Raw genomic sequence first — 230686 nt, 5'->3', positions numbered from 1 at the left:
GAATGAGAAGTAAAAAGGCCGGACGTCCGTCCGGCCTTTCGTTCGATCGCGCTTAAGCGGCAGCGACCGGGATCTTGCCGATCTTCGCCTGCCATTCCTTCGGACCCGTCTGGTGCACCGACGTGCCCGACGAATCGACGGCGACCGTCACCGGCATGTCCTGCACGTCGAACTCGTAGATCGCTTCCATGCCGAGGTCTTCGAACGCGAGCACCTTCGCGCCGCGGATCGCCTTCGACACGAGGTAGGCCGCGCCGCCGACCGCCATCAGGTAGGCCGCCTTGTGCTTCTTGATCGCATCGATCGCGACCGGCCCGCGCTCGGCCTTGCCGACCATCGAGATCAGACCCGTCTGAGCGAGCATCGTCTCGGTGAACTTGTCCATGCGCGTGGCCGTCGTGGGGCCGGCCGGGCCGACCACTTCGTCGCGCACCGGATCGACCGGGCCGACGTAGTAGATCACGCGGTTCGTGAAGTCGACCGGCAGCTTCTCGCCCTTCGCGAGCATGTCGGCGATGCGCTTGTGCGCGGCGTCGCGGCCGGTGAGCATCTTGCCCGACAGCAGCAGCGTCTGGCCCGGCGTCCAGCTCGCGACTTCTTCCGGCGTCAGCGTGTTCAGGTCGACGCGCTTGCTGGTTTCGGTGTTCGGTTCCCACTGCACCTTCGGCCAAGCGTCGAGCGACGGCGCTTCGAGCTTGGCCGGGCCCGACCCGTCGAGCACGAAGTGCGCATGGCGCGTGGCCGCGCAGTTCGGAATCAGCGCGACCGGCTTCGAGGCCGCGTGCGTCGGCGCCGCCATGATCTTCACGTCGAGCACGGTCGCGAGGCCGCCGAGGCCCTGCGCGCCGATGCCGAGCGCGTTGACCTTCTCGTGCAGCTCGACGCGCAGTTCCTCCACCCAGTCCTTCGGGCCGCGCGCGATGATTTCCTGGATGTCGATCGGCTCCATCAGCGATTCCTTCGCCATCAGCATCGCCTTCTCGGCGGTGCCGCCGATGCCGATCCCGAGCATGCCGGGCGGGCACCAGCCGGCGCCCATCGTCGGGACCGTCTTCAGCACCCAGTCGACGATCGAGTCGGACGGGTTCAGCATCACGAACTTCGACTTGTTCTCCGAGCCGCCGCCCTTCGCCGCGACCTGCACGTCGACCTTGTCGCCCGGCACGATCTCGTAGTGGATCACGGCCGGCGTGTTGTCCTTCGTGTTCTTGCGGGCGCCTTCCGGCGGATTGACGATCGACGCGCGCAGCACGTTGTCCGGGTGCGTGTAACCGCGGCGCACGCCTTCGTTGATCATGTCGGTGAGGCCCATCGTCGCGCCGTCCCAGCGCACGTCCATGCCGACCTTCACGAAGATCGTCACGATGCCGGTGTCCTGGCAGATCGGACGCTTGCCTTCCGCGCACATGCGGCTGTTCGTGAGGATCTGCGCGATCGCGTCCTTCGCGGCCGGGCTCTCTTCCAGCTCGTACGCGCGGCCGAGGGCCTGGATGTAGTCGAGTGGGTGGTAGTAGCTGATGTACTGCAGCGAATCCGCGATGCTCTGGATCAGGTCTTCCTGTTTGATGACGGTCATGGCTGAGACTCTGTGGGGACAGTGGGGAAGGGTTGGCCGACGGTTCAGGCCGCCGGTCGGGACGCCGCTGGCGCATGCGTCTCGTGGAAATGGGCCGGATGCGTGTGCGTCGTCAGGCGATCGACCCACGCCATCACGAGCGCCGACACGAGGAACGACACGTGGATGATCACCTGCCACATGATCGCGTGCGTCGTGTGCTGGTCGGGGTTGATGAAGGTCTTCAGCAGGTGGATCGACGAAATGCTGATCAGCGCCATCGACAGCTTGACCTTCAGCACGCCCGCGTTCACGTGGTCGAGCCATTCGGGCTCGTCGGGATGGCCCTCGATGCCGAGCCGCGACACGAACGTTTCATACCCGCCGACGATCACCATGATCAGCAGGTTCGAGATCATCACGACGTCGATCAGGCCGAGCACCGCGAGCATCACGCTGATTTCGTCGAGGCCCGTCGCATGCGACAGCAGGTGCCAGACTTCTTTCAGGAACAGGAACACGTAGACGGCCTGCGCGACGATCAGGCCGAGGTAAAGCGGGACCTGGAGCCAGCGGCTCATGAAAATCAGCGCGGGAAGCGGACGAAGCGGGCGACGGCCAGGGCGGCCGGGCGAATGCGGGGCGGACATGTCGGAGTACGGGCGCGGGGCGCAGGTATCGGGGGTAATCTTGAAAAGGCGCGCTATTGTAACGCGTCGGCCGGCGCGGCTGCAGCGACGCGCCGGTACTGCGAGGGACGGATCACGAGGCGGCGGCCGGCACGTTTTTCACACGCAGGCTGGCGAGCACGATGCCGGTGACGACGCACGCGAGCGCGATGCCGTGCGCGAGCGTCGGGCGCTCGCCGAGGAACGCGATGCCGTACGCGGCCGCGGCGATCGGCAGCACCGCGCTGAACACGCCGGCGAGGCTGCCCGGCACGTGCCGGATCCCCTTCATCCACAGCCAGAACGAGAAGATGCTGGCCGATAGGCCGTACCAGACGACGAGCGCCCAGGTGCCGGCCGGCACGCTCGCGTAATCGAAGCGCCACAGCGCCGTCGCGCCGAGCGGCAGCATCAGGAACAGGCCGAACAGGTGCGTATAGGCGCAGATGTCGATCGGTGCGAGCGTTTGCGTGAGCCGGCGCGACAGGATCACGTAGATCGATTCGCAGCACACCGCGCCGAGGATCAGCAGGTTGCCGGTCAGCGAACCGGACGCGTCGCCGTGCGCACCGTGCCCGGCCGCGCCGCCGTTGGCGAGGTTGATCGTCACGACGCCTGCGATCGCGAGCGCGATCGACACGAGCGCCCGGCCGTTCGGCTTTTCACGCAGGATCAGCCACGCGAACAGCGCGACGATCGCCGGGATCGTGCTCGTGATGACGCCCGCGGCCACCGCGCTCGTGCGCTGCACGCCGTTGAGCATCAGCAGCGTGAACATGAAGGTGCCGAAGAAGGCCTGCAGGAACAGGTTCAGCCATTCGCCGCGCTTGACCGCGCGCATCTTCACGGGCCTGAACAGCGGCCACAGCACGGCGATCGCGATCACGAAGCGCAGCGTGGCGAGGATGGCGACGGGGACGAATGCAACGATGGATTTACCGATACCGACGTTGCTGCCGACGAACAGCATCGACAGGATGAGAAAGAGGGCGTAGCGATTCAAGCTGGAATCCGAAAGGCGAGTTCAGTTAGGATTGTAGGGTCGCGGTTGTAACAGCGTAAAGCTGACCTCGATGCGGCGCCGCCCGGCGCATGAAGCGGCCATGCCGCGTAAGTGACGGGTAAGTTGGAGCGCTTATCGTGGACACTGCCGGGCCGCAGGTCGCGTTCGCGTGATGTGATGTGGTGCGGTGCAGCATCGTGCGCAGGCCGTCGCGGCCGCGTGCGGGTGGGGTGGGAGACAGCGGCGCGCGAGCGCCGGCCAAGACGCGCGGCGTGCACGATCGCGCCGCCATGCAGAGGATTCATGTTCACCAAGGGGTAGTCGATGTCTGCGATTGAATCGGTTCTTCACGAAACCCGTCAGTTCGCGCCGCCCGCGGCGCTCGAGAAGACGGCGACCATTTCCGGCATGCCGGCCTATCGCGCGCTCGTCGCCGAGGCCGAGCAGGATTACGAAGGCTTCTGGGCGCGCCTCGCGCGCGAGGGCCTCGCGTGGCACAAGCCGTTCACCCAGGTGCTCGACGAGCGCAACGCGCCGTTCTACACGTGGTTCGAGGACGGCGAGCTGAACGCGTCGTACAACTGTCTCGACCGCCACGTCGAAGCCGGCAACGGCGAGCGCGTCGCCGTGATCTTCGAGGCCGACGACGGCACCGTCACCCGCGTCACCTATGCCGACCTGCTCGCACGCGTGTCGCGCTTCGCGAATGCGCTGAAGAAACGCGGCATTGCGAAGGGCGATCGCGTCGTCATCTACATGCCGATGTCGATCGAAGGCATCGTCGCGATGCAGGCCTGCGCGCGCATCGGCGCGACGCACTCGGTCGTGTTCGGCGGCTTCTCCGCGAAATCGCTCAACGAGCGGCTCGTCGACGTCGGCGCGGTCGCGCTCGTCACCGCCGACGAGCAGGCCCGCGGCGGCAAGACGCTGCCGCTCAAGAGCATCGCCGACGAGGCGATCGCGATGGGCGGCTGCGAGGCGGTCAAGAGCGTGATCGTCTATCGCCGCACCGGCGGCAAGATCGACTGGCATGCCGAGCGCGACCTGTGGATGCACGAGCTCGTCGACGGCGAATCCGAGCGCTGCGAGCCGACCTGGGTCGGCGCCGAGCATCCGCTGTTCATCCTGTATACGTCGGGCTCGACCGGCAAGCCGAAGGGCGTGCAGCACAGCACGGGCGGCTACCTGCTGTGGGCCGCGCAGACGATGAAGTGGACCTTCGACTGGAAGCCCACGGACGTGTTCTGGTGCACGGCCGACATCGGCTGGGTCACGGGCCATACGTACATCACCTACGGCCCGCTCGCGTGCGGCGGCACGCAGGTCGTGTTCGAAGGCGTGCCGACTTATCCGGACGCCGGCCGGTTCTGGAAGATGATCGACGATCACAAGGTCACCGTGTTCTACACCGCGCCGACCGCGATCCGCTCGCTGATCAAGGCGGCCGAAGCCGACGACAAGGTTCACCCGAAGAGCTACGACCTGTCGAGCCTGCGCATCATCGGCACGGTGGGCGAGCCGATCAATCCGGAAGCGTGGATGTGGTACCACAAGCACGTCGGCCACGAGCGCTGCCCGATCGTCGACACGTGGTGGCAGACCGAGACCGGCGGCCACATGATCACGCCGCTGCCGGGCGCGACGCCGACCGTGCCGGGCTCGTGCACGCTGCCGCTGCCGGGCATCACGGCCGCGGTGGTCGACGAGACGGGCCAGGACGTGCCGAACGGGCAAGGCGGGATTCTCGTGGTCAAGCGCCCGTGGCCGGCGATGATCCGCACGATCTGGGGCGACCCGGAGCGCTTCAAGAAGAGCTATTACCCCGAGGAGCTCGGTGGTCGGCTGTATCTCGCTGGCGACGGCACCGTGCGCGACAAGGAGACCGGCTACTTCACGATCATGGGCCGGATCGACGACGTGCTGAACGTGTCGGGCCACCGGCTCGGCACGATGGAGATCGAATCGGCGCTGGTGTCGCACGAGCTGGTGGCCGAGGCGGCGGTGGTCGGCCGTCCGGACGACACGACCGGCGAAGCGGTCGTGGCGTTCGTCGTGCTGAAGCGTTCGCGCCCGGAGGGCGACGAAGCCGCGGCGCTCGCGAAGGCGCTGCGCGACTGGGTCGGCAAGCAGATCGGGCCGATCGCGAAGCCGAAGGACATCCGCTTCGGCGACAACCTGCCGAAGACGCGCTCGGGCAAGATCATGCGGCGCCTGTTGCGCTCGCTCGCGAAGGGCGAGGCGATCACGCAGGACACGTCCACGCTCGAGAATCCGGCCATCCTCGAGCAGCTCACCGAAGTGCGTTGAGCACACGGTTGCGCGTCATGCGCGCGAGCCCCTGCGCGGCAATCCGGATTGCCCGCGCAGGGGCTTTTTGCTACATAACGGCATGACCGTTCCGACCCGCTCGGCGCCTGCCGCGCCACCTCCCGTTCCCGCGCCGCTCGCACGTGCGCACGCACGCTACTGGCGTTTCAACGTCGCGCTGATCGCGGTGCTGATGGTGATCGGCTTCGCGGTGTCGTTCATCGTGCCGTTCTTCGGACCCGCGCTCGCAGGCGTTCGCTTCGCCGGTTTCAGCCTGCCGTTCTATGTCGGCGCACAGGGCGCGATTCTCGTCTACCTCGTGCTGATCGTCGTCTACATCGGGCTGATGCAACGCGCGGACCGTACGCTGCGCCGCGCGTACGACGAGCATGCGGCACGCGCCGGCCCTGCGAGCGGCGGGCGCTGATTCATGCTGACGCATCGACTGATACGCGCGTACGCGCTCTACACGCTCGGGTTTCTCGGGTTCGTGCTGCTGATGTGGCGGATCGAGCGCGCGACGGGCTCGGGCGTCTGGATCGGCTACGTGTTCCTGTTCGTGCCGATCGCCGTGTATGCGGTGATCGGGTTGTTGTCGCGCACGTCCGACCTCGTCGAGTACTACGTGGCCGGGCGGCGCGTGCCGTCCGCGTTCAACGGGATGGCGACGGCGGCCGACTGGCTGTCGGCCGCGTCGTTCATCGGCCTGGCCGGCTCGCTCTACGCGACCGGTTACGACGCGCTCGCGTACGTGATGGGCTGGACGGGCGGGTTCTGCCTCGTCGCGTTCCTGCTCGCGCCGTATGTGCGCAAGCTCGCGCGCTACACGATTCCCGATTTTCTCGGCACGCGCTTTTCGAGCACGGCCGTGCGCGCGCTCGCCGCCGGTGCGGCGATCCTGTGTTCGTTCGTGTATCTGGTCGCGCAGATCCAGGGGATCGGCCTGATCGCGACGCGCTTCATCGGCGTCGATTTCGCGATCGGCATCTTCTGCGGCCTCGCGGGCATTCTCGTGTGCTCGTTTCTCGGCGGGATGCGGGCGGTCACGTGGACGCAGGTCGCGCAGTACATCATCTTGATCAGCGCGATCCTGATTCCGGTGTCGCTGATCGCGATGAAGAATGGCCTCGGGCCCGTGCCGCAGTTCAATTACGGCAAGCTGATGGAGCGCGTCGCGGCGCGCGAGGCGCAGGTGCGCGACGCGCGCGACGAGCAGCAGGTGCGCGATGCGTACCGCCGGCAAGCCGCGGAGATCCAGACGCGGCTCGACCGGTTGCCGGCGTCCCATGCGGACGCGCGCCGGCATCTCGTCGACCGGCTTGCCGACCTGCGGCGCCACAACGGGCCGCTGCGCGAGATCAGCCAGCTCGAGCGCGAGCTGGCCGATTTCCCGCGCGATCCGGCGGCGGCGCGCGTGGCGTGGACACAGGCGCGTGACGACCTCCTCGCGCGTGCCGAGCCGCCCGTGCCGATGCACGAGCCGTTTCCGGCTGCGAGCGAAGACGAACGCAAGCCGCGCGAGCGGAATTTCCTCGCGCTGCTGCTGTGCCTGTCGCTCGGCACCGCGAGCCTGCCGCACATCCTGACGCGCTACAACACGACCACGTCGGTCGCGTCCGCACGGCGCTCCGTCGGCTGGACGCTGTTCTTCATCGCGCTGTTCTACCTGAGCGTGCCGGTGCTCGCGGTGCTGATCAAGTACGAGATCCTCGCGAATCTGGTCGGGCGGCCGTTCGCCGAATTGCCGGCGTGGGTCACGCAATGGCATCACTTCGAACCCGACCTGATCAGCGTCGTCGAGGTGATTCGCGACGGCATCGTGCACTGGTCGGAAATCCAGATGCAGCCGGACATGGTCGTCCTGGCCGCGCCGGAGATCGCGGGGCTGCCGTACGTGGTGTCGGGTTTGATCGCGGCCGGTGCGCTGGCCGCGGCGCTGTCGACCGCGGACGGGCTGCTGCTGACGATCGCGAACGCGCTGTCGCACGACGTCTATTACTGCATGGTCGCGCCCGATGCGACGAGTCAGCGGCGCGTGACGATCTCGAAGGTGCTGCTGCTGGGGGTGGCGCTGTTCGCGTCGTATGTCGCGTCGCTCAATACCGGAAAGATCCTGTTTCTCGTCGGCGCCGCGTTTTCGCTGGCGGCGTCGAGCTTCTTTCCGGTGCTGGTGCTGGGCGTGTTCTGGAAGCGCACGACGACGCGCGGCGCGATCGCCGGGATGGTGACGGGCTTGGCGGTGTGCGTGTACTACATCGTGTCGACTTATCCGTTCTTCACGCAACTGACCGGGTTCGCCGGGCGCGCGTGGTTCGGGATCGAGCCGATCAGCTCAGGCGTCTTCGGCGTGCCGGCGGGGTTCGCGGTGGCGATCGCGGTGAGTTTGTGCGACAAGCGGCCGGATGAATATACGCGGGCGCTGGTGGATTACATTCGGCATCCGTGAGCGCAGGCGGGAGCAGGGTGTCGACGTGCCGAATGGAAAGCCCCCTGACTTCTCAGGAAATCGGCTGGCTTCATGCTTTTGGCGAGGAGAGGGTGATTCGCCCGCACAAGCGCTGGCCGCGGATTCCGCGGATTCGATTGCAAGCGAATCCGTTCGAATCCCGCCGCCGAACCATCGGCCTGCTTTTCTCCGGAAACGAAAATGCCCGCTGGCGCGGGCATTGAATACTGGCGGAGAGAGGGGGATTCGAACCCCCGATAGGCGATTAACCTATACACGCTTTCCAGGCGTGCGACTTAAACCACTCATCCATCTCTCCGGAAGACCGAGAGTATAGCAAACTCTGGGGGCTGCCCGCCAGTCCCTTCGGCGCCCGTCAGAAATCCGTCGTCACCGACAGCCACACCGAGCGCGGGTCGCCCTGCGTCAGATATCCGCCGATCGTCGACGACCAGTACGACTTGTTCGCGACGTTGCGCACGGTTGCACGGAACGTCGTCTTCTTGCCGAACAAGTCCGTCGCGTAACGCGCGCCGAGATCGAAGCGGTCCCATGCCTGAATCGACATCGTGTTCGCGACGTCCAGGTACTGCGGCCCCGTGTGGATCCAGCGCGCGGTCAGCGTGAGCCCGTTCAGCATCGGCACGTCGTATTCGACGCCTGCGTTGAGCAGGAACGACGGCACGCCGATCGGCCGGTGGCCGTCGTTCGCGCCGCCCGCCGTGTTCCGCAGCGTCGCGTCGAGATACGTCGCGCCCGCGATCAGCCGCACGCCTTTCCACGGCTCGCCGTACACGGCCGTCTCGATGCCGCGGTGCCGCTGCGTGCCGTCGGCGCCGAACAGGTTCGTCGCCGGATCGGTGTACGCCATCGGCTTCTCGATCTGGAACAGCGCAAGCGACGCGCCGTACTTGTCGGTGTCGTAGCGGACGCCGGCTTCATATTGCTTCGATCGGTACGGCGACAGCGCCTGGCCCGCGTTGCGTGCGGTGTTCGGCGCGATCTCGCCCTGTGCGAGCGCTTCGCTGCGGTTCGCGAAGATCGACACGTTGCGCCACGGCTTCACGACGAGACCGAACACCGGCGTCGTGATCGCGTCGCTGTAGGTGGTGGCGACCGCGCCCGTGTAGTCGAAGTTGTCGACCGAGATCGACTGGCGCCGCGCGCCGATCGTGAACAGCACGCGGTCGTCGAGGAAGCCGAGCGTATCGGATACCGCGAGGCTGCGCAGCCAGGTCTTCGTGACGGTGCCCGGATCGTTCATGTCGCCGCCTGCATAGGCGGTTGGCGGGGACGCGAGCGGCGCCGGATCGTAGAGCGTCGTCGGGAACGCGTTCGACATCGTGTACGCGGACTGGCTGTCGATGCGGATGAACGACGCGCCGGCCGTCACGAAGTGCGACACGGGGCCGGTCGTGAAGCGGCCGCGCACGCCGGCTTCGGCAGACTGCGCATCTTCCTTGTGCGGCACGCTCAGGCGCGAGCCGGTCGTGCCGGACGACGAGTAAGTCGGCGTGTAATAGTCGCCGTGCTCGTTCGTATGGCGTGCGCCGGCCGATACGTAGGCCGTCCACGCGGGCAGGAAGTCGTACTCGGCGCGCACGATGCCGACCGTGTCCTCGAGTTCGCTGAAGCTCCACGGCTGCGCATAGTTGTGCGTCGCGGACGGCACGGCGGGCAACTGATTGCCGCTGACGAGCACGACCGGGCGGCCGTTGTCGATCCGCTGCCGCTGATACAGGAAGTCGCCGGACAGGCGCAGCTTGTCGCCGCGCCAGTCGAGCGACACCGCCGTCACGTTGCTGCGGCGGCGCTCGTCGTCGACAGCGGTGTCGCCGCCGCTGACCGACTGGTTCACGCGCACGCCGAACTGGCCGTCGCTGCCGAAGCGGCGGCCGATGTCGACATGCGTGCCGAGCGAGCCGGACGTGGCGCCGTCGACGGTGACGCGCGTGAGCGGCTTGTCGTCCGCGCGTTTCAGTTGCAGGTTCACGCCGCCGCCGACCGCCGAGCCGTTCGGCGATGCACCGTTCAGGAATGCATTCGCGCCCTTGAACACGTCGACACGCTCGACCGCATCGGTCTGGACGAGTTGCCGCGGCGTGACGCCGTACAGGCCGTTCAGCGACACGTCGTCGCCGGCGAGCTCGAAACCGCGGATGACGAAGACCTGCGAGAAGTTGCCGTAGCCGGAGGCGCTGCGCACGGCCGGATCGTTGTCGAGCACGTCGGCGAGCGTGCGCGCCTGCTGGTCCTCGATCAGTTTCGACGTGTAGGTGGTCATGCTGAACGGCACGTCGCTCGCCTTTTGCCGGCCGAGCACGCCGAAATCCGCGCCGCGCGCGACCTGGCCGCCGGCGTAGGTCGGCGCGAGGTCGCCGGGCAGCGGCTCGGCCGCGCCGGTCACGTCGATCGACGGCAGCATGGTGGTGTCGGGTGCGGCGTTGGTGGCGGAAGTGGCCTGTTGGGCCCGGGCGGCGGCCGGGAAGGTGCAGGCGAGCGCAATGCCGAAGGCAATCGGCGTGAGACGCCGGACGGGTAACGAAAGTGTCGACATGGGACGCAAATCGGGTGTGGTCGGTGATCCATCCCAGGGCGGTAAGTCGGAATCCAGGCGGCGTGACGCGTCCGTACTGTCGCGGACGTGTTTTATCGAGCGGCGGAGTCTAGCGTAAACGAGAATCATTGTCGTTTACGGAAAGATCTGTCCACTATTTGAGATAACCGGTGCCGTCCGGCGACGGCGCACAACCGCCGAGCGGGCGTCGGGGCGGACATGCGATCATGCGAAGTCCGCATTCGTCGTAACAAACCGTCCGCATCGGTTGCGGTGCCGGGCGCGATCGCGTCGATGCCGTCCGTACCGCTCTCGTCAAAAGGAACGCCACGCCATGTCGCTCTCCGCCTTGCTCGCCTTTGCGCTGATCCTGTCCGTCGGTGTCGCGACGCCCGGCCCGACGGTGTTGCTCGCGATGAGCAACGGTTCGCGCTACGGATTGCGTCACGCGATGGTCGGCATGCTCGGCGCCGTCACCGCCGACGTCGTGCTCGTCGCGCTGGTCGGGTTCGGCCTCGGCGTGCTGCTCGACGCGTCGGAAACGGCGTTCGTGACGCTGAAGCTGCTCGGTGCGGCGTGGCTCGCGTATGTCGGCATCCGGATGCTGGCGTCGAGCGGCGGGGCCGCGGCTGCGCAGCCCCGCGTGCCGGCGACGCCCGATCGGCGGAGCGCTTTTCTGAAGAGCTTCTTCGTCGCGATGAGCAATCCGAAGTACTACCTGTTCATGTCCGCGCTGCTGCCGCAATTCGTCGACCGGTCGCATGCGATCGCGCCGCAGTACGCGATTCTCGCGGCGACGATCGTCGCCATCGATGTAATCGGGATGACGGGTTACGCGCTGTTGGGCGTGCATTCGGTTCGCGTATGGAAGGCGGCCGGGGAGAAGTGGCTGAACCGGATCAGCGGATCGCTGCTGCTGATGCTCGCGGGGTACGTTGCGCTGTATCGCAAGGCCGTGCATTGACGCGGTGACGGAGCGGGGAAGCGGCTTGGCGCCGTGCCATCAGGACGCATGACGTGGCCGACGGTCGGTGTTTCGGCGCGACGTTCGTCGGCATCGACAGGCGAGGGGATGTCACGATTCGTGACGTAGTGGTGCCGTTCGTTCGGCCCGTATTGGAGAGGCGGGGCACATACGGGAACGACACCGGAGCGACGATCGAGGGGCACGGGACGGGACCGGCCCGTTTCGAAAGAATGTGAAGGGTTGAGCCCGTTTGGCGCTTTGCAAAAAAGATTCTAAATCCTGTCAAAAAGCCGTCACCAACCTGACAAATTTGCTATGCTCGCCGAAAATCAGACGGGCGGCACTCCCAGGGCGGACCAGCGGGCGTGATTGCTCGCCGAACAACGAAGTCAAACAAAATCCTGAGAGTCACGCTGTGAATACAGCCGAATTGCTGCGCACGTTTGCGTCGGGGGTGGTCGATCAGAACAATCGGCCGGTTCGCATGAACTGGGGGCCCGCCCAGAAAACGCTCGAGCAAGTGCTTGCGCTCCAGTATGCCGATATCCGCGAAGGGTTGATGACCGGTATCGACGGGCATTTGACCTGCGTGTCGGCACGGGCCGATCTGCCGATCCGCAGCTTCATCGGGCTGCCAGTCTCCGTCGAGATGACGACCGATCGCGGGCGTCTCCATACCATCAACGGCATTGTCACCGACGTTCGCACCGGACAATCGGACGGTTCGCTGACCTGCTACCAGCTGACGATTCGCGACGTGCTGTCCGTGATGGAGCGGCGGACCAATTCACGGTTGTTCCGGTCCAAGAGCCTGCCCGACATCCTGGGGGTGCTGCTTCAGGAATGGCGCCAGCGCAGCTCGGCGCTCGCGGGCGCATTCGAGTTCGACCTGTCCGGTCTGCAGGCCGAGCGTTACCCCGCGCGCGAACTCACGAGGCAGGTCAACGAGTCGGATGCGCATTTCATCCGGCGGCTGTTGCGACGGGAGGGGGCGACCGTCTTCGTCAAGGCGGGCAAGGCCGGCGAGCGGGCGAGCGGTAATGCGCACGACACGCCGGTCCACACGCTCGTCTTTGCCGACGACTCGATGAAGTTGCCGCAGACGGCCGCCGGCACCGTCCGCTACCACCGCGACGCCGCCGCCGAAGAGCGCGACTCGATCACGCTGTGGGCGACGAGCCGCCGATTGATCCCGGGCAAGATCGTTCGGCCGACGTGGGACTACAAGAGCGGCCGGATGTCGCAAACCGAGCAGGCGACGATCGTCGATCAGGGCGACGGCGGCAACGACCTCGGGCATTTGCTGGCCGACGTCGTCATCGATATCCCGCATGCCGGGGATTCGTCGTCCGATCTCGACCGGATCGGCAAGGACCGGATGCTGGCGCATGAACTGCGCGCCGAATCCGTCGACGGCGTGAGCAATGTGCGCGATCTGGCCGTCGGTCACTGGTTTGCGCTCGCGGAGCATCCGCAACTCGACATGTTGCCGGCCGAACAGCGGCAGTTCGTCGTCACGTCGCTTCATCATTGCGTGCGGAACAACCTGCCGAAGGAACTGAACGAGCGCGCGCAATCGCTGTTCGCGGTAAGCCGCGTGCTGTTCGACGCGGTGCCGGCCGACGTGAGCGGCAAACCGGGCGACGAAAACGACAGGCGCTACGAGAACACGTTCTCGTGCGTGCGGCGCGGCGTGCCGCTGACGCCGGCCTACGATCCCCACGTCGATCTGCCGCCCGTGCATCCGATGACGGCGGTCGTCGTCGGGCCGCAGGGCGAGGAGGTGTTCTGCGATGAAATGGGCCGCATCCGCGTGCGGATCCAGGGGTTGAGCGCCGACGATCATGCGCACGCCCAGGGCGCCGGCACGAGCGGTACGCCGTCCGACAGTGCGCCGGTACGCGTCGCCTGCGCGCTCGCCGGGCCGAGTTTCGGCGCGAATACGTTGCCGCGCGTCGGCATGGAAGTACTGATCGGCCATATCGGCGGCGATCCGGACCGGCTCGTCGTGATGGGCGTACTGGCCAACGGGCCGAACATGCCGGCGACCTTCAGCCATACCGGTGCGCTGCCGGGCAACCGCTATCTTTCCGGCACGAAGACGAAGGAAATCAAGGGGCAGCGGTACAACCAGATCCGCTTCGACGATACGCCCGGGCAGATCAGCAGCCAGCTGGCGAGCGAGCATGCGTACAGTCAGCTGAACCTCGGCTATCTGACGCAGCCGCGCGACAACGGGCAGGGGGCGGCGCGCGGCGAGGGCGCCGAATTGCGCAGCGATGCGCACGTGGCGATTCGCAGCGGCAAGGCGATGCTGATTTCGGCCTGGGAGCGGCTTCGCGCGAGCGACGGCCACCTCGCTCGGGACGAGTATCTGCAACTGATGCAGGAATGCGTCGAACTGTTCAAGAGTCTCGGCGACTACGCGGGCCAGCATCAGGGCGTGGCGCCTGATACGCAACCGCACGATGCGCTCATGACCACGGTGAAAGGCTGGCCGAATGGCGAGGCGTCCGGCGGCGGTGAGTCGTCAGGCGCGTCGATGGCGGCCATCGGCATCACCGCGCCGGCCGGCATCAGCATGGCGACGCCGAAGACCGTGACGACCCACGCGGGCGGCAACATCGACGTCGTCGCGCAGAACCATCTTCAGTACACGAGCGGGCAGCGGATCAACCTGCAGGCCGGGCATGGCGTCGCGATGTTCGCGCACAGCGACGGCGTGTCGGCGATCGCCAACCACGGGAAGGTGGCGCTGCAGAGCCAGAACGACGACACGCAGATCGATTCGGCGAAGAACATCCAGATGACGGCGGGCGGCGGCAAGCTCGCGGGAATGGCCAGTGAGCAGGTCGTGTTCGTGACGTCGGGCGGCGCGTATCTGAAGCTGCAGGGCGGCGATATCGAGCTCGGGTGTCCGGGGAGTTTTACCGTCAAGTCGGCGTCCCATACCTGGGCCGGGCCGGCGAGCATGAGCGCCGACTTTCCGAAGTTCGACCAGGGCTCGCTGGGGCGGGTGCCGAAGCTGGTCCGGGCCACCGACGGGCAGCCGGTCGAGGGCATGGAAGCCGAGGTGCGAAAGGCGTCGGGCGAATTGATCAAGGGGAAGACCGACGCGCAGGGCAAGCTGGCGCCGGTCAGCAGCGACCAGTTCGAACAATTGGCGGTTCGCTTTTTCAAGTCGAGAACCTGAGCTGAGTCTTCAAGAAAAACAACATGTCGAACTACAACTTTGCGCAGAACCCGGGCGGGCAACCGTCGACGGACGACCCGTCGCAGACTTCGGTGGGCGGTGGATCAGGGACGATGCTGTTCAACCGCAACGACCTCGAGTGCGTGATGCAGATGCCACTGCCGGGCGTCGTCATTTTCGTGCACGGGGTGAATTCGGAAGGGGAATGGTTCAAGGAGGCCGAGAAGGGGCTGTGTGCCGGATTGAACCGGCGCATGGGGCGTTATGACGATCAGCTGTTCCATTGGGGGCCGGTGGCCGGGCAGATGACGCCGGTCAGCTATATCGAAAGCCTGACGCCAGACGGTTTCCTGAATCCGGACATGTCGTCGAAGACGTACATCAAGCCCGATCCGTCCTTTTCGCCCGTCATCCACTTTCGGTGGGGCTATGCCGCGAATGCGGAGGAACTGCAGGAGTATGGCGACAAGATCATGCTCAACGAGAAGAATTACTGGGGCGGTGGTCCGTTCGCGGGCGGGTGTACGAGTTTGCCGGACCTGTGGAACGACGGGTTGAACGATCGGCTTTTTCTGTGGCTGACCGTCCAGCACATGAATGGCGTCGGCAATCGAAAAATCTACTCCACGCCACCGCGCACTTACGGTGTGCTTGGCGCACTGCGGCTGGCACGCCTGGTCGAATCGATCCGCAAGCGACAGGCCGACGTGCCGATCACGATCGTATGCCACAGCCAGGGAAACATGATCGGTCTCGCCGCGGCGTTTCTCGGTGACCGGTTGCCCGAGGTGACGGATCAGTGGGGCAAGAAAGGGCGTTGCGTCGCCGACACCTATGTGCTCGCCAATCCCCCGTACAGTCTCGTCGAGGCCAACATGACCGACTCATGGGCCCAGCGCGGGGTGCGCGACAAGAACGGGCACGTGGGGCGCGAGACCTATGTCGCGCGCAAGGAAACGCTGAGGGCGTACTTCGATATCCTGCGTGCGCGGGCCGAGCTCGAGATGCCCGCGGAGGATCTTGATCGCGCGATGGAAAACGCAAGACCGTCGAAGAACGGCGGCAAACCGTATAGCGCAGCCAAGGACCGGGAGGCGCATGGGTTGTACCAGAAAAACACCTACGGGAGAGTGACGCTGTACTGCTGCCCGCACGATCAGGTCATTTCCGCCTTGACCGTTCAGGGAATCGGCTGGCGCGGGATGAGTATCGATGAAATCAGTGCGACGAACGGGTGGGGCGTTTTCTCCCAACGCGTATTCGCGTCGAATTTCGAGGTGGGCGGAGAGAACAAGCTCTATCGGTATTGGCAGGACGACTGGCGCAAGGACAAGAACCAGAAGGAAGGTTTCTGGTATCCGCCATCACCGCCCGCGCGGTATGGTCTTGGACGAGGTATGCATTCCAATGAAGGGTTGTTCCCGAAGTTCATGACGCTGATAACGAGTCCCGCCCTCTATCTGTTCAATTTGACCGACATGAAGGTCAACGCCGATCCGCCAAAAGACTGGGAAATCCCGATCACGGCACCGATGCTCGACAAGGAAACGCGCTTTCTCCCGAAGGCGTTTCGCTACGACAAACCGTCGGGCGCTTGCGATGCGCAAGGGAAACCGATCGAGGAAGGGAGCTTCAACGAGAGCTACGATCCGCCGTCGGCTGCGCGTGACGCCAACAAGGAGAACAAGCGCGATGATGATCCGTACGACAACTTCGATGCGAAATCGGAAAAATTCAAGACTGAGGGTGATGCGCTGAAGGCGCAGGGGGATGCTGCATCCGAAGCTGCGCAGCGATATGAGGATCATTCCATTCTCCGGATGGAAGCGCGCAGATCCGGAAACCGTCGATGGGTGGACAAGTTCGGAAATGTGGTTGGGGAGGACAATCCGGGGGCAGCGAGCGCTGACTATACCGAATGGCGGAACAACGAGATATTTCAGATTCTGAACGGCGGGGATAAGAATAATCCCACCAATCATTCGACCATCATGACGAATGGTGAACATGCGGAAAAGGCTTTGGCTTACGATATTGCTATTGGGCTTTGCTATCTGACGGAAGACGACTTTGCGGATCTCAGGAAGCAGGCGGATTGGCGATTTTTGAGTGGATTGGTGAAGGATGGTCAAAATGAATTATTTGCGGAATATATAAGGAAGGGAAAGTATAAGGACATGTTTTTGCATAAATGGGTTAAAAGTGATCCGGTTGCAAGCATGCCCGAAAAAATCTACGACGAACGTGATGGCGGATTTTTCCTGCGGCTGGGGAGTGTGCTATGAAGGTGATTGTTGCCACTTGGCAGCGGCGATTTGGATTGGCGATTTTCGTCATGCTGTTGGCTGCGATCGCGTTATATGCAACGATGACGTTGCCGAGTAGTGCATCTGCCGAAAACTCAAGTGCAGGAGATCTGATGAAGAGAATGGTGCTGGTTCCTGGATTGTTGGCTGTGTTGGTATTTGTGTTTTCGACCATGTTGGCGACGTCGAGTGCCGTGGCTGCGACACCACGCACCGTGGGCGACGCTGAATCTAAAAGTGATTCGGTGAAGCCTTTTGTGGCGCAAGTCGTTGGCCTTGAATGGCTCAATCCTCTGCAACGCCGGGATTATCCGGCGGAATGGCAGTTATTATGGACGTTGGGTCTGGCTTCTGCGAACAAGAATGACGATATGGTGCGCACCAATCCTAAAAAGTACTCTGCCGTTCAAGCGATCTCAATCATCGCGGATGGCAGCTCGGGACGTGAATCATTTGGCGGATTTTACGAGAAATATATCGACGAGTTGCTCGTATTGTTTCGTACTAGATATTTTACCAATTCCAACTATTTCTATACCGTAAAACCTGGGGATAGAAGTAGATGGCGTGAGCTGGCTGGCGTGCATGTTGAACTGGCAATTCCTGATCGTCTCGATCCCATCAAGGCAAAGGCATATTTGCGTGATCAAATAATCAGCACGTTCGAGATCGGAAATTCGTCGGCAAAAGACCTGTGGAGCCACGACACACCGCCGGATGTGCATGTGACATCGGGGCAGGGGAATGCCGGCTTCACGTCGCTGAACGCGGCACTGGACTATCTGGCCGCCCACCCGGACAAAAGCGCGTGGGTGATGAACTGGGACGCACCGAGTTTCCCGCCGAAGGACGAACAGATCAACGAGAACATGGTGGTGCTGTTCCTCGCCGGCCCCGACCTGAAGACCGAGCGTGAGCCGCTGGCCTGGATCGGCAAGGCTGCTCGAAGCAACGTCAAGGATTTCGAGGCCAAGCAAGGCGCGAGCCGCGCGGTGCAGGCATGGAAGTCGGCGATCGATGCGGCCGCGAGTAATGCAGGCGTGCCGGTGTCGTCGGTGAATTACATCGTGCACGACGCGGGCAAGGGCAGCGATGCTGCATCGACACGCATTGCGTCACTGTCGCAGACGCTGACGGAAGTACTGCCCGAATACGATTTCCGTACGCAGACCTTCAATACATCGGCGCTACTGGGTGACATGGGCGCCGGTGCGGCGCTGACCGATGTGGCACTGGCAATCGGCCGCGCGAATCACCTCGGTGGCAATGTGCTCGTGGCCGGAACGACCGACACGGAGCATCCGACGGCAGTGGTCGTCGTCGCGCCTTCGAAGCTGACGCCGATCGACGCCGGCAAGGACTGGTTCCGCGCGCGCGGCGAGAACAACGCGTACTTGCCGTGGTGGGGGCGCCGTCACGACGCACGTCCGGCATCGCAAGGCTATTCGGAATAAGGAACGCGCATGCGCGGCATCATTCGAGTCGGCGACGCAACGAGCCACGGCGGTCAGGTCGTGACCGGCAGTGCTGTCAGCGAAGTGATGGGGCGGCCGGTCGCCCGGCTCGGTGACACGTGCGTCTGCCCGATCGCGGGCCATCAGGCCTGCTTTATCGCCGAAGGCGATCCGAAGGTCATCGTCGACGGGAAACCGGCTGCATTCGATGGTCACAAGACATCGTGCGGTGCGACGCTGATTTCGAGTCTAGCGTCGTCCGGACGGGAATGAATTTGCGGACCGGCGCGCGGGTTGGCCGGTTCGATCGGGGTATTCATGCACTGTTTCACTCTTGCCAGACGTATCGGGTGCGTCTCGATCGTGATGGCGACGCTCTTGTCGTGCTCGCCATTGCGGGTCGAGACGCGCGCTGCATCGACGCGATCCGTCGAAGGTGCGTCTGCCGCGCCGTTTGTTGCTCAAGTTGTCGGGCTTGCATGGCTCAATCCGCTGCAGCGTCGTGACTATCCGACCGAGTGGCAATTGCTGTGGACGCTCGGGTTGGTGAAGCCGAATGCCAACGACGATATGGTGCGCACAAACCCCAAAAAATACTCGACCTTGCAGGCGGTTTCCATCGTCGCGGACGGTAACTGGGGAAGTGAGACGTTTTCTGGGTTCTATGAAAAGTACGTCGACAAACTTCTGCTTCTCTTTCGTTTGCGATATTTTACGAACGAGGATTACTTCTATACCGTCAGCGCGAGTTCACGGCGGAAATGGAGGGAACTGGCTGGCATGCGAGTCGAGTTGGCTATTCCAGGTGATAGGCTGGCCTCTGAACCGGCAGCAGCATATCTGCGGGATCGTGCCGTCAACATTTTCGAAATCGGCAACCCCTCCGCAAAAAATCTATGGACCCGCGATACGCCGCCCGACGTGCACGTGACGCCGGGCCACGGCAATGCTGGCTTCACGTCGCTGAACGCGGCGCTGGACTATCTTGCATCGCATCCCGACAAAAGCGTGTGGGTGATGAACTGGGACGCACCCAGTTTTCCCCCGCACGACGAACAGATCAACGAGAACATGGTGGTGCTGTTCCTCGCCGGCCCGGATCTGAAGACCGAGCGCGAACCGCTGGCATGGATCGGCAAGGCGGCGCAAGGCGGCGTCAAGGATCTCGACGCGAAGCAGGGCGGCAGCCGCGCGGTGCCGGCATGGAAGTCGACGATCGACGCAGCCGCAGCCAATGCGGGCGTTACAGTCTCGTCGCTGAACTACGTTATCCACGACGCAGGCAAGGGCAGCGCCGCCGCGTCGGCAAGGGCCGCGTCCCTTTTGCAAGGGTTCGCGGAAGCCGTGCCGGAAAGCGACCTCCGCGGCGCGACCTTCAACACGTCGGCACTGCTCGGCGACATGGGGGCCGGCGCGGCGTTGACCGATGTGGCGCTCGCGATCGGCCGCGCAAATCATCTCGGCGGAAACGTGCTCGTGGCGGGCACGACCGACGCTGAGCATCCGACGGCCGTGGTCGTCGTCGCGCCATCGAAGCTGACGCCGATCGATCCCGACAAGGACTGGTTCCGCGCACGCGGAGAGAACAACGCGTACTTGCCGTGGTGGGGCCGCCGTCACGACGCGCGCCCGACGTCGCAAGGCTACTCGTACTAGGACGCGACACCCGCGTTAAGCAATCTGTAACAATCAGCGGAATGGCGAGAAGCCTATTCTTTCAAAATACTTTCCACTTCTCTTTGCCAATATGCACGAGGAAATCCTGATTCGCGCTCCGTCAAGGCACGGGCCCTGACGTGCCGGAGGCCGTGTCGGAATTCCTATCGTATGTCTTACATATCGCATGGAAATTGAAAGAATTTCCCGGCTTGACGCGCCACCCCGTCGCCCCTTATTGTCCGTCTGCCGCCCGTGAGAGAGCACGACGGCAATCGCGCAAGCGCGCCTCGCGCGCACGACAACACGTAGCAAAAAGCAGAAAAGGAAACGTGGTAGCCACATGAAGCCGCTATTCGACGACAACAAATCCGATGCGGTCAGCGATCGTCCGTCCACCTCGTCTTCGTCACCCGTCGCCGTGCCGGCAGCCGTCGCCCACGTCGTTGTGCCGGCAGCGTCGCCGACGGAACATGCGCGCCTGATCACCGTCGACGAGATCGATCAGCTCGGCGCGACGCAGGGCACGCGCATCGCCGCCTTCTCCCAGCAGATTCTCGCGAGCGTCCGGGCATCGGACGCCGACCAGTTCGGCGACAAGCTCAACGAGCTGATCGCGACCGCGAAGGGGCTCGACCCGCGCGGCGCCGACAAGGGCGGGCTGCTCACGCAGGTCACGCGGCTGTTTCGCTCGACCAAGGAGAAGCTGCTGTCGCAATACGAATCGGTGAGCAAGCGGATGGACACGCTCGTCGTCGAGCTCGAAAACCATGCGCAGCGCCAGAAGGCCGGCATCGACGAGCTCGAGCGGATGTACAACGACAATTACGCGCTGCATCAGGAGCTCGCGCAGTCGAAGGCGCACGGCGAAACGGCGCTCGCGACGCTGCGCGCGCATCTCGCGGCCGGCCAGCAGCCGGCCGACGATGCATTCGCCGCGCAGCGCCTGCTCGACGTGAAGCGCAAGGTCGATGCACTCGAAAGCAAGCTCGACGACCTCGATCGCGCGATGCTGATGTCGAAGCAGCTCGCGCCGCAGATCCGGATGGAGCAGGACCAGAAACGCACGCTGACGTCGAAGTTCATGACGATCAAGACCGTGCTGATCCCCGCGTGGACCAACGCGTTCGCGCTCTATCTCGAGCAACTCAGCACGAAGCGCGCTGCGGCGCTCGCGAACGCGACGTACGACGCGGCCGACGAGGCGATCCGCGCGCAGGCCGACCTGAATCGCCGGAACGCGCAGGAAGTCGCGAAGCTCGGCCAGCGTCCGGTGATCTCGACCGACACGTTCGAATACGCGCAGCAGCAGCTGTTCGGCGCGTTCGACGACATCACGCAGATCATCGCCGACGGCAAACGCCAGCGCGAGCAGGACGCGCCGCGCCTGCGCCAGCTCGAACAGGATCTGATCACCCGATTCGCTCCGAAGCACAACTAAGAGAACTGAGAGAACATCGCATGATTACGCTTGAGAAACGCGCGGCGAAGGTCGCGATCGTCCTCGAAAAACGTCAGATCCTGAAGCCGCCCGTCGTGCGCGTCGGCGCGGCGCTCGACATTTCGGGCTCCGCGAAGCCGCTGTACCAGTCGGGCGTGATCCAGGAGACGCACGACCGGATTCTCGGCATCGCACTGAAATTCGACGACAACGGCGAAGTCGACACGTGGACCTTCACCGAAGGCTACGATCGCCTGCCGACCGCGACGCCGGACAACTACGGCTCGTACATTTCCGATCATGTGCTCAACGCACGGATCGACAAGTGGGGCGGCACGCAGTACGCGCCGGTGATGAACGACATCGTCGACTTCTTCTTCCGCGCGCCGGAGCCGAAGCGCGAGGAAAAGCGCGGCTTCCTGAGCCGGCTGTTCGGTGGGGCGGACGACACGTCCGCGCCGGCCGCTTCGGCGCCCGTGAACGGCCATCTGCCCGCATGGGTGCTGTTCGTCACCGACGGGCAGAACCCGAAGAACGACCGCAAGCGCGTGCGCCAGTTGCTGGCCGAATCGCAGCATTTTCCGCTGTACTGGTCGCTCGTCGGCGTCGGCGATCCGAGCGAATTCGACTTCCTCGCGGAAGTCGCGGAGGAAATGCCGAACGTCGGCTTCCTGCATCTCGAATCGCTCGACCTCAGCGACGAACAGATCTACGAACAACTGATCACGCAGGAATTCTGCGACTGGGTGCGCGCGAAGTAAGCGCGCCCCGCCAGCCCATCTTTCCGAACTCGATTACCCCATCATGTTGAAAGACTTCAAGATCCCGTTGTCGCTCACGGCGCTCGCGCTGATCGCGGCCTATCTCCTCGGCGGCGTGAAGGACATGCTGATCGTCGCGGTCCTGTGCGTGCTCGAAATTTCGCTGTCGCTCGACAACGCGGTCGTCAACGCATCGGTGCTGAAGAACTGGTCGGAGAAGTGGCGCAACCGCTTCATGGTGTTCGGCCTGCCGGTCGCGGTGTTCGGCATGCGGCTCGTATTCCCGCTGCTGATCGTCGCGGTGATCGGCCACATCGGCCTGTGGGATGCGCTGACGCTCGCGATCGAATCGCCGGACAAGTACGCGGCGGTGCTGACGTCCGCGCATCACGAGGTGTCGGCGTTCGGCGGCGCGTTCCTGCTGATGGTGTTCTTCAAGTTCATGCTCGACACCGAGAAGGACGAGCACTGGATCGGCTTCCTCGAAGGCCCGATGCGCCATCTCGGGCGCATCACCGCGCTGGAGGTGGCGCTGACGCTCGCGATCGTGATCGTCGCGTCGTTCTACGTGCCGGCGGCCGAGCAGGTGAGCTTCCTGCTCGCGGGCGCGTTCGGCGTGATTGGCTTCGTGATCGCGCACGGCGTGGGCGACCTGGTCGGCGGCGAGGACACGGGCACGCGCGTGGTGCGCGAAGGCGTCGCGGGTTTCATGTATCTGGAAGTGCTCGATTCGTCGTTCAGCTTCGACGGCGTGATCGGCGCGTTCGCGTTGTCGAACAACATCTTCCTGATCGCGCTCGGCCTCGGCGTCGGCGCGGCCTACATCCGGGAGATGACGCTCGTGCTGCTGAAGAAGGGCACGCTCGCGCAGTACCGCTTTCTCGAGCACGGCGCGTTCTGGGCGATCGGCGCGCTCGCGACGATCATGTTCCTGGGCGTGAAATTCGAGGTGCCCGAGGTCGTCACGGGCCTGATCGGCGCGGCGATGATCGCCGCGGCCGTATGGTCGTCGATCGTCGTGCAGCGCAAGGAAGACCGCGCCGCGGTGGCGGGCAAGTGAGCACGCATCACGCGGCGCGATAACCATCAACGAGGGGCCGCCGCGGGCGGCCCGGCATCGCCGCCGGCGCAACGGCGGTTCCAGCAGAAGAGGTTCAGATGATCAATTTGTCGAAGGGCGGTCGGGTCAACCTGTCGAAGGAAGCGCCCGGCACGCAGAAATTCCGCATCGGTCTCGGTTGGGACGCGAACGCGACGGACACGGGCACGGATTTCGATCTCGACGTGTCGGTGTTCCTGTGCAAGTACGACGCGCAGAGCAATCCGAAACTGATCTCGGATCAGCATTTCGTGTTCTACAACAGCGAAGTGCGCACGATGGAGCGCAAGGAAACCTTCATCCAGCCGGGCGACGATTTCCCGAAGCGCGGAATGCCGTCGTCGAAGTGCCTGGGCGTCGTGCATAGCGGCGACAACCGCACGGGCAGCGGCGACGGCGACGACGAAGTGATCTTCATCGACATGACGAAGCTCGCGGCCGACGTCGAGGAAATCTCGGTGGTCGTGACGATCGACCAGGCCGAAGCGCGCCGCCAGAATTTCGGGCAGGTTCGCAACAGCTACATCCAGATCGCCGACGAGGTGTCGGGCGCGGTGATCGCGAAGTACGCGCTCGAGGAAGACTTCTCGATGGAGACGTCGGTGCAGGTCGGCAGCTTCTATCGTCGCGACGGCCACTTCATGTTCAAGGCGGTCGGCGCAGGCTACAACCGCGGCCTCGGCGATTTCGTCCGCGCGTACGGCGGCGCGGTCTGACTGGCGGGAGCCCGGCGCGCGGCACCCCGCCGCGCCGGGCAGGAAGCGGCGATGACGAATCCGTCCGACGAGCCGAAGCGGCTCGAGTTCGATACGACGCCCGAGCGCACGCCCGGGCGTCTCGCGTTCGACGCGCTGGCCGCGCCCGGTGTGTCGGTCGCGCGTGCGCCGGCGCGACCGGCACCTCGGGCGCTCGACTTCGGGCCGGCGCCCGCGTCCGATCAGGCCGTGCGCACGGCGCCCGCCGATGCGGTCGGCCGCGCGCTGTTTGGCGAATCGAATCACCCGCAGCTCGAAGCGTGCTTCCGCGCCGCGCAGGCCAGCTTTCCCCATCTCTATCCCGATTACGCGCCGCGCATCGAGCGGCATATCCGGCAACTGGTGCCGCTGAAGCTCGCGACGGTCGCGACGATCGGCGACGGCGCGCTGGAGACGGCCGGCAACCTCGTCGAGGCCGTCGCGGCGACGACGCGCGAATTCAACGAACTCGGCGCGGCCGACATGATGGCGGGGCTGCTCGCGCAGGCGACCCGCAAGGCCGGCATGTTCGAACGCTGGTTCGGTGGGGCGTCCGGCCATGTCGACTACCGCGCGGCGCTCGGCGCGCTCAAGCAGTCGCTCGGCTTTTTCCCGCGCCGTACCGAGGCGCTCGCCGCGGAGGTCCGCCATGCGGAGGAGAACCTCGTGGTCGTGCTCGCGGCGTTGAGCGCGGTGTCGGACGTCGTGCGGGCGCCGGACGATGCGGGCGTCGAGCGCGCGCTGTTCGACCGCCGCAACATCGTCGGGCAGGCCGTCCAGCAGATCCGGATGCAGCCGGCGCAACTGCGCGGGCTCGACGAGCGCGTGACCGACCTGCTGTCGCGCGCCGATCACCTGATGAACGTCGTGCTGCCGGCGGCGCTGGCCGCGCGGCCGTCGCGCTGAGCGCACGATACGGACGCATGCGCGTCGGCGCGTGCGGTCTCGTGTCGGGCGCGACGGTTTCGCGCGCGTGGCCGCGAGTCTGCTATCTTCCCGGGCATCTCATCGCTTTCCCGCCGATTTTCCATGACCGACCGCATCGTCGCCGCCTTCGATTTCGACGGCACCATCACGACTACCGACAGCTTTCGCCATTTCGTCCGCCATGCGGTCGGCACGCCGCGTTTCGCGTGGGCCGGGCTGCGGGCGTTGCCGTGGATCGTCGCGATGAAGGCCGGGCTGCTGTCACGCGGTGACGCGAAGGCGAAGTTCGCGTCGTTCGCGTTCGGGCCGATCCGCGAAGACGCGCTCGATGCGCAGGCGCGCAGGTTCGTCGACAGCTATCTGCCGAACCTCGTGCGTCCGGAGATGCTCGAGCGCATTCGCGAGCATCGCGCGCGCGGGCATGAAGTCGTGCTGGTCAGCGCGTCGCCGTCGCTGTATCTGGAGAAGTGGGCGAAGACGGCCGGCTTCGACGCCGTGCTGGCGACGCGGCTCGCGTTCGAGCGCGGCGTCTTCGCCGGGCGGCTCGACGGCGAGAACTGCTGGGGGCCGCAGAAGGTCGTGCGGCTGCGCGGCTGGTGGGGCGACCGGCCGCCGCAGCAGTTGTTCGCGTACGGCGACAGCCGCGGCGACAAGGAAATGGCCGAGCTCGCGAACTGGTCGTGGATCCGCGGGCAGGGACCGATGCCGCCGATCGGCGATCGATGAAGCGCCGATGCGTTGATGCGCGCCGTCGGCGTTACGCGTCGGCTTGCGCGCGGTGCGTGCCGCGAGACGGGCGATAGCCGCCCCAGCGATTCGCGCGCGCGAACGTGCCGACGTCGTTGAAGCGCACGCCGACTTCGCGCAGCGCCGCATGCGCGGTGCGCGCGGTCAGTTGCCGGATGTAGAACGGGTCGCGCACCACGAAGTGATGAATCGCGTGCGTGCTGCCGAAATTGAAGCAGAACAGCTGGAACGGCAGCATCCACCACGGGTTCAGCACCTGCGTCTGCTGGATCACGTTGCGCGAATCGATGTCGCCGAAATAGTGCATGTTCGAACTGACGAAGTTGATGCAGAAGCTGCGCACGAAGTTCGGCCCGAGCCACACCACCGCCAGGAAATCGACGACGCGCATCACGTGCTCGACGACGGCCGGCACCGTTACCGCGTAGCCGCATGCATGCAGCGCGAACAGGCCGACGTGATAGACGACGAACGCATGCCATAGCGTGTAGTACAGGTGACCGACCGGCATGTACGACGACACCTGCTCGACGCGCAACTGCAGGCGTTCGGACGGATCCTGCACCGGCTGTGCGGCCACGTACTGCTTCACCTTGCGGCGCATCGCGGCCGGTCGCAGCACGACGGCGAGCATGCCGTCCGCGATCATCAGCAGGCGCTTCACGCCCCAGCGCTCGCCGTTGGTGATGCCGAATTCCTCGAGATCCGATTCGCCGCCCGACACCTTGTGGTGATGCAGGTGCATGCGCCGGCGCGTCCACGGGTTGATCGTGCCGGGTCGCGTGAGCCAGCACAGCGCCATCATCAGGTGATACGCCCACGGCGTCTTCTTGAAGTACATCAGGTGGATCAGGTCGTGCTCGAGCTCGTGGATCAGCGACGTGACGAACGCGGCGAGCGGCAGCGCGACGTACCATGCGATCGCGCCGCGCGCATACAGCCATGCGATCGCGAGCATCGCGCTCACCGACGCGGCCATCACGGTCGCGCCGACGAGATTCTGGTTGTCGAGCAGCGGAAAGCGCGCGCGGATCGCGTCGCTCGCGGCGTTGACTTCGCGGCGGACGTACGCGACCTTGTCGGCGTCGTTTCGAAAGACGGTTCGTGCGGGTGGGCTCATCGACCGGAATCCGTGCGGAAAGAGTAGGGCGCAATGCCGATGCGACAAGCATAGGCGCGTGCCGGCGCGCATGCGAGGGCCGGCGGTGCCAATGGCGGTGTCATTTCGGGCCACGTTGGCCGGCAATCCGTGTTCGAGGCGCCGATACGCGGCTAGAGTGCCGCCGCGGTGTCATTGCGGGCCAGCGACGCTACAATCCGCCGAAACCGCCCGGAGTGAGCCGCATGGTCCCGTCCGTTCCGGATGCCGCGCGCCAGTTGAACAAGGCGACGGTGTCGTCCGCGTATGCGTTGTTCATGCTGATGCTGGCCGAGGAGCGCGGCATCGACGGCGGCCGCATTCTCGCCGGCTCGGGCGTCGAACGCGACCGGCTCGCGCAGCCCGATGCGCGCATCACGCCGCTGCAGCAGGCGACGATCGTGTTCAACCTGCTCGACGCGACCGACGATCCGTCGATCGCGATCGAGATCGGCTTGCGCAGCAGCCTGACGAAGGCGGGGCTGATCGGCTTCGGGCTGATGAGTTGCGCGACGCTCGGCGAGGCGATCGCGCTCGGCATCCGTTACCTGCCGACGCGCGTGCCGTTTTTCTCGGTGCGGCTCGCGCAGCTCGACGGCATCGTCGACATCGACGTGCTCGAAGCGTTTCCGCTCGGCCGGCTGCGCCAGTTCGCGATGGAAAACTTCCTGGTCGAGACCGCGATCCTGATCAATTCGCTGCTGTATCCGACGCCGGGGCGCACGCTGCAGTCGCGTGCCGAACTCCATTTCGAATGGCCCGAGCCGCCGTGGTTCGAGCGTTATCGCGCGCGGCTGCCGCGCTGCCATTTCGATGCGAGCGCGAACCGCATCCGCTGCGACGCCGCGCTGCTCGACGAGCCGATCGGCACCGCGAACGCGCAGACCGCGCAGATGATCGTCCAGCAGTGCGAGGCGGAGCTCGCGCGGCTCGGCTATGCGGAGAGCATCGTCGAGCGCGTGCGCAACCTGCTGATCTGCGACGAGGGCGGCTATCCGTCGGTCGACGACGTCGCGCGCGAGTTGCACGTGTCGGCGCGCACGCTCAAGCGCAAGCTCGCCGCATACGGCGCGACCTATTCGGCGCTGCTCGACGAGATCCGGCTGCGCGACGCGCTGCGGCTGCTCGAAGGCACACGGCTGCCGGTCGACGAGATCGCGGCGCGCGTCGGCTATACCGACCGCGCCAATTTCACGCGCGCGTTCAAGCGCTGGACGGGCGTTGCACCGAGCGAGCGGCGCTGAACGCCGAACCGGCATCGGCGTGCCGGCTCCCGCTCGCGCGCCGATGCTTCTTCAAACCTTCATGCCTTCAGACGATCGCGATCCAGTTCGCGCCGCGGCCGCCCGGCACGCGCGTGTGCAGCGACAGCGTGCCGTCGTCCGGCGCGATCGCATACACCGCCACGTGTTCCGACCGTTCGCCGCAGGCGACGAGCCAGCGTCCCGACGGATCGATCGCGAACCCGCGCGGCTGGGTTTCGGTGGCCGTCGCATGCGTGGGCTCGAACGACCCGTCTTCGTGGCGGCGATAGCCGAGCAACCGGCTCGACGTGCGCTCGCTGACGTATGCGAAACGCATGTCGGGCGTCAGGTGCAGATCGGCGGCCCACACGGACGGCTCGGCGGGGGCGGGCGGACGCGCATGGCCTTGCGCGAGGTCGGCGACGGCCGGGTGGCGCGCACTCACGCGTGCGTCGCCGAGCCGGCCGGTGTCGGTGTCGCGGGCGAAGGTCGCGAGCGTGCCCTGGAATTCGCTGACGACGACCAGCGTGCGGCCGTCATCCGCGAACCGCAGGTGACGCGGACCGAAGCCGGCCGGCACGCGCGTTTCGCCGTGTTCGACCGCGCGCAGGCCGGCAGCGTCCTCGACGAGCGCGAAGCCGAACACGCGGTCCGAGCCGAGCGAGCTGACGTACGCGAAACGGTCGTCCGGCGACACGATCACCGCGTGCGCGTTCGCGATGCCGCCCGCGACTTGCAGCGGCGCGCCGTCGCCGTCGCGCACGCGTGCCGCGTCGTAGACGCTCAGCGAATTTCCGCCGTACGATGCGCCGAGCAGCCAGCGGCCGCTGCGGTCGAGCGACAGGTACGCATGGCTCGCGTCGATCGCGGTCGTGCCGATGCGCGCGAGCGTGCCCGTGGCGGCGACGCGGAACGCGACGATCGTCGGCTGCTCGCCGCGCGTCGCGACGTAGAGCCGCGTGCGGTCGGCCTGCACGGCGATCGGCATCGCGACGTCGGCGGCCGGATAGCGGGCGAGCGGCGCGAGCGTGCCGTCGCCGGCGAGGGAGAACGTGGCGAGGTCGCCGTCGGCGGCATTCGAGACGACGACGATCAGGCGGTCAGTGTTCGGCATGGCGGAGCATCGGGGCGTGCGTGAGGGAATCGTCGGCCGGCCGGCCGCGCGGCGGATCGCCGCGCCGCTGCGTGCGCGCGAACAGCGCGGCGACCGCGGCGACGAGCGAAGCGATCGCGAGCGCATACAGCCCGCCCGTGATCGAACCCGTATGTTGCTTCAGATAGCCGAAGGCCGTCGGCGCGACGAAGCCGCCGAGGTTGCCGACCGAGTTGATCAGCGCGATCACGGCCGCGGCCACGCGCGTGTCGAGATAGCCCTGCGGGATCGGCCAGAACAGCGACGCCGCCGCCTTGAAGCCGAGCGCGGCGAAGCAGATCGACGCGAAAGACCACACCGGATCGGGCGACGTCGACGCGAACAGCCCGCACGCGGCGAGCGCGAGCGCGAACGCGAGCCAGCGCTGCGGATGCTTCCACTTCGACGACAGCACCGCGAAGCCGTACATCGCGCCGATCGCGATCATCCACGGAATCGTGTTGTACAGGCCGACCTGGAAATCGGTGAGGCCACCCATCTTGCGGATGATGGTCGGCAACCAGAACGTGGCCGCGTAGATCGTCAGCTGGATCGAGAAGTAAAGGAAGCAGAACAGCACGATCTGCGGATCGCGCAGCAGCGTGGTGGCGCGCACCGGCACGTTCGAGCGGACGTCGCGCGTGGCGCGCTCGTCGTCGAGTGCGTTCTGGAGCGCCGTGCGTTCCGCGGGCGTGAGCCACGTCGCGTCGCGGATATGCGATTTCAGCAACAGCCAGCTCGCGCCGCACAGTGCAACCGAGAACAGCCCCTCGATCAGGAACATCCATTGCCAGCCTTCGAGGCCGAAGCCGCGGATCGACAGCAGCGCGCCGGTGACGGGCCCCGACAGCACCGACGCGAACGCGGAGCCGCCGAGGAAGATCGCCATCGCCTTGCCGCGCTCCTGCGGCGGCAGCCATTGCGACAGGTACAGCACGACGCCGGGGAAGAAGCCGGCCTCGGCCGCGCCGAGCAAAAAGCGCAGCACGTAGAACGACGTGTCGTTCCACACGAACGCCATCGCGGCCGCGACGATGCCCCACGTCGCCATGATCCGCGCCAGCCATACGCGCGCGCCGTAGCGCTGCATCAGCAGGTTCGACGGCACTTCGAACAGCGCATAGCCGACGAAGAACAGCCCGGCGCCGAGCCCGTACGCGGCCGCGCCGATGCCGATCGATGCTTCGAGATGGCGATCGACGAAGCCGACGTTCACGCGGTCGATGTAGTTCGCGACGAACATGATCAGCACGAGCGGCAGCACGTGCCACTTCACTTTCGAGACGGCGGACGCGAGCGGATCGCGGCCGGGCAGGGCGGACGAGGGCGGGTTCAACGGTGTCTCCGGTCGGGCCGCGGACGGGGCGGCAGCCCCGTGTCGGCGTCTGGGTGGCGGTTTGTGTAGTACGTCGTCGTATGACATGGTACGCCGGAGTATCGGGGATGGCGTCGCGGGTTTACCCGGAAATTTTCCCAATAATGACGAAATTTCCGACTAGAGATGTTCCGCCGCTAACGTCTGATGACGTATGACATAGAGCCGGTTACCGGCGCGACGAGCGAAGCCTTCGCGGGAGGTCGTCCCCGCATATGAAGGGCAGAAGCACGGCGCGAGCGCGTTCAACGACGCGCAGGCGACTCGCGAGCCGTTTGCAGCGCAGGGCGGCTACGCTCCATCGACGGATGCGCTCGCGGTTGCGGCAAAATACGTCGCGTGCGAACCCGGCGACGGGCGCGACGCTCGCCGCGAACCGCGGCGATTTCATGCCTTGACGACGGAGCAACGGATCATGCAGGACAACCAGTACGCGCGGCATGTGTTCGCGTTCAACGGCGACGCGGACGGCCTGTGCGCGCTTCAGCAGTTGCGGCTCGCGCAACGCGTGCAGGGCACGCTCGTGACCGGCGTGAAGCGCGACATCAGGCTGCTCGAGCGTATCGACGCGGGCGCTGGCGACCTCGTCACCGTGCTCGACGTGTCGCACGACCAGAACCGCGACGCGTGCGCGCGGCTGCTGCGCGACGGCGCGACGGTCCGTTACTTCGATCATCACTTTGCAGGCGAACTGCCGGACCACCCGCGCTTCGACGCGCATATCGACACGGCCGCCGACGTCTGCACCAGCGCGATCGTGAACCGCCATCTTGGCGGCCGGTACGCGCGCTGGGCGATCGTCGCGGCATTCGGCGACGAACTGCCGGCGCTCGGCGATGCGCTGGCGCGCGAGCACGGCGTCGACGAAGCCGAGCGTTGCATGCTCGCGGAGCTCGGCTGCTATCTGAACTACAACGCATACGGCGAGTGCGTCGGCGATCTGCATTTCGATCCGGCGGCGCTCGCCGACGCGATGCTGCCGTGCATCGATCCGCTCGATTTCGTGTGCGAGACGGCCGTGTTCGCCGCGTTGCGCGACGGTTACCGCGACGACATGGCGCGTGCATGCGCGCTCGCGCCGGTGCGCGAGGTGCCGGGCGCGGCGCTCGTGCGGATGCCCGATCTCCCGTGGGCGCGGCGCGCGATCGGCATGCTCGCGAACGAGCGGATGCGCAATGCGCCGCATGCGGCGCTCGCGGTGCTGTCGCCGCGCGCGGACGGCGGCCTCGTCGTCAGCGTACGCGTGCCCGACGGCCGGCCGATCGGCGCGGACGAGTTCTGCCGCGGCTTCTCGACCGGCGGCGGGCGCAAGCGCGCGGGCGGCATCAACCATCTGCCGGAAGCCGAGTTCGATGCGTTTGCCGAGCGCTTCGAGGCCGCGTTCCGGCTCGATTGACGCGATCCATCGTGACGACCCGCTCGGTCGGTCGCACCGGCGGTACGGTCGGTCCGTCGGGCGGCCGCAGCGCGATGCGATGCGTTCGGCGTTGCACCAGCCGTGCGGATGCGCGGTGTGCGAGAAACCGCTCGACGCACCGCAGCCGCGGAAACATGCCGTGCGTGCCGCCTTCCGGCAGTGCGACTTCCATCGAATCGAAGCCGATCGTGCGGCCGCACGCGGTGTCGGCGTGACGCGCCGGCGGTGACGGCCGGCGTCGACACCGTGCGGCGCAGCCGCGACAATACGCGTCTCTTTTTGCTTTCGCCATCGAGGTGCCTGCCCGTGCTCGCCCAGTCGTCCGTTGCCCCCGCGATCGTCTGGTTCCGCGACGATCTGCGCATCACCGATCAGCCCGCGCTGACGCGCGCGGTCGCATCCGGCCGGCCGCTCGTCTGCGTTTTCGTCGACGACACGGGAGCCGGCGCCGGGCCTGCGCTCGGCGGTGCGGCGCGCTGGTGGCTGCACGGGTCGCTGGCAGGGCTGGACGCCGCGCTCGCGCGGCAGGGCGGGCGCGTGCTGCTGTTGCGCGGCGACGCGCCGCGCGAGATCGAGCGCGTCGTCGGCGACACGGGCGCGGCGGCCGTGTACTGGAACCGCCGCTATGCGCAGCCGCAGCGTGACGCCGACGCGGCGCTGAAGGCGTCGCTCAAGGCGCGCGGCGTGACGGTGGAGAGCAGCAACGGCAGCCTGCTGAACGAGCCGTGGGAGGTGCTGACGGGCAGCGGCGGCCCGTATCAGGTGTTCACCGCGTACTGGCGCGCGGCGCGGCGCGATCGCACGGTCGCCGCGCCGCTGCCGGCACCCGGGCGGATCGCGTTTCATCCGTGGCCGAAGGCCGTGTGCGATCGCGCGCTGGCGCTCGACGCACTCGCGTTGCGTCCGCATGCGCCGGACTGGGCCGGCGGCCTGCGCGATGCGTGGCCGGCGCCCGACGAGGCCGGCGCGCACGCGCAACTCGACACGTTCGTGACGACCGCGCTCGCCGGCTATGCGGACGCGCGCGACCGGCCCGATCGGCCGGCGACGAGCCGGCTGTCGCCGTTCCTGCGCTTCGGCAACGTGTCGCCGCGGCAGGTGTGGCATGCGGTGCAAGGCGCCGCGAGTGCGGGCGGCGCGGCGTATGCGGCGCACGCCGACAAATTTCTGAGCGAGCTCGGCTGGCGCGAATTCAGCTACATGCTGCTGTATCACTTCCCGGCGCTCGCGACCGACAACTTCCGCGCGCAATTCGATGCGATGCCGTGGCGCGCCGATCCTGCGGCGTTACGTGCATGGCAACGCGGGCGGACAGGCTACCCGCTCGTCGATGCGGGCCTGCGCGAGCTGTGGACGACCGGCTGGATGCACAACCGCGTGCGGATGGTCGTCGCGTCGTTCCTCGTCAAGCATCTGCTGATCGATTGGCGCGCGGGCGAAGCATGGTTCCGCGACACGCTGGTCGACGCCGATCCCGCGAACAATGCGGCGAGCTGGCAGTGGGTGGCCGGCTGCGGCGCCGACGCCGCGCCGTATTTCCGCATCTTCAATCCGGTCGCGCAGGGGCAAAAGTTCGACCCGGACGGTGCGTACGTGCGGCGCTGGGTGCCCGAGCTTGCCGGCCTCGACGATGCGTCGATCCATGCGCCCTGGGAAGCGTCGCCGCTGGCGCTCGAGGCGGCCGGTGTACGGCTCGGCGTCGACTACCCGGCACCGCTCGTCGAGCACGCGGCCGCGCGCGCCCGGGCACTCGATGCGCTGGCGGCGTTGCCGAAGCGCCGCTGATCGCTCGCCCCGGTTTGCCGCCTCAATTGCAGAACGCGACGTGCTCGAGCAGCGCGTACACGACGCCCGCATCGAAGTAGGCCGCGCCGCACCACGCGACGAACGCGAGCGTGCCGGCCGCCAGTGCCGCGCGGATCATGCCCACGCCGCGCGGCCCGATGCCGGGCGCGCGACGCGCGCGTCGTCGATCGGCAGGTGCAGCAACGCCGCGAGCACGCCGAGCGCGATCGAGCCGATCCACAGCGGCAGGTACGAATGCGTCGCGTCGTACACGATCGCACCGAGCCACACCCCGAAGAAGCTGCCGAGCTGGTGCCCGAAGAACACGAAGCCGAACAGCGTCGCGATGTAGCGCACGCCGAACACCTGCGAGATCACGCCGTTCGTCAGCGGCACCGTGCCGAGCCACGTGAACCCCATCACGGCTGCGAACCCGTAGACGCTCGCGGGCGACAACGGCGCGGCGACGAACGCGGCCATCGCGAATGCACGCACGAGGTACAGCACCGACAGCACGTACTTGCGCCGCAGCAGCCCGCCCAGCTGCCCGCACGCGTAGGTGCCGGCCACGTTGGTCAGCGCGATCAGCGCGAGCGCGACACTTGCGTGGCGCGCCGGCAGGCCGTGGTCGAGCAGGTAGGCGGGCAAGTGCGTCGCGATGAACGCGAGCTGGAAGCCGCATGCGAAGAAGCCCGCGTTCAGCAGCCAGAAGCCGCGATGCGCGAACGCCTCGCGCACGGCCTCGCCGATCGACTGGTCGGGGCCGGCTGCGGCGCCGGCCGCCTGAGCGGGCCGGTCGCGCAGCAGCACGGCGAGCGGTGCGAGCAGCGCGGCGACGAGCGCCAGCGCGACGAACGCGTGCCGCCAGCCGATGCCGCCGATCAGTTCCTGCGCGACGGGCACCATGCAGAACTGGCCGAGCCCACCGATCGCGCCGGCGATACCGAGCGCCCAGCCGCGCCGGTCGGGCGGGAACAGGCGGCTCAGCGCGCCGTAGATCGACGCGAACGCCGAGCCCGACAGCGCGACGCCGATCACGAGCCCGGCGCCGACCGTGAACAGGCCGGTCGACGCAGCGTGCGCCATCGTGACGAGCCCGGCCGCGTACAGCAGCATGCCGGCGACGATCACGCGCACCGAGCCGAAGCGGTCGGCCACCATCCCGGTGAACGGCTGCGCGACGCCCCAGATCAGGTTCTGCAGCGCCAGCGCGAGCCCGAACGCTTCGCGCGACCAGCCGTGGTCGAGCGAGACGGGCGCGAGGAACAGGCCCTGCACGTGGCGGATGCCGAGCGCGGCGCCCATGATCAGACCGCCTGCCAGCACGGGCAGCCAGCGGCGCCGGACTTCCTGTTCGATCGGGGTCATGCGTGTCTCCGGATGAAGGCGCGCAGCGAAACGGCCGCGCTCGATCCCGATTAGACGAGCGGGGCGGCCGCCGCTCAAGCGATCATTCGGTCAGGTTGGCATGCGCAACGGGAATGCGAAGCGGGCGGCCGTCGTCTGCGCTCGCGCGCATCCGCACCGCCGGCTCACGCCGACGTCGTATCGTGCGCGTGCATCGCCGCGTCGCATTCGGCCGCTTCGGCGAGTATCCAGTCGCGCACGTCGGCGACTTCGCGGCGCGGGGCCGGATCGTGCTGGAACAGCCAGTAGCCGTACGTTTCCGATCGCGTCCGCGTGTGCGGCCCGAGCACCGCGAGCCGGCCGTCGGCGAGCATCGGCGCGACGAGCGCGAGCCGGCCGAGCGCGATGCCCTGGCCCGCGATCGCGGCCTGGATCACCTGGTCGTACTGGTTGAAGCGCAACACGCCTTTCGGGCGCGCGTCGCCGAGCCCCGCCGCGTGCAGGTGCGCGTGCCACTGCAGTTGCGGCTGCGGCGGCCCGTCGAATTCGAGCAGCACGTGATCGGCGATCGCCGCCGCGCTCGCGACCGGCCGCGCGGCGAGCGCGGGATGCGCGACCGGCACGACGATCTCGTCGAACAGGCGCAGCGCACCGGCCGGCGCACGGTCGCGCGGGCAGTAGCGGATGCCGAGGTCGATGCCTTCGGCGCGCAAATCGAGTACCTTGTCGTTCGCGGCGACGCGCAGGTCGATCGCGGGCAGCCGCGCCTGCAACCGTCCGAGCCGCGGCAGCAGCCAGAGCGCGGTCACGCCGATGCTGGCGGTGATCGTCACGGGCTGGCGCTCGCGCACGGCGGCGAGCGACGCGACGGTGTCCTGCAGGCTGTGCAGCGCCGCATCGGCGACGCGGAACAGCCGCTCGCCTTCCGGCGTGAACGCGATCTTCCGGTAGCCACGCTGCAGCAAGGTCACGCCGAGATGCGCTTCGAGCGCATGGACCTGACGGCTGACCGCCGACTGCGTGACGCACAGGTCCTGCGCGGCGAGCGTGATGCTCATGCGGCGGCCGACGGCGACGAAACCGCGGACGAGATCGAGCGACGGGAGACGGACGAGTGGCGTTGACATGCGTGCGGCTCATGCGAACGGAGCAGCAAGATTGGTTGAGAACGCGGCACGCGTCAAGTTCAATGGAGGCGGGTCGATCGTGGAAGCGGGGCCGAGCAAGCGCCGAGGCGGCGACCCGGACCGACCCGGAAGCATGGGATTCCAGTAAGCGCCGAAGCGCTAACGAGGGCGACCGCCCCGTACGAGAACCCGGTAAGCGCTGCAGCGCCAACTGGGACGACCGCGATGCATGGGGTCCAGGTAAGCGCTCAAGCGCCGACTCGGACCGACAGGAGACACGATGACGATTTCGAACGAGGAAAGCGGTGCGGCGCCGGGCAGTCGCGCGGCAGGCGCATTGCCGCCCGAGCCCGTGACGCTGCGCGCGGCCGACGGCTACCCGTTGCGCGGCCATGTCTGGCGCCATCGCGGCGGCGGCGTGCGGCCCGTGACGGTTGTCAATTGCGCGACGTCGGTGCGCTGCGACTACTACTTTCGTTTCGCGGCCTGGCTGTTCGCGCAGGGGCGCGACGTGCTCGTCTACGACTATCGCGGCATCGGTGGGTCGCGCCCGGCGCAGCTCGCGAAGCTGCGCGCGACCTGGCTCGACTGGGGGCGGCTCGATTGCGAGGCCGCGCTGCATTACGCGCGCGACGCGTTTGCGGGCCAGCCGCTCGATGTGGTCGCGCACAGCATCGGCGGCTGCGTGCTCGGCCTCGCGGCATCGAACGTGCACGTGCGGCATGTGGTGACCGTCGGCGCGCAGTATGCGTACTGGCGCGATTACCTGCCCGCCGAGCGGCGCCGCATGTGGTGGAAGTGGCATGTCGCGATGCCCGCGCTCGCGGCCGTGTTCGGCTACGTGCCCGCGAAGCGGCTCGGCTGGATGGAGGACACGCCGCGCGGGGTCGCGCTGTCGTGGGCGCGTTCGCGGCCGCGCTTCGAGGATGGCTACATCGGCAGCGTGCTCGACGACGGCGCGGCGAGTCGCGCCGCGTTGCCGGCGCGCTTCGCGGGGCTGTCGGCGCCGATGCTCGCGATCGGCCTCGACGACGACGCGTTCGGCACGGTCGACGCGATCGAGCGGCTGGTCGGCTATTACACGGGCAGCAACGTCACGCATCTGCGGATCGCGCCGGCCGACATCGGCGTCGCGGCGATCGGCCATTTCGCGTTTTTCCACAGCCGCTTCACCGACACGCTGTGGCCCGTCGCGTCGTACTGGCTGCAACACGGCGTGCTGCCTGCCGATGCGCCGGGCGCCGTGCATGCGCTCCACCCGGCGTCGCGCGGACGGCTGACGGGCAGCGGTGCGCCGGGCAGGGCCGCGAACGGATGACCCGGCGTATACGGCGAACGCAACCCGCTAGCCCCGTTTGCTTTCCGATCCGGCGGCAGCGGCAGCGGCCGCATGCCGGCGCGATCGATTAACATCGGACGTTTCGTCTTACAGCCCAGCGAGTTGCCGCGCGCCGATGTCCATTCCGTCCAATTCCGTTTCTCCCGTTGCAACGCCGCGCGCGTGGCGCGTGCATGCGTTCGACGTACCGCCCGCTGCGACGCGCGCCGGCGTGCGGGTCGCTCGCGTCGATTTCGACTGGCGCGTGCCGCTCGCGTCGCCCGCGTATGCGGCGCTGAGCGACGACGAGCGCGCACGCGCCGCGCGCTTCCTGCGGCACGAGGATGCGGTACGCAGTGCGGCGACGCGCGCCGCGTTGCGCGACGTGCTCGGCGCGGCGCTCGGCATCGCCGCGCACGCGGTCGAGATCGTCGTCGACGCATCGGGGCGGCCGTCGCTGGACCGCATGCACCGCGTGTCGCTCGACTTCAACGTGTCGCACGCAGGCGACCATGCGCTGATCGCGTGGGCGCCGGCGGGCCGCGTCGGCGTCGATATCGAGGGCTGCAACCGCGCGGCCGACTGGCGCGCGCTGACGCGCGAAGTGTGCGCCCCCGCGGAGGTCGCGTATCTCGACGGCCTGCCGCCCGGCGCGCGCGAGCGCGAATTCATGCGCGTGTGGTCCGCGAAGGAGGCGCTGCTCAAGGCGCTCGGCACCGGCATCGTCGGCGGGCTGCGCGCGTTCGCGGTCGTGCCGCCGCGCGACGCCACGACGCCCGCGACGACGATCGTCGAGCCGGCCGCGCCCGCCGCCGGCGTCGCGGTGTTCGACGCGGCGTGGCTCGACGCGGCGCCCGGCTACGCGGCGTGCGTCGCGTGGACGCGCGCGTAGGCCGGTGTCGACGCGCGGCGCTTACTCGAGCGGCGCGTCGTTCGGCGCCGCATAGCGCGCCTTGATCGCGTCGCTCATCGGGAAGTCGAACGCCAGCCCCTTCGGCGGCACCGGCTTCATGAACCATTTGTCGTACAGCGCGTTGATCTCGCCGCTTTTCATCAACTGCACGAGCACGCCGTCGACGAGCGCCTTGAACTGCGGATCGTCCTTGCGCAGCATGAACCCGTAGGCTTCCGATGATTGCGGCGTGCCGACGATCTGCCAGTCGGCCGGTTTCGCGGCGAGCTGGCGCACGCCCGCGAGCAGCACGTCGTCCATCATGTACGCGGCCGCGCGACCCGATTCGAGCGTGAGGCGTCCTTCGCCGTAGTCCTTCGCGCTGATGATCTGCATGTTCATCTTCTTTTCCTCGTTCATCTTGCGCAGCAGGCGTTCGGACGTCGTGCCCTGGTTCGTCACGACCGTCTTGCCGGCGAGATCGGGGAAGTCGCGGATGCCCGAGTTCGTGCGCGTGAGCAGGCGCGTCGTCGCGACGAAGAAGGTGGTCGAGAACGCGACCTGCGCATGGCGCGCGGCGAGATTGGTCGTCACGCCGCATTCGAGATCGACGGTGCCGTTCTGCACGAGCGGAATGCGGTTCTGCGACGTGACCGGAATGAAGCGCACCTGCAGGTCGGGCTTGCCGGTGCGCGCCTTCACCGCGGCGATCACGCGATCGCACAGGTCCTGCGAGAAGCCGATGACCTTGCCGCCCGCATCGACATACGAGAACGGCACCGACGTTTCGCGATGGCCGATCGAAATCAGGTTGGCCTGCCGGACTTTCTCGAGCGTGCCGGACGGTGGCTCGGCGGCGAAGGGCGCGCCGCATGCGAGCGCGCACGCGGCGACGAGCAGGGAGCGGCCGACGCGGGCGGCGAATCGTGACGGGAAGGGCATGGCGGTCTCCGGAGCGAATGGTGATTCGTATGTTGCCAAAGACAAAATAATTGCAACATATGTTAATGCCCGGTCCTGACGGGCCAGTCCGGCGGGGCTGCGGGGCATCAGGGAAACTCCCGAGTCGAAATCGGCGAAAAACGGGTTGTCTAGACAAGTTGACGTGGCTACACTTCAATCCATTCCGAACTTGTCTAGACAGGATTGCTCACATGATTACGTTGACCCCCGGCCACCTGACCCTCCCGCAACTGCGCCGGATCGCTCGCGAATCCGTGCAACTGAAGCTCGACCCGGCGAGCTTCGCGAAGATCGACGCGGGCGCGAAGGCCGTCGCCGACATCGCGGCGAAGGGCGAGCCGGCCTACGGCATCAACACGGGCTTCGGCCGCCTGGCGAGCACCCACATCCCGCACGACCAGCTCGAACTGCTGCAGAAGAACCTGGTGCTGTCGCACGCGGTCGGCGTTGGCGAGCCGATGGCGCGCTCGTCGGTGCGCCTGCTGATGGCGCTGAAGCTGTCGAGCCTCGGCCGCGGCCACTCGGGCATCCGCCGTGAGGTGATGGATGCGCTGATCACGCTGTTCAACGCCGACGTGCTGCCGCTGATCCCGGTGAAGGGCTCGGTCGGTGCATCGGGCGACCTCGCGCCGCTCGCGCACATGTCGGCCGTGCTGCTCGGCGTCGGCGAAGTGTTCATCCGCGGCGAGCGGGCGAGCGCGCTCGAGGGCTTGCGCGTCGCGGGCCTCGCGCCGCTGACGCTGCAGGCGAAGGAAGGCCTGGCGCTCCTGAACGGCACGCAGGCGTCGACGGCGCTCGCGCTCGACAACATGTTCGCGATCGAGGACCTGTACCGCACCGCGCTCGTCGCGGGCGCGCTGTCGGTCGACGCGGCAGCCGGCTCGGTGAAGCCGTTCGACGCGCGCATCCACGAACTGCGCGGCCATCGAGGCCAGATCGACGCGGCCGCGTCGTACCGCGAACTGCTCGAAGGCTCGCCGATCAACCAGTCGCACCGCGACTGCGACAAGGTGCAGGATCCGTACAGCCTGCGCTGCCAGCCGCAGGTGATGGGCGCGTGCCTGGACCAGATGCGCCATGCGGCCGACGTGCTGCTGGTCGAAGCGAACGCCGTGTCGGACAACCCGCTGATCTTCCCGGATACCGGCGAAGTGCTGTCGGGCGGCAACTTCCACGCCGAGCCCGTCGCGTTCGCGGCCGACAACCTCGCGCTCGCCGCGGCGGAAATCGGCGCGCTGGCCGAGCGCCGCATCGCGCTGCTGATCGATGCGACGCTGTCGGGCCTGCCCCCGTTCCTCGTGAAGGACGGCGGCGTGAACTCCGGCTTCATGATCGCCCACGTGACGGCGGCCGCCCTCGCGTCGGAAAACAAGACGCTCGCGCACCCGGCATCGGTCGATTCGCTGCCGACTTCCGCAAACCAGGAAGACCACGTGTCGATGGCGACGTTCGCCGCGCGCAAGCTCGCCGACATCGCGGACAACACGAAGCACATCCTCGCGATCGAACTGCTGGCCGCCGCCCAGGGCGTCGACCTGCGCGCGCCGTACCACACGAGCCCGAAGCTCGCGCCGGTGATGGAAATCATCCGCAGCAAGGTCGCGCACTACGAGCTCGACCACTACTTCGCGCCGGACATCGCGGTGATCGCGAAGCTCGTCGGCGAGCGCGCGTTCGCGAAGGTCGCACCGTTCTCGTTCGCATCGGAACAGTAAGCCGATGAGCGCGCCGGTCTACCAGGAGATCAAGGACTTCATCCTGGCCCGCATCCACGCCGGCGAGTGGGAGGAGGGCGACCAGGTGCCGTCCGAGAACGAGCTGGCGCGCGAGTTCAAGGTGGCGCGCATGACCGTCAACCGCGCGTTGCGCGAGTTGACGGCCGAGCAGGTGCTCACGCGGATGAAGGGCGCCGGCACCTACGTCGCGCGGCCGAAGTACGAGTCGACGCTGGTGGCGATCCGCAGCATCTCCGAGGAAGTCGGCGCGCGCGGGCATGCGTATCGCGCGAGCGTGCTCGGGCTCGACACGATCCGCGCCGACGAGGCGCTCGCCGACGAGATGCAGGTGGCCGTGCGCACGAAGCTGTTTCATTCGCAGGTGCTGCACTTCGAGAACGGCGAGCCGGTGCAGCTCGAAGAACGATGGGTGAATCCGGCGGTCGCGCCGGATTACGCCGCGCAGGATTTCACGAACACGACGCCGAACCTGTACCTGATGCGCGCGGCGCCGCTGCAGCGCGTCGAGTACCGGATCGAAGCGGCGGCCCCGACGCCGGAGCGGCGCGAGCAGCTGCGGATGGACGACGTCGAGCCGTGTCTGGTTTTACATCGGCGCACCTGGTCGCAGGGCGTCGTCGCCTCGGTGGCGAATCTGTGGCATCCCGGCAGCCGTTATCGCTTCACCGGGCATTTCTGATTCCTTGTTGATATTCATTTTCCTTCGGGAGCAGTCGTCATGAACCATCCGAAACACATCGATCCCCGCCTCGATCCGACGCGCACGATCCGCGCGCCGCGCGGCAGCGAGAAAACCTGCAAGACCTGGCTGGCCGAAGCGGCCTACCGGATGATCCAGAACAACCTCGATCCGGAAGTCGCCGAGCATCCGCACGCGCTCGTCGTGTACGGCGGCATCGGCCGCGCGGCGCGCAACTGGGAGTGCTACGACCAGATCCTCGCGTCACTGAAGGATCTCGAGGAAAACGAAACGCTGCTGATCCAGTCGGGCAAGCCGGTCGGCGTGTTCCGCACGCACAAGGATGCGCCGCGCGTGCTGCTCGCGAACTCGAACCTGGTGCCGCACTGGGCGAACTGGGATCACTTCCACGAGCTCGACCGCAAGGGCCTGATGATGTACGGCCAGATGACGGCCGGCAGCTGGATCTACATCGGCAGCCAGGGCATCGTGCAGGGCACCTACGAAACCTTCTTCTCGGTCGCGAACCAGCACTTCAACGGCGATCCGTCGGGCCGCTGGATCCTGACGGGCGGCCTGGGCGGGATGGGCGGCGCGCAACCGCTCGCCGCGACGATGGCCGGCTTCTCGATGATCGCGGTCGAGTGCGACGAGACGCGTATCGACTTCCGCCTGAAGACGCGCTACGTCGACAAGAAGGCGACGACGCTCGACGAAGCGCTCGGCATGATCGACGAAGCGAAGCGCACCGGCAAGCCGGTGTCGGTCGGCCTGCTCGGCAATGCGGCCGACGTGTTCGCGGAACTCGTCGCGCGCGGCATCACGCCGGACTGCGTGACCGACCAGACGAGCGCGCACGACCCGATCAACGGCTACCTGCCGCAGGGCTGGACCGTCGCGCAATGGCGCGAGGCGCAGAAGGTCGATCCGCAAAGCATCGTGAAGGTCGCGAAGCAGTCGATGGCGGTGCAGGTGCGCGCGATGCTGGCGCTGCAGGAACGCGGTGCCGCGACGCTCGACTATGGCAACAACATCCGCCAGATGGCGCTGGAAATGGGCGTCGAGAACGCGTTCGACTTCCCGGGCTTCGTGCCGGCGTACATCCGCCCGCTGTTCTGCGAAGGCAAGGGCCCGTTCCGCTGGGTCGCGCTGTCGGGCGATCCGGAAGACATCTACAAGACCGACCAGAAGGTGAAGGAGCTGATCCCCGACGATCCGCACCTGCACAACTGGCTCGACATGGCGCGCGAGCGCATCGCGTTCCAGGGCCTGCCGGCACGGATCTGCTGGGTCGGCGTGAAGGATCGCTATCGCCTCGGCCAGGCGTTCAACGAGATGGTGAAGAACGGCGAACTGAAGGCCCCGATCGTGATCGGCCGCGACCACCTCGACACCGGTTCGGTCGCGAGCCCGAACCGCGAGACGGAATCGATGAAGGACGGTTCCGACGCCGTCAGCGACTGGCCGCTGCTCAACGCGCTGCTGAACACGGCAGGCGGCGCGTCGTGGGTGTCGCTGCACCATGGCGGCGGCGTCGGCATGGGCTTCTCGCAGCACTCGGGCGTCGTGATCGTCGCCGACGGGACGGCCGACGCGCACGAGCGTCTCGGTCGCGTGCTGCTGAACGACCCGGCAACCGGCGTGATGCGCCATGCGGATGCCGGCTACGAACTCGCGCAGCAGACGGCTCGCGAAGCCGGCCTGAAGCTGCCGATGCTCGGTCGTTGAGCATGGCGGCGCTGGATCAGGCGCCGGTGACCGCAACGATGATCCACGCAGCGGATCTCGTTGCGTCGCCGTGGAAGAACGGCGGCGGCGTGACGCGCGAGATCGGCGCGTTCCCGCCCGGTGCTGCGCTCGACGCGTTCGCATGGCGCGTAAGCGTCGCGGACGTCGGCGCGGCCGGGCCGTTCTCGCGTTTCGACGGCGTCGACCGCACGCTCGTGCTGCTGTCCGGCGCGGGCATGACGCTCGCCGAAGCGGGCGGCACGCGGCACGTGCTCGACGCACCGCTCGCCCGCGCGGATTTCGCGGGCGAGACGGCGATCGACGCGACGCTGCACGACGGCGCGACGCGCGACTTCAACCTGATGACGCGCCGTTCGGCCGCGCGCGGGTCGGTCGACGTGTGGCCCGAGGGCATGCACCGCATCGCGTGCGCCGACACCGTACTGCTGTTCTGCGCGACGGGTGCGGTCGGCGTCGAGATCGACGGCGCGCACCACGCACTGCAGGAAATGGACACGTTGCGGCTCGACGGGCCGCGGCGTGCGTTTGACGTCGTCGTGAGCGGAAGCGGCGCGCTGCTCGCCGTCTCGCTCACCGTCGGCGAACGAGACTGAACGCATGAAACCGACTGTCTGGCATCACCTGAGGCTGTGTCCGCATGGCCATCCCGACGAGACGATCGACGACGCGGCGATCGCCGTCGACGAAACCGGCGCGATCGCGTGGCTCGGCGCGTTGTCCGCGCTGCCGCACGGCTATGCGCATTGGCGGCGCGAAGACCTGCACGGCGCGTGGGTGACGCCGGGCCTCGTCGACTGCCATACGCACCTCGTGTATGGCGGCACGCGTGCGGACGAGTTCGCGCAGCGCCTCGCCGGCGTCAGCTACGAGGAAATCGCCCGGCAGGGCGGCGGGATCGTGTCGACGGTGCGCGCGACGCGCGCGGCCGACGAGACGACGCTGTTCGTGCAGGCCGCCGCGCGCCTGCAGCCGCTGCTCGCCGAAGGCGTGACCGCGATCGAGATCAAGTCGGGCTACGGGCTCGACCTCGCGAGCGAGCGCAAGATGCTGCGCGTCGCGCGCCAGCTCGGCGAGCGCTTCCCCGTCACGGTCTACACGACCTTTCTCGGCGCGCACGCGCTGCCGCCCGAATATGCGGGGCGCGCGGACGCGTACATCGACGAAGTATGCGACCGGATGCTGCCGACGCTGGCCGACGAAGGGCTCGTCGACGCGGTCGACGTGTTCTGCGAGCGCATCGGCTTTTCGCTCGCGCAGACCGAGCGCGTGTTCGACGCCGCGACGCGGCGCGGGTTGCCGGTGAAGCTGCATGCGGAGCAACTGTCGAATGCGGGCGGGACGGCGCTCGCCGCGCGTTACCGCGCGCTGTCCGCCGACCACCTCGAATTTCTCGACGAAGCCGGTGTCGAGGCGATGAAGGCGGCCGGCACGGTCGCCGTGCTGCTGCCTGGCGCGTACTACTTCATCCGCGAAACACAACTGCCGCCGATCGAGCTGCTGCGCAAGCACGGCGTGCCGATCGCACTGGCGACCGACCACAACCCCGGCACGTCGCCGCTCGAATCGCTGCTGCTGACGCTGAACATGGGCTGCACGCTGTTCCGCATGACGGTGCCCGAGGTGCTGCAGGGCGTGACGCGCCACGCGGCCGCGGCGCTGGGCCGCGCGGATCGCCACGGCGCGCTCGAAGTCGGTCGTCAGGCCGATTTCGCCGTCTGGTCGGTCGGCTCGCTGGCCGAGCTCGCGTACTGGATCGGCCGGCCGCTGTGCGAGCAGGTCGTACGCGGCGGCACGACCGTGTTTCGCCGGATGAACGGATAAGTTTCGCGACGGCGCGGGCCGGGTCGTGACGGCCCGGTCCGGCCGACGTTTTGCATGGGACCGGACCCGGCGCACCACGGCGCCCTCCGGTCGATCGCCGCGAGGCGGGCGCTGGGCGCGACGCGCGCGCCTGCCGGCCGCGGCACCGGGCCGGACGAGACGCTGACGCGCTCGAGCCGGTCGATGAGGACTCGCCATGACCGATACCCTGTTGTTCGCGGACCATGCCTACCTGCCCGATGGCTGGCGCCGCAACGTGCTGTTGCGCTGGGACGCAACCGGCACGCTGACCGACGTGACGCCCGACGCCGACGCGCCGGCAGGTGTCGCGCGCGCGGCCGGGCCGGTGCTGCCCGGCATGCCGAACCTGCATTCGCACGCGTTCCAGCGCGCGATGGCCGGGCTCACCGAATACCGCGCGAATCCCGCCGACAGCTTCTGGAGCTGGCGCGACCTGATGTACCGCTTCGCACTGAAGATCACGCCCGACGCGCTCGCGGCGATTGCGCGCTGGCTGTATGTCGAGATGCTCAAGTGCGGCTACACGTCGGTGTGCGAATTCCACTACGTGCATCATGCGCAGGACGGCTCGCGCTATCCGCGGATCGCGGAGCTCGGCACGCGCGTGGTCGATGCGGCACGCGCGGCCGGCATCGGCATCACGATGCTGCCCGTGTCGTACCAGTTCGCCGGCTTCGGCAACAAGCCGCCGCGCGACGACCAGCGCCGCTTCATCAACACGCCCGACGGCGTGCTCGAACTGCTCGACGCGATGCGTCGCGCGGCGCCCGAACACGGTGGGCTGCGCTACGGCGTCGCGCCGCATTCGCTGCGCGCGGTGTCCGAGAATGGGCTGCGCGTGCTGCTCGAAGGGCTGCCCGACGATGCGCCGGTGCATATCCACATCGCCGAGCAGACGGCCGAAGTCGACGACTGCGTCCGCGCCTACGGTGCACGCCCCGTACAATGGCTGCTCGATCGCTTCGACGTCGATGCGCGCTGGTGCCTCGTGCACGCGACGCACGTCGACGCGGCCGAGACGGCGGCGCTCGCGAAGCGTCGCGCGGTCGCGGGCCTGTGCCTGACGACCGAAGCGAACCTCGGCGACGGCGTGTTCCCGGCGGTCGACTATCTCGCGCAGGGCGGCGTGATCGGCGTCGGCTCGGACAGCCACGCGTCGGTCGAGTGGCGCTCGGAGCTGCGCCTGCTCGAATACGGGCAGCGGCTCGTGCACCGCGCGCGCAACGTGCTGGCGAGCGAGTCGCAGGCGCACGTCGCCGATCGCCTGTTCGATGCGTCGCTCGCGGGCGGCGCGCAGGCGAGCGGGCGACGCGTCGGTGCGCTGCGCGCGGGCTGTCGCGCCGACTGGCTCGTGCTCGATCCCGATCATCCGGCGATCGCCGAGCACGACAGCGCGGCATGGCTGTCGGGCGTCGTGTTCGCCGAGCACGGCGAGACGCCGGTGCTCGACGTCTACACGGGCGGCGAGCGCGTCGTGAGCGGCCGCCGCCATCGCGACGAAGCCGCCGCGTATGCCGACTACCGCGCCGCGCTGGCGCAACTGCTGCGCTGATGCGCGGCAACCGGCGCACGCCGCATGCGTGCGCCGGCAGACTCTTACACGGTGATGCGACATGACTGAACAACCGGCTGTATTCACGCTGAAGCAGGGCACGCTGCCGCTGCTGATCTCGATTCCGCACGCAGGCACGTACATCCCCGACGACATCGCCGCGACGATGACGCCCGACGCGCGTTTCGTCGACGATTGCGACTGGCATCTCGAGCGGCTGTACGGCTTCGCGGCCGATCTCGGCGCCTCGATCCTCGTGCCGTCGCACGCGCGTTACGTCGTCGACCTGAACCGTCCGCCCGACAACGAGAACCTGTATCCGGGGCAGGACACGACGGGGCTCGTGCCGGTCGATACGTTCGACAAGGCGCCGCTGTATCCGGCGAACGCGCTGCCCGGCAACGACGAGATCATGCGTCGCCGCGATCGCTACTGGCTGCCGTATCACGACGCGCTGCAACGCGAGATCGCGCGCCTGAAGGGCGAACACGGCCGCGTGCTCGTGTGGGAAGCGCATTCGATCCGCTCGCACGTGCCGCGTTTCTTCGACGGCCGCCTGCCGGACTTCAACTTCGGCACGTCGAGCGGCGCGAGCGCGGCGCCCGGTCTCGCGGAGGCGCTGGCCGCGCGCGTGCTCGCGCACGGCGGCTATACGGCCGTCGCGAACGGGCGCTTCAAGGGCGGTTACATCACGCGTCACTATGGCGTGCCCGATACCGGCGTCGAGGCCGTGCAGCTCGAACTGTCGCAGATCACCTACATGGAAGAGACGCGTCCGTACGCGTACGACGAAGCGCGTGCCGCGCGGATCGTGCCGCTGCTGCAGACGCTCGTCGAAACCGCACTCGCACATCGTTGAGCACGGGCCGCCTGCATGCGGCGGCGCGGCGCGACCGTGCGTCCCGCCCCGTCGACACGTAGCAGGCAAGCCGGTGCAATGCACAAAACGGCATCGATCCGCGCGGTCGATGCCGTTTTTTTTCGTCTGACCGATGGCGTCATCGGCACCTGAAAATTTGACGCAATTTTTAAGTGATATAAGCTGAATGTCAGGAAGTCGTCACGCGCGTACCGGCGGCGAGGCCATCGACGATGGCCGGACTGCGCCGCAATGCGCGCAAGACATCTTGCTCACGTGCCGCCACGCGGCATTGCGACACGTGTCCTGCCTTCATCAGTCAGTCGAGTACGATCGTGAAAGCCGCCAGCCCTTCGATACGCCGGACGCGAAGTCCGTCGGCGGGCGCGCCGCCTCAGGCCGGGCCGAACCGGCATGCTGATCGCGGCACGCGCGCCGCCCCGTTACGCGAGCCTCGCTTCTTCGCCATTTCCGATCGCGGCCCGCGCCGCTTCAATCTCGTGACCGCGCACGTGTTCAGCGCGGTGCAGTGCGACGGCAGCGCATCGTTGTTGCCCTAGCGTCCCGTTCCGCTTCCGTCCCGGCCCGCACCGCCTGTTGCCGCAGTTTCCGCGCGGCAGGCTCGCGTATGCGCTAGCGCTTGCGTGGCGCGAGGGCGCGCGCGTGCGGCGCACCCGCGAACCTGCATCGTTGTGCGCGCAAGCGTGTCGCGCGCCATCACCGGAGAGACGCCGATGCGTGCACGACCGATCGTAGCCGTTACCGCCGATCGCATCCTGCGCGGTGCGCATCCGAACCATGCGGCGGGCGAGAAGTACCTCGCCGCCGTCGTCGACGGCGCCGGCGCGCTGGCGTTCGTGCTGCCCGCGCTCGGCGCGCGGCAGCCGGCCGACGCGATTGTCGCGGCCGTCGACGGGCTGCTGTTGACCGGCAGCTATTCGAACGTCGAGCCGCATCATTACGGCGGCGCCGCGAGCGCGTCCGACACGCTGCACGATCCGGCGCGCGATGCGACCGCGTTGCCGCTGATCCGCGCGGCGATCGACGCGGGCGTGCCCGTGCTCGCGATTTGCCGCGGCATGCAGGAGCTGAACGTCGCGTATGGCGGCACGCTGCATCAGCGGCTGCATGCGACGACCGGCTTCGACGACCATCGCGAACGACCGGACGATCCGCTCGAACGGCAGTACGGTCCCGCGCACGTCGTGCAGTTCGCCCCCGGCGGCCTGCTGCAGCGGATCGCGCGCGGCGCGCACGAGGCGACGGTCAATTCGCTGCACGACCAGGGCATCGCGCGCCTGGGCGCGGGGCTCGCGATCGAGGCGAGCGCGCCCGACGGACTGGTCGAGGCCGTCAGCGTGCGCGGCGCGCGCGCGTTCGCGCTGGGCGTGCAGTGGCATCCCGAGTGGCGCTACGCGGAGCAGTCGCTGTCGCGCGACATCTTCGCGGCATTCGGCGCGGCGTGCCGCGCGCACATGACGCACCGTATTCATGCGGCCGGCGGCGCGACGCCGGCCGCATCCGACATCGACTGAACGAGGCCGATCATGCAAGCCGAACTGAGCGAATTCCTGCGACAGCACCGTATCACCGAAGTCGAGGCGATCATTCCCGACATGGCCGGCATCGCGCGCGGCAAGATCATTCCGCGCAACAAATTCGAATCCGGCGAATCGATGCGCTTGCCGCAGGCCGTGATGGTGCAGACCGTCACCGGCGACTATCCGGAGGACGGCTCGCTGACCGGCGTGACCGATCCCGACATGGTGTGCGTGCCCGATCCGTCGACGATCTGCCTGATCCCGTGGGCGGTCGATCCGACCGCGCAGGTGATCCACGATTGCGTGCATTTCGACGGCTCGCCGGTCGAGATCTCGCCGCGCTACGTGCTGCGCCGTGTGCTCGACCTGTACGAGGCGAAGGGCTGGAAGCCCGTGGTTGCGCCCGAGCTGGAGTTCTATCTGGTCGACATGAACGCTGATCCCGACCTGCCGCTGCGTCCGCCGGTCGGTCGTACGGGGCGGGCGGAAACGGGCCGCCAGTCGTATTCGATCGAGGCCGTCAACGAGTTCGATCCGCTGTTCGAGGACATCTACGAGTACTGCGAAATGCAGGGCCTCGATATCGAGACGCTGATTCACGAAGTCGGCGCCGCGCAGATGGAGATCAACTTCATGCACGGCGACGCGCTGTCGCTGGCCGACCAGGTGTTCCTGTTCAAGCGCACGGTGCGCGAGGCCGCGCTGCGTCACAACATGTACGCGACGTTCATGGCCAAGCCGATGGAAAACGAGCCGGGTTCCGCGATGCACATTCATCAGAGCCTCGCGGATCTGCGCAGCGGGCGCAATCTGTTCGCCGACGAAAACGGCGCCGTGTCGCCGCTGTTCCACAGCTATCTGGCGGGGCTGCAGAAGTACACGCCGGCGCTGATGCCGATCTTCGCGCCGTACATCAATTCGTACCGCCGCCTGTCGCGCTTCATGGCCGCGCCGATCAACGTGCAGTGGGGCTACGACAACCGTACGGTCGGGTTCCGGATCCCGCAGTCGACGCCGGTCGCGCGGCGCATCGAGAACCGGATTCCGGGCGTCGACTGCAACCCGTACCTCGCGTTCGCGGCGACGCTCGCCGCCGGCTATCTCGGCATGATGCAGCAGCTCGCACCGACCGAGCCGATCGCATCGGACGGCTACGACCTGCCGTACCAGCTGCCGCGCAATCTTGAGGAAGGCATCTCGCTGATGGCCGCGTGCGAGCCGCTCGCCGGCATTCTCGGCGACAAGTTCGTGAAGGCCTACCTGGCGTTGAAGGAAACCGAATACGAAGCGTTCTTCCGCGTGATCAGCTCGTGGGAACGCAGGCATCTGCTGCTGCACGTGTGAGCGTGCGGCGCTGTTTGACGGAGAAAACATGACCGATCGAAACGAAGCTATTTCGCCGCGCTCGACCGCCGATTTTCGCGCGCTCGACGCCGCGCACCACATCCACCCGTTCTCGGACATGGGCGCGCTCAACCGCGCGGGCAGCCGCGTGATCGTCAAAGCCGACGGCGTCTACCTGTGGGACTCGGACGGCAACAAGGTGATCGACGGGATGGCCGGCCTCTGGTGCGTGAACGTCGGCTACGGCCGCAAGGAGCTCGCCGACGCCGCGTATCGCCAGCTGCAGGAGCTGCCGTTCTACAACACGTTCTTCAAGACCACGCATCCGCCGGTGATCGAACTGTCGGCGATGCTCGCCGAAGTGACGCCCGCCGGCTTCAACCACTTCTTCTATTGCAACAGCGGCTCGGAAGGCAACGACACGGTGCTGCGCGTCGTGCATCAGTACTGGCGCGTGCAAGGCAAGCCGCAGAAGAAATACGTGATCTCGCGCAAGAACGGCTACCACGGCTCGACGATCGCCGGCGGCACGCTCGGCGGGATGGGCTACATGCACGAGCAGATGCCGTCGAAGGTCGAGCACATCGTGCATATCGACCAGCCGTATTTCTTCGGCGAAGCGCAGGCTGGCGAGACGCCCGAAGCATTCGGCCTCGCGCGGGCGCAGCAGCTCGAGGCGAAGATCCTCGAACTCGGCGCGGAGAACGTCGCGGCGTTCATCGGAGAGCCGTTCCAGGGCGCGGGCGGCGTGATCTTCCCGCCGTCGACGTACTGGCCGGAAATCCAGCGGATCTGCCGCAAGTACGACGTGCTGCTCGTCGCCGACGAAGTGATCGGCGGGTTCGGCCGCACCGGCGAGTGGTTCGCGCACCAGCACTTCGGCTTCGAGCCGGACCTGATCACGATGGCGAAGGGCCTCACGTCGGGCTACGTGCCGATGGGCGCGGTCGGCATTCACGAGCGCATCGCGCGCCCGATCATCGACAACGGCGAATTCAATCACGGCCTCACGTACTCGGGCCACCCGGTGGCGGCCGCCGTCGCGGTCGCGAACCTGAAGCTGCTGCGCGACGAAGGCATCGTCGAGCGCGTGAAGACCGATATCGGCCCGTATTTCCAGCGGCGGCTGCGTGACGCGTTGGGCGAACATCCGATCGTCGGGGAGATTGCGGGAGCGGGGCTGGTCGCCGGCGTTCAACTCGCGCGCGACGGGCGCCGGCGCGAGCGCTTCGGCGCGGACGTCGATGTCGGCACGATCTGCCGCGACTTCTGCTTCAACGGCAACCTGATCATGCGCGCGACCGGCGACCGGATGCTGTTGTCGCCGCCGCTCGTGATTCGCGAGGCGGAGATCGACGAGATCGTCGACAAGGCGAAGCGCGCGTTCGACGCGACGGCGCAGCGAGTGGGGCAGGGACGGTAAGCCGGCACTGCTGCGGGTGCGGCGTCGCATGATGCCGGCGCCCGCGTCGCGCAGCGCACGTGCGTTGCCAAAACGAAAAGGGCCTGCGTCGTGAGACGCAGGCCCTTGAATTCTTTGGTGGGCGGTACTGGGATCGAACCAGTGACCCCTGCCGTGTGAAGGCAGTGCTCTACCGCTGAGCTAACCGCCCAAAGAAGCTGAAATTATGTCAGAGCTTTTTGGGTTCGTAAAGCCCTTTCTGCAAATTTTTTTAAACAGCCGCTGCCCGCGCTCGCGAGCCGGTGTTCAGCCCGCGAGCGCGGGCAGCGCGTCGAGCGACGCGCGCACGTAGTCGGCGAAGCGCAGCGCGACCGGTTCGGCGGTGCCGCTGCGCTTGAGCTCCAGCGTGCGCGATTCGAGCGACGCATCCTTCAGCGGCCGGAACGCGAGCCGGTCGCTCTTGACCTGCTGCAGCACGCGCGGCACGAGCGCGATGCCCATCCCGAATTCGACCATCGACAGGATCGTCTGCCACAGCCGCGCCTCGTGACGGATCAGCGGACTGAATCCCGCGTTCACGCACTGCGCGATGATCAGGTCGTGGTAGTGCGGCGCGGCGTCGCGCGGAAACAGGATGAACGGTTCCGTCGCGAGCGCGGCGAGCGCGACCTGCCGGCGCCGCGCAAGCGGATGCGCGGCCGGCAGGCAGCACACGAACGGCTCCGCATAGACGGGCGCCGATTCGACCTCGGGCGGGCAGTGGCCCCAGTGCGCGTAGCCGAGATCGATCTGGCCGCGCTGGATCGCCTGCACCTGCGCGTGCGTGTTCATCTCGCTCAGCACGATCTCGACGCCCGGATAGTCGGCCTCGAAGCGCCGCACCGCGTCGGGCAGCCCGCGATACAGCATCGAATGGACGAAGCCGATCCGCAGCCGGCCGGCGAGCCCCGACGCGGAGCGCACCGTCAGGCGCTCGGCCTCGGCCGCCTGCAGCAGCAGCCGGCGCGCCTCGCCGAGCAGCACCGCGCCCGCGTTGGTCAGCGCGACCGTCTTGTTGGTGCGGGAAAAAAGCTGCACGCCGAGCGCGTCCTCGAACTTGCGGATGTCGAAACTCAGCGCCGGCTGCGAGATGTACAGGCGCTTCGCCGCGCGCCCGAAGTGCAGCTCCTCGGCGACGGCCACGAAGTAGCGCAACTGCCTCAGTTCCACGGTGTCTCCTCCCGGCGTCGGCATCGATAAGCGATATCTATCGTACCGGATAAAATCCTGTATTGGACGCTTATCGACCGCGCGCCTACGCTCTGCGGGAGGCTTGACGCACGACGGACCGGGCGCTGCGGCACCGCGGCCCGGCCGATGCGCCGGCAACCCAGGAGACGCACGCATGCACGACACCGCTCGCACGCCGGACACCGGCGCATCCCATATCCCCGACAGCCGGGGCATCAATTTCTTCACCGTCGACCCCGATCTCGGCGCGTTGCTGAAGCTGCATCTCGGCGACGCGCACTATGCCGAACTCGAGCCGCGGCTGCGCGCGCTCGGCGAGCGCGTATCGGGCGAACTCGACGAATGGGCGGCGCGCGCGGACAAGCATCCGCCCGTGCTCGAGCACCGCAACCGGCGCGGCGAGGCCGTGCAGCGGATCGACAAGGATCCGGCGTACGTCGCGCTCGAACGGGTCGCGTATGCGGAGCTCGGGCTCGCGTCGCTGAGCCACGGGGCCGAAACCGTGCCGCCGCTCGTCAAGTACGCGCTGACGTTCCTGTTCGTGCAGGCGGAATTCGGGCTGTGCTGCCCGGTCAGCATGACCGACTCGCTGACGCGCACGCTGCGCCGCTTCGGCGACCCGGCGCTCGTCGCGCGCTACCTGCCGAGGCTCGCGTCGCGCGACTTCGACACGCTGTACCAGGGCGCGATGTTCATGACCGAGCAGGCGGCCGGCTCCGACGTCGGCCGTATCGCGACGCGCGCGACCCGCGAAACCGACGCGCACGGCGACACCGTCTGGCGCCTGACCGGCGACAAGTGGTTCTGCTCGAATGCCGACGCCGATCTCGCGATGGTGCTCGCGCGGCCCGACGGCGCACCGGACGGCATCAAGGGCCTCGCGCTGTTCCTGCTGCCGAAGACGCTGCCGGACGGCACGCGCAACCGCTACCGGATCGTGCGCCTGAAGGACAAGCTCGGCAGCCGTTCGATGGCGAGCGGCGAGATCGCGCTCGAAGGCGCGCAGGCGTACCTGATCGGCGAGATCGGCCGCGGCTTTCACCAGATGGCCGACATGATCAACATGTCGCGGCTGTCGAACGGCGTGCGCGCGGCCGGATTGATGCGGCGCGCGCTGAACGAAGCGTTGCACGTCGCCGCGCATCGCGACGCGTTCGGCCGCAAGCTGATCGAGATGCCGCTGATGCGGCGCCAGCTGATGAAGACGCTGCTGCCGGCCGAGGCCGCGCGCGCGATGTTCATGCAGATCGCGCTGTTGCTGCCGCAGGCCGATGCGGGCGACGAACAGGCTGCGCGCTGCGTGCGGATCCTGACGCCGTTGATCAAGTTCCGCGCGTGCCGCGACGCGCGCCGCGTGACGGGCGATGCGATGGAAGTGCGCGGCGGCACCGGCTATATCGAGGAGTGGAGCGATGCGCGGCTCGTGCGCGACGCGCACCTCGGTTCGATCTGGGAAGGCACGAGCAACATCGTCGCGCTCGACGTCGCGCGCGCCGCGCAGCGCGAGCATGCGCTCGACGCGCTGCGCACGTTCCTCGGCGATCGTCTGGGCGCGGCGCCGCTGCCCGACGCGAGCCGCACGGCGCTGCGGCGCATTCTCGCGCGGGCGTGCGATGCGCTCGCGCGGGTCGCGGAGGACGGCGACGACGCGCGCGTGCGGCAGGCCGCGTCCGCGCTGTATTACGCGAGCGCGGCCGTGCTGATGGCTTGCGAAGGCGTACGGCTCGCGCCGGATTTCAGGCGTCTCGCGCTGGCGCACCTGATCGTGCGACACAAGCTGCTGCCGGTCGATCCGCTCGCGCCGGCACCGCGCGACGACGAATCGGCCGCGTCCGACGCGCTGCTGCGCGGCCTGCCGGTCGCGCTCGACACGGCGCTCGACCTGCTGCCGGAGGTCGAGCGATGAGCACGACGCGTGGCGCACTGGACGGCCTGAAGGTCGTCGACCTGAGCCGGGTGCTCGGCGGCCCGTACTGCACGCAGGCGCTCGCCGATCACGGCGCGACGGTGATCAAGATCGAGCCGCCCGCCGGCGACGAGACGCGTGGCTGGGGGCCGCCGTTCCTCGGCGACACGGCCTGGTATTTCATGGGCGTGAACCGCAACAAGGAAGGGCTCGCGCTCGACCTGTCGCACGACGAAGGGCGGGCGATCCTGTGGCGCCTGCTCGAAGAGGCCGACGTGCTCGTCGAGAATTTCAAGCCGGGCACGCTCGCGCGCTGGGGCATGGACTACGCACGCGACCTGCAGCCGCGCTTCCCGCGCCTGATCCACTGCGCGGTAACGGGCTTCGGCGACGACGGCCCGCTCGGCGGCCTGCCGGGCTACGACGCGGTGATCCAGGCGATGGCCGGGTTGATGAGCGTGAACGGCGAACGCGACGGTGGCGCGACGCGCATCGGTTTGCCGATCGTCGACATGGTCACGGGACTCAACGCGCTCGCCGGCATCCTGCTGGCGCTCGCGGAGCGCGAGAAGAGCGGGCGCGGGCAGTCGATCGACGTGGCGCTGTACGACTGCGGCGTGTCGCTGCTGCATCCGCACCTGCCGAACTTCTTCGGTTCGGGCCGCGTGCCGGAGCGCAGCGGCAACGCGCATCCGAACATCGCGCCGTACGACAGCTACCGCACGGCCACCGTGCCGATCTTTCTCGCGGTCGGCAACGACCGGCAGTTCGCGCGGCTCGTCGCGCATCTCGGTGCGCCGGCGCTCGCCGGCGATCCGCGCTTCGTCGACAACCGCAGCCGCTGCGCGCACCGGCCGCAGTTGAAGGTCGAGCTGGAAGTGCGGCTTGCCGCGCACGCGTGCGAGCCGCTCGCGCGCGAGCTGATGGCGGCCGGCGTGCCGTGCGGGCCGGTGCGCACGGTGGCCGACGTCGCGCACGATCCGCATGCGCTGCACCGCGGCCTGTTCGTCGAGATCGGTGCGTATCGCGGCACCGCGTCGCCGGTGAAGCTGTCGCGCACACCGGCCACCTACCGGTCGGCGCCGCCGGCGCTCGGTCGCGACACACGTGCGGTGCTCGATCGGCTCGGCGTCGATCGCGCGCTTCAGCAGCAACTGCTCGATGCCGGCGTGCTGCGTGTCGCGCCCGACCTGACGTGACGGGCCCACGGGGCGTCCGCAGATGAACGTCGTCCCGACCCGATCGATCGCAACGTCGACTTCGAGCCACGCAACGTAGAGCAATCCGACCAGCCGGCGAAGGCCGGCCATCCGACAAGGCGCGCGACAGTCGCGCCCCCGATTACCAGGAGACATCGATGAGCCGTCCGCCATCCCCGCCCGCCGCGCAGCCGCGGCCAGGCCGCGCCGCCCTCGCGGCGTTCGTCGGCACCACGATCGAGTGGTACGACTTCTACATCTACGGCACCGCCGCGGCGCTCGTGTTCGGCAAGGTGTTCTTTTCGAGCACGATGGATTCCGGCGTTGCGACGCTGCTCGCGTTCGTCACGTTCTGGGCCGGCTTCGCCGCGCGGCCGCTCGGCGGGATCGTGTTCGGCCATCTCGGCGATCGCGTCGGCCGCAAGACCGCGCTCGTGATCACGCTGGTGATGATGGGGCTCGCGACGACCGGCATCGGGCTGCTGCCCGGCTATGCGTCGATCGGCGTATGGGCGCCGGCGGCCCTCGTCGTGCTGCGCGTGCTGCAGGGCATCGCGGTCGGCGGCGAGTGGGGCGGCGCGGTGCTGATCGCGAGCGAGAATGCGCCGAAGCATCGCAGCATCCTGTATGCGGCGTTCGCCCAGCAGGGCTCGCCCACCGGCAACCTGCTGGCCACGGCCGCGTTCTTCGCGCTGAGCGCGCTGCCGACGCCGTCGTTCCTGATGTGGGGCTGGCGCATTCCGTTCCTGCTGTCGGCCGTGCTCGTGATCATCGGCATGGTGATCCGGCTGAGGCTCGAGGAGTCGGTCGACATGCAGCGCGTGCTCGCGCGCAAGCGCACGGTGAAGCTGCCGCTGCGCGACGTCGTGCGCGACCACTGGGTCGTCGTGTTGCTCGCGGCCGGCACGCTGCCGGTGATCAACGTCACGTATTTCCGCAGCACGTTCGCGCTGTCGTGGGCGACGAAGACGCTCGGTTACGCGCAGGGCACGTTCCTCGGCATCCTGTCGATCTCGCTCGTCGTGCAATTTCTGATGCAGCCGGTCGGCGCGTGGTTCGTGTCGAAGGTCGACATGCGGCGCGCGATGTGCTGGATCCTGATTCCGGAAATCGTGCTGATGCCGATGATGTTCCATGCGCTCGCGATGCGTTCGTACTGGATCGCCGTCGCGGGCATGTGCATTTCGACGATTCCGTCGGCGATGTTCTACGGCGCGGTCGGCGGCGTGCTCGCGCGCGTGTTTCCGGCCAACATCCGCTATACGGGCCTGTCGCTCGCGTATCAGTTGAGCGCGCTGGTCGTCGGCGGCGGCACGCCGGTGCTCGCGCAGGCGATCCTGAACGCGACCGGCAGCATCGTCGGCGTCGCGATCGCGTCGGGGCTGTACGCGCTCGTGTCGCTTGCGTGCATGCTCGCGCTGCTCAATCGCACCGGCTACCGCGCGGACGAGCTGTCGACGGCCGAACGCAGCGATGCGGCGGAATGGGGCACGGAAGGCGCGGGCGCGGATCAGCCGGCCGGCGCGGGCGCGCCGCCGGACGATCGCGGCACGTTGAAACCGGCGGGATGACGCGGGTACGCCGGCTCGCCCGGGCGCCGTCGAGCGCGCGTCGGCGGGGTTGCGTCGATTGGGCTGCCCCAAAAGCAAACGGCACCGTGCGGTCACACGGTGCCGTTTGCTCCATTCGCGCGACGACGCCAGCGGGCGCCGCCTGCGCGATTCGCGGCGCTCAGCCTTCCGTCGGCGGCACGTAGCCGGACGCCTGGTCCGCGCCCTCGCCGAAGAAGTACTTCTCCGTCTGCTTCATCAGGTACTGGCGCGCGCGCGGGTCGGCCATGTTCAGGCGGTTTTCGTTGATCAGCATCGTTTGCTGCTTGAGCCAGCCTTGCCACGCTTCCTTCGAGACGCTCTCGTAAATGCGCTTGCCGAGTTCGCCCGGCAGCGGCGGGAAATCGAGGCCTTCGGCTTCCTTGCCGAGCTTCGCGCATTGGATCATTCGAGCCATCGTGTACTTCTCCTGTAATCGGTGTCTGGGGGAAGGGCAGTCGTGCCGGTGCTCAGAGCTGCTTCATCAGCACGAGCGACTTGCGCTGCCAGTTATAGAGTTTGCGACGGTCTTCCGGCAGGTCGTCGACGCTGACCTTGACGAAGCCGCGCTTGAGGAACCAGTGCTCGGTGCGCGTCGTGAGCACGAAGATGTGCGTGAGGCCGCGCGCGCGGGCGCGCTGCTCGATGCGCTTGAGCAGGCGTTCGCCGTCGCCCGAGCCCTGCGCTTCGGGTGCGACCGTCAGGCACGCCATTTCGCCGATCTTTTCCTGCTGGTACGGGTACAGCGCCGCGCAGCCGAACAGCACGCCATCGTGCTCGATCACCGAGAAGTGGTCGATGTCGCGTTCGATCTGGTGGCGGCCGCGCCGCACCAGCGTGCCGTCCGACTCGAGCGGCTCGATCAGCGACAGGATGCCGCCGACGTCGTCCGGAGTCGCCTCGCGCAGGCTTTCGAGGTTCTCGTACGAGATCATCGTGCCGACGCCGTCGTGCAGGAACAGTTCGAGCAGCATGCTGCCGTCGAGCGACTGCGGGATCAGGTGGGCGCGGGTCACGCCGCCGCGGCATGCGCGGATCGAATGCTTGAGGAAGAACGCGTCGTCGCCCTGGATGTTGCCGGAATCGAGCAGTTCGGCGGCCGCGTCGAGCGACATTTCGCGTACCAGCTCGCCTTCGTCGTCGACGATGCCGGGCCCTTCGGTCAGGAAGATGATCTTGTCGGCGCGCAGCGCGATCGCGGCCGCCGACGCGACGTCCTCCATCGACAGGTTGAACGCCTCGCCGGTCGGCGAGAATCCGAGCGGCGACAGCAGCACGAGCTTGCGGCTCGCGAGCGAATGACGGATCGATTCGGCATCGATCTTGCGCACGATGCCCGTGTGCGCGAAATCGACCCCGTCGAGAATCCCCACCGGCCGCGCGGTCACGAAGTTGCCCGACACGACGCTGATGTGCGCGTGCGCCATCGGCGAGTTCGGCAGACCCTGGCTGATCGCGGCCTCGATGTCGAGACGCACTTCGCCGGCCGCTTCCTTCGCGGATTCGAGCGCGCGCGCATCGGTGATGCGCAGGCCGTGCGAAAACTCGGATTCGACACCGTGCAGGCTCAACTGCTCCTCGACCTGCGGGCGCGAGCCGTGCACGAGCACGATCTGGATGCCCATCGCCTGCAAGAGCGCGATGTCGGACACGAGCGCATTCAGCAGCCCCTGCTGCACCACCTCGCCGCCGAACCCCACGACGAACGTGCTGTTGCGGAACTTGTGGATATAGGGCGCGACGGAGCGCATCCAGTCGACGAACTGCGCGTGGCTGGCGGCCGAATCGTCGGCGGCCGGCGGCGTCGCGGCGCCGGTCTGGGCGGGAGGGAGGTCGGTTTGGGAATTCATGGCCGGGATTATAATGCGCCCCCATGTCGAATGTTTCTAAAAGTCCCGCGCCGACGCGGGCCAATACGCCGTCGGCGAAGCACCCGGATGGTGCGGCCGATGCGCGCGAGCAGCCGGGCCAGCCGCCGCGCCAGCAGCAGGACAAGCCGGCGGGCACGCCGGCACCCGCGCCGCGCGGGCCGCGCAATGACGAACGGCGCGGCGCCGCGCGCCAGCCGGCCGCGAAGGGAGCGCCGCAGCCGACGGGCGAGCGGGCCCCGCGCCGCGAGCGTGCGCCGCGCGCCGCCGTCCCGCCGAATCCCGTTCCGCCGATCACGTATCCGGAAAGCCTGCCCGTGTCGGGCAAGCGCGACGAAATCGCGCGTGCGATCGCCGGTCATCAGGTCGTCATCGTCTGCGGCGAAACCGGCTCGGGCAAGACTACGCAATTGCCGAAGATCTGTCTCGATCTCGGCCGCGGCCTCGGCGCCGGCGGCACGGGCCTGATCGGCCATACGCAGCCGCGGCGCCTGGCCGCCTCGTCGACCGGCCGCCGGATCGCCGAGGAACTCGGCACGCCGTTCGGCGAGGTGGTCGGCTACAAGGTGCGCTTCACCGACAATCTCGCGCCGGGCGCATCCGTCAAGCTGATGACCGACGGCATCCTGCTCGCCGAGACGCAGACCGACCCGTTGCTGAAGGCGTACGACACGCTGATCATCGACGAGGCGCACGAGCGCAGCCTGAACATCGACTTCCTGCTCGGCTATCTGAAGGAAATCCTGCCGAGGCGGCCGGACCTGAAGCTGATCGTCACGTCCGCGACGATCGACGCCGATCGCTTCGCGCGCCATTTCGGCACCGACGCGCGCCCGGCGCCCGTGATCGAGGTGAGCGGGCGGCTGTATCCGGTCGAGATGCGCTACCGCCCGGTGGCCGAGGATCGCCCGGCGGTGAAGAACGCCGAGGGCACGGGCGGCCGCGATCGCGTGAAGACCGCGCGCGAAGCCGAGCGCGACCTGATGGACGCGATCGTCGACGCGGTCGACGAGCTGTGCCGCGAAGGCCCCGGCGACGTGCTGGTGTTCCTGCCCGGCGAGCGCGAGATCCGCGAGGCGGCCGAGGCGCTGCGCAAGCACCATCCGCCGCACACCGAGATCCTGCCGCTGTTCGCGCGGCTCTCGGCGGCCGACCAGGACAAGGTGTTCAAGGCGTCGAACGCGCGCCGGATCGTGCTCGCGACCAACGTGGCCGAAACCTCGCTGACGGTGCCGGGCATCCGTTACGTGGTCGACACCGGCCTCGCGCGCGTGAAGCGCTATTCGTACCGGAACAAGGTCGAGCAACTGCAGGTCGAGTCGATCTCGCAGGCGGCCGCGAACCAGCGCGCGGGCCGCTGCGGCCGGGTGGCCGACGGCGTGTGCATTCGTTTGTACGAGGAAAGCGACTACCAGGCGCGTGCGCGCTTCACCGATCCGGAAATCCTGCGCTCGTCGCTCGCGTCGGTGATCCTGCGGATGAAGTCGCTGCACCTGACGGCGATCGAATCGTTCCCGTTCCTCGAACCGCCGCCCGGCCGCGCGATCGCGGACGGTTACCAGTTGCTCAACGAGCTCGGCGCGGTCGACGACGACAACGCGCTGACGCCGCTCGGCCGCGAGCTCGCGCGGCTGCCGCTCGACCCGCGCGTCGGCCGGATGATTCTCGCCGCGCGCGACCAGCAGTCGCTGCGCGAGGTGCTGATCATCGCGAGCGCGCTGTCCGTGCAGGACCCGCGCGATCGTCCGATCGAAGCGCAGGAGCAGGCCGACCAGGCGCACCGCCGGTTCGCCGACGAGCGGTCCGAATTCCTGCAGTGGCTGAAGATCTGGGCGTGGTTCGAAGAGGCCGTCGCGCACAAGAAGTCGAATCGCCAGCTCGTCGACGCGTGCCGGCAGAACTTCCTGTCGCATCTGCGGCTGCGCGAGTGGCGCGACGTCCATTCGCAGTTGCTGACGGTCGTGCGCGAGCACGGCTGGCGGCTCAACGAAGTCGATGCCACCTACGAGCAGATCCATCTGGCCCTGTTGACGGGGCTGCTGGGCAACCTCGGCATGAAGGCCGACGACGATCCGCATTACCTCGGCGCGCGCGGCATCAAGTTCTACCTGTGGCCGGGCTCCGCGCTCGCGAAGAAGGCCGGCCGCTGGGTGATGGCGGCCGAACTCGTCGAGACGAGCCGGCTGTACGCGCGCTGCCTCGCGAAGATCGAGCCCGAGTGGGTCGAGAAGATCGGCGCGCACCTGCTGAAGAAATCGCTGTCGGAACCTCACTGGGAGAAGCGGCCGGCGCAGGTCAGCGCGTTCGAGCGCGCGACGCTGTACGGGCTGCCGATCTATCACCGGCGCCGTGTCGCGTTCGGCAAGCAGGACCCGGCGCGCGCCCGCGAGCTGTTCATCCGCGGCGCGCTGGTCGAAGGCGAGTTCGACACGAAACTGCCGTTCTTCGCGCACAACCGCAAGCTGCTCGCCGACATCGAGCAGCTCGAGCACAAGTCGCGTCGGCAGGACGTGCTGGTCGACGACGAGTTGATCTACGCGTACTACGACCACGCGATTCCGGAAGGCATCCACACGGGCGCCGCGTTCGAGCGCTGGTATCGCGACGAGGTGAAGAAGGGCGGCCAGGCGGAGGACAAGCAGCGGCTGCTGTATCTGTCGCGCGACGACCTGATGCGCCACGAGGCGGCAGGCGTGACGACCGACCTGTTCCCGAAGCGCGCGACGATGGCCGGCGTCGAGATGGCGCTCACGTACCACTTCGAGCCCGGCACGCCGCGCGACGGCGTGACGCTCGCGGTGCCGCTGTTCGCGCTGAACCAGGTCGACGCGCGCCGCTGCGAGTGGCTCGTGCCGGGCATGCTGAAGGAAAAGGTGCAGTTGCTGCTGAAGTCGCTGCCGCAGAAGCTGCGCCGGCACTGCGTGCCGCTGCCCGAGTACGCGGCCGGCTTCGTCGAGCGGATGGGCCGCGAGCGCTTCGGTGCGGGCGGGCTCGTCGAGGCGCTGATCGCCGACGTGCGGGCGCAGACGCAGGTCATGATGAAAACGGCCGACTTCAAGCTCGAGACGCTGCCCGCGCACCTGTTCATGAACTTCAAGGTGATCGACGAGCACGGCCGCCAGCTCGCGATGGGGCGCAATCTCGCGCAGCTTCGCCAGGAGCTGGGCGCGCAGGCGCAGCAGCAGTTCCAGAAGATCGCGGCGGCGTCGACGCTCGCGAGCGGCGGCGACGCCGAGGCCGGTCAGGCGCCCGGCCATGCGCCGGCGTCGAGTGTCGCGGCCGGGGCGCCTGCCCGCGGCGCGAAGGCCGGCAAGGGCGCGGCGCCGCAGACGGCCGCCGCGGCGGAAACCGGCGCGACGGCGCTGTACGAGAACCTGACGACGTGGAATTTCGGCAAGCTGCCCGAGCTGCTGGAAATCCGTCGGCGCGGCCAGACGCTGTACGGCTATCCGGCGCTCGTCGATCGCGGCACCCATTGCGACGTCGAGGTGTTCGATTCGCCGGAGGAGGCCGCGCGTATCCACCGGGCCGGGCTGCGGCGCCTTTTCGCGCTGCAGTTGAAGGAGCCGATCAAGTTCCTGGAAAAGAACCTGCCGGGCCTGCGCGAGATGGCGATGCAGTACATGTCGCTCGGCACGCAGGACGAGTTGCGCGACCAGCTGATCGACACGGCGCTCGACCGCGCGTGCCTGCAGGACCCGCTGCCCGACGACGACGCGAGCTTCCACGCGCGCCGCGACGAGGGCCGCAGCCGCCTGAACCTGCTTGCGCAGGAAATCGCGCGGCTCGTCGGGCAGATCCTGGCCGAATACGCGGGCCTCGTGAAGAAGCTCGCGCAGGCGAAGCCGTTCGCGCAGGCCCATGCGGACCTGCAGCAGCAACTGGCCGCGCTGGTCGGCAAGCGCTTCGTGATCGACACGCCTTACGCGCAGCTTGCGCATTTCCCGCGCTACCTGAAGGGCATCGCGCTGCGGATCGACAAGCTGAAGGCCGACCCGGCGCGCGACGCGAAGCAGTCGGCCGAGCTGCTGCCGCTCGCCCAGCAGTACCAGCGCGCGGTGTCGCAGCGCGGCGGCGTCGCCGATGCGCGGCTTGCGGAATTCCGCTGGCTGCTCGAGGAATTGCGGATTTCGCTGTTCGCGCAGGAACTGCGCACGCCGATGCCGGTCTCTGTCAAGCGTCTGCACAAGGTCTGGGAGTCGATGCAGCGCTAGCGCAACATCGGTGTGCCGGCCCGCACCGGCCGCCGCCCGGGGCCGGCACCGCGGTGGCGCCTTCGGCAGGCCGGGCATGCGTCGAAGTGGCGCAATACCGGCATGGGTCAACCGGAGGGGCCCGCCGAACGTTCTACAATGACAGCTGTTCCACGACGTGAGTCTTCATGCGCACTTTCCTTTCCTTCGGCCGCACGCTTGCGCTGGCCGCCGCCGTGCTGGCGCCCGCCGCGCACGCGAATAACGTGATCGTCCTCAATTCGGCCGAAGCGACGCTTTCCCTGATCGACCAGCAGACCCGCGAAGTCGTTTCCACGATGCCGACCGGCAAGGAACCGCACCATTTGATGGCGACGCCCGACAACGCGTCGCTGATCGTCGCGAATTCGGTCTCGAACAGCCTGATGTTCCTCGATCCGAAGACGGGCAAGCTGCAGCGCACCGTCGAAGGGATCGACGACCCTTACCAGCTCGGCTTCTCGCCCGACCGCAAATGGTTCGCGGCGGCCGGCCTGCGGCTCGACCGCGTCGACATCTACGGTTACGACGGCCGCGACCTGCACCTCGTGAAGCGCGTGCCGCTCGCGGTGATGCCGAGCCACCTCGCGTTCACGAAGGACAGCAAGACGCTGCTCGTGTCGCTGCAGGTGTCCGGCGAGATCGCGGCGATCGACCTGCCGACGCAGACGGTCAAATGGAAGATGAAGGTCGGCAAGGTGCCGGCCGGCCTGTGGCTCACGCCGGACGACAAATTCCTGCTGGTCGGGATGACCGGCGCGGATTACGTCGCGGTCGTCGACTGGCGCAACCAGAAGGTCGTCAAGCAGATCTACACGGGCAAGGGCGCGCACAATTTCCGCTCGCTCGCCGACGGCACGCACGTCGCGGTGACGAACCGCGTCGCGAACACGATCAGCATCATCGACGAGAACACGCTCGCCAACGTCGGCGACATCACCGGCCTGCTGCCGGGCCCCGACGACATGGAGCTGTCCGCCGACAAGAAGACGCTGTGGGTGACGTTCCGGTTCGCGAAGAAGGTCGGGATCATCGATCTGGCCTCGCGCAAGCTGGTGCAGACGATTGCCGTCGGCCGCTCGCCGCACGGCATCTACTTCTACGACCGCGCGCCGTGGAAGGCGGCGAACGGCGCGTGACGGGCGGAGGCGAACGATGCTGCACCTGATCGATGCGTTCGTGTCGGACATCCAGACCTGGCTGTACGTCGATGTCGTGCAGCCGCTCCTCTTCAAGTTCAACCTGATGGACTATGACGAGGACACCTACGACGCGCTGTACTGGGTGATCATCGGCGCGCTGCAGATGGTGCTGATGTTCGCGCTGCTGCGCCCGCTCGAGGCGCTGCTGCCGGTCGAGCGCTGGAAGAACCGCCGCGCGGTCCGGGTCGACGTGATCTACACGGCGATCTCGAAGCTCGGCATCTACACGCTGTTCTTCTTCTTCGCGCTGCAGCCGGTGTTCGACGGCTTCCAGGCGTGGCTGCGCCTGCATGGCGTCGCGAACGTCAACCTCGACTATCTGTGGCCGGGCGTGACTTCGCAGCCGATCGTCGCGTTCGCGATCTACCTCGTCGTGCTCGACTTCGCCGGCTACTGGTATCACCGCTGGCAGCACAAGTTCGGCATCTGGTGGGAGCTGCACGCGGTCCATCACAGCCAGCGGCAGATGTCGCTGTGGTGCGACGACCGCAACCACCTGCTCGACGACGTGCTCCAGTCGTGCTTCTTCGCGGCGATCGCGCTCGTGATCGGCGTGACGCCGTCGCAGTTCGTCGTGCTGACCGCGGTCACCAACTTCCTGCAGAGCATCCAGCATACGAATGCGCGGCTGTCGTACGGCCGCATCGGCGAGCGTCTGCTCGTCAGCCCGATCTTCCACCGCCGGCACCATGCGGTCGGTTACGGCCACGAAGGCACCAAGTACGGCTGCAACTTCGGCGTGCTGTTTCCGTGGTGGGACATGATGTTCGGCACCGCGTCGTGGAACCGCACGGTCGAGCCGACCGGCATCCGCGAGCAGGTCGAGGGCGTGTCCTATGGCGACGGCTTCTGGTCGCAGCACGGCCTCGCGTTCGTGCGGATCTTCCGGCGCCTGTTCCCCGCGAAGCGCGGCGCGGCGTCGGCCTGATCCCGATCCGTCCGCTCTCCCGTTGAACGACGTTTGCACGCGGCCCGCATGCGCTTTGGCGCATGCGGGCCGCATGGTTTATCCTTTCCCCGTTTTTCTCCGTCAATCCAGACTCCCCAGGCTCGCATGAACGATTTGCTGCGTTCCTTCGTCCGGGCGCTCGCCAGCGCGCTGCACCCGCGCATGCTGTGGCTCACCCTGATGCCGTTCGTCGTGTCGGCGCTGCTGTGGGGCGCCGTGCTGTGGTTTTCGTGGCAGACATTGCTGGACCTCGCGCGCGGCGCGCTCGACGGCTTCGTGCTGACGGCCGCGCTGTATCGCGCGTTCGATGCGATCGGCATGTCGCAGTTGCATGCGGTCGTCGCGCCGTTCGTGGTCGTGTCGCTCGCCATTCCGCTGATCGTGCTGACCGTGCTGCTGCTGATCGCGACGATCTCGATGCCGGTCGTGATCAAGCACCTGTCGAACCGGCAGTTCGCGGCGCTCGAGCCGAAGCGGGGCGGCACCTTCTTCGGCAGCGTGTTCAATTCGCTCGGCGCGGCGCTCGTCGGCGTCGTGCTGCTCGTCGTCACGATCCCGCTGTGGCTGATTCCGCCGTTTTTCGCGTTGCTGCCGCCGCTGATCTGGGGCTGGCTCACGTATCGCGTGATGACCTACGATGCGCTCGCGCTGCACGCGAGCCGCGACGAGCGCCGCGCGCTCGTGCGCCGGCACCGCTGGCCGCTGATCGGCATCGGCGTCGCGACCGGGCTGCTCGGCACCGTGCCGACCTTCGTGTGGGTGTCGTCGGTCTGGATGATGGTGCTGTTCCCGTTCGTCGCGGCCGCCATGATCTGGGTTTACGCTTTCATCCTCGTCTTCTCGGCGCTGTGGTTCGGGCACTACTGCCTGCGCGCGCTCGAAGACCTGCGCGCGAGTGCGCGCGCCACCGCAATCGACATGGGGCAGGCATGAGCATCGGCATCATCATCATCGGCGACGAAATCCTGTCGGGCCGCCGGCAGGACAAGCATCTGGCGAAGGTCATCGAGCTGCTCGGCGCGCGCGGCCTCGCGCTCGACTGGGCCGAATACGTCGGCGACGATCCGGCGCGCATCACGGCGACGCTCGCGCGCGCGATCGCGTCGGGCGACATCGTGTTCTCGACGGGCGGGATCGGCGCGACGCCGGACGACCACACGCGCCAGTGCGCGGCGGCCGCGCTCGGCGTGCCGCTCGAGCTGCATCCGGAAGCGAAGGCGCTGATTGCGGAGCGGATCCGCGAGATGCACGCGGATCCGGCCGCACCGGTCGATTTCGAATCGCCGGAAAACCAGCACCGTTTCAACATGGGCGTGTTCCCGGCCGGGGCGACGATCATCCCGAACGGCTACAACCGGATTCCCGGCTTCTCGGTCGGCCATCTCCATTTCGTGCCGGGCTTTCCGGTGATGGCGTGGCCGATGATCGAATGGGTGCTCGATACGCAGTACGCGCATCTGCATCACGCGACGCCGCATGCCGAGCGCTCGCTGTACGTGTTCGAGCTGCCGGAATCGACGCTCACGCCGCTGATGGAGAGGATCGAGCGCGATTTCCCGGGCGTGCGCGTGTTCAGCCTGCCGAGCGTCGGCGACGCGGAGCGCGGCGGCATCTACGCGCGCCGTCACATCGATCTCGGCGTGAAGGGCGAACCGGAAGCGGTCGCAGCCGCGTTCGTGAAGCTGCGCGAAGGCGTGCATCTGCTCGGCGGCGACGTCGTCGAGCCCGATGCGCCGCACGCCTGAGCGGCCTGCCACGCTGTCGTACCAAAAGCAACGGGCCGCGCAACGCGGCCCGTCATCGGCATGTCATCGCCCGGCTCGACGATGAGGCTGTCGCAACCGGTGGCCTCGGCGCGCCGTCAGGCGCCGATCCACGGCAGTTTGCGGAAGCACCAGCCGTCGACGGTCTTGCGGTGGCCTTCGGCGTCCTTCGCGCCCTCGAAGCCTTCGAGCAGGTCGAACGCCTTCGTGTAGCCGGCCTGCGCGGACGCGACCGCGGCGAGCTTCGAGCGCGCGGCGCTGCGGCACAGGAACAGGATCGGCGTATCGGCCGGCAGGGCCGCCTTCAGTTCGTTGACGAATTCGGTGTTCGGCACGCCGCCCGGGTAGCGCGTCCATTCGATGTGCAGGTACTGGCCGTCGCCGACGAGCGGGCGGCCGATCCAGTCGAGCTCGGCGCGCGTGCGCACGTCGACGAGGCGCGCGGACGGGTCGAGCTGCAGCAGTTCGAATGCCTCGACCGGCAGCAGCGCGCCGGCGTAGTCGAGCGCGCCTTGGGCGCGGCGTTCGTCGGCCTTCGCGTAAAGCTGGTCCAGCGTACTCATGGCAAGGAGTCTCCGTATCGGTCAAACGATCATTCTAGCGCGGCGGGGCGGTACGGACGTTCGCGCGACCTGCGCCGCATGCACGGACCACGGATTCACCAAAAGAGTGCAGAATGGCGCGCATGCACCAGAATAACCCGGCTGCGCCGCCGCATCCCGAAGATTGCACCACGGAGGTGCGATCCGGTCGGCGGCGGTGCGGCCCCGAGCCCTGCAATTGCGCAGGCGAGCCCCGCTGCGGCGCGGGCCGGCGCGATCCGCGTCGGTTTCGCGATGGTTGGCACGGAAGCTGCTATATAGAATTCGGTCGAATCGGGGCGCGCTGCGCCAAAGCAAGACCCCGGTCAGCTCGATAAACGAGGCGGTTCCCAGTCCGCCGGAATTGTTCAATCAGGAGAAGAGGTTATGAGTAAAACCGTCGCCGACGTCATGCAGCTCGTGAAGGACGAGGACGTCAAGTTCGTCGATTTCCGCTTCACGGATACGCGCGGCAAGGAACAGCACGTGTCGGTGCCGGTTTCGGCGTTTGACGAAGACAAGTTCGAAAGCGGTCATGCATTCGACGGTTCGTCGATCGCGGGCTGGAAGGGCATCGAGGCGTCGGACATGCTGCTCATGCCGGATCCGAGCGCTGCGTTCATCGACCCGTTCTATGAAGAATCGACTCTGGTGCTGACCTGCGACGTGGTCGAGCCGGCCGACGGCAAGGGCTACGAGCGCGACCCGCGTTCGCTCGCGAAGCGCGCGGAAGCCTACCTGAAGAGCACGGGCATCGGCGACACCGCCTACTTCGGTCCGGAGCCGGAATTCTTCATTTTCGACTCGGTCCAGTGGAACACGGACATGTCGGGCTGCTTCGTGAAGATCAACTCGGAAGAAGCGCCGTGGTCGGCAGGCAAGGAATTCGAAGGCGGCAACACGGGCCACCGTCCGGGCACGAAGGGCGGCTACTTCCCGGTCGCGCCGGTCGACACGTTCCAGGACATGCGCTCGGAAATGTGCCTGCTGCTCGAACAGCTCGGCATCCCGGTCGAAGTGCACCACCACGAAGTGGCGGGCCAGGGCCAGAACGAAATCGGCACGAAGTTCTCGACGCTCGTGCAGCGCGCGGACTGGACGCAATGGTCGAAGTACATCATCCATAACGTCGCGCATTCGTACGGCAAGACGGCGACGTTCATGCCGAAGCCGGTCGTCGGCGACAACGGTTCGGGCATGCACGTTCACCAGTCGATCTGGAAGGACGGCCAGAACCTGTTCGCGGGCAACGGCTATGCCGGCCTGTCGGAACTGGCGCTGTTCTACATCGGCGGCATCATCAAGCACGCTCGCGCGCTGAACGCGATCACGAACCCGACGACGAACTCGTACAAGCGTCTGGTCCCGCACTTCGAAGCACCGGTCAAGCTCGCGTACTCGGCGCGCAACCGCTCGGCATCGATCCGCATTCCGCACGTGTCGAACCCGAAGGGCCGCCGTATCGAAACGCGCTTCCCGGACCCGATGGCGAACCCGTACCTGTTGTTCTCGGCGCTGATGATGGCCGGCCTCGACGGGATCCAGAACAAGATCCATCCGGGCGAAGCAGCGGACAAGAACCTGTACGACCTGCCGCCGGAAGAGGATGCAAAGATCCCGACCGTGTGCGCGGGTCTCGACCAGGCACTCGAGGCACTCGACAAGGATCGCGAGTTCCTGACGCGCGGCGGCGTGTTCACGGACGGCATGATCGACGCGTACCTCGGGCTGAAGGAGCAGGAGCTGGCGAAGTTCCGCATGACGACGCACCCGATCGAGTTCGAGATGTACTACTCGCTCTAATCGGCGATGGCGCTTCGATTCGGCGCCGTCATGCCGGTTCGTTCCCGTCGCGCGGTGTGCGGCGGGAACGGCGGAGTCTGAAAGGGGACGGCGTCCGGCCGTCCCTTTTTTGTTCCGACGATTTTCATTTACTGCCCGGTGAGGCGCGACAAGCACGCAGATGGTTCTGAAGAATCTGATCAAGGCGAAAACGGGGCAGCCCGAACGGCTGACGGACGACGAGCGGCTCTCGCGCTCGGGTCTGCTGGCGGGGCTCGAAGCGCTGCCGACGGTCGTGCTCGTGCTCGACCGCAAGACGCTGCGGATCGCGTTCGCGAACCCGTCCGCGGAGGCGATGCTCGACATCTCGCGGCGGCAGCTCGCGCAGCGGCCGTGGGGCGAAATTTTCCCGAACGCGAACGAGCTGGCATCGACGATCACCGCGATCGGCCAGGAACGCTTTCACGCGACGCACCTCGATACCGTGCTCGATCGGCCCGGCCGGGAGCCGCTGCATGTGCACGCGATCGTCGGCTTCCTCGAGACCGCGCCCGATTTCGTGCTCGTCGAGCTGTTCGAGAACGAACGGCAGTCGCGCACCGATCGGGAAGAGCGCATCCACGACCTGACCGCGGTCAACAAGCAACTGATCCGCAACCTCGCGCACGAGATCAAGAACCCGCTCGGCGGCATTCGCGGCGCAGCCCAGCTGCTCGAATTCGAACTGGGCGAGCGCGAGCGCGGCGAGTTGCGCGAATACACGCAGGTGATCATCAAGGAGTCCGACCGCCTGCAGACGCTCGTCGACCGGTTGCTGGAGCCGCACCGGCATCCGCATATCGTCGGCGACGTGAACATTCATGAAGTGTGCGAACGCGTACGCGCGGTGATGCTCGCGGAATTCCCGCGCGGGCTCACGATCGAGCGCGATTACGACGTGAGCGTGCCGGACCTGCGCGGCGACAAGGAGCAACTGATCCAGGCGCTGCTGAACATCGTGCGCAACGCCGCGCAGGCGCTGCGCGAACGGATCGCGCAGGGCGACGCGAAGATCGAGCTGCGCACGCGCATCGCACGCAAGGTGACGATCGCCAAGCGCCTGTACCGGCTGGCACTGGACTTGCACGTGATCGACAACGGGCCCGGCATTCCGGAAGAGATCCGCGACCGGATCTTCTACCCGCTCGTGTCCGGACGCGACGACGGCAGCGGCCTCGGCCTCACGCTCGCGCAGACGTTCGTGCAGCAGCACGACGGGATGATCGAGGTCGAAAGCCGGCCCGGACGTACCGAATTTCAGATTCTGCTGCCGCTCGACCATTGAGCGGCAGCAGTGCGATTCACCGGATTTCCCCATATCTGACCGACCTATGAAGCCGATCTGGATAGTAGACGACGACCAATCGATCCGCTGGGTGCTTGAAAAGGCACTCGCCCGGGACAGCTTCGCGACGAAGAGCTTCGCGAACGTGCGCGACGCGCTGGCCGCGCTCGACCACGAGACGCCGCAGGTACTCGTGTCCGACATCCGGATGCCGGGCGGCTCGGGCCTCGAGTTGCTGCAGGCGATGCACGAGCGGCTGCCGGGCCTGCCCGTCATCATCATGACGGCGTTCTCCGATCTCGACAGCGCCGTCGCGGCGTTCCAGGGCGGCGCGTTCGAATACCTCGCGAAGCCGTTCGACGTCGACAAGGCGGTCGAACTGATCCGCCGCGCGGTGGAAGAAAGCCTGCGCGGCGGCGCGCCGCAGGACGAGCGCGTGGCCGACGCGCCCGAGATGCTCGGCCAGGCGCCCGCGATGCAGGACATGTTCCGTGCGATCGGCCGGCTGTCGCATTCGGCCGCGACCGTGCTGATCACCGGCGAGTCGGGCACCGGCAAGGAGCTCGTCGCGCGGGCGCTGCACCGTCACAGCCCGCGCGCGAACGGGCCGTTCATCGCGCTGAACACGGCGGCGATTCCGAAGGACCTGCTCGAATCCGAACTGTTCGGCCACGAGCGCGGCGCGTTCACCGGCGCGCAGACGACGCGGCAGGGCCGCTTCGAGCAGGCCGAGAACGGCACGCTGTTCCTCGACGAAATCGGCGACATGCCGTTCGACCTGCAGACGCGCCTGTTGCGCGTGCTGTCGGACGGGCAGTTCTATCGGGTCGGCGGGCACAACCCGCTGCGCGCGAACGTGCGCGTGATCGCCGCGACGCACCAGAATCTCGAGTCGCGCGTGCGGCAGGGGCTGTTCCGCGAGGACCTTTACCACCGGCTCAACGTGATCCGGCTGCGCCTGCCGCCGCTGCGCGAACGTAGCGAGGACATCGCGCTGCTCACGCGCCACTTCCTGCAGAAGAGTGCACGCGATCTCGGCGTCGAGCCGAAGCGCGTGTCCGACGACGCGCTCGCGTATCTCACGTCGCTGCCGTTTCCCGGCAACGTACGGCAGCTCGAGAATCTCGCGAACTGGCTGACCGTGATGGCGCCCGCGCAGACGGTCGAGATCAAGGACCTGCCGCCCGACCTCGTGCCGGCCGGGGCGCCGGTCGTCGCGTCGGGCGACGGCGCGGACGTGCACGGCAGCGGCGGCCACGCGGCGGCAGCGCCTGCCGCGATCGGCGCGGCGCCGCCCGCCGCCGTGCCCGTCGCGAGCACGGCGAACGGCAGCGCGCCGGCCGGCTACCCGCTGTGGGAGCACGGGCTGCGCACCGAGGTCGCGCGGTTGTTGCGCGAGAACTCGGCCGACGTGATGGACGAGCTCGCGCGTCGCTTCGAAGCGGCCGTGATCCGCGAGGCGCTCGACTTCACGCGCGGCCGCAAGGTCGAGGCCGCGGAGCGGCTCGGCATCGGTCGCAACACGATCACGCGCAAGATCCAGGAACTCCATCTGGAGCCCTGACCGGGCACGATGCGCGGCATGCGCGGGTTCGCGCATGCCGCGATCGGACATAATCGCGGTTTGCACGCAGCTTGCGATTCCGTCGATCCACCATGTCCGATTCCTTCCGCTGGCCCGCCGGGGCCGACCCGTTCCGTTTCCTCGAAGCGCTCGACAGCAAGCGCGCCCGCACGTGGGTCGACGAGCAGAATGCGCGCACGCACGCCGCGCTGCGCGACGACGACGCGTATCGCGCGCTGACCGCGCGTCTCGCGAAAGCGTATCTGCCGCGCGAACGCCCGGTGATTCCGACCCGCTGGCGCGACTGGGCGTACGACCTGTGGCAGGACGATCTCCATCCGAAGGGGCTGTGGCGCCGCACGCGCTGGGCCGACTGGCGGGCCGGCCAGCCGGCCTGGGAAACGCTGCTCGACGTCGACGCGCTCGGCGTCGAAGAGGGCGAGTCGTGGGTGTTCGAGCAGGAGGCGATCCTGTATCCGGACGGCGATCGCGTGCTGCTGTCGCTGTCGCCGGGCGGCGCCGACGCAGTCGTCGTGCGCGAATTCGACCTCGTCGCGCGCCGTTTCGTCGACGGCGGTTTCACGATCGACGCGCCGGGCCATCACACGGTCGGCTGGATCGATCGCGACACCGTCTACGTGAGCTGGGATCGCGGCGAAGCGCATGCGACCGCCGCCGGTTATCCGTATGAAGCGCGGCGCTGGGTGCGCGGCACGCCGCTCGCCGACGCGCCCGTCGTGTTCCGCGGCGAGCCGGACGACATCAGTGCGGGCGCATGGTACGACCCGATCGACTGCCGTCACGTCGCGTGGCGCAGCGTCGATTTCTTCGACGCGCACGCGTATCGGCTGACCGACGCTGGCGAGTGGGCGCGCTACGACGTGCCGACGCATGTCGAGGTCGGGTTCTGGGAAGGCTGGCTCGTGCTGGAGCCGCGCCTCGACTGGGATTGCGACGGCGTGCGCCACGCCGGCGGCTCGCTGCTCGCGATCCGCGAGCAAGCGTTCCTCGCCGGCGCGCGCGAATTCACGACGCTGTTCGCGCCGCGGCCGACGACGTCCGCCTGTACGTGGACGCACACGCGCACGACGCTGATCGCGAGCTGGCTCGACGATGTGCACAACCGCACGATGCTGTGGCAGCCGCGGCAGGCCGACGACGGTGCGTGGACGTGGGACGCGCGGCCGTTCGACTGGCCGGGCGATGCACAGATCGACATCGAGCCCGTCGAATCGACGCTGAACGACGAGGTGTACGTCGATGTCGACACGTATCTCGATCCGCCCGAATGCTGGCTGGCCGATCTTGCCGATCGCGCGGACGATGCGCCGTCGCGCCGCGTGCTGCTCGACCGGCCGCCGGTGCAGTTCGACGCGGCCGGGCTCGTCGTACGCCGCGCGAGCGCGCGTTCGCGCGACGGCACGGTGGTGCCGTACACGCTGATCGGGCCGCGCGATGCGCTCGACGTGCCGCAAGGCGGCGCGCGCGTCGCGCGGCCGTGCCTGCTGTCCGGCTATGGCGGCTTTGCGATTCCGAATCTGCCGGGCTACAGCGATGCGTTCGGCATCGGCTGGCTCGAACGCGGCGGCGTGATGGCGTTCGCGCACATCCGCGGCGGAGGCGAATTCGGGCCGCGCTGGCACGTCGACGCGCAGCGCAAACACCGGCAGCGTTCGTTCGACGATTTCATCGCGGTCGCCGAGGATCTGGCCGCGACCGGCGTGACGACCGCCGCGCAACTCGGAATCGAGGGCGGCAGCAACGGCGGACTGCTGGTCGCCGCGTGCATGATGCAGCGGCCGGAGCTGTTCGGCGCGGTGCTGTGCCGCGTGCCGCTGCTCGACATGCAGCGCTATCCGAAGCTGCACGCGGGCGCCGCCTGGCTCGACGAATACGGCGACCCCGACGATCCGCGCGAAGGCGCGGCGCTGGCCGCGTATTCGCCGTATCACCGCGTGCGTGAAGGCGTCGTGTATCCGCCGTTGTTGCTGACGACGTCGACCCGCGACGATCGCGTGCATCCCGCGCATGCGCGCAAGATGGCCGCGCGCATGCAGGCGCTCGGTCACGAGCGGGTGTGGTACTGGGAGAACACCGACGGCGGCCACGGCAGCGCCGACGATCTCGAGCGCGCGGAAGCCGACGCAGCCGAATTCGGCTTCCTGTGGGCTCATCTCGGGCCGGCGCCCGCGCGGCGCTGATCGCGCGCGGGCGCTTGCGCGATCAGCCGACGATCGCGACGACCGGCGTGTGGTCGGACGGCTGTTCCCACGTGCGCGGCGTGCGATCGACTTCGCACGATGCGCAGGTCGCCGCGAGCGCCGGCGACAGCAGGATGTGGTCGATGCGCAGCCCCGCGTTGCGGCGGAACGCCATCATCCGGTAGTCCCACCACGTGAAGGTCTTCTCGGGCTGCTCGAAGCGGCGGAACGCATCGACGAAGCCGAGTTCGATCAGTTGCGCGAAGTGTGCGCGCTCCTGCGGCGACACGAGGTTCTGGCCTTCCCATTTCGCGGGATCGTGCACGTCGCGGTCTTCCGGTGCGATGTTGTAGTCGCCGAGCAGCGCGAGCTTCGGGTAGCGCTGCAACTCGGTGCGCAGCCACGCTTGCAGCGCGTCGAGCCACTGCATCTTGTAGACGAACTTGTCGGAGTCGAGCGCCTGGCCGTTCGGGAAGTAGGCGGACACGATGCGCACGCCGTCGACCGTCGCGGCGATCACGCGCTGCTGCGGATCGTCGAAGCCCGGGATGTTGCGCACGACGTCCGACTCGTCGACGGCGAGCGTGTCGCGCACGAGGATCGCGACGCCGTTGTAGGTCTTCTGGCCCGTGAACCAGCTGCGGTAGCCGGCTGCCTCGAGATCGGCGCGCGGGAATTTCTCGTCCGGCAGCTTCAGTTCCTGCAGGCACAGCACGTCGGCTCCGCTTTGCGCGAGCCAGTCGAGCACATGCTGTTTGCGGACATTGAGCGAGTTGACGTTCCAGGTGGCGATTTTCATGAACGGAAGGGTGTGTGCGGCGTGAATGCGAAGGCCGCCATCTTACCGCGAGCATGGGGTGCGAACGCGCGCGTCATGCAGCGTCGCGCACGTGTCCCGCGTCGGCGCCCGGGCAGTGGATGCAGAAATTGTGACAAAAGTATTGACGTGAGTACTTCCTCACTCTATAATTTATTTCTCTGACGCGGGGTGGAGCAGTCTGGCAGCTCGTCGGGCTCATAACCCGAAGGTCACAGGTTCAAATCCTGTCCCCGCAACCAAGCACACCAGACGATGTGCAGCGCAATTGACCGATGCGCACTTCGTCGACAAAAACCCGGCTCCGTGCCGGGTTTTTTGTTTTCCGCGCCCGCCCGTTATTTCGGCGCGCCCGGGCTCCTGGGCTGGCAGCCGTTCTCGATCAGACGGGTCGTCGTGTCGACTCGCGTGGCCGTTGCGTTCGGCGTGCCCGACCGCACCGCGCACTGGTCCTTGCCCGTATTCAGCCGCATCCGGCGGCGATGGCGATACGCGGCGGCGCGCGTCGTTCAGCGCGCCGCCCACTCGACGGCCGCCTTCGCATGCAACGCGGTCGTATCGAATACCGGCAGCGGCGAATCGTCCGCGCCGATCAGCAGCGTGATTTCCGTGCAGCCCAGGATCACGGCCTGTGCGCCGCGCGCGGCCAGTCGGTCGATGATCGACACATACGTCGCGCGCGATGGCGCCGAGACGACGCCGTGGCACAGCTCGTCGTAGATGATCCGGTGCACGTCGTCGCGCCCGCGTTCGTCCGGCACCAGCACGTCGAGCCCGAACTTCCCGCGCAGCCGCTCCGCGTAGAACGGCAACTCCATCGTGTAGCGCGTGCCGAGCAGGGCGACGCGCTCGACGCCCGCGTCGCGCAGCGCGTTGCCGGTCGGATCGGCGATGTGCAGGAACGGCAGCTTCACCGCGGCTTCGATCGCGTCGTGCACGCGATGCATCGTATTGGTCGTGAGGACGACGAGATCGGCGCCGGCCGCTTCGAGCTGGCGCGCGGCATCGGCCATCCGTTCGCCGAGCGCGACCCAGTCGTGCGTGCGCTGCAGCGCTTCGATTTCGGCGAAGTCGACCGTGACCAGCACGCTTTTCGCGTTGTGATGCCCGCCGTGCAATGCCTTCGAGTGCCGGTTGATCATCCGGTAGTACTCGGCTGACGATTCCCAGCTCATGCCGCCGATCAGTCCGATCGTCTTCATCCGTCACCTTTGCGTTTCGTGTGTCGCGGCAGACGAGTATAGGCGCCGCTGCCCGAACCCGGCCGATACGATCCGCGCAAATCGGGCCGGTACGGCGCAGCCGGCAGTGGACGTACGCGGCAGTTGAAACCGGCACTGTGTTTTTGTACAGTATCGGCACCGTGAGCCCGACCATCATTTCGCCAGCCGATCCGCACGCGCCGCCGCCGGGCGACGCGCTGCCGCGCGCGCGCAAGATCATTCACTGCGATTGCGACTGCTTCTACGCGTCGGTCGAGATGCGCGACGACCCGTCGCTGCGCAACCGGCCGCTCGCGGTCGGCGGCCGGCCCGACCAGCGCGGTGTGATCGCGACCTGCAACTACGAGGCGCGGCGCTACGGCGTGCATTCGGCGATGTCGTCGGCGCTGGCGATGCGCAAGTGTCCGGACCTGCTGATCCTGCCGTCCGCCATGGACAAGTACCGTGCGGCATCGCGGCAGATCATGGCGATCTATCGAGACTACACGCCGGACGTCGAGCCGCTGTCGCTCGACGAGGCGTACCTCGACGTCAGCGGGTCGGAACGTTGCCAGGGCAGTGCGACGCTGATTGCGCGCGAGATCCGCGAGCGGGTGCGCGACACGGTCGGCGTGACCGTATCGGCGGGCGTCGCGCCGAACAAGTTCATCGCGAAGATCGCATCCGACTGGAACAAGCCCGACGGGCTGTTCGTCGTGCGGCCGCACGAGATCGACGCGTTCGTTGCGGCGTTGCCGGTGCGCAAGCTGCACGGCGTCGGCAAGGTGACGGCCACGCGGCTCGACCGGCTCGGCATCCAGACTTGCGCGCAGTTGCGCGACTGGCCGCTGATCGACCTGCACCGCGAGTTCGGCGCGTTCGGGCGGCGGCTGTACGAACTGTCGCGCGGGATCGACGAGCGGCCGGTGCAGGCCGATCAGGAGCGCAAGTCGGTCAGCGTCGAGACGACCTACGTGACCGACCTGACGACGCTCGAGCAATGCGCGGACGAAATCCGCCGCCTCGTCGTGCAACTCGACGCGCGGATCGAGCGCGCGGGCGCCGCGCGTTCGATCCGCAAGCTGTACGTGAAGATTCGCTTCGCCGATTTCCAGCGCACGACGGTCGAGTGCGTGGCCGACGCGACGAATGCCGAGACGGCCGTCACGCTGCTCGCGAAGGGGTTGTTGCGGCGCGCGCAGCCGGTGCGGCTGCTCGGCGTCGGCGTGCGTATCGACGAGGACACGGCCGAGCGCCACGGGCAATTCCTGCTGTTCGACGACGAAGCCGACCACGTGGAGGTTCCCGGCCAAGCGGGCAGCACGAGCGAGCCAGACAACGCGGCCGACGCCGGGGACGAAGCGCCCGCGCCATGAAAAAAGGCACCGCCGAAGCGGTGCCCGTCGATGCTGCCGGCGCGGCCGGGCGGCGCGCTCAGTGCGCGGGCGCGGCCATCCCGTTGTGGCGCAGCAGCGCGTCGATCTGCGGCTCGCGGCCGCGGAACGCCTTGAACGACTCCATCGCCGGACGGCTGCCGCCGACCTCGAGGATTTCGCGGCGATAGCGCGTGCCGGTTGCCGCGTCGAGCACGCTGCCGCTGGCGGCGGCCGCTTCCTCGAACGCCGCGTACGCATCGGCCGACAGCACTTCGGCCCACTTGTAGCTGTAGTAGCCGGCCGCGTAGCCGCCCGCGAAGATGTGGCTGAACGTGTTGGGCCAGCGCGAGAACGCGGCCTGCGGGATCACGTGGTAGCGCTCGTTGATCTCGCGCGCGAACGCGGTCACGCCGGTGGCGCCGGCCGGATCGAAGTCGACGTGCAGCAGCATGTCGAACATCGAGAACACGATCTGGCGCAGCGTGCCGAGCCCGCTCTGGAAGTTCTTCGCGGCGATCATCTTGTCGAACAGCTCGCGCGGCAGCGCGGCGCCCGTATCGACGTGCGACGACATCGACGACAGCACGTCCCATTCCCAGCAGAAGTTTTCCATGAACTGCGACGGCAGTTCGACCGCATCCCACTCGACGCCGTTGATGCCCGACACGCCGAGTTCGTCGACGCGCGTCAGCATGTGATGCAGCCCGTGGCCGAATTCATGGAACAGCGTGATGACCTCGTCGTGCGTGAAGCACGCGGGCTTGCCGCCGACCGGCGCGGAGAAGTTGCAGGTCAGGTACGCGACCGGCGTCTGCACGTCGCTGCCGCGCTTCGCGCGCGAACGGGCGTCGTCCATCCACGCGCCGCCGCGCTTGCCTTCGCGCGCGTACAGGTCGAGATAGAACTGTGCGACGAGCGAGCCGTCGCGATTCTCGACGCGGAAGAAGCGCACGTCCTTGTGCCATACCGGCGCGTCGTCCGGCTTGATACGCACGCCGAACAGCGTTTCGGTGACGGTGAACAGGCCCTTCAGCGCGGCGGGTTCCGGGAAGTACTGCTTGACCTCGTTTTCCGAGAACGCATAGCGCTGCTGGCGGAGCTTTTCGGCCGCGTACGCGACGTCCCACGGCGCGAGTTCGGCGAGGCCGAGTTCCTTCGCGGCGAACGTGCGCAGCTCGTCCCAGTCTTTCTCCGCGTGCGGGCGTGCGCGCGTCGCGAGATCCTCGAGGAACGCGATCACCTGCTGCGGCGATTCGGCCATCTTCGGCGCGAGCGAGACTTCGGCGAAGTTGCGATAGCCGAGCATCTGCGCCTCTTCGCGGCGCAGCTTCAGCGCGTCGGCGACGATCGCCGTGTTGTCCCATTCGGCCTTGCCGTCGCCGTACTGCGGCCCGAGTTCCGACGCGCGGGTCGCATAGGCGCGATAGAGCGTCTCGCGCAGCGCGCGGTCGTCGGCGTACTGCAGCACCGGGAAATACGACGGGAAATGCAGTGTGAATTTCCAGCCTTCCTTGCCGTCCTTCTGCGCGGCTTCGCGGGCGGCCTCGATCGCGTCGCCGGGCAGGCCGGCCAGCTCGGCTTCGTCCTTCGCGAAATATGCGTACGCGTTGGTCGCGTCGAGCACGTGATCGGAGAACGCCTTCGACAGCGCGGCCTGCTGTTCCTGCAGTTCCGCGAAGCGCGGCTTCTGGTCCTCGGGCAGCTCGGCGCCCGACAGGCGGAAGTCGCGCAGCGCATTGTCGAGGATCTTCTTGCGCTCAACGGACAGCGTCGCGTATTCGGCGCTCGCGGCGATCGCCTTGTACTTTTCGTACAGCGCGAGATTCTGGCCGACGCTCGACCAGAACTCGGTCACGCGCGGCAGGTTTTCACCGTAGGCAGCCCGCAGTTCGGGCGTGTCGGCGACCGCGTTCAGGTGGCCGACGATGCCCCACGCACGGCCGAGCGGCTCCGTGGCCTGCTCGACCGTCTCGACGACGGCGGCCCAGGTCGACGGCGTGTCGCTCGCGCTCGCCGCTTCGACCGCGCGGCTGGCGGCGTCGAGCAGCGTGTCGAGCGCGGGCGTCACGTGCTCCGGGCGGATCTCGCCGAAACGGGGCAGGCCGGAGAAGTCGAGGAGCGGATTGGTATTGGCGCTGGCGGACATAAGACTCCCTGTCTGTTGCCGGATGAACCGGGATGAAAAGGGTAACGGCGGCTGGGCGCGAGCGCGCCCGATACCGACATTATTGGGGCGCATCGCGCGCTTTCCAATCGTTAGTTTCTAACGACGCGATTGACGCAGGGTCGGATGCGCGGCGTCGGACGTGCCGGCTGGCGCGATGCAGCCGCGCGACTGCGGCTGGCGAGGCGCCGGCGCACGCAATCGCGCGCCGGCTGAGCGAGTGGAGCGTCAGGCTGCGGCGGCAGCGGCGCGTTCGGCGGATTCGATCGTGTTGATCAGCAGCATCGTGATGGTCATCGGGCCGACGCCGCCCGGCACCGGCGTGATGTAGCCGGCGACTTCCTTCACGCCCGCGAAATCGACGTCGCCGCACAGCTTGCCCGCGTCGTCGCGGTTCATGCCGACGTCGATCACCGTCGCGCCCGGCTTCACCATGTCGGCGGTCAGGATGTTGCGCTTGCCGACCGCGGCGACCACGATGTCGGCCTGGCGCGTATGCGCGGCGAGGTCGCGCGTCTTGCTGTGGCAGATCGTCACGGTCGCGCCGGCGTCGAGCAGCATCATCGCCATCGGCTTGCCGACGATGTTCGAGCGGCCGATCACGACCGCGTTCGCGCCTTGCAGCGCAATGCCGTGCGCTTCGAACATCTTCATCACGCCGTACGGCGTGCACGGGCGGAACAGCGGCTTGCCGGTCATCAGCGCACCGGCGTTCGCGACGTGAAAGCCGTCGACGTCCTTCTCCGGCGCGATCGCCTCGATCACCTTGTGGCTGTCGATATGCGCGGGCAGCGGCAACTGGACCAGGATGCCGTGGATCTTCGGATCGCGGTTCAGTTCGTCAATGCGCGCGAGCAGGTCGGCTTCCGACAGCGTGGCCGGGTACGCATCCTTCAGCGAGAAGAAGCCGTTGTCCTCGCATGCCTTGATCTTGTTGCGCACGTAGACTTCGCTCGCCGGGTTGGCGCCGACGAGGATCACCGCGAGACCGGGCTGGTGGCCGCGGGCGGTCAGCGCGGCGGCGCGTTCGGCGGCCTGACCGCGCAGGGTCTTCGAAAGGGCGTTGCCGTCGATGAGGAGGGCTGTCATGGTGGTGGGTCCTGCCGGGAAGTTGGAATGCGGGCGTACGGCGCCCGAAGCGCCGTAGCAAAGCACGTAATTATACCGTTCGCCTGCTGCCGTCCGACAGCGAATCAACGGGAAGCGTCATGGCCGCGGCGCGCGTGCGCCGGGAGGAGCGGCCGCCGCCGCGCGAGTGGGCCGCATCGCGCGGGGCGGCAAACACCGATTGCGGGCCGGGCGGCCGCGGTGGCGCGTGCCGCCGGAAAACGCGCTCAGGCCTGTTTCTTCGACAGCGCGAGGCGCAGCAGGTCGGCCACCGTGTTGACGTTGAGCTTTTCCATGATGTTCGCGCGGTGCGCCTCGACCGTCTTGATGCTGATGCCGAGGTCGTCGGCGATCTGCTTGTTCAGGCGGCCCGCGATGATCCGCTCGAGCACCTGCTGCTCGCGCGCGGTCAGCTTCGACAGGCGTTCGCTCGCGGCACGCTGTTCCTGGACGCTCTTGCTTTCGCTTCGGGCCTTGTCGAGCATCCGCTCGACGAGCTTGCGCAGCTCGGCTTCGTCGAACGGTTTCTCGATAAAGTCCATCGCTCCCTTTTTCATCGTCGACACGGCCATCGGCACGTCGCCGTGACCGGTGACGAAGATGATCGGCAGCGCGGCGTTGTCGGCGATCAGGCGTTCCTGCAATTCGAGGCCGCTCATGCCCGACATCCGCACGTCGAGGATCAGGCACGCGATCTGGCCGGCCTGCTGCGCCGGCTGGTACGCATCGAGGAACTGCTCGGCGCTCGAGAAGCATTGAACGCGATAGCCGTTCGCCTCCAGCAGCCAGCGCAGCGAGTCCCGTACGGCCTCGTCGTCGTCGACGACGAAGACGGTTTCCTGAGTGGTGGTGACAGGGCTATTCATAGTTCTCCCGTAACGGTATGTGATGCCGATGCCTCGCGCCCCCCTTGGCCGAGATCAGCGGGTTCCCCAATGGGCAGGCTGCAGTGGAACGTCGCGCCGGAAATGCGGCCATCCGGCTCGACGTTGTTGACCACCCACAGACGCCCCCGATGCGATTCGATGATCGAACGGCAGATGTTCAGCCCCATGCCCATGCCGTCGGACTTGGTGCTGTAAAACGGTTCGAACAGGCGCTCGGCCGTCGCTTCGTCGACGCCCGGGCCCTGGTCGATCACGCGGATGTCGACGAAGCCCGCATCGATGTCGGCGACGACGCGGATCACGCCGTCCGCCGACGCCGGCTTCACGTCGGCCATCGCCTCGGCTGCGTTCTTCATCAGGTTCATCAGCACCTGTTCGATCAGCACGGGGTCGACATAAATAATAGGCATTCTTGCGAGGATTTCCGTGACGATCCGGATCCTGCGCTTTCTGGCCTCGATTTCGGCGAGCCCGACCGCGTCGGCGACGATGTCCGCGACCCGCGCCGGCTGGCGCTTCGGCTCGCTGCGCTTCACGAATTCGCGGATCCGCTTGACGATCATCCCCGCGCGCAGCGCCTGCTGCGCGGTCTTTTCCAGCGCGGGCTGCAGCGTCTCGGGCGTGCCGCGGCCGCTCTTCACGAGCGCGAGCGTGCCCGAGCAGTAGTTGTTGATCGCGGCGAGCGGCTGATTCAATTCGTGAGCAATCGACGACGCCATTTCACCCATCGTCATCAATCGGCTCGTGAACTGCAGCTTTTCTTCCTGCTGGTGCGCGAGTTCCTGTGCCTTCTTGCGGGTCGTGATGTCGGTCGCGATCTGCATCTGCGCGAGGTGGCCGTCCACCCACTGGATGTACTGGCGACGCACTTCGAACCACTTCTGGATGCTCTCGACGTACACCTCCTGCGCATCGGCCGTGCTGCTGGTCAGCGCGGAGGCCGGCAGGCCCGCGAACGCGTCGACCATGTCGATCGAGTCGGACGATGCCTGCGCGCGGTCGAAGCCGCCGCCGGACAATTCGAGGTGGCCGTCCGGGCGAATGCCGAACAGGTGGCGGTAGTAGCGGTTCGCGAACAGCAGCTCGGCTTCGTCGGCGGCGAGCACCGACACCGCGGCGTCGAGGCTTTCGAGCACCGTCGTGAAGCGTTCGTGCGCGGCCGCCAGCTCTTCTCGCGCGCGCTTCGGCTCGGTGATGTCGGTCATCGACGACATCCAGCCGGTCTGGCGGCCCGAACTGTCGATCAGCGGCGATACGTACAGGCGCGCATGGAACAGCGTGCCGTTCTTGCGGCGCACGCGCAGCTCGAAGCCCGAACTCGGCGCCTTGCCGCGCAGCGTCATGTCGAGTTGGCGCTGCATTTCCGGGTAGGCGTCGCGCGGCCAGTACGGGAACGGCGCAACCTTGCCGACGAGATCCGTTTCGTCCCAGCCCGTCATCCGGCAGAACGCCGGGTTCACGTGCGTGATGCGGCCGTGCATGTCGAGCACGCGCATGCCGATCAGCACCGAGTTCTCCATCGCGCGGCGGAAGAATGCTTCCGCGTACAGCGCCTGCTGCGCCTCGAAGCGCTGGCGTGTGTGCTTCCACAGGCTCCAGAGGCTCCACAGCACGAAGCACGACAGGCCGGCGACCAGCCACACGAGCGTGTTGTTGGTCAGGTTCGTGAGCTGCGGGAACGCATACACGCGCACCGTCAGTCCCTGGCCGGGCGGGTCGAGCGGGAGGTCGTAGTGCGAGTCGCGCGGCAGGCGCGGGCGCGTCGACGTGGACGACAGTTCGCGGTTGTTCGAGTCGGTGATCGAGATCTTGTACTTCGACGACAGTTCCTGCGGGATGTCGTGCTTCAGGATGCCCTCGACCGAGAACACCGCGGCGATCGAGCCGAGATATTCGCGGTCGCCGCGCATCACCGGCGTCTGCAACGTGATGAAGCCGTTGCCGAAGTCGTCGTAGATCAGCGGCGAATAGGCCTGGCGGCGCGTGTTGCGCGCCTCGTCGTACGCGCCGCGCACGGCGTCCTGCATCTGCGCGTCGCCGGGCTTCGCGAGCCGCTGGCCGAGCAGCGGCGGATGCACGGCCGGCCAGCGCTGCACGCCCGGCGCCGTGTACCAGTTCAGGTAGAGGATTTCAGGATGCGTCTGCATCACGTCCGCAACGGCCATCTGGAACGCGTTCTGGTCGAGGCGGCCGGACGCGAGGTCGCGCGACAGCGCCTGCAGTTGTTCCTGCGCGCCCGTCATCGACAGGCGGATCTGCTGCTGGGCCCACGCGACGTTGCGAAACAGGGTGTCTTCCTGCTGCTGCTGTTCGCGCCGGTTGAGGCTCCACAGGATGAGGCTCATCACGACGAGGAACACCAGAATCGACAGCAGCGGCGTCAGCAAATAGGAGTTGGACCACCACGGTCCGTGGTGCCAACGGGACGGCTGCGACTCCGCCGGCGGGCCCGGCGGTCGCGCCGAGCGTGCGAAAAGCCGATCGGTCAACATGGCAGGATTGTAGCGCAGCGCAATACATGGAAAACCGATACCGGATAGGTTGAACGGAAACGGTTTTGTTCCGACGAGACGGGCCGCGGAGCCCCGAAATATGGGTGCAGCGCAGCAATATTTCGCATGGCGAGAAAAGATCTCATAATTCGAAAATTTTGTTGCGCAGGCCTGTCCACGCTCATTACAATCCGTCGGAGCTTGCCCGCAGCCGGTCGCGTCGCGTCGCGTCGTCTGCACGAGAGCGATCCTCACATTCCAGGACCCAGGAGACGAGAATGTCCGCTGTACCGAACGAAGTGATGAAATATGTCGCCGCCGAACGTGACGACGACCCGCAAGAAACCGTCGAGTGGCTCGAGTCGCTCGATGGCGTGATCTCCTCCGTGGGCACCGGCCGTGCGCATTACCTGATCGAAAAGCAGATCGAATTCGCCCGCATGCACGGCGAGCACCTGCCGTTCTCCGCCAATACCCCGTACATCAACACGATTCCGCTCGAAGCCCAGGCGAAGATTCCGGGCGACCAGGACATCGAGCACCGCATTCGTTCGTACACGCGCTGGAACGCGCTCGCGATGGTGCTGCGCGCAGGCAAGGACACGAACGTCGGCGGCCACATCGCGTCGTTCGCATCGGCCGCGACGCTCTACGACGTCGGCTACAACCATTTCTGGCACGCAGCGTCCGACCAGCACGGCGGCGATCTCGTGTTCGTGCAGGGCCACTCGTCGCCGGGCGTGTACTCGCGCGCGTTCCTGCTCGGCCGCCTGTCGGAAGAGCAGCTCGACAACTTCCGCCAGGAAGTCGACGGCAAGGGCATCTCGTCGTATCCGCACCCGTGGCTGATGCCGGACTTCTGGCAGTTCCCGACCGTGTCGATGGGTCTCGGCCCGATCATGGCGATCTACCAGGCGCGCTTCATGAAGTACCTGGAATCGCGCGGCATCGCGAAGACGGAAGGCCGCAAGGTCTGGGCGTTCCTCGGCGACGGCGAGACGGACGAACCGGAATCGCTCGGCGCGATCGGCATGGCGAGCCGCGAGAAGCTCGACAACCTCGTGTTCGTGATCAACTGCAACCTGCAGCGTCTCGACGGTCCGGTGCGCGGCAACGGCAAGATCATCCAGGAACTCGAATCGGAATTCCGCGGCGCCGGCTGGAACGTGATCAAGGTCATCTGGGGCAGCCGCTGGGATGCGCTGTTCGCGCGCGACAAGACGGGCGCGCTGATGCGCCGGATGATGGAGTGCGTCGACGGCGAATACCAGACGTACAAATCGGAGTCGGGCGCGTACGTGCGCGAGCACTTCTTCAACACGCCTGAACTGAAGGCGCTCGTCGCCGACTGGTCGGACGACGACATCTGGGCGCTGAACCGCGGCGGCCACGATCCGCACAAGATCTACGCGGCGTTCCACGAAGCCACGAACACGAAGGGCGCGCCGACCGTCATCCTCGCGAAGACCATCAAGGGCTACGGGATGGGCGAGTCGGGCCAGGCGATGAACATCACGCACCAGCAGAAGAAGCTGCCGGTCGAGCAACTGAAGAAGTTCCGCGACCAGTTCCGCCTGCCGATCACCGACGAGCAGATCGCCGACGTGCCGTACCTGAAGTTCGAGGAAGGCTCGAAGGAGCTCGAATACATGCGCCAGAAGCGCATGGACCTCGGCGGCTACCTGCCGCACCGCCGCGAAAAGGCGACGTCGCTGCCGGTGCCGGCGCTCGACGCGTTCGAGCCGCTGTTGAAGGGCACGGGCGAAGGCCGTGAGATCTCGACGACGATGGCGTTCGTGCGGATCCTGAACATCCTGCTGAAGGACAAGGCGCTCGGCAAGCGCGTCGTGCCGATCGTCCCGGACGAGTCGCGCACGTTCGGCATGGAAGGCCTGTTCCGCCAGATCGGTATCTGGAACCAGGAAGGCCAGAAGTACGTGCCGGAAGATTCCGACCAGCTGATGTTCTACAAGGAATCGCAGACCGGCCAGATCCTGCAGGAAGGCATCAACGAAGCGGGCGGCATGTGCGACTGGATCGCGGCGGCGACGTCGTATTCGACGCACGGCGAGATCATGGTGCCGTTCTACATCTTCTACTCGATGTTCGGCTTCCAGCGGATCGGCGACCTCGCGTGGGCCGCGGGCGACATGCGTTCGCGCGGTTTCCTGCTGGGCGGCACGGCGGGCCGTACGACGCTGAACGGCGAAGGCCTGCAACACGAAGACGGTCATTCGCTGCTGTGGGCGGCATCGGTGCCGAACTGCGTGAGCTACGACCCGACGTTCGGCTACGAACTCGCGGTGATCATCCAGGACGGCCTGCGCCGCATGGTGCAGGACCAGGAAGACGTGTACTACTACATCACGGTGATGAACGAGAACTACGAGCACCCGGCGATTCCGCAGGGCGAGCACGTGGCGGCCGACATCATCAAGGGCATGTACTCGTTCAAGAAGGCCGACGCCGACAAGAAGGCGCCGCGCGTGCAGCTGCTGGGCGCGGGCACGATCTTCAACGAAGTGATCGCCGCCGCCGACCTGCTGAAGAACGACTGGGGCGTCGCCGCCGATCTGTGGAGCGTGCCGAGCTTCACCGAGCTCGCGCGCGAAGGCCACGACGTCGAACGCTGGAACCTGCTCCATCCGACCGAAGAGCGTCGCCTGTCGCACGTGCAGAAGTGCCTGAAGGACACGCAGGGCCCGGTCATCGCATCGACCGACTACGTCCGTGCGCTGGTCGACCAGATCCGCGGCCAGATCGATCGTCGCTTCGTCGTGCTGGGCACCGACGGCTTCGGTCGTTCGGACACCCGCGAGAAGCTGCGTCACTTCTTCGAAGTCGACCGTCACTGGGTCACCGTCGCCGCGCTGAACGCGCTGGCCGACGAAGGCACGATCGAGCGCAAGGTGGTCGCGGACGCGATCGCCAAGTACAACCTCGATCCGTCCAAGCCCAACCCGATGACCGTTTAACGCACACGCCCGTGTGATGCCGCGCGCCGCTTCCGGGAGGGGCGCGCGCGGCCATGGAGACAGAAACAGATGAGTCAAGCGATCGAAGTGAAGGTGCCGGATATCGGCGATTACAAGGACGTGCCGGTCATCGAGATCGGCGTGAAGGTCGGCGATACGGTCGAGCCGGAGCAGTCGCTCGTCACGCTCGAGTCGGACAAGGCGACGATGGACGTGCCGAGCCCGGTGGGCGGCGTCGTGAAGGAAATCAAGGTCAAGGTCGGCGATTCCGTGTCGGAAGGCTCGCTGATCGTCCTGCTCGAAGGCGGCGCGGCCGCCCAGGCGAACGGCGCGGCTGCGCCGGCCGCGGCGCCTGCTCCTGCGGCAGCGCCGGCCCCGGCCGCGGCGCCCGTTGCCGCACCGGCTGCACCGGCCGCGTCCGGCGGCACGCTCGAAGTGAAGGTGCCGGATATCGGCGACTACAAGGACGTGCCGGTGATCGAGATCGGCGTGAAGGTCGGCGACACGGTCGAGAAGGAGCAGTCGCTCGTCACGCTCGAGTCGGACAAGGCGACGATGGACGTGCCGAGCCCGGCTGCCGGCGTCGTGAAGGACATCAAGGTGAAAGTGGGCGATTCGGTGTCGGAAGGCACGCTGATCGTGCTGCTCGAAGCCGCCGGCGCACCGGCTGTCGCGGCACCGCAGGCGAGCGCACCGGCTCCGGCCGCGGCTGCTGCGGCGCCCGCTGCCGCCGCACCGGCATCCGCGCCCGCGAAGGCTGCGCCGGCACCGGCTGCCGCCGCACCGGCCGCCGCGCCGTCGGGCGAATACCGCGCGAGCCACGCATCGCCGTCGGTCCGCAAGTTCGCGCGTGAACTCGGCGTCGACGTGTCGCGCGTGCAGGGTTCGGGTCCGAAGGGCCGCATCACGAAGGAAGACGTCACGGGTTTCGTGAAGGGCGTGATGACGGGCCAGCGCGCGGCGCCGGCCGCGGCAGCCGCGCCGGCAGGCGGCGGCGAGCTGAACCTGCTGCCGTGGCCGAAGGTCGACTTCTCGAAGTTCGGCCCGTTCGAGGCGAAGCCGCTGTCGCGCATCAAGAAGATCTCGGGCGCGAACCTGCATCGCAACTGGGTGATGATCCCGCACGTCACGAACAACGACGAAGCGGACATCACCGAGCTCGAAGCGCTGCGCGTCCAGCTGAACAAGGAACACGAAAAGGCGGGCGTGAAGTTCACGATGCTCGCGTTCGTGATCAAGGCGGTCGTCGCCGGCCTGAAGAAATTCCCGACCTTCAACGCGAGCCTCGACGGCGACAACCTCGTGTTCAAGCAGTACTTCCACATCGGTTTCGCGGCCGATACGCCGAACGGCCTCGTCGTGCCGGTGATCCGCGATGCGGACAAGAAGGGCCTCGTCGACATCGCGAAGGAAATGAGCGACCTGTCGAAGGCCGCGCGCGAAGGCAAGCTGAAGCCGGACCAGATGCAGGGCGGCTGCTTCTCGATCTCGTCGCTCGGCGGGATCGGCGGGACGAACTTCACGCCGATCATCAACGCGCCGGAAGTGGCGATCCTCGGGTTGTCGCGCGGCCAGATGAAGCCGGTGTGGGACGGCAAGCAGTTCGTGCCGCGGCTCATGCTGCCGCTGTCGCTGTCGTATGACCATCGCGTCATCGACGGTGCGGAAGCCGCGCGGTTCAATGCGTATCTCGGGGCGTTGCTCGGGGATTTCCGTCGCATCATTCTTTGATGAGATGAGGGGCTCGCGGGGGCGTGGTTTTGTGTCGATTCTTCACGCCCTTGTCGTTGAACCTGTTTTGCCAACGGTCTGCTGGCGTCGCCCCTGCGCGGGGCGGCGGTCACTTTTCTTTGTCTTCCAAAGAAAAGTAACCAAAAGAAAGGCGCGTCCTTGGGCGGACGGCAAAGGCGGTCCTGCCCAACGTCGCGTTCTCTTGCCAGGCCGCATGTAGTCAGGTTCCGTCTTTCCGCCAGTCCCTCCCTCTCTCTCTGCAGCCAATCAAGAAGGGGACAGTCATGAGTCTCATCGAAGTCAAGGTTCCGGATATCGGCGATTTCAGCGGCGTCGATGTCATCGAAGTCAACGTGAAACCCGGCGACGTGATCGAAAAAGAGCAAACGCTCATCACGCTCGAATCCGATAAAGCCTCCATGGAAGTGCCCAGCGACGTCGCCGGCACCGTCAAGGAAGTCAAGGTCAAGGCTGGCGAGAAAGTCTCGCAAGGCACCGTCATCGCCATCGTCGAAGCATCGGCAGGCGCAGCCGCACCCGCGAAAGCGCCCGAAGCGCCGAAGCCCGCAGCGGCTGCACCGGCTCCGGCCGCAGCCGCTCCGGCGCCCGCGCCGCAAGCCGGCAGCTACAGCGGCGCCGCCGACATCGAATGCGACATGCTCGTGCTCGGCGCCGGCCCCGGCGGCTATTCGGCCGCGTTCCGCGCAGCCGATCTCGGCATGAAGACGGTGCTCGTCGAACGCTACTCGACGCTCGGCGGCGTGTGCCTGAACGTCGGCTGCATCCCGTCGAAGGCGCTGCTGCATACGTCGCTCGTCGTCGAGGAAGCCGCGGCGCTCGCGTCGCACGGCATCACGTTCGGCAAGCCGCAGGTCGACCTCGACAAGCTGCGCGACTTCAAGGGCGGCGTCGTCAAGAAGCTGACGACGGGCCTCGCCGGCATGGCCAAGGCACGCAAGGTCGAAGTGGTCACCGGCGTCGGCGCGTTCGTCGACCCGTTCCACATGGAAGTGCAGGGCGACAACGGCAAGAAGGTCGTCAAGTTCAAGCAGGCGATCATCGCCGCGGGCTCGCAGGCCGTGAAGCTGCCGTTCATGCCGGAAGACCCGCGCGTTGTCGATTCGACCGGCGCGCTCGAACTGCGCCAACTGCCCAAGCGCATGCTCGTGATCGGCGGCGGCATCATCGGCCTCGAAATGGCAACGGTCTACTCGACGCTCGGCGCCGAGATCGACGTCGTCGAAATGATGGACGGCCTGATGATGGGCGCCGACCGCGATCTCGTGAAGGTCTGGGAAAAGTACAACGCGAAGCGCTTCGGCAATGTGATGCTGAAGACCAAGACGGTCGGCGCGGAAGCGAAGGAAGACGGCATCTACGTGAAGTTCGAGGGCGAGAAGGCGCCGGCGGAAGCGCAGCGCTACGACCTCGTGCTCGTCGCGGTGGGCCGCAGTCCGAACGGCAAGAAGATCGGTGCCGACAAGGCCGGTGTCGCCGTCACCGACCGCGGCTTCATCGAGGTCGACAAGCAGATGCGCACGAACGTGCCGCACATCTTCGCGATCGGCGACGTCGTCGGCCAGCCGATGCTCGCGCACAAGGCCGTCCATGAAGGCCACGTCGCAGCGGAAGCCGCGCACGGCGAGAAAGCGTACTTCGACGCGCTGCAGATCCCGTCGGTCGCCTACACCGATCCGGAAGTGGCGTGGGCCGGCAAGACGGAAGACCAGTGCAAGGCCGAGGGCATCAAGTACGGCAAGGCCGTGTTCCCGTGGGCCGCATCGGGCCGCGCGATCGCGAACGGCCGCGACGAAGGCTTCACGAAGCTGATCTTCGACGAGGAAACCCATCGCGTGATCGGCGGCGGCATCGTCGGCCTGAACGCGGGCGACCTGATCAGCGAAGTGTGCCTCGCCGTCGAGATGGGCGCGGACGCGGAAGACATCGGCAAGACGATCCATCCGCATCCGACGCTCGGCGAATCGGTCGGCATGGCCGCCGAGCTGTACGAAGGCGTCTGCACGGACCTGCCGCCGCAGCGCAAGAAGTAACGGAATCGGCACGGCGCCCCCGGGTGCCGGCCACGTAAAAACGCCGCCGCCCGGGCAAACCGGGCGGCGGCGTTTTCTTTTGCGCAGCGCGCGACAGACTCGATCGGGGCGGGCAATTTGCGCCCGCGCGCGCTTTTTGCGCCGGAAACGAAAAAGCCGCGCTGGGCGCGGCTCTTTCAGGAGCAGGGGACGCTTACGCGGCCGGCTTGCTCGAACGACGTGCGGCAGCGGCGGTTGCAGCCTTCGTGGCGACGGCAGCAGCGGCGTTGAAGTTCGTTTCGGCGATTTCGACCGCTTGCTTCGTGGCCTTCTGAACCGTTTCGTACGTGGTGTTCGCGGCGTTCAGTGCCGACTTCAGCGCGGCGACAGCCGTTTCCGAACCGGCCGGGGCGTTCTTCGCGACGTTGTCGACGAGTGCCTGGACCTTCTTGTTCTGCTCTTCGAATTGCGCTTCGGCGACCTTCGCGAACTCGGCTTGCGTCGACGATGCGATTTCGTACAGGTGACGGCCGTACGACAGCACCTTTTCCGCGACCGGCTGCGACAGGCTCGCCTGCAGCGCGATCAGTTCCTGCGCGTCCTTCACCGACAGCAGACGCTGTGCGTTCTCCTGGCCCTCGGCCAGCGTCGACTTCACGACCTGCAGGTTGAGTTCGATCAGCTTCTCGACGCCTTCGAACGCCTTGGTCGTCAGACCGAACAGGCTTTCGAGGTTGGCTTTCTGGGCGGCGGCGATTTGCTCGGGGGTCAGCAAGGACATGTCAGGCTCCTGAAAAGCGATCGCGTCGATCGCAGGATAAAGGGCACTACACTGGGGAACTTCGGCGATGCGTGCTTTGTGCAACGCAGCAATGAGGCCTATTTTAGGGCAGAGAAAACGGATGTCAAGTCTTTTTTGTGCGTTGCACAATCGCGACAAATTATCGATAAAACAACGAGTTATCGCAGCCGTTCGGAATCGGTTTCACGCGCGTTCCCACATGGTGCGCACGGCGATGGGGCAAGCGCGCCGCACCATGATCGCGCGCAGGTAAACCTGACAGGCCCATGGAACGTTATCCTTCTGTTCCTGTCAAAAAACGCGCCGTTTCGATGCGCGTGCCGTGGCGACGTGCCGCCGCCACGGTCGAGACCGGCGCCTTTGGCATGCCGAGCACCGGATACGTACTTTCCCCGCTTTAAATCGCCTCCGAAGTGACGTTATCTCAATTAACCGTGTGGTAATCGGGAGACGGGCGCTGTCGGGCAGGGCATCTCATCGATTTTTTCGATGGGAGCGCAAGGGTCGATTGGCCGGAGGTTGGCCGACTCTTACATTCCGGTTTAAAGACGATCGGTAAGTGCCTAATATTGCTCTTTTTTTCAGCTTTAACTACACTTGCGGAAACCTCCCGCCCGCTTTGTCCAGACCCCAATGAAAGCCGAATCGTTTTCACCGCGCAGATTGTTGCAGAGCATGACGCTCGGCACCGCTGTGTCGGTCGCAGTCGCGTTGTTGGCGACCACCGCGTCCGTCCTGCCTGCCGACGCCTTCGCCGCCACTGCGAAGACCCAAGCCGCCAAGAAAAAAGCCGTCGCTCCTGCTTCGTCAGCGAAGAAGAAGTCGGCCAAGGCGAGCGCCGACAAATCCGCGAAGGTCGCCGAGGCCGATGCGCCGCGCGCGAAAGCGTCGCGAAAGCGCGTGACGCTCGCGGCGAATAGCCTGCATGGCGGCCATCGCGGCGCGGTGCGCAAGGTCGCGTTCCAGCCGCGCCGGCCGACGGTCGGCCAGGCGTTCGGCCTGCACGACACGCCCGACGCGCTCGCGCTGCGCTCGAGCGTCGCGTACGTCGTCGACCAGAATTCCGGCGAGCCGCTGTTCGACAAGAATTCGCACGCGGTCGTGCCGATCGCATCGATCTCGAAGCTGATGACGGCCATGGTCGTGCTCGACTCGAAGTCGCCGATGACCGACCAGCTCGAAGTCACCGACGAAGACCGCGACTACGAGAAGGGCACGGGCTCGCGCCTGTCGGTCGGCTCGGTCCTGTCGCGCGAGGACATGCTGCACATCGCGCTGATGGCGTCGGAAAACCGCGCGGCCGCCGCGCTGTCGCGTTACTACCCGGGCGGCCGTCCGGCGTTCATCGCGGCGATGAACGCGAAGGCGAAGTCGCTCGGCATGACCGATACGCACTTCGAGAATTCGACCGGCCTGTCGAGCTCGAACGTGTCGAGCGCGCGCGACCTCGTGAAGATGGTCAATGCGGCGTACCAGTACCCGTTGATCCGCCAGTTCTCGACCGATCGCACTTACGAGGTGTACACGGGCAAGCGCAACCTGGTCTACAACAGCACCAACGCGCTGATCCGCGGCAACGGCTCGTGGGACATCGGCCTGCAGAAGACGGGCTTCATCAACGAAGCGGGCGAATGCCTCGTGATGCAGGCGACGATCCACGGCCGGCCGATGGTGATGGTATTGCTCGATTCGTTCGGCAAGTACTCGCGCTTCGCCGACGCGTCGCGCCTGCGCAACTGGCTCGATGCCGGCGGCGGCGAACGCCTGACGGCGGCCAACACGCCGAGCGGCGGTACCTGAGGTACCTGATCGTGTGCGGCGGTTCGCCGCCGTACCGGTCGCCGCAACGAAGAAGCCCCGCAATCGCGGGGCTTTTTTTGTCCGGTGAAACCGGAGGCGGAACCGGGTCGATGCCGCGGCTTACGCCTGCCGTTGCAGCCCGTCCATGTCCTTCGCGGGCGCCGGCCGGTAGCCGAGCGATTCCGAGATGGTGAGCGCCGTCCGGCTCAACTGGCCGAGCCACGCATCCTGCAGGCGGTCGGCCGGTGCCGACAGCGACAGACCCGCGACGAGCTTGCCCGAATCGTCGTAGATGCCGGCCGCGATACAGCGCACGCCGAGTTCGAGCTCCTCGTTGTCGCGCGCGCACGATTGCTGGCGGACGAGGGTCAGTTCGCGCTCGAGCTTCGCGATATCGGTGATGCTGTTCTGGGTATGGCCGGACAGCCCCGTGCGCGTCGCATAGGCGCGCACGCGCGACGTTTCGTCGGCCGCGAGGAACAGCTTGCCGACCGACGTGAGGTGCAGCGGCGCGCGGCCGCCGATCGCGCGGACGACCTGCATCCCCGAGCGCTCTGAGTACGCGCGCTCGATGTAGACGATCTCGTCGCCCTGGCGTACCGACAGGTTCACGGTCTGCCCGGTGAGGCGGTGCAACTCGCGCATCGGCATCAGCGCCGCGTCGCGCACCGACAGGCGCGCCTTCACGAGATTGCCCAGCTCGAGCAGCCGCATGCCGAGGCGGTAGGTGCCGGGATCGGAGCGGTCGACGAGGCGGCACGTCACCATGTCGTTGAGGATGCGGTGCGCGGTCGACGGATGCAGCTCGGTGCGCTGGGCGAGTTCCTTCAGGCTGACAGGGTCGCTGTGCGCGGCGAGCGCGTCCAGCAACCGCATCATGCGTTCGATCACCTGGATCGACGTTTTGGAATCCGGGGTGGGTTGGCTCATGTCGGGGGAGGAATCGGTTGACGCGTCAAGCGGTGTTGGATCGATTGTATCTCGTATCGTGAAAAAAGCGAACGCCGTTCGAGGAAGTCCTCGCTTCGCGCGCGGCGGGCTTGCGCGCGGGCCGGCGTTGGTCTTGCCGGCCAAACGTCGGATAATGAGGGCCGTTTTCTCGAAGGAGCACGTATGCGAGTCGGTTTGTTCGTGACCTGCCTGGTCGACCTGATGCGCCCCGAAATCGGTTTTTCGGCGCTCAAGCTGATTCGCGACGCCGGCTACGAAGTGATCGTGCCGCCCACGCAAACGTGCTGCGGCCAGCCGGCCTACAACTCGGGCGACCGCGCGCTCGCGCGCGACCTCGCGGAAAAGACGCTGCGCGAGTTCGAGCAGTTCGATTACGTCGTCGCGCCGTCGGGCTCGTGCGGCGGGATGATCCGCGCGCACTACGGCGACCTGTTCCGCGACGATCCCGAACTGATGGGGCGCTACGTGCGGTTCCAGCAGAAAGTCCACGAACTGACCGATTTCCTCGCGAACGTCGCGAAGGTGTCGCTCGCGCCGGGTGAATTCACCGGGCCGGTCACCTATCACGACGCGTGCTCGGGCCTGCGCGAGCTCGGCGTGAAGGCGCAGCCGCGCGCGCTGCTCGCGCAGCGCGGCGTGACCGTCACCGAGATGAAGGACTGCGAGCATTGCTGCGGCTTCGGCGGCACGTTCGCGGTGAAATACGGCGACATCTCGGCGGCCATCGCGGACGAAAAATGCGCGAACGTGCGCGGGTCCGGCGCGGGCGCCGTCGTGCTCGGCGATCTCGGCTGCATGCTGAACATCGAAGGGCGGTTGCGTCGCACCGGCGACCGCGACACGCGCGTGCTGCACGTCGCGCAGGTGCTGGCGGGCGACGTCTGACGCCCGGTTCCGCTCACATTTCCCCCGATACCGCGATGCAAGTCCAATCGATGCATTTCAAGGCGCGCGCCGGCCAGAAGCTGGCCGACCAGCGCCTGCAGCAGAACCTGAAGAAGCTGTCGACGAAGTTCGTGTCCGCGCGCGCCGATGCGATGACCCTGATCGACTTCCCGGCCACGCGCGCTGCCCTCAAGGCGCGCCGCAACCGTGCGCTGGAGAATCTCGACGTGTGGCTCGAGGCGTTCGAGCGCGAGGCGACGCGGCGCGGCACGACGGTGCTGTTCGCCGAAACGACCGCGGACGCCGCCCGGCTCGTGGCCGACATCGCACGCCGGCACGACGTGAAGAAGGTCATCAAGACCAAGTCGATGGTGTCCGAGGAAATGCGCCTGAACGCGGTGCTCGCCGAGATGGGCGTGCAGTCGATCGAGACGGACCTCGGCGAATACATCCTGCAGATCAACGACAACGAGCCGCCCAGCCACATCATTGCGCCCGTCGTGCACAAGGACAAGGACGAGATCGCCGATCTGTTCGCGCGTACGCACCAGCGCGAGCGGCTCACCGAGATTCCGGACATGACGCGCGAGGCACGCGAGGTGCTGCGCCCGCATTTCATGTCGGCCGACATGGGCGTGACCGGCGGCAACTTCGTGATCGCGGAAACGGGCTCGGTCGCGATCGTGACGAACGAAGGGAACGAAGGCATGTGCACGGTCATGCCGCGCGTGCACGTCGCGGTGACGGGCATCGAGAAGGTGTTGCCCACGCTCGAGGATCTCGCGACCGCGATGCGGCTGCTGCCGCGTTCCGCGACGGGGCAGAAGACGTCGAACTATTTCTCGCTGCTGACCGGGCCGCGCGGGCCGGGCGACGAGGACGGCCCCGAGCACAACTACGTGGTGCTCGTCGACGGCGGCCGCACCGGCCTGATCGGCGGCGAATTCCAGGAGATGCTGCGCTGCATCCGCTGCGGCGCGTGCATGAACCATTGCCCGGTGTACCAGAAGGTCGGCGGTCATGCGTACGGCTGGGTCTATCCGGGCCCGATGGGATCGGTGCTGACGCCGAGCTACGTCGGGCTCGACCGCGCGCTCGACCTGCCGCAGGCGGCGACGCTGTGCGGCGAATGCGACAGCGTATGCCCGGCCGGGATTCCGTTGTCGCACCTGTTGCGCACGCTGCGCGAGAAGCAGGTCGAGCGCCACCTGCGGCCGTGGCGCGAGCGGGCGGCGCTCGCCGCGTGGGGCTTCGTCGCACGGCGGCCGATGCTGTATGCGCTGACGACGAAGCTCGCGGTGCGCATTCTCGAGCGGCTGGGCGGCGATGCCGGCACGCTGCGGCGCTTGCCGATGATGGGCGGCTGGATGGATACGCGCGACATGCCGACGCCGACCGGGCGCACGTTCCGCGAACTGTACGCGGCGTCGCAAAGCCACCTCGGCTGACACTGTTCAGCGGACGGCAACAGTGCGTTCGCTATTTGCATATTTATCTCGATAGATGCGATCTATAGAATCTCGTCTGTAGTCCCCGGAATCGGGTTTCGGGGTACGAGGTCAAGGAGGTCCGCATCATGAAAAAGACAATATCGATGTACTGGCCGCTGGCAATCGTGGTTCCGCTGGCAGCGGTTGCCTATCTGCATGCGATGGACGGTGCACCGTCGCGCGGCCCGCTCGCGGTTCACCAGGCGTCCGCCGAACTGGCGCGCGCGGTGTCGTTCGGGCTGGTCGGCGACGCGGCGCAGCCGCTGCCGGCAGCGTCCGGCGACATTGCGCTTGCTGCGCCGAAGGCGCTGTAAGGCAGGGCGCCGTCGCTTCGCGCGACGGCGCGATTTCGGCCCCCTTTGTATAATGTCGTGTTCTTCACCCACGCGGTCCGCCGCGGTTTTCCGATAGTGCGATGACCCGCGTTGCGATCTGTTTCGTCTGTCTCGGCAACATCTGCCGTTCGCCCACCGCGGAGGGCGTGATGCGTCATCAGGTCGACGCGGCCGCGTTGGCCGACCGGATCGCGATCGATTCGGCCGGCACCGGCGACTGGCACGTGGGCGAGCCGCCCGATTCGCGGGCGCAGGCGGCCGCCCGGAGCCGCGGCTACGATCTGTCGGCGCTGCGCGCGCGACAGGTGAGCGCGGCGGATTTCGAGCGGTTCGACCTGCTGCTCGCGATGGACGAAGCGAATCTCGCCGAACTGCGCCGCCGTTGCCCGCCGCAGCATCGCGACAAGGTGCGCCTGCTGATGGAGTTCGCGCCGGGCGCGACCGAAACCGAAGTGGCGGATCCGTATTTCGGCGGCGCGCAGGGCTTCGAGCGGGTGCTCGATCAGGTCGAGCGCGCCTGCGCGGGCCTGCTGGAGACGCTCCGCGCACGTACGGCGCGCTGACCGCGCAATATTCAGCGGTTTGCGAATACCCTTTCCAAGACGTGGATACTTGACTAAAAACGTCAAATATTTATACTTGACCAAAATCGTCAAGATTGCAGTCCCCTAGACACCATGAGACTCACCACTAAAGGCCGTTTCGCCGTCACGGCGATGATTGACTTGGCGCTGCGCCAGGAGCAGGGCCCGGTGACGCTTGCAGGCATCAGCCAGCGCCAGCGGATTTCGCTCTCGTATCTCGAACAGCTGTTCGGCAAGCTGCGCAGGCATGAAATCGTCGAATCCGTGCGCGGCCCGGGCGGCGGCTACAACCTCGCGCGTCGCGCGCAGGACGTCACCGTTGCCGACATCATCATCGCGGTCGATGAACCGCTCGACGCCACGCAGTGCGGCGGCAAAGGCACGTGCGACGGCTCGAAGCAGCCCGACGGCCATTGCATGACGCACGAGCTGTGGTCGACGCTGAACCAGAAGATGGTCGAATACCTCGATTCCGTGTCGCTGCAGGATCTCGTCGATCAGCAGCGCGCACGCGAAGGCGCGCCCGCGGTGCTGCGCGACCGGCGTACGCCGGAACCCGTCGCGGCGCCGGCCGAACCGGTGCGCACGATGCCGCTCGGTCCGAATTCGGTGTTCAACATCGCGAGTTCGTGAGCGCGCACGCGCCCGCCCACCCAACAATGCACATAGTCCCTGCACAGAATATCCGGAGCGACAGATGACCCAACAGACCCTCCACCTGCCCATCTACATGGATTACAGCGCGACGACGCCCGTCGATCCGCGTGTGGTCGACAAGATGGTGCCGTACCTGCGCGAGCAGTTCGGCAACCCGGCGTCGCGCAGCCACGCATACGGCTGGGGCGCGGAGCGCGCGGTCGAGGAAGCGCGCGAGCAGGTGGCTGCGCTCGTGAACGCGGATCCGCGCGAAATCATCTGGACGTCGGGCGCGACCGAGTCGGACAACCTCGCGATCAAGGGTGCCGCGAACTTCTACAAGGGCAAGGGCAAGCACATCGTCACGGTGAAGACCGAGCACAAGGCCGTGCTCGACACCTGCCGCGAACTCGAGCGCGACGGCTTCGAAGTCACCTATCTCGACGTGAAGGAAAACGGCCTGATCGATCTCGACGTGCTGAAGGCCGCGCTGCGCCCCGACACGATCCTCGTGTCGGTGATGCACGTGAACAACGAGATCGGCGTGATCCAGGACATCGAGACGATCGGCGAAATCTGCCGCGAAAAGGGCATCGTGTTCCACGTCGACGCCGCGCAGGCGACCGGCAAGGTCGAGATCGACCTCGCGAAGCTGAAGGTCGATCTGATGTCGTTCTCCGCGCACAAGACGTACGGCCCGAAGGGCATCGGCGCGCTGTACGTGCGCCGCAAGCCGCGCGTGCGCATCGAAGCGCAGATGCACGGCGGCGGCCACGAGCGCGGGATGCGTTCGGGCACGCTGCCGACGCACCAGATCGTCGGCATGGGCGAAGCGTTCCGCATCGCGCGCGAAGAAATGGCGACCGAGAACGAGCGCATCCGCATGCTGCGCGACAAGCTGCTGCGCGGCCTGTCGCAGATCGAGGAAACGTACGTGAACGGCGACATGGAGCACCGTATCCCGCACAACCTCAACATCAGCTTCAACTTCGTCGAAGGCGAGTCGCTGATCATGGCGATCAAGGACGTCGCGGTGTCGTCGGGGTCCGCGTGCACGTCGGCGTCGCTGGAGCCGTCGTACGTGCTGCGCGCGCTCGGCCGCAACGACGAGCTTGCGCACAGCTCGATCCGCTTCACGGTCGGCCGCTTCACGACGGAGCAGGAAGTCGACTACGTGATCGAGCTGCTGAACAGCAAGATCGCGAAGCTGCGCGAGCTGTCGCCGCTCTGGGAAATGCACCAGGAAGGCATCGATCTGTCGACGATCGAATGGGCCGCACACTGAACACCGCATTGAACACACGCGCGGGCGGATTCGCGCACGCAGACGCAACGAGTCAAGGAGTCTGAGTCATGTCTTACAGCAACAAGGTTCTGGATCACTACGAAAACCCGCGTAACGTCGGTTCGTTCGCGAAGGACGACGACGCGGTCGGCACGGGCATGGTCGGCGCGCCGGCGTGCGGCGACGTGATGAAGCTGCAGATCCGCGTCGGCGCGGACGGCGTGATCGAAGACGCGAAGTTCAAGACGTACGGCTGCGGTTCGGCGATCGCGTCGAGCTCGCTCGTCACCGAATGGGTGAAGGGCAAGACGCTCGACGAGGCGCTCGCGATCAAGAACACGCAGATCGCGGAAGAACTCGCGCTGCCGCCGGTGAAGATTCACTGCTCGATCCTCGCGGAAGACGCGATCAAGGCAGCCGTGGCCGACTACAAGAAGCGCCACGACGCGAAGGAAAGCGATCAGGCAGCGGCCTGACCGGGATCGCACGGCTTCTCGATACAACGCCGGGCCGCCCCAAGTTTGATTGACCCCCAGGGGCGCCTCGCGCGAAGCGACAGATTCGGGGGCGCTTGGAAGGGAACGCGGCGGGCCCGACGGCGCGCCGCGGCAAGGACATCATGGCAATTACACTGACCGAAAAAGCAGCACAGCACGTCCAGAAATACCTCGTCCGTCGCGGCAAGGGGGTGGGCCTGCGGCTTGGCGTTCGCACGACCGGGTGCTCGGGGCTCGCGTACAAGCTCGAGTATGTCGACGAGCTCGCTCCCGAGGATCAGGTGTTCGAGAGCCATGGCGTGAAGGTGGTCGTCGATCCGAAGAGCCTCGCCTATATCGACGGCACCGAGCTCGACTTCGCCCGCGAAGGCCTGAACGAAGGATTCAAGTTCAACAACCCGAACGTGAAGGACGAGTGCGGGTGCGGGGAATCGTTCCGCGTGTGACGCGGCTCCCTCCGCGCGATGCGGGCAAGAGGCGGCACGGGCCGCCTTTTTAATGTGCGGCGTTTGCCGCGCGACGAACCGGAATTCAACGCGACGATGGTTTCGCTGAAAGACAGCCATTTCGATCTGTTTCACCTGCCGGCGCAATTCGCGCTCGACGAGGCGGCGCTCGACGCCGCCTACCGGACGGTGCAGACGCAGGTGCATCCTGACCGCTTCGCGGCGGCCGGCGACGCGCAAAAGCGCATCGCGATGCAATGGGCCACCCGCGCGAACGAGGCGTACCGCACGCTGCGCGATCCGCTGAAGCGCGCGTCCTATCTGCTGTCGCTGCGCGGCGTCGACATCGGCGCGGAAAACAACACCGCGATGGAGCCTGCATTCCTGATGCAGCAGATGGAGTGGCGCGAGGGCATCGAGGATGCCGCGGCCGCCCGCAACGTCGACGCGCTCGATGCATTGCTCGCCGAGTTGCGCGACGAGAAGCGCGTGCGCGTCGAGCGCCTCGGCACGCTGCTCGACAGCGGTGCCGATCAGGCCGCCGCGGAAGCCGTGCGTCAGCTGATGTTCATCGAACGGGTCGCGTCGGAAGTGGGCGCGCAGATCGAGCGCCTCGAAACTTAACCGCGTGCCTTGCGGCACGCGCAGCAAACGGGCCGAGCGCCCGAACGAACCAAGATGGCTTTACTGCAAATTTCCGAACCGGGCATGGCGCCGGCGCCGCACCAGCGGCGGCTCGCCGTCGGGATCGATCTCGGCACGACGAACTCGCTCGTCGCCGCCGTGCGCAACAGCGTGCCTGAAGTACTGCCGGACGAAGCGGGCCGCGTGCTGCTGCCGTCGGTGGTCCGTTACCTCGAGAAGGGCGGCCGCCGCATCGGCCACGAAGCGAAGGAGCAGGCCGCGACCGATCCGCGCAACACGATCGTGTCGGTCAAGCGCTTCATGGGCCGCGGCAAGGCCGAAGTCGAAGGCGCGGCGAACGCGCCGTACGAATTCGTCGATGCGCCGGGCATGGTGCAGATCCGCACGGTCGACGGCGTGAAGAGCCCGGTCGAAGTATCGGCCGAAATTCTCGCGACGCTGCGTTATCGCGCCGAGGATTCGCTCGGCGACGAGCTGGTCGGCGCGGTGATCACGGTGCCCGCGTACTTCGACGACGCGCAGCGCCAGGCGACCAAGGATGCCGCGCGTCTCGCGGGCCTCAACGTGCTGCGCCTGCTGAACGAACCGACCGCCGCGGCGATCGCCTATGGTCTCGACAACGCGGCCGAAGGCCTTTACGCGGTGTACGACCTCGGCGGCGGCACGTTCGACCTGTCGATCCTGAAGCTGACGAAGGGCGTGTTCGAAGTGCTGGCGGCGGGCGGCGACTCGGCGCTCGGCGGCGACGATTTCGATCACGCGCTGTTCGATCACGTGCTCGCGCAGGCCGGTATCGACGCGAAGACGCTCGCGCCCGAAGACGTGCGCCTGCTGCTCGATCGCGTGCGGGGGCTGAAGGAGGCGCTGTCGTTCGCGCCGCAGGCAGCGCTCGACGTGACGCTGTCGAACGGTGCGCATCTGGTGCAGACGATTTCGCACGACACGTTCGCGTCGCTCGTCGAGCCGCTCGTGCAGCGCACGCTCGGGCCGACCCGCAAGGCGCTGCGCGATGCGCAGGTCACGCCGGCCGACATCAAGGGTGTCGTGCTCGTCGGCGGCGCGACGCGCATGCCGGTGATCCGCGATGCGGTTGCCAGGTATTTCGGCCAGCCGCCGCTCGTGAACCTCGATCCGGATCAGGTCGTCGCGCTCGGCGCGGCGATCCAGGCCGACCTGCTCGCGGGCAATCGCGGCACCGGCGACGACTGGCTGCTGCTCGACGTGATTCCGCTGTCGCTCGGTGTCGAGACGATGGGCGGCCTCGTCGAGAAGATCATTCCGCGCAACTCGACGATTCCGATCGCGCGTGCGCAGGAATTCACGACCTTCAAGGACGGCCAGACCGCGATGGCGATTCACGTCGTGCAGGGCGAGCGCGAGCTCGTCGCCGACTGCCGGTCGCTCGCGCGCTTCGAGCTGCGCGGCATTCCGCCGATGACGGCCGGTGCGGCGCGCATCCGCGTGACGTATCAGGTGGATGCGGACGGGCTGCTGTCGGTGTTCGCACGCGAGCAGCATTCGGGTGTCGAAGCGTCGGTCGTCGTGAAGCCGTCGTACGGCCTTGCCGACGACGACATCGCGAAGATGCTCGAGGACAGCTTCAAGACCGCCGAGATCGACATGCGCGCACGTGCGCTGCGCGAAGCGCAGGTCGAGGCCGAGCGGATGATCGAGGCGACGCAGGCGGCGCTGGCCGTCGACGGCGAGCTGCTCGACGACGCTGAACGCGCGCAGATCGACACGCTCGTCGCGGCGCTGCGCACGGTCGCGCAGGGCGACGATGCGGACGCGATCGAAACGGCGACGAAGACGCTCGCCGACGGCACCGACGAGTTCGCCGCGCGCCGGATGGACAAGAGCATCAAGCGCGCGCTGTCGGGCCGGCGCCTCGACGAGATCTGAACGAACGACCTGCACGCGGGCCGGCGACGGCCCGCGCGATATTGAACCGTGCGGCGCTAGCCGCCGCACCCTGACTGACGGAACGGACATGCCTCAACTGGTGGTGCTGCCTCACGTCGAACTGTGCCCGGACGGCGCAGTGATCGACGCGACGCCCGGCAAGAGTATTTGCGACAACCTGCTCGACAACGGGATCGAGATCGAACATGCGTGCGAGAAGTCGTGCGCGTGCACGACGTGCCACGTGGTGATTCGCGAGGGTTTCAACGATCTCGAGCCGTCCGAAGAGGATGAGGACGATCTGCTGGACAAGGCGTGGGGCCTCGAGCCGACGTCGCGCCTGTCGTGCCAGGCGATCGTGAAGGAAGATTCGGACCTGGTGGTCGAGATTCCGAAGTACTCGATCAACCACGCGAAGGAAAATCACTGACAGGAACCGGAGGCAGGCGATGAAATGGACCGATTCGCGTGAAATAGCCATTGCGCTGGCGGAAAAGTACCCGGACATCGACCCGCAGCGGATCAACTTCGTCGATCTGCGCCAGTGGGTGCTCGAACTCGACGGCTTCGCCGACGATCCCGCGCACTCCGGCGAGAAGATCCTCGAGGCGATCCAGGCGCACTGGATCGACGAATCGGATTTCGACGACGAAGACTGACCGACCGGTCACGGCATGCGCTGCAACGGCGCACGCCGCGCCCATGAAAAACGGCTCGTGAGCGTTTGCTCGCGAGCCGTTTTCGTTTTGGGCGGACTGCCCGCGCACGATGCGCGGGCGGGGGCGTCGGCGATGACGCGCAGGTGCTTACGCGCCGACCAGCGTGCCGTTCTCGATCCGCACGCGCTGGCCCTGACCGAACGGCGGCGGGTTGTGGTACGTGAACGTGCGCGTTGCGCCGCTTTCCATCTGCACTTGCACTTGATAGTCCGTTTCCGCGCGCACCTGCTTCTCGACCTGGTTGCCGGCGAGACCGCCGCCGAGCGCGCCGATGATCGTCATCGCGGTGCGGCCGTTGCCGTGACCGAACTGGTTGCCGAGCAGGCCGCCGGCGGCCGCGCCGCCGACCGCACCGATCCCGGAGCTCTGGCCCGGCGTGCGCGTCTGCGTGATCGCGACGACCGTGCCGCAGCTCTGGCAGTAGGTTTGCGCGGGCGCCGACGGCTGCTGCGCGTATTGCGGCGGCTGCGGGGCGGCCGTGTGATGGCGATGCGGCGCAGCCGGGCGCGGCGCCGGCTTCGGTTCGGCTTGCGCGACGGCGGCCTTCTGCTGGGCGGCGGCCTGTTCTGCTGCCTGTCGCTGCGCTTGCGCGGCCAGTGCGGCGCTGGCAGCCGCGGCCGTGTCGACGGCCGGCTGCGACGCGATCAGCGCGGCCTGGGTCTGGCCGTTCTGTTCATTGCTGCTGCTGGCCTTCGGGAATACGCCCGTGATCGCTGCCGTCGCCGCGAGGCTGGCGACGATGACGGCGCCGGCCGCGGTGGCGATGAGCGGGTGGAGGCGTTGCTTTTGCGGCGTGGTCTGATTCTGGTTGTCCATTTTGTTCTCCAATGTCGATCCGGATCGGCACACTGCGCCGGAGCAGGATCCCACGCTCGGGAGCGAGCAGACTTGGCGTTCCGGCGCCTCGTTCTGGTCCCGTGGTCATGCGTGGTGACGCAACAGGAGTGTCGTCCACGGCCGAGCGGTGCGCCGTATCAAGGTGTAACGAATTGCAGCACGGCTGCGGCGGGCGCCATCGGGAAAACCCGGAGAAGGCCGGTGCGACGAGGGAATAAAACGGGGGAGGAGCGAAAGCCGGCGAACGCCGGCGGGCAGGATTTACGCGCGGTTACAAAGCCGCTCCGTATGCACCGCGTGGCGCGGCGCATACGGGGGCACGGCGTCAGTCTTCGCGGCGCAGATGCGGGAACAGCAGCACGTCGCGGATCGTCGGGCTGTCGGTCAGCAGCATCACGAGACGGTCGATGCCGATCCCGCAGCCGCCCGTCGGAGGCATCCCGTATTCGAGCGCGCGGATGTAGTCGGCGTCGAAGAACATCGCTTCCTCGTCGCCTGCATCCTTTTTCTCGACCTGCTTCTTGAAGCGCGCGGCCTGGTCTTCCGGGTCGTTCAGCTCCGAGAAGCCGTTCGCGATCTCGCGGCCGGTCATGAAAAGCTCGAAACGCTCGGTGATGCCCGGCACCGTATCCGATGCGCGCGCGAGCGGCGACACCTCGACCGGATAGTCGATGATGAACGTCGGTTCCCACAGCTGCGCTTCGGCCGTTTCCTCGAACAGCGCGAGCTGCAGCGCGCCGACGCCGGCGTTCAGGAACGCCGGCTGCGACACGTCGACGCCCAGGCGCTTCAGTTCGGTACGCAGGAACGCGTCGTCCGACAGCTGGCCGTCGGTGTAGTTCGGTGCGTACTTCTGGATGGCCTGGGTGATCGTCAGGCGATGGAACGGCTTCGCGAGGTCGAGCTCGCGGCCCTGGTACTGGATCGTCGCGGTGCCGAGCGCATCGATCGCCGCCTGACGGATCAGTTGCTCGGTGAAGTCCATCAGCCAGCGGTAGTCGGTGTACGCGGCGTAGAACTCCATCATCGTGAATTCCGGGTTGTGACGCGGCGACACGCCTTCGTTCCGGAAATTGCGGTTGATCTCGAACACGCGCTCGAAGCCGCCGACGATCAGGCGCTTCAGGTACAGCTCCGGCGCGATGCGCAGGAACATCTGCATGTCGAGCGCATTGTGATGCGTGACGAACGGCTTCGCGGCCGCGCCGCCCGGGATCGGGTGCAGCATCGGCGTTTCGACTTCCATGAACTCGGCGTTGTCCATGAACTTGCGGATCGACGCGATCGTCTTCGTGCGGGCGCGGAACGTGTCGCGCGTTTCCGGCGTGACGATCAGGTCGACGTAGCGCTGGCGGTAGCGCATTTCCTGGTCGGACAGGCCGTGGAACTTGTCCGGCAGCGGCCGCAGCGCCTTCGACAGCAGGCGCAGCTCCTTGCACTGGACCGACAGCTCGCCCTTGTTGGTGCGGAACAGCACGCCGCGCGCGGCGACGATGTCGCCGAGGTCCCACTTCTTGAACGCGTCGTAGGTGTCGGCGCCGACGTCGTTCGGCGTCACGAAGAACTGGATCTGGCCCGACCCGTCCTGCACCGTCGCGAAGCTCGCCTTGCCCATCACGCGCTTGAGCATCATGCGGCCGGCCACCGACACCTCGACCGGGTTCGCTTCGAGCGCGGCCTTGTCCGAATCGGCGAATTTGGCCTGCAGGTCGGCTGCGTGATGCTCGGGCCGGAAGTCGTTCGGATAGGCGACGCCTTGCTCGCGCAACGCGCGCAGCTTCTCGCGGCGCTCGGCGATGATCTGGTTGTCGTCCGCCGTGACGGCGGGCTGCGTTTGGGTCGATTCGGTCATGATGGTCGGAATTCGGAGTGGGGTGCGGCAACGCGAACGGAAAGGGCGGCGCGGACAGGCCGCGCCGCGGCGCTTACACGCCCTGTTTGAGGCTCGCGCTGATGAAGTCGTCGAGGTCGCCGTCGAGCACCGCCCGCGTGTTGCTCATTTCGACGTTCGTGCGCAGGTCCTTCACGCGGCTCTGGTCGAGCACGTACGAGCGGATCTGGTGGCCCCAGCCCACATCGGTCTTGCTCGATTCGAGCTTGTCCTGCTCGGCCTGGCGCTTGCGCATTTCGACTTCGTACAGGCGCGACTTCAGCATCGCCATCGCTTCGGCGCGGTTGCGGTGCTGCGAGCGGTCGTTCTGGCACTGCACGACGATCCCCGTCGGCATGTGCGTGATCCGCACCGCGGAGTCGGTCTTGTTGATGTGCTGGCCACCCGCGCCCGACGCGCGGTACGTGTCGATGCGCAGGTCCGCCGGGTTGATCTCGACTTCGATCGAGTCGTCGATTTCCGGATAGACGAACACCGACGAGAACGACGTGTGGCGGCCGCCCGACGAGTCGAACGGCGACTTGCGCACGAGGCGGTGGATGCCCGTTTCGGTACGCAGGAAGCCGTATGCGTATTCGCCCGTGACCTTGACCGTCGCGTTCTTGATGCCGGCGACGTCGCCGTCGGACTCTTCGAGTACCTCGGCCTTGAAGCCCTTGCGTTCGCAGTAGCGCAGGTACTGGCGCAGCAGCATCGACGCCCAGTCGCATGCCTCGGTGCCGCCGGCGCCGGCTTGGATGTCGATGAAGCAGTTGTTCGGATCGGCCGGGTTCGAGAACATCCGGCGGAACTCGATGTCGCCGACGCGCGCTTCGAGCTTCGCGGCGTCCTCCTCCGACGCGAGCAGCGTATCCTCGTCGCCTTCCTCGCGTGCCAGCTCGAACAGGTCGAGCGCGTCGCGCAGGTCGCTATCGAGCGCGGTGAGCGTCATGACGACGCCTTCGAGCAGCTTCTTCTCGCGGCCGAGCGCCTGGGCGTTCTTCGAATCGTTCCAGACGTTCGGGTCTTCGAGTTCCTTGTTGACTTCGGTCAGACGCGCAGCTTTGGCGTCGTAGTCAAAGATACCCCCGAAGCTCGCCCGCGCGATTGCGCAGGTCGAGCAGGGAGCTTTCGATCGCGTTGAGACGTTCCGCTTCCATGATCGTTCGCTGTTCCGGCTTCGTAAAAAAGCGGAATTATAGCCGATCGGCAGGGTTGCCCGGTGACGCAAACGGTGCCTGCACGCGTGTCGACGGCCCCGTCCGGCGCGGCGCGCACGTGTGCGGCGGCGCGTCGCGGGCCGGGCGGCGTGCTCAACCGGCCGCGTGTTCGACGACCAACTGGACGCGCGTGACGCCGTTCCACGTATCGGCGACGAGCCGGTACGCGACCAGCGCGCTCGCCGGCAGCGGCTCGGTGTGGTTGAACCAGATCGCATTGAAGCGCTGGCGGCCGCGCGCAAGCTGCAGCTTCAGGTGCTTTTCCTTCACGAGCGACTGCGACACGACGTCGAATTCCCCCGAGAAAAGCGGGGCCGGAAACCCTTGTCCCCAGACGGCCTCGTCGAGCAGGCCGACGAACTGCGGCGTGAAGTACGCGTCCTCGAGTTCGCCGTCGGTCTCGATCACGCGGGCGAGCGCGTCGTCGGACAGCCATTCGCGCGCAACGGCTTCGAACGCGGCCGCGAAGCGCGGCACGTTTTCGGTGTCGAGCGTGAGGCCGGCCGCCATCGCATGGCCGCCGAACGCGACGATCAGGTCCGGTTCGCGTTTCGAGACGAGGTCGAGCGCGTCGCGCAGGTGAAAGCCCGCGATCGACCGGCCGGACCCCTTGACCCGCTTGCCTTCGTCGTCGGCATGCGCGAACGTGAACGACGGGCGGTGGAATTTTTCCTTGAGCCGGCCGGCGACGATGCCGATCACGCCCTGGTGCCACGCGGGATTGAACAGCGTGATCGTGCACGCGTCGGCCGGATCGACGTCGGCGAGATCGGCGAGCGCCTGCTGCTGCATGCCGGCCTCGATTTCGCGGCGCTCGCGGTTCATCGCGTCGAGCTGCTGCGCGAGATCCCACGCGTGGCCGATGTCGTCGGTGATCAGGCATTCGATGCCGAGCGACATGTCGGACAGCCGTCCGGCGGCGTTCAGGCGCGGGCCGAGGCCGAAGCCGAGGTCGAAGCCCGACGCGGTGCGCGCGTCGCGCGCGGCGGCGCGGAACAGCGCGGCGACACCCGGCTGCATGCGGCCGTTGCGGATGCGCTGCAGCCCCTGCGCGACGAGCACGCGGTTGTTGCCGTCGAGCCGCACGACGTCGGCGACGGTGCCGAGCGCGACGAGGTCGAGCAGGCCGTCGAGGCGCGGCTCGGCTTCCTTGCTCGCGAACGCGCCGCGGCGGCGCAGCTCGGCGCGCAGCGCGAGCAGCACGTAGAACATCACGCCGACGCCGGCGAGGTGCTTGCTCGGGAACGCGCAGCCCGGCTGGTTCGGGTTGACGATCGCGCGCGCGGCGGGCAGCGCGTCGCCGGGCAGGTGGTGATCGGTCACGAGCACGTCGATGCCGCGCGCGTTCGCGGCTTCGACGCCGGCGACGCTCGCGATCCCGTTGTCGACGGTGATCAGCAGGTCGGGCTTGCGCGCGGCCGCGAGCTCGACGATCTCGGGCGTGAGGCCGTAGCCGTATTCGAAGCGGTTCGGCACCAGGTAGTCGATCTGCGCGCCGAACATCCGCAGGCCGCGCACCGCGACCGCGCAGGCGGTCGCGCCGTCGCAGTCGTAGTCGGCGACGACCAGCAGGCGCCGCTTGTCGGCGATCGCGTCGGCGAGCAGCACCGCCGCATCGGCGCAGCCTTTCAGCTCGGTGGGCGGCACGAGGCGCGCGAGCGCGGTCTCGATGTCGACGGGCGACTGCACGCCGCGCGACGCGTACAGGCGCGCGAGGACAGGGTGCAGGCCGTGGCGCGCGAGCGCTTCGGCGTCGGCGGGCGCGACGGGGCGGGTAACGATCCGGGTCATACGGGTTGGCGTTGTTATTCGAACAGGGAGGCGAGCGCGCGGCGGCGCCAGAACTTGCGCAGATCGCCGCGGGTCGCATGCAGCGTCACGGAGCTCGTGTCGCCGCACAGCGTGAAATCGACGGCCGCCAACTCGCCGTTCTGCAGCGCGGCGAGCGCCGGCGCGAACCAGTCGCGCTCGAGCGCGGCGAGCCCGTCGTGCCAGCGCGCCCAGTCCTGCTCGATGAACGGGGTGGTCAGCGCCGGCAGCTCGACGAGCGTCGCGCCATCGGCGGCCGGCAGCGCGCCGAACGTCGCGGGCGGGCGGCCCGCTTCGGATTGCGCGGCGCGCGCGAGGCCGAGTGCGGCGGGCGACGCGGACAGCACGCGTGCGAACGGCTTGCCGACCGGCTTCAGCGTGCCCTGTGCATGGAACCAGATCGAATTGACGGCCGGCAACCCACGGGCCTCGCGGGCTTCGTTCACCGGATGCTGGAACCACGCCATCTGCACTTCGTTCTGCAGTTTCATCCACATCCGCGAGCGCTCGCCCGTATGTGCCTCGTGAGGCAGCCAGATCTCGATGTTGCGGCCGCTGGCGCGCAGCGGCGCGGCGCCGGCGAGGCGCGCAAGCTGGTCGCTCGACAGATACCAGCGCGCCGGGTTCGGCGCTTCGAGCCGCACGCCCAGCTCCTCGATCAGCGGCCGCGCGACCGCGAGCAGCGCGGCTGCGTCGCCGTCGTCGAGCGCGAGGGCGGCCGGATCGACGAGCACCAGGTGATCGTGCGCGATTTCGACGTGCACGGGCTCGACGCACGCCCATGCATGCGCGCCGGGATCGCCGCCGTCGGCCAGCAGCATGTAGGGCGCGAGCGGCGCCTCGTCCGCGGCGTTGCCTTGCGTGGCGCCGAACCGGCTTGCCAGCCAGCGTTCGTGCGGCAGCGTGCGCTGGAAGTCCTCGCCGGCCACGCGCTCGACGAGGCTCGCGCGGGCGAGCAACTTTTGGAGCGCGGGGCTGTCCAGCGTGTGCAGGGACGAGGCCGCATCGGCCGCCGACGGCAGCGCGAACGGAACGAGAAAATGGAGGCGTCGGTCGTGCATGATGGTGCGCATTGTATGGCAAACTGCGCGCGTGATCGGGCCGGCCGACGGCCCGTTCGCGTCCGGCGACCGTTTTTTCGCTCGCGCCCGGGCGGCTGCCGCCGGATGGCGGTCCGGCCGCGGGCCGCCATCCCCGCCGTAACCAGCAGAAAGGATTCGCTTGAAACTTCCGTACGAATGGCAAATCGGCTGGCGCTACACGCGCGCCGGCAAACGCACGACCGGCAACGGCTTCATTTCCTTCATCGCGCTCGTCTCGATGCTCGGGATCGCGCTCGGCGTCGCGGCGCTGATCGTCGTGCTGTCGGTGATGAACGGCTTCCAGAAGGAAGTGCGCGACCGCATGCTGTCGGTGCTCGCGCACGTCGAGGTGTTCTCGCCGACGGGTTCGATGCCCGACTGGCAACTGACCGCGCAGGAAGCGCGCCGCAATCCGTCGGTGATCGGCGCGGCGCCGTACGTCGACGCGCAGGCGCTGCTCACGCGCCAGGACTCGGTGAGCGGCGTGATGCTGCGCGGGATCGAGCCGTCGCTCGAACCGCAGGTGTCGGACATCGGCAAGGACATGAAGGCAGGCAAGCTCGATGCGCTCGTGCCGGGCCAGTTCGGCATCGTGCTCGGCGACGCGCTCGCCGGCAACCTCGGCGTGACGGTCGGCGACAAGGTCACGCTCGTCGCGCCCGAAGGGTCGATCACGCCGGCCGGCATGATGCCGCGCCTGAAGCAGTTCACGGTCGTCGGCGTGTTCGAATCGGGCCACTACGAATACGACAGCACGCTCGCGATGATCAACATCCGCGACGCCGAGGCGTTGTTCCGGATGAGCGCGCCGACCGGCGTGCGGCTGCGGCTCACCGACATGCAGAAGGCGCCGCAGGTCGCGGTCGAGCTGTCGCATACGCTGTCGGGCAGCCTGTACATTCGCGACTGGACCCAGCAGAACAAGACCTGGTTCTCGGCCGTGCAGATCGAGAAGCGGATGATGTTCATCATCCTCACGCTGATCATCGCGGTGGCCGCGTTCAACCTCGTGTCGTCGCTCGTGATGACGGTGACCAACAAGCAGGCCGACATCGCGATCCTGCGCACGCTCGGCGCGCAGCCGGGGTCGATCATGAAGATTTTCGTCGTGCAGGGCGTGACGATCGGCTTCGTCGGCACCGCGTCCGGCGTCGCGCTCGGCTGCCTGATCGCATGGAGCATCCCGTGGCTGATCCCGATGATCGAGCACCTGTTCGGCGTGCAGTTCCTGCCGCCGTCCGTGTACTTCATCAGCGAACTGCCGTCCGAACTCGTCGCGAGCGACGTGATCCGGATCGGGTTGATCGCGTTCGCGCTGTCGGCCGTCGCCACGCTCTATCCGAGCTGGCGCGGCGCGAAGGTGAAGCCCGCGGAGGCGCTCCGCTATGAATGACCGCGCGACCGCATTCGCGGATTCACGACAACGACAACACAACAGACAGGATTCGGCAGGTATGCAGGAATACGTGCTTCAGGCGCGCGGGATCACGAAGGCGTTCGTGCAGGGCGGCTTCAACGTGCAGGTGCTCAACAACACCGAGCTGACGGTGCGGCGCGGCGAGAAACTCGCGGTCGTCGGCGCGTCGGGCTCCGGCAAGAGCACGCTGCTGCACGTGCTGGGCGGGCTCGACGAGCCGAGCGCCGGCGAAGTGTCGCTGCTCGGCAAGCCGTTTACGCAACTCGCCGAGCGCGAGCGCAACGAGCTGCGCAACCGCGCGCTCGGCTTCGTCTACCAGTTCCATCATCTGCTGCCCGAGTTCACGGCGCTCGACAACGTCGCGATGCCGCTGCGCATCCGCCGGATGACGACCGAGGACGCGCGCGCGCAGGCACAGGCGATGCTCGAACGCGTCGGTCTCGGCCCGCGTGCGAAGCACCGGCCGGGCGAGCTGTCGGGCGGCGAGCGGCAGCGTGTCGCGATTGCGCGCGCACTGGTCACGAAGCCGGCGTGCGTGCTCGCCGACGAGCCGACCGGCAACCTCGACGGCACGACGGCCGACACGGTGTTCAACCTGATGCTCGAGCTGTCCGAGACGCTCGAAACGAGTTTCGTGATCGTCACGCACGATCCCGATCTCGCCGCGCGCTGCGACCGCATCATGCGGCTGCGCGACGGGGTGCTGCACGAGGAGCCGGCGCTGCCGGCGTAAGAAGCAACGCGCGTGCGGCCGGTCGCCGGCTCGTCCGGCACGGCGCAACGGCGCAGGACCGCTGCCATGTGGATCGACACGCACTGCCATCTCGATGCCGCCGAGTTCGACGCCGACCGCGACGCGGTCGCGCAGGCTGCGCGCGCGGCCGGCGTGTCGCGCATCGTGATCCCGAGCATCGGGCGCGACAACTTCACGACGGTGCGCGAACTCGCGCACCGCACGCCGGGCGCGGTGTACGCGCTCGGCATCCATCCGATGTATACGCCGCAAGCGCGCGATGCGGATCTCGACCGGCTGCGCATGGAGATCGAGGCGAGTCTCGACGATCCGCGTTTCGTCGCGATCGGCGAGATCGGGCTCGACTATTTCGTGCCGGGCCTCGACGAAGACCGGCAGCAGTTCTTCTACCAGGGCCAGCTCAGGCTGGCGCGGGAATTCGATCTGCCGGTGCTCTGCCACGTGCGCAAGTCGCAGGACCGCGTGCTGGCCGGGCTGCGCCGTTTCGGCGTACGGCGCGGCATCGCGCATGCGTTCAACGGCAGTTTCCAGCAGGCCGACGCGTATCTTGCGCAGGGGCTGCATCTCGGCTTCGGCGGCAACGTGACCTTCACGCGCGCGCGGCAGATCCGCCGGCTCGCCGCCGAATTGCCGCTCGACGCGCTCGTCGTCGAGACCGACGCGCCCGACATCGCGCCCGAATGGGCATACAAATCCCGCAATACGCCCGACCAGGTGCCGCGCATCGGCGGCGTGCTCGCCGAACTGCGCGGGCTCGATGCCGGCGAATTGTCCCTATGCACTTCGGCTAACGCGCTCGCCGCGCTGCCGCGACTCGCGCTTTCGTCCGCATAATCGTTGCCGGAAGGCGCCGCATGGGCAGGGGCGGCGCCGGGTCGACGAGGAGGCGGAATGCGCGTGTGGTGGATCGCGTTCGCGCTCGGCGTCGTCGTGCTGCAGCGGCAGGCGGCGTTGCCGGGGGCGATCGCATGGACGATCGGAGCAGCCGTGCTCGCGGGCTGCGCGGCGCTGGGCGCGTGGTGCGCGCGTCGTCGGCGCACGCGCGCGGTCGTCGTAGGCGGATGGATGTTGTGCGCGGTCGCGGCCTGCGTCGCGGGATTCGGCTATGCGGCCGCGCGGGCCGAATGGCGGCTGCGCGACAGTCTGCCCGTCGAGTGGGAAGGGCGCGACATCGTCGTCACGGGCGTGATCCGCGGGCTGCCCGTCGTCGACGAGACAAGTGCGCGGCTGCTGTTCGCGGTCGAATCGAACGATGCGGGGCTCACCCGTTTTCCGCCGTTGATCCGGTTGTCGTGGCGCGCGTATGGCGCATCCGCGACACGCGATGCGCTTCCCGATTTGCGTGCGGCCCAGCGCTGGCGTTTCGTCGTGCGTCTCAAGCGTCCGCATGCCGAGGCCAATCCCGGCGTGCGCGACAGCGAGGCGGCGTGGCTCGCCGCGGGCATTCGCGCGATCGGCTATGTCAGTGCGCCGCGTCGGGCGGTATTGCTCGATGCGCGCGCATCGGGCTGGCGTGCATCGATCGATCGGGTGCGCGACATGCTGCGGGCACGCATCGGCGAGGGGCTCGGTACCGATGCGGCGCATCGCGGCATCGTCGCCGCGCTGGCGATCGGCGACCAGTCGGGCATCGGCGACGACGATTGGCGCGTGCTGCGCAACACGGGCACGAGCCATCTGGTCGCGATTTCCGGTCTCCATGTCGGGCTGGTCGGCGCGATCGCCGGCTGGCTCGTCTCGATGGTCTGGCGCCGCGTGCGCTGGCGCGGACGGGCCGCGACGCTCGTGCTGCCGGCGCCGTACGCGGCCGCGCTCGCCGCGCTGGCTGCGGCGGCCGGCTACGCCGCGCTCGCCGGCTTCAACGTGCCGGCACAGCGCGCGTGGTGGATGATCGCGGGCGGCGGCATCGCGTATCTGGCCGGCCGCAGCGTGCCGACGTCGGCGGTGCTGTGCGTGGCGCTCGGCGGCGTGCTGCTCGCCGACCCGTGGGCCGTGCTGTCGGCCGGGTTCTGGCTGTCGTTCGGTGCGGTCGCGGTGATCCTGCTGGCCGTCGCCGGCTGGCGCGCGGTGCGCGAGGCCGACGAGCTCGACGAAGCGGGCGCGGAGAGCGGCGCGACCGGCTCGCGGAGCCGGTTGCGTGCGTGGGCGACGCGCTGCCGGCGCCGCGTCGCCGAGGCGACGCGCGTGCAGTACGCGGTGACGATCGGGCTCGCGCCGCTCACCGCCGCATGGTTCGCGCAGATTTCCCTGTCGGGGCCGTTCGGCAATGCGTTCGCGATTCCGTGGGTCAGCTCGGTCGTGACGCCGGTCGTGCTGGCCGGCATCGCGTTGCCGCCGCCGCTCGACGCGGCTGCCTTTCGGCTTGCGCATGCGGCGCTCGCGCCGATGATGACGCTGCTCGGGCACCTGGCCGATTGGCCGGCCGGCGTGTTCTGGCTGCGCATGCCCGACTGGCCGGTGCTGGTGCTGGCATGCGTGGGTGTCGCGTGGGCGCTGATGCCGCGCGGCTGGCCGCTGCGCTGGGCGGCGCCGCTGACGTGGCTGCCGCTCGTCGCGCCGGCGCCGGATGCGCCGCCGGCGGGCGGCTTCCGGCTGACCGTGCTCGACGTCGGGCAGGGCGCGGCGGTACTGGTCGAAACGGCGCGGCGGGCCTTGCTGTTCGATGCGGGGCCGGGTGCGGAGTCGTCCCACGCCGGTACGCGGATCGTCGCGCCGGCGTTGCGGGCGCGGGGCATCGCGACGATCGATTCGCTCGTGCTCAGTCATGCGGATGCCGATCATGCGGGCGGCGCAGCGGCCGTTTATGCGGCTGCCGACGTGCGCCAGTTGCTGGCCGGCATTGCGCCGCGGCACCGGCTGTGGCGCGATGCGCAGGCGGCGGGCGTGGCCGATCGGCTGCCGTGCGCGGCCGGGCAGCGGTGGACCTGGGACGGCGTCGTCTTCACGATGCTGTGGCCGCCGGGCGGGGTGGGCACGGGTTCGTCGAACGGCCAATCGTGTGTGCTGCGCATCGATGCGGGCGGCACGTCGGCACTGCTGACGGGCGACATCGAGGCCGCCGCCGAGCGCCGGCTGGTGGCCGATGCGCGCGACGCGCTGGCCGCGCAGATCCTGGTCGTGCCGCACCACGGCAGCCGCACGTCGTCGGTCGAGCCTTTCCTCGATTCGGTCGGGCCGCGCGTCGCGGTATTTCCTGTAGGCTATCGCAATCGTTTCGGGCATCCGCACCGGACCGTGCTCGCCCGCTACGAGGCGCGCGGGATTCCGCTGCCGCGCACCGATCGCGACGGCGCCGTGCGGTTCGACGTCGCGCCGGCGGGCGCCGGGTTTGCCTTCGCGCGCTATCGCGACGAACGGCGCCGGTACTGGATGGACCGGTAAGCGCGGAGAAGGCCGGCTTGTCCGGACGGAAGGCGCGGGGCCGGCGTAGCGTGCCGAAGCACGGTTCCGACAGAATACGAAGCACGGGATCGGCGCAAGCGCCGAAGCGCCCGCTTCCGTCGATCGCGAAGCATGGGACGGGAGCGCGTGCCGAAGCACCCGCTCCCGTCGACAAAGGAGACATCGGCATTTGAAGGACATCCTCCACTTCTCGCATGCGAACGGCTTCCCGGCGTCGACATACCGGACGATCTTCGCCGAACTGGCCGACGACTACGAGTTGCGCTACATCGAACGGATCGGTCACGACCGCCGCTACCCCGTGACGCGCGACTGGCCGCATCTCGTCGAGCAACTGCTCGACGACATCGGCAGCCGCTACGAGCGCCCGGTCTGGCTCGTCGGCCATTCGCTCGGCGGCTACCTGTCGTTGATGGCCGCGCTGAAGAAGCCGCAGTGGGTGCGCGGCGTCGTGATGATCGATTCGCCGATCATCGCGGGCTGGCGTGCCGGCGCGCTGCGCGCGAGCCAGTGGGCGGGGCTCGACGAGCGGCTGTCGCCGGCCGCGGCCACGCGCAACCGGCGCACGCGCTGGACGAGCCGCGACGAAGTCTGGCGGCACTTTCGGGAGAAGCCCGCGTTCGCGCGCTGGGACGAACGGATGCTCGCCGACTATATCGACCACGGGATCCCGCAGGCCGGCGCCGACGGCGAACGCGCGCTGGCGTTCGACCGTCAGGTCGAGTACCTGATCTACAGGACGCTGCCGCACACGCTCGGCCCGCGGCTCGCGCACGGCGCGCCGGTGCCGCTCGGCTTTCTCGCCGGCACGCGCTCGCGCGAGGTCCGGCAGGTCGGGCTCGACGCGACGCGCCGCGCGACGCGCGGGCGCATCGAATGGATCGAAGGGAGCCACCTGTTCCCGATGGAGCGGCCGATCGAGACCGCCCGCGCATTGCAGCGGATGCTGAATTCGCTGAAGGCGGAAGAGGGTTGCGCTTCGCAGGCCGGCGCGCCGATCGCGAGGCGCGCCTGACGCTTGGTCCGGCGGACGGAACGCCCGCCGGCGCATGCGCGCGGCGCCGGCGGGCCGGCCGGTTCGCGCCGTCGCGCACGGTTGGCGCGGGTCGGCACGAAAGGGCGCGATCATCGCGTCAATTGCTGAGAGAAGGGCGGGCTTTACGGTATAATCCGTTTTTCCCGCGAGCATCCAGCGATGACCAAATATGTTTTCGTCACCGGCGGCGTAGTTTCTTCCCTCGGCAAGGGTATTGCCGCCGCCTCTCTCGCCGCGATCCTCGAATCGCGCGGTCTGAAAGTCACCCTCCTCAAACTCGATCCCTACATCAACGTCGACCCCGGCACGATGAGCCCGTTCCAGCACGGCGAAGTGTTCGTGACGGAAGACGGAGCGGAGACCGACCTCGACCTCGGCCACTATGAGCGCTTCATCAGCACGAAGATGCGCAAGGCCAACAACTTCACGACCGGCCAGATCTACGAATCGGTGATCCGCAAGGAGCGCCGCGGCGACTATCTCGGCAAGACCGTGCAGGTGATTCCGCACATCACGAACGAAATCCAGGCGTTCATCGAGCGCGGGGCGGCATCGGCCACCTGCGGCGAGCCGGACGTCGCGATCGTCGAGATCGGCGGCACGGTCGGCGACATCGAGTCGCTGCCGTTCCTCGAGGCCGCGCGCCAGATGAGCCTGCGCCTCGGCCGCAACAGCGCGTGCTTCGTGCACCTGACGCTCGTGCCGTACGTCGCGACGGCCGGCGAGCTGAAGACGAAGCCGACCCAGCACAGCGTGCAGAAGCTGCGCGAGATCGGCATCCTGCCGCACGTGCTGCTGTGCCGTGCGGATCGCCGCATCCCCGACGACGAATCGAAGAAGATCTCGATGTTCTCGAACGTGCCCGAAGACGCGGTGATCTCGGTGTGGGACGCCGACAGCATCTACAAGATTCCGCAGATGCTGCACGACCAGGGCCTCGACCGGATCATCTGCGAAGAGCTGAAGCTGTCGCCGAAGGACGCCGACCTGAGCATGTGGTCGACGCTCGTCGAAAAGCTCGAGAACCCGCAGCACGAAGTGACGATCGGCATGGTCGGCAAGTACGTCGACCTGACCGAGTCGTACAAGTCGCTGATCGAGGCGCTGCGCCATGCGTCGATCCACACGTCGACCAAGGTCAACATCGAGTACATCGATTCGGAAGAGCTCGAGACGAACGGCGTCGACAGCCTGAAGCACCTCGACGCCGTGCTGGTGCCGGGCGGCTTCGGCCGTCGCGGCACGGAAGGCAAGATCGCGGCGGTCCGCTATGCGCGCGAGTCGAAGGTGCCGTACCTCGGCATCTGCCTCGGCATGCAGCTCGCGGTGATCGAATTCGCGCGCGACGTCGTCGGCCTGAAGCAGGCGAACAGCACGGAATTCGATCCGGACACGCCGGAGCGCGTGGTCGCGCTGATCACCGAATGGTACGACCGCGAAGGCAAGGTCGAGACGCGCACCGAGGAATCCGACCTCGGCGGCACGATGCGCCTGGGTTCGCAGCGCTGCCCGATCAAGCCGGGCACGATGGCGGAAGAAATCTACGGCAAGGACGTGAACGAGCGCCATCGCCACCGTTATGAAGTCAATAACCGCTTCGTGCCCCAGCTCGAAGCCGGCGGCCTTATCATCAGCGCCCGTACCCCGAGCGAGGATCTGCCGGAAATGATGGAGCTGCCGCGCTCGATGCACCCGTGGTTCGTCGGCGTCCAGTTCCACCCGGAATTCACGTCCACGCCGCGTGATGGCCATCCGCTGTTCAAGTCGTTCGTCGAAGCCGCGCTCGCCAACAAGCAAGCGCGCGGAGTGCAAGCATGAAGCTGTGCGATTTCGAGGTCGGTCTCGACAAGCCTTTCTTCCTGATCGCGGGTACCTGCGTCGTCGAATCGGAGCAAATGACGATCGACACGGCCGGCCGCCTGAAGGAGATCTGCGAGAAGCTGAACGTTCCGTTCATCTACAAGTCGTCCTACGACAAGGCAAACCGCAGCTCGGGCAAATCGTTTCGCGGCCTCGGAATGGACGAGGGCCTGCGGATCCTGTCCGAGGTGAAACGCCAGCTCGGCCTGCCGGTGCTGACGGACGTGCATTCGATCGACGAGATCGAGCAGGTCGCGTCGGTCGTCGACGTGCTGCAGACGCCGGCGTTCCTGTGCCGTCAGACCGATTTCATCCATGCGTGCGCGCGTTCGGGCAAGCCCGTCAACGTCAAGAAGGGCCAGTTCCTCGCGCCGCACGACATGAAGAACGTGATCGACAAGGCGCGCGACGCCGCACGTGAAGCCGGTCTGTCGGAAGACCGCTTCATGGCGTGCGAGCGCGGCGTCTCGTTCGGCTACAACAATCTCGTGTCGGACATGCGTTCGCTCGCGATCATGCGCGAGACGAACGCGCCGGTCGTGTTCGATGCGACCCACTCGGTGCAGTTGCCGGGCGGGCAGGGCACGAGCTCGGGCGGCCAGCGCGAATTCGTGCCGGTGCTCGCACGTGCGGCGGTCGCGACGGGCGTCGCGGGCCTCTTCATGGAAACGCATCCGAATCCGGCCGAGGCGAAGTCCGACGGCCCGAACGCGGTGCCGCTGAACCGGATGGGCGCGTTGCTGGAGACGCTCGTCACGCTCGACCAGGCGGTGAAGCGCAACCCGTTCCTGGAAAACGATTTCAATTAAAGATCGAATGAACCTTGCGACGGCTTTGCGCGTCTGTAGCGAAAGCGGTTCCGGCGCGCCCGCCGTCGCAGTTTGAAGAATCCATCGTCATTCTCAGAGGAAACCCATGAGTGCAATCGTAGATATCATCGGCCGCGAGATTCTGGATTCGCGCGGCAACCCCACCGTCGAATGCGACGTGCTGCTCGAATCGGGCACGATGGGCCGCGCGGCGGTGCCGTCGGGCGCGTCCACCGGCTCGCGTGAAGCGATCGAACTGCGCGACGGCGAAGCCGGCCGCTACAACGGCAAGGGCGTGCTGAAGGCGGTCGAGCACATCAACACCGAAATCTCCGAAGCCATCATGGGCCTCGACGCGTCGGAACAGGCGTTCCTCGACAAGACGCTGCTCGAGCTGGACGGCACCGACAACAAGTCGCGCCTGGGCGCGAACGCGATGCTGGCCGTGTCGATGGCCGTCGCGAAGGCCGCCGCCGAAGAAGCCGGCCTGCCGCTGTACCGCTACTTCGGCGGGTCGGGCGCGATGCAACTGCCGGTGCCGATGATGAACATCGTCAACGGCGGCGCGCACGCGAACAACAGCCTGGACATCCAGGAATTCATGATCGTCCCGGTCAGCCAGCCGACGTTCCGTGAAGCGCTGCGTTGCGGCGCGGAAGTGTTCCACGCGCTGAAGAAGATCCTGAGCGACCGCGGCATGAGCACGGCCGTCGGCGACGAAGGCGGTTTCGCACCGAACTTCGGCAGCAACGACGAGTGCCTGTCGACGATCCTGCAGGCGATCGAGAAGGCCGGCTACCGTGCGGGCGAAGACGTGCTGCTCGCGCTCGACTGCGCGGCATCCGAGTTCTACCACGACGGCAAGTACCAGCTCGCGGGCGAAGGCCTGCAACTGTCGTCGGCCGAATTCACCGACTACCTCGCGACGCTTGCCGACAAGTTCCCGATCGTGTCGATCGAGGACGGCATGCACGAAAGCGACTGGGACGGCTGGAAGCTGCTGACCGACCGCCTCGGCAAGAAGGTGCAACTCGTCGGCGACGACCTGTTCGTCACGAACACGCGCATCCTGAAGGAAGGCATCGAGAAGGGCATCGCGAACTCGATCCTCATCAAGATCAACCAGATCGGTACGCTGACCGAAACGTTCGCGGCGATCGAAATGGCGAAGCGCGCGGGCTACACGGCCGTGATCTCGCACCGCTCGGGCGAAACGGAAGATTCGACGATCGCGGACATCGCGGTCGGCCTGAACGCCGGTCAGATCAAGACGGGTTCGCTGTCGCGCAGCGACCGCATCTCGAAGTACAACCAGTTGCTGCGCATCGAGGAAGATCTCGGCGACATCGCGAGCTACCCGGGCAAATCGGCTTTCTATAACCTGCGCTAACGCGCTACTATCGGGTTCGTCATCTCGACGCCGCTCTGTGCCTGTGCGCGGAGCGGCGCTTCTTATATCTGCGTCTCTTACATGCGGCTTGTCACTGTCGTCCTGATTGCCTTGCTGGCGCTCATTCAGTACCCCCTATGGTGGGGACACGGCGGCTGGCTGCGGGTGCACGAATTGCGTCAGCAGCTCGACGACCAGCTCCAGAAGAACGCGGACGAGAAGCTGCGCAACGAGCGCACCGCCGGCGAAGTGCAGGATCTGCAGAGCGGCACCGCGGCGATCGAGGAGCGTGCGCGCTACGAGATGGGCATGGTGAAGGATGGCGAAGTATTCGTGCAGTTCGTGTCGCCGAATGCGCCTGCGGGGCCGCCGAACAACACGCCGTCGAATACGTCGACGCGCGGCGCCGTCTCCGCGGCGCCTGTGCGGGTCGTGCCGAATCCGCAGTCGATCGCGAAGCCGTCGCGCCATCATGGCGGCGACAAGGGCAAGGCGGCGCATCACTGAGCGCGATACGTCGAATGCATTGAAAAAGCGCGGGAAATGCCGCGCTTTTTTATTTCCTGCCAGTCGTCAATCGGCCGGCGATGCGAGCTCACCACCACCAGCCCGGATAGCCGTAGCCGATGCCCGTGCCCCAGCGATTGCCCCAACCGCCGTAGTATCCGCCGTAGACCGTCACGGGCGGCGGCGAGTAATAGGCCCACGCGCGTGCGGCCGCTTCGGCCGCCATCGCGCTGTTCTGCTCGCGCAGGACCTGCTGGTCGATCTCGTCATAACGCTTGCGTTCGGCGCTCGACAGCACCGGCGGCTGGCCACCCGACGCGCTCGGTTCGGGCAGGCGGCTCAGGATCGTGGAACTCGGCGGCGGCATCGCGCAGCCGGCAAGCGCGAGCGTGCCGGCGGTCGTACTCGCCACGACGATGCTGCGGAGGGTGCCAAAGGGGCGGGGGCGATTCATGTGTTTCTCCTGCGGCGCGCCGACCGTGGAAAGCGGCTGGCACCGAAGGCCGGGCCTCCGGCGCCGGAGCCGCGCATGCGGCGCTCGTGCGTCATTATGCGCCCGTGCCGCGCCGGTGGCGGGCACGGGCGCGCGGCTCAGTGACGCTGGTCGGTCGCGGGTGCGATGCCGGTTTCGACGCCGGGCGCCGCGAACAACTGCGCGACGTCGACCGGATCGAACTCGTAGCGCTGGTTGCAGAACTCGCAGTGGATCTCGACGTGGCCGCGCTCGACGATTACGCTGTCGACTTCTTCGCGACCGAGCATGCGCAGCATCGCGCCGACCTTCTCGCGCGAGCACGAACACTGGAAGCGCGTGCCGGCCGGTTCGAAGTGCTGCACGTTTTCCTGCCAGAACAGCCGGCGGAACACCACTTCCGGTTCGACCTCGAGCAGTTCCTTCGCGGACAGCGTGCCGCCGAGCGTGCACACGCGCTCCCACGTGTCGATATCGGTTTCGGCGTTGCGCGGCACGATGCCGCCGTCGCCCGGCAGCTTCTGCAGCAGCATGCCGACCGCGCGGTCGCGATCGGCGGCGAGCCACAGCCGCGTGTCGAGCTGCTCCGAGTGATGCATGTAGTGCTCGAGTACTTGCGACACCGATTCGAGCGGGCCGTCGACGCCGTTCAGCGGCACGATGCCCTGGTACGGCTGCTGGCCGGGCAGTTTGTCGGCCGGATCGAGCGTGATCACGCAGCGGCCGTGGCCGCTCGCGTTGACGAGCGCCGCGAAACGCGTGTCGTCGCCGATCGTCTGCGCGGCGTCGCCCGAGAACTTCGCGGTGGCCCGCATCGACAGATCGGACCCGCACTGGACGACCAGCATCTGGACCGGCCCGTCGCCGAAGATCTGCATGATCAGGGTGCCGTGAAATTTCAGGTTCGCGGACAGCAGCGCGCACGCGGCCATCATCTCGCCGAGCACCGTGCGCACGGGGGCAGGGTAGTCGCGGCGGGCGAGTACTTCCTGCCACGTGTTGCGCAGCGAAACGATCTCGCCGCGCACGGGCGCCGCATTGAACATGAATTTCTGTAACTGGTCGCTCACTCTTCTTCCTTGAAATCCGTGCGAATCACCCGATCCGCACGAGTTGCTCCTTGAAATGCGCGCGTCGCTCGACATACGTCTTCGCGTTCGCGCGCAGCCGCGCGACGTCTTCGGCCGACAGCTCGCGCACGACTTTCGCCGGTGCGCCGAGAATCAGCGAGTTGTCCGGGAACGTCTTGCCTTCCGTCACGACCGCGCCGGCACCGACCAGACAGTTGCGGCCGATGACCGCTCCATTCAAGACCACCGCCTGAATCCCGATCAGCGAACCTTCGCCGATCGTGCAGCCGTGCAGCATGGCCTGGTGCCCGATCGTCACGTTCTCGGCAATCGTCAGCGGAAAGCCCGGGTCGGTATGCAGGACCGCGCCTTCCTGGACGTTGCTGCCGGCGCCGACCGTAATCGGCTCGTTGTCGCCGCGAATCGTCGCGCCGAACCACACGCTCGCGTTTTCCTCGAGCACGACCTTGCCGATGATGGCCGCCGTATCGGCGACGAATACGCTTTCGTGGATCGTCGGGGCCGTCTCGCCCAGCTTGTAGATCGTCACGGAGTCTCCTTGTCTCTTCGATGATGGGCGCCGGTAGAATGGCGCGTCCGGTTTGCCCGGCGCGTGGCGCCGCGGAACAAACGCATATTGTAAACCGTCGCGTGCCTGTGCTCCCGCGACGCGTACGCAAGGTGTCCCTGTTTATGAGCATCGTGTCTTCTTCTTTCGGCCAGGTGCCGGCCTGCGTGCGCAGCGCGGCGCTCGATGCGCTGTGTGTCGCCGAGCCGGCGGCCAAGGCCGCGCAGGTGCGCGCGCTGCACGATGCGCTGCGGGCCGGGCAGGCCGCGATCGCCCCGTCGCTTCGACTGCGCGAACCGGCCGGTCTGCCCGGCCGCCCGGCGCGGCCGCCGCTCGTCGAGCCGCGCCAGCTCGAGCGGCGCAGCATGCGGTCACCGGAAGGGCGCGCCGTGCTGCTGCACGCGCTCGCCCATATCGAGTTCAACGCGATCAACCTGGCGCTCGATGCGGTCTGGCGCTTCGCGGGCCTGCCGGACGCGTTCTATGCGGACTGGCTGAAGGTCGCGGCCGAGGAGGCCTACCATTTCACGCTGCTGTCCGACCGGCTCGCGGCATTCGGACACGCATACGGCGATTTTCCCGCGCACAACGGGCTGTGGGAGATGTGCGAGCGGACCAAGGACGATGTGCTGGCGCGCATGGCGCTCGTGCCGCGCACGCTTGAGGCCCGCGGGCTCGATGCGTCGCCGCCGATCCGCGCGCGGCTCGTGCAGGCGGGCGACGATGCGTCGGCCGCGATCCTGGACGTGATCCTGCGCGACGAAATCGGCCACGTCGCGATCGGCAACCGCTGGTTCCGCCATTTGTGCGACGCAGCCGGCCGCGATCCCGTACCGACTTATCGGCAGCTCGCCGAGCAATACCACGCGCCGCGGCTGCGCGGCCCGTTCAATTTCGATGCGCGACGCGACGCGGGCTTCGAGCAAGCCGAACTCGACGAACTGGCCGAGCAGGACGCGGCGGACGGACGTCCCGCGCCTTAGCCGGACCACGCGTTCGGGTGCGTCCTTGGTGGCTGCCGGCCGGCTCGCACGGCCGATCGACGGCATGCTGCCGGCGAGCCCCGGGACGACCTTGCCGCTAGAGCAGTACTTCGATTGCCGGCCGCCGGAACCGGACTGTCGCCGCTATAATCGAACGACCATTCTTTTTTGGCGGCTGCGATGAGTGCCTCGAGTTCTGTTTCCGATTTCGTCACGGTGCGCGGCGTCCAGCTGCATGTGCGGCGCTGGGGCCGGCCCGATGCGCCGACGCTGTTCATGCTGCACGGCTGGATGGACGTCGCGGCGTCGTTCCAGTTCGTCGTCGACGCGCTCGCGGGCGACTGGCAGGTGATCGCGCCCGACGCGCGCGGCTTCGGGCTGTCCGACTGGCCGGTCGCGCGGCAGGGCGGCGGCCATTACTGGTTCCACGAGTACCTGGGCGATCTCGATGCGCTCGTCGACCGCTATGCGCCGACCGGCGAGGTCAATCTGGTCGGACACAGCATGGGCGCGAACGTCGTGTGTCTGTATGCCGGCGCGCGGCCGGAACGGGTGCGGCGCGTGGTCGACCTCGAGGGGTTCGGGCTTGCGCCGGCCCACGCCGAACAGGCGCCGCGCCGGCTGCGCGGCTGGCTCGACGAGCTGCGCGAGCCGCCCGCGCTGCGGCCGTACGCGTCCCTCGACGACGTGGCGGCGCGCCTGATCAAGACCAATCCGCGGCTCGACCCGCGCCGCGCCGCGTTTCTCGCCGCGCACTGGTCGAAACGCGGCGACGACGGCCTTTACCACCTGCTGGCCGACCCGGCGCACAAGATGCCGGGCCCGCTGTTGTACCGGCTCGACGAAGTGATGGCCATCTGGAAGCAGGTGCGCGCGAAGGTGCTGCACGTCGAGGCCGTCAATTCGCCGACGCTCGCGCACCTCGCCGGCGACATCCCGCTGCCCGAATTCAAGGCGCGCTTCGACGCGTTCCCCGACTGGCGCGAGAAGCTCGTCGAGGATGCCGGCCACATGGTGCATCACGACCAGCCCGAGCAGATCGCGTCGCTGATCGAGGCGTTCTGCGCGTAGGCGCGTGGCGGCGCCGGCACGGCAGGCGGGCGGCGCAATTGCCGCGTTGCAGTAGAATGAGGCCTTACCTGCCATGCCGACGATGAACGCCGATCTCCACTGCCATTCCAATGTTTCCGACGGGTTGCTGTCGCCTGCCGACGTCGCGCGCCGCGCGCATGCGGGCGGCGTGACCCTGTGGGCGCTGACCGACCACGACGAGATCGGCGGCCAGGCGGCGGCACGCAGCGAGGCGGAAGCGCTCGGCATGCGCTATCTGAGCGGCGTGGAGATTTCGGTCACGTGGGCTTCGCGCACCGTGCACATCGTCGGTCTGCATATTGATCCCGCCCATCCGGCGCTGGTCGACGGCCTGTACCGCACCCGGCACGGCCGCGCGGCGCGCGCGCTGGCGATCGCGGAGCAGCTCGCGACGCTCGGCATACCCGGCGCGTACGAAGGCGCGCTGAAATACGTATCGAATCCCGATCTGATCTCGCGCACGCACTTCGCGCGCTTTCTCGTCGAGAACGGCCACGCCGAATCGACGACCGACGTGTTCGACCGCCTGCTCGGCGACGGCAAGCCCGGCTTCGTCCCGCATCGCTGGGCGTCCTTGTCCGACGCGGTCGGCTGGATCCGTGCGGCGGGCGGCGAAGCGGTGGTCGCGCATCCGGGCCGCTATCGCTATACGCCGGTCGAATTCGACGCGTTTTTCGGCGAGTTCATCGATCTCGGCGGTCGCGCGATCGAGGTCGTCACGGGCAGTCACACGCCCGACCAGTACCGCGAATACGCGGACGTCGCGCGCCGCTTCGGTTTCGAGGTGTCGCGCGGCTCGGACTTCCACGCGCCGGGCGAGGGCCGCATCGAGCTCGGCGGCCTGCCGCCGTTGCCGCCCGACCTGACGCCGGTCTGGGAGCGCTGGCTCTGACGTCGGGCGGCTTCGGCCGCCCGCGTTGCCGCCGATGCGCATCCGACTTCTCCCTCTTTACGTGTCCCCATGTCCCAGTTCTTCAGGATTCATCCGGATAATCCGCAGCCGCGCCTGATCAAGCAGGCGGTGGAGATCGTCAGCAAGGGCGGCGTGATCGCGATGCCGACCGATTCGAGCTATGCGCTCGCGTGCCATCTCGACGACAAGGATGCGGTCGAGCGCGTGCGCCGGATTCGTGGCCTCGACGAGAAGCAGCATCTGTCGCTGCTCGTGCGCGACCTGTCGGAGCTCGCCAACTTCGCGATGGTCGACAACCGCCAGTACCGGCAGATCAAGTCGGTGACGCCGGGCCCGTACGTGTTCATTCTGCAGGCGACGAAGGAGGTGCCGCGCCGGCTGTCGCACCCGTCGCGCAAGACGATCGGGTTGCGCGTGCCCGATCACGCGATCACGCTCGCGCTGCTGGAGTCGCTTGGCCAGCCGCTGCTCGGCACGACGCTGATCCTGTCGCCGGACGACGAACCGCTGAACGATCCCGAGGAAATCCGCACGCGGCTCGAGAAACAGGTCGACCTCGTGATCGACGGCGGTGCGTGTCCGCGCGAACCGTCGACGGTGATCGACCTGACCGGCGATGCGCCCGAACTCGTCCGCGCGGGGCGCGGCGCGCTCGAACCGTTCGGGCTCTCGGCCGCATGACGCGCCGTGCCATTTTTGCGCGAGTGCGCTTGTTACAATAACGCGATATGGATGCTTCCCTGATACAGACCATCGCCGTCTACGCGCTGCCCGTGATCTTCGCGATCACGCTGCACGAGGCCGCGCATGGTTACGCCGCGCGCCTGCTCGGCGACAACACCGCCTACGCGATGGGGCGCGTGTCGTTCAATCCGATGCGCCACATCGACCCGCTCGGCACGATCGCGATTCCGCTCGCGATGTACTTCCTGACCGGCGGCGCGTTCCTGTTCGGCTATGCGAAGCCGGTGCCGGTGTCGTTCGGCAACCTGCGCAATCCGCGCTGGGGCAGCCTGTGGGTCGCGCTCGCGGGGCCGGCCTGCAACTTCGTGCAGGCGCTGGTCTGGGGCCTGCTGACCCTCGTGCTGCCGGCCGTCGGCATCGACGAGCCGTTCTTCACGCGGATGGCGTTCGCCGGCGTCAGCGCGAACCTCGTGCTCGGCGTGCTGAACCTGTTCCCGCTGCCGCCGCTCGACGGCGGCCGCATCCTGGCGGCGCTGCTGCCGACCAGGCAATCGATCGCGCTGTCGCGCATCGAGCCGTACGGTTTCATCATCGTCCTCGTGCTCGTCACGACGGGCGTGCTGACGAATTTCTGGCTGCGTCCGCTCGTCAACGTCGGTTACGCCGTCCTGAGCGCCGTCCTGTCTCCCTTCGCCTCGCTTTTCTAACGACAATCATGTTCCCAGAACGTATTTTCTCCGGCATGCGACCCACCGGGTCGCTGCACCTCGGTCATTACCACGGCGTGCTGAAAAACTGGGTGAAGCTGCAGTCCGAGTACCCGTGCTTCTTCTGCGTCGTCGACTGGCATGCGCTGACGACGCACTACGAGACGCCCGAGGTCATCGAGAAGAACGTGTGGGACGTGCTGATCGACTGGCTCGCGTCGGGCATCGACCCGGCGCAGGCGACGCTGTTCATCCAGAGCAAGGTGCCCGAGCACGCGGAACTCGCGCTGCTGCTCGGCATGAGCACGCCGCTCGGCTGGCTCGAACGCGTGCCGACCTACAAGGAGCAGATGGAGAAGCTGAAGGACAAGGATCTGTCCACCTACGGCTTCCTCGGCTATCCGGTGCTGATGGCCGCCGACATCCTGCTGTATCGCGGCTCGCTCGTGCCGGTCGGCGAGGACCAGGTGCCGCACGTCGAGATGACGCGCGAGATCGCGCGCCGCTTCAACTACCTGTACGGCCGCGAGCCCGGTTTCGAGGAGAAGGCGCTCGAAGCCGCGAAGAAGCTCGGCGGCAAGCGCGCGAAGCTCTATCACGAGTTGCGTAACGCGTATCAGCAGGAAGGCGACGACGAGGCGCTCGAACAGGCGCGCGCGATGCTGCAGGAATCGCAAAGCCTGTCGATGAGCGACCGCGAGCGCCTGTTCGGCTATCTCGAAGGCGCACGCAAGATCATCCTGGTCGAGCCGCAGGCGCTGCTGACCGAAGCGTCGCGGATGCCGGGCCTCGACGGGCAGAAGATGTCCAAGTCGTACGGCAACACGATCGGCCTGCGTGAAGACGCCGAGACGATCACGAAGAAGGTCCGTACGATGCCGACCGATCCCGCACGCGTGCGCCGCACCGATCCGGGCGATCCCGACAAGTGCCCGGTGTGGCAGCTTCACCAGGTCTATACGGACGAAGCGACGCACGAATGGGTGCAGAAGGGCTGCCGCTCGGCAGGCATCGGTTGCCTCGACTGCAAGCAGCCGGTCGTCGAAGGCATCCTGCGCGAACAGCAGCCGATGCTCGAGCGTGCGCAGAAGTACATGGACGATCCGTCGCTGTTGCGTGCGATCGTCGCGGACGGTTGCGACAAGGCGCGCAAGTACGCGACGGAAACGATGCGCGACGTGCGCGACGCGATGGGCCTGTCGTACAACTGATCCGGCGCATGAGCGAGTCCGTCATCGCCGCCGCGGGCGGCCACGTCGGCCAGACCGAGCCGTCGCGCTGGGTCGAGCAATGGGCGCGGCTCGTGCGGGCCGGCGGGGCGGTGCTCGACGTCGCGGCGGGCGGCGGCCGCCATGCGCGCTGGTTCGCGTCGCGCGGGCATCCGGTCGTCGCGCTCGACCGCGATCCGGCTGCGCTGGCCGCGTTGCGCGCGATTCCCGGCGTCGCCGCCCGCGCCGCCGATCTCGAAGGCGCGCCATGGCCGCTGCCGGCCGACGAGCGGTTCGCGGCCGTGATCGTCACGAACTATCTGCATCGCCCGCTCTGGCCCCATCTGCTCGCTGCCGTGGCGCCGGGCGGCGTGCTGATCTACGAAACCTTCGCGCAAGGAAACGAAACGGTCGGAAAGCCGTCCAACCCCGCGTTCCTGCTCGCCCCGGGCGAGTTGCTGGACGCCGTGCACGGCCATCTGCGGGCGGTCGCGTACGAGGACGGTTTCGTCGCCGCGCCGCGCGAGGCGTTCGTCCAGCGTCTTTGCGCAGTGCGCGAGGGCGCGACCCCAAAGGCGGGGGCGGGAATTCCACGTTACGAACTGCCCGGCTAATCCGCTACAATCTCAATGTTTACCGGTACACAATCAATCGCGTTTCATGGCTAACGGCACCCAAGACGGCATTCAAATCCGCGGCAGCATCCCCGCGATCGTCACCCCGATGCTCGAAGACGGCAGTCTCGACCTGCCGGCGTTTCGCAAACTGATCGACTGGCACATCGCGGAAGGCACCGATGCACTCGTCGTCGTCGGTACGAGCGGCGAGTCGGCAACGCTCAACGTCGAAGAGCACATCCTGATGATCCGCACGGCGGTCGAGCATGCGGGCAAGCGCATCCCGATCATCGCGGGCGCGGGCGGCAACTCGACCGCGGAGGCGATCGAGCTGACGAAGCACGCGAAGGCGGTCGGCGCGGACGCGACGCTGCAGGTCGTGCCGTACTACAACAAGCCGACGCAGGAAGGCATGTACCGCCACTTCCGGACGATCGCCGAAGCGGTCGACCTGCCGGTGATCCTGTACAACGTGCCGGGCCGGACGGTCGCGGACATGGCGCACGAGACGACGCTGCGCCTCGCGCAGGTGCCGGGCATCATCGGCGTGAAGGAAGCGACCGGCAACATCGATCGCGCCGCCCACCTGATCAAGGCCGCGCCGAAGCATTTCGCGATCTACAGCGGCGACGATCCGACCGCGATCGCGCTGATGCTGCTCGGCGGCCACGGCAACATCTCGGTGACCGCGAACGTCGCGCCGCGTGCGATGAGCGAGCTGTGCCGCGCGGCGCTGGCCGGCGACGTGCAGACGGCCCGTACGCTGCACATGAAGCTGCTGTCGCTGCACAAGAACCTGTTCATCGAAGCGAACCCGATCCCGGTGAAGTGGGCGCTGCAGGCGATGGGCAAGATGCAGGGCGGCATTCGGCTGCCGCTCACGGCGCTTGACGAGCGCTGCCACGATGCCGTGCGTTCGGCCCTCGTCGAGGCCGGCGTTCTCGCCTGATGCCGAGGCGGCCGCGTCCTGCGGCCGCCGGCTCGACCCCTGATCAACCCGCACCGGCCGGCTCCGTCCGGCGCCGCTCCTGACGAGCGTTCTAGCAAGACGAAGGATTTCATGAAACGTTTCGCCTTTTCCTCTCGTGCCGTCCAGTTGTCGGTGATGGCGCTGGCGCTGGGCGCGCTCGCCGGCTGCGATACGCTGAACGACTACCTGGCCCCTGACCGGGTCAACTACAAGAACACTGGTTCGGCGCCGCCGCTCGCGGTGCCGAGCGACCTGAAGCCGGTGCCGACGACGCAGCAGTTCGTCGCGCCGCCGACCAATGCCGGGCTCGGCACGCTGCCGCCGCGGGCCACGACGCAGGCCGGCAATGCGACCGACGGCATCCCGAGCGCGCAGGATCCGCTCGGCATGCACATCGAGCGCGACGGCGATCGCCGCTGGCTCGTCGTCGACGGCCGGACGCCCGAGCAGCTGTGGCCGATCCTGAAGGAGTTCTGGCAGGAGAACGGCTTCTCGCTGAAGACCGATGCGCCGTCGACGGGCATCATGGCCACCGACTGGGCCGAGAACCGCGCGAACATTCCGGACGACTGGTTCCGTCGCACGATCGGCAAGGTCATCGATTTCGCCTATTCGTCGGGGACGCGCGACCGCTTCCGCACGCTCGTGAACCGGACGTCGGACGGCAACACCGACATCTCGATCACGCACAGCGCGATGGAAGAAATGATGGTCGGCCCGCAGGGCGGCACGTCGTCGCGCTGGGAAGAGCGTCCGCGCAACCCGGTGCTCGAAGCCGTGTTCCTGTCGAAGCTGATGCAGAAGTTCGGCCTGACCGACGCGCAGGCGAAGCAGTTGCTGACCGATGCGCGCCCCGCGACGGCGCCGGCGCAGGTCGCCGACACGAGCGGCGGTGCAGCGACGCTGCAACTGGCCGAGTCGTTCGACCGCGCGTGGTTGCGCGTGGGCCTGGCGCTCGACCGGACCAACTTCACGGTCGACAATCGCGACCGCGAGAAGGGGGTCTACACCGTGCGCTACGCGAACTCGATGGAAGAGCTCAAGCGTGACGGTCTGTTCGGCAAGCTGTTCTACGGCGGCCCGTCGGCGGCCAAGCCCGGCAAGGAATATCTGATCAACGTGCGCGCGCAGGGCAATGGCGGTACGCAGGTCGCCGTGGTCGGCGCGGACGGCCAGATCGACAACTCGTCGGACGCGCAGCGGCTCATCTCGCTGCTGCACGCGCAACTGAACTGAGCGCGTGCGATTCGCCAGCCTCGGAAGCGGCAGCGAAGGCAACGCGCTGGTCGTCGAGGCCACGAGCGGCACGACGACCACCCGCGTGCTGCTCGACTGCGGCTTTTCCGCCAAGGAGGTCGAGCGCCGGCTCGGCCGACTGAATCTCTGCATCGCCGATCTCGATGCGATCCTCATTACCCATGAACACAGCGACCACGTCGGCAGTGCGCTGACGCTCGCACGCCGTGCGTCGCTGCCGCTCTACATGAGCTGGGGCACCGCGCGCGCGGTCGGCGCGGACGAGGCCGATGTCGATCTCCACGTGCTGTGGGGCGACGAGACGGCCGCGATACGCGATCTGGCCGTGATGCCCTATACGGTCCCCCACGATGCGCGGGAACCGCTCCAGTTCGTCTTCACGGACGGAAGCCGCCGGCTCGGCGTGCTGACGGACGTCGGGATGGCCACGCCGCACATCACGGCCGTCCTGAGCGGCTGTGACGCGCTGGTGCTCGAATCCAACCACGATACCGCGATGCTGGCCGCCAGCCGCTATCCGCAGTCGCTGAAGGCGCGGATCGGCGGCAATCACGGCCACCTGAGCAACGACGCGGCGGCGGACATCCTCGCGTCGCTCGAACGCAGCCGTCTCCAGCATCTGGTCGCGGCCCATCTAAGCCAGCAGAACAACCTGCCGGAACTGGCTCGCCAGGCGTTTGGCGGTGTACTCGGGACGGACGGGGAGGACGTGATCGTGGCCTCGCAGGACGCGGGCTTCGACTGGCTGATGCTCGTGTGAGCGGGCAGGGGTTGATGCGGCAGCTTCAAGCGGCTGCCGGGCGCGCGATTCGAAAGCGGCAGACGTAAAAAAACCGGCCCTCGGGCCGGTTTTTTTCAGCTGATGCTGAAGGCTTACTGGCTTGCGCCCGAAGCCGGAGCAGCCGTCGCTGCCGAAGCAGCCGACGCCACTGCAGCAGCAGCGTCGCTCGCAGCAGCCGTTGCCGACGAAGCAGCAGCCGAAGCGTCGCTCGCAGCACCAGCAACTGCCGAAGCAGCCGACGAAGCAGCAGCAGCCGCGTCGCTTGCAGCCGACGAAGCAGCTTGATCAGCGCTCTTGTTGCAAGCAGCCAGTGCAACAGCAGCCAACAGGGAAGCTACGAGGAGGGATTTCTTCATGATCACGTCCTTTTATGGTTAAAGGTAAGCAACAGCGCGAAACAATACCGGTAATGTGCTCCAACACCGACCTGGGCCGCTGGTGGAGACGCACTTCTAGAGCGTGAATCTTCCCTACGGCTTGGGCGGAAATTATATGCACTTTCCTATCGACCGTCGACAAATGCGGGGTCAATACGTTGTCTTTCCCATACAGAATTTGATCTGTACGGGCATACGGGGCGACTCACACTAATTCCGGCTTCCGACCCGTATCCAGCCCGCACGATACCACTCGTGCAACAAAGCTGTCATCGACGGAACCCGGGATAGTGTTACAAACCGTTTCGCCTCCATCTGGCGTCGATTGGCCAATTCGGGCAGCCATTCATCGGCTTGCTCGAGCGGCCCTTCCTCGCCATTAATGAAGTACGAGCGCGCGTTATACATCAATGCAGCCCTTCTGTCGAGACGCACGCCACGGCGTGACGCTTGCGTGACGAACGCGGCCTCGGATAGCGGACGCTCGGGCGGGTCGAAAACGACGCTCGGTTTGGGCTCGCTCAGGTAGCAGCCGAGGAATTCGGCGACGTCGCGCTTGCGCCAGCGGATCGCGTCGACGATCTCGGCGACACGGTCGATCATGGCCGGCGGCAATTGCGCGGGCGCGTCGACGGCCGGCTGCTTCGGATCGCGGTAGAGGTCGTCGCCGCGCGCGTCGCGCAGGCCGCCGCGCTCCGCGAGGTAGTACAGGAACTGGGCGCCCAGCTCGCCGGCGGACGGGGCCCGGAAGCCGATCGAGCAAGTCATGCACTCGCCTTCGGCGACGCCGTCGTGCGCGATGTGCGGCGGCAGGTACAGCATGTCGCCGGGCTCCAGCACCCATTCGTCGCTCGGCTCGAAGTTTTCGAGAATCTTCAGCGGCACGTCCGGCTGCAGCGACAGATCCTTCTGCGCGCCGACCCGCCAGCGGCGCCGGCCTTCGACCTGCAGCAGGAATACGTCATATGAATCGAAGTGCGGGCCGACGCCGCCGCCGTCCGTCGCATACGAGATCATCAGATCGTCCAGCCGCGCGTCAGGGATGAAGCGGAAGCGGTCGAGCAGCGCGCGGGCCGCGTCGACGTGCAGATCGAGCCCCTGCACGAGCAAGGTCCAGGATTTGCGCGTGACCGCAGGCAGCGAGTCGGGCTCGAACGGACCGTGCGCCAGTTGCCACTTGTTACGAAAATGGGTGATCAATCGCGATTCCGCGTCATAGTCGGCGGCGAGCTCGAACAATGCGTCGCGCGTGACCGGCGACGCGACGCCGGGAATTGCCTGGCGGATCAGCAGCGGCTTTTTCTGCCAGTAGCCGCGCATGAATTGCGCCGGCGTGAGGCCGCCGAGCAGCGGCGTGGGAAGATCGGAGGGCGGCGCGCCGAGCGGGGCGGCAGCGGCATCCCGCGGTTCGGCTTGAGACCGGTTGCGCATCGTATAATGGGACTTGTACTTGGGAGAATTGGATGAAAATCGCAAAAAACACCGTCGTATCGGTCACTTACAAGCTGTCGGACGCACAGGGCAATCTGATCGAGGAAAGCGACGAGCCGATGGTCTATCTGCACGGCGGCTATGATGGCACGTTCCCCAAGATCGAGGAACAGCTCGACGGGCACGAGGCGGGCTACCAGGCGCAGATCCAGCTCGAGCCGGAGGACGCCTTCGGCGACTACGATCCCGAGCTCGTGAAGATCGAGCCGCGCGATCGTTTTCCCGAGCCGCTCGAAGTGGGCATGCAGTTCGAAGGCACGCCGGAAGACGCCGACGAGGAAGTCGACTCGCTGATCTATACGGTCACCGATATCGCCGAAGACAAGGTCGTGCTCGACGGCAATCACCCGCTGGCGGGCATGGCGCTGCGTTTCGCGCTGACCGTGAAGGACGTTCGCGAAGCCACCGAAGACGAAATCGAGCACGAGCACGCGCATGGCGCGGAAGGGCTCGAGATCGTCGACGAGGACGACGACGAGGACGGCGAAGCGCCGTCAGGGCGTACGCTGCACTGAGCTTGCCGGCAGGCCCGGCGCCGGCCCTGATGCGGCGGGCGGTGCCGGCCACGACGCGCCGCCCGGTGCGCCGCCCGGTGCGGCGCCGTCGCCCTGCAACGGCGGCGCGACCGACGACGCGTCGGGCAGCGCCGGCAGTGCGGGGATTTCCGGCATCTGCGGCAGCGGCACGTCGTCGCGCGGCACGAGCGGCAGCGTGGGCGGCACCGGCAGATTCTTCGGCACCTCCTGCAGGCTCACGTTGAAGATCGTCTGCCGCGCCGGCGATACGGTCACCTTGACCCACTGATTCGCCGGATGGCGCGGTCCGATCGCGACGCGCGTCACGTTTCCTACCAGCTCACCGTCGTCGGCATGCAGCGGACGGTCGATCAGAAAGCCGTTCGCCAGCGGTTCGCCGCTCGCGTGCATCACCAGTATCGGGCCGCGGAACGTCGCCGCCGCCTTCACCAGCGTTCGTTTCAATTCACGGAAGCCGTCGCGCACGCGCGGCCGGTTGAAACGCAGCCACGCGAAGCGCTCCGAGCGTTCGTAGCGTTCGAACTGCGGATCGCCCTCGAAAATCACGACCATCGCGCGGGCTTCGCGCCGCTTCGCATATTCGGCGGCGTGGTCGATCCAGAAGCCGTTCGCGATGATGCGGTCCTCGAATTCGCCGTTGCGGCCGCCCGCCGTCAAATAATGATTGTTCGGCGCGGGCGCATTGAGTGCGACGTAGACGATGTCGTCGCGCATCCAGCGTGCGTTCTCGCGATATGGCCGGAACCGTGCGACTTCGCTTTCCCTCGTTATCTGCAGCGCACCGGGGTCGGGCAGCGCCGACTCGGCGAGCAGCGTCTGTCGCACGAAATCGAGCCGCTCGACCGGATCGTAGCCGCCGCCGGCCGCGGTGTTGCACGCGATCCAGTCGTCGTGGCCGGGAATGAACACGAGCGGCACGCGCGCCGAATCCAGGATCGCGCCGCGCTGCGAATACAGCGTGTCGCGGCATGCTTCCTTCGGGCCTTTGAGATCGCCCGCGTAGACCACGAACGCGAGATTGCGCTCGCGTGCGATCGCATCGAGCAGCCGCTGCGCGGCCGGTTCGTCCGCCGGCCCGTTGATGACGCCCGATACCACCGCGAACGAGTGGGGTGCGGCGCTGCGCTTGGGCGGCGCGGCCAGCGCGCCGGCCTGCGCCAGCGCAAGCAGTGTCGCGGCGAGCGCGGCGGCAGCGCGGGCCGGCAGGCCCCGCGGAATGCGCTTACGCGTGCCCGTCGGCATCGTACGACCGGACCAGCGTGCGCAATTCGTACAGCAGGTCGAGCGCCTCGCGCGGCTTGAGATCGTCGGGATCGATGTCGCGCAGCTTGTCGAGCGCCGGATGCGGCGCGGCGGGCAGCGCGGGCGCGTCCGCGCATTCGAGATCGTCGATGGCTGCCGGCGGCGCGCTGAAGAGATCGAGTTGCGGCGTGTGCTGGGATGCCGACTGCTGTTCGAGATACGCGAGGTGCTTGCGCGCGGCGCGGATCACGGGCGCCGGGACGCCCGCGAGCTGCGCGACCTGAAGGCCGTAGCTCTGGTTCGCCGGGCCTTCGTTGACCGCATGCAGGAATACGATCCCGTGGCCGTGTTCGACGGCCGACAGATGGACGTTGGCCGCCTGCGGGAATTCGGCCGGCAGTTGCGTCAGCTCGAAGTAGTGCGTCGCGAACAGCGTGTAGCACGCGTTGTGCGCCAGCAGGTGGCGCGCGATGGCCCAGGCGAGCGCGAGGCCGTCGAAGGTCGACGTGCCGCGGCCGATCTCGTCCATCAGCACGAGGCTTTGCGGCGTCGCGTCGTTGAGGATCGCCGCGGCTTCGGTCATCTCGACCATGAACGTCGAGCGGCCGCCCGCGAGATCGTCGGCCGCGCCGATGCGCGTGAAGATTCGGTCGATCGGGCCGAAGCACGCCGATTTCGCCGGCACGTAGCTGCCGACGTACGCCATCAGCGCGATCAGCGCGGTCTGCCGCATGAACGTGGACTTACCGCCCATGTTCGGCCCGGTGATCAGCAGCAGCTTGCGATCGGCGCCGAACCGGCAGTCGTTCGCGATGAACTGCTCGACCTGCGCTTCGACGACCGGATGGCGACCCTGCTCGATTTCAATGCCGATCTCGTCGGTGAAGGTCGGGGCGACCCAGTCGAGCGCACGCGCGCGTTCGGCGAAGGCGGCCAGCAGGTCGAGTTCGGCGAGGGCCGATGCGACGCGCTGGCACTCGGGGATGAACGGCAGCAGCGCCTGCAACACCGAGTCGTACAGCGCACGCTCGCGCGCCAACGCGCGCTCCTGTGCGGACAGCGCCTTGTCCTCGAAGGTTTTCAGTTCCGGCGTGATGTAGCGCTCGGCGTTCTTCAGCGTCTGGCGGCGGCGGTAATCGTCGGGCACCTTGTCGGTCTGGCCGCGCGTGACCTCGATGTAGAAGCCGTGCACCTTGTTGTATTCGACGCGCAGGTTCGCGATGCCGGTGCGCGCGCGCTCGCGCGCTTCGAGATCGATCAGGAACTGCCCGCAGTTCTCCGAAATGTCGCGCAGCTCGTCGAGCTCGGCATCGTAGCCGCGCGCGATCACGCCGCCGTCGCGCACCATCGCGGCCGGCTCGGTGGCGATCGCGCTCGTCAGCAGGTCGAGGCATTCGGCGGGCGGTACGAGCGCTGCGTCGATGCGCGCAAGCGCATCCGCGCTCGCGACGATCGCGCCGATGCGCTCGCGCAGCGCCGGCAGCGCGGCGAACGTATCGCGCAGGCTCGACAGGTCGCGCGGACGCGCCGACAGCAGCGCGAGACGCCCGGTGATCCGTTCGACGTCGGCGATCTGGCGCAGCGCGCTGCGCAGCGCATCGAGGCTCGCGTTGGCCGGTGCATCGAGCAGCGCGCCGATCGCCTGTTGGCGCGACTGCGCGGCAACCGACGCGCGCGGCGGGTGATGCAGCCAGTGGCGCAGCAGGCGGCTGCCCATCGTCGTGCAGCAGGTGTCGAGCAGCGAATACAGCGTGGGCGACTCGGTGCCGCGCAGCGTCTCGGTGAGTTCGAGGTTGCGGCGCGTGGCCGGATCGAGACCGATGTATTCGGTTTCGTTCTCGACCTTCAGGCTGCGCACGTGCCGCAGTTGCTGGCCTTGCGTGGCCGCTGCGTAGAGCAGCAGCGCGCCGGCCGCGCCGCACGCGCTCGTCAGCGAATGCGCGCCGAAACCGTCGAGGCTCGCGACGTCGAGCTGGTCGCACAGGCGCTGCGTGCCCGACGCGATGTCGAAGTGCCAGGCCGGCACGCGCTTGCTTGCGCCCGCGCCGGCGGGAATGGCGTCGGTTGCACCGTCCGGCGTCAGGATTTCGGCCGGCCGGATGCGTTCGAGCGCGGCGGCAAGCTGCTCGGGCTCGATTTCGGCGAGCCGCAATGCGCCGCTCGCGAGGTTCAGCCACGCGAGGCCGATATTGACCGCGACGCCGCGCTTGTTGTGGCCGGTGCACATCGCGAGCAGGTAGACGTCGTTCTTGTCGGACAGCAGCGCGGCATCGGTCAGCGTGCCGGGTGTGACGACGCGTACGACCTTGCGCTCGACCGGGCCCTTCGACGTGGCCGGATCGCCGATCTGCTCGCAGATCGCGACCGATTCGCCCATCTTCACGAGCTTCGCGAGATACTGCTCGACCGCGTGATGCGGGACGCCGGCCATCTTGATCGGCGTGCCGGCCGACGCGCCGCGCTGCGTGAGGGTCAGGTCGAGCAGGCGCGCCGCTTTTTCCGCATCCTCGAAGAACAGCTCGTAGAAGTCGCCCATCCGGTAGAAGACGAGCGTGTCCGGATGATCGGCCTTGATGCGCAGGTACTGCTGCATCATCGGGGTATGGCCGGCAAAGGCCTCGGGCGACAGCGTGGTCATAGGTCAGGCATGAAGTTGTTGCTTGGGTTGCCCGAGTTTACCAGTGGCTTCGACGTCCACGCGCGAAGTTCGCCGTTTGGCCAGGTGCAAGCGATGGCGAGCGGCAGCGGGCGATGCCTACTTGCTCTCGTCCAGCGCGTCGTTCCAGACCTTCGCGCCCCGCTCGTGCGAGGCAACGCCTTTGAAGAACGACTCGATGGCGGCGCGCATATCGAAGTCGTCACACTTGTCCCACAAGACGAGTTTGGGTTTGTGTACGCGGAAGTCGCCGGTGCTCTTCGGCGTGTATGCGACCGCAATGGCCGCCCTTGCCGACGGGAAAGCGTAGGACCGCGCTTCCAGAACGATCGCATCGAGCTTTTTGCCATCGGGAGTCGCGAGCCGGCCGTCGTACGCCAGTACGCCGTCGCTTGCGTTGGACGGATCGCAGTCGAGACGCTTTCGACCTTGCGCGACTGCCTCGGCTGCATCGTCGAACACCAGCCGCTCGATTTTCCGTTGACCGTCGTCGGTCTGAAATGCCGCGATGGGGGTAAGGCCATCTGCGTCGGAGACACACCAGACGGCATGCGCCGCAATAAAACCAGCGAGTTCGAAGGCGGTAAGCATGATAGTGGGGGCGGATAGGTCAGAGCCGAGCGCTCATATGACCGGGAAAGTTGCTTTCGACCGCACGAGTTTACCAGCGGTCCAAACGGGACCGCTCGCAGTTCGCCATTCGGTCGGTTGTCGGCGATGGCGATCGGCTGCCATGTGAGAGACGTGCCCACTCGACTGCCAGCCCACAAAGCAAAGCGTCCGACGTCGCCGGACCGCTCCCGCATCGCTGGATACCCCGCGCCACCAAACTGGCAAGATGGGTTCACCGGTGCCTACAATCAGACCAATGCGTGCGCCGATTCCGAAAGACTTTCCCCAACGCCCCGTATCGGCGACTCGATTTCGTCTCGCGGGCGCCGCCGCGTCGATTACCTTGGAGCAACAGGAGAACCCGATGATCAAAGTCAGTGTCATGTACCCGTACGCCGCAGGCGCGCGATTCGATCATGCTTACTATCGCGAGCGGCATATGCCGATGGTGAAACAGCGCCTCGGCGCCGCATGCCTGTACTACACGGTGGACAAGGGAATCGCCGGTGGCGCTCCAGGCATGGATCCCGTGTACGTGGCCAAGTGCGACTTCGTCTGTACTTCCTTCGAAGCTTTCCAGGCGGCCCGCGATCCGCATGCGCAGGAGATCATGGCCGACATTGCCAATTACACGGATATACGCCCCGTGCTGCAGATCAGCGAGGTGGTCGTGGAGCGTTCGGAAACCTGATCCAGGTTCCGATATCGTCAGGCATTGCATGCGCGCGCGACTTACGCGGCCTGGCCACGCCGCGCCTCGCCCCGCGGTGCCGATGTCCGGTTTCCGTCATGGCCACCGGTACGTCGCCTTGACCGGCCCTCATTTCGTCGGGGATGCAAGCCAACGCCTTGGGGCGAACGGGGAGAATCGGATCCGTCCGGAAACGCCATGACCTGCGAAACGTTTGGCAAACTGCGTCATCCGGCCCATCCGTCTTTCTGCTGGCCGATACGCTCGGGACTTACACCGATTCGCGTCGCAAAACTGAAACTTGGGCCCGTGTCGACGAGATCGGCGTGCTACGCTGAAACGTCGATGTATAAAAATACAATAGATTAACGGGGCACGAACATGAAGCAGGCCGTACAGGATGTCGGGGGAGCGTGCGCGCAAAGTACGCCGGTGTCGCCCATGACCGCGGTCGCGGGCAAGTCGGAGCGGATCGATCCGATCGAGCTTGGCGCTCGCGTGTCTTCGGTGACCGTGCTGGGCGCATTCGCTTATCTGATTTATATGCAGTGGCGATTGAACCCGAGCCGGATCACGCTGATCCTGCTGCTGGTTTCCGCGGGACTGACCGTCGGAATGTCGGCTTTCGCGAAACTGCCGAAGCGGCGCGACTGGCATCCCGTCGCGGTGATCGTGGCGTTGGGCGGTTCGTTCTACTGCCTTGCCTATCAGCTGAACGCCAGTACGCAACTGATTCCGGAATGGGCAGGCGGCGTCTGGCAAATTTCCGGGATTGCGTGGCAACTGTTCGCGAAGCTGTCGCTGGGGCGCTCGTTCGGTCTGCTGCCGGCGAATCGCGGGGTCGTTTCGACCGGGGCGTACCGGTTCATGCGTCATCCGATCTATGCCGGTTACCTGTTGTCCGAAATCGGCTTCCTGCTTGCGAATTTCAGTACCCGAAACCTGCTCACGATCGGCATCTGGATGCTGCTGCAGATCGCGCGAATCGTCATGGAGGAGCGGGTGTTGTCGGAAGACGCCGATTATCGTACGTACAAGACGAAGGTGCGGTACCGGTTGATTCCGGGCGTGTTTTGACGGGAACACCGAAAGCGCGCGACGGCCGGGCGCCGATCGCGCTTGGGCGCGGCGGACACGTGAAAGCCGGCGCGCTCGGGTCACGGACCTTCGCGCGCCGGCCCCGTATCGCAGATCAGGACGCGTGCGCCGACGTCAGGCTGAGCGCCACTGCCTGCGCGACCTCGATCCCGTCGATCGCTGCCGAATAGATGCCGCCCGCATAGCCGGCGCCTTCGCCGGCCGGATACAGGCCTTCGACGTTCAAGCTCTGGTAGTCGTCCTTGCGCCGAATCCGGATCGGCGACGACGTGCGCGTTTCCACGCCGGTGAGCACGGCATCGTGCATCGCGAAGCCGGCGATCTTCTTGTCGATCTCGGGCAGCGCTTCGCGGATCGCTTCGATCGCGTAGTCCGGCAGCGCGGTGCTGAGATCGGTCGGATTCACGCCGGGCTTGTACGACGGCTCCACGGTGCCCAGCGACGTCGACGGCCGGCCCGCGATGAAATCGCCGACCAATTGGCCCGGCGCGCGGTAATCGCCGCCGCCGAGTTCGAATGCGCGTTCTTCCCATTTGCGCTGGAACGCGATGCCGGCGAGCGGGCCGCCCGGATAGTCGTCCGGCGTGATGCCGACGACGATGCCCGCATTCGCATTGCGCTCGGCGCGGGAATACTGGCTCATCCCGTTGGTGACCACGCGGCCGGGCTCCGAGGTCGCGGCGACCACCGTGCCGCCTGGGCACATGCAGAAGCTGTAGACGGCGCGCCCGTTGCTTGCGTGGTGGACCACCTTGTAGTCGGCCGCGCCGAGCTGCTTGTGGCCCGCGAACTTGCCGAAGCGGCTGCGATCGATCAGCCCCTGCGGATGTTCGATGCGAAAACCGAGCGAGAACGGCTTGGCTTCGATGTAGACGCCGCGGTCGTGCAGCATCTGGAACGTGTCGCGCGCGCTGTGGCCCACGGCCAGCACCACGCGGTCGCACCGCAGCGTTTCCCCGTTCGACAGCTTGAGCGCGCGCACCTTGCCCTGGTCGATGTCGATGTCGTCGACGCGGGTTTCGAAACGCACTTCGCCGCCGAGCTCGTGGATCGACGCGCGCATTTTTTCCACCATGCTGACGAGTCGGAACGTGCCGATGTGCGGCCGGCTCAGATACAGGATGTCCTCGGGTGCGCCGGCCTTGACGAATTCGTCCAGCACCTTGCGGCCATAGTGGTTCGGATCCTTGATCTGGCTGTACAGCTTGCCGTCGGAGAACGTCCCCGCGCCGCCTTCGCCGAACTGCACGTTGGATTCGGGGTTGAGCACGCTCTTGCGCCACAGGCCGAAGGTGTCCTTGGTGCGCTCGCGCACGGCCTTGCCGCGTTCGAGAATGATGGGACGGAAGCCCATCTGCGCGAGGATCAGCCCCGCGAACAGCCCGCACGGCCCCATGCCGATGACGACCGGGCGCAGGAAATCGGCGTGCTCGGGCGCCTTCGTGACGAAGTGATACGTCATGTCGGGCGTCACGCCGCAATGCGGCTTGCCGGCGATGCGCTCGAGCGCGGCCGCCTCGTCGGCGACTTCGACGTCGACGATGTACGTGAGCTTGATGTCGGCGCGCTTGCGTGCGTCGTGCGCGCGGCGGAACACGGTGTAACGGAGCAGTCCGTCTGCCGCCACGCCGAGCTCCGCGAGGCGCGCGCGAATCGCGGCCTCGAGCGCGCTGTCGGGGTGGTCGAGAGGGAGTTTGATTTCGCTTAGCCGTAACATGGGGACTCGGATGCGATTGCCACGGCGCCGTGGCGGTGTTGATACAGGCGGGGCCGGCACGCCGGCGGCGTCGTTCGCCGTGCGGGCATGCCGGACGCAAACCATGCGCTGTCGTTGCCGGACGAGCGGTGCGAGCGGCGGTACGCCGACCCGCACGGGCAACGCGAGCAACTTCAGGATAGGCGCACGAAGCGACCCGTGTGCACGGAAGATTGTCCCGCACTTGGGGCGATCGGCGCGCCATCGTGACGATGCCGCGCGAGCGGTTTGCGCGAAAGCCGCGCCACGCGGGCGCGGCCCGGGCTCATTCCGCTGCCGGATGCACGCGGCTGTAGCGGTTCAGGATCGGGATCATCTGCGCGTAGATCTTCGGGTTCGCGGCGACGATCTCGTGGCGATGCAGGAAATCGGCGTCGCCCGTGTAGTTGCCGACGAGGCCGCCGGCCTCGGTGATCAGCAGGCTGCCCGCCGCCATGTCCCACACGTTGATGCCTTGCTCGAAGAACGCGTCGAGGCGGCCGGCCGCGACGTTCGCGAGGTCGAGCGCCGCCGCGCCCGGGCGGCGCAGGCCCGTGCAGGCCTGCGTCATCTCGGTGAAGAGGCGCGCGTAGGCGTCGAGGCCGTCCTTCTCGCGGAACGGGAAGCCCGTGCCGACCAGCGCGTGCGACAGGCGGTCGCGGCGGCCGACGCGGATGCGGCGGTCGTTCAGGTACGCGCCGCGGCCGCGGGTGGCCGTGAACAGGTCGTTCTTGTTCGGATCGTAGACGACGGCCTGCGTGACGACGCCCTTGTGCTCGAGCGCGATCGATACGCAGTAGTACGGGAAGCCGTGGATGAAGTTGGTCGTGCCGTCGAGCGGATCGATGATCCACTTGAATTCGGATTCGTTCTCCGATTCGCCCGATTCCTCCGCGAGGATCGCGTGGTCGGGGTAGGCGGTCTTCAGCGTCTCGATGATCGCGTCTTCGGCGGCCTTGTCCACTTCGGTGACGAAGTCGTTCTGTTGCTTCTTGCGGATCTCGATCAGGTCGAGATCGAGGGACGCGCGATTGATGATCTGTCCGGCGCGGCGCGCAGCCTTGACAGCAATATTGAGCATGGGATGCATGAGCCTGGATCCTGTAGCCGGCGGCACGGGCCGCCACGAAGTGGGACAACCGCCCGGAACGGCGCAAGCGTGCCGGGGCGAGGTGAGACGCGAATTGACAAAGAGCGGGGTACGACCCGCGCAGCGCCGAGCGCAACGCGTAAAGGCATGATTTTACCCGATTTTCGGCGCTTTCAGGCGACCGGCATGCGGGGAAACCCCCACTGGCCGTCCGGACGAGTGGGTTTGCGGGAGCGATGGCGATACCATACGGCCATTCTGATGAACCGAGTCGTATCGTAGTGGAAACCTCGCAGAACCCCGCCGCGCCGTCCGAATCGGGCGCGGCCTCGTCCTCGCCGCCGACCGGCGGCTTCACGTCCACCCGTTTCGTGCTTGTCGAGCCGAGCCATCCCGGCAACGTCGGGGCGGCCGCCCGCGCGCTGAAGACGATGGGCTTCTCGCGCCTCGTGCTGGTCGCGCCGCGCGTGCCGCACGTGCAGCGCGACCCCGAGGCGATCGCGATGGCCAGCGGCGCGGACGACGTGCTCGCGTCCGCGCACGTCGTGCCGACGCTCGGTGAAGCGCTGTCCGGCGTTCACTGGTCGATCGCGCTGACTGCGCGCACGCGCGAATACGGACCGCCGCGCCTTGCGCCGCGCGCGGCCGCCGCGCAGGCGAGCGCGCAGGTCGGCGCGGGCGACATCGCGCTCGTGTTCGGCAACGAGCGCACCGGCCTTGCGAACGAGCATGTCGAGCAGTGCAGCGCGCTCGCGCACATTCCGGCCAACCCGGCCTACAGTTCGCTGAATCTCGCGCAGGCCGTGCAGGTGCTCGCGTACGAGTTGCGCGTCGCGTTTCTCGAGCAGGCGAGCGAGCCGTCGGCGCAGCCGCAGGCCGAAGCCGGCACGCTCGCGCAGAGCGACGAAATCGAGCGGATGTACGTGCACCTCGAGAACGCACTGATCGCGCTCGACTTCCTCGATCCGCGCAATCCGAAGAAGCTGATGCCGCGGCTGCGGCGCCTGTTCGCGCGCACGGGCCTCGAGCGCGAGGAGGTCAACATCCTGCGCGGCGTCGCGAAGCACATCCTGCTGAAATCGGGCAAGCCGGGCGGCGACGCGTAAGGGGCCCGCGCTCCGATTGTCAGGCGCGGGGGAGTTCGCCGATGAAGGCGGCGTGTGGCCGGACAGGCCATGCAGCGGCCGACCGGCAACGCCGAACCCACTGTTTCTCCCGATCGACCCTCCGCGGAAACCCCGTCGCAGCAAGCGTCCCGGCCGAATACCCGTGCCGGCCGCGGGGTGAACGCGCGGCCGCGTGCGGCCCAGCGCGACTGGCCCTACAATCGCCGGACGTCATAAGCAAATGACCCGGCGCGATAACGGCCGGCATTGCCGGCGATGCGCGCCGGCCTTTTCCCTGATCACATCATGTTCACGAGACTGCGCGAAGACATTGCAACGATTCGCGAGCGGGATCCCGCCGCTCGCAGTGCGTGGGAAGTGCTGACCTGTTATCCGGGGCTGCATGCGCTCGTGCTGCACCGTTTCGCGCATGCATGCTGGCGCGCGAAACGCTACTGGCTCGCGCGATTCGCGTCGCAGGCCGGTCGATTCCTGACCGGGATCGAGATCCACCCCGGCGCGACGATCGGCCGGCGCGTGTTCATCGATCACGGCATGGGTGTCGTGATCGGCGAGACGGCGATCGTCGGCGACGATTGCACGATCTATCAGGGCGTGACGCTGGGCGGCACGTCGCTCACGCGCGGCGCGAAACGCCATCCGACGCTCGAGGCCGGCGTGATCGTCGGTGCGGGCGCGAAGGTGCTCGGCGGGTTCACGGTCGGCGCGGGCGCGAAGATCGGCTCGAACGCGGTGGTCGTCAAGCCGGTGCCGGCGGGCGGTACGGCGGTCGGCAATCCGGCGCGCATCGTGATGCCGGCACAGCCGAAGCCGCAACCCGAACGCGCGGCATTTTGCGCATACGGGATCACGCCGAACGCCGACGATCCGATGTCGCTGGCGATTCACGGGCTGATCGATCACGCGGCGAAGGAAAGCCGCCGCGTCGACGAGATCGTCGCGGCGCTCGAGCGGCTCGGCACGCATCTGGAAACGCTGCAGGGCGCCGACGCGGCGGGCCTCGACCTGCGCAGGCTGTCCGCGGTGCTGGAAGGCAGGACGGTCGAACGCCAGATGTAACGAACGGGAAGGGCGCCGACGGCGGCTGTCGGCGCGGCCGCGGCGGCGTCAGTCGAGCGGCATCGCGTGGATGCCTTCCGCATCGACGCGCAGGTAGCCGCCGCGCGGCGTGCCGTGATCGAGGTCCCAGTCGGGCAGCACCCAGCGGATTCCGCCCGGTTCCGCGTGGCGCGCGGGGCGGTGCGTGTGGCCGTGAATGATCACGCTCGCGCGGCTTTTCCGGAACAGCGCGGCCACGCCTTCCCGCGTGACGTCGTAGAGGGCCGAAGCGGGGCGCATGCGGCCCGCTTCGCTGGTCGAGCGCATGCGTTGCGCGAGCGCGCGGCGCCAGCGGAACGGCCACGCGAGAAACAGCCATTGCGCGACGCGGTTGCGCGCGAAGCGACGGAACATCTGGTAGCCGCGGTCGGCCGTGCATTGCGCGTCGCCGTGCGCGAGCACGATGCGCTGGCCGAACGCGACGATCAGCGAAGGGTCGGGCAGCAGCATCGCGCCGGCCGCCTTCATGAAGCGCCGGCCGAGCAGGAAATCGCGGTTGCCGTGCATCACGTAGAGCGCGATGCCGCGTTCCGAGAACGTGTGCATCAGCGCGGCCATGCGCGCGGCGAACGGATCGTCGTCGAGGATGTCGTCGCCGATCCAGTATTCGAACAGGTCGCCGAGGATGAACACCGAATCGGCGCTGTCGGCGGTGTATCTCACGAAATGCTCGAACGCGGCGACCGTCTTCGGAATCGCTTCGCTCAAATGCAGATCGGAGAGAAACAGGAACGGGCGTGCGGCTTGCGCGTATTCGCGCTCGCCCGGCACGCCCGCGGAGACGCTTCGCGGCGGACTCTCCTGCAACATCGAAGTGCCTCCGTAACGACTGCGCGTCAGACCACCACGGCCTTTTCGATCACGACGTCGTCGGTCGGCACGTCCTGATGGAAGCCGGCGTTGCCCGTCTTGACGCCCTTGATCTTGTCGACCACGTCCTGGCCTTCGACGACCTTGCCGAACACCGCGTAGCCCCAGCCCTGCGGCGTCGGCGACGAGTGGTTCAGGAAGTCGTTGTCGTTCACGTTGATGAAGAACTGGGCGGTCGCCGAATGCGGATCGTTCGTGCGCGCCATCGCGATCGTGTAGTTGTCGTTCTTCAGGCCGTTGTTCGCTTCGTTGTCGATCGGCGCATCGGTCGGCTTCTGCTTCAGGCCCGGCTCGAAGCCGCCGCCCTGGATCATGAAGCCGTTGATCACGCGATGGAACACGGTGCCGTCGTAATGGCCCTTCTTCACGTAGTTCAGGAAGTTCTCGACCGTCTTCGGTGCCTTCGCGGCGTCGAGTTCGAGCTTGATCACGCCGTGGTTCGTATGCAGTTCAACCATGATGAATTCCTTCGGTGAGGCGGTTTAAATGGCACGCGGCCGGTCGTGCGACGCGGCCGCGTGAGGCGCCGGACGTGCCGGCAGGTGCTTACTTCGAGACGATGCTCGCCGATTCGATCACGACCGGCTGGGCCGGCACGTCCTGCATCGGGCCGCGCGAGGTCGTCGCCACGCCTTCGATCTTCTTCACGACGTCGAGACCCGACACGACCTTGCCGAACACCGCATAGCCGTTGCCGTCCGGGTTCGGGTAGTCGAGGCCGCCGTTGTCGACCGTATTGATGAAGAACTGCGCGGTGGCCGAATTCGGGTCGCTGGTGCGCGCCATCGCAATCGTGCCCGTCAGGTTCTTCAGACCATTGCGGCTCTCCAGCGGGATCGGCGCACGGGTCGGCTTCTCCTCGAAGTTGGTCTTGTAGCCGCCGCCCTGGATCATGAAGCCCTTGATCACGCGATGGAAGATCGTGCCGTTGTACTGGCCGGACTTCACGTAATCGAGGAAGTTGGCGACGGATTTCGGCGCCTTCTCCGGATAGAGCTCGACGCGGATGTCGCCCTGCGAGGTCTTCAGCTGCACGACGGGGTGCGCGGTGGCCGTTTGCGCGAACGCGGGTGCGGTCGCGAGAAGGGCGGCGCCGCCAAGCGCCAGCAACAGACGTTTCATTGCGATCCTCAGGTTGGGAGGGGAAGGAAGGCCGCGCCGCTTATTTCGACGGCGCGACGTACGGCGCCGCCAGTGCGCCCGACGGACCGCTGAACTGGAACGTCGGCGACATCGGCAGCGTGGTGGTGCTCACGTTCGCGGCGGCGCGATCGGTGTAGTCGCGCGTGGTCGGCGTCGTCGCGCGGGCGTTCGGCGCGGCTTTCGACGGCGACACGATCTTCTGGAGATCGGCGAGGCGTTGCGCGGTCGCGCCGCTCGTGCGGCCGAGCGATTGCGCGCGCTTGTACGATTCGGCCGCGAGCCGCAGGTACAGATCGCCGAGGTTCTCGTACGCGAGCGAGTAGCTCGGGTTCGATTGCGTCGCGGTGACGAGCGCGGTGCGCGCTTCGTCGTAGCGGCCGTGCTTCGCGTAGAGCGCCGCGAGATTGTTGTACGGCTCGGGCAGTTCGGGGTACGCCTGCGTGATCGCGACGAACTGCTGGATCGCGTCGTCGTCGCGGTTCAGGCGGGCCAGCACGGTGCCGCGCTTGAACTGCGCCTGCACGTCGTGCGGGTTCGACGCGATGCGTGCGTCGAGCTGCGCGAGCGCCTGCTTCCACTGCTTGCCGGCGATCGACGCGTCGATTTCGGGGGTGCCGTCGGCGACCGCCGGGGCCTTTTGCGCATGCGCCGCGGGAGCCGCGAAAAGCGTCAGCGCGACGCCCATGACGGTGGTCGCAACGAGGGTCGCAGCGCTCGGCGCGCGGCCGCGATGAGGTTTCATAGGCGTAAATCGGAATGTTATACTCCGAGCCATTCTAACAAAACGTCTGCGCGTTCCGGCGAGCGTCAGACAGTCTTTCTCAGCCTCTCGTGGCCGTCACCGCTGTGCTTGCAGCCTGACCGCCCCATGTGATATCGAGGACGCGCGGCCTGGCGCCGCGGCAGATGGTCCGTCCGTTTCACATGCTGGGCGAGCTTCGCCAGGGCGGTTTCCTTCGGCTCACGGTTCATCTCTATGGAATCACTGCGCATCTACAACACGCTCGCGCGTGACAAGCAAGTTTTCGTGCCGCGCCAGTCCGGCGAAGTGCGGATGTACGTATGCGGGATCACCGTCTACGACTATTGTCACGTGGGCCACGCGCGCATGCTGGTCGTGTTCGACCTCGTCCAGCGCTGGTTGCGTGCGATCGGCTATCGGGTCACGTATGTGCGCAACATCACCGACATCGACGACAAGATCATCCGCCGCGCGGTCGAGAACGGCGAGACGATCAAGTCGCTGACCGACCGCTTCATCGGCGCGATGCACGAGGACGAAGCCGCGCTCGGCATCCAGCGGCCCGACATCGAGCCGCGCGCGACGCAGTTCATCCCGCAGATGCTCGGCATGATCGAGACGCTCGAGACGAACGGCTACGCGTACCAGGCGACCGACGGCGACGTCAATTACTCGGTGCGCAAGTTCACGAACTACGGGAAGCTGTCGGGCAAGTCGCTCGACGATCTGCGCGCGGGCGAGCGCGTCGCCGCGAACGACGCGAAGGAAGATCCGCTCGACTTCGTGCTGTGGAAGCGCGCGAAGCCGGAAGATCCGGAAGGCGCGTCGTGGGCGTCGAAGTACGGGATGGGGCGCCCGGGCTGGCACATCGAGTGCTCGGCGATGGGCTGCACGCTGCTCGGCAATCACTTCGACATCCACGGCGGCGGGCAGGATCTGCAATTCCCGCACCACGAGAACGAGATCGCGCAGAGCGAGGGCGCGACCGGCGAGACGTTCGTCAACTACTGGATGCACAACGGCTTCGTGCAGGTCGACAACGAGAAGATGTCGAAATCGCTCGGCAACTTCTTCACGATCCGCGAAGTGCTCGAGCGTTACGACGCGGAAGTCGTGCGCTTCTTCATCGTGCGTACGCACTACCGTTCGCCGCTCAATTACAGCGACGTGCACCTCGACGATGCGCGCGCGTCGCTCACGCGTCTGTACACCGCGCTGAAGGACGTCGACGCCGATACGCTCGCGCTCGACTGGAACGAGCCGCACGCGCAGCGTTTCGCGGCCGCGATGAACGACGATTTCAACACGCCGGTCGCGGTGGCGACGCTGTTCGAGCTGGCGGGCGAAGTCAACCGCACGCGCGATGCGTCGCTCGCGCGGCAACTGAAACAGCTGGCGGGCCTGCTCGGCCTGCTGGGCCGCGAACCGCGCGCGTTCCTGCAGCAGGCGTCGGGCGCCGCGCAGGCGGGCGGGCTCGCTGCCGACGAGATCGAAGCGAAGATCGCCGCGCGCGTCGCGGCGAAGCAAGCGAAGGACTATGCCGAAGCGGACCGGATCCGGGCGGAATTGCTCGACGCCGGCATCGCACTTGAAGACAAACCGGGCGGATCGACCGAATGGCGTCGCGTATGAGCGCGGTGCGTTCCACTGACCGATCCGTCAGGTAGGAGGCAAGATGGCAACGGCCAGAAAAGCGCCGGTGAGGCGCGCGACCCCGGTCGCCGCGCGTCCGGCAGCCAAGCGCGTACCGGCGACGAAGGCGGACGCGACGCGCGCCGTGCCGAACGGCGCGCTGAACGGTCATGCGCAGCCCGCGGCCGCGCCGCCGGCCGCCGACACGGCCCGCAAGACACGTGTGTCCGAAGCGGACGGCGAGGAGGTCGTCGTGCGTCCTGCCTATTGGGACAAGGCGTGCGCGGACCTCGTCAAGCGCGACCGGATCCTGAAGAAGCTGATTCCGAAGTTCGGCCCCGCGCATCTCGTGAAGCGCGGCGACCCGTTCGTCACGCTCGCGCGCTCGGTCGTCGGCCAGCAGATTTCGGTGCCGTCCGCCCAGTCGCTGTGGGCGCGCATCGAGGACGCCTGTCCGAAACTCGCGCCGCAACCGGTGATCCGGCTCGGCGCAGACAAGCTGATCGCATGCGGGCTGTCGAAGCGCAAGACGGAATACATCCTCGATCTCGCGCAGCATTTCGTGTCGGGGGCGCTGCACGTCGACAAATGGACGTCGATGGACGATGAGGACGTGATCGCGGAACTCACGCAGATCCGCGGCATCAGCCGCTGGACCGCCGAGATGTTCCTGATCTTCAACCTGTCGCGGCCGGACGTGCTGCCGCTCGACGACCCGGGCCTGATCCGTGCGATCAGCGTCAATTACTTCAGCGGGGAACCCGTCACGCGCAGCGAGGCGCGCGAGGTCGCGGCCAACTGGGAACCGTGGCGCACCGTCGCGACCTGGTACATGTGGCGCAGCCTCGATGCGCCCGACGCCGACGCCTGAGCGCCGGCTATCGGGTTTTAAACATCAATAGTTGAGAGCCGGTTTTGAGCGTCGCCCGCGCGGGTAGAATACGCGCTGCCGCAAGACCCAAGGATTCGAACACATGAAGACCACGTTTCTGGATTTCGAACAGCCGATCGCCGAACTCGAGGCCAAGATCGAAGAGCTGCGATTCGTGCAGGACGACTCGGCTGTCGATATTTCGGAAGAAATCGAGCGGCTGTCGAAGAAAAGCCAGCAACTGACGAAAGACCTCTACGCGAACCTGTCGCCGTGGCAGGTTTCGCAGATCGCGCGGCATCCGCAGCGTCCGTACACGCTCGATTACGTCGCGGAGCTGTTTACCGATTTTCACGAGCTGCATGGCGACCGCGCGTTCGCGGACGACCTGTCGATCGTCGGCGGTCTCGCACGCTTCGGCGGTCATCCGTGCATGGTGATCGGTCACCAGAAGGGCCGCGACACGAAGGAGCGCGCCGCGCGCAACTTCGGGATGCCGCGCCCGGAAGGCTATCGCAAGGCCGAACGCCTGATGCGTCTGGCCGAGAAGTTCGGGCTGCCGATCTTCACGTTCGTCGACACGCCGGGCGCGTACCCGGGCATCGGCGCGGAAGAGCGCGGCCAGTCGGAGGCGATCGGCCGCAACTTGTACGTGATGGCCGAGCTGAAGACGCCGATCATCACGACGGTGATCGGCGAGGGCGGCTCGGGCGGCGCGCTCGCGATCGCGGTGGCCGATACCGTGATGATGCTGCAGTTCTCGACCTACTCGGTGATCTCGCCGGAAGGCTGCGCGTCCATCCTGTGGAAGAGCGCCGCGAAGGCGCCGGAAGCGGCGGAAGCGCTGGGCCTGACCGCGCACCGCCTGAAGGCGCTCGGCCTGATCGACAAGATCGTCAACGAGCCGCTCGGCGGCGCGCATCGCGATCCGAAGGGCATGGCCGCGCTGCTGCGCCGTGCGCTGGCCGATTCGCTGCGCCAGTTCCAGGGCATGAGCATCGATGCGCTGCGCGAGCGCCGCTTCGAGCGCCTGATGGCCTACGGCAAGTTCAAGGAAACCACGCCCGGCGCATGACCGGCTGCGTATTCGATTCGCGCGCCGCTGCGCGCGCGTCCCGCTCGTGATCCCGCCCAACGAATTTTCCGCCGACCGTGTCGTATTCGACGCGGTCGGCGTTGCGCTTTCCGGCCTGCCGCCGGATGCGCGCATCGCGATCGCCTACAGCGGCGGCCTGGATTCGACGGTGCTGCTCGATGCGGCCGTGCGCGTCGCGGGCGCATCGCGCTGTGTCGCGCTGCACGTGCATCACGGCCTGAGCGCGAACGCCGATGCATGGGTCGCGCATGCCGAAGCGCAAGCGGCGCAGCTCGGTGTCGCATTCGAATCGATGCGCGTCGACGTGCCGCGCGACAGCGGGCTCGGTCTCGAGGCGACCGCGCGCGAGCGTCGCTACGCGGCGCTCGACGAGATGGGCGAGCGCCACGGCGTGGCGGCGTTGTGGCTCGCGCAACATGCGGACGACCAGGCGGAAACGGTGCTGCTGCAACTGTTGCGCGGGGCGGGAATCGCGGGGCTTGCCGCGATGGCGCCGCGTTATCGCCCCGACGGCACGCGCATCGAGCGTGTGCGTCCATTGCTGCGACTGTTGCGCGCACAACTCGAGCGCTATGCGGAGCAGCACGCGCTCGCGTGGATCGACGACGAATCGAACGGCGATACGCGCTATGCGCGCAATGCGCTGCGCATCGACGTGCTGCCGGCGCTGGCCGTGCATTTCCCGGGCTTTCGCGACGCGCTTGGTCGCGCGGCCCAGCATGCGGCGGCCGCTCAGCGGCTGCTCGACGATCTGGCCGAGCTGGATTTCGCCGTCGCCGCGCGCGACGACGGTCGGGCGCTGTCGCGCGATGCGCTGGTCGCGTTCGACGACACGCGAGGCGCGAACCTGCTGCGCTTCTGGATGCGTCGGCTCGGTTTGCCGGGCGCGTCGGCTGCCCGGCTGGCCAACATGATGCGGCAACTGCGCGCGGCGCGCGACGCGCATGCGCTGCGCGTCGATCATGCGGGGCAGTGCCTGCGGCTCTATCGCGATGTCGTCTACTGGGAAGCGGGCGACAGCAGCGAACCGGCCGACGACGGTACGGGCACGCCGCAACCGGAGGCGGCGCTCGCCTGGGACGGACAGGAAGTGTGGCGCCTGCCGGGATGGCGCGGCACGTTCGTGTTCGCGCCGGCCGACGCGGGCAGCGCAGACGCGGTGCCGGAGGCACTGCTGCGCGGCGCGCGACTGGCGGTGCGCACCCGGGCCGGCGGCGAACGGATGCGTACGTCGCCGGGCGGGCCGGGCCGGACGCTGAAGAATCTGTTCCAGGAGCGCGGCGTGCCGGCGTGGCAGCGCGACGTGCCGCTGCTGTTCGCGGGCGACCGACTGATCTACGTGCCGCGGCTGGGCGTCAATCGCGACATCGACGTGCCCGAGGACGCGGCGCCCGGCGCCCCCGCATCCCCCGCATGGCGCCGGATCGAATGGCGCCCGGACCTGCTGATCGCCTAGCGGCGGCGGGCTGCCGGCGGCGCGACGGCGGACCCTTTTCACCATTTGGTAAACAGCGCCGGAACGGCCGTCGACACGGTGCGCGGCTTGTCAAGCGGGCTTCTATCGGGTACGCTCGGTCGTTTGCTCGGCTCGATTTTTGAGCGTTTTGTGCAGGTTTTCCGCGTGACGTACCCGGTTTGCGCGGCCTGATCGGCCTTCCGGGCAAAATCCGTCACGCTTGCGTGTTGCGTCCCAGCCGTCCCCCTCGTCGTCCGTCCACAGCCACAAGCCGCGTGACCGAACGGCTCCGCGGCCTGCCCAGCGCGCCCGTGCGGTTTCTCCTCCAGTTCAGAACGACAATGGCACTCATCGTACACAAATACGGCGGCACTTCGATGGGCTCGGTCGAGCGCATCAAGAACGTCGCGAAACGCGTCGCAAAATGGCATCAGGCCGGGCACCAGATGGTGGTCGTGCCGTCGGCGATGTCCGGCGAAACCAACCGTCTGCTCGGTCTTGCGAAAGAGATTTCGAGCCAGCCGAGCCCGCGTGAGCTCGACATGATCGCGTCGACCGGCGAGCAGGTCAGCGTCGGCCTGCTGTCGATCGCGCTGCAGGAAATCGGCGTCGAGGCCGTGAGCTATGCCGGCTGGCAAGTGCCGATCAAGACCGACAGCGCATTCACGAAAGCACGCATTCACTCGATCGACGACGAGCGCGTGAAGGACGATCTGAACGCGGGCAAGGTCGTGATCATCACGGGCTTCCAGGGCGTCGACCCGGACGGTCACATCACGACGCTCGGCCGTGGCGGCTCGGACACGTCCGCGGTGGCGGTGGCGGCCGCGCTGGGTGCCGAGGAGTGCCTGATCTATACCGACGTCGACGGCGTCTACACGACCGATCCGCGTGTCGTCGAAGAGGCGCGCCGCCTCGATCGCGTCACGTTCGAGGAGATGCTGGAAATGGCGAGCCTCGGCTCGAAGGTCCTGCAGATCCGCTCGGTCGAATTCGCCGGCAAATACCAGGTGAAGACGCGTGTGCTGTCGAGCCTGACCGATCCGCTGATTGCGCTCGACGAAGAAATGCGCTCGGGCACCCTGATTACTTTTGAAGAAGACGAGACCATGGAAAAGGCAGTCATTTCCGGCATCGCGTTCCAGCGCGACGAAGCACGCATTGCGGTGATGGGCGTGCCCGACAAGCCGGGTATCGCATATCAGATCCTCGGCCCGGTGGCCGATGCGAACGTCGACGTCGACATGATCATTCAGAACCAGAGCGTCGAAGGCAAGACCGACTTCACGTTCACGGTCGGCCGCGGCGACTACCAGAAGGCAATGGACATCCTCACCAACCAGGTGCAGGGCCATGTGAGCGCCGAGCGCGTGCAGGGCGACCCGAAGGTGTCGAAGGTGTCGGTCGTCGGCGTCGGCATGCGTTCGCACGTGGGCGTCGCGAGCAAGATGTTCCGCACGCTGTCGGAAGAGGGCATCAACATCCAGATGATCTCGACGTCCGAAATCAAGATTTCGGTGCTGATCGACGAGAAATACATGGAGCTGGCCGTCCGCGCGCTGCACAAGGTATTCGAACTCGACCAGGCATCGTGAATTTTTCGTGATGCATTGAAGAAAATGCATCACGGAAATTGACGTACGGTTCGAAACCCTTTATTATCTCGTTCTCGTCGCACTGCCTCCCTGGTGCGAGCGAAAGTTTGGGAGACGTGGCCGAGAGGTCGAAGGCACTCCCCTGCTAAGGGAGCATCTGGGCCAAAACCTGGATCGAGGGTTCGAATCCCTCCGTCTCCGCCAAAAGCGGTGACAAAGCCCCGCAAGTTCTCGGACTTGCGGGGCTTTTTCTTTTTCAGCCTGGGGCTTGCCCAATTTCGCGAACCCGCCTCGACGCAACATGTTTGCCGTCGTCGATCGGCGCCTGCTAGTCCGGCACGCGGATGTTGAACGGCTTGCCGGGTATCCAGGCCCACGTGGCAAGAACCTTCGCCCCTGCCGGCCCGGCAGTCGTCACGTGAACGGCACCGGCCGGCATCCGGTAGCTCTCGCCGGCGTGAACGACTCGCGTGGCTTGACCGTCGGCCTCCACCGTGACCTCGCCGGACAGCACGTATGCAACCTCGGGCCCAGTCGCCTTGTGCCGCGGCTTCGACGCGTTCGGAGGAAATTCGGCAATGCCCATGCCCATCTCGTGATCCGATCCCGGGACGGGAACGCGTTGCAAGACGACGGTGTCCTTGGCCGCGGGTGCCCGATCGACGGCTTCGGCGAGTCGAGCGCTCGCCAGGGTCAGCAAGATGAGAGGAAGGCAGTGATAGATTTTCATGGGACAGTCTCTGACTAGCATGCGCCGTCGGCGCGTGACGGGAGAATCCGGTATGCGGAGGTCGCTCCATCGATCGAGGTGTGCTCGCCGGCAACGACGATCCCGACCGCTGTCGGGGAACGAAGGAATGCAGCGAACGTACCGAAGCCACCGGTCGAGCCGGCTTTGCTGCGATCTGCACGGCGAGCGAGGAACTATGCCTACCGTCCGGCCCGTCGACAATCGAGAACATCTTGTCCACGCCGAAAGAAAATCTTTGGGGCGAACGGAGCAGGTGCGGCGTAGGGATATGAAGCGGGAATCGTCCGCGAGCGACTTTGTCCGGCTAACCCGGGTCTATCGGCATGCAATGTGCAATGGTCGACGACTCCCGCACCACGCGATCACTAACGTGCGATGACCCTGCGCGTAGGGAATTGCTCGAGATATCGGCGTTAGCGGCGGGCCACGTGAAACCGACAGGCGAGGGCAACGCTTTGCCCGGCTTGCGCTACGCGAAATTAATCGAAATAGTAATGAAAGTATTCGTGTAAGACGGAGAAGGCGAAGCGACCGCTGCATCGCGGAACGTCAGCCATCTCGTTCCAACCCTTTGAAATGATCGGTTGACGTCAAAAATGCGGCAGCGCGTCGATAGGCGTGGCGTAGCCGATCACGTACTACGAAAAATTACTCATAAAAATCAGTGAACTATGTCGACTCCCAAAAATAACACTCTGCTGCGCTGCAGAAAATAATCAATCGCCTTATGCTGGTTAACCCGATCGCGTTTGAGCGACATCAAGTTTTCCGGTGATGCCGCTTTACATTTAGCCAACATTGGCGATTCACGAAATCTACCTGTCGATTCGATTTCGTTCCTTTCGTCGCGCCTGTCCCCGATGCAACGCGCGACCTCCTCAAGGCTTTGTTGACATGCACGATTTCCCCTTCCTGAGCCTGGCCATCTGGGTTCCGATACTGTTCGGCGCGGGGTTGCTGCGCGCCGGTTCCGACCGGCATTCACGCCGGATACGACTGATCGCGCTGGTCGGCGCGATTGCCGGGCTCGCGGCCGTCGTCCCGCTGATTGCCGGCTTCGACGCGCATTCGGCGACGATGCAGTTCGTCGAAAGACGCGACTGGCTGGCGGCGTTCAATGCCGGATGGCGGGTCGGCATCGACGGCGCGTCGCTGTGGCTCGTCGTGTTGACCGCGTTCACGACGCTCGTGGTGGTGGTGGCGTCGTGGGAATCGGTCACGGTGCGCGTCGCGCAGTACTACGCGTCGTTCCTGATCCTGTCGGGGTTGATGGTCGGCGCGTTCGTCGCGCAGGACGGGCTGCTGTTCTTCATCTTCTTCGAAGCGACGCTGATCCCGCTGTATCTGCTGATCGGCACGTGGGGGCGCGAGCGCCGCGTGTATGCGGCCGTGAAGTTCTTCTTCATCTCGTTCGCCGGCTCGCTGTTGCTGTTGATGGCAATGCTGTACCTGTACGCGCAGTCGCATACGTTCGACATGGCCGTGTGGCGCACGTTGCAACTTGGCTTCGCGCCGCAGTTGCTGGTGTTCCTCGGTTTCTTCGCCGCGTTCGCGGTCAAGGTGCCGATGTGGCCGGTCCACACGTGGCTGAGCGACGTGTACACGGACGGTCCGACCGGTGCCGCGCTGATGCTCGCGATGCTCAAGCTCGGCGGTTACGGATTCCTGCGCTTCGCGCTGCCGATCACGCCCGATGCGAGCCACTTCTTCGCGCCGGCCGTGATCGCGCTGTCGTTGTTCGCGATCGTCTACGCGAGCCTGATCGCGCTCGCGCAGACCGATCTCGGCAAGCTGCTCGCGTATTCGACGGTCGCGCACATGGGGATCGTCACGCTCGGGCTGTTCCTGTTCAACCGGATCGGCGTCGAAGGCGCGATCGTGCAGCTTGTCTCGTACGGTTTCGTGGCGGGCGCGATGCTGTTGTGCGTGAACGTGCTCGTGGATCGCACCCGGCAGCGCGAGATCGCCGCGTACGGCGGCGTGGCGGGCGTGATGCCGCGTTTCGCGACCTTCACGCTGCTGTTCGCGATGGCCAACGTCGGCCTGCCGGGCACGTCGGGGTTCGTCGGCGAGTTCATGGTGATCATGGGCGCGATTCGCTTCAACTTCTGGATCGGCGCGATCGCGGCGCTCACGCTGATCCTCAGCGCGTCGTACACGCTATGGATGCTCAAGCGCGTGGTGTTCGGCAAGGTCTCGAGCCAGCGGATCGCGAAGCTCGCCGATCTGAACCGTCGCGAGATCGGGATGTTCGCGTCGCTCGCGCTGATCGTGCTGGCGGTCGGCATCGATCCGAAGCCCTTCACCGATGCGATCGATCCGACCGTCGGCAAGCTGATCCAGGAAGCGAGCCGTTCGAAAGTGCCGGCAGGGGACGGCCCCGTGCAAGCGCTGCCGTCGTACATGGCATCGACGCACGACTGATCGCGGCGCACCGAGCTGCGCCGATCGAGCGGGCCGCATCGCGCGGCGCGCATCGTTGCGCACGCATCGATCGAGGCCCGGCACGGCGCGTGCCGGGCTCGCTCCCGGCTGCGTGAAATTGCCCCGCGACAATGTGACTCACGGCAGATTTTGCAATGATGATTTGCCGCATGCACCGGTTTTTCATCGCACCCGCGCGACGTATGATTCGGCCAATTTCGTGAATCGAATGCGCATCGGGCATACGCAAACGGATTCAATGACCCTCGGGCGGTGTGATGAAAAGAAGCGTTTCAAGAGGCTGGACGGCGCTGATGTCGAGCGGCGCGGCGTTGAGCCTGTCAGGCTGTAATTTAGATGTACTAAATCCGAAAGGAAGCGTCGGCGCCGCCGAAAAGGCGCTGATCGCCACCTCGACGTGGGCGATGCTGATCGTCGTCGTGCCGGTGATCCTGCTCACGCTGTGGTTCGCGTGGCGTTATCGCGCGTCTAATCGCAGCGCCACCTACGCGCCGAACTGGTCGCACTCGACCGCGATCGAGGTCGTGATCTGGACGGTGCCGACGCTGATCATCCTGTTTCTCGGCGTGCTCACGTGGAAGACCACGCACGAGCTCGATCCGTACAAGCCGCTCGAATCGGCGGTGAAGCCGATCGACGTCGAGGTGGTCGCGCTCGACTGGAAGTGGCTGTTCATCTATCCGGAACTCGGCATCGCGTCGGTGAACCAGCTCGCGATTCCGGTCGGCACGCCGGTGAACTTCCGCATCACGTCGGATTCGGTGATGAATTCGTTCTTCATCCCGCAACTCGGCGGCCAGGTCTACGCGATGGCCGGCATGCAGACGCGCCTGCACCTGATCGCCGACGAGCCCGGCAACTACGCGGGCACGTCCGCCAACTTCAGCGGCCGCGGGTTCTCCGATATGAAGTTCCGCACGCTCGCCGAGCCGCGCGAGCAGTTCGACGCGTGGGTGCAGAAGGTGAAGGCGTCGCCGGACCGGCTCGACGCGACGATGTACGGCGGCGTCGCGCAGCCGAGCGAGAAGGCGCCGGTGCGCTACTTCTCGTCGGTCGACCCGCGGCTCTTCCACAACATCATCGCGAAATACAACGATGGCCACGTCCTCGACCTGAAGGACGCCGCCTGCGGCACGAAGGGGTAACGCATGTTCGGCAAACTCACACTTTCGGCGATCCCGTTCGATCAGCCCATCATCATGGGGGCCGGCGCCTTCATGGGGCTGGTCGTGCTGGGCATTCTCGCCGCGCTGACGATCACCGGCCGGTGGAAATGGCTGTGGACGGAATGGCTGACCACGGTCGACCACAAGAGACTCGGCGTGATGTACATCATCGTCGCGCTGATCATGCTGCTGCGCGGCTTCGCCGACGCGATCATGATGCGCATGCAACTCGCGCTCGCGTACAACGCGCCCGGCTACCTGCCGCCGCACCACTATGACCAGATCTTCACGGCGCATGGCGTGATCATGATCTTCTTCATGGCGATGGTGTTCATGGTCGGCCTGATGAACCTGGTCGTGCCGCTGCAGATCGGTGCGCGCGACGTCGCGTTCCCGTTCATCAACTCGCTGTCGTTCTGGATGACGGCGGTCAGTGCGATTCTGATCAACGTGTCGCTCGTGATCGGCGAATTCGCGCAGACGGGCTGGCTCGCATACCCGCCGCTGTCGGAGCTGCAGTTCAGTCCGGGGGTAGGGGTCGACTATTACCTGTGGGCGCTGCAGATCTCCGGCGTGGGCACGCTGCTGACCGGCGTGAATTTCTTCGTGACGATCATCAAGATGCGCGCACCCGGCATGACGCTGATGAAGATGCCGGTATTCACGTGGACGGCCCTCTGCACGAACGTGCTGATCATGGCGTCGTTCCCGATCCTGACCGCGACGCTCGCGCTGCTCGGCCTCGACCGCTACCTCGGCATGCACTTCTTCACGAACGACGCCGGCGGCAACGCGATGCTGTACCTGAACCTGATCTGGGCGTGGGGTCATCCGGAGGTCTACATCCTGATCCTGCCGGCGTTCGGAATCTTCTCGGAAGTCATCGCGACGTTCGCGAAGAAGCCGCTGTTCGGCTACAAGACGATGGTGTACGCGACCTGCGCGATCATGGTGCTGTCGTTCCTCGTGTGGCTGCATCACTTCTTCACGATGGGTTCGGGCGCGAACGTGAATGCGTTCTTCGGGATCATGACGATGATCATCGCGATTCCGACCGGCGTGAAGGTGTTCAACTGGCTGTTCACGATGTACCGCGGCCGGATCGAATTCACGACGCCGGTGCTGTGGACGATCGGCTTCATGGTCACGTTCACGCTCGGCGGCATGACCGGCGTGATGATGGCGATTCCCGGCGCGGACTTCGTGCTGCACAACAGCCTGTTCCTGATCGCGCACTTTCACAACGTGATCATCGGCGGCGTGTTGTTCGGCTATCTCGCGGGCTTCAACTACTGGTTCCCGAAGGCGTTCGGCTTCAAGTTGAACGAGAAGCTCGGCAAGGCCGCTTTCTGGTTCTGGCAGGTCGGCTTCTACGTCGCGTTCGTACCGCTCTACGTACTCGGCTTCATGGGCATGACGCGCCGCCTGAACCACTACGACAATCCGGCGTGGCATCCGTGGCTGCTGGTTGCCGCATTCGGCGCCGTGCTGATCGCGATCGGCATCGCGTGCCAGCTGCTGCAACTGGTGGTCAGCATCCGCAACCGCCATCTGCCCGAGTACCGCGACACGACGGGCGACCCGTGGGGCGGCCGTACGCTGGAGTGGGCGACCTCGTCGCCGCCGGCCGACTACAACTTCGCGGTGATCCCGCAGGTGCGCACGCTCGACGCGTATGCGGACATGAAGGCGCGCGGCGAAGGCCGGCCGAACCCGGCGGCGATTCGCGACATCCACATGCCGTCGAATACCTGTGCGGGCCTCGTGATCGCGATCTTCAGCCTGGTGCTCGGCTTCGCGCTGGTATGGCACATCTGGTGGATGGCGATCGGCGGGCTCGTCGGGATCGTCGCGACGCTCGTGATCTACAGCTCGCGCGATAACGACGGCTATTACATCCCTGCGTCGACGGTGCGCAAGACCGAAGACAAGCAGCCGACGCAGCGCACGGCTGCGCGCGTCGACGACGTGGAACTGGAGGCCAACTGATGTTGCAGAAAACCTTGAGCGCAACCCTGCTCGAGCACGACGACCATCCGCCGTCGCATTCGGTGTTCGGTTTCTGGCTGTACCTGATGACCGACTGCGTGATTTTCGCGGCGCTGTTCGCGACGTTCGCGGTGCTCGGCCACCAGTACGCGGGCGGGCAGACCGCGAAAGAGCTGTTCGACATTCCGGGCGTCGCGGTCGAAACCGCGGCACTCCTGTTGTCGAGCATCACGTACGGTTTCGCGATGCTGGCGGCGTACAAGCAGCGGCGCGGCGCGCTGCTCGCGTGGCTCGCGGTGACGTTCGTGCTCGGCGCGGCGTTTCTCGCGATGGAACTGCGCGAGTTCTCGCACCTGATCGCGGAGGGCGCCGGCCCGCAGCGCAGCGCGTTCCTGTCGGCATTCTTCACGCTGGTCGGCACGCATGGGCTGCACGTGACGGCCGGTCTCTTGTGGATGATCGTGCTGGCCGCGCAGATCGTATTGCGCGGCGGCGACCTGACCGATCGCGACCTGCGACGCCTGACGTGCCTGAGCCTGTTCTGGCACTTCCTCGACATCGTGTGGATCTGCGTGTTTTCCTTTGTCTATCTCGCGAGCGTGATCTAAATGGCCCATTCGCATTCGTCTCAACTCGAAGAAGGGCACGGCAGCGTCGGCGGCTACGTCGCCGGTTTCATCCTGTCGGTGCTGCTCACGGCCGCGTCGTTCGGCCTCGTGATGGGCGGCGTGCTGTCGCCGCATGCGTCGCTCGTCGGGCTCGCCGTGCTCGCGTTCGTGCAGATCGTCGTGCACCTCGTGTACTTCCTGCACATGAACGGCTCGTCGGGCCAGCGCTGGAACGTGATGGCGTTCAGCTATACGGTGTTGACCGCGGCGATCCTGATCGTCGGCACGCTTTGGGTGATGCACAACGTCAGCATGAACATGATGTCGCGTTGAGCGGCAGCGTGGCGCAGCGGGTCGATATCCGTGCGGATTCACGAAGTAAAGGCGGCACGCACGTGCCGCCTTTTTGTTTTTCCGGCTGTTGCGTTGCGCCGGGCAGTGCAGTCAGTGTCGCGCGCCCGCGTCGGCCGTCAGCGCATGCGTGCAGTCGGCGCGGTACTCGGCCGCGAGCCGATGCTTCGCGCCGTCGAGATCGTCGGGGTAGTACGGGCTCGCATGGGCCGGGTCGTAGCCGACCTGTTCGAGCTCGGTCAGCTCGCGCACGAGGTCCGCACGCGTGACGCCGCGACCCGTGTGCACGAACGGGTACGCGGTGCATTCCTGCGGCGTGAGGTGCGGCCCCGCGAACGCGGCGGTGCTGGCGCATGCGAGCAGCATGCAGGCGACGGTGGTCGACAGTTTCATCCGATGGCTCCTGGTTTCGCGGCCCGATGCCGCATGAGGTCAGCGTAGGCGCACCCGGTCGCAGGGTGGCCGACGCACGGATGAAACATGTTTCATGCGCGCGCGGTGCGATGCAGGATGAAGCTATTTTCATCTGGCGCCGCACGGCGATCGTAGCGCTTACGATAGTGGCGGGCGCATCGTGCGCGCCCGTGTTGAAGTTGATTGCGAGGGCAACCATGCGAGTACTGACGGTCGAGGACGATGCGGTGACTGCGAACGAAATCGTCGGCGAACTGACCGCACGCGGGTTCGAGGTCGACTGGATCGACAACGGCCGCGAAGGCATGATGCGCGCGATGAGCGCATCGTACGACGCGATCACGCTCGACCGGATGCTGCCGGGCGCGGACGGACTCGCGATCCTGACCGCGATGCGCACGGTCGGCATCGATACGCCGGTACTGATGCTGAGCGCGCTGGGCGACGTCGACGAACGCATCCGCGGGTTGCGCGCGGGCGGCGACGATTACCTGACGAAGCCGTTCGATTCCGGCGAACTGAGCGCGCGCATCGAAGTGCTGCTGCGCCGCCGGCAGGCATCGGGCGTGCCGCAGCAGACGCTGCTGAAGGTCGGCGCGCTCGAGCTCGACCTCATTTCGCGCTGCGCGCGCCGCGGCGCCGACGAGATTCCGCTGCTGCCGACCGAGTTCCGCGTGCTCGAATTCATGATGCGCAACGCGGGCCAGACGATCACGCGCACGATGCTGTTCGAGGCCGTGTGGGGCTATCACTTCGATCCCGGCACCAATCTGATCGACGTCCACATGGGCCGGTTGCGCAAGAAGATCGACCCGCCCGGCGCGGACCCGATGATCCAGACGGTGCGCGGGTCGGGCTACATGCTCGCTTGACGGAGGCGCGAATGGACGCAGCCCGCGCGGCGAACTTCACGCGCCGCTGGCATACGACGACGTTTCGCTGGCTGTGCGCGTACGCGGCGATCTTTTCGGTGTCGCTGCTGCTGCTCGCGGGCGTGATCAGCGTGGCCGCGACGCACACGATGACACGCGATACCGACGAGGTGCTCGCGTGGCAACTGATCTATTTCGATTCGATTCCCGATGCCGCGCTGCCGCTTGCGATCCATCGGCGGCTCGAGCACGAGCACATGCATACGAATTTCTACGGGCTGTTCGATGCGAACGGGCGCCGCTTGGCCGGCGACATCGCGACGCCGCCCACGCTGCGCACGGATCGCCACGGCCGTACGCTGGACCGCACGCTCGCGCTGCTCGACGGCCAGGCGGCGCCGGTCGCGCGCGCGATGGCCGTGCGCCGCGACAACGGGATGACGTTGGTGGTTGCACGCGACCTGTCGCATTTCATCCAGATCCGCGACGTCGCGATCCGCGGGCTCGTGGTCGGCGGCGTGATGATCCTGATCGCGGGCATCGCGGGCGGCAGCATGCTCGGGATGCGGCAGATGCGCCGCGTCGCCGCGATCCGGAGCGTCACGCGACAGATCGCCGAAGGCGATCTCGGCAAGCGGCTGCCGGTCGGCCGCTACGACGAACTCGATCTGCTCGCGCATCTCGTGAATCACATGCTCGACGAAGTCGAGCGACTGATGGGCGAGGTGCGGCATACCTGCGACGGGATCGCGCACGACCTGCGCACGCCGCTCGCACGCGTGCATACGATGCTGGCGCGGCTTGCCGACCAGCCGTTCTGCGCACACGATCCCGCGTCGGCGGCGCTGCTGGCGTCGGCGCGCGACGAAACCGACCGCCTGCTCGAACGTTTTCGCGCGATGCTGCGCATCTCCGAGATCGGGACGCTGAGCCGGCGCGGCGGTTTTGCCGCGGTCGACGTCGCGGCGTTGCTGCGCGACGTGTGCGAACTTTACGAGCCGCTGGCCGAGGCCGTCGACGTGTCGTTCGAGCTCGATGCGGCCGCGGTCGACGGCATCCATGGCGATCGTGCGTTGCTGTTCGAGGCGTTCAGCAATCTCGCGGACAACGCGATCAAGTTCACACCGCCGGGCGGCCGCGTGCGCGTCGTGCTCCGGACGACGCCGCATGGTCCGCTCGTCCGGTTCGACGACACCGGGCCCGGCATTGCGCCCGGCGAGCGCAAAGCGGTGCTCGAACGCTTCTATCGCGGCGAGCGCACGCGCCATGTGAACGGCTCGGGGCTCGGGTTGAGCATCGTGTCGGCGGTGATGCGCGTGCACGGTTTCGCGTTGCGGATCGGCGATGCCCAGCCGGCCGGTGCGGCGATCACGGTCGAATGCTGGCCGCGTTCGCTCGCGTGACGCAGGCGGGGGCGATCGATGCGCATCCTGCTGATTGCGCCGCCGACGCCGGACGCGTTGCGGCTCGACAAGGCGTTTCGCGAGAGCATGCACGGCGTCGAGCGCATCGGCGACTGGCGCGACGGCTGTTTCGCGGCGACGCAGGAGCGGTTCGACGCGATCGTGATCGTTGCGACCGACGGTGCCGCCATGCCGGCGATTCTCGACGGATTGCCGCCGCTCGCCGCGTCGGCCGGCAGCGCGACGATTGCCGCGATCGTCGCCGGCACGACGTCCGCCCAGCGTGCGCGGATGCTCGAGGCCGGCTGCGACGTATGCCTCGCCCATCCGTGTTCGTTCGTCGAATTGCACGAGCGGTTGCGCGCGCTGTGGCGCCGCGCGGGCATCGTCGCGATGCGTGACTCGATCCGGCTCGACACGGCGACGCGCGCACTCGACGAGCGTGGCCGGCAGCTCGCGCTCAGCGCACGGGAATTTCGCGTGGTCGAATGCCTGCTGCGCGAAGCAGGGCGGCCGGTCGGGCGCGACGCCGTGCTGCGTTACGCGTGGGGCGATGTCGACGTCGAACCCGAAACGGTCAATGCGCTGATCGTGCGGTTGCGGCGCAAGCTGGCCGCGCATGCGTTTTCCGCGCGGATCGAAACGGTTGCGCGATTCGGCTTCCGGTTCGACACGGGCGGATGACGGCCGAGGATATCGCCGCCCGGCTCGAAGAAGGTCTTGACGACCGCCGAAGCTGCCAAACAGCCGCGACTCGGTATGCGTGGGCTCGGCGGGGCAAATCGGCGTCGATTGTTACAAGACGTTAGCGCGGGCTTTCCGTTGCGATGCCGCGCATCAGTTCTTACAAACTTGAAATATGCGGGGACGGCGCTTGCCGCTATAGTCGAATCACACATGACACAACCAGAAGAGGAATCCATGAAGACTTTGCGTGTTGCCTCGCTCCTGACCGGTATGACGGCCTTGCTCGTGTCGGGCGCAGCAATGGCGGGAGTCAATGTCGGGATCAACGTCGGCGTGCCGGCACCGGTCTACGTCGCGCCCGCGCCCGTGTATGCGCCGCCGCCTCCGCCGGTCGTCTATCAGCCGGCGCCTGTCTATGCACCGGCGCCCGTGTATGCGCCGGCGCCGGCGATCGTGATCGGCTGGCACGGCGACCGCTACTGGGACGGCCGCCGCTACTGGGGCCGCGACGAGTGGTATCGCCACCATGGGCGCGGCTGGGGCGGCGATCGCGGCCACTGGGATCACGGCCGCCACAACGGCTGGCGCTGATCGACGACCGGTCGCGCATGCGTGCCGCGTGCGCGACAGCGGCTCGCGAGGAAACCGCCCGTGTGGCGGTTTTCTTTTGGCTCGACGGATTGAATGGGTAGAATCGCTCCACGTTACTACCCTCATTCGACGACAGGGCCTCTATGACGAAGGGTTCGCCCCGGACCGCCGCCGCGCGCGCCTGCGTCGGCGCGCTGCGGGCCGCCGGCCGCATGGCCGCGGTGCTGGCGCTGCACGCGGCGCTCGCCGCGCCGGCCGCGCACGCGGCCTACGCGATTGCGCAGTACGGCGAGCCGAAGTATCCGCCGGGCTTCAGGCATTTCGACTACGTGAACCCCGACGCGCCGAAGGGCGGCACGCTCGTGCTCGCGAACCCGAACCGGATGACGTCGTTCGACAAGTTCAATCCGTTCACGATGCGCGGCAACTCCGCACCCGGCATCGACATGCTGTTCGAGAGCCTCGCGACCGGCAGCTCCGACGAACCGGCGTCCGCATACGGGCTGCTGGCCGACGACATCGACGTCGCGCCGGACCGCCGCTCGGTCACGTTCCACCTGAATCCGCGCGCGCGCTTCTCGAACGGCGATCGCGTCACGGCCGACGACGTCAAGTTTTCGTTCGACACGCTGAAGAGCAAGCAGGCCGCACCGCAGTTCGGCGCGTATTTCGCGGAGATCGCGAAAGCCGTGGTCGTCGATCCGGCGACGGTCCGGTTCGAGTTCCGCAGCGCGAATCGCGAGTTGCCGCTGATCGCCGGCGGCGTGCCCGTGTTCTCGCGCAAGTGGGGATTGCGCGCGGACGGCTCGCGCGTCCCGTTCGACCAGCTCGCGTTCGAGCAGCCGATCGGCAGCGGCCCGTACCTGATCGAGCGCTACGACAACGGCCGCACGATCACCTACCGGCGCAATCCCGCGTACTGGGGCGCCGATCTGCCGGTACGGATCGGCACCAACAACTTCGAGCGGATCGTCTACAAGCTGTACGGCGACGGCGTCGCGCGGCTCGAGGCGTTCAAGGCCGGCGAATACGACGTGCTCGTCGAGTACGTCGCGCGCAACTGGACGCGGCGCGACGTCGGCAAGCGCTTCGACAGCGGCGAGCTCGTCAAGCGCGAATTCCGTCAACATAACGGCGCGGGCATGCAGGGCTTCTTCATGAACCTGCGCCGGCCGCTGTTCCGCGACGTGCGCGTGCGCCAGGCGCTCGATCTCGCGTTCGACTTCGAATGGCTGAACCGCCAGTTGTTCTACAGCGCATACACGCGCCTCGACAGCTATTTCGCCGATACCGACCTGCAGGCGACCGGTACGCCGGGCGAGGGCGAGCTGAAGCTGCTGGAGCCGCTGCGCGCGCAGCTCGATCCGGCCGTGTTCGGCCCGATGGTCGCGCAGCCGGACACGAATCCGCCAGGCTCGCTGCGCGCGAACCTGCTGAAGGCGCGCGCACTGCTCGAGCAAGCCGGCTGGACCTACCGCGACGGCGCGCTGCGCAATGCGAAGGGCGAGCCGTTCGCGTTCGAGATCCTGGACGATGCGGGCGGCGCGATGGAAGGCGTCGTGACCGCCTACCGGCGCAACCTCGCGAAGCTCGGCATCGACGTGCGCTTTCGCACGGCCGATTACGCGCTGCTGCAAAAGCGCCTCGATGCGTTCGACTACGACATGACGACGATCCGCCTGCCGGGCGTGCAGGTGCCGGGCGCCGAGCAATACTCGCGTTACGCGAGCAAGTTCGCCGACGAGCCGGGCTCCGACAACTTCATCGGGCTGAAATCGCCGGCCGTCGACGCGTTGCTGCATGCGCTCGGCACCGCGCAGACGCGCGAGGAACTGCTCGACGCGACGCACGCGCTCGACCGGGTGCTGATGCACGGCTACTACGCGGTCCCGCAGTGGTACAGCACGACGCACCGCATCGCGTACAAGCGCACGCTGGCCTATCCGCAGACGCTGCCGCTGTACTATTCGGCCGAGGGCTGGGTCGTGTCGACCTGGTGGGCGAAGCCCGATCACTGACCCGCGCCGGCCCTCCGTCCAACCCGCCATCCGATCACGAGTCGACGCCCTATGTGGAGCTACATCCTCAAACGCCTGCTGCTGATGATCCCGACGCTCGTCGGCGTGCTGACGCTCACGTTCGCGGTGATCCAGTTCGTGCCGGGCGGCCCGGTCGAGCAGGCCGTGCAGGAGTTGCGCAAGGGCGCGACGGAGCAGGGCGCGACGCCGTTCGGGATGCGCGCACACACCGGCGTCGACGCGCAGCAGCTCGCGCAGCTCAAGGCGCTGTACGGTTTCGACAAGCCGCCGCTCGAACGCTACTGGCTGATGCTGAAGCGCTTCGCACGCTTCGATCTCGGCGACAGCTATTTTCGCCACCAGAGCGTGTGGTCGCTGGTCGTGCAGAAACTGCCCGTGTCGATCAGCATCGGGCTGTGGACGTTCTTCCTCACGTACCTGATCTCGGTGCCGCTCGGCATCGCGAAGGCGGTGCGCAACGGTTCGCCGTTCGACGTCGCGACGAGCCTCGTCGTGCTCGTCGGCTATGCGATCCCGGGCTTCGTGCTCGGCGTGCTGCTGCTCGTGCTGTTCGGCGGCGGCTCGTTCTGGCAGCTCTTTCCGCTGCGCGGCCTCACGTCGGACAACTTCGCGCAGTTGTCGCTCGTCGGCAAGGTGCTCGACTACCTGTGGCACATCGCGCTGCCGATCACCGCGTCGGTCGTCGGCAGCTTCGCGGTCGTCACGATGCTCACGAAGAACGCGTTTCTCGACCAGATCCGCCGGCAATACGTGCTGACCGCGCGCGCGAAGGGGCTCTCCGAGCGCAGCGTGCTGTGGAAGCACGTGTTCCGCAATGCGATGCTGCCGCTGATCGTCGGCTTCCCGGCCGCGTTCATCGGTGCGTTCTTCACGGGCAGCCTGCTGATCGAAACGCTGTTCTCGCTCGACGGCCTCGGGCTGCTGTCGTACGAGTCGGTCGTGCGGCGCGACTACCCGGTCGTGCTCGGCACGCTGTACTTGTTCACGCTGATCGGGCTCGCGACCAAGCTGGTCTCCGATCTTTGCTATGTGTGGGTCGATCCGCGCATTCAATTCGACAACCTGGAGCGCTGACATGAAACGAGCCATTCGCATGCCCGGCGCCGGCGGGCGAGGTGCGCGATGAACCGGGCCGTCGCCTCTTCCCGTATCGACGCCGCGCGGGCGCGCGTGTCGCCGTCGCCCGCCCGCCGCGTGTGGCAGCGCTTCAGGCAGCAGCGCCTCGGCTACTGGAGCTTCGTGATCTTCGTCGTGGCCTTTGCCGCGAGCCTCGCGGCGCCGCTGTGGTCGAACGACAAGCCGCTCGTCGTGCGCTACGACGGCCAGACCTATTTCCCGATGTTCCATGCGTACCCGGAGACGACCTTCGGCGGCGATTTCCCGACGCCGGCCGACTATCTCGATCCGTATGTGCGCAAGCGGCTCGAGGCGCCCGGCAACTTCGTCGTGTACCCGCCGAACCGCTACTCCTACGACACGCTGAACTACTTCTCGACCGTGCCGAACCCGGCGCCGCCGTCGCGCGAGAACTGGCTCGGCACCGATGCGCAGGGCCGCGACCTGCTCGCGCGGCTCGTGTACGGGTTCCGCGTGTCGGTCGAATTCGGGCTGATCCTGACCGTGATCGGCACGCTGCTCGGCATCGCCGCGGGCGCCGTACAGGGCTTCTTCGGCGGACGCATCGACATCGTCGGGCAGCGGCTGATCGAGATCTGGAGCTCGCTGCCCGAGCTGTACCTGCTGATCATCTTCGCGTCGATCTTCGAGCCGAGCTTCCTGTTGCTGATCGTGCTGCTGTCGCTGTTCGGCTGGATCGGCCTCGCCGACTACGTGCGCGCGGAATTCCTGCGCAACCGCACGCAGGACTATGTGCGCGCGGCGCGAGCGATGGGGCTCACGAACGGGCAGATCATCTGGCGCCACGTGCTGCCGAACAGTCTCACGCCCGTGATCACGTTCCTGCCGTTCCGGATGAGCGGCTCGATCCTCGCGCTGACGAGCCTGGACTTCCTCGGGCTCGGCGTGCCGCCGCCGACGCCGAGCCTCGGCGAGCTGCTCGCGCAGGGCAAGGGCAACCTCGACGCGTGGTGGATCTCGCTGTCGACGTTCGGCGTGCTGGTCGCGACGCTGCTGCTGCTGACCTTCATGGGCGATGCACTGCGCAACGCGCTCGACACGCGGATCGCCGACTCGATGCGCGCCGCGGGAGGCCAGCGATGAGCGACGCAGCCGTATCGAAGGTGGACGAACCGCTGCTGTCGCTCGAGCATCTGCACGTGCGCTTCGGCGACACGGTGGCCGTCGACGACGTGACGCTCGCGATCGGGCGCGGCGAGCGGGTCGCGCTCGTCGGCGAGTCGGGCTCCGGCAAGAGCGTGACCGCGTTGTCGATCCTGCGGTTGCTGCGCGACGCCGAAGTCGGCGGCGCGATCCGCTTCGCGGGGCAGGATCTGGCAAGCAAGAGCGAGCGCGAGATGCGCGGGCTGCGCGGCTCGGACATCGCGATGATCTTCCAGGAGCCGATGACGGCGCTCAACCCGCTGTATACGATCGGCGTGCAGATCGGCGAGACGATCGTGCTGCACGACGGCGTATCGGCGGTGGAAGCGCGCAAGCGCGCGATCGCGTTGCTCGCGCGCACCGGCATCGCGGAGCCCGAGAAGCGCGTCGACAGCTACCCGCATCAGTTGTCGGGCGGCCAGCGGCAGCGCGCGATGATCGCGATGGCGCTCGCGTGCCGGCCGCGCCTGCTGCTGGCCGACGAGCCGACTACCGCGCTCGACGTGACGATCCGCGCGCAGATCGTCGACCTGCTGCTGGAGTTGCAGCGCGACGAAGCGGAAAAACGCGGGATGTCGATCCTGCTGATCACGCACGACCTGAATCTCGTGCGGCACTTCGCGCAGCGCGTCGCGGTGATGGAGCGCGGTCGGCTCGTCGAGAGCGGGCCCGTCGAGCGGATCTTCGCGGCGCCCGAGCATCCGTATACGCAGCGGTTGCTGAACAGCCGGCCGCAACGCGCGGTCACGCCGGTGATGCCGATCGCGCCCGTCGTGCTCGACGCGCGCCACGTGAGCGTACGGTTCGCGCGCAAGCGGCCGGGTTTCGCGGGCTGGTTCGGCACGGTGCCGGTGACGGCCGTCGCGGACGTGTCGGTGTCGGTGCGGCAGGGCGAAACGCTCGGCATCGTCGGCGAATCGGGATCGGGGAAATCGACGCTCGCGATGGCGCTGCTGGGGCTGCAGAAGACGGCCGGCGGCGAGATCGAATTCCAGGGGCGCGCGCTGTCGGCCTATCGCGGCCGCGAACGGACCGCGTTGCGCTCGAACATGCAGGTGGTCTTTCAGGATCCGTTCAGTTCGCTTTCGCCGCGTCACACGATCGAGCGGATCGTCGGCGAAGGGCTCGCGCTGCATCGCCCGGACATGACGCCCGACGCCCGCCGCGCGAAGTCGCTCGCGGTGCTGCGCGAAGTCGGCCTCGACCGTACGGTGCTGCACCGTTATCCGCACGAATTCTCGGGCGGCCAGCGCCAGCGGATCGCGATCGCGCGCGCGCTCGTGCTGGAGCCGCGCATCCTGATCCTCGACGAGCCGACGTCGGCGCTCGACGTGTCGATCCAGCAGCAGGTGCTGAAGCTGCTCGCGAATTTGCAACAGAAATACAACCTCGGCTACGTGTTCATCAGCCACGACCTGGAGGTGATCGGCGCGATGGCGCACCGCGTCGCGGTGATGCAGGACGGCGCCGTCGTCGAGTCGGGGGAGGTGTCCGACATCTTCACCAGACCGTCACATCCTTACACACAAAAGCTGTTGAAAGCGGTCTGGAAAGCGTGATAGGCGTCCAATGGTCTGACCATCTCGATTGTATTTATTAATTTGTTTTGACAAACGATTACGCGCTGGCTAGTATCGACCGAAATTTTCCGCCAATCAGCTGATTTTTAAGCACATTCCATCGACCAATGCAGCATCGATCCCTGACCCAGGCATGCGCGCGCACCATCGCCGGGCTATTCATCGGCGCCCTGTTCGCAGCAGCTCCCGGCGCGTTCGCCGACGAAGTCAGCAGTTTTAACCAGAATGTCACCAATTCGACTCAGATCGGGTCGGGTGCCTCCCTCCAGCAGACCAGCGCACAGCCGTCGAGCGGCGGCGCGAAGTCGTTCCTTGCCGGCATGGCGGGCAAGGCGGGCGACGTGGTGGTCGGCGCGCTGAACATGATCGGCGTGCGATATCGCTGGGGCGGCAACTCGCCGGATTCGGGCCTCGACTGCAGCGGCTTCGTGCGCTACGTGTTCCAGGACACGCTCGGCATGTCGCTGCCGCGTCGCGCGGAAGAAATGAGCCGCGTCGGCGAGAAGGTGAGCATGAGCAACCTGAAGCCGGGCGATCTCGTGTTCTTCAACACGATGCGCCGCACGTTCTCGCACGTCGGCATCTACATCGGCGACAACAAGTTCGTGCATTCGCCGTCGACGGGCAGCACCGTTCGCGTCGACGATCTCGATAGCGGCTACTGGGAAAAGCGTTTCACCGGCGCGCGCCGGATCGAATCGGAATTCCCGATGAAGCCCGAAGATCTGCGTCAGCGCGTGCGCGCGACGATCGGCGACGATTCGGCGAACGGCAACAACTGACGTTTGCCGGGCAGTCGGGCCGGACGATAAAAAACCCTGTCACCGAAAGGCGGCAGGGTTTTTTGGTTTAGGGGCGGCGGCGCCAACGACGCGCAAGTCGTTCCGCCGGCCAGCGGGGAAGCGGCCGGCGACGCGCCCCCGCTATTGCGGCTTACGCGGTGGCAGCCACGCCACGCGCCGCCGCGAGCTTGCGCTGCAGTTCCGGCATGATGCGCGCGACCGCTTCCTCGCCCGCGAGGATCGCCGCGTTGCGCTGGTTGAAGTCGCTGCCGCCCATCGCCGCGAGGTTCGGGCGAATCACGACGTCCGCATACTTGTCGAGCTCGTAGGTCTTGATCGTCTGGCCCATGATCGTGAAGGTCTGCAGCAGCATCTCGATCGGGTTGTTGGTCGCCGCGCCGTCCGGCCGGGCCGAGATGTCGACCGCGATCACGAAGCTCGCCCCCATCTTGCGCGCGAACGACGCCGGTACCGGGCTCACCAGGCCGCCGTCCACGTATTCGCGATTGCCGATCTTCACCGGCTCGAACACCGACGGCACGCTGCACGACGCGCGTACCGCGAGCCCGGTATTGCCTTGCTGGAACAGGATCGGCTGGCCGCTTTGCAGGTCCGTCGCGACGATGCCGAGCGGCTTCGCCATCTTCTCGATCGGCCGGTTGTTGAGCGTCTTGTTCAGGAAGTTCTGCAGCGCGACGCCTTGCAGCAGGCCGCGCGAGCGAAACGGCAGCGCCCAGTCGCTGATCGACGCCTGGTCCATGTCGAGCGCGATCTTGTTGATCTGCAGCGCGCTCATGCCGGACGCGTAGAGCGCGCCGACCACCGAGCCCGCGCTCGTCCCGGCGACGATTTCGACCGGAATGCCGCGCGCCTCGAGCGCCTTCAGCACGCCGATGTGCGAGAAGCCGCGCGCGGCGCCGCCGCCGAGCGCGATGCCGATCTTGACGGGCTTCTCCTGCGGCAGGGCCGTGCCGGGACGAGACTTGTCGCCGAAGGACGTGCAGGCGGCGAGGCTGGCGGACGCGCACGCGATCGTGAAGTGGCGGCGCGACAGGCGAGGGGACGACATCGAATGGTTCTCCGGCGGCTTGGCGGCGGGTTACACGCCCGCGGCGGCGATAGGTTGCGAGCGGCCGCGCAGCGGGTTCCGGGCGGCCGGCGCCGGGCCGGCTGGCGGCCGCGGCGCGCACATCATAAAGCAAGCGGTGCGCTTGGCGCGATGTCCGGCGCGAGTATAATTCCGGCTTCTTTCCCGTTCCGGGCGTCGCCGGCTCCGTTGCTGTCGGGGCTGCCGTCGTCCCGCGTCGAATCATTCATGCGCCCCTGGCGTTCGAGTTACCGTTTATGACCCGTCCTGTCCGTACCCGCTTTGCGCCGAGTCCCACCGGCTTCATCCACCTCGGCAACATCCGCTCCGCACTCTATCCGTGGGCGTTCGCCCGCAAGATGAAAGGCACGTTCGTGCTGCGCATCGAGGATACCGACGTCGAGCGCTCGTCGCAGGAAGCGGTCGATGCGATCCTCGAAGGGATGCAATGGCTCGGGCTGGATTTCGACGAAGGCCCGATCTACCAGATGCAGCGCATGGACCGCTATCGCGAAGTGCTCGCGCAGATGCTCGAGAAGGGCCTCGCGTACCCGTGCTACATGTCGGCCGAGGAGCTCGACGCGCTGCGCGAACGCCAGCGCGAAGCCGGCCTGAAGCCGCGCTACGACGGCACGTGGCGTCCGGAGCCCGGCAAGGTGCTGCCGGAGCCGCCGGCCGGCGTGAAGCCGGTGCTGCGCTTTCGCAATCCGCTGACGGGCACGGTCGTGTGGGACGACGCGGTGAAGGGGCGTGTCGAGATCTCGAACGAGGAGCTCGACGACCTCGTGATCGCGCGCCCGGACGGCACGCCGATCTACAACTTCTGCGTGGTGGTGGACGACATGGACATGGGCATCACGCACGTGATCCGCGGCGACGACCACGTGAACAACACGCCGCGCCAGATCAACATCCTGAATGCACTCGGCGGCGAGCCGCCCGTCTATGCGCACCTGCCGACCGTGCTGAACGAGCAGGGCGAGAAGATGAGCAAGCGGCATGGCGCGATGAGCGTGATGGCGTACCGCGACGCGGGCTTCCTGCCCGAGGCCGTCGTCAACTATCTCGCGCGGCTCGGCTGGTCGCACGGCGACGCCGAGATCTTCTCGCGCGAGCAGTTCGTCGAATGGTTCGATCTCGAGCATCTCGGCAAGTCGCCCGCGCAGTACGACCACAGCAAGCTGAGCTGGCTGAACGCGCATTACATCAAGGAAGCCGACAACGCGCGCCTCGCCGAACTCGCGAAGCCGTTCCTCGACGCGCTCGGCATCGACGACGCGGCGATCGCGACGGGCCCCGCGCTCGACGCGGTGATCGGCCTGATGAAGGATCGTGCGACGACGGTCAAGGAAATCGCGGAAGGCGCGACGATGTTCTACCGCGTGCCGGCGCCCGACGCCGATGCGCTCGCGCAGCACGTGACCGATACGGTGCGGCCGGCGCTGGCCGATCTCGTCGTCGCGCTGAAGGCGGCCGACTGGACGAAGGAGGCGGTGTCCGCCGCGTTGAAGGCGACGCTCGCCGCGCACAAGCTGAAGATGCCGCAGCTCGCGATGCCGGTACGTCTGCTGGTGGCGGGCACGACGCACACGCCGTCGATCGATGCGGTGCTCGTGCTGTTCGGCCGCGACGTCGTGGTGTCGCGCATCGAGGCCGCGCTGGCCTGACGTTCTTGCGCGCGCGAAGTGGTCCGCGGATGAGCGAACGGACCGCTTCGCAAAAAATTTCGCGCGAATCGTAAAAAGGGTATTTACAAGTTCGAAATCGGTCCATATAATCTCATTTCTGTTCTGCAAGGGGGTATAGCTCAGCTGGGAGAGCGCTTGCATGGCATGCAAGAGGTCAGCGGTTCGATCCCGCTTACCTCCACCAACAGAACAAGCTGGATTGATTTGCGAAGCAGCGGTAGTAATAAATGCTTCACAAAATGATTAAAAGCAGTTAGAATTTCGGCCTTCGCTGTTGAATGAAAGTAAATAGCGAAAGTCAGACGAATCTGAAAAGATTTTGTCCCCTTCGTCTAGAGGCCTAGGACATCACCCTTTCACGGTGAGTACAGGGGTTCGAATCCCCTAGGGGACGCCAAATTCAGCGGCGTTTCGTAGAAGTGTCGCAGGCTTGCAGGAACGTAACCGACGTCCTGCGGGTTGGGTAAGAAAGCTGGAGCGGTAGTTCAGTCGGTTAGAATACCGGCCTGTCACGCCGGGGGTCGCGGGTTCGAGTCCCGTCCGCTCCGCCAGAACGAAGCCCGTTCAAGACGTTTTTGAGCGGGCTTTTGTATTAAAGATGTAAGCAGTACGTTGTCCCCTTCGTCTAGAGGCCTAGGACATCACCCTTTCACGGTGAGTACAGGGGTTCGAATCCCCTAGGGGACGCCAGATTCAGCGGCGTTTCGTAGAAGTGCCGCAACGCGTGCAGGAACGTGACGAGATCCTGCGGGCGGTGGTGCAGAAAAGCTGGAGCGGTAGTTCAGTTGGTTAGAATACCGGCCTGTCACGCCGGGGGTCGCGGGTTCGAGCCCCGTCCGCTCCGCCAGAACGAAGCCCGTTCAAAAGCGTTTTTGAACGGGCTTTCTCGTTAAGGATGTAAGCAGTACGTTGTCCCCTTCGTCTAGAGGCCTAGGACATCACCCTTTCACGGTGAGTACAGGGGTTCGAATCCCCTAGGGGACGCCAGATTTCGGCGTCGTTCGAACAAACGACGCGCCGGCAGGAAGTAACCGACGCCTGCCAGGCAAGCAGCAAGACTGGAGCGGTAGTTCAGTCGGTTAGAATACCGGCCTGTCACGCCGGGGGTCGCGGGTTCGAGTCCCGTCCGCTCCGCCAGAAAATGAAAAAGCCCGCCTTGTGCGGGCTTTTTCATTGGTATCGCTCGTCGTGCCCGCAAGCGGGCACGTGACTGCGGGGCGGAGGAAGCCGCCTGCGCGGCTTCCGGCGGGACTCGAAGGGCTGCGCTTGCAAGCGCAGCCGCGGCCTGCGGCAGGTAGGCGAGTCCCGTCCGCTCCGCCAGAAAATGAAAAAGCCCGCCTCGTGCGGGCTTTTTCGCTTGCACCTCCGAGCGCGCGTGCCGCCATGCCGCGTGCTGCATCGGATGTCGCGGCCCTACGAGAAATTCGCGATTGCATCCGCATGCGACTGCGCTATCGTGGCGGGGATGTGTTTCCGACTCCTGCGCGATGCTCGATCCGACCGACCTGCGACTCCTGTATCAGCTCCGGCCCGCGGAGCCCGGCGATTTTCCGTATGCCGAAGCGTTGACGCACGGCAACATGGGCGGCTACTACAAGCGCCATGGGCTCGTGTGGCGCAGCGATCTGTTCTATGCAAGCTGGCGCGAATCCGAGAACTTCATCCTCGAGGCCGACGGCGAGCGCATCGGCGTGCTGCGCGTGACCGAGGAGGGCGATTCGCTGCATATCCGCGACGTGCAGATCGCAGCCGGCCATCGGGGGCAGGGCGCCGGTACCTACCTGCTCGAGATGTCGCATCGCTGGGCGCGTGCGCGCGGGCTGCACGAACTGCAGTTGCGCGTGTTCGTCGACAATCCCGCCGCGCATTTGTACCTGCGCATGGGCTACCGGGTCACCGGGCCGCGGCTCGCGCAACTCGGCTCGATCCGCCACATGGTGCGGCCGGTCTGACGGTCCGACGCGCCGGAGCGGGCGATCAGCGGGCCGTGTCGATCGCGCCGTCGTCGTCTGGCGTTTCGCTGTCCGCGGCGGCGCCGTCCGGGCCTCGATGCTCGTAGCCGCGCAGCATGAACGCGCGCGGGCTTTCGCCGAACGCACGACGGAACATGGCCGAGAACGCGCTCTGGCTCTGGTAGCCGAGCTCACGCGCGATATGCGACAGCGGGCGCCCCTGGTTCAGCAGCGGGATCGCCCGCGCGAGCAGCGCCTGCTGGCGCCACTGCGAAAAACTCACGCCCAGTTCCTGCTTGAAGAGCCGCGATATCGTGCGCGTGCTCGCGCCGACCTCGCTCGCCCAATGCTCGAGCGACTCCGCGTGCGCGGGGTGTGCGAGCACCGATTCGCACAGCAGCCGCAGCCGTTTCTCGTCGGGCATCGGCACCGCGAGCGGCAACGGTTCGGCATGACTCAGCTCGTCGAGCACGAGCCCGCACAGCAGGCGCTCGCGCGCGGCGCTCAGGTCGCGTGCATCGAGTGCGACGATCAGTTCGCGCAGCAGCCCCGTCACCTCGACGACTCGGCATGCGTCGAGCCCGCCCGGCACGATCGACTCGTCGATATACAGCGTGCGCAAATAGGCCTCTTCGACGATCACGACCTCGTGCGACACGTGCGGCGGCACCCAGATCGCACGGGACGGCGGCACCATCCAGGTCGTGCCGGTCGTCGCGACGCGCAGCACGCCGCGCGACGCGTACGCGAGCTGCGCCCATGCATGCGTGTGCAGCGGAATGCGGCGGCCGGCATCGACCTGCCGTGCGCGTACCCGCATCGGATGGACGGCCGTCGGCGCGAATTCCGGCGGGATGTCGATGACGTCGTACGGGTTCGATACGTCGGCTTGGGCGGGCGGATTCATGAACGGTTCGGGCAGCGCGGCGGCGATGCCGTTATTTTAGAAGGCGCCGCATAAGCGCATGCGGCGGTTTTTCGGGTCATCATGCCGGGTTCAAATGAACTTTGTGTGGGCACCGGCGAATCCGGGGCGACCGCCCGCGGTCGCGCGCCCCCGGCGGTTCGAACCATCGGGGCGGTATCGCGGTCTATCGATGCGTGCGCAATGGCACGCCAATCGCACACCGATCGCATGCGAACACGGCAACACACGAATCGAAGAGGAGAACCACGATGCGCCACGTATTCGTCTATGGCACCTTGAGAGCCGGACAGGCCAACGACATCGGCCAGGCGGCCGCCCGCCACGGAATCGCCGCGCCGACGCTGCTGGGCGCGGCCGCGCTGCCGGGCGAGCTGTACGATTTCGGCACCTACCCGGGCATGCTCGCCGGGCCGGCCGGCAAGTCGCTGGTCTGGGGCGACGTCTACGAGGTCGACGAGCAACTCGTCCCGGTGCTCGACGAGATCGAGCGCGTCTATCCGGGCGTCGACTCATTGTTCAAACCGGAAGAGGTGACCGTCGAGCTCGGCGGCCGGCAGTACGCGTGCCTGTATTATCCGGTTGCCGCGCATGCGGCGGCCGGGCGCCCGCGCATCGCGTCCGGCGACTGGGTTCAGTACCGGCGCGAGCAGGAAGCCGCCTGAGCTTGCCTGCGGGGGGGCGGCGGGACAGCCGTAAAAAAGAAAGCGCCCCGCGTGAACTGACCCCAATAAGTTGGATGGTCGGAACGGGCGGTTAAGCCGATGAGGGCTGGGTCCTGTACTGCACGGGACTCAGCCCTTTTAGTTTGGTCTTGATGCGTTGGTGATTGTAGTAGTGGATGTATTGGCGCAAGCCGTCTCGAAGCTGCTCGATGCTGGCGAACTTGTTCAGATAGAAGAACTCCGCCTTCAGCGTCCCAAAGAAGCTTTCCATCGCGGCGTTGTCCAGGCAGTTGCCTTTGCGAGACATGCTTTGGGTTAAGCCGCGAGCTGCGAGCTGCCGTCGATACGCCGGCATCTGGTACTGCCAGCCCTGATCGGAATGGAGAAGCGGTGCATCCAGTGGAGTCAGCTTGACCAGGGCCTTCTTGAGCATGTTCCCCACGAGTCTGAAATGCGGGCGTCTCTGCGTCTCATAAGCGATGATCTCCCCGTTATAGAGATCCATAACCGGGGAGAGATAAAGTTTGTCGCCCTGTACATTGAACTCCGTCACGTCGGTAACCCACTTCTGATTCGGCCGTTCGGCGCGGAATTGCCTTTCCAGCCGATTCGGCACCTGAGCCCGTTCCCCGCGGTAGGAGCGATACTTCTTGGGCCGCACTAGGGATTTCAACCCAAGTACTTGCATCAAGCGCTGCACGGTCTTGTGATTGATCGCTTGTCCCGCCCGGCGCAGTTCGGCCGTCACACGCCGGTAGCCATAGCGGCCCTTGTGGCGTTCGTAGATTTGCCGGATGCGCACTTTCAGGTTGGCGTACTTATCGCCGGCCATCTGCACTTTGGCTTGATAGTAGAACGTGCTGCGAGCTAGTCCGGCAGCCCTCAGCAGGTCCGATAAATCGTGGTCTTGCCTCAGTTCAAGCACTAACTGCGCTTTTTCTGCGCAGCGGCCTCTTTGGCCTGAACCAAGGCATTCCATTTTTTTAGGTACGCCACCTCCGCGCGCAGATATTTGAGTTCCGCGAGTAGTGCTTCACGCGTAAGCGTGTCCTTGGTCTCAACATCTGTCGGCTTGGCGGGCGGTATCGGCGTCGGCATTTTTCTCGGGCGTCCTTTGGGCTTGGGCGCCAATGCGCCCAGACCACCTTCATGATACTGGCGTTCCCATCCGCTTACGGCATCCCTGCCTCGAAGGTTAAACAGTGCCGCGACCTGACGATAAGACAACTGATCGCGCCACATCCTGCGCAGCACCCTGAGCTTGAATGCCGCACTGTATCGGCTGTATTTCTTGCGCAGCCCGGCAGCCCCATGCTGCTCATAGCTTGATACCCAGCGCTGTACCGTCCCGGGATGCAAGCCAAACTCCCGAGCGATGCTCTTGTAGCCGTATCGGCCAGGTGCGTAACGCCTCACCACTTCTCGCTTAAATTTCTCGTCGTACTTCGCCATGAAAAACACCCCACAGGTTGGATTCGCATCCAACTTTTGGGGTGCAGTTCACGCGGGGCGCTTTTTTCGTGCCGCCGTCGCATGCGACCGCCGGCACGGCGTGGCCGGCCGGCGACGCAACGGCAGCGTCGTCAGATTTCCTCGTACAGCGGCAGCGTCAGGAATTCGGTGAAGCCTTCCGACGTCGACATCTGCTCGAAGATCGCCGCCGCGCGCTCGTACGGCTGCGTGTTGCCGCCGACCGAGCGCTTCACGTTGTCGAGTTCGATTTTCGCGAATTCACGCACGAGCTCGGCCGTGACCTTGCGGCCGTCGTCGAGCACGCCCTTCGGCGAGCGGATCCATTGCCAGACCTGCGAGCGGGAAATCTCGGCCGTGGCCGCGTCTTCCATCAGGTTGTGGATCGGCACGCAGCCGTTGCCGTCGAGCCACGCGCCGAGGTAGTGGATCCCGACGTTGATGTTGTTGCGCAGGCCGGCTTCGGTGATCGGCGCTTCCGGCTGGAAGTCGAGCAGGTTCCGGCCTTCGACCTGCACGTCGTCGCGTTGCTTCGCGATCTGATTCGGCTTGTCGCCGAGCACCTTGACGAACTCTTCCATCGCGATCGGCACGAGGCCCGGGTGCGCGACCCAGCCGCCGTCGTAGCCGTCGGTCGCGTCGCGCTGCTTGTCCGAGCGCACGCCGCCCATCGCCTTGTCGTTCGCTTCCGGATCGTTCTTGATCGGGATCAGCGCGCTCATCCCGCCGATCGCCGGCGCGTTGCGCTTGTGGCAGGTCTTCAGCAGCAGCAGCGCGTACGCACGCATGAACGGCACCGTCATCGTGATCTTCGAACGGTCGGCCAGGCAGAAGTCGCGATCGTTCTTGAACTTCTTGATCGCCGAGAAGATGTAGTCCCAGCGGCCGGCGTTCAGGCCCGAGCTGTGTTCGCGCAGTTCGTACAGGATCTCGTCCATCTCGAACGCGGCGAGGATCGTCTCGATCAGCACCGTCGCGCGGATCGTGCCGCGCGGCACGCCGATCGCTTCCTGCGCGGCGACGAAGATGTCGTTCCACAGCCGGGCCTCGAGATGGCTTTCCATCTTCGGCAGGTAGAAGTACGGGCCCGAGCCGCGCGCGATCAGTTCCTTCGCGTTGTGGAACAGGAACAGCGCGAAATCGAAGATGCCGCCGGACACGCGCTGGCCGTCGACCGTCACGTGCTTCTCGTCGAGGTGCCAGCCGCGCGGACGCACGATCAGCGTCGCGACCTTGTCGTTCAGCTTGTACGACTTGCCGTTCTGTTCGAGCGAGATCGTGCGGCGCACCGCGTCCTTCAGGTTGATCTGGCCGTCGATCTGGTTCGTCCAGCTCGGCGCGTTCGAATCCTCGAAGTCCGTCATGTACGAATCGGCGCCCGAGTTCAGCGCGTTGATGATCATCTTGCGCTCGACGGGGCCCGTGATCTCGACCCGCCGGCATTGCAGGTCGGCCGGCAGCGGCGCGACCGTCCAGTCGCCTTCGCGAATCGCCTTCGTCTCGGCCAGGAAGTCGGGGCGCTCGCCTGCGTCGAGGCGTTTCGTGCGCTCGACGCGCGCCTGCAGCAGCGCCTGGCGGCGCGATTCGAACGTACGGTGCAGCGCCGCGACGAGTGCCAGCGCGTCGGGCGTCAGGATGGCTTCGTAACCCGGCTTGATTTCGCCGGTGATCGTCATGCCTTGCGGCAGCGTGATCGGGGTGCTCATGAGTCTCATCTCCTTGGTCGGTCAGTTGCGGTTTCGGTGAAGGGGGAAGGCGGCAGCGGCGAACGTCATGCACCCGGGCCGGGGCGCGTGCGGTTTGCGGGTCTGCCGGACGGAGCCGGGGTGGCGAGGAAGGCGAGCAGGTCGGCCATGCCGGTGCCCGTGCCGTCGGGCGGCGCGCCGAGTTCCTCGGCGGGCGCGCCCGTGCGGTTGAGCCAGAACGTCGTGTAGCCGAACCAGGTGGCGCCGGCGACGTCCCATGCGTTCGACGACACGAACACGATGTCGCGCGGGTTCGGTCCGAACGCGGCGGTGCCGAGCGCGTAGGCGGCCGGGCTCGGCTTGTACGCGCGCACGGTGTCGGCCGACAGCACGCGATCGAACAGCCCGGACATGCCGGCGCTCTTGATCGCGATGTCGAGCATTTGCGGGGTGCCGTTCGACAGGATCGCGAGCGGCGGGCGCGGCTCGAGCGCGCGCAGCTTGCGCAGCGCGGGCACCGTGTCGGGATAGGTGGACAGGCACGCGTATTCGTCCATCAGCCGCTTCTCGGCCGCGCCGTTCAGCGCGAGCCCGAGCCGGCGCGCGGCGAACCGCAGCGCATCGAGCGTGATGTCCCGGAACGGGCGATAGCGGGCGCCGGCCGGGTCGGCGAGCGTGCGCAACTGCGAGTATTCGATCTGCTTGCGTCGCCACAGCTGCGACAGCCGCTCCCCGTGACCGGGAAACATCTGCTCTGCCGCGGCCAGCACGGCGCGCACGTCGAACAACGTGCCGAATGCGTCGAAGAGGATGGCGTCGGGAGAGGAGAGTGTCGTTGTGGCCGACATAGCCTTGCGCTCCAGTTTCAGAGGTCGGATCGATTCTATTCGTGATCGAAGGTGCTAAAAAAGACGCTAATCATCACTTGATCTTTTACTTTCATATACCTAATCTTGGCGGCTCAAGCTATTTGAGGGGCGGCGACGCCGCCCTCGCGAGAGTCATGGACCGGTTCAAACAGATCGAAACGTTCGCCGCGGTCGCGGCGAAAGGCAGCCTGTCGGCGGCCGCGCACGCGGAAGGCGTCGCGCCGGCGATCATCGGCCGCCGCCTCGACGCGCTCGAGGAGCGGCTCGGCGTGAAGCTCCTGGTGCGCACGACGCGCAAGCTCACGCTGACGTTCGAGGGTTCGGCGTTCCTGGAGGACTGCCAGCGCATCATCAACGACATGCAGAACGCGGAGGCGAGCGTGTCCGCCGGCGGCGTCAAGGCGAGCGGCCACCTGCGGATTTCCGCGCCGGCCGGCTTCGGCCGGCGCCATGTCGCGCCACTCGTGCCCGAATTCAGCGTCGGACACCCGGACGTGTCGGTTACGCTCGACCTGTCCGACCGGATGGTCGACCTCGTCAACGAGGGCTTCGATTGCGCGGTGCGGCTCGGCGAGCTGCCCGATTCGTCGCTGGTGTCGCTGAAACTCGGCGAGAACCGCCGCGTGTGCGTCGCGTCCCCCGCGTATCTCGCGCGGCGCGGCACGCCCGCCACGCTCGCGGAACTCGCTCGCCACAACTGCCTCGCGCTCGCGGCGAATGCGAACCAGCAGCGCGGCTGGTCGTTCCAGGAGGGCGACAAGGTCGTGTCGATTCGCGTGAACGGCACGATGGAATGCTCGGACGGCGCGGTGCTGCACGAGTGGTGCCTCGCAGGCCACGGGCTCGCGTGGCGCTCGTGGTGGGAAGTCGGCGAGGACGTCGCGGCCGGCCGGCTCGTCAGCGTGCTCGACGCGTTCGCCGCGCCGCCGATCGGCATCCATGCGGTGTTTCCGCAGCGCCGGCATCTGCCGCTGCGGGTGCGCCTGTTTCTCGATTACCTGAAGCACACGTACGAGCGGCCCGGCTATTGGGGCGAGTAGGCGACGCCCGCCCGCGCGTTTCCGATATGAGGGCGAACCCGCTGGCGATGCAGTGAGCGCGATTTCGCACACTACAATCGTTAGAGGCATGCGCGCCGTGTCGCGGCCGGCTCGGCTGGCGCCGCGGCGCGCATGCGATTGACGAAGGAGGGCGCGATGTTCCGGCACATCCTCGTTCCAACCGACGGTTCCGAACTGTCGAAGAAGGCGATCGACGGTGCGATCGACCTGGCTCGTGCGGTCGGCGCGCGCGTGACGGCTTACGCGTGCCTGCCGCAATACCCGTACTCGCCGTTTTCCGAAGTGATCATCGAGCCGCCCGCCGATTTCCGCGCGCGCAGCGAGCGCGAGGCGCGTGCGCATCTCGAGGAGGTGGAAGCGGCCGCGAAGGCGGCCGGGGTCGCGTGCGACACGTGGACGAGCGTGCATCCGTCGCCGTATCTCGGCATCATCGAGGCGGCCGAGCGCGGCGGGTGCGACGTGATCTTCATGGCGTCCCACGGACGCCGCGGGCTCGGCAGCCTGCTGATCGGCAGCGAGACGCAGCGCGTGCTGACCCATACGAAAATTCCGGTGATCGTCTATCGGTAGGGCGGCGCCGGCCGTGGCCGGGCCGGCTGCACCGCCGAAAAAAGGGCGCGCCGGACGAAGCCGGCGCGCATCGTTGCTGGCGGCCCGCAGGCCGCGCGGCCGGTCGCGCAATGGGACTCGCGCGCCTGCCGTCTCCTCCCTGATTGTTGTCCGGTGGCCGATGCCGCGGCGTCGCGAGACGCGGCGGCATCGGCGTCACGCCCGCGCGTGTTACGCGACCTTCTTGCCGTCGAAGAACTGTTCGTCCTCGGTCGACCCATGCAGCGCGGTCGTCGACGCTTCGCGTTCGACCGTCTGCGTCACCGCGTCGAAGTAGCCGGTGCCGACCTCGCGCTGGTGCTTGACGGCCGTGAAGCCCTTGTCGGCTGCCGCGAACTCCGCCTGCTGCAGTTCGACGAACGCGCTCATCTGCGTGCGCGCATAGCCGTGCGCGAGGTTGAACATCGAGTAGTTCAGCGCATGGAAGCCGGCCAGCGTGATGAACTGGAACTTGTAACCCATCGCGCCGAGCTCCTTCTGGAACTTCGCGATCGTCGCGTCGTCGAGGTTCTTCTTCCAGTTGAACGACGGCGAGCAGTTGTACGACAGCAGCTTGCCCGGGAACTGCTTGTGGATCGCTTCCGCGAACTTCTTCGCGTATTCGAGATCGGGCTTGCCCGTTTCGCACCAGATCAGGTCCGCGTACGGTGCGTACGCGAGGCCGCGCGAGACTGCCTGTTCGAGGCCCGGCTTCGTGCGGAAGAAGCCTTCCACCGTGCGCTCGCCCGTCAGGAACGGCTTGTCGTTGTCGTCGACGTCGGACGTGATCAGGTCGGCCGCTTCCGCGTCGGTGCGGGCCACCAGCACGGTCGGCGTACCCATCACGTCGGCCGCGAGACGCGCGGCCGACAGCTTCGCGACGGCTTCGCGCGTCGGCACGAGCACCTTGCCGCCCATGTGGCCGCACTTCTTCACCGACGCGAGCTGATCCTCGAAGTGGACGCCCGATGCGCCGGCCTCGATCATCGCCTTCATCAGTTCGAACGCATTGAGCACGCCGCCGAAACCGGCTTCCGCATCGGCGACGATCGGCGCGAAGAAATCGACGTAGCCTTCGTCGCCCGGGTTCTTGCCTTCCGACCATTGGATCTGGTCGGCGCGCGTCAGCGTGTTGTTGATGCGCTTCACGACGAGCGGCACCGAGTTTGCCGGGTACAGCGACTGGTCCGGGTACATTTCGCCCGCGACGTTCGCGTCGCCGGCCACTTGCCAGCCGGACAGGTAGATGGCCTTCAGGCCGGCCTTCACCTGCTGCATCGCCTGGTTGCCGGTCAGCGCGCCGAGTGCGTTGACGAATGGCTCGTTGTTGATGAGGCTCCACAGTTTTTCCGCGCCGCGCTTGGCCAGCGTGTGCTCGATCGGGATCGAGCCGCGCAGGCGGACGACGTCTTCAGCCAAGTAGCTGCGCTTGATACCCTTCCAGCGCGGATCGGTTTCCCATTGCTGCTGCAGTTCCTGTGCTTGTTGCTGACGCGACATGATGAGCTCCTTGATGCGGTATAGGCGTAACGGGCCGAATCTGACGGTGGTGATGCCGTTCGCGAAGCGGGGAAGCGGTGCATGCCGTTTCGCGAAGTCTTGTATAAGAGTCTAGGCAAATCGGAGGGAGCGAAACAGGGGCTGTCTCGGGAAGCGAGGAATTTTTTAGTTGTTTTTAATCAATAGCTTGCCAAGTTGATTTCGAGATAAGAAATGCGTTTTCCTATCCCGCAATCGTGCGCCTTGTGCCTTGCAGCATGATTTTTTACGACGCAAAAAAATTTTCCGCATCGTGAAATTGACGGCGAGACGAAAAAAAACCGGCGTGGACGCGCCGGTTGGCTGGACGGCCGGGTGGCCGATCCGCAGGGCGGCCGCCGGCCGCCCGTGTGTGCTTGTCTTACGAGGCCGAATTGCTGCGGCGCGGGCCGCCGCTGCGCTGACCGTCGCGACGCGGGCCGCCGTCGCGGCTGCCGCCCGGCTTGCCGCTCCAGCCGCCGCCATTGCCGCCGCCGTAGCTGCGGCCGTTGCCGTTGCCGCCATAACCGCCGCCCGGCTTGCCGCCGAAACGACGACCGCCGTTGCCGCCGCCCGGACGGCCGCGGCCGCCGTTGCCGCCGTTGCGCGGGGGAGCCTTGCGCGGCTCGAAACCTTCGATCACGTTGACCGGCAGCGGCGAGCGCACGAAGCGCTCGATGCGCTTGAGCGCGCCTTGCTCGGCATGATGCACGAGGCTCACCGCGATACCCGAACGGCCCGCGCGACCGGTACGGCCGATACGGTGCACGTAGTCTTCCGCGAACTTCGGCAGGTCGTAGTTGAACACGTGCGTGATGCCCGGGATGTCGATGCCGCGGGCCGCGACGTCGGTGGCCACCAGCACGCGCACGCGGCGCTCGCGCAGCGCACGGATCGTGCGGTTACGCGCGCCTTGCGGCAGGTCGCCGTGCAGCGCGGCCGATTCGAAGCCTGCGTCGGCCAGACGGCCGGCGAGCTGGTCGGCGTCGATCTTGGTCGCCGTGAAGATGATCGCCTGGTCGAGCGCGTCGTCGCGCAGCAGGTGATCGAGCAGGCGATCCTTGTGGTCGCGGTCGTCGACGTAATGGACGGTCTGCGCGATGTTCGCGCGCGATTCCAGGCGCTGCTGGATCTCGATGCGCTCCGGGTCCTTCAACAGGCGGCTCGTCAGCGAACCGATCTTGCCGTCGAGCGTGGCCGAGAACAGCATCGTCTGGCGCGATTCCGGCGTGGCGGCGACGATCGTTTCGATGTCCTCGATGAAGCCCATGTCGAGCATGCGGTCGGCTTCGTCGAGCACGAGCATCTTCAGTTCCGACAGGTCGATGCGGCCGCGCTCGAGGTGATCGAGCAGGCGGCCCGGCGTGGCGACCAGGATTTCCGGGTTCTTCGCGAGCAGCATCAGCTGCTGGCCGTAGGCGACGCCGCCGAGGATGCTGACCGTGCGCAGGCGCTTCAGATGCTTGCCGTACGTCGACGCGGCCGTCGTGACCTGCATCGCGAGTTCGCGGGTCGGCGTCAGCACGAGCAGGCCCGGGCGCGCGACGGGTTGCGGGCGGCGCACGCGGCGGTCGCCCTGGTTCGGTTCGCGCGGCGCGCGCGGCTGCTGCGCCTGCGTCTTCTGGAGCTGTGCGAAACGTTCGATCGCGGGCAGCATGAATGCGGCCGTCTTGCCCGAACCGGTCGGGCTCGACACCAGCAGGTCGCGGCCGGCGATGCCGGCCGGAATCGCGCGCTGCTGCACCGGCGTCGGCTTCACGTAGCCGGCGGCCTGCAGCGCGGAGACGATCTCCGGCGACAACCCGAGCGACGCGAAGCTCGGCTCGCCCGACGCCGGTTCGACTGCGGCCGGTGCGGCGGCGTCGAGACCGAGCGCCTGGTCGGCGATCGCGTTGAGCGGGCTGGAGTTGATGCTCGAAGTCATAACAATCCTTGAAACACAGTGGGTGAAACGTCGGCGCCAATCGCGCATACCCAAGTCGTCGGATTCAGCGAGCAAATCGGGAAACGGGTGCAATCCGCCGAACCGTCGGCGGATGAGGCATTAGAAGCTGTTTTGGGTGCGGCGCGCTTCAGGAGCGGGACCGCCAGCCTAGTTGACGACCGCAAGGGTCGAAGCAGGAGGGGACAGGTTCTAAACCGGATTGGAGCTTAACGCTACGAGGCGTCGGGCCGGAACGGCTTGCGAGCCGAGCGCGGGAGGTGACGCAGGCCGCATTATAGAGAAATTTGCTGCGCTGCGCCACTGATTTGATTGCCGATTGCGGCGCGGGCGATCCGGTCAGGACGCCGTGCCGTTTTTCAGCGATTCGACGAGTTCGATGTACTGCTGCTTCGCCGCATCCTGCGACGTGCCCTTCAGTGCGTCCCACGCATCGTATTTGTATTTGCCGACGATGTCGGTGAAGCCGGGCTTGTCGCCGTGCGCATCGCCGTCGGTCGCCTGCTTGAAGAGCGCGTACAGGCGCAGCAGGGTCAGGTTGCCCGGCCGTTCCGTCAGTTGCTTGACGTCGATCTGGGCCTGGTCGAATCGGGCGGTGAGTTCGCTCATCGGGTGTCTCCGTAAGGGTTTCAGATCGGCCGATCTTAACAAGCGGGCCGTCGCGCGGGGTCGAGCGATCCTTCCAAACCGCGGCCGGCGCCGCGCGTGCGCACAGATCGGACCCGATCGCCCGTGGGAGCGGGGCGGCGCATTACAATGTCGGCCATGACGCAAACAGTGCTCCTCGCCATCGATACGTCGACCGAATACTGCTCGGTCGCGCTGCTGCGCTCGGCCCCGGCCGATGACGCCGTTTCCACCCCGCAAACCTGGGTCCGTCACGAGCCGACGGGCGCCGTATCGAGCACGCGCGTGCTGCCGGCGATCCAGGAACTCTTCGCCGAATCCGGGCTGACGCTCGCCGATTGCGACGCGATCGCGTTCGGCGCGGGCCCCGGCTCGTTCACGGGCCTGCGGACCGCGACCGGCATTACCCAGGGCCTCGCATTCGGGAGCGGGCTGCCGGTCGTGCCGATCGGCACGCTGCTCGCGTGCGCCGAGCACGCGCGGCTGCGCGCGCCCGGCACGGTCCGCGTGCTCGCCGCGCTCGACGCACGGATGGACGAAGCCTACTGGGCGGATTTCGCGTGGGACGACGGCGCCGGCGACTGGCGCACAGTGCATCCGGCGTCGCTCGACGCACCGGGTGCCGTCGGCGTACCCGACGCGCCGTTCGTCCTCGCCGGCAATGCGGCCGCGGCGTTCGGCGCGCAATTGCCGGCCGCCGCACGGGCCGCCGCGATCGACGGCGACGCGCTGCCGCATGCGCTGGCGGTCGCGCATGCCGCGCTGCGCGCGTTCCGCGCGGGGCGTGCGGTGCCGGCCGACCAGGCCGCGCCCGAATACGTGCGCGACAAGGTCGCGCAGACCACGGCCGAGCGCATCGCGGCACGGGCCGCGCAGACGGGCGGAGCGAACGGATGACGGGTGTCCTGTTGAGCGACCGCTATCTGGCGCCGATGACGGACGCCGATCTCGACGAGGTCGTCGCGATCGAGCGCGTCGCGTACGAATTCCCGTGGAGCCGCGGCAATTTCGAGGATTCGTTGCGCAACGGCTATCTGGGCGTGTGCCTGCGGCACGTGACCGGGTCGCTCGTCGGCTATTGCGTGCTGATGCCCGTGATCGACGAGATGCATTTGCTGAACCTGTGCGTCGCGCCGGCCGCGCAACATGCGGGCGCGGGCCTCGCGCTGCTGCGCGAGGCGGTGCGCATTTCGCGCGCGGAGCGGCTCGACGGCGTGCTGCTCGAGGTGCGGCCGTCCAATCCGCGCGCGATTCGTCTGTACGAGCGCTTCGGCTTCGTGACGATCGGCCGGCGCAAGAACTACTATCCGGCGAAGCATCGCAGCCGGGAGGACGCGATCGTGATGCGTCTGACGCTGAACAAGGACGAGGGGGATGCGCATGGCGTGGGCTGAAGCGGCGCTCGAGGAACTGGGCCTCGCGCAGATCTGGGTACGGCGCGGGCAACGCGCGGGCGAGGGCGCGGCAGCCGACGCGCCTGCCGTCGCGGCAACCGCGACGGCCGACGTCGGTTCCGTCGTCGCGGCCGATCGGCCGGCGCGTGCGCCGGAGCAGGACGACGCGCCAGCGGCCGTCGCGCGTGGCGCTGCCGGTGGCTTGCCGGCTCGCGAGTCGCGGGCGCCGGCGCACGGTGTCGTCGATGGCGATCGCCCGCCCGCGCAGGCTGTGCCGTCCGATTCGGCCGCATTGTCCGATACGGTGCCGCCGAAGGCTGATACGTCGCCCGCCGGGGACGACGATTTCGCATGGTTCGACGCGGCGCCGCCGGGCGATGGCGTGCCGCCCGCCGAATCGCGTCCCGCCGGCACACCGGTCGCCGCGCTCGACTGGGATGCCCTGGCCGCGCGCGTGGCGGACTGCACGCTGTGCCGTCTGTGCGAGAAGCGGACCAACACCGTGTTCGGCGTAGGCGACCGCGAAGCGGACTGGATGCTGATCGGCGAAGCGCCGGGCGAGAACGAGGACAAGCAGGGCGAGCCGTTCGTCGGCCAGGCCGGCAAGCTGCTCGACAACATGCTGCAGTCGCTGTCGCTCAAGCGCGGCGACAACGTGTACATCGCGAACGTGATCAAGTGCCGGCCGCCCGGCAACCGCAACCCGGAGCCGGACGAGGTCGCGAGCTGCGAGCCTTATCTGCAGCGCCAGGTCGCGCTCGTGAGACCGAAGCTGATCGTCGCGCTCGGCCGTTTTGCCGCGCAGACGCTGCTGAAGACGGACGCGAGCATCGCGTCGCTGCGCGGCCGCGTGCATGCGTACGAGGGCGTGCCGGTGATCGTCACTTACCACCCGGCCTACCTGTTGCGCAGCCTGCAGGACAAGTCCAAGGCGTGGGCCGACCTGTGCCTCGCGCGCGACACGTTCCGGCGTGCGGAAGGCGCCGACGCGAACGGCCCGACCGGGCAATGACGACCGGCGCGGCGTGCGCGTTCGTCGATACGCTGCATGACGTCGCGGTGCGCGACCTGGGCTGGCTGCTGGCCAGCCCGAGCCTGCTCACCGCGGTGCCGGGCGCACCGCTCGCCCACCCATGGCCGGATGCGGCCGGGCAAGCGGCCGTCGAAGGGTGGCTCGCCGCGCTCGATGCGCGGCCCGAGCCGCTGCATCGCGCGCTCGACGGGTTTCGGCCCACCCGGCTCGGACGCTACGCCGAATGCCTGCTCGAGTATTTTCTGACGCACGGGCCGTCGCTGCGGCTCGTCGCGGCCAATCTGCCGCTGCGCAGCAACGGCCGCACGCTCGGCGAAGTCGACTTTCTCGTCGACGCGCCGGATGGCCGGCGCCTGCACTGGGAGCTCGCGGTGAAGTGCTATCTGTGCGCGCCGGTGCGCGACGGCGCGTCGCTCGCCGACTTCGTCGGCCCCAATCTCGTCGATCGGTTCGACCGCAAGCGCAGCCGGCTGCTCGATCACCAGTTGCGGCTCGGCGAACACGACGGCTTTGCCCGGCTCGGCTACGGCGCGCCGTCCGACGCGCAGATGTTCGTCAAGGGTTGGCTGTTCCATCCGTACGGCGCACCGGTCTCGCCGGTGTCCGCCGAAATCGCGCCGGATCACCCGCGCGGTTTCTGGTTGACGCACGCGCAGTGGCCGGCGTGGGCGGCCGCGCAGCGTGACGGCGCGGCATGGAGCGTGTTGCCGAGGCTGGCATGGCTGGCGCCGCGGCGTGCCGCCGCCGGCGCGGGTGTCCAGCCCGAGCCGCTGGCGAGCGCACTAGAACTGCCGCCCGTGCTGGCGGCGCGCCAGGCGCCCGACCTGATCTGTATCCATGAAAAGGGTGCCGACGGCACGTGGCGCGAGACGGCGCGCGGTTTCGTCGTGCCCGACGACTGGCCGGGGCGCGCGCAGGCGTTCGCGGCGCAGGATCGCTGACGCCGCGTCAGCCCGCGCTTACCACCAGCGATGAAAGTGATGGACCGGGCCGACGCCGTGGCCGACGTCGAGGTGGCCGCTCGCGGCGATCGCGCCGGTCAGGTAGGTCTTGGCGTCGCGTACCGCGCTTTCCAGATCGGGCTGCTGCGGCAGCAGCGCGGCGATCGCCGACGACAGCGTGCAGCCGGTGCCGTGCGTGTTGCCGACCGGCAAGCGCGCGCCTTCGAGCCGCACGGTGCGTGTCGCTTCGACGAGCCAGTCGGGGCTCGCGGACGCGTCGGGCAGGTGGCCGCCCTTCATCAACACGGCGCGCGCGCCCGTTTGCAGCAACGCCTGGCCTTGCCGGACCATGTCGTCTTCGGTGGACGCGGGCGCATCGTTCAATAGTGCGGCCGCTTCGGGCAGGTTCGGCGTGACGACCGTCGCGAGCGGCAGCAGCGTGTCGCGCAGCGCGTCGACGGCATCGGGCGCGAGCAGCGCGTGGGCGCTCTTCGAGATCATCACCGTGTCGAGCACGACGAAACGCGGCGCGTAACGGCGCAGCGCGTCGGCCACCGCGTGCACGATCGCCGCGTTGGCGAGCATCCCGATCTTGACCGCATCGATGCGGATGTCGTCGAACACCGCGTCGAGTTGCGCGGTCACGAAGGCGGCGTCCGGCGCGTGCACGCCCGTCACGCCGCGCGTGTTCTGCGCGGTCAGCGCGGTGATCGCGCTCGCGCCATACGCGCCGAGCGCGGAAAACGTCTTCAGGTCGGCCTGGATGCCTGCGCCGCCGCCCGAATCGGAGCCGGCGATCGTCAGGATGTTGGGTATCGGGTGCGTCATGAGGGCAACGTGCCGGTTCGAGGACCGGCGCCGGCGGACGAAAACGGAGAGTGTAGCGTCAGTGCCGCGATTCGCCGATCAGCGCGACCGAGTCGAACTGACGCTGGTTCGCCTGGTGGCGGCGCATCACGAGCCACATCGTCAGGCAGACGAACGTGCCGAACAGCACGATCACGACGCCGACCGGCACGTCGAGCCACACGAGCACCGCATACAGGCACAGCATCACGAGCACCGACAGGTTCTCGTTGAAGTTCTGCACCGCGATCGAATGGCCGGCCGACAGCAGCACGTGGCCGCGATGCTGCAGCAGCGCGTTCATCGGCACGACGAAGTAGCCGGACAGCGCGCCGACGCCGATCAGGAAGACGTAGGCGACGATCAGGTAGAACGGCAGGCGCAGGTGGCCGAAGTGCACGGCCCAGTGCGACGGGAACAGGTCGCGCGTGTAGAACGCCATCAGCATCACCGCGATGCCCATGACGATGCCGACGGGCAGCACGGTCAGCGACTTCTTCAGCGGAATCCGGGCGGCGGCGGCGATCGCGCCGCCCGCGACGCCGACCGCGACCACGGCCTGCAGGATCGCGCCTTCGGACAGCGACATGTTGAGCGACACCTCGGCCCATTTCAGCACGATGAACTGCAGCGTCGCGCCGGCCCCCCAGAACAGCGTGGTGACCGCGAGCGAAATCTGGCCGAGCTTGTCGCGCCAGAGCACCATGAAGCAGTCGGCGAAATCGGTGAGCAACTTGACCGGGCCGCGTTCCTGCTTCGGATAGCGGGCGCCCGTGTCGGGAATGCGCAGGTTGAACAGCGCGGCGATCACGTAGATCGCCATGATGATCGCCATCGCGGCTTCGGCGGGCGTGCCGATCCAGTCGGGCGTGTGCGCGATCACGTGCGATGCGATGTGCGGGCTGATCAGCGCGCCGCCGAGCACGGTGCCGAGGATGATCGAGCTGACGGTCGTGCCTTCGATCCAGCCGTTCGCGGCGACCAGCCGGTCGGCCGGCAGCAGTTCGGTGAGAATCCCGTACTTGGCGGGCGAGTAGGCCGCCGCGCCGAAGCCGACGATCCCGTATGCGATCAGCGGGTGGGCGCCGAACAGCATGATCATGCAGCCGACTACCTTGATCGAGTTGGTGATGAACATCACGCGGCCCTTCGGGCGCGAATCCGCGAACGCACCGACATACGCCGCCAACACCACGTACGACAACACGAAGAACAGCTTCAGCAGCGGTGTCATCCAGTTGGGGGCGTGGAGGTCTTTCAGCAGGGCGATGGCGGCGATGAGAAGCGCATTGTCGGCCAGCGACGAGAAAAACTGCGCGGCCATGATGGTGTAAAAACCTTTTTTCATCTGATGCGATGCTTTCGTCGCTGCGGCAGGGCCGCGTAGGCCGCCTGGTATGCGATCGGCTTATTCCGTTCGAAATGGGTTGTGCGCACGGCTTTATAACATGAAAATACGCGAATTCGGACTAGCAAGATTCCCCGATCGTTCCGCAAATTGCCGGCTTCGGTGCTCAAAAGGCGCGGTAAGCTGATGATTCGCAAGCGTCTTTACGTAAATTTCCCATGCCGCGCCCGATCTCCGCCACCATCCACACCGCCGCTCTCGCGAACAATCTCTCCGTCGTCCGCCGCTTTGCCGGCCCGTCCAAAGTCTGGGCGGTCGTCAAGGCCAATGCGTACGGCCACGGTCTCGCTCGCGCATTTCCGGGCCTGCGCGGCACCGACGGCTTCGGCCTGCTCGACCTCGACGAGGCCGTGAAGCTGCGCGAGCTCGGCTGGGCCGGCCCGATCCTGCTGCTCGAAGGCTTCTTCCGCTCGACCGACATCGACGTGATCGACCGCTACAGCCTGACGACGACCGTCCACAACGACGAGCAGATGCGGATGCTGGAGACGGCGCGGCTGTCGAAGCCCGTCAACGTGCAGCTCAAGATGAACAGCGGAATGAACCGGCTCGGCTACGCGCCGGAGAAGTATCGTGCCGCTTGGGAGCGCGCGCGCGCGTGCCCGGGCATCGGCCAGATCACGTTGATGACCCATTTTTCGGACGCGGACAACGAGCGCGGCGTCGCCGAGCAGCTCGCGACGTTCGAGCGCGGCGCGGCAAACATCGCCGGCGCGCGCAGCCTTGCGAATTCGGCGGCCGTGCTGTGGCATCCGGACACGCACTTCGACTGGGTGCGGCCGGGGATCGTGCTGTACGGGGCGTCGCCGTCCGGGTTGTCGTCCGATATCGCCGACACGGGGTTGAAGCCCGCGATGACGCTCGCGTCCGAGCTGATCGCGGTGCAGACGATCGCGAAGGGCCAGGCGATCGGCTATGGTTCGACGTTCTCCGCGCAGGCGCCGATGCGAATCGGCGTCGTCGCGTGCGGCTACGCGGACGGTTATCCGCGCGTCGCGCCGGAAGGCACGCCCGTGATCGTCGACGGCATCCGCACGCGGATCGTCGGTCGCGTCTCGATGGACATGATCACCGTCGACCTGACGCCGTGCCCGCAGGCCGGCGTCGGCGCGCGCGTCGAGCTGTGGGGCAACGCGCTGCCGATCGACGACGTCGCGCGCCATTGCGGCACGATCGGCTACGAGCTGATGTGCGCGATCGCCGCGCGCGTGCCGGTGCGAGCGGAATAAGGGCGTCGCGTGGCCAAACAGAAAACCGTTTACGTCTGCAGCGAGTGTGGCGGACAGACCCCCAAGTGGCAGGGCCAGTGCCCGTCGTGCCAGGCCTGGAACACCCTCGTCGAATCGGTCGCCGAGTCGCCGGCTGCGCACCGTTTCCAGTCGCTCGCGAAGCGGGCGCCGGTGCAGCGTCTCGTCGACATCGAGGCCGCCGACGTGCCGCGCTTCTCGACCGGCATCGGCGAATTCGACCGCGTGCTGGGCGGCGGGCTGGTCCCCGGCGGCGTCGTGCTGATCGGCGGCGATCCGGGCATCGGCAAGTCGACGCTGCTGCTGCAGTCGCTCGCGGATATCGCGAGCGAGCGGCGCGCGCTCTATATCAGCGGCGAGGAATCGGCCGCGCAGATCGCGTTGCGCGCGCAACGGCTCGCGCTGCTGGACGGCGGCGCGCCGGCGGCCGAACTGAAGCTGCTCGCCGAGATCCAGCTCGAGAAGATCCAGGCCGCGATCGATGCGGAGCGGCCGGACGTGGCCGTCATCGACTCGATCCAGACCGTCTATTCGGACGCGCTCACGTCGGCGCCGGGCTCGGTCGCGCAGGTGCGCGAATGCGCGGCGCAGCTCACGCGCATCGCGAAACAGTCGGGCACCGCGATCATCATGGTCGGCCACGTGACGAAAGAAGGCAACCTGGCCGGCCCGCGCGTGCTCGAGCACATCGTCGACACGGTGCTGTATTTCGAGGGCGACACGCATTCGTCGTTCCGGCTCGTGCGTGCGTTCAAGAACCGCTTCGGCGCAGTCAACGAGCTCGGCGTGTTCGCGATGACCGAGCGCGGGCTGCGCGGCGTAGCCAACCCGTCCGCGCTGTTCCTGTCGCAGCACGAGCAGGTCGTGCCCGGTTCGTGCGTGCTCGTCACGCAGGAAGGCACGCGTCCGCTGCTCGTCGAAATCCAGGCGCTCGTCGATACGGCGCACGTGCCGAACCCGCGCCGGCTCGCGGTCGGCCTCGAGCAGAACCGGCTCGCGATGCTGCTCGCGGTGCTGCACCGGCACGCGGGCATCGCGTGCTTCGACCAGGACGTGTTCCTGAATGCGGTCGGCGGCGTGAAGATCACCGAACCGGCCGCCGACCTCGCGGTGCTGCTCGCGATTCACTCGTCGATGCGCAACAAGGCGCTGCCCAAAGGGCTGATCGTGTTCGGCGAAGTGGGGCTGGCCGGCGAGATCCGGCCGTCGCCGCGCGGGCAGGAACGGCTGCGCGAGGCGGCGAAGCTCGGTTTCACGTCCGCGCTGATTCCGAAGGCGAATGCGCCGAAACAGGCGATCGAAGGGCTGAACGTGATGGCCGTCGAGCGGCTCGAGCAGGCGATCGACCGCGTGCGCGATCTCGAATGAGCGATCTCGGATGAGCGATCCGGCGCGCGCGGGCTGGGCGTCGCCGGACGATCTGTCGCGTAATTCACCGTAAAGAATATGTAGGCTGCTGTAACCCGCCGGACATCGCTTTTCCCTATCCTTTGCCGGAATGTCGAACCGCGCAATGCGAAGGGAACCTATGTTGAAATCGTATGGGGAAGCGCCTGGCGGACGCCTTTACAACCTGCGCGGCTGCCGCGTGTCGGAGCCGATTCGCCAGCCGTGGGGCGGCGGATGCCGAATCGTCGAATGGATCGACGAAGAAGGGCGCCTGGCGCGCAAGGTCGTGTCCGAAGATGTGACGGAAGCGGAAGTCGTCGCGGCGATTCGCCGGCCGACCCAAGGGCGCCGATACCTGATGGGCGACGACGAACAGATGCCGCGCGACACGCTGCCGCGCCGCTGAACGGATCACGCGGCGGGCCGATGCGGCCATGTCGACACAGCAGTGACCGACGAGGCCGGGCCAGGTGCCCGGCCTCGTCGTTTTCGCGGCCGGGCCGTTTCGTCGGGCATGGACGCTCCGACGCACCGCGCCGCCGATGACGCGATCGTCGGCTGACGGCCCGGCGGCCGCGTTCAGCCGATCTGCTCGAGTTCTTCCTGCGCGGCGAGCCAGTCGGCCTCGACCGTCTCGAGCCGCGTGTTGACCTCGCCGAGCTTGCGGATCGCGTCGGTCAGCTCCGTCTTGCGCGCGGCCTCGTAGCTCGCCGGATCGGCGACGAACGCGTCGAGGCGCGCCTTCTCGGCGTGCAGCGTTTCCATTTCCTTTTCGAGCTTCGTGATGCGGGTCTGCAGCGGCTTCTTCAACTGCGACAGCCGCTGGCGTTCCTCGGCCGCCTGGCGCTTCTGATCCTTGCGATTGATGCCCGGATCGGCGCCCGCGGCGGCCGCGCTGTCGGCCTTCGCGGCCGCGCGCTGCTCGGCCGCATGCTGCAGCAGCCAGTCGCGGTAGTCGTCGAGGTCGCCGTCGAACGGCTGCAGCCGGTGCTTCGCGACCAGCATGAACTGGTCGGTCGTCGCGCGCAGCAGGTGACGGTCGTGCGACACGAGGATCAGCGTGCCTTCGAACTGCGCGAGCGCCATCGTCAGCGCGTGGCGCGTTTCGAGGTCGAGGTGGTTCGTCGGTTCGTCGAGCAGCAGCAGGTTCGGCTTCTGCCAGATGATCAGGGCCAGCGCGAGGCGCGCTTTTTCGCCGCCCGAGAACGGCCCGACCGGACTGGTCGCCATGTCGCCCGAGAAATTGAAGCCGCCGAGGAAGTCGCGCAATTCCTGCTCGCGCGTGTCGGGCGCGAGCCGCGCCAGGTGCGCGAGCGGCGAATCGTCTTCGCGAAGCGTCTCGAGCTGGTGCTGCGCGAAATAGCCGATCGTCAGCCCCTTGCCGTCGCGCACGTGCCCCGACAGCGGCGCGAGCGTGCCGGCCAGTGTCTTGATCAGCGTCGACTTGCCCTGGCCGTTCGCGCCCAGCAGGCCGATGCGCTGGCCGTTCTGGATCGACAGCGCGACGCGTTCGACGATCGGGATGTCCGCGCCGTCGTCGGCGCGGTAGCCGCAACAGACGTCCTCCATCACCATCATCGGGTTCGGTGCGGCATCGGGCGTGCGGAATTCGAACGTGAACGGCGACGCGATGTGCGCGGGTGCGATCAACTCCATCTTCTCGAGCGCCTTCATCCGGCTTTGCGCCTGCTTGGCCTTGGTCGCCTTGGCCTTGAAGCGGTCGACGAAGCTCTGCAGGTGCTCGATCGTCTTCTGCTGCTTTTCGTATGCGCTTTGCTGCAGCGCCAGTTGCTGCGCGCGCAGCACTTCGAACTGCGAGTAGTTGCCGCCGTAGCGCTTCACCTGGCGGTTTTCCAGATGCAGCGTGACGTTGCAGATCGAATCGAGGAATTCGCGGTCGTGCGAGATCACGACGAGTGTGCCGGGGTAGCGGTGCAACCAGTCTTCGAGCCACACGATCGCATCGAGATCGAGGTGGTTCGTCGGTTCGTCGAGCAGCAGCAGGTCGGAGCGGCACATCAGCGCCTGCGCGAGGTTCAGCCGCATGCGCCAGCCGCCGGAGAAGCTCGCGACGGATTCGCGCGTTTGCGCGAGCGTGAAGCCGAGGCCGAGCAGCAGCGCTTCGGCGCGGGCCGGCGCGGTGTAGCCGTCGGCATCGGCGAACGCCGCGTGCGCGTCGGCTTCGGCGGCGCCGTCATGTGCGGCCGACGCGGCGGCGATGCGGGCCTCGATCTCGCGCAGCGCGGTATCGCCGTCGAGCGTGTAGTCGAGCGCGGAGCGGTCGACCGCGGGCGTTTCCTGCGACACGTGGGCGATCCGCCACGACGGCGGCATCGAGAAATCGCCTCCGTCGGAATGCAGCTCGCCGCGCAGGACGGAAAACAGCGTCGACTTGCCGGCGCCGTTCGCGCCGATCAGGCCGGCTTTCTCGCCGGGATTGAGCACGAACGAGGTCGACTCGAACAGCGGCTTGGTGCCGCGCGCAAGGCTGAACTGATTGAAACGGATCACGGCGGAAATGACTGGCCAAAACCGCTATTCTAGACCGCGCGCCGATCGCGCCGGGCATCGGCCGCTCGGCCGATGCCGCAACGGCGCAATTTCGCCTAGACTCCACGTCGATCCGGTTTCATATAAGGAGTGCCCAATGTCCACCCTGTATTCGTTCAGCGCGGAGACGCTCGCCGGTGCGCCGGTCTCGCTCGATGCGTATCGCGGCAAGGTGCTGCTGATCGTCAATACCGCGAGCGAGTGCGGTTTCACGCCGCAGTACGCGGGTCTGCAGAAGCTGTACGACCAGTACGCGGCGCGCGGCTTCTTCGTGCTCGGCTTCCCGTGCAACCAGTTCGGCAAGCAGGAGCCGGGCGACGCCGCGCAGATCGGTGCGTTCTGCGAGCGCAACTACGGCGTCACGTTCCCGATGTTCGCGAAGATCGACGTGAAGGGCGACCATGCGCATCCGCTGTATCGCTACCTGACCGACGAGGCGCCCGGCATTCTCGGCCTCAAGGCGATCAAGTGGAATTTCACGAAATTCCTGATCGACCGCGAAGGGCGCATCGTCAAGCGTTACGCGCCGTCCACCAAGCCCGACGAGATCGCCGCGGACATCGACAAGCTGCTGTGACGGCGCAGCGCGGCGTGCGCCGCGCCGGTGCAGCGTGCGCGGCGCTCGTCAGGGCCGTTACAGGATCGGCGCGAACAGCCGCGCGACGTGCATCGCGATGCGCCGCCAGGCGGGCGACTGCCGGTATTCGTCCGCATCGACCTCGTACGCCAGCGCGAAGTCGGCATCGAGCATCGTCTCGACCTCGTCGGCGAACGCCGGGTCGACGGTCAGCACCATGACCTCGAAATTGAGGCGGAACGAGCGGTTGTCGAGATTCGCGCTGCCGATCGCCGCCGCGACGCGGTCGATCAGCACGACCTTCTGGTGCAGGAAGCCGGGGCGGTAGCGGAACACCTTCACGCCCGCATCGACGAGGTCGCGCGCGTAAAGCTTCGACGCTTCGAACACGACGTAGTGGTCGCGCCGGCTCGGGATCAGGATGCGTACGTCGACGCCGCGCATCACGGCGAGCTTCAGCGCGCACAGCACGGCTTCGTCGGGAACCAGGTACGGCGTGGTGATCCAGACCCGCTCGCGCGCGGCATTGATCGATTCGACGAAGAACAGCGAGCCGGTTTCCTGCTTGTCGGCCGGCCCCATCGGCACCGCGAGGCAATGCATGGCGTCGCCGGGCTGCGCGGGCGGCGGCAGCGCGATGGGCGGCAGCTTCTGCGTCGCCCAGTGCCAGTCTTCGGCGAACACGTACTGGATGCTCGCCACCACGGGGCCGCGTATCTCGATGTGGGTGTCGCGCCATGGCGACAGGCGCGGCTTCGCGCCGAGATATTCGACGCCGACGTTGTGACCGCCGACGAACGCGCGATTGCCGTCGACGACGACGATCTTGCGATGGTTGCGGAAGTTCAGCTGGAAGCGGTTGACGAATTTCCGGTTGGTCGCGAACGGATGGACTTCGACGCCGCCCCGGCGCAATGCGTCGACGTAGCCGTGCGGCAGGTCGAAGCTGCCGATGCTGTCGTACAGCAGGCAGCAGCGTACGCCGGCGGCCGCGCGCGCGAGCAGCGAGTCGCGCAGCATCCGGCCGAGCGCATCGTCGCGCACGATGAAGAACTGGACGAGCACGTAGTCGCGCGCGGCGTCGATCGCCGACAGGATGGCCGAGAACGTCGCGTCGCCGTTCACGAGCGTGCGCACCGAATTGCCGCCGAGGAACGGCATGCCGCCGAGCCGCGTGAGCGCGAGCACGGCGGCCTGGCCCAGCGCGTCGGCGGCCGGCCCGTCGGTCGCGTCGGTGGTGCGCCACGGCGCGCGCGGTGTGTGCGTGCGCAACATGTCCAGCTCGTGGCGTCGGGCGTCGACGTAGCCGGAGAATTTGCTGCGGCCGAGGAACAGGTACGGAACGAGCGTCAGATACGGCATGGCCGTGAGCGAGACGGCCCACGCGATCGCGCCTTGCGACGTGCGCGTGTTCATGATTGCGTGGCACGCCGCGACGATCCCGAGCACGTGGATGGTCAGGATCAGGGTGCCGAGATGTAGCCAGTCGAGGGTCATGGGCGCGTAAAGGACTCCCGAAGGGATGCCGGAGGTCGTGCGGCCGGGTGGCCGCCTCCGCGCATCTTACCCAACCGTGCGGCGCAACGGGGCGTCGCACGGCGGGCAGGCCGGACGTTCAGGCCTTGCGCGGCAGGTCCGATGCCTGGATCAGGAACACGGCGTCGTCGCCCGCGCTGGTGGGCAGCCACGTGAGCTCGAGGCCGCCGAACGCCGCTTCGACGTGCTCGCGCTCGTTGCCGATCTCGACGACGAGCACGCCGTCGTCATGCAGCCAGCGGTGCGCTTCGGCGACGATGCGCCGCACGATGTCCATCCCGTCGTCGCCGCCGGCGAGCGCCATCTCCGGCTCGTGCCGGTATTCGGGCGGCAGCGCGGCCATCGACGCTGCGTTCACGTACGGCGGATTCGTCAGGATCACGTCGTAGCGCGAGTCGGGATCGGTGCGGAACGCGGGCAGCGGGGCATAGAGGTCGCCGCGGTGCAGCCCGATGCGGTCTTCGAGACCGTAGTCGCGCACGTTGATCTCCGCGACTTCGAGCGCCTTGTCCGACAGGTCGACCGCGTCGATCTCGGCGTTCGGGAACGCGCTCGCCGCGAGGATCGCGAGGCAGCCGGAGCCGGTGCACAGTTCGAGCACCGCGCCGACCTGCTCGGGATCGGCGACATACGGCTGCAGCCCGTCGTCGAGCAGCTCGCCGATGAACGAGCGCGGCACGATCACGCGTTCGTCGACGTAGAAGCGGTGGCCGTGCATCCACGCTTCGTGCGTGAGGTAGGCGGCCGGCACGCGGTCGGTCGCGCGTCGTTCGATCACCGCGAGCACGGCCGCGATTTCGTCGGGCAGCAGGCGCGCGTCGAGGAACGGCTCGAGCGTGTCGAGCGGCAGGTCGAGCGTATGCAGCACGAGGTAGGCCGCTTCGTCGTACGCATTGTCGGAGCCGTGGCCGAACGCGAGCTTCGCTTTCGAGAAGCGCGTGACCGCGTAGCGCAGCAGGTCGCGGATGGTGGCGAAAGGTGTCGTCATGCGAGGCTCCGTCAGGCGATCAGTTGTTCGAGCACGCGTCGGTACACGTTCTTCAGCGGGTCGACGAAGCGCACCTCGATATGCTCGTCGATCTTGTGGATGCTGCCGTTCGGCGGGCCGAACTCGATCACCTGCGGGCAGATGCGCGCGATGAAGCGGCCGTCCGACGTGCCGCCCGTCGTCGACAGCTCGGTCGTGATGCCGGTCTCGGCGCGGATCGCGTTTTCCAGCGCGCCCGAGAGTTCGCCGCGCGGCGTGAGGAACGGCAGGCCGCTCACCGACCACTTCAGCGTGTATTCGAGGCCGTGCTTGTCGAGGATCGCGTGCACGCGGGCCTGCAGGCCCTCGACCGTGCTCGCGGTCGAGAAGCGGAAGTTGAACAGCAGGTCGGCGTGGCCGGGGATCACGTTGGTCGCGCCGGTGCCGGCGTGCAGGTTCGACACCTGCCAGGTGGTCGGCGGGAAGTATTCGTTGCCTGCGTCCCACTGTTCGGCCGCGAGCTCGGCGAGCGCCGGTGCGAGCAGGTGGATCGGGTTCTTCGCGAGGTGCGGATACGCGATGTGGCCTTGCACGCCCTTGACGACGAGTTCGCCGGACATCGATCCGCGGCGGCCGTTCTTGACGACGTCGCCGAGCTCGGCGCTCGACGTCGGCTCGCCGACGATGCAGTAGTCGAGCCGCTCGCCGCGCTCCTGCAGCAGTTCGACGACCTTCACGGTGCCGTCGGTGGCCGGGCCTTCCTCGTCGCTCGTGATCAGGAACGCGATCGCGCCGCGGTGGCCGGGATGGGCCGCGACGAATTCCTCGGATGCGACGACGAATGCCGCGAGCGACGTCTTCATGTCGGCCGCGCCGCGGCCGTACAGCTTGCCGTCGCGATGGGCGGGGATGAACGGCGGCGAGGTCCACTGTTCGAGCGGGCCGGTCGGCACGACGTCGGTGTGGCCCGCGAACGCGAGCAGCTTGCCGTCGCGGCCGTCGGCGCCGCGCTTGACGGCCCACAGGTTGGTCACGCCGTGCGACGCGATGGTCTCGCATTCGAAGCCGAGCGCGGCGAGGCGCTCGGTCATGATCTGCTGGCAATGCTGGTCGTCGGGCGTCACGGACGCGCGGGCGATCAGTTGTTCGGTAAGGGCTAGGGTGGCGGACATGGTTCGGACCACTTTCGATAAAAAATGCCGGCGCGGTGGCCGGCAGCGACAGGGCGTCGGGCGGCGCCCGCGAGCGCCGCTCGGGTGGCCCTATGCGGCAAACAGCGCCGCGTATTGATCGGCCGCGAAGCCGAGCGATTTCACGCGACCGTTGACGACGAGCACGGGGCGCTTGATGACCGACGGCTTGTGGATCATCAGCGCGACCGCGCCGGTCTTCGTTTCGGCGGCGGCCTTCATCGCGTCGTCCAGGCCGCGCCACGTGGTGCCGCGCTTGTTCACGAGCGCGTCGAGCGACACGTCCTTCAGCCAGTCTTCGATCAGCGGCGCGCTGACCCCGAGCTTCTTGAAATCGTGGAACTCGAATTCGACGCCGTGATCGTCGAGCCACACACGGGCCTTCTTCACGGTGTCGCAGTTCGGAATGCCGTAGACGACCACGGTGTGCGGCTTCGCCATCAGTCGCCTCGCAGCAGCTCGTTCAGGCCGACCTTCGCACGCGTCTTCGCGTCGACCTTCTTCACGATCACCGCGCAGTACAGGCTGTGCGAGCCGTCCTTCGACGGCAGGTTGCCGGCGACGACGACCGAGCCGGCCGGGATGCGGCCGTAGCTCACTTCGCCCGTCTCGCGGTCGTAGATCTTCGTGCTCTGGCCGAGGTACACGCCCATCGAGATCACCGAGTTTTCCTCGACGATCACGCCTTCGACGACTTCCGAGCGCGCGCCGATGAAGCAGTTGTCTTCGATGATGACCGGGTTCGCCTGCAGCGGCTCGAGCACGCCGCCGATGCCGACGCCGCCCGACAGGTGCACGTTCTTGCCGATCTGCGCGCACGAACCGACCGTCGCCCACGTGTCGACCATCGTGCCTTCGTCGACGTAGGCGCCGATGTTGGTGTACGACGGCATCAGCACGACGTTCTTCGCGATGAACGAGCCGCGGCGCGCGATGGCCGGCGGGACGACGCGGAAGCCGCCCGCGGCGAAGTCTTCGGCCGTGTAGTTCGCGAACTTCGACGGCACCTTGTCGTAGAACTGCGAATAGCCGCCGGCCGGCATCGGCGCGTTGTCCTCCAGGCGGAACGACAGCAGCACGGCCTTCTTCAGCCACTGGTGCACGGTCCAGTTGCCGTCGATTTTCTCGGCGACGCGCAGTGCGCCCTTGTCGAGCTGCTCGATCGCGTGAGCGACGGCTTCGCGGACGTCGGCGGGCGCGGCCTTCGGCGACAGCTCGGCGCGGTTTTCCCAGGCGGTATCGATGATTTGCTGAAGTTGTTGCGACATGTTCGTTTTCGCAGGAGATGGATGGAATTGATCGGGATGGACGATTACCGCGCGAGGGAGCGGCAGAAATCGACGATGCGTTGCGCGCCCTCGACGCATTCGGGGGTGCCCGCGACGAGCGCGATCCGGATGAAATCGCGGCCCGGGTTGGTGCCGTGCGCATCGCGCGCCAGGTACGAGCCGGGCAGAACCGTCACATTATAGTCGGCGTACAGGCGGCGGGCGAACTCGGTGTCCGACAGGCCGGTGCGCGCGACGTTGGCCCACAGGTAGAACGCGGCGTCGGGCAGCTTCACGTTGATCACGTCGGCGAGCATCGGCGTGACCGTGTCGAACTTCTGCAGGTACAGCGCGCGGTTCTCGCGCACGTGCGCCTCGTCGTTCCACGCGGCGATGCTCGCGTGCTGCCAGACCGGCGACAGCGCGGCGCCGTGGTACGTGCGGTACAGCAGGAATTGCTTGAGCAGCGCGGCGTCGCCGGCGACGAAGCCCGAGCGCATGCCCGGCACGTTCGAGCGCTTCGACAGGCTCGACAGCATCACGAGCCGCTCGAAGCCGCGGCCGAGGCGGTGCGCGGCCTCCAGGCCGCCGAGCGGCGGCGCCGCTTCGTCGAAATAGATTTCCGAATAGCACTCGTCGGACGCGATCACGAAGCCGTGGCGGTCCGACAGCGCGAACAGCTCGCGCCAGTCGTCGAGCGTCAGCACGGCGCCCGTCGGGTTGCCGGGCGAGCACACGTACAGCAACTGCGTACGCGCCCACACTTCGTCGGGCACGGTCGCGTAGTCGCACGCGAAGTTGCGCGCCGGGTCGCTGTTCGCGAAATAGGGTTCGGCACCGGCCAGCAGCGCCGCGCCTTCGTAAATTTGATAGAACGGATTCGGACAGAGTACGATCGCTTTCTTGCCGTCCGCGCGCGGGCTTGCGTCGATCACGGTCTGCGCGAGCGAGAACAGCGCCTCGCGCGAGCCCGACACCGGCAGCACCTGCGTGGCCGGATCGATCGCCGGCAGCCCGTAGCGGCGCTCGAGCCAGCGCGCGATCGACGTGCGCAGCGCGTCCGAGCCGGCCGTGGCCGGGTACGACGCGAGGCCGTCGAGCGCGGCCACCACGGCTTCGCGGATCAGCGCCGGCGTCGCGTGTTTGGGCTCGCCGATGCCGAAGCTGATGGGTTTGAGGTCGCCGGAAGGCGTCACGTCCTTGAACAGGGCGCGCAGCTTTTCGAAGGGATAGGGCTGGAGCGAGTCGAGTCGAGGGTTCACGGGCGAAGCGGCCATCGCGGCCGGTTGGAGCGAAAGAAGCGGCGGGCGCGCCGCGCGGCTGCGAACGGGCGCGGCGGGCGCGCGGGTCGCAGCGGACGATTATAACGTGACCAAATGCGGTCACGGCCTGCCGGCGCGGCGGCCGGGCCGGTCGAATAAAGGGTATCGAATCAAATGAACAACGCGGTACGCGGCAGCCTGCCGACGCTGGCCATCCTGATCGGCGCGTCGGTATGGGGCCTGATCTGGTATCCGCTGCGGATCCTCGCGTCGCTCGGCGTGACGGGCACGCTCGCGAGCGCGCTGACGAGCCTCGTCGCGTTCCTGTTCGTGATCGTCGCGCGGCACCGCACGATCGCGACGCTGCGCTGGCACTGGGTGCTGCCGGGCATCGCGGTGACGGCCGGCGTGACGAACCTCGGGTTCGTATGGGGCACGATCCACGGCGAAGTGTTGCGGGTGATGCTGCTGTTCTACCTGACGCCGGCCTGGACCGCGATCTACGCGCACTTCCTGCTGCGCGAACGGCTGACCTGGGCGGGCGCAGGGCTGGCTGCGCTGTCGATCGGCGGCGCGATGCTGATGCTGTGGTCGCCGGCGCTCGGCTTGCCGCTGCCGGCCAACCCGGCCGAATGGGCGGGTCTCGCGGCCGGGCTGAGCTTCGCGATGAGCAACGTGCTGGTGATCAAGGCGGGCCGCGAGCTGCCCGACATGCGCGCCGAAATGCGCACCGCGACGCTGTTCGGCGGCGCGGCCGTGTTCGGCGCGATCGCGTCGCTGTTCGAAGGGTTGCCGGCCGCGCCGGCGAGCGCTCAGCTGGGCGTGGCCGCGCTGATCGTCGCGGCGATCGGCGTGACGATGGCGTCGAACAACCTGCTCGTCCAGTACGGCCTCGCGCGCGTGCCGGCGAACCGCGCGTCGATCATCATGCTGTTCGAGATCGTGATCACCGCGCTGTCGGCATGGGTGTTCGCGAACGAGCTGCCGAGCGCGCGCGAGTGGGCGGGCGGCGCGTGCATCGTGCTGGCGACGCTGCTGTCGAGCCGGGTCCATCGCGCCGCGCCGGCACCGGACAAACCCGGCGACGGTCGGGACGGCGCACGCGCGATGGTATGATGGAAGCCGTTTGCGGGGCCCAACGCTGGATGCGCGCGGCCCCGTTTTTGAATTCCGGGGCGCGTGGCGCGCAGGGGCTCTCCGGCCCCGCGCCGGGCGGCCCCGTCCGTTTCACACCTTCTTCACATCCGATACCGCCGTGCGTCTGAGCTCGATCAAACTCGCTGGCTTCAAATCCTTCGTCGATCCCACGCATTTCCAGGTCCCGGGCCAGCTCGTCGGCGTGGTCGGCCCGAACGGATGCGGCAAGTCCAACATCATCGATGCCGTGCGCTGGGTGCTCGGCGAGTCGCGCGCGTCCGAGCTGCGCGGCGAATCGATGCAGGACGTGATCTTCAACGGTTCGACCGCTCGCAAGCCCGGCAGCCGGGCCAGCGTCGAACTGATCTTCGACAACTCCGACGGCCGCGCGGCCGGGCAGTGGGGCCAGTACGGCGAGATCGCCGTCAAGCGCGTGCTGACGCGCGACGGCACGTCGAGCTACTACATCAACAACCTGCCGGCGCGCCGCCGCGACATCCAGGACATCTTCCTCGGCACCGGCCTCGGGCCGCGTGCGTACGCGATCATCGGGCAGGGCATGATCGCGCGGATCATCGAGGCGAAGCCGGAAGAGCTGCGCGTGTTCCTCGAGGAAGCCGCCGGCGTGTCGAAGTACAAGGAACGCCGCCGCGAAACCGAGAACCGCCTGCACGACACGCGCGAGAACCTGACGCGCGTCGAGGACATCGTGCGCGAACTCGGCGCGAACCTCGAGAAGCTCGAGGCGCAGGCGGTGGTCGCGACCAAGTACAAGGAACTCGTCGCCGACGGCGAGGAGAAGCAGCGCCTGCTGTGGCTGCTGCGCAAGAACGAGGCCGCCGGCGAGCAGCAGAAGCAGCAGCGCGCGATCGAACAGGCGCAGATCGACCTCGAAGCACAGACGGCGAAGCTGCGCGAAGTCGAGGCGCAGCTCGAGACGCTGCGCGTCGCGCACTACTCGGCGAGCGACGCGATGCAGGGCGCGCAGGGCGCGCTCTACGAAGCGAACGCCGAGGTGAGCCGCCTCGAAGCCGAGATCAAGTTCATCGTCGAATCGCGCAATCGCGTGCAGGCGCAGATCGCCGCGCTGAATGCGCAGCGCGAGCAGTGGCGCGCGCAGGCCGAGAAGTCGCAGGACGAACTCGAGGAAGCCGAAGAGGCGCGCGCGATGGCCGACGAGAAGGCCGCGCTCGCCGAAGACAACGCGGCCGCGAAGCACGATGCGCTGCCGGCGCTCGAAGCGAAGTGGCGCGACGCGCAGGCGCAGCTCAACGACGAGCGCGCGCGGATCGCGCAGACCGAGCAGTCGCTGAAGCTCGAAGCCGCGCACCAGCGCAACGCCGACCAGCAGCTCCAGCAGCTTCAGCAGCGCCACGAGCGCCTGAAGGCCGAGGCGGGCGGGCTGGATGCGCCCGATGAAGCGCAGCTCGAGGAGTTGCGCATGCAGCTTGCCGAGCAGGAAGAGATCCTCGCGCAAGCGCAGGCACGTCTGAGCGATGCGCAGGAGGCGCTGCCGCGCCTCGACGGCGAGCGCCGTGCCGCGCAGGAGCGCGTGCAGGCCGAGAGCGCGCAGATCCACCAGCTCGAGGCGCGGCTCGCCGCGCTCAAGCAGCTGCAGGAGAACGTGCAGACCGAAGGCAAGATCCAGCCGTGGCTCGACAAGCACGAGCTCGGCGCGCTGCCGCGTCTGTGGAAGAAGCTGCACGTCGAGGCCGGCTGGGAAGCGGCGCTCGAGGCCGTGCTGCGCGAGCGTCTCGCCGCGCTCGAAATATCGAATCTCGACTGGGTGAAGGCGTTCGCGACCGATGCGCCGCCGGCGAAGCTCGCGTTCTACGCGCCGCCCGCGGCCGGCGAGCCGCCCGCCGCAGTGGCCGGGCTGCGGCCGGTGCTGTCGCTCGTGCGCATCGACGACGCGGGCATCCGCGCGGTGCTGAACGACTGGCTCGGCAACGTCTATGTCGCCGACGACGTCGCGCAGGCGCTCGCGACGCGCGCGCAGCTGCCGGCAGGCGGCGCGTTCGTCGTCAAGGCCGGCCATATCGTCACGCGCGTCGGCGTGCAGTTGTACGCCGCCGATTCGGAGCAGGCCGGGATGCTGGCCCGCCAGCAGGAAATCGAAAACCTGGCGCGCCAGGTGCGTGCACAGGCGCTGCTCGCCGACGAGGCGCGCACGGCTGCCGTGCGTGCGGAAGCCGCGCACACGCAGGCCACGCAGGCGCTCGGCGACGTGCGCGCGCAAGCCGAGCGTGCGACGCAGCGCGTGCATGCGCTGCAGATGGACGTGCTGAAGCTCGCGCAGGCGCACGAGCGCTATACGCAGCGCAGCACGCAGATTCGCGAGGAACTCGAGGAAATCGGCGCGCAGATCGAAGAGCAGCGTGCGCTGCGTGCCGAGTCGGAAGCGAATTTCGAGCGCTTCGACGGCGAGCTCGCGGAACTGCAGGCGCGTTTCGAGGACAATCAGCTCGCATTCGAGTCGCTCGACGAATCGCTGACGCAGGCGCGTCAGGAAGCGCGCGACCTGGAGCGCGGCGCGAACGACGCGCGCTTCGCCGCACGCAACGCGGTGACGCGGATCGACGAACTCAAGCGGACGATCCAGGTGGCGCACGAGCAGAGCGAGCGCGTCGCCGCGTCGCTGGAAGACGCGCGCGCCGAACTCGAGACGATCAACGAGCAGACCGCGCACACCGGCCTGCAGGACGCGCTCGAGATTCGTGCGGTGAAGGAAGAGGCGCTGCAGGCCGCGCGGATCGAGCTCGACGACCTGACCGCGAAGCTGCGCGCGTCGGACGAGCAGCGGCTCGTCGCCGAGCGTTCGCTGCAGCCGCTGCGCGACCGCATCACCGAGCTGCAGCTGAAGGAGCAGGCCGCGCGCCTGTCCGTCGAGCAGTTCGCCGAGCAGCTCGCGGCCGCGGAGGTCGACGAGGCCGCGCTGGCCGCGAAGCTGACGCCGGACCTGAAGCCGTCGTACCTGCAGGGCGAAGTCACGCGCCTGAACAACGCGATCAATGCGCTCGGCCCGGTCAACATGGCCGCGCTCGACGAGCTGAAGGCCGCGAGCGAGCGCAAGGTGTTCCTCGATGCGCAATCGGCCGACCTGATCGACGCGATCACGACGCTCGAGGACGCGATCCACAAGATCGACCAGGAAACCCGCACGCTGCTGCAGGGCACCTTCGACGAGGTCAACCGTCATTTCAGCGACCTGTTCCCGCGCCTGTTCGGCGGCGGCCAGGCGAAGCTGATCATGACGGGCGACGAGATTCTCGATGCCGGCGTGCAGGTGATGGCGCAGCCGCCCGGCAAGAAGAACGCGACGATTCACCTGCTGTCGGGCGGCGAGAAGGCGCTGACCGCGACCGCGCTGGTGTTCGCGATGTTCCAGCTGAACCCGGCGCCGTTCTGTCTGCTCGACGAGGTCGACGCGCCGCTGGACGACGCGAACACCGAGCGTTTCGCGAATCTCGTGCGCGCGATGTCCGACAAGACGCAGTTCCTGTTCATTTCGCACAACAAGATCGCGATGGAAATGGCGCAGCAACTGATCGGCGTGACGATGCAGGAGCAGGGCGTGTCGCGGATCGTTGCGGTGGACATGGAAACCGCCGCGGGTTTTGCCCAGAATTGACGTTTGACGAAACCGGACCGCGTTCGCGCGGCGCATGGGCGCCCGTTCGCGGTCCCGACGAAAAAGAATTGCTGATGGAGCGTGCATGGACGAGTTGACACTCGGTTTGATCGGCGCGGGCGCCGTCGTGGTGGGCGGCGTCGTGGTCTACAACGCATGGCAGGGCGCGAAAGTGCGGCGCAGGATGCCGCGCCCGATGCCGGAGGAAGCGACCGAGGCGATGAACCGCCCCGAGCGCGACGAAGAGTTGCCGTTCATCGAACCGGTGCGTCAGCCGGTGCGCCGCGAACCCGCGGCACCGATCGCGACGGCGACCGCGGCCGACGCCGCGCGCGTCGAGCCGACGTTCGGCGGGGCCGCCGGCGGTGCGGCGCCGGCCGATATGCCGGCCGACCTGCAGGCCGAGGCGACGGGCGTCGACACGTCGTCCGAATCGACCGAACCGGCTGCCGGTGAAGAAGCCGTGCCCGCCGCCGCACGCGAAGCGGCGGCCGAATCGGCCGAGCCGACCGAACCGGTGATGCCGGCCGCGACGACGGTCTCGTCGGCGCCGCCCGCGATCGTCGACCGCCGGATCGACTGCATCGTGCCGATCCGCCTCACCGGTCCGCTGCCGGGCGACAAGATCCTGCCGGCCGCGCAGCGGTTGCGCCGCGCGGGCAGCAAGCCCGTGCATATCGAAGGCAAGCCGGAAGGCGGCCAGTGGGAGCTGTTGCAGAACGGCGTGCGCTATGAAGAGCTGCGTGCGGCCGCGCAGCTCGCGAACCGCAGCGGCGCGCTGAACGAGCTCGAATTTTCCGAATTCGTGACGGGCGTCCAGCAGTTCGCCGACGCGATCGACGGCGCGCCGGAATTCCCGGACATGATGGAAACGGTCGCGATGGCGCGCGAGCTCGACGCGTTTGCCGCGCAGTGCGACGCACAGCTGTCGATCAACGTGATGTCGGACGGCGCGCCGTGGTCCGCGAACTACGTGCAGGCGGTCGCTTCCCAGGACGGGCTGCTGCTGTCGCGCGACGGCACGCGCTTCGTGAAGCTCGACGCGAAGCAGAACCCGGTGTTCATGCTGCAGTTCGGCGATACGAACTTCCTGCGCGACGACCTGACGTACAAGGGCGGCAACATGATCACGCTGGTGCTCGACGTGCCGGTGGCCGAAGAGGACATCCTGCCGTTCCGGCTGATGTGCGATTACGCGAAATCGCTGTCCGAGCGGATCGGCGCACGCGTCGTCGACGATTCGCGCCGGCCGCTGCCCGAGTCGACGCTGCTCGCGATCGAGCAGCAACTGATGAAGCTGTACGCGAAGCTCGAGGAAGCCGGCATCCCGGCCGGTTCGCCGGTCACGCGGCGCCTCTTCAGCCAGTAACGCGACGGCGCGGACGGCGAGCTGCGGCGCCGTCGTTCGCCGCTGCGGCGCACACCGTTTCGTGTGCGCCGCAGCACGTCATCCGGCCCGCATTGCGTGCCCCGCCGCGGCGTCAAACTGAGATAATCGGGTATCCGATTTTTCAGAACGAATCTGCCGCCAGCATGGCCCGAACCCAAGCCGAACCGCCAGCCAGTCAGCCCGATGCGCGCGCCGCGTGGCTGCGCGACCAACTCGAGCGGGCGAACTACGCCTATTACGTGCTCGACCAGCCGGATCTGCCCGACGCCGAATACGACCGGCTGTTCCGCGAGCTGCAGCAGCTCGAGACCGACCATCCCGAACTCGTGACGCCCGATTCGCCGACGCAGCGCGTCGGCGGCGAAGCGGCCGGCGGCTTCAGGCCGGTCGTGCACGATGCGCCGATGCTGTCGCTGAACAACGGTTTCGCCGACGAGGACATCGTCGCGTTCGACAAGCGCGTCGCCGACGCGCTGGCCAAGACGACCGATCTCGCCGGCTCGGTGACGGACCCCGTCGAATACGCGTGCGAACTGAAGTTCGACGGCCTCGCGATTTCGCTGCGCTACGAGCGCGGCGTGTTCGTGCAGGCATCGACGCGCGGCGACGGGACGACGGGCGAGGACGTCACCGAGAACGTGCGCACGATCCGCTCGATTCCGCTGAAGCTGAAGGGCAAGCACGTGCCGGCCGTGCTCGACGTGCGCGGCGAGGTGCTGATGTTCAAGCGCGATTTCGCACGCCTGAACGAACGTCAACGCGCGGCCGAGCAACGCGAATTCGCGAACCCGCGCAACGCGGCGGCGGGCAGCCTGCGCCAGCTCGACCCGAAGATCACCGCGCAGCGTCCGCTGTCGTTCTTCGCGTACGGGATCGGCGTGCTCGACGGCATGCCGATGCCCGACACGCACAGCGCGCTGCTCGACTGGTACGAGGCGTTCGGCCTGCCGGTGAACCGCGAGCGCGCGGTCGTGCACGGCGCCGAAGGCCTGCTCGGCTTCTTCCGCAAGGTCGGCGAGAAGCGCGATGCGCTGCCGTACGACATCGACGGCGTCGTCTACAAGGTCAACCGGCGCGACGAGCAGGAGCGCCTCGGCTTCGTGTCGCGTGCGCCGCGCTTCGCGCTCGCGCACAAGTTTCCCGCGCAGGAAGCGCTGACGAAGCTCGTCGCGATCGACGTGCAGGTCGGCCGTACCGGCGCGATCACGCCGGTCGCGCGTCTCGAGCCGGTGTTCGTCGGCGGCGCGACCGTGACCAACGCGACGCTGCACAACGAGGACGAAGTGCGCCGCAAGGACATCCGGATCGGCGACACCGTGATCGTGCGCCGCGCGGGCGACGTGATTCCGGAAGTTGTCGGCGCGCTGCTCGACCGGCGCCCGGCGGATGCGGCCGAGTTCGTGATGCCGACCGAATGCCCGGTGTGCGGCTCGAAGATCGAGCGCCTGCCGGACGAGGCAATCGCGCGCTGCACGGGCGGGCTGTTCTGCCCGGCGCAGCGCAAGCAGGCGCTGTGGCATTTCGCGCAGCGCCGCGCGCTCGATATCGACGGCCTCGGCGAGAAGATCATCGACCAGCTCGTCGAGCTGAATCTGGTGCGTACGCCGGCCGACCTGTTCAATCTCGGCTTCGCGACGCTGGCCGAACTCGACCGGTTCGCCGAGAAGTCCGCGCAGAACCTGCTCGACTCGCTCGAGAAGGCGAAGCATACGACGCTCGCGCGCTTCATCTACGGGCTCGGCATTCGCCATGTCGGCGAATCGACCGCGAAGGATCTCGCGAAGCATTTCGGCTCGCTGACGCCGATCATGGACGCGTCGATCGAGGAACTGCTCGAAGTCAACGACGTCGGGCCGATCGTCGCCGAGTCGATTCACCAGTTCTTCGCGGAAGAGCACAACCGCACGGTGATCGAGCAACTGCGCGCGCCCGGCAAGGTCACGTGGCCGGAAGGGCCGCCCGCGCCGAAGGCGCCGCAGGGCGTGCTCGCCGGCAAGACCGTCGTGTTGACGGGCACGCTGCCGAATCTCACGCGCGATGCGGCGAAGGAGATGCTCGAAGCGGCGGGCGCCAAGGTGGCCGGTTCGGTATCGAAGAAGACGGACTACGTGGTCGCGGGCGCCGAAGCCGGCAGCAAGCTCGCGAAGGCCGAGGAACTCGGCATCCCCGTGCTGGACGAAGACGGTCTGCACCAACTCCTGGAGGGCAATACGCCATGATTCGCGAGATCCTGAAGATGGGCGATCCGCGCCTGCTCGAAATCGCGCAGCCGGTCGAGCGGTTCGATACGGCCGAACTGCACGAGATCGTCGCGGACATGTTCGAGACGATGCACCATGCGAACGGCGCCGGGCTGGCCGCGCCGCAGATCGGCATCGGGCTGCAGATCATCATCTTCGGCTTCGGCAACAACAACCGCTACCCGGATGCGCCGCCGGTGCCCGAGACCGTGCTGATCAACCCGAAGATCGAGTACATGCCGCCGGACATGGAAGAGGGCTGGGAAGGCTGTCTGTCGGTGCCGGGCATGCGCGGCGTCGTCAGCCGCTACGCGAAGGTGCGCTACAGCGGCTTCGACCAGTTCGGCGAGAAGATCGATCGTGTCGCCGAGGGGTTCCACGCGCGTGTGGTCCAGCACGAATACGATCACCTGATCGGCAAGCTGTATCCGATGCGGATTACCGACTTCACGCGCTTCGGCTTCACCGAGGTGTTGTTCCCGGGGCTCGATCCGGCCGACGACGACTGATCGGCGGCGCTGCCGCGGAAAAGAAAAAACCCGCGCGAGCGGGTTTTTTCTTGGCGGGCGTACGTTACGTGCCCGAGGTCAGAACGTCTCGTCGGCGGACAGGTAGCGCCATTGGCCTTGCGGAAGCGCGCCGAGCATCACGCGGCCCATCCGCACGCGCTTCAGGCCGATCACGTCGAGGCCGACCAGTTCGCACATGCGGCGAATCTGGCGCTTCTTGCCTTCGCGCAGCACGAACCGCAACTGCTCGCCGTTCTGCCAGCTCACCAGCGCGGGCTTCAGCGCGACGCCGTCGAGCTCGAGACCGTGGCGCAGCTTCGCGAGCGATTCCGCGGGGAAGTGCTGGTCGATGTCGATCAGTCGTTCGCCGAAGCGCACGCGCACCAGGTATTCCTTGTCGATGTCCGACTGCTCGCCGATCAGTTGCTTCGCGATCACGCCGTTCTGCGTCAGCACGAGCAGGCCGGTGGAGTCGATGTCGAGACGGCCGGCCGGTGCGAGCGCATGCAGGTGCTGCGGCGAGAAGCGCACCGGCGAATGGTCGCCGCTCCAGCGGTTCGCGCGCGTGATCAGCACGGCCGCCGGCTCGTAGCCGTCTTCCGCCTGGCCCGACACGTAGCCGACCGGCTTGTGCAGCAGGATCGTCACCTGCGCGGCCTGTGCCGCGCTCGCGCGCTCGTCGATTTCGATCTTCTGGTCGGCGCGCACCTTGGTGCCGAGCGTGTCGATGCGTTCGCCGTCGACGAGCACCCAGCCCTTTTCGATCCATTCGTCGGCTTCGCGGCGCGAGCACATGCCGAGTTCGGACATCCGCTTCGACAGGCGCATCAGGCCCGTTTCGTCGCCGTAGTCGACGTCGGCCGCCGCGCGCTTGACGGGTTGCGCGGTCTTCACCGCGCCGAACGAACGGCGCTCGCCGTCGCGCGCGGGGCGGGCCGGGCGGTCGCCGAAGCCACGCTTCGCGCCTTCGCCGGCCGCCTTGTCGCGATAGGACGGACGCTTGTTGTCGTCAGCGCCTGCTGCGCGGCGGGGACGCGCATCGTCGTCGCTGCGGCGCGGCGGACGATCCGACGACGTGCGACGGTCGCCGAAGCTGCGCTTCGCGCCTTCGCCGGCCGCGTTGTCGCGGTAGGACGGGCGTTTGCCTTCGTCGGCACCCGCACGACGCGGCCGTGCAGCGTCGTCGCTGCGGCGCGGCGGGCGATCCGACGACGTGCGACGGTCGCCGAAGCTGCGCTTCGCGCCTTCGCCGGCCGCGTTGTCGCGGTAGGACGGGCGTTTGCCTTCGTCGGCACCCGCACGACGCGGCCGTGCAGCGTCGTCGCTGCGTCGCGGCGGGCGATCGGACGACGTGCGGCGATCGCCGAAACTGCGCTTCGCACCTTCGCCGGCTGCGTTGTCGCGGTAGGCCGGGCGTTTGCCTTCGTCGGCACCCGCACGACGCGGACGTGCATCGTCGTCGCTGCGGCGCGGCGGGCGATCCGACGACGTGCGGCGATCGCCGAAGCTGCGCTTCGCGCCTTCGCCGGCTGCGTTGTCGCGGTAGGACGGGCGCTTGCCTTCGTCGGCACCCGCACGACGCGGCCGTGCATCGTCGTCGCTGCGACGCGGCGGGCGATCCGACGACGTGCGACGGTCGCCGAAACCACGCTTCGCGCCTTCGCCGGCTGCGTTGTCGCGATACGGGGCGCGCGGGCCGCGTTCGGCACCGCCGTCACGCGGCGCACGCTGGGCCGGTGCGCGATCCGCACCCGCGCGTTCGGCGCCTGCGGCGCCACGCGGCTTGAACGAGCGTTCGCCGGCGGCTGCCGCAGGCGCCTTCTTCGGGCGGGCCGACTTGTCTGCGGCGGGCGGCGCAGCGGGGCGCACCGCCTTGCGGGCGACGAGGCTGCCGGAGCGGACAGGGGCGCGAGTCGGCGACGCCGGCTTCGGATTCTTGACGGTTAATTTGGTGCGCATAAACGCTGGGATTCATTCAGACTGCGATCGCGCGCAGCAATTCGGTTTCGAGCTGGATCTGCAGGCGATTGTCGGACAGGCCGGCACCCGCGAGCAGGAAGATGTCTTCGACGCGCTCGCCGAGCGTATTGATCCGCGCCGCATGGACGCCGATCCGATGTTCGGCGAGTACGCGCGCGATCGAATAGAGAAGGCCCGGCCGGTCGTTGGCCGACACGGACAGGATGTAGTACTGACCGCGCTCGTCGGCCCGCAGGTCGACGCGCGGCGTGATCGGAAACGTCCGGGACAGCCTCGACAGGCGACCCTTCGACGGCTCCGGCAGCGGTGCGGTTTCGGCGAGCCGCGTCGCGAGCTGCTGTTCGACGAGATTCGCGATGTCGCGATAGCGCACGTCGCGTTCGGTCTGCGTGACGATGAAGTTGTCGAGCGCATAGCCGTGCCGCGTCGTGCTGACGCGCGCATCGAGCACCGACAGCCCGTTACGGTCGAAATACGCACAAATGCCCGCGAACAGGTCGGGGCGGTCCTTCACGTACACGAGCACCTGCAGCGCGTCGCCGATCGGCGACGGCCGCGCGCGGACGATCGCGGTTTCGGCGTTCACGTGCCGGTACAGCACGCGCGTCTGCCATGCGATGTCGGCCGCGTCGTGACGCAGGAAGAAGCCGACGTCGAGCTGATCCCACAAGGCGCGGTGCGCATCCTCGGGCACGGTTTCCAGGCGCAGCAGCGCGAGCGCCTGCTCCTGCCGCGACTTCAGCTCCGAATGCGCGTCGGGGTTCGCGCCGCCGAGCACCGCGAGCGTGATGCGGTAGAGATCCTCGAGCAGCTTGCCCTTCCACGTGTTCCACACCTTCGGGCTCGTGCCGCGGATATCGGCGACGGTCAGCAGGTACAGCGCGGTGAGATACCGTTCGTTGCCGACGACCTCGGCGAAGCGCTTGATGACGTCGGGGTCGCTCGTGTCCTGTTTTTGCGCGACCTGGCTCATCGTCAGGTGATGCTGGACGAGCCACACGATCAGCGCGGCATCGTCTCCGTCGATGCCGTGCTCGCGGCAGAAGCGCCGCGCGTCGGCCATGCCGAGCGTCGAGTGATCGCCGCCGCGGCCTTTCGCGATGTCGTGGAACAGCGCCGCGACATACAGCACCCACGGGCGCTCGAAGTTGCCGATCAGCTGGCTGCAGAACGGATATTCGTGCGCATGCTCGGCCACCGCGAAGCGGCGGATGTTGCGCAGCACCATCAGGATGTGCTGGTCGACCGTGTACACGTGGTACAGGTCGTGCTGCATCTGCCCGACGATGCGGCGGAAATTCAGCAGGTAGCGGCCGAGCACGCTCGTCTGGTTCATCAGCCGGAACGCGTGCGTGATCCCTTCGGGTTGCTGCAGGATCCGCATGAACGTGGCGCGGTTCCGCGGATCGCGGCGCCACGTGTTGTTCATGATTTCGCGCGAGTTGTACAGCGCACGCAACGTGCGGGCGGACAGGCCCTTCACGCCGCGCGTCGTTTCGTACAGCAGGAACGCTTCGAGGATCGCGTCGGGATGGCGTTCGAACACGCCGTCGTCGACGATCTCGAGCATCCCCTGTTTCTCGACGAAGCGATCGGCCGACAGCACGCGCGTGATGCCGCTCGTCGCCGGGAAGAGCTGCGCCTCGATGTTCTGGATCAGGATCGTCGCGAGCTGCGTGACTGCTTTCGCGGACCAGTAGTAGCGGCGCATCAGCTGCTCGCTCGCGCGCTTGGCCTGCGTCGGCTGGTAGCCGAAGCTTTCGGCGGCTTGCGTCTGCAGGTCGAACACGAGCATGTCCTGACGGCGCCCGGCGATCACGTGCAGCCGCGCGCGCAACGTCTTCAGGAAGCCTTCGTTGCGGCGCAGCTCGCGCGCTTCGCGGTCGGTGATGAGGCCGCGCGTGTCGAGTTCGCGCCAACTGCTGCCGAAGCCGGCCGCGCGCGCGATCCACAGGATGGTCTGCAGGTCGCGCAGCCCGCCGGGGCTTTCCTTCACGTTCGGTTCGAGGCTGTACGGCGTGTCCTGGAACTTCGCGTGGCGCTGACGCATCTCGAGCACCTTCGCGGTGAAGAACGCGCGTGCGTCGAGCGCTTCGTGATAGCGCACGGTGAAGCGCTCGAACAGCGCGGTGCTGCCGACGATGCGGCGCGCTTCCAGCAGCGAGGTCTGCACCGTGACGTCCTGCGACGCCTCTTCGATGCACTGCGCGACCGTACGCACGCTGCTGCCGATCTCGAGGCCGAGATCCCACGCCATCCCGATGAAGCGCTCGATGCGCGCGTCGAGCGCCGGGTCGTGCGCATCAGGCAGCAGCACGAGGATGTCGACATCGGAATAGGGCGCGAGCTCGCCGCGCCCGTAGCCGCCGACGGCGACGAGCGCGAGCGACGCGGGCAGCCCGCATTCGTCCCACACGCGCTTCAATGCATCGTCGGTGAGTTTCGACAGCGCGTGCATCAGCGACGCGACGTTCGCCGCGCGGCGAAAGCGCTCGAGCAGCTCCGTCTTGGCGGCCTTGAATTCGGCGCGCCGCGACAGCGCTTCGGGCGAGGGGGCAGCGTGAGCGCTCATGGGCGGCCGTTCGGGTGCGGAGGTGGGGCGGGCGCGACGGCGCTCAGACGGCGGCGGCCGGTTGCGCGAACACGGGGCGCGCCGGCGTGCCGGCCGACACGGTCAGCACTTCGTAGCCGGTGTCGGTGACGAGCACCGTGTGCTCCCATTGCGCGGACAGGCTGCGGTCGCGCGTCTTGACCGTCCACTGGTCGGGCATCGTGCGGATGTCGCGCTTGCCGGCGTTGATCATCGGCTCGATCGTGAAGATCATCCCGGCCTTCAGCTCGATGCCGGTGCCCGGACGGCCGTAGTGGACGACTTGCGGATCCTCGTGGAACACCGTACCGATGCCGTGGCCGCAGTATTCGCGCACGACGCTGTAGCCCTGCGCTTCCGCGTGCTTCTGGATCGCGTAGCCGATGTCGCCGAGGTGCGCGCCGGGCTTGACCTGGTCGATGCCCAGCCACATGCATTCGTAGGTGGTCTGCACGAGGCGCTTCGCGAGGATCGAACCCTCGCCGACGATGAACATCCGGCTGGTGTCGCCGAAATAGCCGTTCTTGATCACGGTGATGTCGATGTTCAGCGCGTCGCCGTTCTTGATCACCTTCTCGCCGGGAATGCCGTGGCAGATCACGTCGTTGACCGAAATGCAGGTGGCCTTCGGGTACGGCGGATAGCCGGGCGGCTGGTAGTTCAGCGGCGCGGGGATCGTGCCTTGCTCGTTGATCATGAACTCGTGGCAGAGCCGGTCGAGTTCGGCGGTCGTGACGCCCGCGACGACGTGCGGCGTGATGAAGTCGAGCACTTCGCTCGCGAGACGGCAGGCAACGCGCATCTCCGCGATATCGTGTTCGTTTTTGAGCGTAATAGCCATCGAGGTATGCCTGGAATGCGGTGAATTGACGGATTATCGCACCTTATGGCGGGCCTCGCAGCCCCTGCGGGCCGCCCGGATGCGGGTTTTCGCGGATTGTCCGGCCCGCTGCCGAGCGGCAAGCGAAAGTGCCGCGCGACTTGAGAGCCGACAAATCCGCGTGCTATACTCTTTGGCTAAGTCGATATCCAAATGCCGAACTTTCCCCATTTTGGGGCGGCATCGCGGTGAAAGGCTTGCGGCACGGGCGTTTTGCACGTGCCGAATCGCAAGCCGGCGCAACCAGGGTGCCGGCCGCGCGGAGTTCGCGCCCTTCGGGCGGGTTCGCGCGGCGGTACGGCGGCCGGCTTAAGACCCAACCCTCGTGGAGAATTTACATGGCAGTCACGATGCGCCAAATGCTGGAAGCGGGTGTCCACTTCGGTCACCAGACGCGCTTCTGGAACCCGAAGATGGCTCCGTTCATTTTCGGTCACCGCAACAAGATTCACATCATCAACCTCGAAAAGACGCTGCCGATGTTCACGGACGCACAGAAGTACGTGCGCCAGCTGGCAGCGAACCGCGGCACGATCCTGTTCGTCGGCACGAAGCGCCAGTCGCGTGACACGATCGCCCAGGAAGCGCAACGTGCGGGCATGCCGTACGTCAACGCACGCTGGCTCGGCGGCATGATGACCAACTTCAAGACGCTGAAGGTGTCGATCAAGCGCCTGAAGGACATGGAAGCGGCCGTCGAAGCGGGCGAAACCGAGAAGATGAGCAAGAAGGAAGCGCTGCTGTTCGAGCGTGAAATCGCCAAGCTGCAGAAGTCGATCGGCGGCGTGAAGGACATGGGCGGCATTCCGGACGCGATCTTCGTCATCGACGTCGGCTACCACAAGATCGCCGTCACGGAAGCGAACAAGCTGGGCGTGCCGGTCATCGCCGTGGTCGACACGAACCACTCGCCGGAAGGTGTGGACTACGTGATCCCGGGTAACGACGACTCGAGCAAGGCAGTCGCGCTGTACGCTCAAGGCGTGGCCGATGCGATCCTCGAAGGCCGTGCGAACGCGGTCAACGAAGTGGTCCAGGCAGCGCGCGGCGACGACGAGTACGTCGAGGAAAACGCGTAACTGGCCCCGAGCCGGCGCAAAAAGGGGGCTCTCAACAGGCCCCCTTTTTTTAAGCTTGTGCGCCGGACCTGATCGCGCCGAATCGGCGCGGGTCCGGAAACGAATCCCGGCCGTTCGCGTCCAAGCGGGCGGCGTTGTGAATACAGACTCAAGGAGCGAATGATGGCGGCAATTACCGCAAGCATGGTGGCAGAACTGCGCGCAAAGACCGACGCACCGATGATGGAGTGCAAGAAGGCGCTGACGGAAGCCGACGGCGATCTGGCCAAGGCTGAAGAGCTGCTGCGCGTCAAGCTCGGCAACAAGGCGAGCAAGGCCGCATCGCGCGTGACGGCCGAAGGCGTCGTCGCATCGTTCGTCGGCGGCAACGCGGGCGCGCTGGTCGAACTGAACTGCGAAACCGACTTCGTCGCGAAGAACGACGACTTCCTCGCATTCTCGAAGACGGTCGCGGAACTCGTCGCGACGAAGAACCCGGCCGACGTGGCAGCACTGTCGGCGCTGCCGCTCGACGGCAAGACGGTCGACGAAGTGCGTCTGGCGCTGGTCGGCAAGATCGGCGAGAACATCTCGATCCGCCGTTTCGTCCGTTTCGAAACCGCGAACAAGATCGCCACGTACCTGCACGGCGCGCGTATCGGCGTGATCGTCGAGTACACGGGCGCGGAAGAGCAGGTCGGCAAGGACGTCGCGATGCACATCGCCGCGATGAAGCCGGTCGCGCTGTCGTCGGCCGACGTGCCGGCGGAACTGATCGAGACGGAGCGCCGCGTGGCCGAGCAGAAGGCTGCCGAATCGGGCAAGCCGGCCGAAATCGTCGCGAAGATGGTCGACGGCAGCGTCCAGAAGTACCTGAAGGAAGTGTCGCTGCTGAACCAGACGTTCGTGAAGAACGACAAGCAGACGATCGAGCAGATGCTGAAGGCAGCGAATGCCGCAGTGCAGAAGTTCGCGCTGTTCGTCGTCGGCGAAGGCATCGAGAAGCGCCAGGACGACTTCGCCGCCGAAGTGGCCGCGCAAGTCGCAGCAGCAAAGCAGCAGTAAGCAGTCAGGCAGTATCCGCGGCGGGCGTCCGCTCCGCCGCGGCCGGCGGCGCCGCCGGCCGGCCGGGAACCCCGGTCCGGTCGTCGGCGCTTGCCCGAATCAGTATTTCGCCCCTACAGTTCGTGGTTGTCATCCTCTCGTCGCTCGGAAGCCCCTATGTCCAATGCCTATAAACGCGTCCTCCTCAAACTCTCCGGCGAAGCGCTGATGGGCGACGATGCCTTCGGCATCAATCGCGCGACGATCGAACGGATGGTGGCCGATATCGCGGAAGTCGTGCGTCTCGGTACGCAGCTCGCGGTCGTGATCGGTGGCGGTAATATTTTCCGCGGCGTCGCGGGCGGCGCGGCCGGCATGGACCGCGCGACGGCCGACTACATGGGGATGCTCGCGACGATGATGAACGCGCTGGCGCTGCAGGACGCGATGCGCCACGCCGGCATCGAGGCGCGCGTGCAGTCCGCGCTGCGCATGGACCAGGTCGTCGAGCCGTACATCCGGCCCCGCGCGATCCGTCAGCTCGAGGAAGGCCGCGTCGTGATCTTCGCGGCCGGCACCGGCAACCCGTTCTTCACGACCGATACCGCCGCCGCGCTGCGCGGCTCGGAAGTGGGCGCCGAAGTCGTGCTGAAGGCGACCAAGGTCGATGGCGTATATTCTGCCGATCCGAAGAAGGATCCGTCGGCCACGCGCTATACGACGATCAGCTTCGACGAGGCGATCAGCCGCAACCTGCAGGTGATGGACGCGACGGCGTTTGCGCTGTGCCGCGACCAGAAGCTGCCGATTCGCGTGTTTTCGATCAACAAGCCGGGCGCACTCAAGCGCATCGTGCTGGGCGAGGACGAAGGTACGCTCGTCCACGTGTAAACTCCCGCGGACGCGGGCGATCGGCGCGGGTTGCCGGCCGCGGCGCGCGACACGCGCCGGGCGGGGCTCGCGTTCTTTTGAAGGTTTGAAGGTTCGGAGGTTGAAATGAGTGTCGCTGATGTCAAGAAGGGCGTCGAGCAAAAGATGCAGCGCTCGATCGAAGCGTTCAAGAACGATCTGGCCAAGATCCGTACGGGCCGTGCACACACCGGCCTGCTCGATCACGTGCAGGTCGACTACTACGGCTCGATGGTGCCGATCTCGCAGGTCGCGAACCTGACGCTCGTCGACGCACGCACGATCGGCGTGCAGCCGTGGGAAAAGAACATGGTCGCGAAGGTCGAGAAGGCCATCCGCGAGGCCGATCTGGGCCTGAATCCGGCGACGGCCGGCGATCTGATCCGCGTGCCGATGCCCGCGCTGACGGAAGAGCGCCGCCGCGAGCTGACCAAGGTCGTGAAGAGCGAAGGCGAAACGGCCAAGGTCGCGATCCGCAACCTGCGCCGCGACGCGAACGAAGCGCTGAAGAAGCTCGTCAAGGACAAGGAAATCTCGGAAGACGACGAGCGCCGTGCGAGCGACGACGTGCAGAAGCTGACCGACAAGCACGTCGCCGAAGTCGACAAGCTCGTGCAGACCAAGGAAGCCGAGATCATGACGGTCTGACGACCGTCCTCGCGCGCCGCCTTCTTCCCGCATTACTGTCTCAACGGCCATGACCTATACCAGCTCTACCGTTCGCGTGCCTGACGTCGGTGTCGTGCCGCGTCACATCGCGATCATCATGGACGGCAACGGCCGTTGGGCGACCGAACGCCGCTTGCCGCGCGTCGCGGGGCATACCCGCGGCGTCGATGCCGTGCGGGCGGTGGTCGAAGGCTGCGCGCGCGCCGGCGTCGAATACCTGACGCTGTTCGCGTTCAGTTCGGAAAACTGGCGCCGGCCGAACGACGAAGTGTCGTTCCTGATGCGGCTGTTCATCACCGCGCTCGAGCGCGAAGTGGGCAAGCTGCATGCGAACGGGATCCGCCTGCGTGTCGTCGGCGATCTCGAGCGTTTCGAGCCGCGCATCCGCGAACTGATCCGCCGCGCCGAAACCAAGACGGCGCGCAATACCCGTCTGACGCTCACCATCGCGGCCAATTACGGCGGCCGGTGGGACATCCTGCAGGCGACGAAGAAGCTCGTCGAGCAGGCCGTGCGCGAAGGCCGCGAGGTCGAAGTGACCGAGGACGCATTCGCGCCGCACCTGGCAATGGCTTACGCGCCGGAGCCCGATCTCTTCATCCGCACCGGCGGCGAGCAGCGCGTCAGCAACTTCCTGCTGTGGCAGCTCGCGTACGCCGAATTCTATTTCACCGACAAGTACTGGCCGGATTTCGACGGCGCGGCACTGGCCGACGCGATGGCGTCGTATACCGAGCGCGAGCGCCGTTTCGGGCGCACGAGTGCGCAGCTCGAACCGCAATCGCAGAACGCCGACTCCCTTTCATGCTGAAAATCCGTGTGATCACGGCGATCGCGATGCTGGCGGTGCTGCTGCCGGTGACGCTGTTCGCGCCGCTCGACGGGTTCGGCGCGCTGATCGGCGTCGTGCTCGTGTTCGCCGCGTGGGAGTGGGCGCGCCTGCTGAAGCTCGGCGGCGCCGGCCCCGTCGTCTACGCGGTCGTCGCGGCGCTCGCGCTCGCAGCCACCGTGCCGCTCGGCGTCGATGCGGCTTCGTCCCGTCCCCTTTTCATGGCGGCCGGCGTGTTCTGGCTGCTGGTCGGTCCGTTCGCGCTGCGACGCAAGCCCGAACTCGCGGGCGGCGTCTGGCGGCCGTTCCTGCTGGCCGCCGGCCTCGTCGTATTCGCCGCCTGCTGGCACGCGCTCGTCGCAGCTCGCGCGCAGGGCGTGCCGTTCGTGCTGTCGCTGCTTCTGGTCGTCTGGCTGGCCGATATCGGCGCATACTTCGCAGGCAAGGCCTTCGGAAAGCGTAAACTGGCCGTCACGATCAGCCCCGGCAAGAGCTGGGAAGGCGCGATCGGCGGCTGGTTCGCAGTCGTGGTCGTCGCCGGTGTCGCGATGGCCGTGCACGCATTCGAACCGACCCTGTTTTCTGCATTCGCCGCGCGGTACGGCATGTCCGGCGCGTGGGCCGCGCTGACGCTGCTGGTCGCGTACAGCGTGATCGGCGACCTGTTCGAGTCGCTGCTGAAGCGGCAGGCGGGTGTGAAGGATTCGAGCGGACTGCTGCCGGGCCACGGCGGCGTGCTCGATCGTGTCGACGCGCTGCTGCCGGTGCTGCCGCTCGCGATGCTGCTGCTTGGTTAAACCATTATTTCTGTTATGCAAAAACGTCTGACATTGCTCGGTTCCACGGGCTCGATCGGAGACAGCACGCTCGATGTGGTCGCGCGCCATCCCGAGCGCTTCTCGGTCTATGCGCTGACCGCGCACCGCAACGGCGACAAGCTCGTCGAGCAGTGTCTGCGCTTCGCGCCTGAAGTGGCGGTGGTCGGCGATGCCGCGACGGCCGCGCACGTCGACGCGAAACTGCGCGCGGCGGGCAGCAAGACGATCGTGCTGCACGGGCCGCAGGCGCTCGTCGACGTGTCGAAGAGCGACGGTTGCGACACGGTGGTCGCGGCGATCGTCGGCGCGGCCGGCCTCGCGCCGAGCCTGGCGGCCGCACGCGCCGGCAAGCGGATCCTGCTCGCGAACAAGGAAGCGCTCGTGATGTCGGGCGCGATCTTCATGGATGCCGTGCGCGACCATGGCGCGATCCTGCTGCCGGTCGACAGCGAACACAACGCGATCTTCCAGTGCATGCCGCGCGATGCGGCCGAACACGGCGGGATCTCGAAGATCATCCTGACCGCGTCGGGCGGCCCGTTCCGCACGCGCGAGCCGGCCACGCTCGTCGACGTGACGCCGGACGAGGCGTGCAAGCACCCGAACTGGGTGATGGGCCGCAAGATCTCGGTCGATTCCGCGACGATGATGAACAAGGGCCTCGAGGTGATCGAGGCGCACTGGATCTTCGGGCTGCCGGGCGACCGGATCGACGTGCTGATCCATCCGCAGAGCGTGATCCATTCGCTCGTGTCGTACCGCGACGGCTCGGTGCTCGCGCAGCTCGGCAACCCCGACATGCGCACGCCGATCGCACACGCGCTCGCCTTCCCCGAGCGCGTTGACGCGGGCGTCGACCAGCTCGACCTCGCGCAGATCGCCCAGTTGTCGTTCGAGAAGCCCGATTACGCGCGCTTCCCGTGCCTCGCGCTCGCGCTGAAGGCACTCGAGGAAGGCGGTATCGCGAGCGCCGCATTGAACGCGGCGAACGAAGTGGCGGTCGAAGCATTTCTCGAGCGCCGGATCGGCTTCATGGCGATCGCGGCGACGGTCGACGCGGTGCTCAACGCGCTGCCGAACCGCGCGCCCGACGGGCTCGACGACGTCCTCGCGGCGGATGCCGAGGCCCGCCGCCTCGCGGCCGCGATCATTGCAAAAGCGCCTGCGCCACGCGTGGAGCGTACGGTCTGAATGAGGTGCTCATGAACGTGCTGGTCGAACTGGTCGCGTTTGCGGTGGCGATCGGGGTGCTGGTCGTCGTGCATGAGTACGGACATTATCGCGTCGCGCGCTGGTGCGGCGTGAAGGTGCTGCGTTTCTCGATCGGCTTCGGCCAGCCCGTCGCGCGCTGGGTCGGCCGCAGGACGGGCACCGAGTGGACGCTGTCCGCGCTGCCGCTCGGCGGCTACGTGAAGATGCTCGACGAGCGCGATCCGGGCCCGGGCGGCATTCCGCCCGACGAGCTCGGCCAGGCA

The 230686-nt window shown here is 67.1% G+C and carries 194 protein-coding genes, 11 tRNA genes and 1 pseudogene (1 of these 206 running past the window's edge); 140 read left to right on the top strand and 66 right to left on the bottom strand.

Features of this window, described 5'->3' with window-relative positions; genetic code table 11:
- Window positions 1-52 precede the first annotated feature (52 nt).
- From WS54_RS24500 to WS54_RS24490, 3 genes are all read right to left on the bottom strand, one after another.
- The gene (locus WS54_RS24500) at window positions 53-1576 is read right to left on the bottom strand and encodes a fumarate hydratase (RefSeq protein ID WP_034183495.1); all 1524 of its coding nucleotides are present in this window, start codon (window positions 1574-1576) and stop codon (window positions 53-55) included.
- Window positions 1577-1620: 44 nt separating this feature from the next.
- Entirely contained in the window at window positions 1621-2205 is a 585-nt protein-coding gene (locus WS54_RS24495) for a TIGR00645 family protein (RefSeq protein ID WP_034207817.1), read from the bottom strand.
- A gap of 112 nt (window positions 2206-2317) precedes the next feature.
- Window positions 2318-3226, bottom strand: coding sequence for a DMT family transporter (locus WS54_RS24490; protein ID WP_034207816.1), 909 nt, complete (start codon window positions 3224-3226; stop codon window positions 2318-2320).
- Between the two features lie 324 nt (window positions 3227-3550).
- On the opposite strand from WS54_RS24490, the gene acs reads away from it, so the two are divergent.
- From acs to WS54_RS33770, 4 genes are all read left to right on the top strand, one after another.
- Complete coding sequence (acs, locus tag WS54_RS24480) at window positions 3551-5533, top strand: acetate--CoA ligase (RefSeq protein ID WP_059782064.1); 1983 nt, start codon at window positions 3551-3553, stop codon at window positions 5531-5533.
- A gap of 82 nt (window positions 5534-5615) precedes the next feature.
- A complete protein-coding gene (locus WS54_RS24475) occupies window positions 5616-5960 on the top strand; it encodes a DUF4212 domain-containing protein (RefSeq protein ID WP_059504019.1) in 345 nt (114 codons plus the stop codon).
- Between the two features lie 3 nt (window positions 5961-5963).
- A complete protein-coding gene (locus WS54_RS24470) occupies window positions 5964-7979 on the top strand; it encodes a sodium:solute symporter family protein (protein ID WP_059782066.1) in 2016 nt (671 codons plus the stop codon).
- A 32-nt stretch (window positions 7980-8011) separates the two neighbouring features.
- On the top strand, window positions 8012-8203 hold the full coding sequence (locus WS54_RS33770) for a hypothetical protein (protein WP_159086704.1): 192 nt from the start codon (window positions 8012-8014) through the stop codon (window positions 8201-8203).
- Between the two features lie 4 nt (window positions 8204-8207).
- Here the strand turns inward: WS54_RS33770 and WS54_RS24465 are convergent.
- Both WS54_RS24465 and WS54_RS24460 read right to left on the bottom strand, forming a co-directional pair.
- Window positions 8208-8298: transfer RNA gene (locus WS54_RS24465), tRNA-Ser, on the bottom strand.
- Between the two features lie 57 nt (window positions 8299-8355).
- A complete protein-coding gene (locus WS54_RS24460; protein WP_059782069.1) occupies window positions 8356-10536 on the bottom strand; it encodes a TonB-dependent receptor in 2181 nt (726 codons plus the stop codon).
- 334 nt (window positions 10537-10870) lie between these two features.
- Between WS54_RS24460 and WS54_RS24455 the strand changes: the two genes are divergently transcribed.
- From WS54_RS24455 to WS54_RS24400, 12 genes are all read left to right on the top strand, one after another.
- Window positions 10871-11500, top strand: coding sequence for a LysE family translocator (locus WS54_RS24455; protein ID WP_034207811.1), 630 nt, complete (start codon window positions 10871-10873; stop codon window positions 11498-11500).
- A gap of 418 nt (window positions 11501-11918) precedes the next feature.
- Window positions 11919-14696 carry a type VI secretion system Vgr family protein gene (locus WS54_RS24450; RefSeq protein WP_059782071.1) on the top strand — a complete coding sequence of 926 codons (2778 nt, stop codon included), beginning with the start codon at window positions 11919-11921 and terminating at the stop codon, window positions 14694-14696.
- A gap of 23 nt (window positions 14697-14719) precedes the next feature.
- Window positions 14720-16981 carry a T6SS effector phospholipase Tle3 domain-containing protein gene (locus WS54_RS24445; RefSeq protein WP_059782073.1) on the top strand — a complete coding sequence of 754 codons (2262 nt, stop codon included), beginning with the start codon at window positions 14720-14722 and terminating at the stop codon, window positions 16979-16981.
- Complete coding sequence (locus WS54_RS24440; protein WP_108041956.1) at window positions 16978-18456, top strand: virulence factor; 1479 nt, start codon at window positions 16978-16980, stop codon at window positions 18454-18456. The genes WS54_RS24445 and WS54_RS24440 overlap by 4 nt, the downstream gene beginning before the upstream one ends.
- Window positions 18457-18465: 9 nt before the next feature.
- Complete coding sequence (locus WS54_RS24435; RefSeq protein WP_034207808.1) at window positions 18466-18729, top strand: PAAR domain-containing protein; 264 nt, start codon at window positions 18466-18468, stop codon at window positions 18727-18729.
- Between the two features lie 45 nt (window positions 18730-18774).
- Window positions 18775-20112, top strand: coding sequence for a hypothetical protein (locus tag WS54_RS24430; RefSeq protein ID WP_059782109.1), 1338 nt, complete (start codon window positions 18775-18777; stop codon window positions 20110-20112).
- Between the two features lie 343 nt (window positions 20113-20455).
- Window positions 20456-21553, top strand: a complete 1098-nt coding sequence (locus WS54_RS24425) for a toxic anion resistance protein (protein WP_059782076.1) — start codon at window positions 20456-20458, stop codon at window positions 21551-21553.
- A gap of 20 nt (window positions 21554-21573) precedes the next feature.
- On the top strand, window positions 21574-22314 hold the full coding sequence (locus WS54_RS24420; protein WP_059782078.1) for a VWA domain-containing protein: 741 nt from the start codon (window positions 21574-21576) through the stop codon (window positions 22312-22314).
- Window positions 22315-22357: 43 nt separating this feature from the next.
- Window positions 22358-23374 (top strand): DUF475 domain-containing protein, encoded by a 1017-nt coding sequence (locus tag WS54_RS24415; RefSeq protein ID WP_034207805.1) that lies wholly within the window; start codon window positions 22358-22360, stop codon window positions 23372-23374.
- A gap of 98 nt (window positions 23375-23472) precedes the next feature.
- Window positions 23473-24129 (top strand): TerD family protein, encoded by a 657-nt coding sequence (locus tag WS54_RS24410; protein WP_006482759.1) that lies wholly within the window; start codon window positions 23473-23475, stop codon window positions 24127-24129.
- Between the two features lie 51 nt (window positions 24130-24180).
- Entirely contained in the window at window positions 24181-25053 is an 873-nt protein-coding gene (locus tag WS54_RS24405; protein WP_059782079.1) for a hypothetical protein, read from the top strand.
- A 123-nt stretch (window positions 25054-25176) separates the two neighbouring features.
- Complete coding sequence (locus tag WS54_RS24400; protein ID WP_034207802.1) at window positions 25177-25800, top strand: HAD family hydrolase; 624 nt, start codon at window positions 25177-25179, stop codon at window positions 25798-25800.
- Window positions 25801-25831: 31 nt separating this feature from the next.
- On the opposite strand, the gene WS54_RS24395 is transcribed toward WS54_RS24400, so the two are convergent.
- Entirely contained in the window at window positions 25832-26941 is a 1110-nt protein-coding gene (locus tag WS54_RS24395) for a fatty acid desaturase (protein WP_059782081.1), read from the bottom strand.
- Between the two features lie 224 nt (window positions 26942-27165).
- On the opposite strand from WS54_RS24395, the gene WS54_RS24390 reads away from it, so the two are divergent.
- On the top strand, window positions 27166-28203 hold the full coding sequence (locus tag WS54_RS24390; protein ID WP_034207800.1) for an AraC family transcriptional regulator: 1038 nt from the start codon (window positions 27166-27168) through the stop codon (window positions 28201-28203).
- 67 nt (window positions 28204-28270) lie between these two features.
- On the opposite strand, the gene WS54_RS24385 is transcribed toward WS54_RS24390, so the two are convergent.
- Both WS54_RS24385 and WS54_RS24380 read right to left on the bottom strand, forming a co-directional pair.
- Window positions 28271-29317 carry a lactonase family protein gene (locus tag WS54_RS24385; RefSeq protein ID WP_059782083.1) on the bottom strand — a complete coding sequence of 349 codons (1047 nt, stop codon included), beginning with the start codon at window positions 29315-29317 and terminating at the stop codon, window positions 28271-28273.
- A complete protein-coding gene (locus tag WS54_RS24380) occupies window positions 29304-30671 on the bottom strand; it encodes an MFS transporter (protein ID WP_059782085.1) in 1368 nt (455 codons plus the stop codon). Before WS54_RS24380 ends, WS54_RS24385 begins: the two co-directional genes overlap by 14 nt.
- Before the next feature lie 454 nt (window positions 30672-31125).
- Here WS54_RS24380 and WS54_RS24370 point away from each other — a divergent pair, with 454 nt between their 5' ends.
- Both WS54_RS24370 and WS54_RS24365 read left to right on the top strand, forming a co-directional pair.
- Entirely contained in the window at window positions 31126-32106 is a 981-nt protein-coding gene (locus WS54_RS24370) for a DHH family phosphoesterase (protein WP_059782111.1), read from the top strand.
- Window positions 32107-32433: 327 nt separating this feature from the next.
- Window positions 32434-33912 (top strand): cryptochrome/photolyase family protein, encoded by a 1479-nt coding sequence (locus WS54_RS24365; RefSeq protein ID WP_179955211.1) that lies wholly within the window; start codon window positions 32434-32436, stop codon window positions 33910-33912.
- Between the two features lie 135 nt (window positions 33913-34047).
- Here WS54_RS24365 and WS54_RS24360 read toward each other — a convergent pair whose 3' ends face one another.
- The gene (locus WS54_RS24360) at window positions 34048-35280 is read right to left on the bottom strand and encodes an MFS transporter (protein ID WP_059782089.1); all 1233 of its coding nucleotides are present in this window, start codon (window positions 35278-35280) and stop codon (window positions 34048-34050) included.
- Window positions 35281-35444: 164 nt separating this feature from the next.
- Window positions 35445-36386 (bottom strand): LysR substrate-binding domain-containing protein, encoded by a 942-nt coding sequence (locus tag WS54_RS24355; RefSeq protein WP_059782091.1) that lies wholly within the window; start codon window positions 36384-36386, stop codon window positions 35445-35447.
- 280 nt (window positions 36387-36666) lie between these two features.
- Here WS54_RS24355 and WS54_RS24350 point away from each other — a divergent pair, with 280 nt between their 5' ends.
- Window positions 36667-37704 (top strand): alpha/beta hydrolase family protein, encoded by a 1038-nt coding sequence (locus tag WS54_RS24350; protein ID WP_059782093.1) that lies wholly within the window; start codon window positions 36667-36669, stop codon window positions 37702-37704.
- Between the two features lie 136 nt (window positions 37705-37840).
- Window positions 37841-38596: a 4'-phosphopantetheinyl transferase family protein gene (locus WS54_RS24345; RefSeq protein WP_059782094.1), complete on the top strand. Its 756-nt coding sequence runs from the start codon at window positions 37841-37843 to the stop codon at window positions 38594-38596.
- A 21-nt stretch (window positions 38597-38617) separates the two neighbouring features.
- Here WS54_RS24345 and WS54_RS24340 read toward each other — a convergent pair whose 3' ends face one another.
- Complete coding sequence (locus WS54_RS24340; RefSeq protein WP_034207791.1) at window positions 38618-39538, bottom strand: glutamate/aspartate ABC transporter substrate-binding protein; 921 nt, start codon at window positions 39536-39538, stop codon at window positions 38618-38620.
- A 212-nt stretch (window positions 39539-39750) separates the two neighbouring features.
- Here WS54_RS24340 and hutH point away from each other — a divergent pair, with 212 nt between their 5' ends.
- The 10 genes from hutH to WS54_RS24285 all read left to right on the top strand — a co-directional run bounded on the left by hutH (window position 39751) and on the right by WS54_RS24285 (window position 52284).
- Complete coding sequence (gene hutH / locus WS54_RS24335; protein WP_059782096.1) at window positions 39751-41274, top strand: histidine ammonia-lyase; 1524 nt, start codon at window positions 39751-39753, stop codon at window positions 41272-41274.
- Between the two features lie 4 nt (window positions 41275-41278).
- Window positions 41279-41974, top strand: coding sequence for a histidine utilization repressor (hutC, locus tag WS54_RS24330; RefSeq protein ID WP_034207789.1), 696 nt, complete (start codon window positions 41279-41281; stop codon window positions 41972-41974).
- Between the two features lie 39 nt (window positions 41975-42013).
- Window positions 42014-43702, top strand: a complete 1689-nt coding sequence (gene hutU, locus WS54_RS24325) for a urocanate hydratase (RefSeq protein ID WP_059578320.1) — start codon at window positions 42014-42016, stop codon at window positions 43700-43702.
- A 2-nt stretch (window positions 43703-43704) separates the two neighbouring features.
- A complete protein-coding gene (locus WS54_RS24320; protein ID WP_059782099.1) occupies window positions 43705-44316 on the top strand; it encodes a HutD/Ves family protein in 612 nt (203 codons plus the stop codon).
- A 4-nt stretch (window positions 44317-44320) separates the two neighbouring features.
- On the top strand, window positions 44321-45544 hold the full coding sequence (hutI, locus tag WS54_RS24315; RefSeq protein WP_059782101.1) for an imidazolonepropionase: 1224 nt from the start codon (window positions 44321-44323) through the stop codon (window positions 45542-45544).
- A 196-nt stretch (window positions 45545-45740) separates the two neighbouring features.
- Window positions 45741-47117, top strand: a complete 1377-nt coding sequence (locus WS54_RS24310) for a formimidoylglutamate deiminase (protein ID WP_034207785.1) — start codon at window positions 45741-45743, stop codon at window positions 47115-47117.
- A gap of 61 nt (window positions 47118-47178) precedes the next feature.
- Complete coding sequence (gene hutG, locus WS54_RS24305; protein ID WP_059782103.1) at window positions 47179-47976, top strand: N-formylglutamate deformylase; 798 nt, start codon at window positions 47179-47181, stop codon at window positions 47974-47976.
- Between the two features lie 734 nt (window positions 47977-48710).
- The gene (locus WS54_RS24295) at window positions 48711-49511 is read left to right on the top strand and encodes a gamma-glutamyl-gamma-aminobutyrate hydrolase family protein (protein ID WP_034207783.1); all 801 of its coding nucleotides are present in this window, start codon (window positions 48711-48713) and stop codon (window positions 49509-49511) included.
- Window positions 49512-49523: 12 nt separating this feature from the next.
- Complete coding sequence (locus tag WS54_RS24290) at window positions 49524-50861, top strand: glutamine synthetase family protein (RefSeq protein WP_059782105.1); 1338 nt, start codon at window positions 49524-49526, stop codon at window positions 50859-50861.
- A gap of 28 nt (window positions 50862-50889) precedes the next feature.
- Window positions 50890-52284 carry an aspartate aminotransferase family protein gene (locus WS54_RS24285; protein ID WP_108041954.1) on the top strand — a complete coding sequence of 465 codons (1395 nt, stop codon included), beginning with the start codon at window positions 50890-50892 and terminating at the stop codon, window positions 52282-52284.
- Window positions 52285-52399: 115 nt separating this feature from the next.
- On the opposite strand, the gene WS54_RS24280 is transcribed toward WS54_RS24285, so the two are convergent.
- A tRNA-Val gene (locus WS54_RS24280) sits at window positions 52400-52474 on the bottom strand.
- 95 nt (window positions 52475-52569) lie between these two features.
- The gene (locus tag WS54_RS24275) at window positions 52570-53472 is read right to left on the bottom strand and encodes a LysR family transcriptional regulator (protein WP_059782960.1); all 903 of its coding nucleotides are present in this window, start codon (window positions 53470-53472) and stop codon (window positions 52570-52572) included.
- Between the two features lie 175 nt (window positions 53473-53647).
- On the opposite strand from WS54_RS24275, the gene WS54_RS24270 reads away from it, so the two are divergent.
- From WS54_RS24270 to WS54_RS24260, 3 genes are all read left to right on the top strand, one after another.
- On the top strand, window positions 53648-55399 hold the full coding sequence (locus WS54_RS24270) for an acyl-CoA dehydrogenase family protein (protein WP_059782958.1): 1752 nt from the start codon (window positions 53648-53650) through the stop codon (window positions 55397-55399).
- Window positions 55396-56598 (top strand): CaiB/BaiF CoA transferase family protein, encoded by a 1203-nt coding sequence (locus WS54_RS24265; RefSeq protein ID WP_059782956.1) that lies wholly within the window; start codon window positions 55396-55398, stop codon window positions 56596-56598. The genes WS54_RS24270 and WS54_RS24265 overlap by 4 nt, the downstream gene beginning before the upstream one ends.
- A gap of 158 nt (window positions 56599-56756) precedes the next feature.
- Window positions 56757-58169 (top strand): MFS transporter, encoded by a 1413-nt coding sequence (locus tag WS54_RS24260; protein ID WP_059782954.1) that lies wholly within the window; start codon window positions 56757-56759, stop codon window positions 58167-58169.
- Between the two features lie 160 nt (window positions 58170-58329).
- On the opposite strand, the gene WS54_RS24255 is transcribed toward WS54_RS24260, so the two are convergent.
- Both WS54_RS24255 and argA read right to left on the bottom strand, forming a co-directional pair.
- The gene (locus tag WS54_RS24255; protein WP_009692666.1) at window positions 58330-58605 is read right to left on the bottom strand and encodes an oxidative damage protection protein; all 276 of its coding nucleotides are present in this window, start codon (window positions 58603-58605) and stop codon (window positions 58330-58332) included.
- A gap of 52 nt (window positions 58606-58657) precedes the next feature.
- Entirely contained in the window at window positions 58658-60037 is a 1380-nt protein-coding gene (argA, locus tag WS54_RS24250) for an amino-acid N-acetyltransferase (RefSeq protein WP_006485509.1), read from the bottom strand.
- Between the two features lie 23 nt (window positions 60038-60060).
- On the opposite strand from argA, the gene hrpA reads away from it, so the two are divergent.
- The 5 genes from hrpA to WS54_RS24225 all read left to right on the top strand — a co-directional run bounded on the left by hrpA (window position 60061) and on the right by WS54_RS24225 (window position 68183).
- Window positions 60061-64269 (top strand): ATP-dependent RNA helicase HrpA, encoded by a 4209-nt coding sequence (gene hrpA, locus WS54_RS24245; protein ID WP_059782952.1) that lies wholly within the window; start codon window positions 60061-60063, stop codon window positions 64267-64269.
- Between the two features lie 167 nt (window positions 64270-64436).
- Window positions 64437-65426, top strand: a complete 990-nt coding sequence (locus WS54_RS24240; protein ID WP_059782949.1) for a YVTN family beta-propeller repeat protein — start codon at window positions 64437-64439, stop codon at window positions 65424-65426.
- A gap of 16 nt (window positions 65427-65442) precedes the next feature.
- A complete protein-coding gene (locus WS54_RS24235) occupies window positions 65443-66417 on the top strand; it encodes a sterol desaturase family protein (RefSeq protein ID WP_059782946.1) in 975 nt (324 codons plus the stop codon).
- A gap of 126 nt (window positions 66418-66543) precedes the next feature.
- On the top strand, window positions 66544-67371 hold the full coding sequence (locus tag WS54_RS24230; RefSeq protein WP_059782943.1) for an EI24 domain-containing protein: 828 nt from the start codon (window positions 66544-66546) through the stop codon (window positions 67369-67371).
- Entirely contained in the window at window positions 67368-68183 is an 816-nt protein-coding gene (locus WS54_RS24225; protein ID WP_034207773.1) for a competence/damage-inducible protein A, read from the top strand. The genes WS54_RS24230 and WS54_RS24225 overlap by 4 nt, the downstream gene beginning before the upstream one ends.
- A 116-nt stretch (window positions 68184-68299) precedes the next feature.
- Here the strand turns inward: WS54_RS24225 and WS54_RS24220 are convergent, their stop codons facing one another.
- Window positions 68300-68764, bottom strand: coding sequence for a rhodanese-like domain-containing protein (locus WS54_RS24220; protein ID WP_034207772.1), 465 nt, complete (start codon window positions 68762-68764; stop codon window positions 68300-68302).
- Between the two features lie 405 nt (window positions 68765-69169).
- On the opposite strand from WS54_RS24220, the gene glnA reads away from it, so the two are divergent.
- The 4 genes from glnA to WS54_RS24200 all read left to right on the top strand — a co-directional run bounded on the left by glnA (window position 69170) and on the right by WS54_RS24200 (window position 75653).
- Window positions 69170-70585 carry a type I glutamate--ammonia ligase gene (glnA, locus tag WS54_RS24215; RefSeq protein ID WP_034207771.1) on the top strand — a complete coding sequence of 472 codons (1416 nt, stop codon included), beginning with the start codon at window positions 69170-69172 and terminating at the stop codon, window positions 70583-70585.
- Between the two features lie 160 nt (window positions 70586-70745).
- A complete protein-coding gene (gene glnL, locus WS54_RS24210) occupies window positions 70746-71888 on the top strand; it encodes a nitrogen regulation protein NR(II) (RefSeq protein WP_034207770.1) in 1143 nt (380 codons plus the stop codon).
- A 46-nt stretch (window positions 71889-71934) separates the two neighbouring features.
- Window positions 71935-73452, top strand: coding sequence for a nitrogen regulation protein NR(I) (gene ntrC, locus WS54_RS24205; protein ID WP_034207769.1), 1518 nt, complete (start codon window positions 71935-71937; stop codon window positions 73450-73452).
- A 92-nt stretch (window positions 73453-73544) separates the two neighbouring features.
- The gene (locus tag WS54_RS24200; RefSeq protein WP_059782941.1) at window positions 73545-75653 is read left to right on the top strand and encodes a prolyl oligopeptidase family serine peptidase; all 2109 of its coding nucleotides are present in this window, start codon (window positions 73545-73547) and stop codon (window positions 75651-75653) included.
- Between the two features lie 22 nt (window positions 75654-75675).
- On the opposite strand, the gene xth is transcribed toward WS54_RS24200, so the two are convergent.
- Window positions 75676-76452 (bottom strand): exodeoxyribonuclease III, encoded by a 777-nt coding sequence (gene xth, locus WS54_RS24195; protein ID WP_034207767.1) that lies wholly within the window; start codon window positions 76450-76452, stop codon window positions 75676-75678.
- Window positions 76453-76635: 183 nt separating this feature from the next.
- Here xth and WS54_RS24190 point away from each other — a divergent pair.
- A tRNA-Met gene (locus WS54_RS24190) sits at window positions 76636-76712 on the top strand.
- A 267-nt stretch (window positions 76713-76979) separates the two neighbouring features.
- Here WS54_RS24190 and WS54_RS24185 read toward each other — a convergent pair.
- Window positions 76980-77672 (bottom strand): aspartate/glutamate racemase family protein, encoded by a 693-nt coding sequence (locus WS54_RS24185; protein ID WP_034207766.1) that lies wholly within the window; start codon window positions 77670-77672, stop codon window positions 76980-76982.
- A 137-nt stretch (window positions 77673-77809) separates the two neighbouring features.
- On the opposite strand from WS54_RS24185, the gene dinB reads away from it, so the two are divergent.
- The gene (gene dinB / locus WS54_RS24180; RefSeq protein ID WP_080747791.1) at window positions 77810-79048 is read left to right on the top strand and encodes a DNA polymerase IV; all 1239 of its coding nucleotides are present in this window, start codon (window positions 77810-77812) and stop codon (window positions 79046-79048) included.
- A gap of 58 nt (window positions 79049-79106) precedes the next feature.
- On the opposite strand, the gene WS54_RS24175 is transcribed toward dinB, so the two are convergent.
- From WS54_RS24175 to fixL, 4 genes are all read right to left on the bottom strand, one after another.
- Window positions 79107-81194: a M3 family metallopeptidase gene (locus WS54_RS24175; RefSeq protein WP_034207765.1), complete on the bottom strand. Its 2088-nt coding sequence runs from the start codon at window positions 81192-81194 to the stop codon at window positions 79107-79109.
- Window positions 81195-81440: 246 nt separating this feature from the next.
- A complete protein-coding gene (folD, locus tag WS54_RS24170) occupies window positions 81441-82301 on the bottom strand; it encodes a bifunctional methylenetetrahydrofolate dehydrogenase/methenyltetrahydrofolate cyclohydrolase FolD (protein ID WP_034207764.1) in 861 nt (286 codons plus the stop codon).
- Window positions 82302-82546: 245 nt separating this feature from the next.
- Window positions 82547-83185: an oxygen response regulator transcription factor FixJ gene (gene fixJ, locus WS54_RS24165; protein WP_006493245.1), complete on the bottom strand. Its 639-nt coding sequence runs from the start codon at window positions 83183-83185 to the stop codon at window positions 82547-82549.
- Window positions 83182-85698, bottom strand: a complete 2517-nt coding sequence (gene fixL, locus WS54_RS24160) for an oxygen sensor histidine kinase FixL (protein ID WP_034207763.1) — start codon at window positions 85696-85698, stop codon at window positions 83182-83184. The genes fixJ and fixL overlap by 4 nt, the downstream gene beginning before the upstream one ends.
- Window positions 85699-85976: 278 nt before the next feature.
- On the opposite strand from fixL, the gene aceE reads away from it, so the two are divergent.
- The 3 genes from aceE (at window position 85977) to lpdA (ending at window position 92455) form a co-directional block, all read left to right on the top strand.
- The gene (gene aceE / locus WS54_RS24150; protein ID WP_034207762.1) at window positions 85977-88673 is read left to right on the top strand and encodes a pyruvate dehydrogenase (acetyl-transferring), homodimeric type; all 2697 of its coding nucleotides are present in this window, start codon (window positions 85977-85979) and stop codon (window positions 88671-88673) included.
- A gap of 69 nt (window positions 88674-88742) precedes the next feature.
- The gene (aceF, locus tag WS54_RS24145) at window positions 88743-90404 is read left to right on the top strand and encodes a dihydrolipoyllysine-residue acetyltransferase (protein WP_034207761.1); all 1662 of its coding nucleotides are present in this window, start codon (window positions 88743-88745) and stop codon (window positions 90402-90404) included.
- A 284-nt stretch (window positions 90405-90688) separates the two neighbouring features.
- The gene (lpdA, locus tag WS54_RS24135; protein ID WP_034207760.1) at window positions 90689-92455 is read left to right on the top strand and encodes a dihydrolipoyl dehydrogenase; all 1767 of its coding nucleotides are present in this window, start codon (window positions 90689-90691) and stop codon (window positions 92453-92455) included.
- A 193-nt stretch (window positions 92456-92648) separates the two neighbouring features.
- Here the strand turns inward: lpdA and WS54_RS24130 are convergent, their stop codons facing one another.
- Window positions 92649-93215, bottom strand: a complete 567-nt coding sequence (locus tag WS54_RS24130) for a phasin family protein (RefSeq protein WP_006481973.1) — start codon at window positions 93213-93215, stop codon at window positions 92649-92651.
- 287 nt (window positions 93216-93502) lie between these two features.
- On the opposite strand from WS54_RS24130, the gene WS54_RS34390 reads away from it, so the two are divergent.
- Both WS54_RS34390 and pbpG read left to right on the top strand, forming a co-directional pair.
- Window positions 93503-93637 (top strand): hypothetical protein, encoded by a 135-nt coding sequence (locus WS54_RS34390; RefSeq protein WP_257792063.1) that lies wholly within the window; start codon window positions 93503-93505, stop codon window positions 93635-93637.
- Between the two features lie 232 nt (window positions 93638-93869).
- Window positions 93870-95036: a D-alanyl-D-alanine endopeptidase gene (pbpG, locus tag WS54_RS24125; RefSeq protein WP_034207759.1), complete on the top strand. Its 1167-nt coding sequence runs from the start codon at window positions 93870-93872 to the stop codon at window positions 95034-95036.
- A gap of 120 nt (window positions 95037-95156) precedes the next feature.
- On the opposite strand, the gene WS54_RS24120 is transcribed toward pbpG, so the two are convergent.
- On the bottom strand, window positions 95157-95966 hold the full coding sequence (locus WS54_RS24120; RefSeq protein ID WP_034207758.1) for an IclR family transcriptional regulator: 810 nt from the start codon (window positions 95964-95966) through the stop codon (window positions 95157-95159).
- Between the two features lie 183 nt (window positions 95967-96149).
- On the opposite strand from WS54_RS24120, the gene WS54_RS24110 reads away from it, so the two are divergent.
- From WS54_RS24110 to iscX, 12 genes are all read left to right on the top strand, one after another.
- Window positions 96150-96872 carry a (Fe-S)-binding protein gene (locus tag WS54_RS24110; protein WP_034207757.1) on the top strand — a complete coding sequence of 241 codons (723 nt, stop codon included), beginning with the start codon at window positions 96150-96152 and terminating at the stop codon, window positions 96870-96872.
- 35 nt (window positions 96873-96907) lie between these two features.
- Window positions 96908-98320, top strand: a complete 1413-nt coding sequence (locus WS54_RS24105) for a lactate utilization protein B (RefSeq protein WP_034207756.1) — start codon at window positions 96908-96910, stop codon at window positions 98318-98320.
- Window positions 98321-98448: 128 nt separating this feature from the next.
- Window positions 98449-98676, top strand: a complete 228-nt coding sequence (locus tag WS54_RS24100) for a hypothetical protein (RefSeq protein ID WP_034207755.1) — start codon at window positions 98449-98451, stop codon at window positions 98674-98676.
- A gap of 101 nt (window positions 98677-98777) precedes the next feature.
- The gene (locus WS54_RS24095; protein WP_034207754.1) at window positions 98778-99260 is read left to right on the top strand and encodes a low molecular weight protein-tyrosine-phosphatase; all 483 of its coding nucleotides are present in this window, start codon (window positions 98778-98780) and stop codon (window positions 99258-99260) included.
- A 114-nt stretch (window positions 99261-99374) separates the two neighbouring features.
- Window positions 99375-99914: a Fe-S cluster assembly transcriptional regulator IscR gene (gene iscR, locus WS54_RS24090; RefSeq protein ID WP_009691731.1), complete on the top strand. Its 540-nt coding sequence runs from the start codon at window positions 99375-99377 to the stop codon at window positions 99912-99914.
- Between the two features lie 64 nt (window positions 99915-99978).
- Window positions 99979-101202, top strand: a complete 1224-nt coding sequence (locus WS54_RS24085) for an IscS subfamily cysteine desulfurase (RefSeq protein WP_034207753.1) — start codon at window positions 99979-99981, stop codon at window positions 101200-101202.
- A 68-nt stretch (window positions 101203-101270) separates the two neighbouring features.
- Window positions 101271-101678 carry a Fe-S cluster assembly scaffold IscU gene (gene iscU, locus WS54_RS24080; RefSeq protein ID WP_034207752.1) on the top strand — a complete coding sequence of 136 codons (408 nt, stop codon included), beginning with the start codon at window positions 101271-101273 and terminating at the stop codon, window positions 101676-101678.
- Between the two features lie 143 nt (window positions 101679-101821).
- Window positions 101822-102145, top strand: a complete 324-nt coding sequence (gene iscA, locus WS54_RS24075) for an iron-sulfur cluster assembly protein IscA (RefSeq protein ID WP_011885413.1) — start codon at window positions 101822-101824, stop codon at window positions 102143-102145.
- A gap of 96 nt (window positions 102146-102241) precedes the next feature.
- The gene (gene hscB, locus WS54_RS24070; protein ID WP_011549462.1) at window positions 102242-102769 is read left to right on the top strand and encodes a Fe-S protein assembly co-chaperone HscB; all 528 of its coding nucleotides are present in this window, start codon (window positions 102242-102244) and stop codon (window positions 102767-102769) included.
- A 54-nt stretch (window positions 102770-102823) separates the two neighbouring features.
- Window positions 102824-104692, top strand: coding sequence for a Fe-S protein assembly chaperone HscA (gene hscA / locus WS54_RS24065; RefSeq protein ID WP_034207751.1), 1869 nt, complete (start codon window positions 102824-102826; stop codon window positions 104690-104692).
- Between the two features lie 88 nt (window positions 104693-104780).
- Window positions 104781-105122, top strand: coding sequence for an ISC system 2Fe-2S type ferredoxin (gene fdx / locus WS54_RS24060; protein ID WP_040144570.1), 342 nt, complete (start codon window positions 104781-104783; stop codon window positions 105120-105122).
- 19 nt (window positions 105123-105141) lie between these two features.
- A complete protein-coding gene (gene iscX / locus WS54_RS24055) occupies window positions 105142-105351 on the top strand; it encodes a Fe-S cluster assembly protein IscX (RefSeq protein ID WP_034207749.1) in 210 nt (69 codons plus the stop codon).
- Window positions 105352-105498: 147 nt separating this feature from the next.
- Here the strand turns inward: iscX and WS54_RS24050 are convergent, their stop codons facing one another.
- From WS54_RS24050 to WS54_RS24030, 5 genes are all read right to left on the bottom strand, one after another.
- Window positions 105499-106227, bottom strand: a complete 729-nt coding sequence (locus tag WS54_RS24050) for a glycine zipper 2TM domain-containing protein (protein ID WP_034207748.1) — start codon at window positions 106225-106227, stop codon at window positions 105499-105501.
- Window positions 106228-106573: 346 nt separating this feature from the next.
- Entirely contained in the window at window positions 106574-108100 is a 1527-nt protein-coding gene (lysS, locus tag WS54_RS24045) for a lysine--tRNA ligase (protein ID WP_059782939.1), read from the bottom strand.
- Window positions 108101-108173: 73 nt separating this feature from the next.
- Window positions 108174-109278 (bottom strand): peptide chain release factor 2 gene (gene prfB / locus WS54_RS24040; RefSeq protein WP_108041952.1). Its coding sequence is split into 2 segments (ribosomal slippage): window positions 108174-109196 and window positions 109198-109278, totalling 1104 coding nucleotides; the frame shifts between segments, so codons are not numbered across the junction.
- A 153-nt stretch (window positions 109279-109431) separates the two neighbouring features.
- The gene (recJ, locus tag WS54_RS24035; RefSeq protein WP_034207746.1) at window positions 109432-111129 is read right to left on the bottom strand and encodes a single-stranded-DNA-specific exonuclease RecJ; all 1698 of its coding nucleotides are present in this window, start codon (window positions 111127-111129) and stop codon (window positions 109432-109434) included.
- Between the two features lie 14 nt (window positions 111130-111143).
- A complete protein-coding gene (locus WS54_RS24030) occupies window positions 111144-112220 on the bottom strand; it encodes a hypothetical protein (RefSeq protein ID WP_034207745.1) in 1077 nt (358 codons plus the stop codon).
- 148 nt (window positions 112221-112368) lie between these two features.
- Between WS54_RS24030 and WS54_RS24025 the strand changes: the two genes are divergently transcribed.
- From WS54_RS24025 to ftsB, 9 genes are all read left to right on the top strand, one after another.
- Window positions 112369-113622: a lipoprotein-releasing ABC transporter permease subunit gene (locus tag WS54_RS24025; protein ID WP_034207744.1), complete on the top strand. Its 1254-nt coding sequence runs from the start codon at window positions 112369-112371 to the stop codon at window positions 113620-113622.
- Complete coding sequence (gene lolD / locus WS54_RS24020) at window positions 113615-114379, top strand: lipoprotein-releasing ABC transporter ATP-binding protein LolD (protein WP_179950249.1); 765 nt, start codon at window positions 113615-113617, stop codon at window positions 114377-114379. The genes WS54_RS24025 and lolD overlap by 8 nt, the downstream gene beginning before the upstream one ends.
- A gap of 66 nt (window positions 114380-114445) precedes the next feature.
- Window positions 114446-115234 carry a TatD family hydrolase gene (locus WS54_RS24015; protein ID WP_034207742.1) on the top strand — a complete coding sequence of 263 codons (789 nt, stop codon included), beginning with the start codon at window positions 114446-114448 and terminating at the stop codon, window positions 115232-115234.
- A gap of 57 nt (window positions 115235-115291) precedes the next feature.
- Window positions 115292-117781, top strand: coding sequence for a DNA internalization-related competence protein ComEC/Rec2 (locus WS54_RS24010; protein ID WP_034207741.1), 2490 nt, complete (start codon window positions 115292-115294; stop codon window positions 117779-117781).
- A gap of 190 nt (window positions 117782-117971) precedes the next feature.
- Complete coding sequence (locus WS54_RS24005) at window positions 117972-118817, top strand: alpha/beta fold hydrolase (RefSeq protein ID WP_034207740.1); 846 nt, start codon at window positions 117972-117974, stop codon at window positions 118815-118817.
- A gap of 180 nt (window positions 118818-118997) precedes the next feature.
- The gene (locus WS54_RS24000) at window positions 118998-120656 is read left to right on the top strand and encodes a CTP synthase (protein WP_034207739.1); all 1659 of its coding nucleotides are present in this window, start codon (window positions 118998-119000) and stop codon (window positions 120654-120656) included.
- Window positions 120653-121507 carry a 3-deoxy-8-phosphooctulonate synthase gene (kdsA, locus tag WS54_RS23995; protein WP_034207738.1) on the top strand — a complete coding sequence of 285 codons (855 nt, stop codon included), beginning with the start codon at window positions 120653-120655 and terminating at the stop codon, window positions 121505-121507. The genes WS54_RS24000 and kdsA overlap by 4 nt, the downstream gene beginning before the upstream one ends.
- A gap of 106 nt (window positions 121508-121613) precedes the next feature.
- Window positions 121614-122897, top strand: coding sequence for a phosphopyruvate hydratase (eno, locus tag WS54_RS23990; protein ID WP_006478406.1), 1284 nt, complete (start codon window positions 121614-121616; stop codon window positions 122895-122897).
- 81 nt (window positions 122898-122978) lie between these two features.
- Window positions 122979-123404, top strand: a complete 426-nt coding sequence (gene ftsB / locus WS54_RS23985; RefSeq protein ID WP_034207737.1) for a cell division protein FtsB — start codon at window positions 122979-122981, stop codon at window positions 123402-123404.
- Between the two features lie 88 nt (window positions 123405-123492).
- Here ftsB and WS54_RS23980 read toward each other — a convergent pair whose 3' ends face one another.
- The 3 genes from WS54_RS23980 to WS54_RS23970 form a co-directional block, all read right to left on the bottom strand.
- Window positions 123493-123858, bottom strand: a complete 366-nt coding sequence (locus tag WS54_RS23980) for a hypothetical protein (protein ID WP_034207736.1) — start codon at window positions 123856-123858, stop codon at window positions 123493-123495.
- A gap of 137 nt (window positions 123859-123995) precedes the next feature.
- Window positions 123996-124946, bottom strand: a complete 951-nt coding sequence (gene hslO / locus WS54_RS23975; protein ID WP_034207735.1) for an Hsp33 family molecular chaperone HslO — start codon at window positions 124944-124946, stop codon at window positions 123996-123998.
- A 25-nt stretch (window positions 124947-124971) separates the two neighbouring features.
- A complete protein-coding gene (locus tag WS54_RS23970; RefSeq protein WP_034207734.1) occupies window positions 124972-125496 on the bottom strand; it encodes a gamma carbonic anhydrase family protein in 525 nt (174 codons plus the stop codon).
- Window positions 125497-125639: 143 nt separating this feature from the next.
- On the opposite strand from WS54_RS23970, the gene WS54_RS23965 reads away from it, so the two are divergent.
- The 11 genes from WS54_RS23965 (at window position 125640) to WS54_RS33875 (ending at window position 135011) form a co-directional block, all read left to right on the top strand.
- Window positions 125640-126497 (top strand): ferritin-like domain-containing protein, encoded by an 858-nt coding sequence (locus tag WS54_RS23965; protein ID WP_052100314.1) that lies wholly within the window; start codon window positions 125640-125642, stop codon window positions 126495-126497.
- 180 nt (window positions 126498-126677) lie between these two features.
- Entirely contained in the window at window positions 126678-127568 is an 891-nt protein-coding gene (locus tag WS54_RS23960) for an alpha/beta fold hydrolase (RefSeq protein ID WP_034207733.1), read from the top strand.
- An 82-nt stretch (window positions 127569-127650) separates the two neighbouring features.
- On the top strand, window positions 127651-128481 hold the full coding sequence (locus WS54_RS23955) for a 3',5'-nucleoside bisphosphate phosphatase (RefSeq protein ID WP_034207938.1): 831 nt from the start codon (window positions 127651-127653) through the stop codon (window positions 128479-128481).
- Between the two features lie 69 nt (window positions 128482-128550).
- The gene (locus tag WS54_RS23950; protein WP_059782938.1) at window positions 128551-129183 is read left to right on the top strand and encodes an L-threonylcarbamoyladenylate synthase; all 633 of its coding nucleotides are present in this window, start codon (window positions 128551-128553) and stop codon (window positions 129181-129183) included.
- Between the two features lie 47 nt (window positions 129184-129230).
- Window positions 129231-129893 carry a site-2 protease family protein gene (locus WS54_RS23945; RefSeq protein ID WP_034207732.1) on the top strand — a complete coding sequence of 221 codons (663 nt, stop codon included), beginning with the start codon at window positions 129231-129233 and terminating at the stop codon, window positions 129891-129893.
- A gap of 8 nt (window positions 129894-129901) precedes the next feature.
- Window positions 129902-131104 (top strand): tryptophan--tRNA ligase, encoded by a 1203-nt coding sequence (locus tag WS54_RS23940; protein ID WP_006487046.1) that lies wholly within the window; start codon window positions 129902-129904, stop codon window positions 131102-131104.
- An 8-nt stretch (window positions 131105-131112) separates the two neighbouring features.
- On the top strand, window positions 131113-131715 hold the full coding sequence (locus WS54_RS23935; RefSeq protein ID WP_059782936.1) for a class I SAM-dependent methyltransferase: 603 nt from the start codon (window positions 131113-131115) through the stop codon (window positions 131713-131715).
- Between the two features lie 46 nt (window positions 131716-131761).
- Window positions 131762-132667 (top strand): 4-hydroxy-tetrahydrodipicolinate synthase, encoded by a 906-nt coding sequence (gene dapA, locus WS54_RS23930; protein ID WP_034207730.1) that lies wholly within the window; start codon window positions 131762-131764, stop codon window positions 132665-132667.
- Window positions 132668-132778: 111 nt separating this feature from the next.
- Window positions 132779-133924: an outer membrane protein assembly factor BamC gene (gene bamC, locus WS54_RS23925; RefSeq protein ID WP_059782934.1), complete on the top strand. Its 1146-nt coding sequence runs from the start codon at window positions 132779-132781 to the stop codon at window positions 133922-133924.
- Between the two features lie 4 nt (window positions 133925-133928).
- On the top strand, window positions 133929-134705 hold the full coding sequence (locus tag WS54_RS23920) for an MBL fold metallo-hydrolase (RefSeq protein ID WP_034207728.1): 777 nt from the start codon (window positions 133929-133931) through the stop codon (window positions 134703-134705).
- Between the two features lie 102 nt (window positions 134706-134807).
- Window positions 134808-135011 carry a hypothetical protein gene (locus tag WS54_RS33875; RefSeq protein ID WP_006487056.1) on the top strand — a complete coding sequence of 68 codons (204 nt, stop codon included), beginning with the start codon at window positions 134808-134810 and terminating at the stop codon, window positions 135009-135011.
- Here the strand turns inward: WS54_RS33875 and WS54_RS34530 are convergent, their stop codons facing one another.
- Together WS54_RS34530 and WS54_RS23905 are read right to left on the bottom strand one after the other, a co-directional pair.
- Window positions 135012-135257 (bottom strand): hypothetical protein, encoded by a 246-nt coding sequence (locus WS54_RS34530; protein WP_011657350.1) that lies wholly within the window; start codon window positions 135255-135257, stop codon window positions 135012-135014.
- 56 nt (window positions 135258-135313) lie between these two features.
- Window positions 135314-136534: a cupin domain-containing protein gene (locus WS54_RS23905; RefSeq protein ID WP_034207727.1), complete on the bottom strand. Its 1221-nt coding sequence runs from the start codon at window positions 136532-136534 to the stop codon at window positions 135314-135316.
- 32 nt (window positions 136535-136566) lie between these two features.
- Between WS54_RS23905 and WS54_RS23900 the strand changes: the two genes are divergently transcribed.
- Window positions 136567-137109 (top strand): FKBP-type peptidyl-prolyl cis-trans isomerase, encoded by a 543-nt coding sequence (locus tag WS54_RS23900; protein ID WP_034207726.1) that lies wholly within the window; start codon window positions 136567-136569, stop codon window positions 137107-137109.
- On the opposite strand, the gene WS54_RS23895 is transcribed toward WS54_RS23900, so the two are convergent.
- The 3 genes from WS54_RS23895 to WS54_RS23885 form a co-directional block, all read right to left on the bottom strand.
- Window positions 137089-138372 (bottom strand): hypothetical protein, encoded by a 1284-nt coding sequence (locus WS54_RS23895; RefSeq protein ID WP_179955210.1) that lies wholly within the window; start codon window positions 138370-138372, stop codon window positions 137089-137091. The genes WS54_RS23900 and WS54_RS23895 overlap by 21 nt on opposite strands.
- Window positions 138353-141010 (bottom strand): DNA mismatch repair protein MutS, encoded by a 2658-nt coding sequence (mutS, locus tag WS54_RS23890; protein WP_059782932.1) that lies wholly within the window; start codon window positions 141008-141010, stop codon window positions 138353-138355. Before mutS ends, WS54_RS23895 begins: the two co-directional genes overlap by 20 nt.
- Before the next feature lie 117 nt (window positions 141011-141127).
- Window positions 141128-141619, bottom strand: coding sequence for a hypothetical protein (locus WS54_RS23885; RefSeq protein ID WP_059782930.1), 492 nt, complete (start codon window positions 141617-141619; stop codon window positions 141128-141130).
- Between the two features lie 385 nt (window positions 141620-142004).
- Between WS54_RS23885 and WS54_RS23875 the strand changes: the two genes are divergently transcribed.
- Together WS54_RS23875 and WS54_RS23870 are read left to right on the top strand one after the other, a co-directional pair.
- Window positions 142005-142331, top strand: coding sequence for an EthD family reductase (locus WS54_RS23875; RefSeq protein WP_034207723.1), 327 nt, complete (start codon window positions 142005-142007; stop codon window positions 142329-142331).
- Between the two features lie 441 nt (window positions 142332-142772).
- On the top strand, window positions 142773-143408 hold the full coding sequence (locus tag WS54_RS23870; protein WP_059782929.1) for a methyltransferase family protein: 636 nt from the start codon (window positions 142773-142775) through the stop codon (window positions 143406-143408).
- A gap of 115 nt (window positions 143409-143523) precedes the next feature.
- Here the strand turns inward: WS54_RS23870 and WS54_RS23865 are convergent, their stop codons facing one another.
- Together WS54_RS23865 and WS54_RS23860 are read right to left on the bottom strand one after the other, a co-directional pair.
- The gene (locus WS54_RS23865) at window positions 143524-145146 is read right to left on the bottom strand and encodes an NAD(P)/FAD-dependent oxidoreductase (protein WP_059782927.1); all 1623 of its coding nucleotides are present in this window, start codon (window positions 145144-145146) and stop codon (window positions 143524-143526) included.
- Window positions 145147-145450: 304 nt separating this feature from the next.
- The gene (locus WS54_RS23860) at window positions 145451-146254 is read right to left on the bottom strand and encodes an inositol monophosphatase family protein (RefSeq protein ID WP_059782925.1); all 804 of its coding nucleotides are present in this window, start codon (window positions 146252-146254) and stop codon (window positions 145451-145453) included.
- A 281-nt stretch (window positions 146255-146535) separates the two neighbouring features.
- Between WS54_RS23860 and WS54_RS23855 the strand changes: the two genes are divergently transcribed.
- Both WS54_RS23855 and cysE read left to right on the top strand, forming a co-directional pair.
- Window positions 146536-147360, top strand: coding sequence for an RNA methyltransferase (locus tag WS54_RS23855; RefSeq protein WP_059782922.1), 825 nt, complete (start codon window positions 146536-146538; stop codon window positions 147358-147360).
- Window positions 147361-147666: 306 nt separating this feature from the next.
- Window positions 147667-148440, top strand: coding sequence for a serine O-acetyltransferase (cysE, locus tag WS54_RS23850; RefSeq protein WP_034207718.1), 774 nt, complete (start codon window positions 147667-147669; stop codon window positions 148438-148440).
- Between the two features lie 48 nt (window positions 148441-148488).
- On the opposite strand, the gene WS54_RS23845 is transcribed toward cysE, so the two are convergent.
- From WS54_RS23845 to WS54_RS23830, 4 genes are all read right to left on the bottom strand, one after another.
- On the bottom strand, window positions 148489-149289 hold the full coding sequence (locus tag WS54_RS23845; RefSeq protein WP_034207717.1) for a UDP-2,3-diacylglucosamine diphosphatase: 801 nt from the start codon (window positions 149287-149289) through the stop codon (window positions 148489-148491).
- Window positions 149290-149315: 26 nt separating this feature from the next.
- Window positions 149316-149807, bottom strand: a complete 492-nt coding sequence (locus WS54_RS23840; RefSeq protein WP_006483987.1) for a peptidylprolyl isomerase — start codon at window positions 149805-149807, stop codon at window positions 149316-149318.
- Between the two features lie 88 nt (window positions 149808-149895).
- Window positions 149896-150471, bottom strand: coding sequence for a peptidylprolyl isomerase (locus WS54_RS23835; protein ID WP_034207716.1), 576 nt, complete (start codon window positions 150469-150471; stop codon window positions 149896-149898).
- A gap of 40 nt (window positions 150472-150511) precedes the next feature.
- Window positions 150512-151234 carry a tetratricopeptide repeat protein gene (locus WS54_RS23830; RefSeq protein ID WP_060259468.1) on the bottom strand — a complete coding sequence of 241 codons (723 nt, stop codon included), beginning with the start codon at window positions 151232-151234 and terminating at the stop codon, window positions 150512-150514.
- A gap of 234 nt (window positions 151235-151468) precedes the next feature.
- Here WS54_RS23830 and cysS point away from each other — a divergent pair, with 234 nt between their 5' ends.
- The 4 genes from cysS to tilS all read left to right on the top strand — a co-directional run bounded on the left by cysS (window position 151469) and on the right by tilS (window position 156289).
- Window positions 151469-152866, top strand: a complete 1398-nt coding sequence (cysS, locus tag WS54_RS23825) for a cysteine--tRNA ligase (RefSeq protein ID WP_034207714.1) — start codon at window positions 151469-151471, stop codon at window positions 152864-152866.
- 43 nt (window positions 152867-152909) lie between these two features.
- The gene (locus WS54_RS23820) at window positions 152910-153737 is read left to right on the top strand and encodes a DNA-3-methyladenine glycosylase family protein (protein WP_034207713.1); all 828 of its coding nucleotides are present in this window, start codon (window positions 152910-152912) and stop codon (window positions 153735-153737) included.
- 103 nt (window positions 153738-153840) lie between these two features.
- Window positions 153841-154812 carry an acetyl-CoA carboxylase carboxyltransferase subunit alpha gene (locus WS54_RS23815; RefSeq protein WP_034207712.1) on the top strand — a complete coding sequence of 324 codons (972 nt, stop codon included), beginning with the start codon at window positions 153841-153843 and terminating at the stop codon, window positions 154810-154812.
- Window positions 154813-154858: 46 nt separating this feature from the next.
- Complete coding sequence (tilS, locus tag WS54_RS23810) at window positions 154859-156289, top strand: tRNA lysidine(34) synthetase TilS (RefSeq protein WP_059782920.1); 1431 nt, start codon at window positions 154859-154861, stop codon at window positions 156287-156289.
- Between the two features lie 121 nt (window positions 156290-156410).
- On the opposite strand, the pseudogene WS54_RS34525 reads toward tilS, so the two are convergent.
- Window positions 156411-156648, bottom strand: a pseudogene (locus tag WS54_RS34525) (hypothetical protein); the annotation flags it as partial.
- Between WS54_RS34525 and WS54_RS23805 the strand changes: the two are divergent.
- On the top strand, window positions 156631-157884 hold the full coding sequence (locus WS54_RS23805; protein WP_011549493.1) for an aspartate kinase: 1254 nt from the start codon (window positions 156631-156633) through the stop codon (window positions 157882-157884). The pseudogene WS54_RS34525 and the gene WS54_RS23805 sit on opposite strands and share 18 nt — an antisense overlap.
- Window positions 157885-157994: 110 nt before the next feature.
- Window positions 157995-158088, top strand: a tRNA-Ser gene (locus WS54_RS23800).
- A gap of 124 nt (window positions 158089-158212) precedes the next feature.
- On the opposite strand, the gene WS54_RS23795 is transcribed toward WS54_RS23800, so the two are convergent.
- Window positions 158213-158614: a cupin domain-containing protein gene (locus WS54_RS23795; protein ID WP_059782962.1), complete on the bottom strand. Its 402-nt coding sequence runs from the start codon at window positions 158612-158614 to the stop codon at window positions 158213-158215.
- Window positions 158615-159529: 915 nt separating this feature from the next.
- On the opposite strand from WS54_RS23795, the gene WS54_RS23790 reads away from it, so the two are divergent.
- From WS54_RS23790 to cyoD, 5 genes are all read left to right on the top strand, one after another.
- Entirely contained in the window at window positions 159530-161059 is a 1530-nt protein-coding gene (locus WS54_RS23790) for a complex I subunit 4 family protein (protein ID WP_059782918.1), read from the top strand.
- Window positions 161060-161337: 278 nt separating this feature from the next.
- Window positions 161338-162225: a ubiquinol oxidase subunit II gene (cyoA, locus tag WS54_RS23785; protein ID WP_034207708.1), complete on the top strand. Its 888-nt coding sequence runs from the start codon at window positions 161338-161340 to the stop codon at window positions 162223-162225.
- A 3-nt stretch (window positions 162226-162228) separates the two neighbouring features.
- The gene (cyoB, locus tag WS54_RS23780) at window positions 162229-164235 is read left to right on the top strand and encodes a cytochrome o ubiquinol oxidase subunit I (RefSeq protein WP_059782916.1); all 2007 of its coding nucleotides are present in this window, start codon (window positions 162229-162231) and stop codon (window positions 164233-164235) included.
- Entirely contained in the window at window positions 164235-164843 is a 609-nt protein-coding gene (gene cyoC / locus WS54_RS23775) for a cytochrome o ubiquinol oxidase subunit III (protein WP_027784811.1), read from the top strand. The genes cyoB and cyoC overlap by 1 nt, the downstream gene beginning before the upstream one ends.
- Window positions 164844-165176: a cytochrome o ubiquinol oxidase subunit IV gene (gene cyoD / locus WS54_RS23770; RefSeq protein WP_034207706.1), complete on the top strand. Its 333-nt coding sequence runs from the start codon at window positions 164844-164846 to the stop codon at window positions 165174-165176.
- A gap of 111 nt (window positions 165177-165287) precedes the next feature.
- Here the strand turns inward: cyoD and WS54_RS23765 are convergent, their stop codons facing one another.
- Window positions 165288-165587, bottom strand: coding sequence for a DUF4148 domain-containing protein (locus WS54_RS23765; RefSeq protein ID WP_034207705.1), 300 nt, complete (start codon window positions 165585-165587; stop codon window positions 165288-165290).
- A 218-nt stretch (window positions 165588-165805) separates the two neighbouring features.
- Here WS54_RS23765 and WS54_RS23760 point away from each other — a divergent pair, with 218 nt between their 5' ends.
- From WS54_RS23760 to WS54_RS23720, 9 genes are all read left to right on the top strand, one after another.
- Window positions 165806-166480, top strand: a complete 675-nt coding sequence (locus WS54_RS23760; RefSeq protein ID WP_034207704.1) for a response regulator transcription factor — start codon at window positions 165806-165808, stop codon at window positions 166478-166480.
- 11 nt (window positions 166481-166491) lie between these two features.
- The gene (locus WS54_RS23755; protein ID WP_059782913.1) at window positions 166492-167883 is read left to right on the top strand and encodes a sensor histidine kinase; all 1392 of its coding nucleotides are present in this window, start codon (window positions 166492-166494) and stop codon (window positions 167881-167883) included.
- A gap of 18 nt (window positions 167884-167901) precedes the next feature.
- The gene (locus tag WS54_RS23750; protein WP_059782911.1) at window positions 167902-168567 is read left to right on the top strand and encodes a response regulator transcription factor; all 666 of its coding nucleotides are present in this window, start codon (window positions 167902-167904) and stop codon (window positions 168565-168567) included.
- 237 nt (window positions 168568-168804) lie between these two features.
- Window positions 168805-169161: a hypothetical protein gene (locus tag WS54_RS23745; protein WP_027808916.1), complete on the top strand. Its 357-nt coding sequence runs from the start codon at window positions 168805-168807 to the stop codon at window positions 169159-169161.
- 143 nt (window positions 169162-169304) lie between these two features.
- A complete protein-coding gene (locus WS54_RS23740; RefSeq protein WP_034207701.1) occupies window positions 169305-171179 on the top strand; it encodes an extracellular solute-binding protein in 1875 nt (624 codons plus the stop codon).
- A 51-nt stretch (window positions 171180-171230) separates the two neighbouring features.
- Window positions 171231-172274 (top strand): microcin C ABC transporter permease YejB, encoded by a 1044-nt coding sequence (locus WS54_RS23735; protein WP_034207700.1) that lies wholly within the window; start codon window positions 171231-171233, stop codon window positions 172272-172274.
- A gap of 48 nt (window positions 172275-172322) precedes the next feature.
- Window positions 172323-173420 (top strand): ABC transporter permease, encoded by a 1098-nt coding sequence (locus WS54_RS23730; RefSeq protein WP_059782909.1) that lies wholly within the window; start codon window positions 172323-172325, stop codon window positions 173418-173420.
- A complete protein-coding gene (locus tag WS54_RS23725) occupies window positions 173417-175039 on the top strand; it encodes an ABC transporter ATP-binding protein (protein WP_059782906.1) in 1623 nt (540 codons plus the stop codon). Before WS54_RS23730 ends, WS54_RS23725 begins: the two co-directional genes overlap by 4 nt.
- A gap of 128 nt (window positions 175040-175167) precedes the next feature.
- The gene (locus WS54_RS23720) at window positions 175168-175842 is read left to right on the top strand and encodes a C40 family peptidase (RefSeq protein WP_034207697.1); all 675 of its coding nucleotides are present in this window, start codon (window positions 175168-175170) and stop codon (window positions 175840-175842) included.
- A 151-nt stretch (window positions 175843-175993) separates the two neighbouring features.
- Here WS54_RS23720 and WS54_RS23715 read toward each other — a convergent pair whose 3' ends face one another.
- A complete protein-coding gene (locus WS54_RS23715) occupies window positions 175994-176911 on the bottom strand; it encodes a patatin-like phospholipase family protein (protein ID WP_034207696.1) in 918 nt (305 codons plus the stop codon).
- A 275-nt stretch (window positions 176912-177186) separates the two neighbouring features.
- On the opposite strand from WS54_RS23715, the gene gltX reads away from it, so the two are divergent.
- The 9 genes from gltX to WS54_RS23665 all read left to right on the top strand — a co-directional run bounded on the left by gltX (window position 177187) and on the right by WS54_RS23665 (window position 180569).
- Window positions 177187-178596: a glutamate--tRNA ligase gene (gene gltX, locus WS54_RS23710; protein ID WP_059782904.1), complete on the top strand. Its 1410-nt coding sequence runs from the start codon at window positions 177187-177189 to the stop codon at window positions 178594-178596.
- A gap of 129 nt (window positions 178597-178725) precedes the next feature.
- A tRNA-Ala gene (locus WS54_RS23705) sits at window positions 178726-178801 on the top strand.
- A gap of 137 nt (window positions 178802-178938) precedes the next feature.
- Window positions 178939-179014, top strand: a tRNA-Glu gene (locus WS54_RS23700).
- A 77-nt stretch (window positions 179015-179091) separates the two neighbouring features.
- A tRNA-Asp gene (locus WS54_RS23695) sits at window positions 179092-179168 on the top strand.
- 63 nt (window positions 179169-179231) lie between these two features.
- Window positions 179232-179307, top strand: a tRNA-Glu gene (locus tag WS54_RS23690).
- 80 nt (window positions 179308-179387) lie between these two features.
- Window positions 179388-179464, top strand: a tRNA-Asp gene (locus tag WS54_RS23685).
- Between the two features lie 64 nt (window positions 179465-179528).
- A tRNA-Glu gene (locus WS54_RS23680) sits at window positions 179529-179604 on the top strand.
- 73 nt (window positions 179605-179677) lie between these two features.
- Window positions 179678-179754, top strand: a tRNA-Asp gene (locus WS54_RS23675).
- A 350-nt stretch (window positions 179755-180104) separates the two neighbouring features.
- On the top strand, window positions 180105-180569 hold the full coding sequence (locus tag WS54_RS23665; protein WP_034207694.1) for a GNAT family N-acetyltransferase: 465 nt from the start codon (window positions 180105-180107) through the stop codon (window positions 180567-180569).
- Between the two features lie 25 nt (window positions 180570-180594).
- Here the strand turns inward: WS54_RS23665 and WS54_RS23660 are convergent, their stop codons facing one another.
- Window positions 180595-181476 (bottom strand): AraC family transcriptional regulator, encoded by an 882-nt coding sequence (locus tag WS54_RS23660; protein ID WP_059782354.1) that lies wholly within the window; start codon window positions 181474-181476, stop codon window positions 180595-180597.
- A 269-nt stretch (window positions 181477-181745) separates the two neighbouring features.
- Here WS54_RS23660 and WS54_RS23655 point away from each other — a divergent pair, with 269 nt between their 5' ends.
- The gene (locus tag WS54_RS23655; protein ID WP_034207692.1) at window positions 181746-182159 is read left to right on the top strand and encodes a gamma-glutamylcyclotransferase family protein; all 414 of its coding nucleotides are present in this window, start codon (window positions 181746-181748) and stop codon (window positions 182157-182159) included.
- Between the two features lie 91 nt (window positions 182160-182250).
- On the opposite strand, the gene WS54_RS23650 is transcribed toward WS54_RS23655, so the two are convergent.
- From WS54_RS23650 to WS54_RS23640, 3 genes are all read right to left on the bottom strand, one after another.
- A protein-coding gene (locus WS54_RS23650; RefSeq protein WP_108041851.1) for an IS3 family transposase occupies window positions 182251-183611 on the bottom strand; the annotation gives its coding sequence in 2 pieces (ribosomal slippage) (window positions 182251-183137 and window positions 183137-183611; 1362 coding nt in all).
- A 131-nt stretch (window positions 183612-183742) separates the two neighbouring features.
- Window positions 183743-185335, bottom strand: a complete 1593-nt coding sequence (gene aceB / locus WS54_RS23645; protein ID WP_034207691.1) for a malate synthase A — start codon at window positions 185333-185335, stop codon at window positions 183743-183745.
- 65 nt (window positions 185336-185400) lie between these two features.
- The gene (locus WS54_RS23640) at window positions 185401-186162 is read right to left on the bottom strand and encodes a haloacid dehalogenase type II (protein WP_034207690.1); all 762 of its coding nucleotides are present in this window, start codon (window positions 186160-186162) and stop codon (window positions 185401-185403) included.
- 155 nt (window positions 186163-186317) lie between these two features.
- Here WS54_RS23640 and WS54_RS23635 point away from each other — a divergent pair, with 155 nt between their 5' ends.
- Together WS54_RS23635 and WS54_RS23630 are read left to right on the top strand one after the other, a co-directional pair.
- Window positions 186318-187223: a LysR family transcriptional regulator gene (locus WS54_RS23635; RefSeq protein WP_059780834.1), complete on the top strand. Its 906-nt coding sequence runs from the start codon at window positions 186318-186320 to the stop codon at window positions 187221-187223.
- A gap of 156 nt (window positions 187224-187379) precedes the next feature.
- Window positions 187380-187814: a universal stress protein gene (locus WS54_RS23630; RefSeq protein WP_034207688.1), complete on the top strand. Its 435-nt coding sequence runs from the start codon at window positions 187380-187382 to the stop codon at window positions 187812-187814.
- A gap of 210 nt (window positions 187815-188024) precedes the next feature.
- Here the strand turns inward: WS54_RS23630 and aceA are convergent, their stop codons facing one another.
- The 3 genes from aceA to WS54_RS23615 form a co-directional block, all read right to left on the bottom strand.
- Window positions 188025-189332: an isocitrate lyase gene (gene aceA, locus WS54_RS23625; RefSeq protein WP_012328776.1), complete on the bottom strand. Its 1308-nt coding sequence runs from the start codon at window positions 189330-189332 to the stop codon at window positions 188025-188027.
- Between the two features lie 400 nt (window positions 189333-189732).
- Window positions 189733-191274: a DEAD/DEAH box helicase gene (locus WS54_RS23620; protein WP_059780835.1), complete on the bottom strand. Its 1542-nt coding sequence runs from the start codon at window positions 191272-191274 to the stop codon at window positions 189733-189735.
- Window positions 191275-191631: 357 nt separating this feature from the next.
- Window positions 191632-191901: an acyl-CoA-binding protein gene (locus WS54_RS23615; protein WP_034207686.1), complete on the bottom strand. Its 270-nt coding sequence runs from the start codon at window positions 191899-191901 to the stop codon at window positions 191632-191634.
- 147 nt (window positions 191902-192048) lie between these two features.
- Here WS54_RS23615 and tsaB point away from each other — a divergent pair, with 147 nt between their 5' ends.
- From tsaB to WS54_RS23595, 4 genes are read left to right on the top strand one after another with little or no spacing between them, the layout of a single operon-like run.
- The gene (gene tsaB, locus WS54_RS23610) at window positions 192049-192816 is read left to right on the top strand and encodes a tRNA (adenosine(37)-N6)-threonylcarbamoyltransferase complex dimerization subunit type 1 TsaB (protein ID WP_059780836.1); all 768 of its coding nucleotides are present in this window, start codon (window positions 192049-192051) and stop codon (window positions 192814-192816) included.
- Entirely contained in the window at window positions 192813-193313 is a 501-nt protein-coding gene (rimI, locus tag WS54_RS23605; protein WP_034207684.1) for a ribosomal protein S18-alanine N-acetyltransferase, read from the top strand. The genes tsaB and rimI overlap by 4 nt, the downstream gene beginning before the upstream one ends.
- Window positions 193300-194325 (top strand): uracil-DNA glycosylase, encoded by a 1026-nt coding sequence (locus WS54_RS23600; RefSeq protein ID WP_059781087.1) that lies wholly within the window; start codon window positions 193300-193302, stop codon window positions 194323-194325. Before rimI ends, WS54_RS23600 begins: the two co-directional genes overlap by 14 nt.
- A complete protein-coding gene (locus WS54_RS23595) occupies window positions 194322-195287 on the top strand; it encodes a DUF1853 family protein (protein WP_059780837.1) in 966 nt (321 codons plus the stop codon). Before WS54_RS23600 ends, WS54_RS23595 begins: the two co-directional genes overlap by 4 nt.
- Before the next feature lie 18 nt (window positions 195288-195305).
- Here WS54_RS23595 and thiD read toward each other — a convergent pair whose 3' ends face one another.
- Together thiD and lplT are read right to left on the bottom strand one after the other, a co-directional pair.
- A complete protein-coding gene (gene thiD, locus WS54_RS23590) occupies window positions 195306-196115 on the bottom strand; it encodes a bifunctional hydroxymethylpyrimidine kinase/phosphomethylpyrimidine kinase (RefSeq protein WP_034207682.1) in 810 nt (269 codons plus the stop codon).
- Between the two features lie 58 nt (window positions 196116-196173).
- Window positions 196174-197481 (bottom strand): lysophospholipid transporter LplT, encoded by a 1308-nt coding sequence (gene lplT, locus WS54_RS23585; protein WP_034207681.1) that lies wholly within the window; start codon window positions 197479-197481, stop codon window positions 196174-196176.
- Between the two features lie 218 nt (window positions 197482-197699).
- On the opposite strand from lplT, the gene alr reads away from it, so the two are divergent.
- The 3 genes from alr to WS54_RS23570 all read left to right on the top strand — a co-directional run bounded on the left by alr (window position 197700) and on the right by WS54_RS23570 (window position 200583).
- Entirely contained in the window at window positions 197700-198770 is a 1071-nt protein-coding gene (gene alr / locus WS54_RS23580) for an alanine racemase (RefSeq protein WP_059780838.1), read from the top strand.
- Between the two features lie 9 nt (window positions 198771-198779).
- Window positions 198780-200156, top strand: coding sequence for a DNA repair protein RadA (radA, locus tag WS54_RS23575; protein ID WP_034207679.1), 1377 nt, complete (start codon window positions 198780-198782; stop codon window positions 200154-200156).
- Between the two features lie 160 nt (window positions 200157-200316).
- Window positions 200317-200583 (top strand): DUF2866 domain-containing protein, encoded by a 267-nt coding sequence (locus tag WS54_RS23570; protein WP_034207678.1) that lies wholly within the window; start codon window positions 200317-200319, stop codon window positions 200581-200583.
- Window positions 200584-200756: 173 nt separating this feature from the next.
- On the opposite strand, the gene WS54_RS23565 is transcribed toward WS54_RS23570, so the two are convergent.
- The gene (locus WS54_RS23565) at window positions 200757-202688 is read right to left on the bottom strand and encodes an ATP-binding cassette domain-containing protein (protein WP_059780839.1); all 1932 of its coding nucleotides are present in this window, start codon (window positions 202686-202688) and stop codon (window positions 200757-200759) included.
- Window positions 202689-202824: 136 nt separating this feature from the next.
- Here WS54_RS23565 and WS54_RS23560 point away from each other — a divergent pair, with 136 nt between their 5' ends.
- Complete coding sequence (locus tag WS54_RS23560; RefSeq protein ID WP_011549528.1) at window positions 202825-203304, top strand: glutathione peroxidase; 480 nt, start codon at window positions 202825-202827, stop codon at window positions 203302-203304.
- A gap of 57 nt (window positions 203305-203361) precedes the next feature.
- On the opposite strand, the gene cls is transcribed toward WS54_RS23560, so the two are convergent.
- The 6 genes from cls to dapC all read right to left on the bottom strand — a co-directional run bounded on the left by cls (window position 203362) and on the right by dapC (window position 209542).
- The gene (gene cls / locus WS54_RS23555) at window positions 203362-204801 is read right to left on the bottom strand and encodes a cardiolipin synthase (RefSeq protein WP_059780840.1); all 1440 of its coding nucleotides are present in this window, start codon (window positions 204799-204801) and stop codon (window positions 203362-203364) included.
- Between the two features lie 118 nt (window positions 204802-204919).
- Window positions 204920-205828, bottom strand: a complete 909-nt coding sequence (gene prmB, locus WS54_RS23550; protein ID WP_059780841.1) for a 50S ribosomal protein L3 N(5)-glutamine methyltransferase — start codon at window positions 205826-205828, stop codon at window positions 204920-204922.
- Window positions 205829-205839: 11 nt separating this feature from the next.
- Window positions 205840-206979 (bottom strand): succinyl-diaminopimelate desuccinylase, encoded by a 1140-nt coding sequence (gene dapE / locus WS54_RS23545; protein WP_034207674.1) that lies wholly within the window; start codon window positions 206977-206979, stop codon window positions 205840-205842.
- A 90-nt stretch (window positions 206980-207069) separates the two neighbouring features.
- A complete protein-coding gene (locus tag WS54_RS23540; RefSeq protein WP_034207673.1) occupies window positions 207070-207438 on the bottom strand; it encodes an ArsC family reductase in 369 nt (122 codons plus the stop codon).
- Window positions 207438-208265, bottom strand: a complete 828-nt coding sequence (dapD, locus tag WS54_RS23535) for a 2,3,4,5-tetrahydropyridine-2,6-dicarboxylate N-succinyltransferase (protein WP_006478479.1) — start codon at window positions 208263-208265, stop codon at window positions 207438-207440. Before dapD ends, WS54_RS23540 begins: the two co-directional genes overlap by 1 nt.
- Before the next feature lie 44 nt (window positions 208266-208309).
- On the bottom strand, window positions 208310-209542 hold the full coding sequence (dapC, locus tag WS54_RS23530; protein ID WP_059780842.1) for a succinyldiaminopimelate transaminase: 1233 nt from the start codon (window positions 209540-209542) through the stop codon (window positions 208310-208312).
- Between the two features lie 159 nt (window positions 209543-209701).
- On the opposite strand from dapC, the gene WS54_RS23525 reads away from it, so the two are divergent.
- The 5 genes from WS54_RS23525 to def all read left to right on the top strand — a co-directional run bounded on the left by WS54_RS23525 (window position 209702) and on the right by def (window position 218434).
- Window positions 209702-210643, top strand: coding sequence for a DMT family transporter (locus WS54_RS23525; RefSeq protein WP_059780843.1), 942 nt, complete (start codon window positions 209702-209704; stop codon window positions 210641-210643).
- Window positions 210644-210782: 139 nt separating this feature from the next.
- A complete protein-coding gene (smc, locus tag WS54_RS23520; protein WP_059780844.1) occupies window positions 210783-214295 on the top strand; it encodes a chromosome segregation protein SMC in 3513 nt (1170 codons plus the stop codon).
- An 85-nt stretch (window positions 214296-214380) separates the two neighbouring features.
- Window positions 214381-215664 (top strand): cell division protein ZipA C-terminal FtsZ-binding domain-containing protein, encoded by a 1284-nt coding sequence (locus tag WS54_RS23515; RefSeq protein WP_059780845.1) that lies wholly within the window; start codon window positions 214381-214383, stop codon window positions 215662-215664.
- A 164-nt stretch (window positions 215665-215828) separates the two neighbouring features.
- Window positions 215829-217904, top strand: coding sequence for an NAD-dependent DNA ligase LigA (ligA, locus tag WS54_RS23510; protein WP_059780846.1), 2076 nt, complete (start codon window positions 215829-215831; stop codon window positions 217902-217904).
- Window positions 217901-218434, top strand: coding sequence for a peptide deformylase (def, locus tag WS54_RS23505; protein ID WP_034207668.1), 534 nt, complete (start codon window positions 217901-217903; stop codon window positions 218432-218434). The genes ligA and def overlap by 4 nt, the downstream gene beginning before the upstream one ends.
- Before the next feature lie 78 nt (window positions 218435-218512).
- Here def and WS54_RS23500 read toward each other — a convergent pair whose 3' ends face one another.
- The 3 genes from WS54_RS23500 to map are packed head-to-tail and all read right to left on the bottom strand — an operon-like array spanning window position 218513 to window position 223845.
- Window positions 218513-220393, bottom strand: coding sequence for a pseudouridine synthase (locus WS54_RS23500; RefSeq protein ID WP_108041946.1), 1881 nt, complete (start codon window positions 220391-220393; stop codon window positions 218513-218515).
- Between the two features lie 16 nt (window positions 220394-220409).
- Window positions 220410-222986, bottom strand: coding sequence for a [protein-PII] uridylyltransferase (locus WS54_RS23495; RefSeq protein ID WP_059780847.1), 2577 nt, complete (start codon window positions 222984-222986; stop codon window positions 220410-220412).
- Between the two features lie 43 nt (window positions 222987-223029).
- Complete coding sequence (gene map, locus WS54_RS23490) at window positions 223030-223845, bottom strand: type I methionyl aminopeptidase (RefSeq protein ID WP_059780848.1); 816 nt, start codon at window positions 223843-223845, stop codon at window positions 223030-223032.
- A gap of 377 nt (window positions 223846-224222) precedes the next feature.
- Between map and rpsB the strand changes: the two genes are divergently transcribed.
- The 8 genes from rpsB to rseP form a co-directional block, all read left to right on the top strand.
- A complete protein-coding gene (rpsB, locus tag WS54_RS23480) occupies window positions 224223-224963 on the top strand; it encodes a 30S ribosomal protein S2 (protein ID WP_034207665.1) in 741 nt (246 codons plus the stop codon).
- Window positions 224964-225125: 162 nt separating this feature from the next.
- On the top strand, window positions 225126-226007 hold the full coding sequence (gene tsf, locus WS54_RS23475) for a translation elongation factor Ts (protein ID WP_034207664.1): 882 nt from the start codon (window positions 225126-225128) through the stop codon (window positions 226005-226007).
- A gap of 156 nt (window positions 226008-226163) precedes the next feature.
- Complete coding sequence (gene pyrH, locus WS54_RS23470; protein ID WP_006402648.1) at window positions 226164-226877, top strand: UMP kinase; 714 nt, start codon at window positions 226164-226166, stop codon at window positions 226875-226877.
- Between the two features lie 105 nt (window positions 226878-226982).
- On the top strand, window positions 226983-227543 hold the full coding sequence (gene frr / locus WS54_RS23465; protein ID WP_006483822.1) for a ribosome recycling factor: 561 nt from the start codon (window positions 226983-226985) through the stop codon (window positions 227541-227543).
- Between the two features lie 49 nt (window positions 227544-227592).
- Entirely contained in the window at window positions 227593-228375 is a 783-nt protein-coding gene (gene uppS, locus WS54_RS23460; protein ID WP_034207662.1) for a polyprenyl diphosphate synthase, read from the top strand.
- On the top strand, window positions 228369-229190 hold the full coding sequence (locus WS54_RS23455) for a phosphatidate cytidylyltransferase (RefSeq protein ID WP_059780849.1): 822 nt from the start codon (window positions 228369-228371) through the stop codon (window positions 229188-229190). Before uppS ends, WS54_RS23455 begins: the two co-directional genes overlap by 7 nt.
- A gap of 15 nt (window positions 229191-229205) precedes the next feature.
- A complete protein-coding gene (locus WS54_RS23450) occupies window positions 229206-230402 on the top strand; it encodes a 1-deoxy-D-xylulose-5-phosphate reductoisomerase (protein ID WP_034207660.1) in 1197 nt (398 codons plus the stop codon).
- A gap of 11 nt (window positions 230403-230413) precedes the next feature.
- A protein-coding gene (gene rseP / locus WS54_RS23445; RefSeq protein ID WP_059780850.1) for an RIP metalloprotease RseP crosses the window boundary here: on the top strand, window positions 230414-230686 show its 5' end (the start). It continues 1101 nt past the right edge of the window; only the first 273 of its 1374 coding nucleotides appear in the window; its start codon is at window positions 230414-230416; its stop codon lies beyond the right edge, outside the window.

The sequence above is a fragment of the Burkholderia sp. NRF60-BP8 genome (assembly GCF_001522585.2).
Taxonomy (GTDB): Bacteria; Pseudomonadota; Gammaproteobacteria; order Burkholderiales; family Burkholderiaceae; genus Burkholderia.
Note: the sequence above shows the minus strand (reverse complement) of the source record. Positions and strands in the feature narration are given on the sequence as shown.

Coding starts and splice junctions, on each gene's coding strand:
- WS54_RS23760 (WP_034207704.1), top strand. CDS start 165,806: ATGCGAGTACTGACGGTCGAGGACGATGCGGTGACTGCGAACGAAATC.
- WS54_RS23630 (WP_034207688.1), top strand. CDS start 187,380: ATGTTCCGGCACATCCTCGTTCCAACCGACGGTTCCGAACTGTCGAAG.
- WS54_RS24230 (WP_059782943.1), top strand. CDS start 66,544: ATGAACGATTTGCTGCGTTCCTTCGTCCGGGCGCTCGCCAGCGCGCTG.
- WS54_RS24100 (WP_034207755.1), top strand. CDS start 98,449: ATGAAAAAGACAATATCGATGTACTGGCCGCTGGCAATCGTGGTTCCG.
- WS54_RS23870 (WP_059782929.1), top strand. CDS start 142,773: ATGACCGCGGTCGCGGGCAAGTCGGAGCGGATCGATCCGATCGAGCTT.
- WS54_RS23665 (WP_034207694.1), top strand. CDS start 180,105: ATGCTCGATCCGACCGACCTGCGACTCCTGTATCAGCTCCGGCCCGCG.
- WS54_RS24445 (WP_059782073.1), top strand. CDS start 14,720: ATGTCGAACTACAACTTTGCGCAGAACCCGGGCGGGCAACCGTCGACG.
- eno (WP_006478406.1), top strand. CDS start 121,614: ATGAGTGCAATCGTAGATATCATCGGCCGCGAGATTCTGGATTCGCGC.
- WS54_RS23735 (WP_034207700.1), top strand. CDS start 171,231: ATGTGGAGCTACATCCTCAAACGCCTGCTGCTGATGATCCCGACGCTC.
- aceA (WP_012328776.1), bottom strand. CDS start 189,332: ATGTCGCGTCAGCAACAAGCACAGGAACTGCAGCAGCAATGGGAAACC.
- WS54_RS24475 (WP_059504019.1), top strand. CDS start 5,616: ATGACCGTTCCGACCCGCTCGGCGCCTGCCGCGCCACCTCCCGTTCCC.
- WS54_RS23795 (WP_059782962.1), bottom strand. CDS start 158,614: ATGAAAATCTATCACTGCCTTCCTCTCATCTTGCTGACCCTGGCGAGC.
- WS54_RS23725 (WP_059782906.1), top strand. CDS start 173,417: ATGAGCGACGCAGCCGTATCGAAGGTGGACGAACCGCTGCTGTCGCTC.
- fixL (WP_034207763.1), bottom strand. CDS start 85,698: ATGTTGACCGATCGGCTTTTCGCACGCTCGGCGCGACCGCCGGGCCCG.
- WS54_RS24420 (WP_059782078.1), top strand. CDS start 21,574: ATGATTACGCTTGAGAAACGCGCGGCGAAGGTCGCGATCGTCCTCGAA.
- WS54_RS24235 (WP_059782946.1), top strand. CDS start 65,443: ATGCTGCACCTGATCGATGCGTTCGTGTCGGACATCCAGACCTGGCTG.
- thiD (WP_034207682.1), bottom strand. CDS start 196,115: ATGACGCACCCGATACCCAACATCCTGACGATCGCCGGCTCCGATTCG.
- cyoD (WP_034207706.1), top strand. CDS start 164,844: ATGGCCCATTCGCATTCGTCTCAACTCGAAGAAGGGCACGGCAGCGTC.
- WS54_RS23900 (WP_034207726.1), top strand. CDS start 136,567: ATGAAAATCGCAAAAAACACCGTCGTATCGGTCACTTACAAGCTGTCG.
- iscA (WP_011885413.1), top strand. CDS start 101,822: ATGGCAATTACACTGACCGAAAAAGCAGCACAGCACGTCCAGAAATAC.
- WS54_RS23820 (WP_034207713.1), top strand. CDS start 152,910: ATGGCAACGGCCAGAAAAGCGCCGGTGAGGCGCGCGACCCCGGTCGCC.
- WS54_RS23720 (WP_034207697.1), top strand. CDS start 175,168: ATGCAGCATCGATCCCTGACCCAGGCATGCGCGCGCACCATCGCCGGG.
- glnL (WP_034207770.1), top strand. CDS start 70,746: ATGGTTCTGAAGAATCTGATCAAGGCGAAAACGGGGCAGCCCGAACGG.
- WS54_RS24270 (WP_059782958.1), top strand. CDS start 53,648: ATGCACGACACCGCTCGCACGCCGGACACCGGCGCATCCCATATCCCC.
- WS54_RS34390 (WP_257792063.1), top strand. CDS start 93,503: ATGGAACGTTATCCTTCTGTTCCTGTCAAAAAACGCGCCGTTTCGATG.
- WS54_RS24295 (WP_034207783.1), top strand. CDS start 48,711: ATGCGTGCACGACCGATCGTAGCCGTTACCGCCGATCGCATCCTGCGC.
- WS54_RS24255 (WP_009692666.1), bottom strand. CDS start 58,605: ATGGCTCGAATGATCCAATGCGCGAAGCTCGGCAAGGAAGCCGAAGGC.
- WS54_RS24120 (WP_034207758.1), bottom strand. CDS start 95,966: ATGAGCCAACCCACCCCGGATTCCAAAACGTCGATCCAGGTGATCGAA.
- WS54_RS24470 (WP_059782066.1), top strand. CDS start 5,964: ATGCTGACGCATCGACTGATACGCGCGTACGCGCTCTACACGCTCGGG.
- xth (WP_034207767.1), bottom strand. CDS start 76,452: ATGAAAATCGCCACCTGGAACGTCAACTCGCTCAATGTCCGCAAACAG.
- WS54_RS24370 (WP_059782111.1), top strand. CDS start 31,126: ATGCAGGACAACCAGTACGCGCGGCATGTGTTCGCGTTCAACGGCGAC.
- WS54_RS24000 (WP_034207739.1), top strand. CDS start 118,998: ATGACCAAATATGTTTTCGTCACCGGCGGCGTAGTTTCTTCCCTCGGC.
- fixJ (WP_006493245.1), bottom strand. CDS start 83,185: ATGAATAGCCCTGTCACCACCACTCAGGAAACCGTCTTCGTCGTCGAC.
- pyrH (WP_006402648.1), top strand. CDS start 226,164: ATGTCCAATGCCTATAAACGCGTCCTCCTCAAACTCTCCGGCGAAGCG.
- WS54_RS24405 (WP_059782079.1), top strand. CDS start 24,181: ATGACGAATCCGTCCGACGAGCCGAAGCGGCTCGAGTTCGATACGACG.
- dapA (WP_034207730.1), top strand. CDS start 131,762: ATGGCTAACGGCACCCAAGACGGCATTCAAATCCGCGGCAGCATCCCC.
- WS54_RS24290 (WP_059782105.1), top strand. CDS start 49,524: ATGCAAGCCGAACTGAGCGAATTCCTGCGACAGCACCGTATCACCGAA.
- WS54_RS24185 (WP_034207766.1), bottom strand. CDS start 77,672: ATGAAGACGATCGGACTGATCGGCGGCATGAGCTGGGAATCGTCAGCC.
- WS54_RS24030 (WP_034207745.1), bottom strand. CDS start 112,220: ATGCGCACCATCATGCACGACCGACGCCTCCATTTTCTCGTTCCGTTC.
- WS54_RS23635 (WP_059780834.1), top strand. CDS start 186,318: ATGGACCGGTTCAAACAGATCGAAACGTTCGCCGCGGTCGCGGCGAAA.
- WS54_RS23660 (WP_059782354.1), bottom strand. CDS start 181,476: ATGAATCCGCCCGCCCAAGCCGACGTATCGAACCCGTACGACGTCATC.
- WS54_RS24360 (WP_059782089.1), bottom strand. CDS start 35,280: ATGACCCCGATCGAACAGGAAGTCCGGCGCCGCTGGCTGCCCGTGCTG.
- hrpA (WP_059782952.1), top strand. CDS start 60,061: ATGTCGAATGTTTCTAAAAGTCCCGCGCCGACGCGGGCCAATACGCCG.
- WS54_RS23515 (WP_059780845.1), top strand. CDS start 214,381: ATGGACGAGTTGACACTCGGTTTGATCGGCGCGGGCGCCGTCGTGGTG.
- WS54_RS24310 (WP_034207785.1), top strand. CDS start 45,741: ATGACCGATACCCTGTTGTTCGCGGACCATGCCTACCTGCCCGATGGC.
- WS54_RS23560 (WP_011549528.1), top strand. CDS start 202,825: ATGTCCACCCTGTATTCGTTCAGCGCGGAGACGCTCGCCGGTGCGCCG.
- WS54_RS23860 (WP_059782925.1), bottom strand. CDS start 146,254: ATGCATCCCATGCTCAATATTGCTGTCAAGGCTGCGCGCCGCGCCGGA.
- aceF (WP_034207761.1), top strand. CDS start 88,743: ATGAGTCAAGCGATCGAAGTGAAGGTGCCGGATATCGGCGATTACAAG.
- WS54_RS24110 (WP_034207757.1), top strand. CDS start 96,150: ATGCGAGTCGGTTTGTTCGTGACCTGCCTGGTCGACCTGATGCGCCCC.
- WS54_RS24085 (WP_034207753.1), top strand. CDS start 99,979: ATGACCCAACAGACCCTCCACCTGCCCATCTACATGGATTACAGCGCG.
- hutH (WP_059782096.1), top strand. CDS start 39,751: ATGATTACGTTGACCCCCGGCCACCTGACCCTCCCGCAACTGCGCCGG.
- ligA (WP_059780846.1), top strand. CDS start 215,829: ATGGCCCGAACCCAAGCCGAACCGCCAGCCAGTCAGCCCGATGCGCGC.
- glnA (WP_034207771.1), top strand. CDS start 69,170: ATGAGTAAAACCGTCGCCGACGTCATGCAGCTCGTGAAGGACGAGGAC.
- WS54_RS24050 (WP_034207748.1), bottom strand. CDS start 106,227: ATGGACAACCAGAATCAGACCACGCCGCAAAAGCAACGCCTCCACCCG.
- WS54_RS23750 (WP_059782911.1), top strand. CDS start 167,902: ATGCGCATCCTGCTGATTGCGCCGCCGACGCCGGACGCGTTGCGGCTC.
- WS54_RS24500 (WP_034183495.1), bottom strand. CDS start 1,576: ATGACCGTCATCAAACAGGAAGACCTGATCCAGAGCATCGCGGATTCG.
- WS54_RS23935 (WP_059782936.1), top strand. CDS start 131,113: ATGAGCGAGTCCGTCATCGCCGCCGCGGGCGGCCACGTCGGCCAGACC.
- WS54_RS24260 (WP_059782954.1), top strand. CDS start 56,757: ATGAGCCGTCCGCCATCCCCGCCCGCCGCGCAGCCGCGGCCAGGCCGC.
- lolD (WP_179950249.1), top strand. CDS start 113,615: ATGAATGACCGCGCGACCGCATTCGCGGATTCACGACAACGACAACAC.
- WS54_RS24410 (WP_006482759.1), top strand. CDS start 23,473: ATGATCAATTTGTCGAAGGGCGGTCGGGTCAACCTGTCGAAGGAAGCG.
- WS54_RS24400 (WP_034207802.1), top strand. CDS start 25,177: ATGACCGACCGCATCGTCGCCGCCTTCGATTTCGACGGCACCATCACG.
- WS54_RS24345 (WP_059782094.1), top strand. CDS start 37,841: ATGTCCATTCCGTCCAATTCCGTTTCTCCCGTTGCAACGCCGCGCGCG.
- WS54_RS23980 (WP_034207736.1), bottom strand. CDS start 123,858: ATGAATCGCCCCCGCCCCTTTGGCACCCTCCGCAGCATCGTCGTGGCG.
- hutC (WP_034207789.1), top strand. CDS start 41,279: ATGAGCGCGCCGGTCTACCAGGAGATCAAGGACTTCATCCTGGCCCGC.
- WS54_RS24435 (WP_034207808.1), top strand. CDS start 18,466: ATGCGCGGCATCATTCGAGTCGGCGACGCAACGAGCCACGGCGGTCAG.
- WS54_RS24010 (WP_034207741.1), top strand. CDS start 115,292: ATGCGCGTGTGGTGGATCGCGTTCGCGCTCGGCGTCGTCGTGCTGCAG.
- hscB (WP_011549462.1), top strand. CDS start 102,242: ATGGTTTCGCTGAAAGACAGCCATTTCGATCTGTTTCACCTGCCGGCG.
- WS54_RS24220 (WP_034207772.1), bottom strand. CDS start 68,764: ATGAGTACGCTGGACCAGCTTTACGCGAAGGCCGACGAACGCCGCGCC.
- cls (WP_059780840.1), bottom strand. CDS start 204,801: ATGACCCTCGACTGGCTACATCTCGGCACCCTGATCCTGACCATCCAC.
- ftsB (WP_034207737.1), top strand. CDS start 122,979: ATGCGGCTTGTCACTGTCGTCCTGATTGCCTTGCTGGCGCTCATTCAG.
- WS54_RS23450 (WP_034207660.1), top strand. CDS start 229,206: ATGCAAAAACGTCTGACATTGCTCGGTTCCACGGGCTCGATCGGAGAC.
- WS54_RS23815 (WP_034207712.1), top strand. CDS start 153,841: ATGAAGACCACGTTTCTGGATTTCGAACAGCCGATCGCCGAACTCGAG.
- rimI (WP_034207684.1), top strand. CDS start 192,813: ATGACGGGTGTCCTGTTGAGCGACCGCTATCTGGCGCCGATGACGGAC.
- tsaB (WP_059780836.1), top strand. CDS start 192,049: ATGTCGGCCATGACGCAAACAGTGCTCCTCGCCATCGATACGTCGACC.
- WS54_RS23865 (WP_059782927.1), bottom strand. CDS start 145,146: ATGTTACGGCTAAGCGAAATCAAACTCCCTCTCGACCACCCCGACAGC.
- ntrC (WP_034207769.1), top strand. CDS start 71,935: ATGAAGCCGATCTGGATAGTAGACGACGACCAATCGATCCGCTGGGTG.
- WS54_RS23715 (WP_034207696.1), bottom strand. CDS start 176,911: ATGTCGTCCCCTCGCCTGTCGCGCCGCCACTTCACGATCGCGTGCGCG.
- pbpG (WP_034207759.1), top strand. CDS start 93,870: ATGAAAGCCGAATCGTTTTCACCGCGCAGATTGTTGCAGAGCATGACG.
- WS54_RS23640 (WP_034207690.1), bottom strand. CDS start 186,162: ATGTCGGCCACAACGACACTCTCCTCTCCCGACGCCATCCTCTTCGAC.
- aceB (WP_034207691.1), bottom strand. CDS start 185,335: ATGAGCACCCCGATCACGCTGCCGCAAGGCATGACGATCACCGGCGAA.
- WS54_RS23540 (WP_034207673.1), bottom strand. CDS start 207,438: ATGGCGAAGCCGCACACCGTGGTCGTCTACGGCATTCCGAACTGCGAC.
- WS54_RS24175 (WP_034207765.1), bottom strand. CDS start 81,194: ATGTCCGCCAGCGCCAATACCAATCCGCTCCTCGACTTCTCCGGCCTG.
- bamC (WP_059782934.1), top strand. CDS start 132,779: ATGAAACGTTTCGCCTTTTCCTCTCGTGCCGTCCAGTTGTCGGTGATG.
- WS54_RS23600 (WP_059781087.1), top strand. CDS start 193,300: ATGGCGTGGGCTGAAGCGGCGCTCGAGGAACTGGGCCTCGCGCAGATC.
- cysE (WP_034207718.1), top strand. CDS start 147,667: ATGTTCACGAGACTGCGCGAAGACATTGCAACGATTCGCGAGCGGGAT.
- iscX (WP_034207749.1), top strand. CDS start 105,142: ATGAAATGGACCGATTCGCGTGAAATAGCCATTGCGCTGGCGGAAAAG.
- WS54_RS23875 (WP_034207723.1), top strand. CDS start 142,005: ATGATCAAAGTCAGTGTCATGTACCCGTACGCCGCAGGCGCGCGATTC.
- WS54_RS24320 (WP_059782099.1), top strand. CDS start 43,705: ATGGCGGCGCTGGATCAGGCGCCGGTGACCGCAACGATGATCCACGCA.
- WS54_RS23620 (WP_059780835.1), bottom strand. CDS start 191,274: ATGACTTCGAGCATCAACTCCAGCCCGCTCAACGCGATCGCCGACCAG.
- alr (WP_059780838.1), top strand. CDS start 197,700: ATGCCGCGCCCGATCTCCGCCACCATCCACACCGCCGCTCTCGCGAAC.
- hscA (WP_034207751.1), top strand. CDS start 102,824: ATGGCTTTACTGCAAATTTCCGAACCGGGCATGGCGCCGGCGCCGCAC.
- WS54_RS23945 (WP_034207732.1), top strand. CDS start 129,231: ATGGATGCTTCCCTGATACAGACCATCGCCGTCTACGCGCTGCCCGTG.
- iscR (WP_009691731.1), top strand. CDS start 99,375: ATGAGACTCACCACTAAAGGCCGTTTCGCCGTCACGGCGATGATTGAC.
- WS54_RS24395 (WP_059782081.1), bottom strand. CDS start 26,941: ATGAGCCCACCCGCACGAACCGTCTTTCGAAACGACGCCGACAAGGTC.
- acs (WP_059782064.1), top strand. CDS start 3,551: ATGTCTGCGATTGAATCGGTTCTTCACGAAACCCGTCAGTTCGCGCCG.
- mutS (WP_059782932.1), bottom strand. CDS start 141,010: ATGACCACGCTGTCGCCCGAGGCCTTTGCCGGCCATACCCCGATGATG.
- WS54_RS24440 (WP_108041956.1), top strand. CDS start 16,978: ATGAAGGTGATTGTTGCCACTTGGCAGCGGCGATTTGGATTGGCGATT.
- kdsA (WP_034207738.1), top strand. CDS start 120,653: ATGAAGCTGTGCGATTTCGAGGTCGGTCTCGACAAGCCTTTCTTCCTG.
- WS54_RS23835 (WP_034207716.1), bottom strand. CDS start 150,471: ATGAAACGTCTGTTGCTGGCGCTTGGCGGCGCCGCCCTTCTCGCGACC.
- WS54_RS23805 (WP_011549493.1), top strand. CDS start 156,631: ATGGCACTCATCGTACACAAATACGGCGGCACTTCGATGGGCTCGGTC.
- WS54_RS24265 (WP_059782956.1), top strand. CDS start 55,396: ATGAGCACGACGCGTGGCGCACTGGACGGCCTGAAGGTCGTCGACCTG.
- hutG (WP_059782103.1), top strand. CDS start 47,179: ATGACTGAACAACCGGCTGTATTCACGCTGAAGCAGGGCACGCTGCCG.
- WS54_RS24455 (WP_034207811.1), top strand. CDS start 10,871: ATGTCGCTCTCCGCCTTGCTCGCCTTTGCGCTGATCCTGTCCGTCGGT.
- WS54_RS23845 (WP_034207717.1), bottom strand. CDS start 149,289: ATGTTGCAGGAGAGTCCGCCGCGAAGCGTCTCCGCGGGCGTGCCGGGC.
- cyoC (WP_027784811.1), top strand. CDS start 164,235: ATGTTGCAGAAAACCTTGAGCGCAACCCTGCTCGAGCACGACGACCAT.
- def (WP_034207668.1), top strand. CDS start 217,901: ATGATTCGCGAGATCCTGAAGATGGGCGATCCGCGCCTGCTCGAAATC.
- WS54_RS33770 (WP_159086704.1), top strand. CDS start 8,012: ATGGAAAGCCCCCTGACTTCTCAGGAAATCGGCTGGCTTCATGCTTTT.
- WS54_RS24385 (WP_059782083.1), bottom strand. CDS start 29,317: ATGCCGAACACTGACCGCCTGATCGTCGTCGTCTCGAATGCCGCCGAC.
- tsf (WP_034207664.1), top strand. CDS start 225,126: ATGGCGGCAATTACCGCAAGCATGGTGGCAGAACTGCGCGCAAAGACC.
- WS54_RS24495 (WP_034207817.1), bottom strand. CDS start 2,205: ATGTCCGCCCCGCATTCGCCCGGCCGCCCTGGCCGTCGCCCGCTTCGT.
- hutI (WP_059782101.1), top strand. CDS start 44,321: ATGAAACCGACTGTCTGGCATCACCTGAGGCTGTGTCCGCATGGCCAT.
- WS54_RS24285 (WP_108041954.1), top strand. CDS start 50,890: ATGACCGATCGAAACGAAGCTATTTCGCCGCGCTCGACCGCCGATTTT.
- lysS (WP_059782939.1), bottom strand. CDS start 108,100: ATGACCGAATCGACCCAAACGCAGCCCGCCGTCACGGCGGACGACAAC.
- WS54_RS24350 (WP_059782093.1), top strand. CDS start 36,667: ATGACGATTTCGAACGAGGAAAGCGGTGCGGCGCCGGGCAGTCGCGCG.
- WS54_RS23570 (WP_034207678.1), top strand. CDS start 200,317: ATGTTGAAATCGTATGGGGAAGCGCCTGGCGGACGCCTTTACAACCTG.
- frr (WP_006483822.1), top strand. CDS start 226,983: ATGAGTGTCGCTGATGTCAAGAAGGGCGTCGAGCAAAAGATGCAGCGC.
- WS54_RS24130 (WP_006481973.1), bottom strand. CDS start 93,215: ATGTCCTTGCTGACCCCCGAGCAAATCGCCGCCGCCCAGAAAGCCAAC.
- gltX (WP_059782904.1), top strand. CDS start 177,187: ATGACCCGTCCTGTCCGTACCCGCTTTGCGCCGAGTCCCACCGGCTTC.
- WS54_RS23755 (WP_059782913.1), top strand. CDS start 166,492: ATGGACGCAGCCCGCGCGGCGAACTTCACGCGCCGCTGGCATACGACG.
- WS54_RS23905 (WP_034207727.1), bottom strand. CDS start 136,534: ATGCGCAACCGGTCTCAAGCCGAACCGCGGGATGCCGCTGCCGCCCCG.
- fdx (WP_040144570.1), top strand. CDS start 104,781: ATGCCTCAACTGGTGGTGCTGCCTCACGTCGAACTGTGCCCGGACGGC.
- uppS (WP_034207662.1), top strand. CDS start 227,593: ATGACCTATACCAGCTCTACCGTTCGCGTGCCTGACGTCGGTGTCGTG.
- WS54_RS24340 (WP_034207791.1), bottom strand. CDS start 39,538: ATGCCCTTCCCGTCACGATTCGCCGCCCGCGTCGGCCGCTCCCTGCTC.
- dapD (WP_006478479.1), bottom strand. CDS start 208,265: ATGTCGCAACAACTTCAGCAAATCATCGATACCGCCTGGGAAAACCGC.
- WS54_RS24355 (WP_059782091.1), bottom strand. CDS start 36,386: ATGTCAACGCCACTCGTCCGTCTCCCGTCGCTCGATCTCGTCCGCGGT.
- WS54_RS24415 (WP_034207805.1), top strand. CDS start 22,358: ATGTTGAAAGACTTCAAGATCCCGTTGTCGCTCACGGCGCTCGCGCTG.
- recJ (WP_034207746.1), bottom strand. CDS start 111,129: ATGACCCGGATCGTTACCCGCCCCGTCGCGCCCGCCGACGCCGAAGCG.
- lplT (WP_034207681.1), bottom strand. CDS start 197,481: ATGAAAAAAGGTTTTTACACCATCATGGCCGCGCAGTTTTTCTCGTCG.
- WS54_RS23885 (WP_059782930.1), bottom strand. CDS start 141,619: ATGCTTACCGCCTTCGAACTCGCTGGTTTTATTGCGGCGCATGCCGTC.
- WS54_RS23765 (WP_034207705.1), bottom strand. CDS start 165,587: ATGAAACTGTCGACCACCGTCGCCTGCATGCTGCTCGCATGCGCCAGC.
- WS54_RS23655 (WP_034207692.1), top strand. CDS start 181,746: ATGCGCCACGTATTCGTCTATGGCACCTTGAGAGCCGGACAGGCCAAC.
- WS54_RS24200 (WP_059782941.1), top strand. CDS start 73,545: ATGTCCGATTCCTTCCGCTGGCCCGCCGGGGCCGACCCGTTCCGTTTC.
- aceE (WP_034207762.1), top strand. CDS start 85,977: ATGTCCGCTGTACCGAACGAAGTGATGAAATATGTCGCCGCCGAACGT.
- WS54_RS24425 (WP_059782076.1), top strand. CDS start 20,456: ATGAAGCCGCTATTCGACGACAACAAATCCGATGCGGTCAGCGATCGT.
- WS54_RS23500 (WP_108041946.1), bottom strand. CDS start 220,393: ATGCGCACCAAATTAACCGTCAAGAATCCGAAGCCGGCGTCGCCGACT.
- WS54_RS23790 (WP_059782918.1), top strand. CDS start 159,530: ATGCACGATTTCCCCTTCCTGAGCCTGGCCATCTGGGTTCCGATACTG.
- map (WP_059780848.1), bottom strand. CDS start 223,845: ATGGCTATTACGCTCAAAAACGAACACGATATCGCGGAGATGCGCGTT.
- WS54_RS23730 (WP_059782909.1), top strand. CDS start 172,323: ATGAACCGGGCCGTCGCCTCTTCCCGTATCGACGCCGCGCGGGCGCGC.
- cyoB (WP_059782916.1), top strand. CDS start 162,229: ATGTTCGGCAAACTCACACTTTCGGCGATCCCGTTCGATCAGCCCATC.
- WS54_RS23955 (WP_034207938.1), top strand. CDS start 127,651: ATGAACGCCGATCTCCACTGCCATTCCAATGTTTCCGACGGGTTGCTG.
- dapC (WP_059780842.1), bottom strand. CDS start 209,542: ATGGCCGCTTCGCCCGTGAACCCTCGACTCGACTCGCTCCAGCCCTAT.
- WS54_RS23840 (WP_006483987.1), bottom strand. CDS start 149,807: ATGGTTGAACTGCATACGAACCACGGCGTGATCAAGCTCGAACTCGAC.
- WS54_RS24105 (WP_034207756.1), top strand. CDS start 96,908: ATGCAAGTCCAATCGATGCATTTCAAGGCGCGCGCCGGCCAGAAGCTG.
- WS54_RS33875 (WP_006487056.1), top strand. CDS start 134,808: ATGCTGAAGGCTTACTGGCTTGCGCCCGAAGCCGGAGCAGCCGTCGCT.
- WS54_RS23830 (WP_060259468.1), bottom strand. CDS start 151,234: ATGAAACCTCATCGCGGCCGCGCGCCGAGCGCTGCGACCCTCGTTGCG.
- folD (WP_034207764.1), bottom strand. CDS start 82,301: ATGACAGCCCTCCTCATCGACGGCAACGCCCTTTCGAAGACCCTGCGC.
- WS54_RS23960 (WP_034207733.1), top strand. CDS start 126,678: ATGAGTGCCTCGAGTTCTGTTTCCGATTTCGTCACGGTGCGCGGCGTC.
- WS54_RS23950 (WP_059782938.1), top strand. CDS start 128,551: ATGTCCCAGTTCTTCAGGATTCATCCGGATAATCCGCAGCCGCGCCTG.
- WS54_RS23745 (WP_027808916.1), top strand. CDS start 168,805: ATGAAGACTTTGCGTGTTGCCTCGCTCCTGACCGGTATGACGGCCTTG.
- WS54_RS23965 (WP_052100314.1), top strand. CDS start 125,640: ATGAGCATCGTGTCTTCTTCTTTCGGCCAGGTGCCGGCCTGCGTGCGC.
- WS54_RS23525 (WP_059780843.1), top strand. CDS start 209,702: ATGAACAACGCGGTACGCGGCAGCCTGCCGACGCTGGCCATCCTGATC.
- iscU (WP_034207752.1), top strand. CDS start 101,271: ATGTCTTACAGCAACAAGGTTCTGGATCACTACGAAAACCCGCGTAAC.
- WS54_RS23595 (WP_059780837.1), top strand. CDS start 194,322: ATGACGACCGGCGCGGCGTGCGCGTTCGTCGATACGCTGCATGACGTC.
- cyoA (WP_034207708.1), top strand. CDS start 161,338: ATGAAAAGAAGCGTTTCAAGAGGCTGGACGGCGCTGATGTCGAGCGGC.
- hutU (WP_059578320.1), top strand. CDS start 42,014: ATGAACCATCCGAAACACATCGATCCCCGCCTCGATCCGACGCGCACG.
- WS54_RS23740 (WP_034207701.1), top strand. CDS start 169,305: ATGACGAAGGGTTCGCCCCGGACCGCCGCCGCGCGCGCCTGCGTCGGC.
- dapE (WP_034207674.1), bottom strand. CDS start 206,979: ATGTCCGCCACCCTAGCCCTTACCGAACAACTGATCGCCCGCGCGTCC.
- WS54_RS23615 (WP_034207686.1), bottom strand. CDS start 191,901: ATGAGCGAACTCACCGCCCGATTCGACCAGGCCCAGATCGACGTCAAG.
- WS54_RS24390 (WP_034207800.1), top strand. CDS start 27,166: ATGGTCCCGTCCGTTCCGGATGCCGCGCGCCAGTTGAACAAGGCGACG.
- WS54_RS24015 (WP_034207742.1), top strand. CDS start 114,446: ATGTGGATCGACACGCACTGCCATCTCGATGCCGCCGAGTTCGACGCC.
- rpsB (WP_034207665.1), top strand. CDS start 224,223: ATGGCAGTCACGATGCGCCAAATGCTGGAAGCGGGTGTCCACTTCGGT.
- WS54_RS24225 (WP_034207773.1), top strand. CDS start 67,368: ATGAGCATCGGCATCATCATCATCGGCGACGAAATCCTGTCGGGCCGC.
- argA (WP_006485509.1), bottom strand. CDS start 60,037: ATGAATTCCCAAACCGACCTCCCTCCCGCCCAGACCGGCGCCGCGACG.
- WS54_RS24095 (WP_034207754.1), top strand. CDS start 98,778: ATGACCCGCGTTGCGATCTGTTTCGTCTGTCTCGGCAACATCTGCCGT.
- WS54_RS24460 (WP_059782069.1), bottom strand. CDS start 10,536: ATGTCGACACTTTCGTTACCCGTCCGGCGTCTCACGCCGATTGCCTTC.
- lpdA (WP_034207760.1), top strand. CDS start 90,689: ATGAGTCTCATCGAAGTCAAGGTTCCGGATATCGGCGATTTCAGCGGC.
- WS54_RS23940 (WP_006487046.1), top strand. CDS start 129,902: ATGTTCCCAGAACGTATTTTCTCCGGCATGCGACCCACCGGGTCGCTG.
- prmB (WP_059780841.1), bottom strand. CDS start 205,828: ATGACGACACCTTTCGCCACCATCCGCGACCTGCTGCGCTACGCGGTC.
- WS54_RS23895 (WP_179955210.1), bottom strand. CDS start 138,372: ATGCCGACGGGCACGCGTAAGCGCATTCCGCGGGGCCTGCCGGCCCGC.
- WS54_RS24240 (WP_059782949.1), top strand. CDS start 64,437: ATGCGCACTTTCCTTTCCTTCGGCCGCACGCTTGCGCTGGCCGCCGCC.
- WS54_RS24430 (WP_059782109.1), top strand. CDS start 18,775: ATGCACTGTTTCACTCTTGCCAGACGTATCGGGTGCGTCTCGATCGTG.
- cysS (WP_034207714.1), top strand. CDS start 151,469: ATGGAATCACTGCGCATCTACAACACGCTCGCGCGTGACAAGCAAGTT.
- WS54_RS23495 (WP_059780847.1), bottom strand. CDS start 222,986: ATGAGCGCTCACGCTGCCCCCTCGCCCGAAGCGCTGTCGCGGCGCGCC.
- WS54_RS23455 (WP_059780849.1), top strand. CDS start 228,369: ATGCTGAAAATCCGTGTGATCACGGCGATCGCGATGCTGGCGGTGCTG.